The organism is Maribacter corallii, assembly GCF_047345415.1.
Lineage (GTDB): Bacteria > Bacteroidota > Bacteroidia > Flavobacteriales > Flavobacteriaceae > Maribacter_C.
Genome location: NZ_JBLFEP010000005.1, coordinates 402,634 through 571,027, shown reverse-complemented (window position 1 = coordinate 571,027; position 168,394 = coordinate 402,634). Strand labels below are relative to the sequence as shown.

Here is a 168,394-nt window from a genome sequence, read left to right as displayed (position 1 = left end):
TACCATTCCGAACAGGGAAGTTAAGACCGTCAGCGCCGATGGTACTGCTATACCAAGTGGGAGAGTAGGTCGCCGCCTTGCTCGAAAGGTCCGTGCATCAATAGATGTTCGGACCTTTTTTTTACCGGAACTACACGCGAACACCAATCATTCCTTTCCCGAATTAATTGAACTACAGATCTGAATTTTATCAGTTATATCCTATGACGGTTCAGCATTTCTTGCCATCTGTTCATTTGTTATAGAGACTTGATCTATTGTTCTTCTTTGAAAAGAATAATCCCTTATCTTTAAAACTAAGAATTATAGCAACCAATGAAGTACAACAGTTTTTATGTGGCCGCACTAGGGCTGCTTTTTTTTGTTTCTTGTTCGGAAAGTAAAAAGGATACTCCAAAACCCAAAGCCGAAAATATTATGACCGCCTTACCTTTTACCAATATCGGTTTGGTTGATATTAATGGGTTTAAGAAAACAACGGGTAATTGGAAAATCGTCGGGGGAGTCTATGCGAATACGAATGAAGACAAGATGCTCTCTTCAGAGGAAGGAGCGGGAATTTTGGTCAACCTTCCGAATGATGAGCAAAAAGATAACCTCCATACCGTTTTTGAACATGGTGATTTAGAGCTAGAACTAGATGTGATGATGCCGAAGGGATCAAATTCAGGGTTGTACTTTCAAAGTCGCTACGAGGTACAACTCTTAGATAGTTGGGGTGTCGAAAATCCCAAGCATGGCGATATGGGCGGAATTTACCAGCGGTGGGATGAAACAAACGAAAAAGGGGAAGAGGGTTTTGAAGGTTTTGCACCAAGAATGAATGCTTCAAAGGCACCAGGACTTTGGCAGCATTTGAAAATCATTTTTCATGCCCCAAGGTTTGACGCTTCCGGCAACAAAACCAAAAATGCCTGGTTTGAAGAAGTCTGGTTAAATGGTGTATTAATTCATCAAAATATTCAACTCTCAGGACCAACAAGAGGAGGGGCGGGACCAGAAGAAGTGCCAATGGCATCTCTGATGATTCAGGGTGATCACGGTCCGGTGGCGCTGAAGAATATACAATACAAAAGATATGGCGCCAAGACCATTGGTTTCAAGAATCTCCAATTGCAAACGTATGATAACACTGATAATTTGTTCCCGAACCTAGACAGTGTTGCGGTACTTGAAGAGACGTCCGTTGAAAATATAGACCTAAAGACCATTGCGAACAACAATTCGCAGAAAATATTTAAATACACGGGTTTAATGGGCATTCCTGACTCGGGTGATTATCTTTTCGATGTGAATGTTGACGGCGGTGCTGCCTTGTTGATCAATACCGATACCTTGATCAATATGAACGGCAATTATAATAGGGATTCCCTCGGATTGGGAAAAATAAACTTAAGTAAAGGTGATGTGCCTTTCACATTAATTTACAATAAACATACCCCTTGGCGGAGACATTTCGATTTTTTTGTCGAAGGTCCGGAAATTCAGAAATACTCACTTCAAAAGGCTATAACGCAGGAGACCGGTGCTACTGATGACCCTGATTTTACGATAAAAGTTGGGGCAGCCCCTATTACGCAAAGAAGTTTCTGGATGCATAAGGATGAAAAGAGAACACATTGTATCTCCGTTGGAATGCCACAACGCATCAATTATACTTATGATTTGGAGATGGGGTCACTATTGACCCTATGGGGAGGTGAATTTATGGACGCAGAAAAAATGTGGCGTGGAAGAGGGCCAAAGCAATTAGGCGAACCTCTTGGGGCGATAGTGTCTTTGCACGGTCATCCGGAATTTGCGCTATTGAAAACTAAAGACGCTAAATGGCCTGATTCGATTGCCGAAGATTCCAGTTTCAAATCTTTGGGGTATGAATTTAACACGGCGGATTTGCCCCGCTTTCTATATCGTCTAAATGGCAGTGAAATTGTCAATACGCTGGTCCCATCTAGTTCGCAACGCGCTTTGAGGCGTACGATTACCGTTGACGGTTCATCTTCATTATGGCATAAAGTTGCGCAAGGCGAATCCATTGAGAAGCTTCCCAACGGCACATTTATCGTCAATGACGAGAGTTATTTTATCAATTTTGCCGAAAACTTTGACTTAGCAACTACCATACGAAATAGTAATGGTTTCGATGAATTACTGGTGGAGATTCCACAAGGCAAACAAAAAATTGAGTATGATATCATTTGGTAAAAAGATACGTATGAAGAGTATCCATCTAACACTTCTCGTACTGCTAATTAGTAGTGGTGGTATCGGGAGTTTTGTTCAGGCACAGTCTGAAATGGCTAAAAAGGAGTCGAAGTACTATCAAATTGTGGATGTTCCAATTCCCGACGAAATCCAATTAGAGGTGGGCGGTCTGGCCTTGACCGATGATGATAAGCTAGGAGTCTCTACCCGACGGGGCGAGGTCTGGGTGATTGACAAGCCCTACAGTAAAAATCCTGTATACCAGAGATTTGCCCATGGACTTCATGAACCACTTGGTCTGAACTACAGGGATGCCAGTTTTTACCTCTCTCAGCGTGGAGAGCTAACCCGGCTTCAAGACAAGAATGGAGATGGCAAAGCCGATAGTTATAAGACCATATATTCGTGGCCTTTGTCCGGCAATTACCATGATTATTCTTATGGTCCGAAGTTTAAGAAAAACGGTAATATGCTGGTCACTTTGAACCTGTCTTGGATCGGTCACGGTGCTAGTTTATCCAAATGGAGGGGGTGGCTATTGGAAATCACGCCCGAAGGTGAAATGACGCCGATTGCAACAGGGTTGCGCTCTCCCTCAGGTTTTGAAATCAACGCGGAAGGCGATGTTTTTTATACCGAGAATCAAGGGGATTGGGTAGGTTCTGGTAGAATGACCCACTTGGAGAAGGGAGATTTTGCGGGCAACCCGGAAGGACTGGTTTGGACGGGAGAGCCAAACGCTCCCTTAGATCTTAAAATGGAAGATATTGAAAGGGAATCCGATCTGAGTCTCTACGAGTACGCAAAACAGTTGCCTGCTATGAAAGCGCCGGCCATATGGTTTCCGCATACCATTTTAGGAATTTCCACTTCGGATATCTTATATGACACTACAAATGGGGCATTTGGACCGTTTGAAGGACAATTGTTCATCGGAGATCAAGGACATAGCAAGATTATGCGGGTATATATGGAAAAAGTAAATGGGGTGTATCAAGGAGCTGCCTTTAATTTCGTGGAAGGTTTTTCCTCAGGGATCCTTCGTATGATATGGGGCAGTGAAAATAGCATGTTCGTAGGCATGACCAGCAGAGGATGGTCATCAACAGGCAAAGAACTGTTCGGCTTACAAAGGCTGCGCTGGAACGGCAAGGTGCCCTTTGAAATCAAGAGTATGAAGGCAAAGGCGGATGGCTTTGAACTGGAGTTTACAAAACCGGTGAATAAAAAAATAGCTGCCGATCCGGCATCATATCAAATCGCTAGCTTCAATTATAAATATCATTTTAAATATGGTAGTCCTGTAGTGGATCAGCAAAGTGGGAAAGTAGCCAAAGTTGATGTGTCTTCCGATGGAACTACAGCAAAATTGACCGTACATGGTATGCGTTTGGGCTATATTCATCAATTGAAAGCTCCCGCACTTCGATCCCAAACCGGAGAAGCACTTTTACATGATACCGGATATTATACATTGAACGAGGTACCGGGAGGTGAATTGAAATCACCACCGACCGAACGTATGGCGAGTGGTGTAAAGGGTGTCAAGCAAGAAAAGAGAGTCAACGAAATACCGATAAACTGGACCAATGGAGTTGACAAACAAGTGGTCATTGGCACAAAACCAGGTCTCAAGTATGATATTGAAGAGCTTGAGTTGGAAAGTGGGCAGAAAATTGAATTGACCTTCAACAATGATGACGATATGATGCATAATCTTGTGATTACCGATCGAGGAACCGAGTCTGTTGATAAGGTGGCGGATATGGCATTAAAATTAGGACTTGACGGTCAAGACTTGAATTTTGTCCCCGAATCTGACTTGATTCTGGCCCACACGGGTATTTTGGAACCCGGAACCGATGAAAAAATCTATTTTGAAACGCCTCGAAAACCCGGTGAGTATTGGATTGTCTGCACCTTTCCCGGACATGCGGCATCCATGCGAATAAAACTGACGGTTAAGGCAAGCGCTTGATGATTAGCTTTATAGGTTGATGCAGCATAACGCTCCATATCAAAAGGAAGAACGTCTGAACACAATTTCGCATGCCGTAGGAGTCGTTCTCTCTTTACTTGGCGTATTCCTTTTATTGAACCACAATTCAAACAAGACAGAATATGCGACGATGAGCATACTGATCTATAGTTTGACCTTGATCTCGATGTTCACCATTTCAACACTGTATCATTTGACCGAAAATTTCGAGCTAAAGAAGAAGCTCAGAATTTTAGACCATATCAATATCTACCTCTTAATTGCCGGAACCTACACCCCAATTGCTTTGATTAGTCTTGTTCACGGAAATGGGTGGACTATTTTTTACGCAGTTTGGATAATTGCTGGGTTAGGAACACTATTCAAAATATTTTATACAGGTAAGCTCGAATTTCTATCCTTATTACTGTATGTGGCTATGGGATGGCTCATTGTTATCGATATTGAAAATCTTATGGAGAATACGCCCGATTTGGGGTTTCGATTGTTGTTTCTGGGTGGCGCCTTTTATACCTTTGGCATTCTCTTTTACGCCTTGGAACGCATTCCTTATAATCATTTTATCTGGCATGTTTTCGTTCTTGGTGGAGCCATAAGCCATTGGTTGATGATTTACTTCAGTGTGATTTGAATTATGGGCAAGGCTGTAATAGAGCACAATTTCGATGCAAAGAAAATTTATGAAAGACATCTATAGTATTCTTCTCGTGTTCGCACTACTTCTCAATATGGGCTGCGGCACGTCGTATGAAGAACCATATATTCCGCTTGATAGCTATGTTTTGGAAGAAGGATTTTCGTTGAAGGTTGTTGCTTCGGAACCACATTTAATAGCTCCAGTTGCCATTGATTTTGATGACAAAGGACGAATCTGGGTTGTTGAAATGCCCGGGTATATGAATGATATGAGAGGTACGGGTGAAACCGAGCCGATCGGGAGTATCAAGATTTTGGAAGATTTGGATGCGGACGGAGTAATCGACCATTCCAAGGTATTTTTAGATAGTTTGGTTATGCCCCGAGCACTAGCACACGTGTATGGGGGACTCTTGTATGCTGAACCTCCTAATTTGTGGTTCGCCGAAATTCAAGATGACAAACCGGTAAATAAGGTTCTTGTTGATTCGATATATGCCGCGGAGGGTAATCCAGAACATCAACCAAACGGATTGCTACTCAATATTGATAACTGGATCTACAATGCAAAATCAAATTTTAGATACCGACGAAAAGACGGGATTTGGCAAAAAGAGCCCACCACTTTTCGAGGGCAATGGGGCATCAGCAAGGATAATTTCGGACGGCTGTACTACAATGACAATTCACGACAGCTACTGGGCGACCATATTTTACCGAATCGCTTGATTCGCAATAAGCACTTTACCCCGACCCACGGGGTCGCGCAAATGCTTACTAAAGATCAGCGGGTATATCCTTTGCACGCAACATCGGTCAACAGGGGATATGCCAAGGGTGTCTTGAACAATGATAGCATCTTGGTCAATGCCACTGCGGCCTGTAGTCCGTTAGTGTATCGGGGAGGGCAGTTTTCAGGTGAATATGACGGTAATGCATTTGTGTGCATTCCTGAAGGAAATTTGATCAAACGAAATATCTTGACCTTCAGAGGAGACTCCACCTCGGCTAAACAGGCGTATCAAGGAAAGGAGTTTTTGGCGTCAACTGACGAAGGTTTTCGTCCGGTGAACCTTAATAATGGACCTGATGGCAGCCTTTTTATTGTTGATATGCATCGGGGAATGATAGGTCATCATGCGTATCTGAGTCCATACCTGAGGGAAAAAGTAAAAGGAAACCGCCTGGATACCTTAACCAATTTTGGACGAATACTTAAGGTGAGTACCGCTGGGGTCGCCCCGCAAACAAGTGTGGATTTTCAAGCTGCCAGCAATCAAGAGTTGGTGACTATTTTAAGTCATGATAACGGTTGGATGAGAGATAGGGCGCAACAGCAATTGATTTTTCGCAAAGCCGTGGAGGTCACGGATGACTTAAAAAGGCGGGTACTTGATCACGAAAATGCAAATGCTCAAATACATGCACTGTACACCCTTGAGGGATTGAATGCACTTAATGTTGATTTTTTGATCGACCTCTTGGCGTCAAACAACTCCGATGTCGTCGCTCATGGAATTGTGTTACTTGAAAAATTCACCAAGAAGTCCAATACTGAGGATGTGAGGGAGCTCTTCCATGAATTAGCGCAAAGGAATGACCTTCAAACCGATCTGTATCTTTTGTCCACTTTAGGAGAGTGGATGGCTCTTGACGAGCTGAAGTTTTCTTCTCTGTTTACGGAAATCTTGAATCGACAACAAGGTAAATCGATTTTTAGGGAAGCAGCGTTAAGCGGACTGTCCGAAAACATGACCTTACTTGACAAACCTAGGGAAGAGATGCCTTTACAAAGTGAAATTGCAGAGATTCAAGAACGAAAGGCAAAAGGGATGGTCAATCCCATTTATTCAAGAAAATCATTGGCAGAAGACAACAGAACACGAGGTGCCAAGTTATTTTTCGGTATATGTGCCTCTTGCCATGGTCAGAATGGAATGGGAATAGAAGGACTTGCCCCTCCTTTATTGAATTCTGAGCATGTGGCCGATGCGGAACGATTGGGTTTAATCGTACTACATGGTCTTCAGGGCCCTGTTACGGTGAAAGGAAAACGATATGATTTGAATTTGGCAATGCCAGGACTTATTCGAAATGATGAAATCACCGACAAGGATATCGCTGATATTGTGGCCTATGTAACCAATGCCTTTTCAGATATACCAAGAGGATTGAAAACAGAAAAGGTAACAGAGTTAAGAGCGGCCAGACCGAAGAGTGGCGCAGAATATACAGAGGAGGAGCTTCTTGAGTTTTCCCAAAAATAAAAACACCCTTAAGCCGCTTTCATCGCGTCTACAGTTCTTCTGTTATTGCCCCGTCCGGCACTTCAAAAAGCCCTTCATCCGGAATTACACTCAAAAATCGAATATCACTAAATAAACGCAGGTGATTTTTGCTTTTACCCATCTGACCGTCTTTCCATTCGAAGTTTTCCATTTGATGCGGCATCATGAGTCCTTGAACATTTTGATAATCAGAATAGACCTTAGCGCTGTTTACGGGCGCACTTTCCTTATCAAAATACGAAATGGAGTAAGTCAAGATTTCCAATAGATGGGTATTCGGATCGATATATAGGTAGTACACATCTTCTGGTGTGAGGCCTACACCCTTTCCGAAAGTGATTTTTAACGTTTCATAGGTTTTATCGTTGACCACGGTCTGACCATCATAAAAAGCATGTACCCCTGGATCTTTAAGTAAAAATGGTACACCTATGAAATAGAAATCGAGATTATAATAAAATGCCGAGGATTTACCGGATACTTCTTGCGCATCTGGTTTGGCCCACGCCACTATGCCATCGAATCCGACTTCGTATTTTTTAGATTTTAAATAAGCCCTCCGGTCTTTTAATTGGGTTAATTGATAGACCATTTTTCCGTTATCGCTTAGGTTGTATTCAAGTCCTGCAAAAGACTTCCACGCGTCCATTCCGCCATGAGCGGTTATCGATTTGTCCAATAATGCATTTCCTTTTGTTTCCTCTTCAGAAAGTAAGACGGCGGTTTCGATGGTTTCAGGTGGGGCAACTTTTTCGGTTTCTTTTTTCTCGGTTTTACATGCCGTGAGGAAAAGTAAAAGACAACAATACTGTAGAATTCGCATGGGATGTGTATTAGTAGTCTTAAAGATAAGCTTTGTATACTACAATGCGCTCATATATAGAATCGTGCTGCTCAATTCCGTTCGATCGATACCGTTGACCTCAAAGAACACCTCGTAGTATTTGGGAAGTGTGCCAAACTTGTCCTTCATCTTTTGCTCTATTTCAGCCAGAAGATCTTGATCCGTAAAATTCTTCAAACTTTGGGTAGCACCGGTATCCCATATTCCCGAAAATAGGTAAACACTATTGTTATTGGAACCAGGTACTTTGGCCATTAGCGCATAGTCTGTATGATAATTATCAGCATCCCCACTTGGTCTATAGGTAATCACTTCGGTATTTTTGGTGAAGTGAAAGGCGTCATTTTCGGTATCGTATTCGAAGGCGGAGTTGTCATAAAAATTCTTGAAGACGCCCAAGGTTTTGTGCATGCCCACCACCAAAAGGTCTGAATCTTGCAATTGCTTCGGATTGAAACGAGACATGGTGCGTATGGAGTAATTGTCATCGATGGAGTAAAAAATCTCGCTCAATTTTTTCACCCATTGTGTACTGCCTAAAATCAAATGAGTATAATTCAAGGGAGTTATTTCAACGTCTTCATTGAAATCCCCAGCTTTGAATGCTTCAAATTCTTGCAGCGAATTTATGCTCGGACCCCGAACTGTCCGTATTAAATTTCTTAAGGTGTCTATTTCGTTATAGATGAACAAATCACCCATGACCAAGGTCTTTGGGCGCTTACTCGCTACGAGGTCTTTCCAAAGTCCATTCTGATCGATTAATGGCCTTTTGTTGTTTGAACGTGCTAAATAGAGATTGAATACAAGAGAGACCAGAAGTAACCCTCCAAAGACATAAAGCATAGTTCTGAGTGGAGCGGCCTTTTCCACAATATCATGCCTTTTTTTAACAAATTCCAGAGCATAGCCGCCTTTTGGAATTTGTATGTGATACGCCTCATTCTGGCCTTCATTTTGATAAAAGGTAATAATTTTTTTCCTCAGATTGTACACATAGACCCGTATCAACGTGCTCTGTGACGGATCGAAGTCTTTTTTCGCAAATATTTCACTCGCAATGGTAGTCTCTTTAGGCACATTATTATCTGATGTACAGCGTGCCAAATACCTCAAAAGATTGGCATAAGTAGTGGAATTGCCAAAGGACTTGCTTGAAATAATTTTTTCTATATGCAGTTTGATTTCTTCCGAACCGACCATATCTACGGAGTTTATCTAAAGATAGCTAAATTTCATTAACTGTTAATGAAACGGTTTATTTGACTTTTAACTGTTAAAAAATGATTGTAGCTTACCGTTAAAGTAAAAACGGACATGAAAGGAATGCGTTATATCACTTTTGTTTTAGTCTCATTTTGGTTGACAAGTTGTGATTGGAACCCGCCCAAGGAAATTGAAGCGGCGATGACCGAAGTGCCGGATAAGATTGACTTTAATTACCATGTAAAACCTATTCTATCCGACAAATGTTTTGCCTGTCACGGACCTGATATGGCCAATCAAAAGGCGGGACTCCGTTTGGATATTGCCGAGCATGCATATACCGCTTTGGAAGGTTCTGGAAAAAGTGCTATCGTACCAGGAAAGCCACATAAGAGCGAAATTGTCGATCGCATTTTATCAACAGATCCCGAAAGAAAAATGCCTCCTTTGGAATTTAAGGTAGAATTGACAGATCGTGAAATAGCAATACTGGCCAAATGGATTGCCCAAGGAGCCGAATACAAGCCGCACTGGTCTTTTATTCCTCCAAAAAAGGGTGTAAAACCTTCTGTTTCAGCTAAAGACTGGCCTTCGAATGAAATCGATTATTTTGTGGCCAAGACCTTGGAGTCGAATAAACTAAAACCTTCAAGTAGGGCTTCTAAAGAGGCTTTGATCCGACGGTTGAGTTTCGGTTTGATCGGTCTTCCCCCTTCGGCACAACAAATCGAGGATTTCGTGAATGACCCATCCGAGAATGCCTATGAAAAAGTAGTGGATAAACTTTTGGCATCTCCTGCTTATGGCGAGCGCATGGCGGCTGAATGGATGGACGTAGCCCGATATGCCGATAGTGATGGGTATCTAGACGACAAACATCGAGATTTTAGTCCCTATCGTGACTGGGTGATCAACGCATTTAATGAAAATATGACCTATGATCAGTTTACGACCTTTCAGTTAGCCGGGGATTTGATCGAACAACCGACCCAAGAAAGTAAACTTGCTACGGCTTTCAATAGGTTGCACAAAAGAAATTCTGAAGCGGGAATCGTTTATGAAGAATATAGGGTCGAGTATGTAGCGGACAGAACCCAAGTGGTCGGGAAGGCTTTTATGGGGCTCAGCGTTGAATGTGCGCGCTGCCATGACCATAAATATGATGCCATCAGTCAAAAAGACCATTACGAGTTGTTCGCATTCTTTAATAGCACAAACGAAATAGGCACTGCAGTCTATGGACCAGGTCAAGTACCCGGGCCGTCTTTGTTGCTGACCAACAAGGAGCAAGAGAAAGTGTTGCAGTACATTGATAGCGGTATCGAGGAGATCAAAGAAGAGTTGGTTGCGATACATAAAGAAAAACCTAAAGCCATAGCAGCCCTAACCTCCAATACCGATAAATTGCAATCGCAATTGAAAATCGGACTTCAGAAGGGTTTGAACGCCAGTGTCACCTTTGATGGTTTGCAGCGAAAGAACGAAAAAACCTTTCATGCCTTAACCTATGGGAATAGGGAAGTTACTGTTATCAAAGAACCCGAGGTCAAAGTGGGGGTTTCTGGTGATGCCATCTTCTTCAATGATTATACGACCATTGCACTACCCAAAAAAGTAGGATGGTTCGACCAATGCGATCCATTTACCATTTCGTTGGATATCTACCCCGATACAACATATGATGAAGCGGCGATTTTTACCCATTGCGAGGAAACCCGATTAGGACTTAAGGGGTATTCCCTGCATCTGGAAGACAATCACCTAAAATTCGTATTGGCACGTTCATGGCCTTCAAATGCCATTCAGGTGAAATCGAAACGGCCCATTGCTGAAAAAGAATGGAGTAATGTGACGGTCAGCTATGATGGTTTGGCCAAGGCCAGTGGGGTACGGCTTTACCTTGACGGACATGAAGTTCCAGTGAACGTTGAAATTGATAACCTCTATAAATCCATATTATTTAAGAAGAACAGCCATAACTATCCTTTCCATGGATTTACTTTGGGCGTACGGGATAAGTTTAAAACTTTCAAAGATGGCGGTATCGATAACCTAAAGATCTACAGTCGCGAATTATCCTCTTTGGAGGTGCAATTTGCCAACAAGGCAATAAAGGCTGCTGATATGGCCAAAGAAAGTGAGAAAATAAAGGAGTTCTATCACCAGACCCTTGGTCAAGACCCAGAAGTCGCGCGAAAAAAGCTTCAGAAATTGCGACAGGAACGTATCTCGGTCTTGGAACCTATTAAAGAGATTATGGTGCTTGGTGATATACCGGAGCCCCGCCCCACCTACATTTTGGACCGTGGAATGTACGATGCGCCTACGGAAGAAGTCCTTCCCGATGTACCGGAGGCGATTATGCCATTTAAAAAGGAATTTCCAAGAAATCGATTGGGGCTCTCAAAATGGCTCTTTGATAAAGAAAACCCGCTGACCGCAAGGGTTTTTGTGAATCGCTTGTGGCAAATGCATTTCGGCAGGGGATTGGTCGAGACCGCAGACGACTTTGGCAATCAAGGGAGCCTTCCCTCACACCCTGAGCTACTCGATTGGCTCGCCGTTACATTCATCGAATCAGGCTGGGATATCAAAAAAATGCACAAGTTGATCGTGATGTCAAGTACCTACCAACAGAGCTCTCAAATGAGGCCTGACCTGCTTGATATAGACGTTGACAATGTACTTCTAGCAAGGGGCCCAAGTATGCGGATGACCGCTGAAATGATACGCGATAATGCTTTGGCAATAAGTGGGTTGCTTGCGGGTAAAATTGGGGGACCAAGTGTTTATCCGTATCAACCGGATGGACTCTGGGATGAAATAAGCAATAAACCATGGCGCTATCGCTATAAGCAGAAACCGGGTCCGGGACTCTACCGCAGAAGTTTATATACGATTTGGAAAAGGACATCAGCGCCGCCTTCGATGCAAATCTTCGATGCAGGTGATCGCAGTGTATGTACGGTGCGTCGACGACAGACGAGCACCCCCTTGCAGGCCTTAGTATTGCTGAATGACCCGCAGTTTGTTGAGGCGTCTTACATACTTGCCGAAAGTATTCTTGATGAACTAGGTGGTCAGCCTCAAAAGCAACTGGAACGAGCTTTTCAATTGAGCACCGGTCGAATGCCGCAGTCCAATGAAATGAAGGTATTGCGAAAATTTTTGAGGGATGAGCAAAATCGTTTTTCGAGGAGGAAGGAAGATGCCATTGCCTATTTGAATATGGGTGAAACGAAAATAAAAAGTAGCTCTGATCCAGTAATGGTAGCGTCCTTGGCGACGGTAATCAATGGTGTCATGAACACCTCTGAAGGCTATACAATCAGATAATCCGTTATGATGAACGAATTGAAGAAAGCAAAGGAATTTGAAGAAAGCCGAAGGGGCTTTTTAAAGAAAACTTCATTGGGTTTTGGTGCCTTGGCACTGTCCAGCTTATTGGGGCCGACAACCACGTTGGCCAATGACCTGATATTGCCAAAGAAGCCTTCGCTGATTCCCGGTCCGGAGGGATTCTTAAAAGGGACTCATTTTCCGGCCAGAGCGAAGCGTGTAATCTATCTTTTTCAAAGCGGTGGACCATCGCAGTTGGAGACTTTTGATTATAAACCCGAAATGAAAAAATGGCACGGACAAGAAATTCCGGATTCGGTTCGAGGTACGCAACGCAACTCAGGAATGGTAACCTCGCAATCGACGTTTCCTTTGGTACAATCGATTTATGATTTTAAGCAGTATGGACAATCAGGTGCTTGGGTCAGTGAGCTTTTTCCGTACACCTCCAAAATTGTCGATGACCTTTGTATCATCAAGTCGATGTATACAGAAGCAATTAATCATGAACCTGCGGTTATGTTCGTTCAAACAGGTTCGCAGCTCAGTGGCCGACCTTCCATAGGATCTTGGTTGAGCTACGGTTTAGGAAGTGATAATAAAGATTTACCCAATTTTGTGGTCATGCTTTCCAAAGGGGGTGGGGCGCAACCTCTGAGTTCTGCAGCATGGGGCAATGGTTTTTTACCCTCGCACCACCAAGGAGTTCAATTTCGGTCCGGTAAAGATCCTGTGCTTTACTTGAACAATCCGCATGGAGTACATGATCATGATCGACGAAGGGCTTTGGATTACATTGCCGAGTTGAACAATGAACAATATGATGTTTGGAAGGACCCTGAAATTAAGTCCAAGATCAATCAATATGAGATGGCATACCGGATGCAAAATTCGGTTCCCGAGGCAGTAGATACATCGAATGAACCCGATTACATCTATGATTTGTATGGTGAAGATGCTAAAACCCCAGGAACCTTTGCGGCCAATTGCCTGCAGGCCCGACGTTTGGCGGAAAAGGATGTCAAGTTTATCCAACTATACCACATGGGTTGGGATCAACATGGAGGACTCCCCAGGGGAATCAAACGACAGGCGTTGGGCACCGACCAAGCTACTGCTGGTTTGATTACCGATTTGAAACAAAGGGGACTGCTAGAGGATACGTTGGTCATTTGGGGCGGGGAATTTGGAAGGACCAGTTTCTCACAAGGACGATTAACAGCTGATAATTATGGCCGTGATCACCACCCAGGCTGCTTTACGATGTGGATGGCCGGAGCGGGTGTGAAGGCGGGCATGGTGTATGGTGAGACCGACGAATTCAGTTATAATGTAATCCAAAATGGAGTGCACGTTCACGATTTTCAGGCCACCTTGATGCACTTGCTTGGCATAGATCATGAAAGATTGACGTTTAAGCACCAAGGTAGACGGTTCCGATTGACGGACGTTCATGGTCATGTGGTAAAGGATATTCTAGCCTAATCAAAAACATGAAAAGAAGAAAATTTTTAAAAAAAACGCTCAAAAACGGGAGCGCCACCTTAGTATCTACCATTGTGCCGTTCTATATCATGCCGACTAAACCTAGATTGGAAGAAACCGTGCTCGGTCATGGAGATTTCAAATATCGACTAGAAAAAAGGTGGGGAGATCTTGATTCCGAAAAATACCCAGTTAACAATTGCCATGAAATGGTCATGGATCGTCAAGAACGACTTTTTCTTTTGACAGATCATACGAGGAACAACATACTTGTTTATGATACGAGCGGCAAGCTTTTAAACAGTTGGTCGTTAGAGCTAAAAGGCGCTCATGGACTGTCGATTCATGATGAAGGAGGGGAAGAGTTTCTCTATATCACGGATACCGCGTCAGGAAGGGTCATAAAAACCACGTTGAGCGGAGCTATCGTCATGGAGTTGGATGCGCCGAATACAATTGGGGCCTATGAAACGAATATGCGGTACAGCCCTACCGAAACGGCCGTTGGTCCAAATGGGGATATTTATGTGTCAGACGGGTATGGATCGCAATTTATAGTGCAATATGATGCGCAAGGTAAGTTTATTCGAAAATTCGGGGGCGACAGTTTTTTGGCCGTAGATAAATTCAAACAGGCACATGGCGTGGCCATTGATTCCCGTGATAGTAATTACCCGACACTGATATGTTCGGCCCGTATTAAAAATTCGTTCAAGCGTTTCTCCATGGATGGGGATTATTTAGAGACTTTTTACATGCCAGGACTATTTATTAGTCGTCCGGTTATTGACGATGAAAATATCTATTCCGGGGTTTGTTTCGGAATGACGGAAGGCAATTATAATATGCAACTGAACAAAGGGTTTGTGACCGTTCTCGACAAAGAAAATAAGGTGGTGTCCAATCCGGGAGGTACGCGGCCGACCTATGATGAAAAAGGGAAACTTCAATTAATGTTACAAAAGCAACCCATCTTCAAACACTGCCATGATGTTTGTGTCGACAACGATAAAAACCTCTATGTGTGTCAGTGGAATGCGGGTAAGATTTATCCTTATAAGCTGCATCGGGTCTAAGGTTGCTCATCGGTCAATCCGATAGCATTTCTTGATATTCATAAAAAAAACGTTCGAAGGAAATCATACTTTGGTTCAGGAAAACCATTGTTTCCCTCCACGTATTTTTGTTGTGGATCGATACCTGATTCAGCACTACATAAACCCTTGATAGCTCTTTGCCGTTTTCCAATAGAAAACAGTCTTCGAAAGTGGAACTAGATAAAAACTCCTCCTTTAGGATAGATCTTAAGGAAACGATTTTTTCCCAGAGCGCAATGCGAACCTCTAAATCGGGATGTTCCACATCCATGGAGACCATGGCCTTTTTCAAATCAAAATGGAAGCGAAAAATCAAGCCTTTTACCTTGGTGTTATACAATACCCATTTTCTAGGGTACGACTTCCCAAAGGAAATCCAGAATTCCTGTCGTAGTTTTTTTGATTCCTCTTTGCTGAACATCTACAGAAAATAGGCAATTAGAATTCCCAAAACAATAACTGCTATTTTTCTCAAATTGAACTTATGTCCTTCCGAACTTTCAAAGAGTATAACCGTCGAGATATGTAAAAACACACCGATGACCAAAGCCGTAAGGGGCGCATAGTAGGTATTTACAAACTCAAAGTTGGCGGCAATTAGACTACCTAAAGGTGTCATTAGGGCGAAAAGAAGTATGAAGAATACCGCCTTTACCAGTTTTACTTTGGACTCTACTAAAAAGATGCTCAAAATTATTGCAATAGGAATTTTATGGATAAGGATGCCATAAATTATAGTCTCGTGTTTTTCAATGGGAAAACCTTCTAGAAGCGCATGGATTGAAAGGCTAAGAAATAATAACCAGGGAAAATTGCTTTTATTTTTATCTAGATGAACATGACCGTGTTCCGCCCCTTTGGAGAAAAACTCAAGAAAAATCTGAAGCAAAATACCGAGCAAGACGAAGACCCCAATAGTTTTTGCATCTGAATTTTCATAAACCGAAGGAAAAAGTTCGAAAATCGTTAAGGCTAATAAGAACGCGCCGCTGAATGCCAGTAATAACTTGAAGTTTTCCTTACTTTTTGGTCTTACGACGAGAACAAATACAAAACTCAGCAAAACTCCCAGAATGGGAAGCAGATAGGTCATTCAAACTCGGTTAGGTGATTGTTCGATTTCCGATGTACTAGTAAGGGGCAAAAATACAGTATTTTTGTGGCAATCATAATTACAAGGATGAACAATAATTTTAAAATGGTCGCCAAAACCCTTTTTGGTTTCGAGGAGATTTTAGGCAAAGAACTTCGAAATCTTGGTGCTGGTCATGTGGTCGAAGGCGTTCGAAATGTTTCTTTTGAAGGGGATACCGGTTTTATGTATAAGGCCAACCTCTGCTTACGAACAGCTATTAAAGTACTCAAGCCCATTCATTCTTTTTCAGTACGGAACGAGAACGAACTGTATCGTAAAATCTATACCATGGATTGGGGGGATTATCTCTCCGTCGATACCACCTTCGCCATAGACACAACGGTGAACTCGGATCATTTTACACATTCGCTCTATGTCTCTCAAAAAGCAAAAGATGCTATTGTTGACAAATTTCGTGATACGGAAGGAAAGCGGCCCAGTGTTGATGTAAAGCACCCTGACGTTCGCTTGAACATTCACATACACAAACAACAGTGTACCATTTCACTAGATAGTTCTGGGCGTTCGTTGCATCAAAGAGGCTATCGTATGGCAACGAACATTGCCCCGATCAATGAAGTACTTGCAGCAGGACTTCTCTTGTTGAGTGGGTGGGACGGACAATGTGATTTTTTAGATCCCATGTGCGGTAGTGGCACCCTACTGACCGAGGCGGCCATGATTGCCTGCAACATTCCGGTGAACATCAATAGAAAAGAATTCGCTTTTGAGAAATGGGAGGATTTCGATGCGACGCTCTTTGAAAAGATCGTCAATGCTAGCTTGAACAAAACCCGTGAATTTCATCATAAGATCATCGGTTACGACAAAGCGCCTTCGGCTGTAAGAAAGGCCATTGCTAATGCCGAAAGCGCCAACCTTTCGGAGTATATTACGATCGAACGAAAGAACTTTTTTGAGACCGCCAAACCTACCGATACGCATTTGCATATCGTTTTCAATCCACCTTATGGTGAACGCTTGGACCGCCGCGGTTTGGATTCCGGTTTTGATGTGGAAGCTTTTTACTCCGATATCGGAGATACCTTAAAACAAGAGTATCCAGGTACCGAGGCGTGGTTTATAACCTCTAATTTAGAGGCCTTAAAGTATGTCGGTTTAAGGCCTTCAAGAAAAATCAAGGTCTTCAATAGTCATTTGGAGTCTCGTTTGGTCAAATACGTAATGTACGAGGGCAGTAAGAAGGCCAAGAATAATTTAGTGCAGGAATAATATTACTGCTCTTCTTCGACTGGTGGCGTTATTTTTTTCTTCTTGTTCACCCTTGGTTTTTTGTACAAGGGAAGGAAATAAGAGAGTGTGAAATTATATCCGATACCGAACCTTGCACCGTCTGTCACCTTGTTGAATCCGGGTATAAAAAGGTTCCTAAAATTTTCAGGTTCATCATTTGTAACATAGGCCCCTAAACGAACACTACCTCCCAGAAAAATATTTGCCAATAGCTCCGCTTTGACACCCAAAACGAATTCGAGCCAAATCGCGTTCAAACCTGAAAACTCCCGAGCTTCTGTCGAACCCACAGGAAAATCATCCGGATTCCAATAGCGATTCGAATCATAAATTTGAAAATCATTCAAGGTCTGACTAAAACTACTATAGGCAACACGCCCTCCGATATAAATTAAATTTTGTTCATCAAGCCAATTTCCATAGGTGTTGAAATCGATACCCACCTTGATATAACTACCCGATGTCGTAAAGTTGTATAGATCTTCTTGCCGGTCTCTTTTTTCGTTACCCAGTTCGGCTGCTAAATACAGATTCTGGGTAATTCGGTAGTCACCGACAAGTTCAAAACCCGTGTACTCCGGTTCAAAAAATGTAATCGTAGGTCTACTTAGGTCTACGCCCACGCGGAGGCCATATGATTCCATATAACGGGGACTATCCTTGGTTTGTGGTCCAATTGTTTCTTGTTGTGCCACACTGTCTTTGGGTTGTGGTTCTATCGGTTCTTCCTGCGCCGAAACCAGAAACCCAATCGACAAAAGAAATAAACTAATGAAATATCTTGACATGGGCTGATAAGGTATCTTCGGTTTTTACCATAGCTTTGGCAATTTCCACATTCTGTATCCAGTTTTCGGTATCGGGTGTGATAGCCGCGTCTAAGTTCTCGTAATTGGCGATAAAACCACATGCCCTTCCAATGAATTCTTCTTGAACTTCATAGGAGAAATCAAGGCCATCGATGTTGCCCGCTTCGAAACCTTCATCGTCATCGGCCGAATCGATGATAAATAAAAATTCAGAGATATTCTCTCCGGGATTGAGCGGTATGGCAATCGAGTCAAGGCTGCCACGGTCAGTGAAGGTACTCACGGTCACCTCTTTTCCCGCTCCTACAACTCTGAGGCTCGGTACTTCCTTGAACTCGGTCGTGTTTTCTGCATCGTAAAAACGAATGACCAATTGAGGTGTATCTCCCTCAACACAAATATCATCTTTTTCGCATGCTGAGATCGCAGCGAATAAAAGTAGAATACAAAGAACGATCTTTATATAGTTCATGAGTCTATAACTTCTTTAAAAGTACGATATTTTCAACGTGATGGGTCTGTGGAAACATATCTACGGGTTGTACTTTTTCTACCGTATACATTTCTTTCATCAACGCCAGATCCCTAGCCTGAGTGGCACTGTTACAACTGACATAGACCACTTTAGAAGGGCCGACATTTAAAATCTGTTGTACCACATCTTTATGCATGCCATCCCGAGGAGGGTCAGTGATAATAAGGTCAGGTGCCCCATGGGTCGCAATGAATTCTTCGTTCAAGATATTTTTCATGTCGCCTACATGAAAATCAAGGTTCTCCAAGCCGTTATTCTTAGCGTTCTCTTTGGCATCTTGAATGGCCTCAGGTACAGATTCGATTCCAATCACTTTTTTTGCGTTTTTTGAGACGAATTGCGCAATGGTACCCGTTCCTGTATAAAGGTCATATACCAATTCGGTTCCTGTTAAACCTGCTAATTCACGGGTCAGTTTATAAAGTTCGTAGGCCTGAGCGGAATTGGTCTGATAGAATGACTTTGCATTTATCTTGAACTTCAAACCTTCCATTTCCTCAAAGATATGGTCGCGTCCGGAATGACAGATGACCTCTTGGTCATAGATGGTATCATTCTGTTTTTGATTAATGACATAAAGAAGCGCGGTAATATCAGGAAAGGTTTCGGCCAAGTGGTTTAAAAGTAACTCACGTTTATCGGGTTGATCCTCGAAAAACTGAATCAGTACCATAACCTCTCCAATAGATGAGGTACGGATCATCAAGGTACGCAGCATGCCCTTTTGATGGCGCGGATTAAAAAATGGAATTTGATGCTGCTCTGCAAAAGCTTTGGTCTCTAATCGTATGGCATTTGACGGGTCGGCCTGTAAATGACATTTTTTAATATCGAGAATTTTATCCCACATACCGGGAATATGAAATCCCAATGCATTTTTATCGGCTATTTCGGTATCCGACTGTATCTCTTCGAGTGTCAACCAGCGGCTATCCGAAAAGGAGAACTCCATTTTGTTCCGATAAAAATACTGTTCTTTAGCACCGAGTATAGGGTTGATTTCAGGTAATTCAAGATGACCGATCCTAAGAAGGTTGTTCTCGACTTCTTTTTGCTTATACCATAGTTGATGTTCATAACCCATGTGCTGCCACTTACATCCCCCACATGTGCCAAAATGGGAACAAACTGCTGCTACACGTTTATCCGACAACGCCTTAAATTCTATGGCATGACCCTCAAAGTAACTCTTTCGCTTCTTGGTCGTTTGAACATCGACAACATCTCCGGGTACGGTATTCGTCATGAAAATCACCCTACCATCAGGAGCTTTTCCGATGGTTTTTCCCTTGGCACCAGCATCAATCACTTCGATATTCTCAAATATTTGACGCCTGTTCTTTTTTCGCATGAAAACAAAAGTATCAAAACCCTAGAAGTAATAACAACTATCTTTAAAAGGATATTCCTAAAAAAAGTTAAAAATAATTGAACTTTTTCGCCGAACGGCTGTCTTTAGTTTAGAAACCAGAGATGTCAGATACCGATAAAATATTCGATGGGTTGCTCGTTCTGCAATACAGAGCGGGTAATGCGGATGCGTTCCGTCTTTTGGTCTCACGTCACCACAAAAAACTGTGTAGACATGCCTATTGGTATACCCATGATATCGAAGCAGCGAAAGATGTCGCCCAAGACTGTTGGGGTTTGATTCTAGGGAAACTGCATACACTGCGAGATCCGAATCTCTTCGGAAGTTGGGCGCTTCGCATCGTGACCCGAAAGGCGTTGGACTATTTGAAGAAAGAGAAGAGAGAACTGCAAGAGCGGAATGAATTTACCAGATCTAGTGCCAAAGGGGAAGATACCGATATGCAGGAAGCGAAAGAACAAAAATTGAGTAGCGCGATATTGGATTTGCCCCCTCACCAGCAACAGGTATTGCACTTGTTTTATAAAGAGAGTCATAGCTTGCGCGAAATCAGTAAAATTCTTGATGTCTCAGAGGGCACGGTCAAATCACGGTTGTTCCATGCAAGGGAAAAATTAAAATCAGTACTAAAATAAACTAGAAATCATGAAAACGGAAAAGGAGAAAATCGATGCGATTATCAAAGAAACATTGACAGCGGAAGAGGCCAAGTTTTATGAAGAACTGGAAGAGAAAAACCTCTTGGGAAAATTGGGGGAAGTCTATAGAAGTAAAGTGGGTTGGCTTGCCATTATCATGAACATCATGCATCTGCTCCTCTTTGGGGTATTTGTATACTGTTTGGTTCGATTTTTTGGGACGGAGAGCACCAACGAGCTTATCAAGTGGGCATCGGCCGGATTTCTATGCATGATTTTTATGGGCATGTTGAAATTGTATGTTTGGATGCAAATGGATAAGAACGATATTTTACGTGAACTAAAACGTCTTGAACTGCAGGTGGCGACCTTAGCCCAAAAAGCCAATACCTGACCACAGAACGAAAGAATCTGGGTATAACTAAAATATTTGGTAAATTAGCAGCTCTACAAGGATGATTTCTCTCCTACGCTGAATTTTCACCTCGATAACTATCGGGATTCGAAAGGAAAAAGGTACAGAAGGAATTACTGAAGTTTTATTTAAAAGTAATTTACAATCATGTCAGTTTTAGAAAGAATCACTTCTAAAGATGCTATTGCATTGGAAGAAAAGCACGGTGCGCACAATTACCATCCACTACCAGTTGTCTTGAGTAGGGGAGAAGGTGTGTATGTTTGGGATGTGGAAGGAAACAAATACTATGATTTTCTCTCCGCCTATTCCGCGGTAAATCAAGGGCACTGCCATCCGAAAATAGTCGGTGCGATGGTCAATCAGGCCGAGACCTTGACCTTGACCTCACGGGCCTTTTATAATGATAGGTTGGGTCCTTACGAAAAGTATGTGACCGAAACCTTTGGTTTTGACAAACTCTTGCCGATGAATACCGGTGCTGAAGCTGTGGAAACAGCCTTGAAACTTTGTCGAAAATGGGCCTATGAGAAAAAAGGAATCCCAGAGAACGAAGCGCAGATCATTGTCTGCGAGAATAATTTTCATGGGCGTACGACAACCATTATTTCCTTTTCAAATGACCCCGTTGCCCGAAAGAATTTCGGACCCTATACAGAAGGGTTTGTCAAAATAGCCTATGATAATATCGAGGCGCTCAAGGAGGCCTTGGAAGGCGGTACGAACATCGCTGGCTTTCTTGTGGAACCCATACAGGGCGAAGCGGGGGTCTATGTTCCTTCAGATAATTATTTGAAAGAGGCCAAAGCACTCTGTGAGGCCCATAATGTGCTTTTCATCGCCGATGAGGTGCAGACGGGGATCGCCCGCACAGGCCGCTTATTGGCAACCTGTGGAAACTGTTCTTGCATCGATAAACATTGTAGCGGCACACCCGAAGTGAAACCCGATATTTTGATTTTGGGAAAGGCGCTTTCCGGAGGGGCTTATCCTGTATCCGCGGTACTGGCAAACGATGCGATTATGGGCGTCATAAGACCGGGTAACCATGGGAGTACTTTTGGGGGCAACCCAATAGCGGCTGCCGTAGGAATGGCTGCGCTTGAAGTTGTAAAAGAAGAAGAGCTAGCACAAAACGCCTTCGAACTCGGTGTGTTGTTCCGAGATGAACTGAATAAGTTTATTCCTAACTGCTCCGTCGTGAAATCAGTTCGGGGAAAAGGACTACTGAACGCGATTTTAATAAATGATGCCGAAGAGAGTTCCACTGCTTGGGATATCTGTATGGCCTTAAAAGAGAATGGCCTCTTGGCCAAGCCTACCCACGGCAACATTATTCGATTCGCGCCTCCTTTGGTCATGAACAGAGAACAGCTGTTAGATTGTATATCCATTATCACAATGACACTCGCACAATTCGAGAAATAAAAAAATCCCCGAGCAATCGGGGATTTTCTTTTTGTTGCTTCCTTTCATCAGCCCGCATTCGCTGCAGAAGCAAAAATCGCAATGAGCACACCAAAATAAACGATGCTCAATACCAGCATGATCGCTGAAAGGCCAATACCGATATAAGACAGTATTTTGCCGGTTTTTACGTTTTCAAGACCCGAATACTCTTCAGGGTTCTCATTGTAAATCCGTTCCGCTTTTTTTGCGTTCGAGAGGCCGATAAAACTAAAGATCGCCCCAAAGGGACCACAGCAAAAAAGCGTCGCTACTATAGAAACAATTCCGAAGGTCAAGGCGTTACTTGCGCCTGGTAGTGGTTGATTCATATTATTGTAATTGTTCCATTGCTTCTTGTACTTTTTCCATATAGCCATCCCAGCCACCCATTTGAGAGATACTGAAACCTGTATATGCCAAATACAGTACACCGATCACCAAAGCGACAATTGCCAAGATCTTCGCGGTTTTAAGTTGGCTGTAATTGGAATACCCTTCCGGGTTTTCTTGGTATTTCTTCTCGTCTTTAAGGGCTAGCATTAATCCGATACCTCCGAACAAGATTCCCGGTATTCCCGCAAAACAGCAGCAAAGAAGACCGAAAATAGAGAGTACGATCACAATGGTGACATTAGGTAATTTTTGTTGTTCCATAATCTTAGGGTTGTTATTTAGTTATATGAATTTCAAAATATAATTGCTGAATATCAATACCACACTGCTGATCATCAGCGTGATGATTATTTTATTGGCATACTTGATTTTGAAAAAGGCATCCGCTAATAGAAAGGAAAACAAGGGTATGAGCGTATAGATAGCTGGATACATTTCGAAAGCCGCAACAAAATCACCCTGAAACAAATGTGCAACAGACCGTTGAAGGCCACAGCCCGGACAGTCAACACCAAGAATTTTCTTGGTAAAGCAGGGGAGCATATAGTCTTCAATATGGAATGCCAACATGTTCAGGGAAAAAACGAATATATTCTCCGAAAATTACCATTATTTTTGGGGTTATAAAACAATTTCATGGCAGATTTTCAAATCGGTGATTGGGTTGAGACCATAGATGATACCATTAAAGGAAGAATCATAGCAGTTGAAGACAGCACGGTCGTCATGCAAACCGGCGATGGTTTTGAAATGACGTTCAACACTTCCGAATTGGTGAAAATTCAAGAAGCGATTGTTGTCAATAACTATGAAGTTGCCCAAGTCAAGGCCGAGAAAGAAATTCCTAAGAAAAAGAAGAACAAGACGGTAAGGCCAAGGGAACGCAATGCTCCGCGAATGGAGGTAGACCTGCATATACACCAGTTGACCCCTTCTTCCAAAGGGATGAGCAACCATGAAATGCTCAATCTTCAAATGGATACCGCGAAACGGCAATTGGAATTTGCCATTCGCAAGCGTATTCAAAAAGTGGTCTTTATTCACGGAGTGGGTGAGGGGGTACTCAAAGAAGAACTAAAATATCTTTTTGGCAGGTACGACAATGTAAAATACTACGATGCGGACTATCAGAAGTATGGGCTAGGTGCAACCGAAGTGTACATTTATCAGAATATATAAATTACAGCTCTTCTTCAACAGGGACGGCCGTCGTAACCGTTCCGAAATTATTGATACTCAAATCGGTAATACGGTCGTTTTCCGAGGTGACCAGTGAAATACCACTTAAAATAATGCTATGCTCATAGTTGGTGGCATCGGAACTTAGGGTCGTGGTGATGAAAACCGTACCCCCTTCAGCTATGATTTCCTCGACCACGGTGGGTGTAGTCAGGGGGATATCACTACAGAAGTAATCATTGGAAACCTGGTCTGAAAATATACGGTAGGTAACCTTTGCAGGTCCTGAGGCACTAACGGTCCTCTCGATTTCAGTGGTGGAGACCTCGTTCAGAATCGCATCTGCGGGAAGTTCCAAAATCAAGGCTTCGGTATCGTTCAATTTAAACAGTACGTTCGCCACCTCCGCCATTACAGGATTGTCGTCACATACCTCGATATTGGCACTGTCAAAATCCAATGTCTCAATCTGAAGATCCCCGTCATCGCAGGCAAAAAAAACCAGCAACGAAAAAGTCAAAACCAAGTTTTTAAGCATGCACCAAATTTACTTGAAATAAACTATAAGTTTAGTCTTCATTCACTAGAAATTAACTTTATTTCAATTAATTTTGGCAAGCTTAAATTTGAGGTGATATGGAAAAGGTATACCTAGATAATGCCGCGACAACACAAGTAAGGGGTACTGTAATCGAAAAGATGCAAGACGCTCTGAGTAATTTTTATGGGAATCCTTCTTCGACCCACAGTTTTGGAAGAACGGCAAAAACAGGAGTTGAAAGTGCGCGAAAGACGATAGCCAAGTACATGAATGCCCACCCTTCTGAGATCATCTTTACCTCTGGTGGTACCGAGGCTGACAACATGATACTACGGTGTGCAGTGCGTGATTTGGGTGTTGAGACCATTATCACGACTAAAATCGAACACCATGCTGTGCTGCATACGGTGGAAGAACTTCATGAAAAACTTGGCATTGCCCTTCATTTTGTGGAACTGGATAGTGATGGTAATCCTGAAATGAGCCATTTAAAGTCCTTGTTGGAGGCAGACGAATCCAAAAAAATGGTCAGTCTCATGCATATCAACAATGAGGTGGGAAATAAAATCGACTTGGACGTTATCTGTAGCTTGTGTCAAGAACACAACGCACTATTCCATTCGGATACGGTGCAGTCCATCGGGCATTTTTCATGGGATGTGCAAAAAACGCCGGTTGACTTTCTAACGGCAGCGGCACACAAGTTTCATGGGCCAAAGGGCATCGGGTTTGCCTATATCAAAAAGAATTCTGGATTGGGCTGTATGATTTCAGGAGGTTCACAAGAACGGGGTTATCGGGCAGGGACAGAATCATATCATAATATCGTAGGACTCGAAGAAGCGTTTATTGCGGCTTACGACAACTTGGATGAAGAAGCGGCCTATGTATCCGACCTAAAACGCTATTTTATTGAAAGGATAACCGAAGAAATTCCGGATATCAAATTCAATGGACTTTCAGGTAGTCTAGAAAAAAGTACGTATACGTTGGTCAATGTTTGCCTACCTATGGACCCCCAGAAAGCATTGATGCTCTTATTTCATCTGGATTTGAAAGGAATCGCTTGTTCTAAAGGGAGTGCCTGTCAATCAGGGAGCAATAAGGGTTCTCACGTACTTACGGAGCTTTTGAGCGAAGAAGATCTTCAAAAGCCATCGGTACGGTTTTCATTTTCCAAATATAACACCAAAGAGGAGCTCGATTACACGATTGGGGTATTGAAGGAATTTATGGCTTAGTAAGTATTAACCATTGGATTTTTTCCCTCTTTTTCGATCTTTTCGTTTTTCGCGATCATACGGAAATTTCCGGGTCGCCAATTTCATCATACGGTCAATAAGGTCATCGGTATTCCTTCCTGATTTTTTATTGATTTCCTTTTCGTATTTCCAGAGGAGTTTTCCAGTGATACCATCGCTTATTTTTATACCGATGCGCCCGTAATTGGCATCCCCCAGAAAGTAATCGAGAAAACTGAAATCATCGGGAATACCCTTTGATAACAAAATGTTTAGGTCAAGATTGCCACTGATGATACCATCGACGTTCAATATGTCGCTTAGTTCCTTGATTGTATATACATCGATATTTTCATAAGTGATATTATTTTGAGCTAATATGGCGTTGGTGTTTTTGATGTTTTGGAAATCTACCGAAAATTTCTTTTTCTTTTTCCGTTTCGAAAAATAGGTTTCCAAGGCGTTTTGAACGGCGTAGCCTTCCATCTCTTCCCGTTGCTTTAATTCTTCTTTGGTGACGCCATCTTCCAAATCAAGATGGGTCAAAAACGGCATGATCGCAAGCATCTCATGGCTTTGACTAAGGTCGTCGAATTTTGAACTCTCATAGATATTCTTCTGGGAGTAAGACGAGACGTATAAAAATAAAAAGGCAATTAAGATACCGTACTTCATCAGTGTTCTAATTTGTAACTACTTGATTATTGTTCGTTCAACAGTCATGCCAGTTAAAGGCGTACTTTCATTCTGATATTCAATACACGACTGGTCATAAAGTTAGGAACGGCAAATTGTTGTTTACTATCCGCATCCCGAACCCATGTATTGGTAATCGAGTTTTGATTATTGAACAAGTTGAATACCTCGAATCCGATACTTAGATGCTTCAGCTCGTTCAGCCAATGGTCCCTAGGATGTTTTTTCCCTTCATTTGCAAAAATATAGGAAATACCTAAATCGGCGCGCTTGTAATCTCTTAATCTATTCTGAAAAATATATGGATCGGCGTAACTTGGTGATCCCCCCGGTACTCCTGTATTATACACTAGATTAAGGTACATTTTTAAATCGGGAATGTCGGGTACGTAGTCTTGAAACAAGATTCCGAATTTAAATCGCTGATCTGTCGGTCTTGAAATATAGCCGCGTCCATCGATGTTTTCCTCTGTTTTGAGGTAGCCCAGACTTACCCAAGATTCCGTTCCCGGAACGAAGGCACCATTGAGTCGCAGTTCGGCCCCATAGACATAGGCATTCGCATTATTGGTTGCTGCATAGCGAATACGAACGTCTTCAAGGGTATACGGATTGACATTGTCGAGCAATTTGTAATAGACTTCCGAGGTAAGGTTAAAAGGCCTTTCCCAAAGTGAAAAACTATATTCGCTGCCTAGTACAAAATGGGTCGCACGTTGTGCTTTCACATCTGGTTGTATCGTGCCGGCCGCATCTCTTAGTTCTCTGTAAAAAGGTGGCTGCTGGTAGACCCCTGTCGAAAAACGAAAAAGGATATCACGTTTCCAATCAGGTTTGATGGCCATTTGCGCTCTCGGACTCAAGACGGTCTGTGACACTTTTGAAACGCCTGTACCACTGACGGTCCAATGATGGGCCCGAATACCGAAATTGTAATAAAGAGCATTACCGTTCAAGTTTTTTCGTTCACTGAATTGCGCGAATGCCGAAAACCGGTTGGTTTTAACTGCGTTCTTTGCGATGAGGCTTTCAAAAGGCACCAGATCACCGTCAAAAGGCTCTTCTGGTTGGTTGTTGTTGAACTCCGATAGTGGTGGGCGCACCGCAAATCCTGCTGAATCGATAAATTCAGACTCCCTCAATTCATCCCGAATATCTTCATGGGTGTATTTTGCCCCCCATTCATATGTTTTTTCACCTTTGGTATGTTGCCCTTTATGGGCCAGATTGAAGATCAGGGCGTCCAATTTGTTTCGAGCTCTATTGAATTGGCTACCAATCCCTTTTGAAGAGGTGACTTCCCCAAGCGTCGCACTGCCAAGATTGGTGTCGATCTCGCCCAATGCATATTCGGCAATGACATCAGAGCGTTCATCCTCAATCGTGTGGTATAGTGACGAAATGACTTTTAGTGTGGTATTTTCGTCTAAGAAGTAGGTGCCTTTGAAAGCTCCGAGTGCTGTGTTGTACTTGTTCTTCTCTTCACCTTCGTATTCCACAACAAGGGCTCTGGGTGCACTTATGGTACCGAAGTTGGTCTGGCGATTCAGGGGCTCATTTTGATAATCGTTAATGGCTAGGCTACCTAAAAAGCTTAAATGGAATTTCTTCGAAAAACGATAGGTAGAATAACTTTGAACATCAAAAAAGGTCGGATTAAAATTCGTATTGGTCTGTTGGCTATTTACCAGTAGGGCGTTATTTCGATAGCGTATTCCAGAAACGCTAGTAAATTTTTTATCGTAGGATGCCGTTTCTATTGCTGCGCTTGCCCCGAGAAAACTAAGGTCCATTTGTGCCCCGAAATCCGTTGGGTTTTTATAGGTAATATCTAAAACGGAAGAAAGCTTGTCGCCATATTTCGCCTGAAACCCTCCCGCAGAAAACTTGATATTTTGAATGAGATCGCTATTGATGAAACTCAAGCCTTCTTGTTGAGCCGACCTGATTAGAAAGGGGCGGTATACCTCTATTTCATTCACGTATACTAGATTTTCGTCATAGTTTCCTCCACGAACCGAGTACTGTGTACTGAGCTCATTGTTTGAAGAGACGCCAGGTAAAAGCTTTAAGATGTTTTCGACCCCGGCATTGGCACCGGGTATCTGGCGAACCACCTCCGGAGGTATGGTGGTGATTCCTTCCACGCTTTTTTCCCCCGTTGGGGTGACCGTGACACCATCTACCTGAATGGCATCCGACTTCATCACCGGATTGAATTCATAGGTCTCGTTCGTGGTTAAAATCAGGTTTTTAAGAATAACCTCTTTGTGTCCGATATGGGAAAAAACGATTTCCGTCTCAATATCCGCGGTAATCTGTAGAACGAAATATCCATCAGCGTCAGTAAACGTGCCTTCGGATTTTGTCGTAATATTAACGTTGCTCAACGGATTGTTTTCTTCATCGAAAACGACACCGGTAATCGTAGCGGTCTGTGCCAATAATTGACATTGGCATAGCACCAAAAAGAGAAAGATGTGCGTACAACGCTTCAAGCCGCTTATTTTCTATAGAATGTACTTGTAAAGGTAGTGCTGTTACCGACATTGTCAGTGACTACAACTTCAAGTTGGCATTTCTTTTCGTTCAGAATCTTATCATCGAAATTGTAGGTGATCGTTTTTTTCTTTGGTTCGTACTCCATAAGTATCCAATCGCCGTTCAAGGTTGCACTGTAGGTGTCGATACCGCTTAAATCATCGGATATCATCAAACTGAGATAGCTGTAGTTGTTCAACCACTGCTTTTCCTTGAAATTTTTGGAACGAATTTTCGGGGCCACTGTGTCCATTGCCAAGGTATAGGTTCCCAAGTTTCGAGTTCGGGTCGTAAAGGTATTTCCTCTTTTATAGGTCGAGGCATAATTGGCCTTCATTTTTCTATCAAGACGGGCAATGAACATTTTTTTTTGTTTTTCTTTGCTGTATTTCGACACATCGAAGGTAACGGTGAAATTACGATGCGCCGCTACGCGATTATTATGGATTTTGACCGTATCATCATCCTTTTTCAAATCGATATAAAAATCCTTGTAAAAGGTATTGGAAGGGAAATACACTTTGGCCGCTCCCAGATTGTAATTATTCGGTTTCTTTGCGATGAGGTAATCTTCGGTCGTTTCCAACTCCTTCTTGATTTCCAAAGGCTCTTTTTTTCCTTCTATAGGAATAATCGCCTTGGTCACGTTCCCCTCAAGATCTTCAAGCAAAAGTTCTGCGGTGTAGCTGAGGCCCTCCTTCACTGTGATCTTACCATCGTTTTTTAGCGTGTTGTAGATACTGAGTCTATTGCCGGACTCCTTGAATAAACGCTGAATACGTTTACGGCTTTTACCGTAGTGGTCATAATCGATTAGGGTGTTGATGTATCGGGTTTCTCCATAAGAGAATGTTTCGAAATCATAATCGGTGTATACCTGTCCGTTAATGATTTGGCGAACCCTGTAAACACCGTTTTTGTTGGCTGCCATATCTTGGCGATCGAAACCGATAAAACCGAGACCAATAGTGCCCATGGCCGTCACCTTATCGGCCAAAAAGGTGCCATCCTTTTGTTTGGAGAAGTTGATCTGGGCTTTGGAGTTCGACCTATTGATTATGGCGCCATCGGATAGGGGATAAGCGAAAATCTGGCTTAATACCGGATTGGTGGCGTCTCTCACTTCATACCCGTACAACAGGGGGTTGGTCGGTTTTTCAGTGACACTGCTTCTAATTTCGAAATGTAAGTGCGGACCCGAGGAGCCCCCCGTATTTCCGGAATAGGCAATGACCTGACCCTTCTCGACCTTTACTTCCCCATAGTCAGGAAAAACCTCTACTTGATAGGATTGTTTCTTGTACTGTACTCTTTTGATATAGGCTTCTATTTCAGGTGAGAATTTTTTGAGATGGGCATATACCGAGGTATATCCGTTCGGATGGGCAACATAAATGGCCTTCCCATAGCCCCAATGTGAAATTTTTATGCGTGTAACACTGCCATCACCAATGGAATACACGGGAAGTCCCTGTCGTTGTTGCGTTTTAATGTCGATACCGCCATGAAAGTGATTCGAACGCAATTCACCAAAAGTTCCAGCCAGTATCAGAGGGATATCCAAGGGGGAACGGAAAGCGTCTTGGGGGTATTTTTCTTGTGCCGTAACGAGAGGGGTACAACTCAATAGCAGCGCGAAAATTAGTCTGTTCATAGTAAAAAGTAAGTTATCGCTAAGGTACTTAATAGCCATCAATCGATGAAAAACCCAGAGCTCTAATTGTGGTTCATCATGTACTCAACGATTTATTAAGGATTAAAGTATTACTTCAAGAATAATTGAAAAAAGTATTGCTAAGTAAGGACGTGTATGTTAACTTTGTGTAAAACGCGTTGAAATTTGCATCATGAGCGAATTGGTTGAAATAGTAGATTCCCTAGAAAACAAAATCAGCAAATTGCTGCATAAACTAGAGGTATTGCAAAAGACCAATTCATCTTTGGAAGGACAACTTCAAGTAGCGCGGGATCGTTTTGAACATACGAATCAGGCGATTTCCGAGTGGGAAGAAAAATATAAGTCGCTAAAGCTCGCAAATTCAATGCTTGGCAGTAATACGAGTAAAACAGAAGCTAAGCTTAAAATAAACACATTGATACGCGAGTTGGACCATTGTATTGCCCAACTTGCCGAATAATGTTCGAAATAATATGCCGGAGAAGCTCAAAATAAAGCTTTCAATCGCGGACAGGGTATATCCCCTGACCATAGACCCCACACAAGAAGAGGGGCTGCGGAAAGCAGCGAAAAATATTGAGCAATTGGCAAAAAAATTCGAACAGAGTTATGCCGTTCGTGACAAGCAAGATGTATTGGCCATGTGTGCCCTGCAGTTTGCCTCAAAAATCGAACAAAGAGGTATTGAACAATCCGAAGGAACCAAAGAATCCGTGAAGCGCCTGAAGGCCTTGGAAAACTTGGTGAATTCTAAATTAAGCATATAGCACGTTCTTTAAAATAAGTAAAGTTACTGCCCACATTGGTACTAATTTTTGACAAACTCAACACTAATTTGTTTAAAAAGGGTGAGTTTAGGTTGTAAAAGCATGCCTTGCTCGTACAAGGATCCTTGATCAGTCTGTTAGCCCTAAACCTGTTTAATGGAGTTTGTACAAAACTTCCCCAATGTGGGCTTTTTTTTTAAAACCAAATTGATGATATGGAATATATAACCACGATTGTTGTAGGTGTCGTTGGCCTCATAGTAGGATTCGTAATAGCAAAGTTCTTGGAAAAGGGAAAGGCGTCCAAAACAATCGCCAATGCTAAAAAAGAATCCGAAAGCATTCTTAAGAGTGCCAAAAGGGATGGCGAGAATATTAAGAAGGACAAGATTTTTCAAGCCAAGGAAAAGTTCTTGGAACTCAAGGCCGAACATGAAAAAGTCATTATATCGAAAGATAAGAAAATGGCCGAGGCGGAGAAGCGAACGCGTGATAAGGAATCTCAGGTGAGTAGCGAGCTCGCTAAAAACAAGAACATCAATAAGCAATTGGAAAGCAAGCTCAAGGATGTGCAGCATAAGGCTGAATTCTATGAGAAGAAACAAGCAGAACTCGAGAAGCTTCACAAGAGTCAGGTACAACAGTTAGAGGTCATTTCAGGTCTTTCTGCCGATGATGCAAAAAGTCAATTGATGGAATCGCTCAAGGAAACCGCCAAGTCGGATGCCATGGCCTACCTGCAGACGACCATGGAAGAAGCAAAATTGACAGCGCAACAAGAGGCGCGCAAAATCGTAATCAATACCATTCAGCGTATCGGTACCGAAGAGGCTGTTGAAAACTGCGTATCCGTTTTTAATTTGGAGTCAGATGATGTAAAGGGACGAATCATAGGTCGGGAAGGACGAAATATCCGCGCACTCGAATCGGCCACAGGCGTCGAAATAATCGTTGACGATACGCCAGATGCCATTATTCTTTCGTGCTTTGATTCCGTTCGACGTGAAGTGGCGCGTCTGTCATTACACAAACTAGTGACCGATGGCAGAATACATCCCGCCCGGATTGAGGAAATCGTGCGGAAGACAGAGAAGCAAATCAATAGCGAAATCGTGGAAATCGGTAAGCGCACCATCATAGATTTAGGTATTCATGGCTTGCACCCTGAATTAATAAAAGCCGTCGGGCGTATGAAGTACCGTTCGTCCTACGGTCAAAACCTATTGCAGCACTCTAGGGAGGTTGCCAAACTGTGCGGGGTGATGGCCGCTGAAATGGGCCTAAACGCGAAAATCGCGAAACGTGCCGGATTACTGCATGACATTGGCAAAGTTCCGAATACGGAAACGGAGGTCGAAACGCCCCATGCGATTTTAGGAATGCAATGGGCCGAAAAGTATGGAGAGAAAGCGGATGTCTGTAACGCCATTGGGGCACACCATGATGAAATTGAAATGAAGACCCTGATTTCACCGATCGTACAGGTATGTGATGCCATTAGTGGGGCCAGACCCGGTGCAAGAAGACAAGTGATGGATTCCTATATTCAGCGTCTAAAAGACCTAGAGGAAATCGCATTTGCATTCAGTGGTGTGCAAAAGGCGTATGCCATACAAGCAGGTAGAGAGCTTCGGGTAATCGTTGAAAGCGAAAAGGTCAGTGATGACAAAGCGGCGGAGCTGTCTTTTGAAATCTCTCAAAAAATTCAGACCGACATGACGTATCCGGGGCAAGTGAAGGTGACCGTGATACGGGAAACGAGGGCCGTCAACGTTGCAAAATAGCTATTAGCGTAAGCGTGTCTTGAGGGTTTATTCGCGTGCGGTATTATTGCGAAAGGGTAGCGTCCAACCAGTGACGTAGGTTCTGGGTTTCCTTTTCAGTAAGTTTTATTTTTCTCCCTTTGGGCATTTTCTTCTTCACGAACACCTGCTTCTGAATATCGGCAGCAAGGGAATCCATATTGCTTATGGTGAAAATATCCGTTCTTTTTTTCGTGGCATGGCATACATTGCACTTCGTACGCAAAACTGTGAAGGCTTGTGATTTGATTTGTTCTTGAAGAACAGCGGTATGTGATACATTCGGGTGCAACGCTGCAGATGGCACGATGAACCGAAGTAGTATAGCAAACAAAAGCAGCAGTTTCATTCTAGTGAGTGGGTCATGAAGGCAGGTGCATGTGACCGGGTCTTGGCCGCAAGGGCATTACATTTCATTTTTTCTTTATTCCTCTTCGGATGAATCGCCTTCGATTACCTCCTTATTGCGGTTGTTTTCCATAATGTTGAGCTTCTTCAGCTTTTCTTTCCAAGTAGCCAAAGCGTCTTTATGGTTCTGAACTTTTTGAATGACATCTTTTACCAAGGGGTTGTCTTCCGAGGCATTGGAAAAAAACTGAAGGTTATTTTCCAACTGTCGCATTTCATTTTTGCTTTCCTCTATCTTTCGGCGTATGAAGGTACGCTCATTTGAAATCGCCCGCTCATTATCGTCTTTGGCCAATTGCTGTATCTTATTGCCGTATTTCAAAAGCTCGGATTCCTGACGACTCACATCGAGTTTTCTAAAGATGGCATCGACTATTTTATTGAACTTTTGATTGATGCTCTTCTTGTGAAAGGGCACCCTACCATAATTCTTCCATTCGTCGATAAATTTTTTGAGTGCAGCCAGATCTTTTTCCCTGTTACCGGATAATTCAAATGTGCGTAATTGTTCTAAGCAGGCCTCTTTTTTCTTTAGGTTTTCGATTTCTCCCTGTTGTGCCTCGTTCTTTTTTGCGTGTAAACGGTTGAAATAATGATTGCAAGCTTCCTTGAATTCTTTCCAGATCTTATCGGAGTACTTTCGCGGCACATGGCCTATTTTCTTCCATTCACTTTGAATACGCTTCATTTCTTGTGTGGCGGATTCGCCCTCTTCACTATCTTTAAATGAAATCGCCAACGCTAACAAAGCTCTTTTCTTATCTAGGTTTTCTTGTTGTTCTTTTTTGAGGTTTTTGTAATAAGCGTTTTTGTTTCTGTTGAACGCTCGAACCGCATCTTTGAACGCTGCCCAGGTTTTTTCATTTACTTTTTGAGGAACTTTGCCTGCTTTAAAAAAGGCATTTCGTTGCACTTCTATTTCTTTGATCTGTTGTTGAAGTAGTTTGTGGTTGTCCGCAACATTAGCGGCTACTGCATTGATATTGGCAATAATCTCCTTCTTCTTGACGAGGTTCTCCTCATACTTGGCTTCGAGGTCCTTGTAATGGTCTTGACGCCTTTGATGCAGCACTTTCGTCGCTTTGCTAAAGCGCTCCCAAATTTCCTCACGATGCTCTTTACCTACAGGCCCGATATCTTCTTTCCATACTTTGTGAAGGGTCTGAAGCTCTCGAAAAGCTTTTCCTAAATCCGGTTCTGTGGCTAGCGCTTCGGCTTTTGTTACGATTTTTTCCTTCTCCTCCAAGTTATGCTTGAAATCAAGATCGCGAAGCTCGCGATTGAGGCTCAGGAAATCATAGAAAATCTCAATATGGTGTTGATAGGTTTTCCAAACATTATTGTAATGTGTTCGTGGTATCGGGCCTGCATTTCGCCAACGTTCTTGAACCCCTTTGAAATTTTTGTAAGTGGTGTTCATATCCTCTTCCACATTCACTAAACCTTTCAGTTCCTCAATGATTTCAAGGCGCTTACCGAGATTATCCTTTAGTGACTTTTCAAGGTTCTTGTAATACTGATTGCGTTTTTCACGGTATTCGCCATACACTTCGTTGAACTGTCGCTTTGTGACCGAATTGTATCTAAAGTCAATTTCGTTCCCTCCCTTGGCTATAAAATCTTCTTTCTTGCCATCGATGAACTCTTGAAACTTCAAGTCAAACTCGTGTTTGATACTGTCCACGTGTTTTTTGATGGCCTGAATCTTCTCGTTTCGAACTAATTTCTGAAGTTCTCCAGTAAGATTCTCAATGGTCATCGAATGGTAATCCAAGAAGGGAATATGATGGCGATGATGGTTGTCCGTATCTTCTGCATCTTCTGCATTGCTTTCATCGATTTCCTCTAGCACTTCTTCTTCTTCCGAGTCTTCCGCTTTTTTTGGCGTCGCGGATGTATCTGATTCCTGTAATTCAGCTACTTCCTCCTTTTTAGGTGCATCTTTTTCCACTATTTCTTCCGAGTCTTCCGCTTTTTTTGCCGTTACGGATGTATCGGATTCCTGCAGCCCAGCTACTTCCTCACTTTCGGGAGCATCTTTTTCCGCTATTTCTTCCGAGTTTTCCACTTCTTTTGGCGTTATGGATGTATCGGATTCCTGCGGCTCAACTAGTTCCTCATTTTCAGGAGCAGCTTTTTCCACTTCTTCTTCTGAAGCGATAGCAGTGGATTCCTTTGGGATTTCTGGCGTTTCCTTCGACTGCTGGGCCGTTTCACCTGATTCCAAAGTCCCATTTTCGGAAGTATTTTCCTGAATTTCTTTTTCTTGCTCCTCTAACATCGATGATCTATGGTTTACACAAAAGATTCTATTGTAAGATAGTCACTACGACTCGAAGTTCAAAAATTATGAACGTTTTCTTTGGAAGGATATCAGGCGGACTATTCTAGGTCGTTCCAGATTTCCCAGGCTTTTTCCGCTTGCAGTTCTAGCATATGAAGACCGTTGCAAATAGCAGCACCTTGGGCGGCCCCATGCTGTAAAAAAGAAGTTCTTTCAGGATTGTAGATCAAATCGAACAGAAGGTGCCTTTCGCCAAGGTGTTCATAACCTATGGACGGTTTGTGCGCTATGTTGGGGTGGGTGCCCAAAGGAGTGCAATTGATGATTACTAAATATTCATGCAACAATGCTGCGTTGAGGTCATCGTAGGCGTATTGATTTTTCCCTGGATTTCTCGATACGAACGAAAAATCGATACCTAAGTTGTCAAGTACATATGCAATTGCTTTTGAAGCCCCTCCGGTGCCTAAAATCAACGCTTTTTTATGGTATGTCTTCAGATGGGGTTCTAATGATTTTTGAAAACCATAGGCATCGGTATTAAAGCCGGTCAAGCCATCGGCTCCAAATTTTATGGTATTCACGGCCCCTATCTTCTCGGCCTGTGCATCGAGGGCATCCAAATAAGGGATAATGTCTTCTTTATAGGGAATGGTCACATTAAGACCTCTGATGTCGTTGGTGTTGCGCAGGAGTTCTGGAAATACACTGATTTCCTTCAAGTCAAAGTTCTCATACGAGTGGGACTCTAACCCCAAATGTTCAAATTTAGTACTGAAATAACCCCTCGAAAAGGAGTAGGAAATATCACGTCCGAGGAGACCGAATCTATGCTTGTTTTTTTCTTCTTTTTCCATACCAATCCAATCCTAGTAAAATAGCTATTCCAATGAGCACGAAAAACAAGGCCCACCATGTTTCGGGGGTTCCAAAATCAGGAAAGAACCTCTCGTAGTTTTCGATAATGGCCTTCCCGTTAGAGTCCAGTAGCACAGTGCCTGTTCCATCGGTCTTGAAAATCGTTTTTTTCCATGGCCAAACCACTCCCAGCGATCCCGTGATAAAGCCCAAGATCACGGCGGTAGTGATATGACGAAAATGTTTCAGTACATAGCTTAAAATATGTGACAGGGTCACTAGACCAACTGCGGAACCGGTGGTAAATACGGCCAGTATGGTGAGGGTTCTCAGGCGTTCGGAGTTCTGGGTGAAGCTGAAATCACCCGTGATGACCTCAGACACGGTATCATACAGCGCATTTACCGAATCGACCAAAAGTAAAACGTAATTGCCCAGTAGGATTAAAATAAAAGAACCCGAGAGCCCGGGTAAGGTCATGCCCGATACGCTGATCATGCCACACAGAAAAATAAAAAGCAAATTGTCATTTTGCGTAGCGGGACTCAGAAAACTGATTGAAATTCCGACAAGCAGTCCAACGACTCCAGAAAAAACGGTGCGCTTGTTCCAACGTTTGAAATCTTTGCCGATGTAGTAAATGGATCCCAAAATCATTCCGAAGAAGGCCGCCCATACAAAAAGCTCTTTACGTTCAAGAAAGTAATCCAAGATTTTTGATACACTGAAATAACTTACGAGCATGCCGAAGATGAGGAGTGACAAAAACGAGCCGTTAATGTAGCGGTAAAAACTTTTGAAGCGTCCTCCGAATAGGAGTTTAAATGCCTTACCATTGATTTTTTGAAGCGAATAAATGAACTCTTCATAAAACCCCCCAACAAACGCGACGATACCCCCTGAAACCCCGGGTACTTTATTGGCAGCACCCATGCACAAGCCTTTCACGACCAAAAAGATTTTGTCAGAAAGTGAGCGTTGTTCATTCATAAATGAGGTTGCTTATTATTTTGAAGCCACTTTTTCAAGTATAAAAATAAGCGAAAAACCAATGACGGCAGCAAGTAGGGCCGATGTGATTTGTGGATCTCCGTCAAAGGCAAAAGGTGAAATACTTTCATCGATGACAATTACTTTTTGTCCAATCTGTTTGGTGCTTATGATTTGTTTCCAAGGCCATATTTTGTTCAATGACCCTGCGATGAACCCTGTCAGTACCGCTAAGGTAATGCTCTTGTGATGGCTGAACATCCACTTCAACAAACGGGCAAAACTTAAGAGGCCAACAAGGCAACCAAGGGCAACGGTAACCAGTATTTTAAAATCCCGTTGGTCCACAGCCTCAATAACCGTCTTATATGAGCCTAAAAGCACCAAAATAAAAGCCCCGGAAATACCTGGTAGGATCATTGCACATATGGCAATAGCGCCCGACATAAATAGGTAAGGCAGACTATCGGCATTGGTGGAAGGAGGTAATGTAGTAATGTAATAGGCCAATACCGAGCTCAGTAGTAATAGGATGATGGCCAAGGGAGTCCATTTTTTGATTTCCTTGGCGACAAACAGAATACTGGCGAGCACGAGCCCAAAAAAGAAAGACCATATCACGATGGGATGAAATTCAAGTAACCACTTGATCAGTTTTGAAAATGATATGATACTGATTAGCATGCCTGAAAATAGGGCTAATAGAAAGTTTCCGTTGAGATGCTGCCAGAAAGCCTTGAATCCTTCTTTGCGCAACGTTTTAAAAGTTGAAAGGTTGACATTGTTGATTGACGTGATAAATTCTTCATAGATTCCGGCCACAAAAGCAATCGTACCCCCAGAGACTCCGGGGACTAATTCGGCGATGCCCATAGCCATGCCTTTTAGAGTGATGAACACGTATTGTAAAAAGCTGCGATTTTCCATTGATTTAGCCGAATAACTGGATTTCGACCTCGTTTTCAAAGAGGTCAGTAGTTGTAGACAAGGCCAAAAATAGACCTTTTATTTTGAAGTCTTTTTGATATTGGAAATTATGTTCAAGGCCCATTCAGTCTCAGCGAACTGAGGAAATTCCTCTTCAAAGATATAGCGTTTTTCTATATCTAATTTTAGCGCATCGATTAAGGTAATACGCGCATTGATAGGGTCTTCGGCCATGAGTTGATATCCTGCTAAAAGATAAGGAACCTTTGCGTTTTCAGGGTAAAATTCCTTGCCCTGCGTCAAAATCTGGATGGTCGCCCCAAGGTCATCGTTTCGGTAGGCGACTTTAGACCACTTCAACCAAGTGTCCAATTCGTAGTTCCCCAGATCAACAGCCTGTTTGTAGGCGTAGTCCGCTTTGTGAAAATCTTTTAGAGCCGTATTGATTTGAGCACATTTCTTCCAATATAAAGGATTTTCCCCATCGATGTTCAGTGCCTTATTGATATAGTATAAGGCTTTTTTCGGATCTCTTTTTTGATAATAGAAATTGGTAATGGCCAACCATCCCTTATCCAATAGGGGATCTTCATGCACCGTTTGGTAGTAGTAGTACTTGGCCATATCATCATTGTTCAACTTTTCATGGCATTTACCGATACGGAGATAGGCATGCGATGTCGGGTCTTCAATATTGATCGTGGTTTCGTAGTTCTCTATCGCTTCTTCATATTTGCCCAATTTCTCCAGTACCTTTCCTTTTTCAAAATAAGCACCGATAAAGGTATCATCGGAGATAATAGCAAAGTCATAGGCAGTCAATGCTTCCTTATAAAGTCGCTTTTCAAAGTATTGCTTGCCCAACTGATGCCAGGCAACCTCACAATACGGATTGCGATCGAGATAGTCGTTCAAATAACGGATGGCGCCATCAAAGTCTTCCAAAAACTCAAAGCAATAGATTACGTTGTATAGCGAAGAGTAGTCCTGCTCATCAAATGAGACACATTTCATGAAGTTTTCCTTGGCCAATTTGAAATCATCCATGAATAGGTACTCCATGCCCATTAAGGAATGCACATCAAAAGCATTATCGGAAAGTTCCAATGCTTTTTGCAAGAGTACAATGGCGGCTTCGTGATTGTCCTTTTTGGAATAGATATTGGCACGTTGGATATAAATTTCCTCGTTGCTTGAATCCAATAATTGCAGTTTGTCAAGTAGGGCTTCGGCCTGATCGAGGTTGTTCTCGAATACGAGCACTTCAACATCGAGCAATTTCAATTGAATGGAGTCGGTATGTTGTTGGAGCCCTATTTTAATGGCTTTCTTCGCCAGGGCTATCTTACCGTTGTTAAGGTAATGATGAATGATGTCCTCAAAATCTTCCGCATCAAAGAAGTAGACATCATCTGTCTTGAGCATCGATTCAAACTTGGCTATGGGCCGACTTGGTCTTTCGTTAGATTCTAACGCCATAGGAACTTTTTGGTTAATCTACGGAATTAAAAGTAGTGGTTTGAAACTTCTTTAAATTCTTTACTGCTTCTATATTATTAACAAATTAGTTAACAACTTATTGTTCAAGTCGGTCTAACACCTTATGGATGATAGCACAACCATTTTCAATCTCCTCCGTTGAAATCGTTAGGGGCGGCGAGATACGAACGGCCCTTGGTTCGAATAGTAACCAGAATAAGATCAAACCCTCTTTTGCACATTCGAGTACGAGTTGATTTGCCAGTTCCGCCGATTCAAATAGGAGCGCAAGCAATAGTCCCTTGCCCCTGATCGTTTTGATTTTGTGGTGCTTTAGAAGATTTCTAAAGGCTTTTTCTTTTTCCAAGGTCTGTGGGATCAGGTCGGCGCGGGTCAACTCTTTCAGGGTGGCCAAACTGGCAGCCGCAATTACCGGATTGCCTCCAAAAGTAGTGATATGACCTAGTTTCGGTCCGTGCTGTAGATTTGACATCAACTGTTGTGATGCAGTAAAGGCGCCGACGGGCAGCCCTGAGGCCATACCTTTGCCCATTACCAGGATATCGGGTACGCAATCGAAATGTTCAAATGCGAATAGTTTTCCGGTTCTTCCGAAGCCGGGTTGAATTTCGTCTAAGATGAGTAGGGCCCCAACTTCGTCACAGCGTTGCCTCACTTTTTTCAAGTATCCTTTTCTTGGGAGAATGATGCCGGCCCCGCCCTGAATGGTTTCTAAAACAACAGCCGCAGTGGTATCGGTAATGCGCTTGAGATCTAGTTCCATATTAAAATGTAGAAATGAAACATCGGGCAATAGGGGACGAAAAGCACTCTTGCGTTCTTCATAGCCCATGAGGCTTAAGCTTCCCATTGTATTGCCATGATAAGCATGATGGGCAGAAATGATCTCGGTTCTACCCGTTGCCCGACGAGCCAGTTTGATGGCGCCTTCAACGGCCTCCGTGCCCGAATTGACCAGATAGGTGGTTTCGAGAGGACCGGGCAAAAGGGATGCTAGCAATTTCGTGTATTCTACAGCGGGTCGTTGGGCATATTCACCATATACCATGACATGCATGTAACGCTGTGTCTGCTGCTGAATGGCCTCAACGACCTTAGGGTGGCAATGCCCGAGACTACAGGCCGACACCCCGGCAACAAAGTCTAGATGGGCTTTTCCACTAGTGTCATAGAGGTAACTTCCCTTGGCATGGGATACTTCCAGCGAAAGGGGATGAGGAGTTGTTTGAGCTTGATATTTTAGAAAATCGGATTTCATTGAAATTTTGCCGCCTTTACCTTCTGCACTTTGGGCCTCTTGTTGGGCTCTGACATGTCATCGTTAGGTAGCGGAATATTATTGACAGGGTCTCCTGGATTCTTGTCACGTTCCTCTTCTTCGGCATCAATATCGATCGGATTATCGATACCTCGAATGACGACCAATTCGATATTGTTATCGTCTTCGTCGAAAATATCCTCCTTGGTCAAGATCCGTTCATCTCCTCGCCAAATAAAGCCCTTTAACTTGCGGCTATCCGAAGGCAAATCCTTATCGGGAAAGATATCCCCATCCGGTTGGGTTCTGAACGTTAGGTCTTCCACGTCATTATTCGCCATGGTAATTCGAATGGAACTACAAATGGTCTTGTTGATGCCTATTAATTCTTGATCATCATTGTACATGTAGTAAATGACCTCGGTGTTTTTGACCAAATCGATGATCTTCAACTCGTTTTCCTTAAATTTTCCATAGAGATTGACCCCTTTCGCCTGGTTGTACCCTGTTTGACTTATGCTGTCCAGAGATACGATAAAGGCATTCTCCAACACTTTCAACGAATCCAACTTTTCGGTCTTGACATTTGAGATAATATGGATGCTATCTCCCGTCATCTGATTTTCCCCATTCCACAGCACCGGGTTGCGTACCAATTGAATCAATCCGGTTTTTTCGGCTGAATGTATCGAATCACATTTTCCGCTCATATCCGTTTTAAAGAACTTGGCATTTTTAAACGCCCTGACGATGCGATTGTCCGGAGGCCCTGTGACCATTAATGTATCACCGTGAACGTATAACGAATCTTGTTCGACCAAACTTATGGTCACTGCTCTTTTGGTCGCAAAAACCGAATCTTTTGCCTTGAAGACTTCGGCATAATGTGCCCGGGTCACGGCTTGATTGATGGTATCGGTAACCGTAATATTGTTGGTGGCTGAGGCAAATTCCGTGGCCTTGTCGAAGTAGACGCTATCGCCTTCAATGATTCTATTGTTGTAATCGATGCGTGTGTTTTTGATGCCGTACCCTTGTTCTATCTTGGTCTGATAAAAACCGCGCTCACAATAGATTTTATAGGTCTGCCCGGTGATAGTAGAGGGGCCGTACATATAAGCGTTGTCAGAAGTGGTGTAGTAATCCAACTGTTCTGAATCCAATATGTACTGTGGATTATCAATATGCACACTATCCAAAAACTGGAACTTTTTGATTTCCATAAAGTAGCGCCCGATCCTACTGGTCAGGGTATTTGCCGAGTCGATAATAGTACCTGAATCTTGGTAATAGGCTTCTTGCTTTTCACGGTCAAAACGCAGCGTATCCGTGGTGAGGGTCATGCTGCCGGTCTCAGAGGTCTTACTATCTAAAACGACATTTTCAAAAGCTTTGGCCAGTTTTGTGTTGCCGTCGTAATTGATTTTGCCACTGGTCATTGTGACCGAATCGCCTTGCTTCATCCGTACATTTCCAATGGCACGCAGCCTATTTTCTTTGAGGTAATGAATGGCAATGTCGCACCATAAATCCGCACCTTCATGTTCAAATTGTACTTGACGGTCGTCCTTACTGAAAATGGCCGCACCCGGAAAATTCTCTTCATCCTTAGTGAAATTTGCTCCGTGAACGATATTTATCTGCTTTGTTGAAGTCGTATCATTTTGTGTTTCTCCAACGGAAATTTGCGCTTCACAATAGGCAATGGCGCATGTGAATAGTAGAAAAGTGAATAGGCTTCGCACCGAATGAATTTTTGTCAAAAATAGGATATTTTGTGGCAGCCCTTTAGCAGTTGGCATAGATTTAAGAATGGTCATTCACAGCAAAGCCACTCGAAAGTGGCTTTGTTTATCGGTGTATGGTCTGGGTTCTGTCTGGCCCTACCGAAACGATTTTAATGGGTACTTCGAGTTCCTTTTCTAGAAAATCGATATAATTATTCAAGGCTTTTGGAAACTCTTCTACCTTGGTCATTTGAGTGAGGTCTTCGGCCCAGCCGTCCATTTCCTTATAGACCGGGGATACGTTTTCCGCTTCGATGTTGTAGGGAAGATGCATAATCTCTTTGCCTTTATATGTATAAGCGGTAGCGACTTTAAGTGTTTTGAATCCGCTGAGTACATCACCTTTCATCATCATCAATTCGGTCACGCCATTCACCCGTACGGCATATTTCAGAGCAACCAGATCTAACCATCCACATCTTCTGGGTCTACCGGTCGTGGCCCCGAATTCATTTCCAACGCGACCCATGGTTTCCCCCACTTCATCGAACAGTTCAGTTGGAAAGGGGCCGCTGCCCACTCGGGTAGCATAGGCCTTGAAAATACCCTTGACATCACCTATTTGATTGGGCGCTACGCCCAATCCTGTACAAGCGCCTGCCGCTGTGGTATTGGACGAGGTCACATAGGGGTAGGTGCCAAAATCAATATCTAAAAGGGACCCTTGGGCACCTTCGGCCAATATCTTTTTGCCTTGTTTTTGGGCTTGGTATAAATATTCCTCGCTATCAATGAAAGTCAGTTGTTTCAACTCTTCCACAGCGTTACAGAATTGTTCTTCAAGCTCTTTGAGATCGTACTGGATATCCACATTGTAGAAGTCGATCATGGCCTCGTGCTTATTGGCAAGGGCCCTATACTTTTCTTTCCAATTATCTAGTTCCAAATCCCCGATCCGCATACCGTTTCTACCGGTTTTATCCATGTAGGTGGGGCCAATTCCCTTTAAGGTAGAGCCTATTTTAGCCTTGCCTTTTGAAGCTTCTGAAGCCGCATCCAATAGCCGATGGGTAGGTAAAATAAGATGGGCCTTTCGCGATATTAGCAAAATGGATTTGATATCGAGATTAAACTTTTTTAGGGCATCAAGTTCCTTTTTGAAAATCACTGGGTCGATGACCACTCCGTTACCGACGATATTCGTGGCGTTTTTATGGAAAATTCCCGAAGGTATGGTATGCAATACGTGTTTGATACCATCGAATTCTAGTGTGTGTCCTGCATTGGGACCGCCTTGAAAACGGGCAATGATGTCATAATTTTTGGTTAGTACATCAACAATTTTCCCTTTTCCTTCGTCGCCCCATTGAAGACCTAACAATAAATCTACTGCCATTAATATGATTGGTTAGTGGTTTGTGTTCTTTGTTTATCGGTCACTCCGACCGATTCTTTTTTTGTTCCGTAAAAGTAGAGTGAGTGATTATTGATTTGGATATCGAAAACTTCTTCAATGGTCTTCTTTATCGATTGAATACGTGGATCGCAAAATTCCATAACCTCACCGGTATCGGTTAAGATGACGTGGTCATGTTGCCGATCGAAATACGACTTTTCATATTGCGCTTGGTTTTTCCCGAATTGGTGTTTGCGAACCAACTTACAATCCAATAAAAGCTCAATAGTGTTGTATAGCGTTGCCCTACTGACGCGATAGTTCTTGTTCTTCATATTAATGTACAACGACTCGATATCAAAGTGGTCATCGCTGTCATAGATCTCTTGAAGAATGGCATATCGCTCAGGGGTTTTTCGGTGCCCGTTGTCTTCCAAAAAGGAGGTAAAGACATTTTTAACGATTTCCTGATCTTTAGTGGCGGCCATAAACGCAGTTTTCAACTCACAACTTACAAAGGTACATCTAATTTTTTTTTACACGAAGGGTGTTTTATCAACAGGGAATGAACATTTCATTTACGCTGTGATCTATTGAAAATAAGTGTTCTTAAATCCGGGTCACACTATCAATACCATTGATCTGCTTTAGTCTTGTGATCAATTTTTTGAGGATGGAATTATTTTTTACCACAACTGTGATATTTCCGGTGAAGGTACCCCCATCGGTATTGAAATTGAGATTGCGCATATTCACGTGCATATTGCCCGAAATAACATCCGTGATTTCGCTGATCAAGCCCAGATTATCAATACCTGCCAATCTGATTTCGGATTGAAATTCTTCTTGTGTGGAGTCGATCCATTTTGCCGCTATAATGCGGTATCCATAGTTCGATTGCAGTTGAATCGCATTCGGGCAGTTTTTTTTGTGCACCTTTATTCCTTCTGAAACACTGATGAAGCCAAAAACCTCGTCACCAGGTATGGGCTTACAGCATTTTGAAAGAGTATATTCGAGTTTCTCTTCTTCCTTACCGAAGACAAGCATATCATACTTCGAGGTAATCTCATCCCTGTCCACATCCTCAGGCACTGGATTCCTTCGGATTTTGTTCTTGAAGAAGCTGATAAAGGCGTTGCTGTACGAAGAGGCGAAATCCTTGATCATTTGATTATCTATAGACCCGATTCCCACCCGATAGAAAAGATCCAAGCTTGTTTTCAACTTGAAGAAAATGACCATTTTGTTCACCGTGTCCTCGTTCAGGGTGATTTTCTGCGATTTTAGCTTTCTACGCAGAATTTCCTTTCCATCCAAGGCGACTTCTTTCTTTTCTTCCCGTAAAGACGATTTGATCTTTGCCCTTGCTCTAGCCGTGGTGGCATAATCGAGCCAGTTTTGATTGGGTTTGGCCTGATCTGATGTGATGATTTCAACCTGATCTCCACTGTGCAGGGTGGTGTTCAAGGGCACCAATTTGCCATTGACCTTGGCTCCTCGGGTGCGCATACCTACTTCGGTATGGATGTTGAACGCAAAGTCGAGCGGAGTGGCCCCTTTGGGCAATGATTTCAACTCACCTTTTGGGGTAAATACAAAGATTTCCTTGGAATAAAGGTTGAGCTTGAATTCCTCGACAAAGTCCACCGCATTATTCGTTGAATTTTCTAGGGCTTCCTGCAGCTTATTCAACCAGACTTCAATACCTTGCTCTTTCTGATCTCCGTGCTTGTATTTAAAATGTGCAGCATATCCCTTCTCGGCGATTTCATGCATACGTTCACTCCTGATCTGTACTTCCACCCATCGGCCCTTAGGCCCCATAACGGTAATATGCAGGGCTTCATATCCTGTGGATTTGGGAGAGGAAATCCAATCGCGGAGACGTACGGGGTTAGGGGTAAAGTGGTCGGTGACGATGGAGTATATTTTCCAAGCTAGAAATTTCTCGTTTTGCGCGTCCGATTTATAGATAATGCGAATGGCGAACTTGTCATAGATCTCATCAAAGCTAACACTCTGTGCCTTCATCTTGCGGCGCATCGAGAAAATGGACTTCATCCTCCCCTTGATCACATAGTTCAGTCCTTCTTTTTTCAATGAGGTGTCGATGACATCGGAGAAGGCATCTATATATGCCTGCTGCTGCTCCTTTGAGTCTTCTATTTTGTTCTTGATGTCTTGATAGACCTCGGGCTCCGTGTATTTTAAACTTAGATCTTCAAGCTCGGTCTTGATATTGTAAAGCCCTATTCTATGGGCTAAAGGGGCATAGATATAGAGTGTTTCCGATGCGATGCGTACCTGTTTGTGCTCGGGCATGGAATCCATTGTGAGCATATTGTGATAGCGATCGGCAATCTTGATGATGATTACCCGAACATCATCGTTCAAGGTCAATAGCATTTTTCTGAAATTCTCAGCTTGCTGAGAGATGTTCATATCTTTTTTCAGATGCGCGATCTTGGTGAGTCCGTCAACAATACGGGCAACGGTCTCGCCGAACATACGCTCGATATCGTCAAGGGTATATTCAGAATCCTCCACCACATCATGAAGAAGGGCAGATGCGATCGAAACGCCATCAAGGCCAATTTCAGACGCCACTATTTTCGCTACGGCTATAGGGTGAAATATATACGCCTCCCCTGATTTGCGTCGCTGATCTTTGTGTGCGTCAACAGCTACTTCAAAGGCCGCGCGTATCAGTTTTTTGTCATCATCCGATAAGGTCTGATAACTGATACGCAGCAATTCTTTGTATTGCTTGGCAATCTCTTTGTTTTCTTTTTCTATCGCAATCTCGGTCATTGTATATTAAAAATACCACAAACGAACTGACTACACAACAAAAACTAGGCCATGAGGTTCTTTATTCGCTGAATGAGCGGAGGATGCGAATAGTGCATGAAAACGTAAGCAGGATGGGGAGTCAAATTACTCAAGCTATTTTTAGAGAGCTTTTTAAGGGAAGTGATCAACGGGGCCGCTGCAAAAGTGTTCTTGGCATAATCATCGGCCTGATATTCAAACTTTCGAGAAAGAGCGTTCATGACCAAAGAGGTCAATTCCGAAATGGGACTGTACAAAAGTCCAAAACCAACAAGGGCCGCATGAAAGCTGGGTTGTGAAACTCCTATGGCTCTGGAAACCTCAGGATTGTTGATAAACAGCGATAGAATAAAAAGAGTGAAACCCAGTACTAGAATAGAGGCCGTTAAATTGAAAATAATATGCTTGCGTTTGTAGTGGCCTACTTCATGGGCAAGTACGGCGACGATTTCTTCCTCGCTAAGATCTTTGATCAATGTATCATAGAGGGTGACCCTCTTTTCCTTTCCGAATCCTGAAAAATAGGCATTGGCCTTCGTTGATCTTTTTGAGCCATCGATGACAAAAATGTGTTGCAGTTCAAAACCGACCTTATTCGCATAATCTTCGATCTTGCTTTTGAGACTTCCCTCTTCCAAAGGAGTCTGTTTGTTGAACAGTGGAACGATCAATCTACTATAAAATAGGTTCATAAATACGATAATGCCAGTAACCAGTGCCCATACGTACAACCAGAAATTCGGGCCCGCCCATTGATAGAACCACATGGCCAAGGTAATCACTCCTCCTCCGAGAATAGCCATCATAATCCATCCTTTGAGTTTATCCGTTATAAACAAGCTATGGGTCGATTTGTTGAAGCCGAACCGGGCTTCGATAACAAAGGTTTGATAGTAGGCAAAAGGTGTAGAAAGAATATCACTTCCGATAGTGATGATGCCAAAGAAAACCAGGGTGATTGCAATGGTATTGCTGCTGATATTTCTGGCAAGTTGATCTGCCCATTCAAATCCTCCAAATAGTATAAAGGCCAGAGTGACCGTTATGGAAAAGGACGAGCTGAGCAGTCCGAAGCGGTAATTGGTCTTTTGATATTCTTGTGATTTACGGTATTCATCTGGATCAAATACATCTTCTAACGCTTGCGGTATCGGGTCGCCGTACTTTTTGGCATTTAGGAAATCTAATAACGTTTCCACTAAAAACTGGAACACGAGAATTGCGATGATGACGTATGATAAGGTATTCAAGATGTCTATATTACTGGTTTGGTGTGACTCTTTTTTCGAGTGGTCGGAACTAACGTGCGCTATTGGTTGTTTATCATAAGTTCGCTTCAAATCAATTTCGGCGTTTCAAAACCGGTCGGTGCTGGTTACAACCCCCTTTGTCGAAGGGCTTCAAATATAATGATTGCCGCAGAGACAGACACATTCATCGAATCGATTTCTCCTCGCATGGGGATAACAATGTTCGCTTTTGAATGCCGTAGCCATTCATCTGTAAGTCCAGCGGCCTCCGTGCCCACTATGATGGCGGATGCATCCGTGAAATCCATTTTTGTGTAGGGTGTTGACGCCGACAGTGCGGCACTGTACAAATCGATGTTTTTGCCTTTCAAAAATGTAATGACTTCAGCTGTGGTTCCGGTCGCGATTTGATTGGTAAAGATGCAACCGACGCTTGACCTGATAACATTCGGATTATATAGGTCCCCTCTCGGATTTGCTATGATGACGGCATCAAGATTTGCTGCATCCGCCGTTCGCAGCAAAGCGCCTATATTTCCAGGTTTTTCAGGGGCCTCGGCCACTAAAACCAGTGGAGTGTCCGATTTAAAGCTTAGGGCATCCAGGTTTTGTTCCTTTGATTTAGCAATGGCCAAAACACCTTCGGTAGTCTCGCGATACGCTATTTTTTGATATACTTCCTTAGTTATGGAAATCACGGTCGGTGCTGTTTTTGCTCCCTCCAAAAACCGATATACTTCCTCCTCTGAAATGATGTCCTCGTGAAAAAACAGGGCTTGTAGTTCAAAGCCACCTTCAAGGGCCAGTTGCAATTCACGTCTTCCTTCCAAAACAAAAAGGCCTTCTTTTCGCCGTTCCCTCGATTTTTCCTTGAGCAACAGGGTTTTTTTGACCCACGGATTTTGAAGACTGCTTATTTGTTTAATTTCATCCATGAATGCAAAAGTAATTTAATTGCTTCAGTTCCGACCAAGTCGAAAATCTAAAACAACGCACATGAAATCAGTATGGGTAACCCTATTCATCATTTTGGGAATGTCTTGTAAAGAGGCTCCCGAATCGACAAAAACCGAAAAAACAGCAACCAAGGAGGTTGTCAAGGAAGAGATATCACCTTATCCTGAAGCCCTCAAAAAGGTTTTTGACGCCCATGGTGGAATTGATACCTGGAAAAGCAAGCAGTTGCTCAGCTTTGATATTCTCAAGGGGGATCAAACGGAAAAACATACCATAGCACTGTATTCCAGAGACGAAAAAATTGAGATGCCCGGTATTTCGATGGGATCTCAGGGTGACGATATTTGGCTCTTAGATGCCGAGGGAATGTACAAAGGCGATCCGGTCTTTTACCATAACCTAATGTTCTACTTTTATGCCATGCCTTTCGTATTCGCCGATGAGGGGATTTTTTATAAGGACGCGGAACCATTGGAATTCGAAGGCAAGAGGTACCCGGGTATTCGAATCGCTTATGAAGACGGAGTGGGCCTTTCGGCAAAGGATGAGTATTTTCTGCACTATGACCCGGATACTTTTCAAATGGTTTGGTTAGGATATACCGTCACCTTCAAGAGCGGTGAAAAATCGGATAACGTAAGGTGGATCCGCTATAATGATCGGATGACGGTCGATGGGCTGCTCGTACCAAAATCGCTGACTTGGTATGAGTATGAGGGGAGAACCATCAAGGATGCGCGCGACCCCCTTGTTTTTGACAACGTGTCTTTTGATGAAGTGTCACCATCAACCGATTTTTTCAGCAAACCTGAAGGGGCAAAAATCATGAACTAGGTGAACGACCAAACCTTTAACTTAAAAAAAGGTTAAAAAAAGTACCTCAAAATATAGAGTGCTTATTTTTCAGTAAATTAGAAGCTCTTGCGTAACGCAAGGGCTTTTTTAATTGACCCTCCCTTCCTTAAGGTCATTTGCCGATTACTGGGAATGGAATGCATAGAATTTACAAATTCAACACATAAAGAAGATGCCAACGTACACCCTAAAAATTAATGGCAGTTCTCAATCTATTGAGGCTGCGGAAGACACGCCCTTACTCTGGGCTCTTCGTGATCAATTGGACATGGTAGGAACCAAGTTCGGTTGCGGAATAGGACAATGCGGTGCTTGTACCGTTCATATTGACGGAAACGCTACCCGAAGTTGCCAACTACAAATTTCACAATTAGACGGCAAAGAGATCACTACTATTGAAGGATTGTCGGAAGACGGTTCACACCCCGTTCAAGAAGCGTGGAAAGAAATCGACGTACCACAATGTGGTTACTGTCAAGCGGGTCAGATCATGACCGCCTCGGCTTTTCTGGAAAAGAATCCGAATCCGTCGCAAGAAGAAATTCGTAATGCTATGCACGGTAATATTTGCCGTTGTGCTTCGTACAATCGAATAGAGACCGCAGTTGCAAAAGCTGCTGAGAAAAAAATGGCCTAACCTAAAAATCGAAAATCATGTCAACTGTAGTACCAACGAAATTTAGCAGAAGGTCTTTTTTAAGAACTTCTTCGCTCGCTAGTGGAGGAATGCTGATCGGTTTTAATTTTTTCACTGCCTGTAAGGATACTGTGAAAATGCCGGTCGATATTGCCAAACTCAATTACAATGACTTTAATGCGTTCATCAAGATTTCCGATGAAGGTATGGTAACCATATTCTCACCCAATCCGGAGATAGGACAAGGCGTTAAAACATCCATGCCGATGATCATCGCCGAGGAGCTTGATGTGCCTTGGGAGAATGTCAATGTGGTTCAAGGAATATTAGATACGCAAAACTATACCCGCCAGGTTGCAGGAGGTAGCCAATCCATCCGATTTGGATGGGATGCCCTACGCCAAACCGGAGCGACGGCCCGACAATTATTGGTCAACGCCGCTGCAGCAAGATGGGGTGTAGACCCCTCTGAATGTTCCGCCAAACAAGGAGTCATAACCAATGCCAAAGGTGAAACTTTGGGTTATGGAGACGTAGTCAAGGAAGCTGCACTTTTGCAGATTCCCGAATCGGAAGGTGAGGTGGAGGAAGGCAAATCCGAGAATCCCGAATTCAAGGATGAAAAATCCGAAGCCGTCACGGCAGCCATAAAACTGAAAGACCCCAGTGAGTATACGATAATCGGTACGGATGTGGGCAATGTGGATATTGACGAGATCATTACCGGAAAACCCCTGTTCGGACTTGATTATAAGACCGAAGGCATGGTCTATGCCTCCGTGCTACGACCACCCGCTTTCGGACAAGTACTGGAGTCCTATGACGATACCGCGGCCAAAGCTATTCCAGGTGTAATCGATGTCATTATGTTCGGTGAGAAAGCTAAAGCCTTATTGACCAAAGAGGAAACGGAGCTCAATTGGACGGCAAAATTGGCGTCAACGGATAAAGTGGCGGTCATTGCTGAAAATTCGTGGGCCGCCATTAAAGGAAAAAAAGCCTTGAAAGCGGTATGGTCAGACGCTACCCCCTTAGAGAATACACAAGCCCATGATAAGATTTTGACCGATTTGCTCGATGGCAATGAGTTTAAGAGCCTGCGTAAGGATGGAGATGTAAAAAAAGCGTTTCGACAGGCCGATAAAGTGGTGGAACGCACCTATGAGTCTCCCTTTCTTCCGCACAATACGATGGAACCGATGAACTTCTTCGCCGATGTGCAAGACTCCAAGATTCTATTGGTCGGCCCAGTACAAACTCCCGCTGATGCGGCAGTTACGGTGGCCGAAATGTTGAATAGGGATGAGAAAGACATCCGCTTGGAAATGACTCGAATGGGGGGTGGTTTCGGAAGAAGATTATATGGGGATTTTGTCTATGAGGCTGCGGAAATCTCGGATAAGATCGGTAAACCCGTCAAGATGTTCTCCACCAGGGAAGACGATATGATGACCGGAGTGTATCGCCCAGCGATCAAGTATCGTATTGCCGCCTCGATCAAAGACGGGGAGATTACCGGATATCGCCTAAAAGAGGCCGCGATAAATGGCAATATGTATGGATTGATTCCGAATTTCTTTCCTGCCGGTGCCATTGAAAACTATCAGGTAGATGTGGCCAACTATAACAGTAATATTACGACCGGGGCGTGGCGTGCTCCCTATACCAACTTCCTTTCCTACGCGGAACAGGCCTTTTTAGATGAGCTTGCCGAAATAACGGAAAAAGATCCGGTACAAATGCGCTTGGATTTACTTGAGAAAGTAAAAGGCACAACTGACGACCGAATCCAATATTCTGCGGAACGTCTGCAAGATGTGCTGAAGTTGGCTGTTGAAAAGTCGATGTATAGAGAGCCCAAAGAGGGGGTCTTTCAGGGAGTATGCGCCTACTATTGCCATAACACCCATGTCGCTGAGGTTGCCGATGTAGTGATGGAAGGAGATCAGCCTGTGGTCAAGAAAATTACGGTAGCTGTGGATTGTGGTATTGTCATTAACCCCTTAGGGGCCAAAAACCAAATTGAAGGCGGAGCCATAGATGGCGTAGGACATTCGATGTATGGCGACTTTGCATTTGAAAATGGTATGCCTACCAGTAACAACTATGACAAATACCGTTTGATTCGAATGAATGAAACACCAGTGGTAGAGACGCATTTCGTTAAAAACACTTTGAGTCCTACGGGTCTGGGTGAACCGACATTGCCTCCGGCCGGTGCAGCAGTAGCCATTGCCATTAAGAAGGCAACTGGCAATCGCCTATATAAACAGCCCTTTGCGAATAATATGAATTCAAAACCGATTCTGGGATAATTGCCTATGGAAATATTACTTTTCGGAATTGCCAAGGATATCGTTGGACAATCGGAAATAAGGATTTCGTCTGACGACGACGCATTCCATTCAGTGCAAGAGTTAAAAGAATTTATGGTAAGAAAGTTTCCCGAATTCGGGAAGCTTTCTTCTTTTGCGGTGGCCGTGAATAGTGAATATGCCCAAGATGATGTACCTTTAAACAGGAATGATGAAATAGCCATTATTCCTCCTGTGAGCGGTGGATAGAAAGATAATAGAAATAGTACAGACGATAGATACTTCCCAAGTGTTCACGGACTTGTCCGATGCACAAAGTGGAGGTATTTGTGTTTTTGTAGGTACGGTACGAGAGTTTACCCAAGGTGAGGCTGTCGTCTCCCTAGAGTTTGAAACGTATGAGAAAATGGCGCTTAAGGAGATGGATAAAATCGCTTCGGATGCGCTTGAAAAATGGAAATTGAACAAGGTTATCATCCGCCATGCCGTCGGACTCAAAAAAGTGGAGGAACCCGTGGTAGTGGTTGGGGCTTCATCGGCCCACCGTGATGCTTGTTTTGAAGCATGCCGTTATCTGATAGATACCTTAAAGGAAACCGTACCAATTTGGAAGAAAGAGGTATTCGAGAATAAAGCGGTTTGGGTTTCCGCACACCCTTGAAGTGACACATAACGGCCAAGTTTGATGAGCTAGCTAAGCCAGTCAATAACCCCGACAACTGCAATACATCAATATGACAAAGCAACTTTCACATATAGACGAATCCGGTAAGGCTTCGATGGTCGATGTTTCGGAAAAGAAGGTAAGTGCAAGGACGGCGATTGCCTCGGGGAAAGTGGTGTTCCCTAAAGCTGTTTTTGAAACTTTGGCTGCGCAAGACTTTTTGGGCCATAAGGGTAGTATCATTCAAACAGCGGTCATTGCAGGTATTCAAGCGGTGAAGAAGACAGCTGAGTTGATTCCCCTTTGCCATCAGCTCGGGCTTTCCAAGATACAGATCGATATCACCCCTGAAGATAATACCCTGCAGATCAGGTGCCTTGTGAAATGTAAGGAACAAACAGGAGTAGAAATGGAAGCTCTGACCGGCGTCTCCGTGAGTGCCCTGACTATTTATGATATGTGTAAAGCACTGTCACACGACATCAAAATTTCCGAAATTCAATTGGAACAAAAAACGGGAGGGCAGCATGACTTCAAACGCTAAATTATATGGACTTGTCCTATCTGGTGGAAAGAGCACCCGAATGGGCATGGATAAGGGATTGATCGAATACCATGGAGTGCCGCAGCGTGAGCATTTGTATCAACTGTTGACACAGGTATGTGAAGAGACCTTTATGAGCATTCGAACGGAACAGGAAGCGGAGATACCATCGGAATATCAGACCATTGTGGATTTAGACGAGTATCGTGGGCCGTATAACGGGCTGCTTTCCGCACATAAGAAACATCCCGAAGCCGCCTGGTTGGTCTTGGCCTGTGACCTACCCTTGATGGATGTAGAGGCTCTGCGGGAATTGATTTCCGAACGAGACCACAATAAGCAAGCTACGGCTTTTGCACTAAGGGAAAACCCGTTACCTGAACCATTGTGCGCCATATGGGAACCACACGCTTTTCAGGATTCTTTGGTTTATTTGGAAAGCGGGGTGGGTACCTGCCCTAGAAAATTCCTGATCAACCATGATACAAAATTGGTGTTCCCCAAAAACGCAAACGTTTTGTTGAACGCCAATTCGGAAGCGGAATACAAAGAAGCCCTTGACAAACTTTCCGTAGAATAATCGTTCTAGAGTAAAATGGAAGGCGCTCTGAAAAAGCGCATTCCGGCCTTTTCACTATCTTAGACTAATGAACCCAAACCGCTACACTCGACAGACCATTCTAAAAGGTTTTGGATCTGAAGGGCAACAAAAACTGGCCGATGCCAAAGTGCTTGTAATCGGAGCAGGGGGACTTGGCGTTCCTGTATTGACCTATCTGAATGCCATGGGCGTCGGTAAAATCGGAATTGTAGATAACGATACTGTTTCCATTACCAATTTACATCGGCAAGTACTCTATGGGCAAGGTGATGTCGGCCAATCTAAAGTAGTTGCCGCGTTGGAGAAGCTCAAAGGGCAAAACTCAGATACCGAGCTGGTCGTATACCATACCTTTCTGGAGGTTAAGAACGCTTTGGAAATTATTCAGGCGTACGACATCGTCGTAGATGCCTCGGATAACTTTCCGACCCGTTATTTGGTCAACGATGCATGTGTTATGCTCCAAAAACCTTTTGTCTATGGGGCTTTACATGGATACGAAGGGCAGGTTAGCGTCTTTAATCATGCTGGCGGACCCACGTATCGTTGCCTCTTCCCACGGATGCCCAAAGAAAATGAAGTTCCGAATTGCAACGAGCATGGCGTATTGGGAATTATTCCTGGGATTATTGGAAACCTACAAGCCCTGGAAACCATCAAGGTGATTACCGGAATAGGGGAGGTGCTTTCGGGAAAACTCCTGATTTTTGATGGTCTGCAACAATCCTTTCGAAAAATAAAATTCAAGCTGCAACCCGAGAGTCTTCAGATACAAAGGCTTCAAGATTATTATGAGTGGAATGACCCTTGTGAAATCATTCCGACCGTCGAAGCGGATGCTATTCAAAAGTTGTTGGCGGAGGAGGCACAGATTGTGGACGTCCGTACGGATGAAGAATATGAAAACTACCACTTGCCCAATTCGATCCATATTCCTCTTAATGACTTGGTTGCAAATGAGGGCAGCATTGATTTTTCCTACCCGGTATATCTCTTATGCCAATCCGGTAAGCGCAGCGAGATGGCTTTACGACAACTTCGTGAAAAGCATCCGGAAAGTTCCCTTTTTAGTATTTTAGGAGGACTAAACCAGTACTTGGCTGCATGCTCTTGACCGTTCCCGAACTTTTAATGTTAATGCTGGGCTTTTTGGTCATAGCAACCTTGTATTCTTCAGTAGGTTTCGGGGGTGGATCCAGTTATTTGGCACTCCTTGCTCTGGTCTTCGTCAGTTTCTTTGCTATTAGAAGCACCGCTTTGGTCTGTAATCTCATCGTGGTTTCTGGTAGTAGCTACTTGTACTTTAAAAAAGGACATCTCGATTTTAAAAAATTTCTGCCGTTCATTCTGACGAGTATTCCCATGGCTTTTTTAGGAGCCCGATTTCGACTTTCTGAAGAGGTGTTTTTTATCCTTCTAGGGAGTGCCCTGATCATCTCCGCTTTGGCGTTGATCTTTCAGACCGTCAGGCTCAAAAAGTCTGAGGAGGTGAGTGCGCATTACCCTGCTTATGTTACCTATTTGTTGGGTGCGGGAATTGGTCTGTTGTCGGGATTGGTAGGTATCGGTGGGGGCATTTTTTTGGCGCCGATTCTCAATCATATGAAATGGGACAAGTCCATAAAGATTGCGGCCCTCGCTAGTTTTTTTATCCTAGTGAACTCCGTATCGGGTATTGGGGGCTTGTTGACAAATGGCACTTTTGAATTACCTTGGATTGAAGCAGTTGGTCTTATGGTCGCTGTGGGTATCGGTGGTCAGATAGGTATTCGCTTAAGTTTAAGTAAGCTGACGGGCAAGGGTATTAAAGTCGTAACCGCCATTCTTGTTTTGACGGTGGGCATACGCGTATTGCTCGTAAACGGACTGCAACTTCAGTTTTAAACCGCTTTCAGTTCTCAGAAACCGGTGCTGTATACCACTTCTTCCCCCTTTTTAAATTCCACTTCCTTTACGGAACCGGCTCCTTCAAAATGTATGGTGATGCCTTTGATTTTTAATGCTGGGCTTGGCACCTCCATTTGATAGACCAAGTTGTCATTGATCAGAACATCAAGTTTTTGGTCTTTTGAAATACATTTTAGATTTACGTAATCGGCGAAGTCGACCCCAAAATCGGAAAGGTCGTTTTTCTTCCCATTGATAAAGTCTTCAAAGGTCATCAAGGTCAGTTCAGAAGCGCATCCTTTTTTGGATAAGGGAATACCAATGGCACCGCCGTCGTACAAAATGAATATCCGTACGTTTTGACAAGCACTACTGCCGAGGTCAAAATTGTTCTTTACGGTAGCTAGCATTTCGAAATCATTGGTGTATAAAGGCCCGAAATCTCGAACTTGATAAAAACTTACCACCACAGTTGCTGTTTTGGGCTCCAAATTATAGGAAGTGACCGTTTCATAATCGATTTGCAAGAGGCTGTCGCGATAAAATTCTTCTTCCTCTAGGTAAATGGGTACCGAATCTCGTTCTATCATTCCCAACCAATCATTTGTGGTGATAAACACATCGTTCTCCCGAACAATTGAATCATCTACCACCAATTTTGATTTAAAAAACCCGGGATGGTAGTATATACTGGTAGCGACACTGTCATTCTTGTCGACGATCAGGCGCTTGTTGCGGTCCCAGTCTTGTTGTATTTCCAATTTGGAACCATTTTGCGCGGCTTTCGCTTGATACTCGAATACTACGGAATTCGGAATCCCCTCACTGACTGGGCGACTGGCAAATTCAAAATCACTCGAATCGTAAACAGCTGGCGTATTTTGCGCGTTGAAAATGGATTTTCGAAAGAACATGAAAAGTGCCCCCACAACCAGTAGTGATACTATCAGGACACCGATTTTGTTCCGTTTTGTACTGCCAACCATTTTCGGCGGTGTGTATTCCGCTTTATGCGCAGTTACGAAAGTCCTCCAATTATCGTAGCCGGCGAATTCAGAGAGAATATCGAGTGTGGCAATACTAGGGTTGGCAACCAATTCCGCCCTCCCCCAGATACGCTTTAGGGTTGTTACGCTTAGTCTTTTGTTGGTATACTCGAAAATACGCTCGCTTAACACTTCAAAATCCTTGTTGCTCCAGGTAGTTCCTTTTCCCCAGCCGAGTTTGGTTTCGATAATCGCTACCAAAGGGTCTTTCATATATAAGGTCGATTTGTCCATAAAAATAAAGCGTGTCTTTGAGGTGGAGGCTTTTGAACAAAATTAAACAAGATTGAACAGATTCATTCAATCCGAATCGTTTTGTGCCTTATTAATTTTAACGAAAATCAATTGTAAATCAAAAAACAAACAGTAGTAAAATGAATAACACGGTAAAAACAGGAATGCTATGGTTCACCATCTTATTGATGGGGAGTATAACCTATGGACAAAAGAACAAAGGCAAGAAGAACAAGGAAATCCAATTTCCAATGACTGAAAAGCATTGGGACGCGGTTACGGACAATGTGGAATTTTTTAATTACAAATCGGTTCAGGCCGTACGCAGTACCAATGACAACGGATTTGGTATTATGCTTAAGGATTTTGAATTCACCAATGGTACGATCGAATTTGATGTGGAATTAAAGGGAATGGGGTTTCCCGGCATCGATTTTCGGGTCGATAAGGATACCTTGAATTCGGAGAAATTCTACATCCGATATTTTGGCACTCCTGATGACTTAAGACGAACAACTTTACAATATGCTGCCGTGTTGGATGGTGTGAACCTCTGGGATCTCACTGACGAATATCAGGCAGCCGCGCCCATTTACGAAGGAAGATGGAATCATGTCAAATTGGTCGTTAACGGAAAGCAGATGAAAATTTATGTGAACGATAATGAACGCGCAGCGTTACATATTCCAGCATTGGAGGGGATTACCCAATCAGGGGCTATTACACTTTCCGGTAACGTGGTCTATGCGAATTTCGTTGTCCGCCCGAACGTGACCGAAGGCTTGCCCTCTGATGAGGGGTATGATGCAACCTATAGTGATTCAAGATACCTCAGAAATTGGTCCGTGACCGACCCGTTAGACTTTCCGTTCGGTAAGGATATGATGCGCGGCATACCGAGAAGTCCTGGGGTGGCTATTGCCTCCGATTTATTCGATAGTACCGCTGTTTGGAAACCGATCAAAGCTGGGCGCAGGGGACTGGTCAATCTCACCCGTCAGTTTGGGGGTGTCGAACAGGGCGAACGCAAATTGACTTGGCTGAAGACCACCATTACTTCAGAAACCGATCAAGAAAAGAACGTGGATTTAGGATTCAGTGATGAAGTATGGGTGTTCATCAACGGACAACCGCTACTCACCGACAAAAACTACTACGGTTCACCAGGAATGAAGGAACCAAGGGGAAGATGTACTATTGATAACACCGCTTTCCGCCTTCCACTGCAAAAAGGAGAGAATGAGATTCTGATCGGTGTCTCCAACTACTTTTTTGGATGGGGAATCATTGCGCGTATGGCCGATACCAACGGGTTGAAGTTCGCTCCTTAAAACTAATGGAATCTATTTCTAAAGACAGTATAAAGATGTACGCAATCTTTCTAAGATTTCTGATTTTGGCCCTTTGTATCGCGCAATTCTCCTGTAAGGAAACTGAAAAGAGAATCGATATCGGTCATGAATTTCCCTTTACTTCGGAACATTGGACAGTTGAAAATGCAGATGGAACCGAGGCGGAGATAACTATTAAGCAGTTCAAGGGAAAATCGGGTATTGCATTGAAAGCAAGCCAAATTGCCTATTTAAAATCCGGTGATTTCAAGAATTTTGAAATGGAATTCTATTGCAACGGGGCCTATCCGGGCCTTGGTTTTAGAATTCAGGATAAGAAAAACTATGAATACCTCTACCTGAGAGTTCCTTCCAGTACTAAAAAAGATGCACTGCAATACATTCCAATCTACAAGGGCAGTTTGCCTTGGCAGCTATATAATTATCCACAATATGAGGGAAAGGCCACCTTTCCCTTTCAAACCGTTGGGGCCTTTCCAGCGCGTATAGCAGACGAATTGATAGATGGGAAGCTGAACCAAAAGCTTCTTGATCAATTCACGGAGCAGGCAATTTCCCTTTCGAGTGAGGCCGAGGTAATCCGTGGTGAGGAGTCATCTGGTTATATTTTCGACCCCCAAGACAGCACCGCATTGCTTTTTGACAAAGTGAACGAACGAATTGAGTTTTCCGATTTTCGGACTTGGATCCATATCAAACTCGAAGTAGTGGAAGACGAAATGTCGGTATATGTGGAGGATATGGAAACCCCATCCTTCATTGTCACGAATTTAAAGCGCAATACGGCTAGCGGCGGTATTAGTTTGATTAGCGATTTTGGCGAAGTCTACTTTCGAAAAGTCCAAATTGCTGAACTTGAGGAAGCGAAAGATACGGGAACCACAGTATCCAGCGTAGCATTATCGAAAAATTACTTGACCCAATGGCAACTATCGGAAATGTTCACCAAAGACACCATCAATTTTGTAGCACAACTAGATTCGGTTCTAGTAAACGGCAAATTCAAATCGATAGAAGCTGATGACGATGCGCTTGTAAATATCAGTCGCTTTTATGATGACATGACAAAAACCTTAGTTTTAAGACATACCCTTGAATCGGATGCGGACAGACAGGTGCGATTGAATTTCGACTATGCCGATCATCTCGCTATCTTCCTTAATTCCGAGGTGCTCTTTGATAAGGGTATGGATTTTCAACCGCCCAGCACAAAAGGTATGGAAGGAAGGGTTTTTGTGGATGACGAAGAGGTATCGCTCAACTTGAAAAAAGGCCAGAATACCCTGTGTTTTATGCTTTCTGCGGACAATCGTCAAAAGTTTAATTGGGGCGTTATCGCCAAATTGGAAAGCCTAAAGGGTATTACATCAAGGTAATTATGCAGCTTCGCCCTTGCGGACCATGCGAACGCGAAGAAACCGATAAAAATACTTGAAGTTGCCGTTGTACCATATTGCGAAGATAAAGGAGATATAAATCAGCCAGTCTGGAATGCTCAGGGCAGTGGCAAAATATGTTTTTAATAGTAAGCAAGTCAAGGCGACGATCGCAATGCTCAGTGCCACCCAGGTTCTTTTATCTTTTCGATTCAAGAGAATCATGAAGATGATGATGAGACCCATAATGGGTTTGGTATGTAATAAGACCGGTACTAGGGTGGCATATTCGATATCGAAAAACAGTACCATCGCACTCATATAAGCGGTCATACAGAGCGGACACTTGGGGATGAGAATTAATAACAGGGTAGAAAAAAAGGACATGGAGCCATTTGCTGCATCCAATTTCTTAGGAGCTCCAATCTTGGTAGCACAGCATCCTGTCTTTACGGTTTCCATAGCACGGTATTACCATTTTGCTCTATAAGATACAAAAGGATACACCTCATTCGCAAAAAATTGGCTTTTATTTTGCGGTAGTATCAAAAAACCATCGGTTTTGACCAGATTGGCAAAATCGCCTGAACCGTTGCCCCTGATCGCTTCGGCTACCAATGAACCATCAGTTCGACATTCAAGAGTGGCTTCTAGGAAATACACTAAATCAGGTTTGAATTCCACGTCATTTTTCAGTTTGACGTATAGGATCTCCGGGTTTAGACCTAATGATCTCTGCAACCAAAACCGCAGGTACATATAGACACAAACAAATGATGACACCGGATTGCCGGGCAGGGCAAAAATCTTTTTTCGATCTGTAGTGCTTCCAAACCAAAAGGGCTTCCCCGGGCGTTGCTGAATTTTGTGAAAGTGTTTTTTTACCCGTAGTTCCTCAAGCACATCAGGTAAATAATCGAACTTTCCTTTTGAGACTCCCCCGGTAAAGATCAAAAGGTCGTACTCGGTCAAGGTCCTTGAGATGACTGTTAGCATTTCGATCTTATCGTCGGCCAAATGATGTAGGTCTGCAGTGATACCCCATTCTTTGAGGGTCGCTTGAATACCGTAGACATTGGACCTTCGAATCTGATGTAATTCGGGTTGTTCATCCACTGCCACCAATTCATCCCCTGTAGAAAAAATGATGACCCTTGGCAGTTGTTTCACCGCTAAACTTGCTTTTCCGACAGCTGCCGCGATATTGATTTCGGCACTTGAGAGCCGTTCTCCCTTGTTCACGATTATGGAACCTTTTGAGATGTCCATGCCCTTGAAATGCACATTTTGCCTGTGCCTCAGGGCATCGAGCTGAATAGTGGCGTTCGTATCCGTAATGGACAGATCTTCATAGCGAATTACAGTGTCAACACCCTTGGGCATAATCGCTCCGGTCATCACTTCAATGCAATGGGAAGGGTCTTTTAAGGTCTGCTGCGGACTTCCGGCAGCGGCGGTCGATTCTATCCCAAACGTACGTTGCCCCTTTTCAAAGGCGCTATGTGCGATGGCTATGCCATCCATGGTCACCCGATCAAAGGGCGGAAAGTCACGGTCGGCTACCAAGTCTTCCGCTAGAAAACATCCAATACACGCACTGAGTTTTAGGTTCTCCGTAGGGAAATTCCCTTGGTGTTCATCTAGTATCGACAGCGCTTGTTCGTAGGGGATAAAGGTATTTTCTTCCATGGGTCATATTGGGCGGAGTCGAACTGCTTTTTGGTATGTCTATTTCTCGACTCCGCTGGAAACGACAGACATAATTTTATTACCCACCGATACTGCTCATGCTCTTCATGGCTGACTTTGGACTCTTCCGAGCTCTTTCGGCTTCGAATCCATCTTTGGGCTTCAAGCGGATAATTTCACTGAATTTATCGGATAGCTCCTGATCGCTAACCCCTGATCGCATAAAATCACGTATGTTGAACACACCATCATCGTACAAGCAGCTTTTGATTTCGCCCTTTGATGAAATACGGAGACGGTTGCAAGTATTGCAAAAGGTTCTTGAGAATGCCGCAATGACACCTATATTTCCTTGGTATTCCGGAACTTGATATAGGGTTGCGGTATCACCATGAGCGCTGGGCAGTTGCTCTAAATCGGCGTAATTGGTCTTTAGGTCCGAAAAAATATCCCGGGCCGAATACATTTCAAGATTTTCCTTATACCCTCCATTGAACGGCATTTCTTCAATAAAACGAACGTCAACGGGATAATCTTTCGCGAGCTCCGCTAAGGGAATGATATCTTGGGTGTTGATTCCCTTCATGATAACGGCATTGAGTTTGATCTTGAAGCTATGGTCGACCAACATATGAAAAGTTTCCATCACCTTTTCGAAATCATCTCGCCGTGTAATTTTATGAAATCGTTCTTTATCCAACGAATCGATACTGAGATTGATTTTAGTAATACCGAGTTCCTGTAATCGTGGAATATGCCTTTGTAATAAAGTGCCGTTCGAAGTGATATGAATGGATTTGAATGCCTCAAGCTTGGCGGTATTCTCTAGCAGTTGCATGAAATCTTTTCTAAGAAAGGGCTCACCTCCCGTAAAACGCACTTTCCGAAAACCCAGGCCACCCAAAATGCGCAGTAGTCTTGTGATTTCTTCATAGCTCAATAAATGCGCTTTAGGCTCATACGGAATACCGTTGGCGGGCATGCAATAGAAGCAACGCAAATTGCAACGATCGGTCACCGCAATGCGTACATAGTTTATGGTTCTATCGAACGAATCTTTCATAGCAATCAATATCCGTAGTTTATAAAATTCAATATAGCTAATTTTCGATATATTAGGGGAGCTATTTAAGAAAGAAATAAGTATTGGACTCCCTATGAAAGAAATCAAATCGATATTAAAACTCTATAACTCCTTTAAAAATTCTGGAGAGAAGTGTGCCATTGCACAGGTGGTACGCGTAGAGGAATCTTCTTATCGCCGTGAAGGGGCCCGAATGTTGGTTTTTGAATCTGGCGTGTTCGAGGGGGGCATTAGTGGGGGATGTCTAGAAGGTGATGCCTTACAACGTTCGCAGATCGCTATTCTTAAACAGCAACCCTCGATCGTCACTTATGACACGTCGAAAGAAAACGAAATAGGGGTCGGACTCGGTTGTAACGGTGTTATCGATGTTTTGATCTCTCCGATTTCCGAGAGTTCCTCGACCTTGGAAATGCTTCAAAAATGCGTTTCGGACAGAGGTTTTCATATCATCGCTACCGTAACCGCTTTAACTGGAGATCTCAATGGCATACCCCTCGGGAAGAGTTTTTACTACGATAAGGATACGGCTTCGATGGAAGATTGTAACCACGACGGACTCAAAGGTTTTCTACAGCATAGCATTCAGGAAGTTTTGGAACAACAAAAATCGCGAACATATCATTTTCAGGAAGAAGGAGTTAAAGCCAGCATTTTTATCGAACTGATTCCTCCGCAGTTTCACTTGGCGGTGTATGGTGATAATTATGATGTATACCCGATACTCGAATTGGCCAAGCTGATGGATTGGGAGGTGAGCCTCACCGGTAATATTCAAAAGTTGAAAAAAGAAAAGCTACAATCCGTAGCCAATTTGTATCCGAAGGATTTTGAGGAGCGACCCGCCATTGACGAGCGTACGGCGATCATTTTAATGGCACATGATTACAAGACCGACTATGCCAATCTGCGCACCTTAATACAAAGTCGCGCTCCGTATATCGCTTCGTTAGGACCACGAAAGCGTTTTGATAAAATGGTTAGGGAATTCAAAGCCAATGATATGACGTTTTCCAAAGAGGAATTGGCACGTATCTATGCGCCTTGCGGATTGGAAATAGGAGCCAATACTCCGGAGGAAATCGCCTTGAGTCTGTTCAGCGAAATTTTAGGTGTCTTCTCTAATAAAGAGGGAGGCATGCTTCGTAAAAAGAGTGGACCGATCCACGAACGGGATTAGCTTTTGATGGTTCCCTTATAGCTGTTTAGAAGCCCGTCGCTTCGGCTCCGCTCAGCGACCATTTCATTTCGGCATTAGTGGCTTTGGCTTCGCCCAGCCACCGCTTTGTTTAGGTCATTTTAAACGGACACTGAGCGTAGTGGAGGTGGGCGTTTTTGTTTGAAATTAGTGGCTTCGGCTTCGCTGAGCCACCGACTTACAATCTGATGGTTCAAGAAGAACTATATGGATTGCTGTTGTTTTTTGAATAAACGGAACCCCACGAATAACCCCAAAAGGCCGACTGCGGTACAGGCCAAAAACCAATGAAAAAGTTGATATTTATTGATGAGCATTCGGTAGAAAAATGTAACGGCAAAAAGCATTAAACCAATAATTTCCCATATCCGATGCTGTTCCAGTCGTACGGTTCCGTCAAAAGTCGGCATCCGGTTGAAAAGGACCTTCAAAACATTCCAGTCCCAAAGTAAGAGCAAAATGTTGGCCAGTAGCATGAAGCCGGTCACTACTGGTGTATAACCAAAATCAAAGGAAAGGGTGATGATGAAAATATTCAGGATAATGGGTAGGTTGATCAAGGCTCCGAGTTTTGAATACCGTTGCGTCATAAGAAGAAAGCCGGCGATGAGCTGCCCCAATCCAATGAATTTCCAATACAAGCCAGATTGGTATAGGGTCTCAAAAAAGTGCCAAGCACTGTTGATCGGGTTTTCCGCCCCACTTTCTGAAGTAAAACGAAGTCCTTTTATTTTGATCAAACTAGCAAATACAAAGGTGCCGCCAATCAGGTATCTGGTATATATGATAAAAATCTGTGCCCAGACCTGGTTTTTCAATTTTTCCATCTTCAGGGTTATTGAGGGTTAGTAGATGATTGGATGTGTAAGGAAGACGTATGGCCAACGGCTTTGTTACGATATGGCCCAGAAAAAAGCGTTTTTAGGTTTTCGACCGTTCTTTTAACATTCGATCATAGCCCAATTGGGCAATTACATCCTGGGATAAAGTATCAGCATCCCTTTGGCCCAAAAGTAAATTAGCAGCAATAAGACCATAGGCCATCGCCCCTTTGGCTCCCACACCTGAAAGTCCGGCTATGACTACGAAATTCTTCTCCTTATGTAGATTTTCATCATAAATTTGGGTCACATAAGGCACTTCGTTATCCGTAAGGCTATAAATGCAAGAGTATTGATCAACTAGTTTTATATGCATGGCTTCAATGGGTAGATTTAGCACTTTAAGATATTCCACTAGCTTTGCTTTGGACCAATAAATTTCCTCTTGACTTAATTTTTGGCCCCATATGTCATCAGGATCTTTCACAGAAGATCGTTGAAAATGGCCGCCGGTTTTGATTGTAGGATTGCCTTTTGCATCGTAATTTTCAATCATAGCGAAGAACTCTTCAGCTTGATCATGGGGCGAACGATCGATTAACGGGAATCCGTTTTTCAATTGCGCTTTCTGCTCCGGATTAAGATGCTGCCAATGCCCATCCCTTAGCTCAAAAAACGCCAAAAAAACCCGTTTGGGCCGAATCAATGACTGAAAATAAGGTGCCCGATGTCGAAGTAAGGTACCTGTGTAGGCGCCAGCCGCGCTAATCAACTGCCGGGCAAAAAGTGCCTGAGGGCGTTGTTTTGTTTTCCTTGCCGCAACCTTATAGTGGTCGCCCTCTCTTTCGATTCCTATCGCTTCGGTTTGATACATAATTTTACCCCCTTGTAATGTAATAGCTTGGTGTAACGCTTGAATAAGTTTTTGCGGACTGAATGTGCCCGAATTGGTTTTATATTCTCGTTGTAAGAAGGTGCCTTCCTTTAATTTCACACCGAATTTGGCTTTACCTTCCTCAGGGGTGGTGGCAATCTCAAAATGCACATCTTGCCGCTCCAAATTCCGCACTAGTCGGTTTAGTTCCTCTTGCCTTGCGATATAGGAGATGGGAGTGGTCGTATAGATGTCTTCGATAGTCATCTTGACCCCTTTTCGGTTCAAGTAGCGTATCATGTTTTGGACTTCCCTAACGGAACGGTCATTTAAGATAGACCACAATGCATTGTCCTCTATATTACTGCTTCTCGTAATCCTTGCCATTCCCTTACTGGATCCCTTGTGGTAATTTTGCCCCTGTTGCTCGATGAGCAATACATTTTCACCTAGGTTTGAAAGGTGCCAAGCGGCCGCACTCCCCATTAATCCACCTCCCAGGATAATCACATCATATAGCATTTTTTCATCCGATGTCATAAGGTTGTAGGGTTCCGTTTCTAGTTTCTTCGTTCCCAAAGGATATTGCTTTCGCGTTGTTTTGCAACTTCTTGCGTAATGATTTCAATCGCTTTTTGAATGTCTTCCGTAGTGGTCTGTTTGCCGATGCTTAGGCGTAGGGAGGCATAGGCCAAAGTACGGGTGATGCCCATAGCTAACAGTACATGCGAAGGTTCTACTGAAGCGGAATTACAGGCGGATCCATTTGATACCGCAATCTGACCACTTAATGCCGTCAATAAGGAAGCACCATCGACATACGGAAATGATAAGTGGGCCGTATTCGGCAGTCGGTGTGCCCCTGAAGTATTGGAAACCACCAGTTCGATGTTGAGTAAACCATTTTCTAATTCGTCTCTCAGATTTTCTAACCGTACCGTTTGCCCGTCTAAGTTTTCGTAGGCCAATTCGATGGCTTTCGCCATTCCTACGATCAGCGGCGTGTTGATGGTACCTCCCCGCTGTCCTTTTTGTTGTCCACCCCCCTGAATAAGACTAGGTAAGGCCTGTCCGTCTTCGTTTCCTTTGATATAGACCAATCCGATACCCTTTGGGCCATACACTTTATGTCCTGAGAAACAAGCGAAGTCTACCTGTGATAACACATCGTTGACTTGAATTTTCCCTAAGGCTTGCGTCGTATCCGAAAAAAGGAGGCTTCCATGGTCATGAACGATTTTTGCGATTTCATCTAAAGGTTGAATAATGCCAGTTTCATTATTGGCATATAGTACCGCCACTAAGATAGTATCGGATCGCAAGGCGTTGCGCAGCGCTTCGGAAGAGACCAACCCTTTGTGGTCAACATCCAAATAAGATACTTCAAACCCTTCTTCCTCCAGGAATGCACAGGTATCCAAAACCGCTTTGTGCTCCGCGGTAGTGGTGATGATATGTTTTCCCTGCGATTGTCTTTTTCGGGCCACCCCCTTGAGTATCATATTGATGCTTTCTGTTGAACCCGAGGTATAAATTAAATCCGTTGGGGAAACTCCAATCTGTTTGGCGATGGAAGCTGTTGCCTCTTCGACCGCACTTTTTGCTAACCAACCAAAGGGATGATGATTGCTCGAGGGATTGCCAAAGTTTTCATGGAAATAAGGTAGCATCGCATCCACAACCTCCTTGTCACAGGGGGTTGTCGCGTTGTAGTCAAAATAGAGACGGGTGTTCATGGTAGTACCGCTTTTTCATGGCGGACTTAAAGGTAAGGATTATCTTAAAATAGAGACCTGGACCGTTATTGTCGAAATGAATAAGGAGTCTTGTGCGCTACTTTATGAAATCGTTAAACAAAACCTATTCGATTTGCTGTATCAAAAAAAATAAGATATATTTAGTACTTATCCCTTAATAAAACCCTTAAAAAATTATGATTCCAGCTAATTTCACCTATCACAGGGCCGCCTCGGTAAGTGAGGCTATTGCCTTGTCTCAAGAACTCGGTGAGGAAGCAAAATACATGTCGGGCGGACATAGTCTGCTGCCGATGATGAAACTGCGTTTTGCGACCCCCGAACACATTATCGATATTAGTAAAATCGACGGTCTTTCCTATATAAAGGAAGAAGGCGATTTGCTTAAAATCGGTGCGTTGACCACCCAAACGGAAATGGAGCACAACAAGCTGCTGAAAGAACAGTATCCCATCTTCGGGGATGCCATTTGGTTAACCGCCGATCCCTCTGTGCGCAACTGTGGAACCATTGGTGGCAATATCGCGCATGGTGATGCGGCTAACGATCAACCTGCCTTAATGCTCGCTGTACGGGCTACGATTATTGCAGCAGGAGCCGATGGGGAGAAAACGATTCCCATTGATGAGTTTTTCCACGGTTTTTATATGACCGCCTTGGAAGCTGGTGATATTTTGACCGAAATTCAAATTCCGAAGGCCAAAAAGAACAGTGGAGGTGCCTATCACAAAGTAGAGCGCAAAGTTGGGGATTACGCCACGGCAGGAGTTGCGGTACATATAGAATTGGATGATGATGGAATATGTCAGCAAATCGGTATCGGGCTCACCAATGTTAGTGCAGTGCCCATGCGATTAGAACGAGGAGAAGAGGTGTTGCGGGGTAAAAAGATTACGGATGAATTGATTGCTGAGGTAAGTCAAATCGCTAGCGAAGACTGTGAACCGGAATCGGATTTAAGAGGTTCTGAGGCCTATAAAAGGTCCATAGTACATACGATAACAAAAAGAATGTTGAACAAAGCTTTGGAAAGAGCGCGAAATAATTAAGAAATGGCAAAACATAAAGTTACAATGACAATAAATGGGGAAAGCGTGACTGCCGAAGTTGATTCGCGCTTGCTCTTGGTCCATTTTATTCGGGAAAATCTAGACTTGACGGGTACACATATCGGTTGTGATACCTCTAACTGTGGTGCCTGTACCATCTTATTGGACGGTAAGTCGGTTAAATCATGTACTTACCTAACGGTTCGTGCCGATGGAGCGGATATTACCACCATCGAAGGGATTGCTGCAGAGGGTACAAATCATCCGTTACAGCAGGCATTTCACGACCAGCACGGGTTACACTGTGGATTCTGTACCCCTGGAATGATCATGCGTTCTATTGATTTATTGAAGAATAATCCAAATCCGACCGAGGAGGAGATTCGATGGGGGATTTCTGGCAATCTATGTCGTTGTACCGGGTACAACAACATTGTGAAGTCGGTACAACAAGCCGCCCAAGAAATGCAGAAAGAATCCGAATCCGTATAACCGCTAAAGAAATCAATTATGTTTAAATGTAAAACATCAGCAGAAGTTGGCGGAATGGGTCACTCTGTGAAAAGAAAGGAAGATGCCCGTTTTTTACACGGGAAAGGCAATTATGTAGACGATGTAAAACTACCGGGCCAGCTGACTATGGTCATGGTCCGTAGCCCGTATGCCTATGCCAAGATAAAAAGCATCAATAAGGAGAAGGCCTTGGCCATTGATGGCGTATTGGCCGTCATTACCGGTGAGGACTTGGCTCAGTACAATCTGCACTGGATGCCCACCTTGTTGTCGGATACGCAAATGGTATTGCCTACCGATACGGTCATGCATCAATCGCAAGAGGTCTGTGCAGTGATTGCTACGGATAGATATATTGCAGTTGATGGTGCGGAAGCCGTTGAAGTAGATTACGAACCGATGCAAGCGATCGTAGACCCTTTTACCGCTTTGGATGATGATGCGCCCTTATTGCGCCCTGATAAAGAAGGACAGGAAGACAATCAAATCTACCACTGGGAGCGTGGTGACCGGGCCAAGACCGATGAGGTCATCGCCAACGCCGATGTGGTCGTCAAAGAACGCATCTATCTACCGAGAATTCACGTGGCTTCCATCGAGACTTGCGGCTGTGTCGCTTCCTACGATAAGGATACCCAGAAACTATTGGTATATCTGACCACCCAAGCTCCGCATGCCATACGTACGGTAGTGGCCTTGGTTGCCGGTCATGTAGGGCTTTCGGAAGAGAAAATACGAATCATTTCCCCGGATATCGGAGGCGGATTTGGAGGGAAGGTTCCCGTATATCCCGCATATGTAGTAGCCATAGCAGCGACCTTTTTGATTGGAAAACCAGTCAAATGGATTGAGGATCGTTCGGAAAACCTCGTCAATGGTTTTGCTCGTGATTATCATATGGATTGTGAATTGGCGGCTACCAAGGAAGGAAAAATACAAGCGTTCAAGGTTTCGACTTTGGCGGATCATGGGTATACCGATTCCTCAGCGAATCCATCAAAATATCCTACGGGAATGTTTTCTATTTGTACCGGATCCTATGACTATGAGCACGCTTTCGCGGAATTGGATGCGGTATATACCAACAAAGCCCCGGGCGGAGTTGCCTATCGCTGTTCATTTCGGGTTACCGAAGCGGTACATGCCATCGAACGGATGGTCGATAAATTGGCTGCGGAAATCGAAAAAGATCCGGCGCAATTGCGTTTTGAAAATTTCATCAAAAAAGAACAGTTTCCCTATGCTTCCCCCTTGGGCTGGAGCTATGACAGCGGGGACTATGACGCAACCTTGAAAAAGGCTATGGACATGGTCGGTTATGACGACTATAAAAAAGAACAGGCCGAGAAACGCGCCCAAGGCAAGTTGATGGGTATCGGCATTTGCACCTTTACAGAGGTGGTCGGGGCAGGACCGTCCAAGGATTTTGATATCTTGGGTATTGCGATGTTCGACAGTGCAGAAATACGAGTGCATCCTACAGGGAAGGCTTTGGCTCGTTTCGGAACCAAATCGCAAGGTCAAGGTCATGAAACTACCTATGCTCAAATATTGGCGGAAGAATTGGGAATTCCCTATACCGATATCGAAATCGATGAAGGTGATACCGATACCGCGCCTTATGGTTTAGGTACCTACGCGAGTAGAAGTACTCCTACTGCAGGAGCGGCTGCGGCCATTGCGGCCCGTAAACTAAAGGATAAAGGAAAGAAGATAGCAGCACATCTGCTCGAGGTCAGTGAAGAGGATATCGAATGGGAAGTAGGGAAGTACTTTGTGAAAGGAGCTCCTGAAAAATCAAAGACCATACAAGATGTGGCTTTTGCTGCCTATACCAATATCCCTCCAGGAATGGAACCCGGATTCGAAGCGACACACTATTATGACCCACCAAATTTGACGTTCCCCAACGGCGCATACATCTGTGTTGTTGAGGTCGATGAAGAAACTGGTGCGATTGATGTAAAACGTTTCGTTGCAATCGATGATTGTGGAAATATCATTAATCCAATGATCGTTGAGGGCCAAGTGCATGGGGGATTGACCCAGGGCATTGCACCGGCGATGTATGAAGGTATTGAGTATGATGGGGAAGGAAACGTCTTGAACGGCACCTTTATGGATTATTTGGTGCCTACGGCTGTAGAATCGCCCCATTGGGAAACCGGTCATACGATAACACCATCACCACATCATCCACTAGGTGCAAAAGGTGTGGCGGAATCACCTACCGTAGGTGCTCCACCGGCCATTGCCAATGCCATTATTGATGCCCTGTATCCCTTAGGGATCAAGCATTTGGATATCCCCATTACACCTGCAAAGGTTTGGGAAGCCATACAAGAAGCGAAGGCTAAGGCCTAGGTTGTGGTTCAAAGCTATGAGTATTGAGTTGTGAAATTGAATTTGGATGCTCGAAGCTCGATGCACGATTTTGGAAGTTTGTATTTTGGAGCTAGGAGCTAGGAGCTAGGAGCTAGGAGCTAGGAGCTAGGAGCTAGGAGCTAGGAGCTAGGAGTAGTTAGTAATGAGAGATAAGTTTGGGATATAGCGTTTGTAACTGTCCTTAAAAAAACACATAAACAGCGAACAGCGAATAGCGAACAGCGCGTAGCGCAAAATGAGAAATGATATTAAATTAAAGTTGCATGAAAACACAATTAGATAAATCTTTTGAAGTACCACAAAGTACCCATTTGGTTTGGGAACATTTGATCGACCCTGAAAAAATAATGGACTGTGTTCCCGGGGTGACCGTTGACGAAAAAGTGGGTGACAACCATTATAAAGGGAAAGTAGGTATGAAATTCGGACCCATGGGGGTCAAGTACGATGCCGATATCTTCTATAAGGAAATCGATGTGGACAATCGAAAGATAGTGCTCACCGGAGATGGAGTGGATTCTAAAGGAAATGGGAATGCCGAAATGGTGATGACCATCGACCTTACCGAAAAAGAGGAAGGTGGTGTGAAATTGGATGCCATTATGGATGTCACGGTCAATGGAAAAATCGCCCAATTCGGCTCGCGATTGATTACAACCGTATCGAATCAACTGTTCAAACAGTTCGTTACCAACTTTTCCAAAAAATTAGCCGCAGCGGAGGCCACAGCATAGCTAGTCCCGTAATCTGTAATCAGAAGCTGTGTTCCACGGAGCATGGCTTCTAAAGCTTTAGCTTGTGAATAAAGAAATTGATGCGCTGATAAAAGACTTTTATGAGCACGATTATATCCTGAACGAAGCCCTTGCTACCTCTGTTTTTTTAGTAAAGAATTTGGGCAAACCGTTATTGTTAGAGGGTAATCCCGGTGTGGGGAAAACTGTTTTGGCCAAGACTTTGGCCGCCCATCTGGGAACCCAGTTGATTCGTCTACAGTGCTATGAAGGTTTGGATGTCAGCACCACCATTTATGAATGGAACTATCAAAAGCAGTTGCTGCACATCAAACTCTTCGAACAGGAAGCCGATAAGATGGCCCTCCAAAATCAGATTTTTGGAATGGATTATGTATTGCAACGCCCTTTGTTGCAATCTATTAGTTCCGATACCCCCGTGGTGCTCTTAATCGATGAAATCGATCGGGCCGATGAGGAATTCGAGGCTTACCTGTTGGAATTACTGTCCGACTTTCAAATCAGTATCCCCGAATTGGGCACGATTAAAGCCAAGTCACAACCTTATGTGATCTTGACCTCCAATCGAACGCGGGAATTGAGCGATGCCTTACGTCGGCGCTGTTTATATCATTGGGTAGATTTTCCATCAAAGACCAAGGAAATTGATATTATCGCAAAGAAGCTGCCGAATATCGACGAGCAACTGGCGACGCAAGTAGTGACTTTTATCCATAACCTGAGAAAGTCGAGTTTGCATAAACCTCCGGGTATTGCCGAATCGCTAGACTGGGCAAAAACGCTGTTGTTGATGAACGAAAAGAACATCACGGATGAAATTGTGCAGCATACCATTGGCAGTGTGCTAAAGCATAAAGATGATGTGGAGTTTGTACGGAACAAAACGGTCCAGGAGTTTTTGGTACCAATACATTAGGGCTTAGTGTGCAGTTGGCAGTTTTCAATGAACATTGAACAATTAATAGATAGCATGAGCATAGGCATTAAACTTAATTATCTGAATTAGTAGCTCTTTACTCGTAACGCGTATTCCAGTGAAACAAGTCACAAAAACTTTCAAAGAACGCTTGATCGACTTTACCATGTATTGTCGAGAGCGTCAGTTTGTGCTTGGTCCGCAAGAGACACGGGATGCTTTTGCGATTGCGGAACGCGGTTATGCCTTGGATCGACAGCTCTTTCAATACAGTCTCAAGGCGATCTATTGCAAGCGTAAAGAGCACTTTGACCGTTTTGACGAAATGTTCCAGCGGTTTTGGAGCCGCTATTACGAGGAGAAATTGGAACAGCGAAAAAAGCAGATCCAACAACTCAAAAAGGAAAAAGATACGGCAACGGTCATTTTTTTGGGAACGGAATTCAAGCTTCCAAAGAAAGAAATGGAGGAAAAAGAGGCCAAAGAAACAGTTGGTGCGAATGAAAGTATCCGCTTGCGTATGACGGACTTCTCCAAGGTGGATGTCACGGATAAGGAGAAGTTGGAAGAATTGGCAGAAGAGCTCTTTCATCAAATGAGTATGCGGTTTAAGAGAAGGTTGGAACAAGCAAATCGCGGCAGTATTGATATCAGAAATACGATTCGCCATGGGATTTCCAAGGGAGGTATTCTTTTGGATTTGTCGCATAAACGGAAAAGAAAAGAAAAGCGCAAGGTCGTTTTTATCCTCGATGTCAGTGGTTCGATGGATACCTATAGTTATTATTTATTACGTTATGTGATGGTGTTAAAAAAGTACTTTAAGAGCCTCGAGTTCTTTACCTTTAGTACCACCTTGACCCATGTGACCCCCATGCTCCGTCAAAATAATGAACAGGAGGTATTGAAGCAAATCGGTAAGAATGTGCATTCTTGGTCCAGTGGTACAAAGATCGGGGAGTCGCTAACGGAATTTCTTTCCGTCTACGGCAGTAAGTTTCTGAGTCAAAAGCATATTGTTGTGGTTTTGAGCGACGGACTTGAAACCGGTAGTGTTACCGTTCTGAAGGAGGCGGTCCGTACCATTCGAAGAAAATGCAAGACGTTGGTATGGTTGAACCCGTTGAAGGGTATGAAGGGGTACCAACCCATTCAAAAGGGAATGGTCAATGTGATGCCTCATTTAGATGCTTTTGAATCGGCGCACAACTTGGATAGTTTATTAAAATTAGAAAACCTATTGATGGATGTTTAACGAATTGGCACTACAAATAGAAAAACACTTGGCCGAGGGTGCGGATTTCGCCGTGGCCCAAGTCATCGACCGTATTGCACCCAGTTCAGGGAAGGTAGGAGACAAGGCCCTGATCCTACAAACGGGAGAATTGATCGGTTGGATCGGTGGCGGCTGCGTACGGGGTATCGTTGTAAAGGAGGCCCTCGATGTGATGAAGAGCAAACGCTTTCGTCGGGTTCGTATTTCCCCTGAAGGAGGCACACGAGAGACCGCTACCTATAAAGAGTACGTCATGTCATGTCAAAGTAAAGGAACCGTAGAAATTATGATAGAACCTGTCATTCCACAACCAGAGATCGTCGTCGTCGGCAAAAGCAATATCGCGCGGAAATTGGTAGAAATGGCTACTGCGGCTGATTTTAGGGTCTCCGTGATGGCAATCGATGCTGATAGTCAAACCTTTCCCAGTGCCCATGTGGTTTCCGGATCGGTAAATTTTGAATCGCTACGGAGCATTCCCAATACCCATATTGTGGTGACCACTCAGGGTGAAGATGATGAACTCTCGGTAAAAAAAGCCTTGCAGACCTCGGTCGCTTATGTCGGTTTTGTGGCCAGTGCCCGAAAATCGGAGGATATCAAAGCCTATTTAAAAGCAGAGGGCATTTCAGAAGAACGCATTGCACAATTACGGAGTCCTGTAGGCTTGGATATCAACGCCAAACTCGCCAGTGAGGTGGCTATTAGTATTTTGGCCGAAATTATCGATCATTTTAGAAATCAAAAGTCGGAGACCGACTCCTGCTGTGGTTCTTCCAAAACTGCGGATACGACTTCCACTTCTGCTGAGGATAAATTTGCCGAGGATTATTACATCAATCCCGTTTGTAATGTGCCGGTTTCCAAAAAGAATCCGAAGCATATTGTGGACTACCAAGGTGAGAAAGTCTATTTCTGCTGTGATGGATGTAAAGTCAGTTTTGAGAAGGAGCCCGCAAAATACATGGAGGCCTAGCTATATATTCGGCAACCACATGCCCATGGTCGCTGAAAAGCTGCCCAAGGCAATGCATGCGGTCAGAAACCATAAAAAGAGACTTACCGACCATTTCACCTTTTTAGAATTGCTTTCTTTTGCCCGGAAATAACACTCTGCGAACAATACCGGAAGGATATAGCTAAAGGTAGAGATCATATTCAAAGCGGGCCCTTGAAAGGTTTCCATATCAAAGCCCACTGGTCCTTGATGAATGGTCAGCCACAACATCAGGAATACCCGAAAAAACCAAACGCCGCTCATCGCAAGAAACAAACGAATGGCCCATTTGCGATGGGGAGCCAGTTTTTTGGCCATGGCCATGTGTACCGTAAAAAAGGTACAAACGAAAATGAAAAGACCGTTGATGGAAACGAAAATTTGACCGATAAGTCCGCCAGAGGCTCCACGCACCCAGGTCAGGTAAAAGCCGGCCATACTGATGATAAAGGCCGCAATGACATAGATGCGACCATTGACCCGGTGAAAACGGGGAAATTTGGTGCGTACCCGTTTCATCAGCTGTAGAGGTCCACCTACGGTGATGATGGCCGCAAGTGCCACGTGTAATCCGAAGAAGATATTGCCCACAAGGTCCCTTTGTACGTAGCCATGGGTCGTTTGGGCATTCCAGCGTTCGAAATCCCCAGCTAGTCCATTGACCCCGTAGAGACCAAGAATATAAAGGGCGAAAATGAATTGTCCGACCACAACGACCCCGAACCAAAGGTTGATCGAGTGTTTTAAGACTTTTGTGGCTTTTGATGAGGTGATGGTGATGGTTGATGACATGTGATTGATTTTTTTGATTGATGAACTTCAGGCTTTCAGTAGTATAGACGTCATATGGGAATGATATGCTGCCTAGGAACTACCTCTAGATGGTCTGTTGATACAAATCTAAATGCAAAATCGGCCCTGGCACTTCACATTTGTGAAGAAATCGGTACTGCTGGATTATCCCAAATCTTTTCGGATACGACTTAAACTCCCTGGATTGATTCCCAGATAAGAAGCGATGTGTTTGAGGGGAATGTGCTGTATAATGGTCGGATATTCCAGGAGCAATTTGAGGTAACGTTGTTCCGCGGAAAGGGTAGTGAGGTCTACCGCACGTTGCTTGTTTTTCTCCAATTGCTGTTGTAGGATCTGTACCGTGTAGTCTTGTTGGGTCTCTCCCAATTGGGCCGTGACGTCCACATCATCCCGTGAGATTTGAAGGAGTTCACAATCGGTGATGCATTGCAGGTTTTCCTTGGAGGGCTTGCGGTGAATAAAGGCATCGTATGAGGTAAAGAAGCGCGGACCGTCATTCAAGTCGGTCGTGATTTCCTGCCCGCTTTCATCCGTATAGTAGTTGCGCATAAAGCCCGATACGATAAAGTTGTGGTATTCGGGGATTTTCCCTGCCGGGGAAATGATGGTATCCTTGGGTACCTGTATCGGTTTAAAATACGTACGGCAAATGGCCTGATCTCCCTCAGGGATAGCAACAAGCAAACGTACATAGTCGAAGAAAACGTCGAAATAAGCGTCCATGGGTTTTTTGATTGGTGGTTTGATCTATTGGTAGCGGAAATGGTATTGATGTTACAGTTGGAATGATTTATTAAGTGTATTACCGCTCAGGGCAAGAAGGTTCCAGGTGTTAAAAATAAACGACTTAGCCTATGTTTTTGTACTTTTTAGGGGATGTAAATATAAACTCAAGTTCAAGCTCAAGCTCAGGTTCAACTGTTTTCGCTTTATCCCGTACGCCTCGAGCTTTCAAATACAAACTCAAATGCAAGCTCAAATTCAAGTACAAGTTCAAAACCAATTTTATGAAAACACTAGCTACGTTATTTTTTATACTATTAACTACCCTAAGCTATGCTCAGCATGACTATGAGCCTTCAGCCGAAAACCCCTTTGGACTTCGAAACCCCGATGCACCTGAACAATTGGATGATTTTAAGCCGTTGATCGGTGAATGTGCGTGCATTTCGGAACGCAAAAACCCAGATGGCACCTGGGCAGAACCTATTGCGATGACCTGGACCTTCAAATATATCATGAACGGCACCGCTATTCAAGATGAGACGATCAAGGCCGATGAAATTCATTCGGGCAGCATTCGACAGTTCAATGCCGATAGTCTAAAATGGTATGTACATTACTATACCTCCGCCAGTGCCACGCCGAGCTTGTCTTCATGGGAGGGTACCAAAAAAGAAGACGGTAAAATTGTCTTATACAAACCCCAAAGAGCCCCCAATGGTATGGATGGCTTTTCCCGTTTGACCTTTTACGATATTTCCAAGTCAGGGTATCAATGGATCGGCGAATGGGTAGATCCTTTGGAAACGGTGGTGTTTCCGTTTTGGAGGATTAGTTGTACCAAACCCGAGAACTAATTTGGATAAGTTTCGTGCTGCGGCATACCCGCGAAATCTATGTCAGAAGGGCACCAGTTACAAATTGGCGCTAGCGGAGACCAGCGTGATAACTAATGTCATTATTTTGCAATTTTCATTTAAAAAACTTTTGAATTAACAACTGTATTTTTTCATAAAATCCATCACTGAATACTCCTGCAAAAAAGCTTATCAAGACAATTGAAGCTATATTCAATGAACTTTGCCCTTTTATAAAAATAGTTGGAATCACATATGAAATCGCCAAAACCATGATACCCATAAAAAAACCGAGTAACGGAAAGGAAAGAAACTTTGATTCTCGAATAGGTCTTACATTTCTTGCATGGTCTATAATCATTCTGGCCACACTTCCTAGCGTTCCACCTGCGCCAGCACCTAAAAACAATAGCGCCATGTAGGGTAAAATGGTTATAAAGGTGATATAGGAGAATCCGGGAAAGCTATAGTACCAGTGCACATGATTTAAGTCTCTTATGGCTTGTTGGTCTTCGAAGGAGAGCTTCTTTTTTGAACCTTGGGCATTCAACCTTGTGATGAGGTCATCGACATCTTTTCCTTTCAACGTAATCTCATTTACAATGCTCTGTTCAATTTTTCGTTCAACGATTCTTACCTTTTCCGTGGCATCGATCAGGGTCAGACTTCCAATACATAAATATCCTGCAACCAGTCCCCAGATTAGGATAATCAAAACACTAACAACACTGGATATGGTTTTGTTTTTCATACTTAATTTTTTTGATCGGGTAGCCTAACGTTAGTCTTAGGTTTGATTTAAAAAAAGGACCCTTCTAAAACCTTATGACGCGTGAGATAGTTACTAGTGTTTTCCACCTTGACTACCAGCTTGTATCAATTTTCAATATGATTTCAGATTTGGGGGTAAGTTATACTTCAGGATAACTTGGGAACATACCCATTACTAGGTAATTTGTTCGAGTCGCAGTTGGCATTGAACAATTAGCAGTGAACAACTATCAGTTAGCGGTGGGCAATGATCAATTAACAATGAGCAATGAACAATTCTGAATTCATAGTGCAAAGTTGACTTTTTCTATCATCAGACATCAGACAGTTTCATCAAATCATTGTATACAATTGCTGAAACACCCGAAGGGTATCCGTAACGGCTTGCTCTGGAGGTAGGGCGGTGTCGGAGATGCCGGAGATGACCCGTGAAATATCATGATCGACTTGCCCGGTTTGTCCCCAGGTGCTGGGGGCGGCGACGGTCAAGTAGGCGGAGAAATTATGATGGCCCGATCCGGGACGTTCGCCTATGATATGGATAATTCCTTTTTGACGTTGCGTGTTGGCGTTTCCGAACAAGGTCTCCCCACAAGCGTAGCCAGCCCGTACGCGTCCATGTTGAATGACCAGGGTCTGGTCACTTAGGGCATATTGGTTTTCTTGTAACGCTTTTTGAAGTCCGTTTAAAAAGGGGGTGAGGTGCCCCTTGTCCATAAGGGCCCTAGGGTTCAGTCCGTCCGAGATGATGATTTGCACATCGGGAATCGTAGCACCCCAGTTGGTTCTGAGCTCGCGTAAGGTCTTTAAGGCCTGTGCTGCCAATTTTTCTCCACTTTCGGGATGGTAGACATAGTCCTTACGATCTTCCGATTGGGTACGGAGAGCTACCGAAGCAGGAATCGCAGCCGTAAAGACAGGGTCCAATTCGGTCCATAAACTGACTTTGGCGTCTTCGTATAACCTATGGACTTCCGCATCTAGCTCAGGTAGTAAATCCCATAGCTGTTGTCCATGGCCTTCTGTGATGGGTACCCCTCTTTTACGAATACGCGCGATACATTTTTGGCCTTCTGCGTAGATATCCTCTTTGCTCCGTGGATCCCGTTTTGCGAGACAGTACTGGTAATAGACCCAAATGGGATCGCCGAAGTGCTCTGTAGGACGGCCCTGGGCATCCAGTATTTCAATTTGTTTAAAAAAGTCCCACATCGCATCGTTGACCTTATAGCCGAATTGCTCCCGGATCCTGACATGGTCGCTAAATGCAGTAGTCAGATAACTGAGCATGGGGTCGTTTTTGGTGGGCAGGGCCATCAAGTACGCAGGATTGGCAGGCATCACTTGTGCAATACACCAATCGAGATCGTCAAGGGTGACATCCATATGTAGGGTAGAGCAGATGTCAAGACCAATGGTCAGTCCGTGTAATTTGCCCATGATCGTATCTTCCAAACAGCAACGCACCAATTGTTCCTTAGTTCGAAATACTTCGGGGCCAATGAATCCTGCTACGTCGTTCAAAAAGACCCAAGGGGTTTTTTCAGGCGTTTTTTCCTTGGAAAGCTGTTGCTGTAGCGCTCGCACAAAACCATATTTCCGGGCCTCATGGAGTACCATATCAAATCCGGCCCCATGGCCATTGGTGAAATCGGCTCCTTGCCCGGTTTCCGCATAGAGTCCATAACGCCCATGTCGCTGGCTCATATGAGCGAACATCTTATCTAGCGTCACATCAAAAGTCTGGTTGGCGGCCTCGGTCCCCGCTAAACTTTGAAACCAGATACCGGTGGTGCCGGGCTGTAAACCCTCCGCCTGCGCCTGTACATCAATATGCGACAATACACAGTTGGGCAAGGTGTCCTGTAGGCGAAATGTGGTAATAATATCAAATAAGGTCGCCTCGATTTTTGCTACGGATTTGGGTTCGCTTGACACCGGATTCGTACCGAGCAATAAATCCCCAACAGCATACGACCAAGCATCGAAAACCTGCCAGGCAATATCCTCAGGATGATCCGTAGGTGAATTGGGCTGTACCCGTGCGCTGAGGTACCCTTTGCTCCCAATCTGACTGTTCGGAAGCGGGTTGAATACTTTTTGCCCTACCACAATCAATTCATCATTGCTCATTAGCTTCACCAGACATCCTATAGTATCACTGGTCAGACTGGGTATGATGTTCTTAATATCTTCTTCAGGAGAGGTCAATACGTATTGTTTGAGTTCTCCCACTGTCCAGTTTTGGGTAGTTTCTTGTCTCAAGGTCTTTTGGTTAATCAGGTCGGAAATACCATCTTGAAAGACCAAGATGCGATTCAAATCGCCCAGTTTGGTGGCCGCTAGCAATGTACGTGCATTCGCGCGAGAAGTTGCATCCTTCGCCGCAACACCTAAGGTTTGGTCCCCTTCCTTGAAAGCATTGGCGGCACCGATCAATTGCCGGTAGCAAGTCAAGTCGAATTTCCCCTGTTTACGCTGGATATAGGCAAAGAGATCCTCATCTTTGAGAGGCGTATCCACAACAACGCCTTCCGCTGGAGCAGGGCGACCAGATGGGGAGAAAAGATCATAGCCCTGTCCCAATACCAATGACGTGCTGAGCATACTCGTTTGAGTTAAAAAAGTCTTTCGTGATATCGAACCCATAACTAGTTTTAGAACTCCTAAGGCACCTGTTATTCAGCTGTGTTCCAAGAGTTGCTCTCCTAAGTTATAAAATATTGATTTAAAGTTGACAGTTGGCAGTTAACACTGGTCAATTAGCAATGAGCAGTAATCAGTTTAGAATGTTGAATTCTTACTTCAGAATAGGTTTGGGTACGGCGTAAAGCGCAGGGCGTGAAGCGTTATGCGCTTAACGAAACACCTGAGACGTGGAATTTGTTATTTGGAATTTCAGAATTTTAGAGTTAGCAGTTAACAATGGTCAATTAACAATGAGCAGTAATCAGTTTAGAATGTTGAATTCTTACTTCAGAATAGGTTTGGGTACGGCGTAAAGCGTAAAGCATTATGCGCATGACGAAACACCTGAGACTTGGAATTTGTTATTTGGAATTTCAGAATTTTAGAGTTGGCAGTTGGCAGTTGGCAATGAACAATGAACAAGAGCAATGAGCAATAAGTGAATAGTAATGGGTAATGAGAAATGCGTAAAGCGAATAGCGTGCGGCGCAAAGCGCAAAGCTAGAGACTTGGAATTTGGAGTTTCTTATTTGGAATATCAGAATTAGCAGTTCATAATTCTGAATTATTTCTAACATAGCGACAGAAGTCGTTCCAGACGGGGGAATAGGTCTCTTCTAAAAACCATTTTAGTCGGACTCGGGTGATGGTTTGGTTATTGAATTTCTCTCCGAATAGTGCCATGTTTTGATTATTTTCGTTGGCTAACCAGGTAGTGAATTCCTGTTGGTCTTCAAAAGTAACGATGGGTTTTCCAGGGCTATAGCCGTCGTGGACGACTCCCATAGTATACTGCTCTTGGTCATAGAAAAACCCTAAGCCACAATAGTCCCGATGAGAGTGAAAGAGTCCCGAATCTTGATACTTGGGAAGGCGTAACTTCTCGGCTACCTGGTCCGCTAGGTCTGGTCCATAGGGTTGGTTATCTAGATTGTGGTAGAGCGCCAATTCTTTTTCTGTTAGGGTGTCGAGGGGTATTTTAGGTAGGAGTAGGGTCATGGTGCCTGTGAAAACTTAAATGCAAATCATTATCAAGGGTGGGGCCTCATTCTGAAAAAAGACTACTTCATCGGAATTTCAATGTCCTCTCCCCAGATATATTTTCCGAACCATTGCCAGTTGTGCCAGGTGGCCGCCAAGCGCTCCTTGGGTTTGTTAATACCATGCCCAAAGCCTTTGTAGATAATGAATTTGGTTTCTACCCCAATGTCCTGTAAACCTTGATATAACTCATAGGCGTTGGCAATGGGCACCCTTCTGTCATTTTCCCCATGCTGGATCAGGGTAGGGGTCACTGCCTTATTGATATTGGTCATGGGTGAGGTCTTTTCGTATAGCTTTTTATCGGACCAAGGGGTGGACTTCAAATACTGCCGGGTAAATGGATGGATATCCGTATTGACATAGTATGTCATCCAATTACTGATTCCGGCACCTACGGAAATTGCCTTGAACTTATCGGAATTCGTGGTCAAAAACGCGGAGATGTACCCGCCTTGACTCCAACCCATGGAGGCCACTTTGTTACCATCAATGAGCCCCTGTTTTTCTAAATGACCGACCCCGGAAAGTACATCCCAGGCATCACCCACACCCAAATTCTTTACATTGAGCGAACGGAACTTTTCACCGTACCCGGCCGATCCCCGATAGTTGGGCCGTAAGATCAAAGCACCTTTGTTCAACCATTGCACCATCGGATACACATACGAAGGCACGGGGCCGGGTGTAGATATTCCGGTGGGGCCTCCGTGTATGATGACCAACAAGGGGTATTTCTTATTCGGGTCGTAATCTTGGGGTTTGTGCAAGACCCCCTCAATGATTGCCCCGTCCTTGCTTTTCCATTGGATAACCTCACTTTTGGCCGTGGCCCATTCCGCGATTTGGGCCGAGGAGGAAGTCAATTTTTGGACTCCCGTGAACGGAAAGTCGGCGGTATAGACTTCGGTCAGATCGGTATCATTGCTTGCCGTAAAGGCAATTTTGGTACCCTCATCGGAAAATGAATAGTTCCAAATGCGCTCTGGGGTTTCCGAAACAATTTGGGTATTTCCGTTCTGTGGATCGATTTGAATTAGCCTCCGTAAGGTTTTTTGCCAGGATAGGGCAAAAATACCTTTGGTGTTCCATTGCAGGGCAAAGAGGTCTTCGTCAAAACCTTGGGCAATTTGTCGGTTGTTCGAGCCGTCACTATCAATAATGAAGAACTTGCCGTTTTTGTAATAATTACTGGTCGTATCATCCAGACTACTACCGTACAAAATCGATTTTCCGTCTGGAGACCAATCGATGAGTCCATCATAACTACGGTTCTTAACCAAGGTTTTTAGTGATTTGGACTCGAGGTCATAAAGAGAAATATCCGCTTTAAAGAACGTATTGATGAGCGGGTCGGGCTGATGTTCGATGGCTACTTTTTTCCCGTCAGGTGACCATTTAAAACTATTGACCGAGAAAGTGGTGCTATCCATTAGCAATGTAGCTTTGCGCTTTTCGGTATAGAGCGAATCCTTTAATTGGTCGGGTAGGGGCCATTGCTGCAATTCATCAGCATGAAAATCAACGACCCATAGCTGATCTATGTCATATTCTGCGTCTTCTACGGCGTATCCTCCGTATTTGTCCTTTCTTTTATCCTGCTCCTTTTTGCTGTCCTCAGATTGTAAAAAGGCGATTTTTGTGCCATCGGGCGACCATTCAAAATCGGAAACATTCTGTTCTGTACGGGTAATGGACAGCGCTTCGCCCCCAGCCGATCGAATGGCATGTAATTGGGTATGCTCTCCACGTTTTGCTGTGAAAGCGATCCATTTCCCATCGGGTGACCATTTCGCACTTCGACTACTACCTTTAGGAGTATTGGTCAATTGAAAAGGCGCTTGCCCTTCTTTGGAAATCCATAATTCTCGATCATACCGATTTTCCTTCCAATCCACTGATTGGGTCTCGAAAACCACGTTTTTTCCATCGGGCGATATGACGGCGCTGGAACGTGATTGTAACGAAATAATCTCCTCAAAAGAAGGATTCTTTCCGTTTTGCGCTAGGGCATTGAAACCGAAACAAAGAAAAACGAGTAACGCGAACTTTTTGAACATAGGGATGGTTTTTGGACTTATTCTCCTTCGTATTTTTCGCTATAGCGTTTCCAAAGTTCGGTTTGATGGGTTTCTAAGGAAATGGCACGGCCATCGATAAAGGCATGGCTCAATACATTGGTGCGCATATCAAGGGCATCTCCCTCGGAAACAAAGAGGGTAGCACTTTTCCCCACGGCCAAAGTGCCATGGCTATCGTCGATGCCCAAAATTTTTGCGGTATTGCCCGAAATCAATTGTATAGCTTTTTCCCGATCCAGTCCTTGTCCGACGACCTGTCCGGCATAGAACGGCAGGTTACGGGTCTGGAAGTTACTTGCGTTTCCATTTTGGATAGCGACGAGCAATCCGGCGTCCATCAACAGCTTAGGAAGTTTATAGGGCAAGTCGTAATCGTCATCATCGAATTCCGGGGTGTTATGCGTATACTGTACGAGTACGGGAATATCATGCTCCTTGAGAAAATCGGTCACTTTATAGGCATGGTACCCACCGACCAAGACAATCGATTTCGCCCCTGACTTTTTTGCAAGGGTAATACCATCGATAATTTCACGCTCACCATCGGCATAAACATACAAGCGCTGCGTTCCATTGAAGACACCTTGCATTGCGGAAAAGGCGGGATTTAATTCCTTGGTGCCTCCATCACTATAGGCGGCTGCATTTTGCATAAAGGTTTCTACCTCACCGACTTGTTTTTGATAGTCTTTGTTTGGACGTAAGCCTCGGGGTTCGCCCATCCACCATCGGCCTCTTCTAAAGCTTGAGGGCCAATTTAAATGAATGCCATCATCGACTTTGATGGCAGCATCCTCCCAGTTCCAGGCATCGAATTGTACGATGGAGGAGGTACCCGAAATTCGTCCGCCCTTTGGGGTGATCTGTCCGATCAAGATGCCATTGGGGCGCATACTTTCGACCACTTTCGATTCTGCGTCATAAGCGATCAGACTCCGTACATGGGGAATGATATCGCCGATTTCGTCAGAGTCGTTACTGGCGCGAACGGCATTGATTTCTTGCAAGCCCAATTGCTTGCTCGGCGCAATGAACCCGGGGTAAACGTGTTTTCCTGTAGCATCGATAATTTGACCTTTGGTGGTTTCCCCAGAACCGAGGGCCGTAATCTTGCCCGCTTCAAAAACGATAGTACAGTTTTCAACGACCGTACCGTCACCGATATGGGCCGTAACCCCGGTGATAGTAATGGCCTCTGTTTGGGCCCCTGCAGGGGTTTGTTGTGCCCAGACGAACATCCCTGTCATTAGGAGGAGCACGCTGAGTGTATTTTTTATAATATTCATGATCATTATTTTAGTGTCGTTTCGCGTTGAGAGCGAAGCGAATTGTATTTCAGTTTTGAATTTGAATTTGCATTTGAATCTGAGTTTGCATTTTACAAACTTTCACAGGTCATGCGTTCCTTTTTGCTCATTTTCGGCCCCTGCATTTTTCCACCGCCTGCTTTCTCTTTCAGCATCATATCGATGAGCTGACTACGCTCTTTTTTTATGGCTTCCCGCATTTGTTGGTCCTTTTTGAGATCGAAATAGGTGACCCCTTCAATAATCGTTTTTTCCGATTTGGCATAGACCGAAAGCGGATGGTCGCTCCATAAGACCAGATCGGCATCCTTTCCTTCCTTGATACTGCCTACACGGTCATCGATATGCAATAATTTCGCAGGATTGATGGTCACCATTTTCCAGGCGTCTTCTTCGCTTACGCCACCGTATTTGACCGTTTTGCCTGCCTCTTGATTCAATCGGCGCGCCATTTCGGCATCATCACTATTGATAGCGACGGTTACTCCGACCTTGTTCATAATGGCGGCATTGTAGGGTATGGCATCCTTAACCTCATACTTATAGGCCCACCAGTCACTGAAAGTTCCGGCACCGGCGCCATGTTCCTTCATTTTATCGGCGACTTTGTACCCTTCTAAAATGTGAGTGAAGGTGTTCAACCTAAAATTAAATTTTTCGGCGACCTTCATCATCATGTTGATTTCACTCTGTACATAACTATGACAGCTGATAAACCGCTCCCCGTTTAAAATCTCGGCGAGTACTTCCAATTCCTCATCATACCGATACGGCTGACCGCTTTTCTTTTTTATATCATACTCCTTCGCCCGTTGAAAGTAATTCATGAACACCTGTTCAACACCCATACGCGTTTGCGGAAATCTTGAAAAACTTTGCCAGTTGCTCTGCTTCACGTTTTCCCCCAGGGCGAATTTGATAAATTTTGGGGAGTTGCTATAGATCATATTTTCGGGCGATTCACCCCATTTCAATTTCAAGATGGCCGAGCGTCCACCAATAGGATTGGCCGAGCCATGTAGTAATTGTGCCGAGGTCACCCCACCCGCCAATTGACGGTAAATATCAATGTCTTCATTGTCGACCACATCTTCCATTTTGACTTCCGCCGTAGAATTGTGCCCGGCTTCATTAATGGCCAAGGCAGCGATATGCGTATGTTCGTCTATGACTCCTGCTGTCAAGTGTTTGCCAGTAGCATCGATGACTTGTGCGCGGCCAGCAGATAGGTTCTGCCCGATCTTGGTTATCTTTCCGTCCTTGATTACGACATCGGTATTTTGCAGAATACCGTCTGCTTCGCCGGTCCATACGGTAGCATTTTTAAAGAGCAGGTGCTCTGATTGTGGTGCTGTCGTAAAGCCAAAACCGACATTGGGGTAGGTTACGGCCATCAGTTTTGGAGCGTTCTGATCCTTTTCATCTTCTTTCTTATCTTCTGAAAAGGCAGCGGTTTTTACCGCCGTAAAAGTCGATTCATTTCCATTCGGCAAGGTGAGCTTTCCTTTCAGGTTATCCGAAGCGCCATCGACCAAGCCCGCCATCCGATAATTCTTTTTCCCTTCATCCGTCGCAAAGGAAAAGGATACCCAGCCATTCGCATAGCTGATTTTCGACTTCAATTTGTTGGTATCTTGTTTGACCTCGATTTTCGGTTTGCTACTTTCCCCGGAAATCACCACAGTGTACGTCATACCGCCAGCGGAAAGATCATATGTGCCGCGAATGTCTTTTTGGCTCATATCATTGATGACGTTCTTTTGTCCTTGAACCCAATTTTCGTGTAAGATCGTTCCTTTGTCAAAAATATCGCCCGAGGTCACCAAGAAGTTGGCTTGGCGCCCCGTCTGTAGGGAACCAACGGTATTTGACTTGCCGAGAATCGAGGCCGGTACCGTGGTCAGGGCCTCAAGGGCCTTGGTTTTGGTAAGCCCATAGGCAATCGCCTTCATCAATTTTTCCTTGAGTTTGTCCGGAGATTTCAAGTCATAAAGAGTAAAGGAAAATGGAATACCATTGTCCGCCATCACCTTTGGATTGGAGGGCGCTTGGTTCCATTTGCGCATATCCTTCAAATTCACATAGGAAGCGGCAATAGGATCGGAAACATCATAGGCATCGGGAAAGTTCAGGGGAAGGATGAACTTGGCATTAGTGCTTTTGATCTCGGCAATGCGTTCATATTCATTTCCGCCACCTAAGATGACATATTGTATACCATTGGCATCACCGATTTTATCCGCGCGTAATGCATGGCCTTTGTCCTTTGCCTCAAAAATCTGCACAAGGTTTTTGTTTTCGTTCAACGCTTCCAAAGATCGGTCTTTGGTATCCGAATTACCGGCAGCATACCATTTGGCGTCGGAGTACAGTTGTCGCAAAAGGGCCATCGAACCCATCAGCGAGGTGGGATACGATTGGTTTTTGATGATACTCCTTGAAAAAGAGAGGTATTGGGCCGAAGTATCGTCGAGGATACGTTCGGCATCGGATTCTTTTCCGTTCAGGGCGACCAAGACACCGGTACCGCGAACCACTCCATCGTGAATATGCGAATTGACCACGCCGAAACCTGCTTTGCGAAGGGCCTTGGCCTTCTCATCGTCATATTTGAATTTTTGTATGGCATCATTTTCGGGCATCACGTGATCGTTCCAGTAAAAGCCTTCTCTATTTGAATCATACTGGGCCGTTCTTCCTCCACCCGGCTTTTTTTTGGGCTGTTCGACGCCAAATTTCGAATACACATCGATAAACGAAGGGTAGATGGAGTACCCTTTGAGGTCAACCATCACCGTATTCTTAGGCAAGGTAACCGATTTGCCCACTTGCTTTACAATGCCATCTTGAATAAGCAAAGTACCCCCGTCTATAATCTGGGTGGGAGTGACAAAGATTTTGGCATTGGTGAAAGCCGTATAATTGTTGTTTTTTGATTTTACACCACTATTTTCCGGAAAGTAATCTTGTGAAAATAGGGCTGCACTACACCATAGAAAGGCGAGTGCGAAGAGTCTCCTGTTCATTTTTGTAAAGTTGATTAATTAGTCCTCTTAAATGTAAGGGAAGTGTAGGGATTTTTAGAGGCGTTGGGATTATTTTAACACTAGAATTACGAATTCGGAAGTAGCTGGCGAAGGTAAATTTGGAATCCTCGGCCCGAATTCTTTTTTTGTCCGCGAAACGAACGCCTACAATGGGAAGCGCTGGTGAAAGCCGACGAGTAGATTGACCACTTTGCCATAGCTTTTGATACCATCTTTTTGATTGTTCGCTTTGAGAAAGGTACTGAATATCGATTTGAATATCGGCTCGAATGGATTTTCATACGACTCATGAAACTCCCGTAGTTCCCGATAGTTTTTGATGACCCCCAGGTTGAGCTTTTCGTACAAGGCTTTTGAGGCAGCTTCATCGCTGCGGTGCAGGGCATTCAAACAATGACTAAGCGCATAGGCATAGGCCGAATATTGAAAATAGGGGTCCTCGTTTTTTACGGTGACATAATAGCCGATGAAATTGGTTTCGTTCTCGGCGGAATATCCCACTTGATGTCCGATTTCATGGCCACTGACCACCGGAAACCGAAATAAAGGCGTCTTTCTGTTGACCTGCGCCTCATTCGTAAACGGATTCAAATATCCGCCAATGCCCATATAACTGGAGAGGATACTGTACATCGATTTCTTGATACTCGGTCTGGGATAATCTAGCAAGGGCATTTGTTGGCTCATGCGCGAATAATTGGCCACTGTTTTGTCAAATACCTCGTTTCGGGTATAGGGCACTTGTACAATTGCCGTAGAATCGCCAGTGAGTTGAACTTGCAGTGCATTGGTTTTTTTGACCAGAGACTCCGTCAATACCCTGATCTCTTCGTAGGTGGCTTCGGTTTCAATGTCGAATTGCCGTGCTATGGGTTCCCGATAATAATTGAGTCCCCAGACCAAATGAAAGGTAAAGTAGAAAATGGATAAGACCAAGACGACATCGCGCAGGAAAGCCAGCTTGTTCGCCTTGATTTTTTTTCTATTCCTGATAAGATACCGAACACCGAGTATGATCAAAAGTGTATACACAATTTCACCAATGGAGAAGGGAATCCATCCGAAAAGTGTTCTGAAAAAGGTACTGATCCACGGGTAAAGTCCTGTGCTGTAGTAGCGTTCCACGACTTCAGGATGACCGCTTAACCAACTGATGATCGCGATCTGTGGAATGATACTCAGGGCAATACCATTGCGCAGCGTATTCTTTAAAGGTTCTTTGGTAATCAGCATGAGACCAAAAATAACCAATAAACTACCATGCTAATTTTTGAGGCCGTATTTTTAGGAAAAATTAAACATCTCTATGAGCATAGAAGTAAGGGCTCTCGAACCCACAGCGATCTGGAACTGTTTTGCGGATTTAAATGCCGTACCACGTCCTTCTAAAAAAGAGGAACGCGTAATTCAATTTATGTTGGATTTTGGAGGGTCTTTAAAATTGGAGACTTTTTCGGATGCGGTAGGCAATGTTATCATTCGCAAACCGGCCACGGCAGGTATGGAAGATCGAAAAATGGTAACGCTACAGTCGCACCTTGATATGGTACATCAGAAGAATACGGAAACGGTTTTTGATTTCGATACCCAGGGTATCGCTATGGTCGTGGATGGAGACTGGGTCAGGGCCGAGGGCACTACTTTGGGTGCCGATAATGGGATGGGCGTGGCCGCAATTATGGCCTTGTTGCAAAGTATCGATATTCCACACCCCCCTTTGGAGGCTTTGTTTACCATCGATGAGGAAACTGGGATGACCGGGGCGATGGGACTTGAAGCCGGACTGTTACAAGGTGAGGTCCTCTTAAACCTCGATACGGAGGAAGATGATGAAATCGATATCGGATGTGCGGGGGGAATTGATATTACCGCTGTGGGTGAATACCATTTGCAAGGGGTAAGACCTGAGTATCAATGTTATGAAATCCGTATAACGGGATTGAAAGGAGGGCATAGCGGAATGGATATCCATAAAGGTCTGGGCAATGCGAACAAATTAATGAACCGCTTGTTATATCATAGTGTCTTTGAATTCGATGCCGATATCTCGGAAATCGATGGGGGAGGTCTTCGCAATGCTATTCCTAGGGAAAGCGCAGCTACCTTGGCCGTAAATCAGACAAACGATGGTTTTCAGGAAGCTTTTCAAGGCTGGGTGACTATTCTGAAAAGCGAACTTTCGGCAACAGAACCAGACTTGCAAATAGCGTTGCAGCCGATTGCGCCATTTGACTTTACTATGGAGCCCACAAAAGCCCGTGATCTTTTGAGAAGTATCTACGCAGCGCACAATGGGGTGTATGCAATGAGTGCTACGATTCCCGATTTGGTCGAAACATCCAACAATATTGCGCGGGTAAAGGTTTCGGATGGGGCCATTAAGGTGAGCTGTTTGACCCGCTCTTCTAGGCAGTCTTCAAAAATGGACCTGGCTCAAGCCCTACAATCGGCTTTTGAACTGGGAGGCTATGCCGTTACTTTTAGTGGGGCCTATCCGGGTTGGAATCCGAATCCGAATTCGGAGATTTTAAAACTCCTCGAGACAACGTATAAACGTCTTTTTACCGCCGAACCTAGGGTAGTCGCCTGTCATGCGGGCCTTGAATGTGGTATTCTAGGGCAAAACTATCCCGATATTGACATGATCAGTTTTGGTCCTACGATACATGGGGCCCATTCGCCTGATGAATGTGTACAAATCTCTTCGGTTCAAAAATTCTGGACCTTCTTGAAAGCCGTATTGGCCGATAGTCCTAAAAAATAAAAAGGAGCGGTTGATCGTACCGCTCCCTTCCAATAGTTGTATTTGAGATTATACTTTTTGCAATTTCACATCCTGCGTTTGCTTGGGGTCAGTTCCATAGGTATTGTCTCCTTGGTCACCTTCCGTTACCGCCAGAATGAACGAATAGATCGGAATCAGTAGGTACCACCCGCTTTTACCGACATCGTGCATCCGTCGAACCCCAACGGCCAAACTGGGTATTAAGACAGCGAAGCTATAAATGACCGCTAAAAAGAGTAGGGCGGGAACTTCCGCGGCAAAGGCTAAAATTTGAAGGCCATAGGCGAAAATCATGTTAAAAAGAAAGAACATCCAATATTCCTTGCGTCGTGCTCGACCACTAAAATCCGCATATTGCGAGATTACTTTTAGGTACCAATTCATAAGTAGGGCTTTAGATTTTTATGAATTGCTCTAACGGAGGATATAGTTCACTAGTATTATTTTTAGACGAACGGCAGTCTAAAATCCAAAAAATCGATGAACAGCATTCTTGTAACCGATACGTTTTAAAAACTTAAAGGTCGGTAAATGGACTATCCCCCGTATTCGGGATTTTTCGATCGAATTTCTTCCCGGACCAAGAGTCCTGATGGCGTCAACATGTCAAGTGGCCAGCTGCCATTGCCACTGGCACCTGGTTTTACCGCTGCCGAGCTCTCTTCCTTGTCCGCAATAGACCAGTTACACCATGAGATTTGGTTATCGTCTAGAAAGTCCCACCAGATTTGGGCTTCGGCAACATCAACAAATCCGTCCCCGGTATATTCAGTAACCCCATATTCGGTAACGAAAAGGGGAATGCCGGCGTCCAAGGCGTTTTGTGCAATCGTACGTAGTTCTTGCTTGTGCGATGCCGCATAATAATGTAAGGTATATAGGGTATTGGAATCGGAAAGGCGGTTTCCGATGACCTCGTCGACGCGCTGTGACCACGAACGTGTTCCGGCAATGATGATGTTATCGGGATCATGCGTCCTGATTTCGGAGGTAATAGTCTCATGATACGGTTTCAAGGTATCGGTCCATGAAACGGTGTCTAAGGGCTCATTGTACGTTTCATAGATGATATTTGGTCGATCGCCATATTTTTGGGCGACCTCGGCAAAAAAGACTAGGGCTTCGTCTATGTAATCTTGTGCATGATGACTGTGCCAATCCACAATGACATAGAGCCCTTCTTCAATGGCGGCATCGATAACCGTGAAAATTTTTGCCTTTTCCCCTGCCTTATTTTCCAGGTATCCCCCAGGATCTTCAATTCCCATGGATGCCCTGACAATATTGACCTGAAAGTCATCTTTGAGCCATTTGACTACCTCAGGGGTATAGAATTGGGGCCACCATTGACTCCAAGAGAGTGACATACCACGAAGTTGTATGACCGTTCCGTTTTTATCGACTAGGTGCTTTCCTGAAACCTGTAGCTGTCCATGGGTATCCACCGCGCTGAGCGGCTCAACATCAGTGTTCTCTTGCTTTGGATCTTGGGTTACAAGAGGTTCCTCAATCGGTACGGTAGCTTCGGAATTCGAACAGCCGATAAGCAACATACACAGAGCGCAAAAAACTTGAACTATTGATTTTTTCATACGAAATCTGTCCTACACGTTTGTGGTATAAGTGGTACTCGGAATTCAAATTAATGAAAAAACCCGCTCAAGCGGGTTTTATTCTAATTTTTATATGTTGATTTCGGTTATTGGGCGATACCGGCAATTTCCAAATCAAAAACAAGGTCGGCGTTGGGTGGAATCACATTTCGGCTTCCTTGTTCGCCATATCCTAAATGTGGAGGGATGAAAACACGAATTTTATCTCCTACTTTCATCGTCATTAGGGCCTCCTTAAATCCGGCAATGAGTTGGGCTTCTGAGCTGTAGACCATTGGAATGGGACGATACCCTCCACCTTGCGCTCTGCGGTCATCGTACTTGTTGTACTTCCGGGCGATTTCCTCATAGTTGCTATCGAATAAAGAACCGTTCTCCAAAAAGCCGGCATACATCACCAAGACCTGTTGTCCAATTTTAGGTTTTTCGCCTTTTCCTTCCTTCAAGCTCAAGATCCGGAGGCCTGAAGGCAATTCTTTCGCTTTTCCCTTTTCGGTGGGAATGACAGCAGCTAAGGCAGCACGCTCTTCTTGGGCTACGGCTTCTCGCTCGGCATTCGCTTTTTCTTCTGCAGCCAAACGTTCGCCCTCTTTGGCAAAATAATCGGTCATCACCGCTACGGCGTCGAACTTACGGGCTTCTTTTCCGTTTCGGATGATCTCGACCGTGTTCATAACGACATCGACCACCGGTTTGTCACCTGTGCCTGTTTCGACATTCGCGATAGAGTCAACTACGCTTAGGCCTTCGACCACGGCTCCAAAAACCGTATGACGCCCATTGAGGAAAGGGGTTTCTTTATGGGTAATGAAAAATTGGCTACCGTTCGTCCCTGGGCCAGCGTTGGCCATGGACAGAATTCCTTTTTTGTCATGAACCAAAGAATCGTTGGTCTCGTCCATGAATTTATAACCCGGGTTTCCTCTTCCGGTTCCATCAGGATCGCCCCCTTGGATCATAAAGTCTTTGATGACCCTATGAAAGATAATACCATTATAGTAGGGTTTGTCTTTGTATTTTTCATCTACAAAAGGATTCTTTCCTTCTGCTAGTGACACAAAGTTCGCTACGGTAACAGGCGTCTGCTCATGCGCTAACTTGACAATGATATCGCCTTTAGAGGTTTTGATGTCCGCAAAAAGGCCATCACCCAAATCGGCACGTTTACTTGAGGTGCAACTTGCTAAAACAATGCCTATGAGACATAGTACTAAATACGCTTTCTTCATTTTATGATATTTAATTTTGGATACTGTCTTGTTGTTTTTCGATTTTTAAGAGGGTCAAGGTGGATTTTAATGGCACGTTGGTCCCTATTTTATTATCGTCCCCATGGTAGCCGTAGGCTAAGGATGACGGGAACAAAAAGGTCGCGGTTTCATTTTCCTTGAGTAGGGGAACACTGTTTCTAAGACCGGGGAACAGGTCTAGTTTATCGGCTCTGAACTGGCGAATACCGATATCTTTCATGCGATATATCGTATCGTCGGCAAAGGTCACAACATTGTAGGTCAAGGTGACCTTATCGGCTGGGCCTACCGTTTTGGTACTGGCTTCGTCCTTTACATTATAATAATACCAAGAACCCGTAGTGCTTTGTATATAGTTATGAACGGAATCTTTGGCCATGATATCCTGTATGAGTTGTTCCTCTTTTGCCAGTAGTGCCCGTGTACGTTCGATGGAGGCTTTAAAACTGCTGCCGGTATTCTGTTTGACTGGTCTCCGCGGTTCGGGCCCCTGACAACTCAACAAACCTAACAATAGGATGAAATAGCCAAAAGTTCTCATGCGTCCAATTTATCTTTATACTGTTCTAAAAGGGAAACGAAATAGGTGATGGTTTCTTGCATATTAAGGTTACTTCTTCCTCCAGCCGCATTCGTATGGCCCCCTCCATTGAAATGGGTTCGTGCAAATTCGTTTACCGAGAAACTTCCCTCGGAACGAAAGGAAATCTTGATAATGGCCTCGTCCGCGTTCTCGATAAAAATGACGGCAAAACGAATGTTCTCCAGGGTCAGGCCATAATTCACGAAACCTTCGGTATCCCCTTTTTGGTAATCAAAAGCATCCAATTCACTTTGCGATAGGGTGATATAAGCCGTTCTGTAGTCGGGTAGAATCACCATATTTTTTAGGGCACAGCCCAAAAGATGCAAACGACTTGGTGAATTGGTATCGTATATATGGTTATGAATTTTGGTATTTTCGGCCCCTTTTTCAATGAGTTTGGCCACTACTTGATGGGTTCTGCTCGTCGTGGACGGAAATTTGAACGATCCTGTATCGGTCATGATACCGGTATAGAGACAATTTGCCATTTGTGGAGTCAACTTACCTTGCCCCCCTAAAAGTTCAATGACATTGTATACCATTTCACAAGTTGAGCTCATTTGGGTATCCGAATAAACGATTTGTGCATAATCGGATGGCGCCTGGTGATGATCGATCATGACGAACGTTGCCTCTTTTTTTTCCAATACCCCTTGCATTTGACCAATTCTGCCCAGATGGTTGAAATCCAGTGTGAAAATCACGGTCGCCTTATCGATTGCTTCTTTCGCTTGAGAATTCTCTTTTTCAAAGTTTAGGATATGCTCATTGCCCGGCATCCATTTCAAGAATTTCGGATAGTCGTTCGGCGCTATAACAACGGCCTGTTGACCTAAATCGCTGAGGTAGTGCCAAAGCGCCAAGGTGGAGCCGATCGCGTCGCCGTCAGGATTCTTATGCGGAACGATTACAATCTGTTGCGGTACTGCAAGGAGCGCTTTAAGTGCCTCTACGCTTGTCGAATTCATGCGCGCAAAGATACGATAATATAACACCCGCGTAAATTTGAAAAGGCTATTTTTGTCGAATCGATATCCGCTTTGTCCTATGAAAATAATTGTACCTGTTGGGGCTCTTTTACTTCTCAGTGCGTGTACTTCCGTTAAAAAGCCAGCGGCGGGTGCCGCCGAAACCCCTGATTTTACGATAGCTTTTGGCTCTTGTAATAAAAGCGAGTTGAAGAACCTGCTTTGGGATGATGTCCTGGCCTTGGAACCCGACGTTTGGATTTGGGGTGGAGATAATGTTTATGCCGATACGGATGATATGGAGCAATTGCGTCGAGATTATACTATTCAAAATGCCGTGCCGGGATATAAAAAAATGAAAAAAAGCATTCCTGTTATCGGAACTTGGGATGATCATGATTATGGTGTAAATGACGGGGGAGTGGAGTTCGAAGCGAAAAAGGGAAGTCAGGCAGAATTTTTGGATTTCATGGAAGTCCCGCAAGATAGTCCCCGTAGACTACAGGAAGGTGTATATACCAGCCATGACTATCATCTGCCTTTCGGTAGCATTAAGGTGCTTGTCTTGGATACCCGCTACTTTAGAACCGCCCTTACCCCTGATACGGAAACGGACAAAAGAGTCAAGCCGAATGTTTATGGTCAAGGTTCCGTACTCGGTGAGGCTCAATGGAATTGGCTTGAGACGACTTTAAAAGACTCTAAGGCGAACTTCAATGTTATCGTGAGTAGTATTCAATTTTTGTCCAATGAGCACGGTTTTGAATGTTGGGGGAATTTTCCGCATGAGGTCGACCGGCTGAAGAATTTGATCACTGACTCTAAAGCCCGAGGCGTTCTCTTCTTATCCGGTGATCGTCATATTTCCGAATTCTCGAAAACCACCGTTGATGAATTGGAGTATCCGATTATCGATTTTACGAGTAGCGGTCTTACCCATGCTTATTCAAAATTCCATGGTGAACCCAATCCGTTTCGTGTAGGGTCCGTCATCAGTACGGAAAGTTTCGGTCTAGTGCGCTTCAATTTTTTTACCAACACCGTCAATTTTATGATGGTTGGGGATGATGGTGTGGTTTTCTCTCGGTTGGAACAATCCTATTAAACATTGCGGGTTTTCAAATAAAGGTTATTTTTGCACAAAATTTTGAAAGATGACGACAAACAGAACTTTTACGATGATTAAACCGGATGCTGTCGAAAACGGACACATTGGAGGAATTTTGGATAAGATTACTTCCGCTGGTTTTAAGATCGTAGCAATGAAATATACCCAATTAAGCCGTCGGGATGCCGAGGAGTTTTATGCGATTCATAAAGAACGTCCATTTTTTGGAGAGCTTGTTCAATTTATGACCCGCGGTCCTATCGTTTCGGCTATCCTTGAAAAAGACAATGCCGTGGAAGATTTCCGAGCGTTGATCGGAGCGACCAATCCGGCGGAAGCTGCGGAAGGTACCATTCGCAAAATGTATGCTACGGATATCGCAGAGAATGCCGTTCATGGTTCCGATAGTGATGAAAATGCCGGAATCGAAGGAGCATTTCATTTTTCAGGTAGAGAGATCTACTAGGCTGTTACTGGAATAAAATATAAAACCCAATGCGCAGTGGCATTGGGTTTTTTTATTAAAGGACTTTAAAAAACTAGCGCAACACCAGTTTTTTGATCAATTCTTTCCCTAGCTCCTCATTGAGCATAGTGACGATTTTAGAATTGCCGTGACTGAGTTCTTCCCGCAAAACGGAGGAGGAAAGGGAAACAAAGAGTGTTTCGTTACGCAGCTCTACCCCAGTAGTATAATTGTTCACCCCGTTGCCCATTAGTTTCACCCAAGCCTCCTTGACGTTGACGCGATCCATCCCTTTTTCAAGTTTGTTGGCCTTGATGAACGCTTGTAGGGCTTCCCCCATATTGAGATTGTTGTTTTTTCTTTTCGCCATTACTGCTCCAGATTCATAGGTTGATAGCGTTTATAGGTATAGGTCAACGTATCTCGATTGGTGACCGAGAAGCGATCTGCGGAAAGTTCGATGAGGTTCTCCATCCGGGTTTCCGAACTTCCTGTATACTCGAATTGAAAGCTGTTTCCATTCGATATGATCTTGAATAATTCCGCATCGTTAGAGGTTTCGAACGTACCGTCGAACTTGGGTTGCACTTTTTTTCGAAAACCAGCCCTATCCTTAACTTCGATATAGTCAATTGTCGTACTTGCCATGAAATCCTTGGTCTGCCCATTCGGAAAGGTGACTTTTTCGATTTCCCAATATCCGTTCAGCTGGTGGAGTGCTTCCCCAGAGATTTCAGGGTGACATCCAACGAGCAATATAAGCATGAACAGGACTACTCTCATGAAGCTACAATTTAAATATTTTATAGGTTTGATGGATTGTTTTGACCACATTTTCGGTGCGCTCGGCATGCGTATCGCTGATGAAGATCTGGCCGAATTCGGCATTATCCACCAACGCGATAATATGGGCGACCCGATTTTCATCGAGTTTGTCAAAAATATCATCCAACAGCAATATCGGCGTCGTTCCTGCTTGGACCTTCATGAAGTGGAATTGCGCTAATTTTAACGCGATCAAAAAGGATTTCTGTTGTCCTTGACTTCCGAATTTTTTAATCGGGTGTTCGGCTATGGCGAAAGCCAGATCGTCTTTATGGATCCCTACACTGGAATACTGCAGAGCCCTGTCACGTTCGATGTTCTTTTCCAAAAGGTCTAAAAGCGAATGGTCAAAAAGCTTACTTTGATAGGTCAATGAAACGGTTTCATTTCCGCCGGAAATGACTTCATACTGCGATTTGAAAATAGGGATAAAGGCTTCCATGAACTTCGCCCGTTTTTCAAAGATCGCGGTACCAAATTCCGTAAGTTGTTCATTGTAAACGGCCAGAGTGGTGGCATCGAACGTCTGGTTCGCAGCAAAATATTTTAATAGCGAGTTGCGCTGCGAAAGCACCTTATTGTATTTGATAAGGTCTTGCAGGTATTTTTTATCGGATTGTGAAATGACCCCATCCATGAATTTTCGTCGGGTATCACTGCCTTCAGTAATCAGGTCACGATCAGCAGGCGAGATGATGACCAGGGGCAAAAGACCAATGTGGTCGGAGATCCGTTCGTACGCCTTTCCATTTCGCTTGATGATTTTTTTGTTCCCCTTCTTAAAACTGCAGACTACTTTCTCTTCACGGTCTTTTTTTTCGAAAGTGCCGTCGATAACGAAAAAGTCTTGGTGATAGCGAATGTTCTGTGTTGCCACCGGGTTGAAATAGCTCTTCCCCAAAGAAAGGTGATATATCGCATCCAACACATTTGTCTTCCCAATGCCATTGGCACCCACAAAACAGTTGATCTTGGCATCGAACTCAAAATCTTTCGATTCAAAATTCTTGTAGTTGATAAGCGATAGGTTCCTTAAAAGCATTCCGAAAACAGTGGGATTTTATTTTTTGTAGATGGAAGACTCGCAAAATATCGAAAAATAACGAATAAATACCCCTCAGGATTTCAATAAAACCTTTATTTTTGCGCGACCAATAAAAATAGTGATGGCTACATACAAAAAAAGGGGGTTCAAACCCAAAAACAAGGTAGAAGAACAACTGTTGGATGAACAGGGAAGTACAACTGCCGAGGTCTTTAGTACCCTTGATGAGAGCGCTTCGAGGAGTGAGGAATGGGTCTCCAAAAACCAAAATTACATTTTAGGTATTATTGGTGTTATCGCTGTAGGCGTTTTGGGCTACTTGGCCTATATGCAGTTCGTACAGAATCCAAAAGAAGCAAGTGCAGCCAATGAAATGTACTATCCACAACAATATTTCGATCAGGCTTTGAGTAATGAAGCCGCAAAGGATTCCCTATACAACCTTGCCTTGAACGGGGCGGAAGGAAAGTACGGGTTCTTGGATATCATCGATGAATACAGTGGAACCAAAGCCGCAAACTTAGCCAATTATTCGGCGGGAATGGCGTATTTGAACATGCAACAATACGAAGAGGCTATCGGTCACCTTGAGGATTTCTCTTCGGATGATGCTGTTTTAGGTGCCTTGGCCAAAGGTGGATTGGGCGATGCGTTTATGCAGTTGGGGCAGCCCGAAGATGCACTAGGATACTATGAAAAGGCCATCGCGCACAGTGATAATGAATATACTACTCCGCGATTTCTTTATAAAGGGGGGGTTACGGCAATGGAATTGAACCAGAATGACAAGGCGCTACAATGGTTTGAGCGAATCAAGAATGACTTTGCTTCCTCTGACGAGGCGCGAACGATAGATGCCTTTATCGGGATGGCCAAAAGCGGAAACTAATGGCTACCGAAAATAAAAATTTATCGATTTACGATAAAGCAACGATCCCAAATGCGAAGGACCTTCGATTTGGGATCGTTGTTTCTGAATGGAATTCGGAAATCACGGAAGGACTTTACCATGGTGCCCTTGATGCACTCATCGACTGTGGTGCGGTTACCGACAATGTCATCCGCTGGAACGTGCCCGGTAGTTTCGAATTGCCGTATGGATGTAAAAAACTGTTGGTTTCGGAAAAAGTGGATGCCGTTATCGCTATTGGAAGTGTTATTCAAGGGGAGACCAAACACTTTGATTTTGTGTGCAGTGCCACCGCCCAAGGTATCATGGATCTCAACACCCAAACCGACATACCTGTTATATTTTGTGTGCTCACCGATAATACCCTACAGCAGGCGCAAGACCGGAGTGGGGGTAAGCATGGTAATAAGGGGGTTGAAGCTGCCATTGCCGCGATAAAGATGGCAACGCTCGGTCACTGATATTGATACTTTATCACTTTCCTTACCCTCCATTAATTTAAGCTGTACTAAGGGCGCTGGGGAACCGTATGATTCAATTGACTACTGTTAACAAAAATTGGCATTTGAACAACGGCATGTTTTTTGATTTTAAGTAACTTTGAGAATAGTGTAAAAAAATCACGATTTGAGGTTAAAAGGGTTTAAGCTTAAGAAAAATAATACATTCGTTTACGTACCGCGGTATTCGAAAGATGAGGATAATGATAATTCCTTTTCCGTGGACTCCAAATTCTCTAAGTATCGCGAATCCGCTAAGGCTTCAGGACTGAGAGGACAATGGGGAGAAGCGAGGTCGGCGAGTAGAAATCGCAGTAATCGTGAAATCAATACCCGACTTATAGTCATCGTGGCCGTGCTCATTTTTATAGTGCTGTGGATTTTTGATTTTGACCTTTCTATATTCTTCGGCAACTAATGGGGGATATCATTCAACTTCTTCCCGACCATGTTGCGAACCAAATTGCAGCGGGTGAAGTAGTACAACGGCCCGCTTCGGTAGTCAAAGAGCTGCTTGAAAATGCCATCGATGCCAAGGCAAATACAATTAAGCTTATTGTTAAGGACGGCGGTAAGGCCCTTATTCAAATTGTCGATGATGGTACCGGTATGACCGCAACGGATGCGCGGCTTAGTTTTGAGCGCCACGCCACATCTAAAATACGGAAGGCCGAGGACCTCTTTGATCTCGATACCAAAGGTTTTCGTGGAGAGGCCTTAGCTTCCATTGCAGCTATCGCCCATGTTGATATGCAGACCAAACCTGCCGAAACGGAGTTGGGCACCCATCTGAAAATAGAGGGTAGTAAGGTCACTTCACAAGAAGTAGCGGCAGTTCCCAAGGGTACTTCCATTGCAGTTAAAAATCTCTTTTTTAATATTCCTGCAAGGCGTAACTTCTTGAAATCAAATCAAGTAGAATTACGTCATATTACCGATGAGTTTCACCGTGTGGCTTTGGCCCACCCATCGATAGCATTTCATTTTTATAACAATGGTAGTGAACTGTTCAATTTGCCCAAGGCGAATTACCGACAGCGGATCGTTCATATCTTCGGAGCCAAGACCAATCAAAAATTGGTGCCGGTTTCGGAAGACACCCAGGTCGTTAAGGTTTCCGGATTTATCAATAAACCAGAGTTTTCCAAAAAGAGTAGGGGCGAACAGTTTTTCTTTGTGAACAACCGTTTTATTAAAAGCCCGTATTTACATCATGCGGTGGTTGCCGCCTTTGAAGGCCTCATTCGACCGGATACGTATCCTGGATATTTTTTGTATTTGGAGGTGGACCCTGGCTCGATCGATATCAATATCCACCCCACTAAAACGGAAGTGAAATTTGACGATGAACATACGTTGTACGCTATTTTAAGATCTACGATCAAACATGGTCTGGGGCAGTTCAATGTTATTCCGGCCCTTGATTTTGAGCAGGATCGCAATCTTGATACGCCTTACGCCTATAAAGACAAAGCGGCTTCGTTACCAGGGGTAACGGTTGACGCGGGCTTTAATCCTTTCCAGGAAGTGGCTCAAGGAAAAGGTACTTCGACCTCCAATCGGTACAAAAGTAGTTTTGGTTCCCAGAGTACTTCCAAAAGTTGGGACAGTCTGTATGTAGGCCTAGAATCCGATTTGGAATCGAGTGAAGGCTTCAGTAGTATGAAGTTTGAATCGGACTTAGGTACAGGTTCAATTTTTGACGGAAAACACGAAGCGGAGGAGAGCCACGCCACTACTTTTCAACTTAAAAGAAAGTATATTGTAACGACCATTAAATCGGGAATGGTGGTTATCGATCAAAGTAGGGCGCACCAACGGGTATTGTATGAGAAGTTCCTAAAAAATATTACGATAAAAGAGGCGGTAAGCCAACAATTGCTTTTTCCACTGGTATTGTCCTTCTCTAAATCGGATATGCGTATGTTGAAAGATATTAAGGACAGCCTTGCAACAACGGGTTTTGTTTTTGGGAAGCTGGAAGAAGAGCAGATAGAAATTACGGGTGTACCACTTTTGGTCGCGGAAAGTGAGGTAGGGATGGTCTTGGACCAATTGATTTCCGACTGTCAAATGGAAGTGAGTGCGGACAGTTTTTCCCAAACCGACCTTTTGGCGAAAACCTTGGCCAAGACCCTATCTGTAAAAACCGGAGAGGCCCTAGATCCATCTTCACAACTCGCTTTGGTGAACGATCTCTTCGCTTGTAAGGAAACACAGGTGAGTCCGTTTAACAAACCAGTATATATCACGATTACCGAAAATGATATTGATAAAAGATTTATTTAAATGATGAACCGACTAACTGAAGCCGTAAAGCATTTGTTGATTATCAATGTGCTTTTTTTTATTGCCACTGAGATATACGGGGATCAGATGTATGCCTGGTTCGCCCTTTGGTTTCCGGAGAACCCGAATTTTCAGATATGGCAGATTGTTTCGCATATGTTCATGCATGGTGGGTTTGCCCATATTGGTTTCAATATGTTTGCGCTATGGATGTTCGGAGGTCCAGTGGAGAACTATTTAGGCAAGAATAAGTTTCTATTTCTATACTTCTCGGCGGGCCTTGGTGCGGTGTTGTTTCAGTTGGGTGGATACTATTTCAATTATTCCCCGATTCATAACGAGTTGTTGAATATGGGGCTCACTGCGGATCAAATCTTTCAAATGATGGCCGATAATAAGACCATTGAGGGATTGACCGAATTACAGTTCCAAAAGCTGCAAGAGGCATATCCCGTTTACCGAGACACCTATTTCTCGTCCATGGTCGGGGCTTCCGGTTGTATTATGGGCATATTGGCCGCTTTTGGGGTGATGAACCCGAACGCGGAGCTTATGTTGATTTTCCTGCCGATACCGATAAAGGCTAAATACTTTATCCCGGGTATTATTCTTTTGGATGTCATCAGCGCAATCACTGGGCAATCCTTTTTCAGCCCAAGTAATACGGCCTACCTCGCGCACGTGGGAGGAGCGGTTTTCGGTTTTATCGTAATGTGGTATTGGAAAAAGAATTCGTTCAATAAAAATCGTTGGAATTAATCATGGCTGGAGGATTGAGATATCAATACGCTCGACTAAGCGTTTCAGAAAAGCTGATCGCCATTAATATTGCGGTTTTTATTGCGGTCGGATTGCTTGGTAATTTGGTGTATCCCGCTTTGGAGGGTTGGTTTGTAATACCTGCTGATTTTATCGAATTTATCGGTCAGCCCTGGTCTATTATTACCTATTCCTTTTTACATGCGGGCATTTTACACCTTCTTTGGAACATGTATGTGCTGTTTATTGCAGGGCGTATTCTGCTCAATCTTTTCGATGGCAAGCGTTTTTTGAACATCTATTTTTTAGGAGTGATGCTCGGAGGGTTGTTCTACATGCTGACCGATAGTTTGTTTTCCAGTGGAGGAGGAGTACTGTTGGGTGCCTCGGCCGGTGTAATGGCGGTTTTGATATTCGTTTGTGCCTATATTCCCAATCAAGAGGTTCGTATTATATTTTTCAATGTGAAGCTCTGGCATGTTGGGGTCTTTGTTGTGCTGATCGATTTGTTGCAAATCAGCTCCGGTGGGGATAATATCGGTGGGCGCATTGCTCATTTAGGTGGTGCCTTACTCGGTTATGTTTATGCAAGACAGCTTTCTCAAGGTCGTGATATCGGAGCAGGTTTTTCAAATTTTATGGATGGTCTGGCGAACACCTTCAAATCCAAAGAGAAGAAAGCTCCCCTAAAAACAGTCTACAAAAAGAAGCGAACGACTTCAAAGACAAAAGCCAGTAGTGGCAAAGATGCCCATCAGCGTAGAATAGATGATATACTCGACAAGATCAGTAAATCTGGATACGATAGCTTATCAAAGGCCGAAAAGGACTTTTTGTTCAAAGCAGGTAAGGAAGATTGATCGGTGAAAAAACAGCTATCGCGATTCGACAAGTTCGTTCTCTTCCTCAACCTTGTGGCTGTTGCATTACTGTTATTGGCGTGTTTTGTTCCCACTGTGCGAAGTTTGGAGTTATCTTATCTTTCCCTTGTGGGCCTTGGTGTTCCGCTATTGGTATTGGCCCACTTTCTTTTCTTGTTGTATTGGATCGTCCGTAGAAAAAGATACTTTGGGTTCTCCCTGCTTATCATACTCCTGAGCTACGCTAGCCTTGATTCTTTTTATCAAATTCCCTTTTCAAAGGATAAGGAGGACGGCAATCTAAAGGTCATGAGTTACAATGTGCGATGTTTTAATCGCTATGAAGAGCTACCCAGTAAGACGGTTTTGAAGGATATCAAGGCGTTTGTGAAAAAGGAAGACCCGGATATTTTCTGTATTCAAGAATCATTTTACGATTCGAGTGATGATTTCAAGCAGTACCCGTACCATTATTTGCAGTACATTCATATGATGGGTAAGGGACTATTGGCGGTATTTTCGAAATACCCCATCATAAATACCGGATTGCTCAATCTTCCGAGAACTGATAGCAACGCCATTTATGCCGATATTCAATACAAAAATGATACGATTCGGATCTACAATGTGCATTTGGAATCGCTGGGTATTACACCGGGTCAGGGAGTGCTGAGCAAAGAACCCACCGATAAACTATTTCGTCAAGTGAGTCACGCGTTTCGAAAGCAAGTGGAGCAGGCCCAAGTAATCGAGGATCATATCGCATCATCACCCTATAAAAGTATCCTGTGTGGCGATTTTAATAATGGGCAGTATTCAAATGTATACCGGATAATCAGGGGAGAACTCCGAGATACGTTTTTGGAGAAAGGCACGGGGTATGGTCGTACCTTCGTGTTTCACGGTGTTCCCTTACGCATCGATTTTATTTTGTCCGATGCCTCTTTCGAAGTCAAATCGCACACCAACTATGATGTGTCCTACTCAGACCACTATCCTGTGATGGCCTCCTTCAAATGGCCGGTGATGAAATAGCAATCGGTTAGATCTGCCAAAATATGGATGAGCAATGCGATGCCAAATATTCTTGTTTTACGAAAGAATAGAAGCGCTATATATAACGAAATCGCCCAATAGGAATGCAGGGGGTGAAAAGCAATGCTGCAGCGATTCGGGTCAAAAACGGGATTCGCCAAGAGATGGTCCACATCGATGAGAATGGCACCCAATAATATCAAGATAGCTCGCTTTTGACTGGTCTTAAAGAAGACCATACCCACTGCAATTGGTACTATGAAGTGTATTCCGTAGTGAACAAAGAACCTAAGCATCCAACAAATCCAAATTGATTGCCTTAAGATAGGTCAATGCACCGGTACCTTCATTGAACAGTAAATCGAGTACGCTCATATTTTTTAAAAAGCCATGTCTTTCACCGAATACTTGGTTATAGAATGGGAAGTCTGTCTGAATCTCTTTTTTGGCATTGACCAAAAAGCGTGCCTCCTGTAACTCCGTCGGGTCAACGTTATAGCTTGTGGTTCGAACGGTAGGCATTTCGATTTGTAGGCAATCACAAATCAAGGCGATGGCACTAAGGTTATATTCAAGAAGGGACTCATATTGCTGCTGGTACAAGGGTGCGATGTCATCCTCGTAGTACTCAAAAAAGGGTGAGGTACGATAAGCTGTCTGCAGTGTCCGCCAATGCTGACGTTGCCAATGATCACTGTTGTCAATTTTGACGTCTTTGTAATACTGTCTCCCCTGATTCTTGCCTACATGTTTAATCGGTATGTTGAGCATCAACTTCCCTCTGTCCGTACAGATATAGGTGCGATTGCGAAAGGTCTGTTTTTGAAAATTGTCTTGAACCTCCCATACGATTTCCTTTTGGGCGATAACACCGAAGGTGAGGATGTTCGGTAAATAGGCAGGGTGTAAAAGGGTTCTCAATTCGTTTAAGCTTGGTTTATTCTTTCAAGATGTAACAACTTTGATTTCGTGTGGTCCATGACAGTCTTAGGAACAATACGAACTGTCTAACAATTCAAGAAGACAAGAGATCACTCTTTGGTTACCTTCCGCTTCTTTCTAAAATAGTCAAAAACAAAGTATCCTGCTAAGGCGAATAAGAACCATTTGAAATATGAAACAGGTTCCCCGGTACCGTTCACCGTGGTAAAAATGCGGTCCCATCGGGGTTTCCATTTCCATGGTTTGTTGACGCGTCCGGCCGCATCGGTAAAATTGTCGAAACTCATCCAAATAAAAATTGGTGTTCCTACAATGTGGTTTTCCGGTACGTAGCCCCAGGCACGACTATCTTCCGAATGATCACGATTATCGCCCATCATCCAGTAATAATCCTGTTTGAAGGTATAAGAATCGACGACTTGCCCATTAATGATGATTTCATTACCGGAAACACTTAGGGTGTTCCCTTCATATTCGCGGATAATTTTTTTATAGAGCGGTAAGACCTTTAGATTTAGGTCTACTGTCTTCCCTTTTTCGGGAATGTAAATAGCTCCCATATTACTGTAGTTCCATGGGTACTCGGCATTTTGTGGAAACAGGTTTGAAGCCCATCTGCCCTTTGGGTTTATAGCCCTTACCAAGGAATCGATAGCCGGATTCTTTTCCAATTTTTCTTTCATCTCTTGGGTCAACGTCACGACACGTTTTCTATCGGTGACCTCTTGCAACGCCAATCGGTGCTGTCGAACGAAATCACCGGGTATTCCATTCATGCCAGCTACGATTTGAACCGCTTGGCCTTGTTGATATGCGCGAAATCCGTTTTGTGCCAAGGCAATTTGCTGATTTCTATTTAAGGATTGTGCCACGTAGATTCTGCTGAAATCCGCCACGCCAGACTCTAAAAGCATTTTCGAGGAAACCCCTTTGTTTGAATAGGCGATGTAATCGAATTGTGGCTTGGCGCGATCGGGCAGTTCCAATTGTTTTCCGTTGGCGAAGACGTACCCGTCACGCACCTCGATACTATCCCCAGGAATACCCACGCAACGTTTTACATAATTTGATTTCTTGTCTATTGGTTTTCGTACACCTTGTTCGGCAACGAAAAATTGGCGTACCGTATCGGCCGGCCAACTGAAGACAACGATTTCTTGTCGTTTGATGTCCTTGAATCCCGGTAATCTGAAATACGGAATCTGGGGTTTGTTCATGTACGACGGTGAGCCGATCAACGGCAAGGTGTCATGAACCATAGGTGCTGCGATTGCGGTCATGGGCGTACGTGCGCCATAGTGAAACTTGCTTACGAACAGCAAGTCACCCACACGTAAGGTACGTTCCAGAGAACCGGTCGGAATAACGTAGGGTTGAATGAAATACGTATGCACAAGGGTGGCGGCAACTACCGCAAATACGATGGAACTGACCCATTCTCCCAAAGCGGTCGTCGGATGCAAACTACGGTCTTCGATGTAATTGACGTCCAAGGAGTAGTTGACGTAATAGATGTAAAAACCGAGGGTCAAGACCACGGCCCAACTTTCCCATAAGGTACTTCGACCAAAGCTTCGGATGGTTTCTACCCAAATAACCGGAAACATGAGCAAATTGATAATTGGGATAAACAGAAGGATTACCCACCATTTTGGTCGATTGATGATTTGCATCAAAACGATAGCGTTGTAGATCGGCACCGCGGCCTCCCATGCTTTTCTACCTGCTTTTACATATAACTTCCAAGTGCCCAGAAAGTGGATAACCTGAACAAGTAGTATAAAAATAATCCATTGTGTTGCGCTCATGGCCTTCTATTATTCAAAATTCAAAAATAAGTCTGTGTTCAAGTTTTTCTGTTACATATTTACTAAAACAATAACAGTTTTTAACACTACTTCAACTGACGTTTTAAAGTCCTAGTACATCTTTCATCGTGAATACACCGGTTTTGCCAATGATCCATTCTGCGGCCACCACGGCTCCGAGAGCGAATCCCTCGCGGTTATGGGCCGTATGCTTCAGCTGAATACTGTCAATGGCACTGGTGTACGCTACGGTATGTGTTCCGGGTACTTCATCGATTCTTTTCGCTGTAATCGGAATCTCGTTTTCGGCCGCCTCGGAAAGCTTCCAGTCCGAATAATCCGTTTTTTCCAAGATTCCCTCTGCCAAAGTAATCGCCGTACCACTAGGTGCGTCCAATTTTTTCGTATGGTGGATTTCTTCCATGGAAACGCGATAGTCCTTAAGGTTTTTCATCATTTCGGCCAAGTAACTGTTCAGCTCGAAAAAGACATTTACCCCGAGGCTAAAATTCGATGCGTAGATAAAGGAGCCTTTATGTTCTTGACAGATTTCCACGGCTTTTTCATAGGCATCCAACCATCCTGTGGTGCCCGATATGACCGGAACCTGGTGTTTCAGACAGCCAGATATATTTTCAAAAGCGGCGTCGGGCATACTAAAGTCGATTGCAACATCCATAATTGAATAATCGATATCCACTGAATCCACATCAATTTTCGAAATGATCGTATGCCCTCTTTTCAAGGCGATTTGTTCAATCATCTTACCCATTCTGCCATAACCGAATAGTGCTATCCTCATTGCTAAAAAGTTAGGGTTAAGCTCATTCCGTAATTTGGGTTCCCATCAATGGGATTAGCCTCTAAATAGGGTTGCAAATTCATATCCCAACTCAAGTCATCGTTAATGTTGAACTGTTTTAAATGGGCATCGACATTCGCGTCGACAATATTCAAGGCATAGATAATTATGGTGACCAAAAGTGCCAAATCACGTTCATTCTGTTTGGCGTTCTGAAGTCGTTCTAGCCGGTCATCACCGGGTAGCGGAATGACATTGATAAATTCATCATCTGCGAAGCCCGCTCTTCGTCTCTTAAAGGCAGTTCGAAAGCGTTGGTATTCCCCATTGTAAAATGTATAGGCGTAAATACCAGCGCCCAGTGCTCCATAGACGATAGGCACTTTCCAGTACCTCTTATTGTAAATCTGCCCTAAACCTGGTAAAACGGCCGAATAAAAGGCGGCCTTACTTGGGGCCAAGGGATTGAGGTAACGCTCTTTTTTAACTATGGAATCTTGCAGTACAATGCCATCTTCCTGCAAGTTGGTACGTACCGAGTCGATTTCGTTTTCCGCGGGATTCTCGTCCTGTGCTGATAATAACACCGAAAACAGGCTTAGTAAAAAGGCGATGAAAAAAGATTTACTTACCAAGGATGAGTTTTTTGATTCGAAGCAATTCGTCTTCAGACGTAAAGGGGATGGTGATTTTTCCTTTTCCTTTTTCAGATGAACTTACCACGACCTTTGCGTTCAGGTAATCGACAAGTTCTTTTTTGGAAAGCACCGCAAATTCGGGATTTTTGCCTCCTCCAGTAGAACTCATGGAGCCCTTTTGTTTGTCGTGATAGGACTTGACAATGCGCTCCGTATCGCGCACCGATAGGTTTTGACCGACTATTTTTTCGTAAATATCGATTTGCTCTTCTTTGCTATCCACATTGACCAAAGCCCTGCCATGACCCATGCTAACGAAACCATCACGTATGCCCGTCTGAATGATCGGGTCTAGTTTCAGCAACCGAAGGTAGTTGGCAATAGTCGAGCGTTTTTTACCCACCCGATCACTTAGTTTTTCTTGTGTCAGTTGGATCTCATCGATCAGACGTTGATAAGACAAGGCAATCTCGATAGGATCTAGATCTTGCCTTTGAATATTCTCGACCAAGGCCATTTCAAGCGACTCCTGATCATTGGCAATACGAATATAGGCCGGAATCGTTCGTAGACCCGCTAATTTCGACGCTCTGAATCTGCGTTCACCGGAAACGAGTTGGTAGGTATTGAAGTCGAGCTTGCGAACCGTTATCGGCTGAATAATTCCCAATTCGGAAATCGATGTGGCCAGTTCACGTAGTGCCTCATCGTTAAAATTGGATCTTGGTTGAAACGGATTCACTTCAATAGCATCCAAGTCCAATTCCACGATATTGCCAACGACCTTATCAGCATTCTTATCCGATGCGGATTGAATATCGTTTTCGGGGTCTTTCAACAGTGCCGACAACCCGCGCCCTAAGGCTTGCTTTTTCGTTGCTTTTGCCATTTATGCCGTTTGCTTGTTTTTTTTGATCACTTCATTGGCCATATTCAGATAATTGGCCGCGCCTTTGCTACTCGCATCATATTTTATGATGCTTTCACCGTAACTGGGTGCTTCGCTCAATCGCACATTTCGTTGTATGACCGTGTCGAAAACCATATCCGAAAAGTGTTTTCGTACTTCCTCTACTACTTGGTTCGAAAGCCTTAAACGCGAATCGTACATCGTCAATAACATACCTTCTATATCCAAATCGGGGTTGTGTATTTTTTGAACACTTTTAATGGTATTCAACAACTTGCCGAGCCCTTCAAGCGCAAAATATTCGCATTGTATGGGAATGATGACCGAATCAGCTGCAGTTAATGCATTCAAGGTCAACAAGCCCAATGATGGGGCACAGTCGATAAGAATGAAATCATAAGCATCCTTCAGTTCTGAAATGGCCTTTTTCATCATGTACTCGCGTTCGTCCTTATCTACCAATTCGATCTCTATGGCGACGAGGTCAATATGGGAGGGAATCAAATCGACATTCGGGCTTGTAGTCTCTATAATGGTCTCCTTGGCCGTCTTTGTATGTTCCAAAAGTTGGTAGGTGCCCAATTCGACACCTTCCACATCGATACCCAATCCTGAAGTGGCGTTCGCTTGGGGGTCCGCATCGATCAATAACACCTTTTTTTCAAGCACGCCTAGGGAGGCTGCTAGATTTACCGTAGTAGTGGTTTTACCCACTCCGCCTTTTTGATTTGCAATAGCAATAATCTTGCCCATTCATCTATCAAGTTAGAGGGTAAAAATACAATTATTTACAACGCTAGGGAATGATTTTTGTTAACAGAAAGTGAATAACTGCGGCGGCCTCCGTTAAATTGAGTTAAAGTTTAATCCGTTCAGGTGGCCGATAGAAAGGTGGCCCAACCTTAGACAGACCGCCAGAGGCCCATGAAGGTGCTCAATGCCTTGAAAAGTCAATACCAGGCCATTTTGAAAGTTATATCTCTGAAGCAGTGGAAATCGAGGGAAAAGTAATGAAGGGTCGCTACTCTTTTTCCTTAAGTTTCAGACTATCTTCATATTCTATCAAATAGATTTCCTCGTTTTTCTTTTTCAAATAGTACTGTTCGCGAGCGAATTTTTCTAGCTCCTTGGGATCGGATAATTTTTCAATGATCTGTTTATCCTTGGCGATTTCTTTTTGCAGGAACTCTTTTTGATTTTCCAGTTTATCGATTTCTTTTTTCAATTCTAGATGAATGAGCAAGCTATTGGTATCGAAGAAGAGCATCCAAACTACGAAAGCCGTAAGCACCAAAACGTATATACTACTGAATATAGCCGCTACACCAAACCATTTGCTTTTTTTGAATTCGTTCCACCCCATCGCTATTGTACTAATTTTTCATTAACAATACTTCGTACGATGTCTACTGCAACGGTATTATACCGATTATTTGGAATAATGATATCTGCGTATTCCTTTGTGGGTTCAATGAACTGATCGTGCATCGGTTTGAGAATGGTCTGGTATTTTTCTAAGGTTTCATCCAAATTCCATCCCCGTTCATTAACATCCCGTTTTAACCTACGGATCAAGCGTTCATCGGAATCGGCATGAACAAAAATCTTGATATCGCACATCTCACGAATCTTCGGATTAGTAAGAATGAGAATACCCTCAACGATCAGCACTTTGGTCGGATGCGTGGGGACGGTTTCATCGGTTCTGTTGCATTCCAAAAAAGAATAAACCGGCTGTTGTATGGACTGTCCCTGTCTTAACGATTTCAAATGCGCCGCGAGCAATTGGAAGTCAATGGAATTCGGGTGATCAAAATTGGTCTCCCGACGCTCTGGAAGGGTGAGATGCGAGAGGTCATTGTAATAGGAATCTTGCGAAATCACACCAACTTCCTCGTCTGGCAATTCGGCAATAATCTGATTGACTACCGTTGTTTTGCCACAGCCCGTACCTCCCGCAATACCTATAACCAGCATTTTCGAATTTTGTTTAGCACAAAAGTAGCAAACAATTATGGTTAGAGGGCATTATCCATGATATCCTTGACCACTTCCGGATTGAGCAGGGTGCTGGTATCACCCAAATTGGACGTATCCTTACTGGCGATTTTCCTTAGAATGCGCCGCATGATCTTGCCACTTCGTGTTTTGGGCAATCCTGATACGAATTGAATTTTGTCCAGTTTGGCAATGGGTCCGATTTGCTCCGTAATCTGCTGATTGATCTCTTTGCGGAGATTGTCCCGATTCCTGTCTTCCCCGGTTTCTTTGAGAATAACATATCCGTATAGGGCATTGCCCTTGACATCATGTGGAAAGCCGACGATGGCCGATTCGGCTACCGCAGGATGTTCGTTGATAGAATCTTCGATTGGAGCGGTACCTAAATTATGTCCGGAAACGATTATGACGTCATCTACCCGCCCTGTGATTCGGTAGTACCCTACAGCATCGCGAAGGGCTCCATCCCCAGTGAAATACATGTTTTCATACGCCGCGAAATAGGTGTCGCGATAGCGATCGTGGTTACCCCAAATGGTCCGGGCCATGGAGGGCCATGGAAACTTGATGCACAGGCGACCATCTACTTGATTGCCTTTGATTTCCTTTCCATTCTCATCCATCAAAGCCGGTTGTATGCCAATAAATGGCAACGTGGCATAGGTAGGTGTTGTGGGGGTAACGTACGGAATAGGTGTTATCATGATCCCACCGGTTTCGGTTTGCCACCACGTATCGATAATCGGACTATGTTTTTTACCCACATTGTTATTGTACCAGTGCCAAGCTTCTTCATTGATCGGTTCCCCGACCGATCCGATGACCTTTAGACTTGATAGGTCATGTTTTTCAACATAGTCAAGGTTCTCTTTTGCCAAGGCCCGAATGGCGGTCGGTGCCGTATAAAATTGATTCACTTTGTGTTTTTCTACGATTTCCCAAAAACGTCCAAAATCTGGGTAAGAGGGCACTCCTTCGAACATCAGGGTGGTCGCCCCGTTCGCCAAAGGTCCATAAACGATATAGGAATGTCCTGTTATCCAACCGATATCGGCCGTACACCAGTAGACATCCTCTTCCCGGTATTGAAATGCATTTTTGAAGGTATATGCCGTATACACCATGTACCCCGCAGTGGTATGCACCATGCCTTTAGGTTGGCCGGTGGAACCCGAAGTATACAAAATGAACAAAGGGTCCTCGGCATTCATCCGTTCGGCCACCAGGTCTGCATATGATTCGTCTAAAAGGGGTTGTAACCATTTGTCGCGCCCCTCTTGCATGTTGATTTCACTGTCGATGCGTTTGGCCACCAGTACGTTTTCGACACCGGGACAGTCTTCAAGTGCTTTGTCAACAATACCCTTTAAGTCGATGGTCTTTGCCCCGCGATACGAACCATCTGAGGTAATGACCATTTTACAATCCGAGTCGTTGATACGTGTAGAGAGGGCATTGGCCGAAAAGCCTGCGAATACAACGGAATGAATCGCACCGATTCGCGCACATGCAAGAAGCGATACGGCCAATTCAGGTATCATCGGAAGGTAAATACAGACACGATCTCCTTTTCTTATGCCATGTTCGAGCAACACATTTGCCATTCTACAGACACGCTCATGCAATTGTCGATAAGTGATATGCTCCGCCTCTTCATTGGGATCATTGGGTTCAAATAGAATCGCCGTCTTATTGCCGCGGGTGGGTAAATGGCGGTCCAAACAATTTTCGGTGATATTCAATTGCGCTCCTTCGAACCATTTAACTTCGGGTTTGGTGAAGTCCCACTGTAAAACACTATTCCATTTCTTACGCCAAACGAAATGTTCTTCGGCGATTTCCTCCCAAAAAGCCTCAGGATTTCGAACCGATTTTCGGTAAACCTGAAAATATTCCTCTAAGTGTTTTATATGATAATTGCTCATAAGTACGTTATTGTTGTATACCGATAAAAATAAGGAAAAGTAAATATTCTGGGGTACAATTTTCCGTCTTTTGAATAATGAAATCCATAATACAAACATACCACCATATACCTCTAAAAATCGGAGCGTTGTTCCTCATGCTTACTTTGGGATGTACGAGCGATGCAGAACCGGAAGATATGCCCATGGAGGATGTGGTTTTCGACACCTCTGAAGCACGGGTATTTCAAATGGGATTCACCACCTGGCCCTTTGCGCCCACGCAGCTTGCGGTGGATGAAACGAATGCCTTTCTCATGGCAAACGGGGATATCTATTCCGAACATATCGACTCTGAAATCCCGTGGAGCGCATGGATCAACGATACGGACTTGCCCATTGCATTTACCGATATGGTAGCCCATCGAACCGCTAGGCGAACATCGGGAACCCGTATGACCCTATCGATCAGTTTGCTGAATTTAGATCGCAACGACCTGATGCCGGATTTTGATGGACAAAAGCCTGATTACACGGCATTGAATGATGAAACCATTGTAGAGGCCTATCACAAGCACGTACGGTATTTGGTTGCACAATTGCAGCCGGAATATCTGGTCATTGCCGTGGAGGTAGATGGACTTTTGAAAAATGCACCGGAAAAGTGGGCTGAATACAAACTGCTTATATCAAATGTGAAAAGTCGTATAAAAACAGAATATCCGACCTTGCCGATTGCCGAGTCGGTTATGTTGCACAATTTTTACAGACCGGATTATGATACCCAACAATCGGTTATCGATGAGGTAGGCAATTATGTCAACACCATGGATTTTGCGGCGATTAGCTTTTACCCTTTCCTAAAAGGATTACAGCGCACTTCAGAGGTGCAGCAGGCATTTGATTTTTTGCATGCTCATGTGGATGTGCCCATTGCGTTTGCTGAAACCGGACATTTGTCCGAGGATTTGAGCATTGAGGGTTTTGACCTTTTTATACCCGGAACGGAATCGGAGCAAGTTACTTATATGCAAACGCTATTCACCAATGCACAGGCGGAACACTACGAATACATCATCTGGTGGACCCACAGGGATTACGATCCGTTATGGGAAACATTTCCTGAAGATTTGAAGGATCTCGGAAAGATCTGGATCAGTACCGGAATTCTGAATGAGGATGGTGTGGAAAAACAGGCCTATTCGAGTTGGAAGGCCGCCTTCTCCAAATAGTCTTAATGATTAACCGCTTGTCCGGCACCACTTGGTATTCGAATATCCTCTACGATTTCTTGCACATCTTCTGGTGGGGCAGGGGTAAATTGTAATATGACAATCGACACCACGAAATTGACCAGCATGGCAATACTGCCGAAACCTTCAGGGGAAATTCCGAACCACCAGTCTTTTTGCAAGCCAGCGACGGCCGATTTTCCACCGTCGAAAATGCCGAATTTGAACTTAAGCATATAAAAGATCATCAAGGAAATACCGATGACCATACCGGCAATAGCACCCTCCTTGTTCATTTTTTTATAGAAGATACCGAGAACAATCGCGGGAAAGAAAGAGGCTGCGGCCAAACCGAAGGCCAAAGCGACCACAGCAGCAACGAATCCTGGTGGATTTATTCCAAAATATCCTGCAATAACTACCGCGACCACGGCGGACAGACGGGCTGCCAAAAGCTCCCCTTTTTCTGAAATATCGGGTTTGAAGACCTTTTTGATCAAGTCATGCGATACCGATGCGGAGATGACCAACAGCAGACCAGCTGCTGTGGAAAGTGCCGCAGCAAGGGCGCCCGCAGCGACCAAGGCAATGACCCAAGAAGGCAAGTTCGCAATTTCAGGATTTGCCAGAACCATGATGTCGTTATCCACGGTCAGCTCATTTTGTTTTGCATCAGCGACATATTGAATTTTACCATCCCCATTTTTGTCTTCAAAGGTGATCAGTTTTGTTTTTTCCCAGGTCTTAAACCATGCCGGCATACTAGCATACTCTTGATTGCTTACGGTGTTGATCATATTCGTCCGCGCAAAAACAGATACCGCAGGGGCGGTGGTGTACAATATGGCAATCAACAATAAGGCCCAGCCGGCAGACTTTCGAGCGTCTTTTACCCGTTTGACCGTAAAGAACCGCACAATGACATGTGGTAATCCGGCAGTACCTACCATCAAAGCCAGGGTAATCATAAAGACGTCGGTCACTGATTTGGAACCGTCGGTGTATTCGTTGAATCCTAATTCAGTGGAGAGACCATCCAATTTATCCAAAAGGTACATTCCCGATCCATCGTTCAATGTAGATCCCATACCCAATTGTGGAATAGGGTTTCCCGTCATTTGAATGGAAATGAAAATGGCTGGCACCATAAAAGCAAAAATGAGCACACAATACTGTGCCACCTGTGTATAGGTGATGCCTTTCATTCCTCCTAAAACGGCATAAAATAGTACTATGATCATACCGATGATGACGCCGGTATTGATATCGACTTCCAAAAACCTAGAAAATACGAGACCGACACCCCGCATTTGACCTGCAACATAAGTAAACGATACGATCAATGCACAGAACACGGCCACAATGCGGGCCGTTTTGGAATAATAGCGGTCGCCTATAAAGTCGGGCACGGTAAATTTCCCGAATTTACGGAGATAGGGGGCGAGTAAAAGGGCTAAAAGTACATACCCACCTGTCCACCCCATCAGATACACAGATCCATCATAACCGGCAAAAGCAATGATACCCGCCATGGAAATAAAGGATGCGGCCGACATCCAGTCGGCGGCTGTTGCCATGCCATTGGCAAGAGGTGATACACCACCCCCGGCAACATAAAACTCTTTGGTAGATCCAGCTCGAGACCAGATAGCGATACCAATGTAGAGAGCAAACGTGATTCCAACTAAAATATAAGTCCAGGTCTGAACGGTCATAGGTGTGGTTGTTTATCGTGAAAATGGTTTCCGTAGTTACTTCAAGAGTACGGTCTGTGTGCTACTCATTGTATCCGTATTTCTTGTCCAATTTGTTCATCAATCGTACGTATACAAAAATGAGGATGACAAATACATAAATCGCCCCTTGTTGCGCGAACCAAAAACCGAGTTTGAACCCTCCGATCTGTATGGTATCAAGAGCCTCTTTGAATAGGATTCCGGCCCCGTAGGAAACAGCGAACCAAATGCTCAAAAGTAGAAATAGGTACCTTACGTTTTCTCTCCAATAGGCCGAAGCCTTTTTCTGTTTGTCACTCATGATCAATTGGTATTGGCATTAGTTTTCTAAGATAGCGATTTCTACCTAATCCTTAGGCAGGCAAATAGATCACCCCGCTAGAGGAATCCCTTTTTGCACCGGTTACCGATTTCAAAACATTGATTTCCTTTTCGGCACGTAAGGCGCCCATAAGGGCAAAAACAAGTGCTTCCTTGAATTCGATAATTTCCCTTTCGGGTACAATGACTTCCGTGTGCCCCATGAGTTTTTTACTTAGGACCTCAATTAAAAAATGGTTCAAGGCTCCTCCTCCCGTAACGAATAAGGTATTCTGATCCTTGGTGCTATTCAGTTTAATCTGTTGTGCCACTTTTTCGCAAATATGATGCACAGAGGTATGTAATAGGTTTTCGGTAGTATCGTCACATGCTTCCACAATGGGAACCACCTCTTCAACGAACCATTCATAGCCGATTGATTTCGGATGCGGTAATAAATAATATCGCAATGCATTTAACTTCGTGAGCATCGCTTCGTTAATATGGCCGGAGCGTGCCAATGCTCCTTCATCGTCATAATCGAGATCGATTTTTCTGGTGATATAATTCAGGATCATATTCGCCAACCCGATATCATAGGCAATACGTTTGCCTTTTTGCACCAGCGATATATTACTGATCCCACCAAGGTTCAGACAGAAATCGTATTCTTCGAAAAATAGTTGATCACCGATAGGAACTAGAGGGGCACCCTGACCTCCTAGGGCCACGTCATTGGTCCTGAAATCACAGATAACTTTGTGACCGCAGGCGTTGGCCAAGTGCTGCCCCGAACCGATTTGGAATGTTAGCCCTTTTTCCGGTCGGTGGTGGGTGGTGTGTCCATGGCTTGCAATGTACTCCGGATCCAATTTTTCGGCTTCAATGAACTGCTTGACCTGTTCCCCCAGCCAGGTTCCATAAGTATTATGGAATTGCAACAGGTCTTCCGCTTTCAAGTAGATCGAATCTTTCAACTCGGTCTGCATGGCACTCGAATAGGCGATGCTTTTTGATTTAATGATTTCAAAGGACCAATTTCCTTTTGTGTTGCCAATATGACAATAACAAAGATCGAGACCATCCAAAGAGGTGCCCGACATGACGCCCAAAATTTTATGTTGCTTCATAGCTTGTATTGCAATATGAAAATCACCGAGAGTGGTGTATTTTCGTTTGTTCGCGTTTCCTTTATTTTTATGAGCTCTAGTCCTGATTCGGAAAAAACGACGCTCCAGTCTTCAAATGTTCTGGCAAACCATTTATGCCCATTGGTGAAATTGCCCGGTAACCCTTCCCAGGCGTTTGCTATCCACTGACTTTTATACCCCAGTTTCCGGTCTAGAAGGAAAAAGGGATGTATGGTCTGTATGACCAAATAGCCTTTAGGGGTAACCGACTTTCTGAGGTTCTTCAACAAGAGGTCCATACCCTCTTGTTGATAAAGGCAAAAATTGAATATTACGGCCTCAAATGGACTTTCGGGTATTTCTTCTCCCTGACTGATTTCGTCATAGGACATTTGGTAATAGGTCTCAGGTCCCTTCGTGCGTGCGTGCTCGATTAATTTTAAGGTCGCATCGACCCCGACGGATTTCTTGCCGATTAGGGTCATACTTCTTGTAAGCCAACCTTCCCCACATCCGCAATCCAGGATCGTAGTGCTGGGCAATTGAGAAAGTAATTCTATGATGGCGCTATTAGTAACGATTCGAGATGGTATTTCCTCCGAATCGATAATCTTAATCCATTCGTTAGCGTTTTCATCCCATGACTTTAATACTTTTTTTTCCATCAGGCCCTTCCTCAAAAAATAGATACCGGGAGTTTTCCCTCAGCGGCTAGTTTTCCTAAAAAATGCTCGGTCGCCGCGTCTTGGAACTCGGTAAAATCTTGATAGACCACTACGACCGCGGTTGCTTTTTCATACGATATATGTTGCAACATATAAGGATTCCCGAAAAGGTACACGACGACATTTTTCGTCTGGATCAGTTCATTGATAAAGTCAATTTCATCTTTGATGAAACCGAACCGATTCGCAGGTTTTACTTGCGGAGGTGTGAGCAATACCAAAATATCGGTTTCTTCCGCTACTTGCGATCGCATTTGTCGTATTTCTGACGGAAGGTCTTGCAACTTCGGCTGAGAGGCTGATCTTTTCAGGGTTAGTGTACAGAAATCGGTAGCCCTGAACTGTGCAATTGCACTTTCGCTTCCCCATAAAAGGGTCAGGCTCCTTTCTGCCAAAGTTTGATTCAATTGCTTGGGTTCTGTAAGTCTCGGGGTCTTCGAAACATCCCTCTCAATAGCTTTCTCCTTTAAAGCCCAAACGCGCTTGAAGCTTTCCTCAATCTGTTCGGAAGAAGCCTTTTGGAGAATGGTGGTTATACCTTCGGAGACGTTTTCCGCGAAACATAGCACATCGTTTCCGGCATCAAAAGCCAACCATTCGAGTTGTCCTTTTTCCGAATACTCCTTCGATACGGCATGCATATTCAAAGCGTCTGATATGACGACTCCTTGGTATCCCATATCGTTTCGCAAAAGGTCTTTGATAATTGCGGGTGAAATACTTGAAGAAGTGGTTTCGCCATTGGCCAAAGAAGGCACGGATAAATGTCCGACCATCACCGAGTCTACCCCTTTATCTATGATTTGCTGAAATGGATACAATTCGTTCGCCGTGAGTTCCGTTCTAGGTTTTTCAACTAAAGGAAGCCCCAAATGCGAATCCGTGGCTGTATCACCGTGTCCTGGAAAGTGCTTTATGCTGGTTAGAATGCCCTCACTCGCAGTACCCTTAATGAAGGCGAGTGCCTTTTCGGCAACTTTCAATTTGTCGGCTCCGAAAGACCGATATCCGATGACGGGATTGTTCGGATTGCTGTTCACATCGACACAGGGAGCCAAATTCCAATGTATTCCGGCGGCCTTGCAGTCTTTTGCAATATTTTTTCCTACTTGAAAAATCAGGTCATTGTTACCTTGAATGGCCCCTAGGGTTAATGCATAGGGGTATTGGGGAGTGTTTTCGATACGCATGGCCAAACCCCATTCGGCATCTATGGCAATGAGTAAAGGATATTTTGAAGCGTTTTGGTAACGTTCAATGAGTTTCTTGAGGGTCTCGAAACTAGCATCGTTGAAGACGACCTCTTTTTTTCCTTCATAATTTGTTGCCGCACTGGCCCTACTGTGAAAAAAGCAAAGCGAACCGATACCTTTTGTACGTATCAAATGCTCCAATTGTTCGATCTCCGCTTCGGAGTCATTGATAAAGGCCGCCGGCATAAACAATTGCCCTACCTTTTCGGCTCGGGAGAGTAGGCTATTGGCGGTTTGATAATCTGGGACTTTGTTCATATTCAGGTTATGTTTTTGACTTTCCAAAATCAGCTGGGTAATCTAAGTATTTCAACAAAACAAAAGCGGGCAATGCGGCCAGGACTACCCAAATAAAGAAACCATCGTAGCCAAGCCACTCTTGCATATAGCCGCTGATGAGTCCGGGCAACATCATTCCCAAGGCCATAAATCCTGTTGCTAAGGCATAATGCGAGGTTTTGGAAGCTCCTTCGGCGATGTAGATTAGGTAGACCATAAAGCCTGCGATTCCGAAACCATAGCCAAATTGTTCCACAATAACCGTTCCTGTGACGGCATAGATATTTGTCGTTTTGGTAATAGCCAGTAGGGCATAGAGGGCATTGGGCGCATTTAAGGAAATAAGCATGGGAAGCATCCATTTTTTTAGGCCTTGCCGCGATATGAGAATTCCCCCTAGGATTCCGCCAATCGTTAGAAAAATAACTCCGATGGTTCCATAGATGGTACCGACTTCCGAGGTGCTGTAACCCAAGCCTCCTTCCGAGGTGGGGTCCAATAGAAATGGAGAGGCCATTTTTACCAATTGGGACTCCCCAAGTCTAAAAAACAATATAAATGCCAAGGCCATACCCATGCCCGACTTCTTGAAGAATGTAGAAAAGACTTCCAAAAATCCTTTTGGCCTTTCTAGTGTAATCGCTTGTGAACTCTCAAATTTGGGGGCAACGAAAAAATTGGATATGGTCAAGATCAACATTAACAAAGCGGCACTAATCATGGTGTAGGACCAGGCTTTGGTATTGTCACCGTAATGCTCTTCCAATAAACCGGCCAAAACTACAAGGAGCCCTTGTCCTGTTACATTTGCCAATTTGTAAAAAACGCTCCTCAGCCCAACGAAAAAGGACTGTCGGTCCTCGGTAAGGCCGATCATGTAATAGCCATCCGTAGCAATATCATTGGTCGCGGAAGCAAAGGCTACCATCCAAAAACAGGCTAAACTAGTGACAAAAAAGATGTTCGTGGGCAGCGTCAGCCCGATAGCCAAAAGGGCTATGGAGGCTAATAATTGCATCCCTAAAAACCAATTTCGTTTGGTGCTTTTTAAGTCTACGAAGGGACTCCATAAGGGTTTGATGACCCAGGGAATATATAGAAAACTTGTGTATAGCCCGATATCCGCATTGCTGACACCTAGTCTTTTGTACATAATGACGGAGACGGTTACGACTAAGGCATAAGGTAATCCTTGGGCAAAATAAAGAGTGGGTACCCAAGCCCAGGCCCATTTATTCTTTTGGATCATTTGAATCGGTTTGTTTTAAATGTATGATTTTCGGCTCACTTTCCCGACCATTTTTATCCATAAATATAATAGCTATCCGTTTTTTGCCCTTCAGGAGATCGGAAGGTATCCGTATATGATCTTTGTCTTTGACAAATGACCGTTTCAACAACTTCTTTCGAACATAGTGGTCTTTCTTTACTTTTTGGCAGGTGTAGATGGTGGCATAATGGACCTGTTCTAAATGATCAAATTCAAGTAAGGTATGTTCTTTTTGATTTTGTATTGATTTCAACGCTGTCTTTTGCTCTTTGACCACTCTTGTTTTCTGTAGCTGAGGTGGTAAGGCTTTCTTTCTATAGAATTTCCTTTTGAGATGTTTAACTACATCTTTTGAATTGGTCATCAGACTTTTTGCACTAAAGAACACATTGCCGTTCACCTCGTCAGTATTTCGAGCGAGATGTATTTGATCGGGAAGTTCTTTCTTTTTGTTCCAAGCAGTATCGCTATTGTTCCTGATTTTATAAGGTCCGTTGCCGATGTAGAGCAGGGTATTGGTTGAATACTGTGACCACCAATTCACGATTTTTCGGTGTGAGGCTACTGGAAGTTCCATACTCCAATAGACCTGCGGAACAATATAGTCAAGCCATCCTTGTTCCATCCAAAGTAGGGGATCGGCATAAAGATTATCGAAGGTGGTCTGTCCCGCTTGCGTATCGGAACCTTTGGGGTCGGTCGATTGGTTTTTCCATACTCCGAACGGACTAACCCCAAACTGTACCCAAGGTTTCCGCGCTTTTATGGTCGCGTGGCTCTTCTTGATCAATGAATCGATATTGCTACGGCGCCAATCGCCGAGATCTTGATTCGGTAGGCTGCAATTGTAGTAGGTAATCGAATCGTTAAATACCTCGTCCTTGATAGTGTAAGGATAAAAGTAGTCGTCAAAATGAACGGCGTCGATATCATAAATTGATACGAGCTCATCGATAACCGATATCATACGTTCCTGTACTTGGGGAAGTCCTGGATCATAGTAATATTTTTTACCATATTTCAACATCCATTCCGGGTGTTGGTTGAAATCATGGGCGGTACTTAAGATATCGGTTTTGAGGTCGAAGGTGGCACGGTACGGATTGAGCCAAGCATGAAATTCCATTCCTCTATCATGCGTTTCGTCAATCATCCACTGCAGCAGGTTTTCTTGAGTATCGGGGGTCTTTCCTTCTTTTCCGGTCAAAAATCGTGACCAAGGGGCATAATCCGAAGTATAAAAGGCGTCTCCTGCCGTTCTCACTTGAACGATTGCTGCGTTAAAATTGAGGTCCTGATAAAAATTGAGAATGGTACGGTAGTCGGCTTTCTTTTTTTCGATGGCGTCCGTGCCTTTTTTTGGCCAATCGATATTGACTACCGTCGCCACCCAGAAGCCACGGAATTCCCTTTCGGGCTGTGGGACGGGTTTCCATAAGGCGCAGGAGGCGAAACTCAAAAAGGATAGCACTAACAGCCCTTTCTTTACTGTACCAATGTTGATTCTACGTCTCATTTGACATCCAAACCGGTTGAAGACTTGGTTGGTGTTCTTGCCCCAGAATGGCTTTGTACAATTCAGGTCTTCTCGCATTTTTGTATCTCCATCCGCCTGATAAGGGTATTTTGTCTTTCGTAAGTTTTGCAATAGTGATCTCATCTTCAAAACTTCTAATTTCCGATAAAATTTCGCCATATGGGTCGATGATCATCGAATTGCCATTTTTCAAATGCTCCCCATCATAGCCGATAGGGTTCATAAATGCGTAGTATACCCCATTATCATAAGCCCGTGCCGGTAACCAGCGCATCAACCATCTTCTTCCTTTAGGGCCATCGAACTCCAAACGCAATGACACGGGATCAATTTCACGGTTTTGCCATAGGTTGTCATCCACAAAACCTCTTCCGGGCATGGCGGAGGGGGTGCATCCCGTTACATGGGGAGCAAAGATGATTTCGGCTCCGAGAAGGGTGGTCGCACGCACATTTTCGACGATGTTGTTGTCATAACAGATTAAGACGCCACACTTCCAACCCAAAAGATCGAAGACCACATAATCATCACCTGCGCTCATATGGGGGTTGATAAACGGATGTAGTTTCCGGTATTTCGCAAGTAGTCCGTCTTTGGTCACACAGACATAGGTGTTAAAAATCTTGTCATTTTCCAATTCAACCAGGCCTGCTAGTATGGGAATGTCATAAGTTTTCGAAATAGCGATTAATTGTTGACAACTCGTCCCATAGGGTACTTTTTCGGCCAGATCGTGAATTTGGGAATAGGAGAAATCCTTGGTAAAGGTATAGGCGGTAACCGCCATCTCATGAAAACTGATGACATCGGCCCCTGCCAATTTTGACTTCTTTGTTAAGTTTTCAATTACCGATAAGTTATAATCGGTATCCCCATCTTTTGGGCTAAACTGCGCAACACCTAGGTTCATGTGCTCTACTATTTGATATATAAAAGGCCTACTTTTTTAGAAATAGGCCTTTGTAAGTTAAAGATTGAATTTAATCGAATTTGTGTCGCACGAACGCTTCCATAGCGGCATAGTCGGAAAGTCCCAATGCGCGATACCTGGCCGCAGTGTCTTTGTTGCGTTCTTCGGCGCGCATCCAGAATTCCCTCGAGTCGTCACCTTGGAACATCACACCATCTTTTTGTGATTGATGTGCAAAAATGGCGTTCCTTTTCTTCAGCACTTGACTTGGGCTCATCGGTACTGCCATTTCGATTTCGTTGACATCCCATTCGTGCCATGCCCCGCGATACAACCACAACCAGCAATCATCCATAAAGGGCTCTGATTTCAGGCGTTTCATTGCGGCGAAAACAGCATCGAGACATACTTTATGTGTGCCATGTGGGTCAGCTAGATCCCCTGCGGCATATACTTGATGGGGCTGTACTTCGGTAATCATGTCCATAACGATCTGGATGTCCGCTTCCGAAAGGTTATTTTTCTTAATGGTTCCCGTTTCATAGAAGGGGAGGTCCAAGAAGTGTACATTTTCATCCGGAAGTCCGAGGTATCTTGTGGCAGCAAACGATTCGCCTCTTCTGATATTTCCTTTGAGGCGTCTTACCTCAAGGGTGTCAAAGCTACTTTCTTTCTTGTTTTTTATGGCATCGATGATCGTTTCGGCTTCCTCAGAAGGACTGATATCCCTTGAAATTTCCGCATACCTTAACGCATCGGTATCCGAAACCGCGATATTTCCAGAAGTTTGGTACGCAATGTGTACCTCGTGGCCTTGTTCGACCAATCTGTCGAATGTTCCCCCCATGGAAATCACGTCGTCATCAGGATGAGGACTAAAGATAATGACCTTCTTTTTGGCGGGTTCGGCTCGTTCTGGTCTACTCGTATCATCGGCGTTGGGTTTACCACCCGGCCATCCCGTAATCGTATGTTGTAACCTATTGAACATTTTGATATTCAGGTCATAGGAGTCTTGGGCTGCCAATAAACCTGACATGCCATTATCATTATAATCCTTATCGGTAAGGCTAAGTATCGATTTGCCGGTTTCACCACACAACCACACTATGGCCTTTGCCGTCAGGCTCTCGGTCCATTCCAATGATTCGTCAACGAGCCAAGGTGTCTTGTTTCGGGTCAGCTCTGTTCCTGCACCGGTGTCCAATACAAACGTACAGTTTTTATGACCTTGTAAATAGGTGGCGGGTACTTGAGAAGAAACTACGCCCTCCACGGTTTTTTTGATGATATCCGCTTTGTTTTGTCCCCAACCTAATAGTACGATCCGTTTGGCTTTCATAACGGTAGCGATTCCCATGGTAATGGCTTTTCTGGGAACATTATCGATACCCAAAAATGCTGGGGCCGCATCCACACGTGTGATATGGTCCAAGGTGATTACACGGGTTCCGGAGTTATAGTGGGAACCTGGTTCATTAAAGCCGACATGTCCGGTACGACCGATACCGAGTAGTTGAAAATCAAGTCCACCAAACTGCTTGATGGCCCTTTCATAGGCCATACAGTAATCAATGACAAATTCACTTGCGACGGTTCCATCCGGAATATGGATATTCTCTCGCGGAATATCGATGTGATTGAACAAGTGTTCGTGCATGAAGTACCAATAGCTCTGACGATTGTCGGAATCCATCGGAAGGTATTCGTCGAGATTGAAGGTGACGACATTCGAGAAGCTGAGTCCTTCTTCTTTATGCATCCTTACCAATTCCTCATAGACCCGAATCGGTGATGAACCGGTAGCTAAGCCCAACACACAAGTTTTGTTGGCTTCTTGCTTTTTTCTGATCAAGGCAGCGATTTCTTGGGCCACTTTGATCGAAGCTTCATTGGAATCATCAAAAATTACATTGTGGATTTTTTCAAATCGAGTTTCCTCAAATTGTCCTACAGGTTTGAATGCGATATTCTTTCCTGGTTTTTCCCCTTTTGGTTTCATTGTTAAAGTTGCTATCATTAGTGTATGTGATAAAATTTAAACACTGCAAATGTAGGCAATAAAATGATATTTTGCAGTTTTTTGCCATTTATTTTGCAGCTTTATGCTTTTTTAACATTTAATTCAATTTCAAAATAGAAAAAAACGGCAAACTGAAATAATACCTATATTTGTATTTTGTAAGAGTGTATTATGCTTAAAGAAGAACGACAACAGACCATTTTGAACGAAGTGGAGTTGCATAACCGTATTTTGCTCACCGATATCGCCGAAACGCTTGATGTATCCATTGATACCGTTCGTAGGGATGTGAAAGAACTAGACGCAGAGCAAAAGTTACGCAAGGTCCACGGAGGAGCCGTCTCCCTTGGTTTCACGACGAACAGTACGCGAAACACGAATGTGTATGCCCTGAATGAAAAATTGATCATTGCTGAAAAAGCGAGCAGCCTCTTGAAGAGTGGGGGCGTAATTTTTATAGATGGGGGCACGACTTGTTTAGAGTTGGCGCGTATGATTCCAGATCATCTTGAAATCACCTGTTTCACCCTGAGTTTGCCCGTGGCCATGGAGCTTACCACAAAAGGGAATGTTACCGTGATCTTTGTGGGAGGTCAAATTTCCAAGGATTCCCAAATCTCCATCGGCGCCAACGCCATTCACAATTTGTCCGAAATCAAGGTCGATTATAGTTTTATAGGTACAGGATATGTCGATTCAACCTATGGTCTGACCGAATTCGATTGGGATATCGTACAGTTAAAAAAGGCAGTGATACAAGCTGCCAAGAAAACGGTATTGTTGTGCATTTCAGAAAAACTGAATTCGCAACATCGGTACAAGACCTGTGATATCAATGCTATCAATACCATGATTACCGAACTGCTCCCTGAAAACCAACTTTTAAACTCCTTTAGAAACCACGATATTCGAATTCTATAACCTATGAGCTATACTAAAATTACCGAAACCCCGTCAAACCATGACAATTTAGAACAGTTGGACACGGCGGTCTTACTTCAAAAAATGAACGAGGAAGATAAAAAAGTCGCCGATGCCGTGGCCCTTGCCATACCTCAAATTACGGAGTTGGTCGATGCCTTGGCCGAACGTTTTGAAAAAGGAGGGAGGCTTTTCTACATTGGCGCCGGTACCAGCGGTCGTTTGGGTATTCTTGACGCCTCTGAAATTCCACCGACCTATGGCATGCCCCATGAACGGGTAGTAGGCCTAATTGCTGGTGGTGATATCGCAATTCGAAAATCCGTTGAGCATGCAGAAGATGATAGCCAACAAGCTTGGTCGGATCTTATGGTCCATGAGATGACCGATTTGGATGTCGTTGTTGGTATTGCCGCCTCGGGTACCACGCCCTATGTCTTGGGTGGTATTGCCGATGCGAAGAAAAATGGACTTTTAACAGCCGGTATTACGAATAATCCTGGTTCTCCTCTGGCGGAGGTAGTGGATATCCCAATAGAAATGAACGTCGGGCCTGAGTTCGTTACAGGAAGTACACGTATGAAAAGCGGTACTTCGCAAAAACTGGCACTCAATATGATTTCGACGGCCTTGATGATCAGAATCGGCCGAGTAAAGGGAAATAAAATGGTGCATATGCAGTTGAGCAACAATAAATTGGTCGATCGTGGGGTACGCTATGTAGTCGAAGGTTTGGGTATTTCGTATGATGAGGCGGAACAGTTACTTCAAAAGCACGGCTCGGTTAAAGAGGCTATTGCCGCCGGAAAATCCTAATTTTGGATTCCTCCAATAGTTCCCAAAGGTTTTGGGAATGGGCAAGAGCAGGAGAAATAGGATTCCTGTTCTATCCTTTCGGGACCAATCTATATACCCCTTTTCCCTCTACGGAGACGTAAATCAATCCGTCAGGGCCTTCTTTGACGTCTCGGACGCGACCTATACCGTCCATAAGTTTTTGCCTGTCAACCACCTTGGTGCCCTCCAGTACGAGCCGTTCTAGATACTGATATTTCAAAGAACCGACCAATAAGCTGCCTTTCCAATCCCCATACTTATCGGAGGTCATAAATGCCATACCACTTGGTGCAATCGAAGGCAACCAATAATGAATAGGCTCTTCCATACCGGGCATCTCGGTTTTGTCGGTAATCGGGGTGCCACTGTAGTTGATACCATAGGTAACGACCGGCCAACCATAATTTTTGCCAGGTTTCACAATATTGATTTCATCACCGCCCCTTGGGCCATGCTCATGATCCCAAATCTCCCCTGTATCCGGATGCTTCAAGAGTCCTTGGGGATTTCTATGGCCATAGCTATAAATCGCTTCTTTGGCATCCTTGGTCCCAACAAAAGGGTTGTCTTTTGGTATTCTTCCATCATCAAAAAATCGATAGATTTTGCCCCCATCGCGGGTAATATCCTGTGGATTTTCATCTCTGGCCCCACGTTCTCCAATAGACAGGTATAGGTATCCGTCATTGTCGAATGTTATTCGTGACCCGAAGTGTTGTCCTTTTGTCGTGTTAGGTGAGGCTTTGTAGAGTAACTCTTTGTTTATTAGTGAATTATCTTTGATTTGGGCACGCATTAGTGCGGTGTGACCGCCTTTACCCTCTCCTTCAGCGGAGGCATAGGAAATGTACAACCAACCATTGCTTGCATAATCGGGATGTAATTTAATATCCAGAAGTCCGCCCTGACCTCTTTTATAGACTTCCGGCACATTTGCGATTTGTGTTTTTTTTCCATCCTTGAAATGAATGATTTCACCGGATTTTTCCGTTACGAGAATACTACCGTCAGGAAGCACTTCCAACCCCCATGGAACTTGCAGTTCATCGATCAGTAGCTCAGCTGAAAAAGGCATATTTTTTGCTTTAGACACTTGATTTTCAGGGTCTTGAGCGCAAGACAATTGGAGGCTGACGATGAATAATCCCACTAAGAACACACTTTTTTCCATATTCAGTCGTTTGATATTAATACTAAGGTAACCCCTAGACGTTGAATATTAAAGAGAATTTATAAGTTTAAACAATTACACTAGAGAATATTTTGATCCCCAAATCACGAGTATTCTTGCCCAAACTCGACTTAACCTATGCTCCCTATAAAAAAAAGGCATCTACTGTATGCGCTATCCCTAGCCATACTTTCAGTAGTTTTTACAACAGCCCTTGCCAATGAGAAGCTACATAGTTTTATTGTGGACGTGGCACTGGCAATCGAGGAAACGCTTCCTGTTTTAGACGATACGGATAAAACGGAAATTCCAGAACGATCTTCCCGCCCGGCGGAGAAACCTTTTTCAAGCACCAGGGCTTTATCTTTTATGCCCCCGACGACCGTACTAGGTGCGGATACAGAATCAAATTGTGGTGTAGACGGAAGTTTAGTGGCTGAAGTCTTTGTCTGTGGTGACTACGATTTCAAAGACTTGTCCATCGCTGGAAATCCATCCGGAGCCATCTGGGAACAGTACGTTCCTACTGGGGCTTGTGCACTTGACTTTGGAGAAGTATGTCCTTCATTTTTGGTGGCCGGTTCCAATTGTACCAATAGCCCTTCAAACTGGACTCAAATCGCTACAGGTGCTAACTATACTATCGACCCGGCTAGTATTTCGGTTTCCTCTGGAACGGAATACCGCGTGCGTGTTGGAGGAAACACCTACTATATCAAGGCGACGAAAAGTTCATTTGATTATAGCTACGAAGTTAATGATGTGGTTTGTGGTACTTTAGGCAGTATACGGATCACCTCACTTTCTCCTGCCTACGAACTGAGAATCGCTGCGGGAACCGGTGGTTTTGGACCATGGCAAGATTCAAAAGAGTTCACTGATTTGGCCGTAGGTGATTATACGGTTGAAGTGCGACTTAAAAATACGCCTAATGCCTGTGAATACCCTTATCCTCCGTTCACTATTGCCGATAGGACCCTCGATATTGAGGTCACTGTGACCGATGCCAATTGCCCTGGTCAAAATGGCGATATCTTTGTGCAGCTTAACGGTTCAGAAGTTCCGGGACCTTATAGTTATACCTTAATTGACGCTGGTACGAACCAACCGATTGTTTTTACACCGGGTATCGCTCCTGATTCGTATTTATTTTCTTCGGTAAGTCCGGGAACCTATATTGTTAAGGTGGAAACCCCTGAATGTCAAGATGATTTTGCCAATGGCATCTTGGCTCCCACACAGGATGAGGACACCAATGGTGATCCTATTGTAATAGGTCAGGGACTGCAGCCCATTGTCGCCGATGCCAACCTAAACGGACAGAGTTTTGGTTGTGCGAACATTACCAGTATCGATATTGATATTACCACAACGGGAGGAACACCGCCTTATACCTATACCGTCGTTTGGGGAACAGGTAGTGGTGTTTCACCAGCACCTTATACAGATACGCAAACCTCACAATTTGCAGTAACTACTTCAGATACATATACCTTTACGATTACCGATGCTAACGGATGTAGTCCTGATCAGCCCTTATCGGTTTATATTGATGACTTACCACCACCTGTAATCGATCCGGAACCTATTTTGGGAACCTGTACCAATGGAGGAGGTAAAATTGATTTCCAAGTCGTAAGCAATCCTGGTTATGATTTGGAATTCCGTGTTTCCTCGGGAGACCCTTGGGTGAACTTCACTATTGTAAACGTACCCGATGGTACCTATAATGATATGTGGGTCCGCTATACGCAGGGTGCCTTTTCTTGTGAGGTCCAAATTTCGGACACTGTGGTGGTTACGTCAGACTCTAGTATTACCGGTTCAGCTTCGGTTACGGCCGACTTTACCTGTACGGCTGGCGGAGGTACCATTACCTTTGATCCGGGCATGACCGCTGGTGGTACCGGAACGGGATATGAATACAGTATAGATAATGTGAATTATCAGGTGGGAACCGTCTTTTCAGGTTTAGCTCCGGGAACGTATACCCCCTTTATTAGGGATGACTCTGATTGCCGCCAACCCATTGGTGCACCTTTGGTCATTAATGACCCGGCGACCCCTACCGATATTACCTTCGCACAAGGGAGTATCAATTGCGCAACAGGTACCAGCGAAGTCACCGTTACCGTCGTAGGTGGCGCAGCAGTTTCTACCTATGAAATCGTTGCACCCGCAGGGGCGGTTACCGCTCCTCAGGCGAGTAATGTTTTTCCAAATTTGGTACTCGATACAAGACATGATTTCATAGTCACCGATGTGAATGGATGTACGCATCCGGCCAGTTTTGTAACTGGAGGAATCAGTACCATTCGTGCCCGTATTAAGGCTGGTGGGGATACCAATGTGTGTACAGGTGCCACCGATGGTTTCGGGGCCTTCATCATTGATGGGTTCAACCCGGATACCCCCGGCGCCGATTATACTTATTCTATTTCAGGTACGGCCTTGAGCGGTTCTAGTAGTGATCTTGAAATTCCAGTAACAAATTTGGGTGCAGGTACTTACACGATTACCGTAACCGATGCGGATACCAATTGTACCGATACGGCCGATTTAGTGATTTCCGGACCTCCTTCACCTTTATCCGTAACACCAACCGTGACTCCAATGTCTTGTACCAATGGCAACGTAGGTACGGTTAGGGCAAATAAAATAGGCGGTTTTTCAGGACAACCACAATATCAATTGACTTACCCTGGAGGAACGGTCATTCCGTGGAAAAACGGTCGCTTTTTCGGAGGCTTGAATGAAACAGGAACATATACCTTGGAAGTACGTGATGCTGAAGGCTGTATTGCTAGTACCACTTTTGTTTTAGTTTCCTTAGGTGCTCCCACTATTACGGAGGGAACCATAAACAGATGCTTTACCTCTGCCAGTTTTGCATCAATTGAGGTGTTTTCCGCAGTAGGTACCGGTAATCTGAGCGATCACCGTTTTCGAATCGTCGGACAAGGATTACAACCTTTGGGAACCCCTGGTACGCATACTTTTACCAATCTTGTACCGGGTACCTATACGATAGAAGTAGAGAATATTGTAACCAATTGTACGGCAACATTGCCTCCAATTGTTATTGAGCCCGAATTACAGGTGCAATTGAATCTCAACAGTGAGATAGCCTGTGGGGGAGATGGAGCCCTTGATATTGTAGTTACTGGGGGAGATATCTCTGACCTCTCCACAACTTCCTATATCTTGAGAAAGGATGGTGTTGTTGTCCCAGGTCATAATGGGGTACCCTTACCCTCGAATCCATTTACCTATACCGTTCCATTCGGCGAACATGGTGATTACACGATTGAACTTACGGATAATAATAGCTGTACCGATATTTCGGATCCGCTCACTATGATCGAACCTACCAATATTACGGCAACGGCCAACCCGACCGGACCCAGTTGTGGGGATCCCAATAGTGGTTTTGTTGAGCTTGTTCCAATAGTTAATCCTGGTGTAGCACCCTTTCAGTATGTTTTCGGACCTGTAGGGTCACTAACGGATGTGGTAACCGACCCTGCTTATCCTGATGGCAATGCGGGCGATGGTGTCCTATACACTTTTTCTTCGCAGAACATTTATAGCGGATTGGCGGCTGGAACTTACGAATACATCGTTATCGATGATCGTGGGTGTCCAACTTCCCTACAAACTGTTGTGGTCACAGCAAATCTGGACCCAGCTCCGGTAGCGAATGTCACTCCGATTGATGCCACCTGTAGTCCTAGTGCTCCTGCATCTGGAGGAGTTACGATCAATAGCATTACGCCGGGTAGTCCTAATTATAGCATTGTGGTCGAGGATATTTTCGGTAATCCGTTCTTTAGTCAAAACAACGTGGCTCCGGGTGATTTGCCCTTGGTCATTACCGATCCTGGTCTGATTCCTGGAAACTACCAAGTTATTGTCGTAGATGCACGAGGGTGTAATGATATCCAACCCTTTACCATTGATACTGGAAGTTTGGATATTATACCTGACCCTATCGTACCACCTCTTACCTGTACACCTGGAGGAGAAACCCTTTGTGTTGAGGTTACCGGAGGTACCTTACCTGAAAATTATGAAATACGGATGGTCACCGACCCTGTATCCCCTTGGTTACCCTTGAACAGTCCACCAGACCGGCATTGTTTTGCTAACCTGTTGCTAGGGGTATCCTATACTATTGAGGTAAGGGATGTCAATACAGGTTGTACCTACCAAGAGGTCATCCGATTACCGGACGGACCGAATTTGACCGTTTCCCTTGATGTCGATGGAGCTACCTGTCGCAACGGCAATGTTGGTGTGAATTATACTATAGATGGCGCCAACGCAGGAACGCCTCCTTATGATGTGACCATCACCAATTTGGATACAGGAGCCGTCGTGTTTACGGTAATAGGTACCTTCGACCTTACGTTGGCCACGGATCTAACGGTCCCAGCTGGACGTTACGGGGTCGCCGTAGAAGACTCGGGAGATTGTTCTGCAGGAGCGGAAGATGAAGCGATCTTGAATGCACCTCGAGTTGATATTGTCAGTAATCAAAATGCGAATTGTAATGCTCCCGGACTCCTAACGGTGCGCGGTAGTGGTGGTGTTCCGTATCCCTCTTCAGGGCCAGGATCCCTTCCGGATGGTTCTCCGTACGAGTTTGCCTATGTTCCTGCTGGAACACCGGTGGATGAGGATGGTACCGCAACTCCGGCAGATCCTTCCGACGATTTTACCACGGGTACAACGGTTTCGTTACCAGGTTCCTTGGCTCCCGGTATCTCCTATGATATTTGGGTACGGGATTTGAACCTTTGTTCGTATCGGATTTCTGCCGCAGTGATTCAAGAAGACCCGCCGCTTCCGGCTCCAACCATTACCGTAAATAATCAATGTGATGTAAGTACGCCTGTTGGTGGTTTTGAGATTACCGTAGAAATGCCGGGAACCATTGACACGCCCACTTTTATCTTGGATGGAGTGAGCCTAACCCCTGTCTACACGCCCGGGGTACCTACCCAAGCTGTCTTCTATGTGAATAGTATTGGCAATTACCCTATTAACGTAACGGATGTCAACGGCTGTTTTGTTGATGATTCCGCAGATGTATATCAAGTACTATCCGCCTCTGCCGATTTTACGACTACCCCACCAAATTGTACGAATGCAGATGGTGAAATCGTTATTACGGCCAATGGAGGAAGTGGTGACTTCACTTTCGAATTAAGCGGTACGGATTATACTGGTGCTGCAATCGCAAATGTGATTCAAGTCAATAATGGAACGTTCACTGGTATCGCTCCTGGTACTTATCAAGTGGTGGTGACCGATAATCAGGTCACCGATGGGGTCAATCCTTGTCAATTTACCGTTGTGGATATTATTAGTGAAGAACCCATCGTACCTCAGATTATTGATACGGGTGCCACGGATATTACCTGTAACAATGCCAATGATGGTAGCATCACCACGATATTGCAACCGAACCCGAATGCCGATGCGGTTTTGGCCTTCCGTTTGTTCGATAGCTCGAATGCCGTTGTGGATACCAATACTACGGGTGCCTTTACCAACCTAGGTCCGGATACCTACCGTGTAGAGGTAGAAACGGTACGGCACTGTTTCGATGACGAAACGGTCATCATTGCCAATCCTGATCCATTTGCCATACTGGATCCCTCTCCCGTTGTATTTCAGTGTTCTCCTGGTTCAAATCAGGTAAGTTCCGCGGTGTTCACCGTTCAGGTCGATCCCGCCGCCCAAGGTACTACAGGTGACTATCGCTTCCGGATCAACTCGGCGGACAGTTATGTGAGCAATCCCACTTTTGAAGTGTATGATAATGGTAGTATTCAAAATATCGTCATTGAAGCGATTGATGCAAGAGGTTGTCAAGCCTCGGTGCCCATCACGCTAAATCCACCTTCGGATGTGAGCGGTACGATCAACCAAGTGGCTGCAATGAGTTGTATTCAGGGTGAAATGATCAGTGTCGAGGTCACCATGACCACACCGGCAGACTATATTGTACGGGCCAATCCGAACTCTGTAGCTACTTTCCCTGATAGTCCTATTATTCCAGCAGGTACATTGAGCCATCCGATTACCTTGCCACAGGTTGAGGGAGATTATTATTTGGAAATCGTTTCGGGCGGTTGTATATACCCAATCCCTGTTTATACTGTTGTTCCCCCGGTAAATCCTACGGTTACGATTGCTGAGCTTAGCCCGGAGACCTGTTTTAATGCCCGTAACGGGGTTATTTCGATTGAAATTGCGGACTATGCGGGTAATGATTATACCTATTGGGTGTATGATGCCAATGATCCCGGTTTCTTAAGTGATGACTTTACATCATCTACGCCGCTTGTCGGCGCTTCTGGTTCGGTCACTGGAACGATAGCTATCGGAACAGATGGCAATCCTGCATCGATCTCCGATGTACCTAGCGGTACGATACGAGTTGTGGTACGCGAAGATGATGCACCCAACTGTTTGGGATATAGTAATGTGATCACTGTACGTTCGCCCAATCCGGCAGGACCCTTGGAAGTCTTTAATTTGACTCAGGACCAGACCGTGGGATGTTCCGACGATTTAGGTATCATTAGCTATGATGCACAATATGGATGGGACACCGATCCCTTCGTGTTTACAATTGAGCGGGAAGATCAGCCTTCGGGAAGCCCAAGAACAGGAAATTGGATTCCTTTAGTGACCAATAGCCCTCAACAGAGTTTGAACGGCTTGTCCGCGGGATGGTACCGTGTGACCGTTACCGATATCTTTAATTGTACCGGAATCCAGGAAATTGAATTGCTACCGGAACCTACGGTTGAAGTTGCGCTCAGCATTGAAAGAGAATTGGAATGCCCTAATGGTACCGATGCGATTTTGGTCGCTGTGGATCCGAATGATATGGTGACCGAAGGAGCCATTGGAGGTGTACCAGGGGAGCAATTTTTGTATCAACTGATAAAGTTGGATTCCAATCATCCTGATCCCTTGAATCAAGATCCATCCGACCCAGCGAACCACGAGTTTGAATTTGGCCAACAGACCTCTCCTAGATTTGAAGGAAATGGAGGAGTGGGAGTAATTCCCGAAGGGTTCTACTCGGTCTTGACCGAAGGTCCGTACGGATGTTTTGCCTATTCGCCGGTTATCGAGGTTGTGCCTCCACAGCCGATAAATCCGCAATTGCGTTTGGTATCAGCGCCCGCATGTGGTGATTTGGGCGTGTTAGAGCTTAAAGTATTTAATTTTGAAGCCGGAGCGACCTATGAATATCGCGTCTTGGGCTCAGCAGATCCTTGGGTGGTCATGGTCGATCAGGCAGGTACTGCTGTTGAGAATATCATGGGGGTCGTTAATCAGTCTTACGAATTTGAAGTCAGAAAGGTCGGAGCGAACGGACCGTGTCTAGAGCGCGGAACGAACAGGGTTACCGTAGAGACTCCGTTGAACTTGTCCATTGACCCAGCTTCGCCTCAATCACCACCATCTTGTAGTTCTATAGACGATGGTCGAATTGAATTGTTGGCCTCTGGAGGTACAGGAATCTATGAATACTCGCTGTATTTGGCAGATCCCGGAGCACCAACCGTGCCCACTACGATTTACAGACCTGCACAATCAAGTGCCAATTTTGAGAACCTTCCACCAAATTACTATGTGGCGGTAGTGACTAGTGGTGATCCTTCCTTATGTAGGGTTGAATCCCCATTTCACTTAGAACCTGCCATTGCGGTGTCCATCACGCCAAGTGCAGAAAATGTGCTTTGTTTTGGGGATGCTACGGGTAGTATTACAATGACGGTCGATGCCTCCTATCCCGGTCTGGTAGAATTTGCCATCGAACCTAATTTTGCTGATCTGGTTTCCGATCCGGCAAATCCTTTGGTATACACGTTTACCGATTTACCCGTGAAACCTGATGGTTCTCCTTATCGAGTGCTGGCCTCTGATGAAGACGGTTGTCCGTATTTCTTCGATATTCCGCTGACCCAGCCAGATCGCTTGGAGATAACTGATTTAGTGACTACCCCAGAATTGTGTATCAATGCCAATGATGGAACAGTAGTTTTCGATATCCAAGGAGGTACGCCATTTAATGACCCTCTTGTCAGTACGACGCCATATTACGAATACAAAATTGAAATGGTCAGTCCTATTGACGAGACAGGTACCGGAACGTTTGCACCCTATGACGGTTTACCCATTCAAAATTTAATCGGAGGGGCCACCTATGAGCTATCTGTTCAAGACTCGAATCTTTGTCCTTCAAATGATGTGTTCATCATTGATATCGGTGTGGATCTATCCGCATCGCCGTTGGTGCAATATGGCTGTGAGGGAATATTTCCCAGTAGTACGACCTCCGTTGTCCTGGACAATCCTGCGCTATTGCCGGATGTGATGTTTTACCTAGAAGATCTAAACTCTACCGATCCGCCGCTCACCGAGCAGGAAATGATCGACTTGGCCGATACTCAAAGCACATGGGGAGATTTACCGGCAAGCGAGTATCGCGCACATATTTTCCATCAGAACGGTTGCTCGATTACTGTAGAGATCGGGGAAGTGCTGGCCTACGAGCCTTTGACGCTTTCTATGCCCGAAAAAACGGCACCTAATGAAATCACGATTACGGCTTCAGGCGGGTATGGTGATTACGAGTACTTCTTTCAAGGAGAATCGCAGGGTGCCGATAATGTATATATATCCAATCAAGATATTAATGTTGACATTGAAGTCCGCGATAGTATGGGCTGTGTTGTTACGGCAAGTGTGCCTTTTGACTTTACGGGAATGCTTGAAATACCCAATTTCTTTACTCCTGACGGTGACAACAATAATGATGTCTGGTTCCCGAGAAACCGGGAGTTTTTCCCTGATATTGAGGTGAAGATCTATGATCGCTATGGTAGGGTCGTGGCTATTTTGAATCAAATCGAAAGTTGGGATGGTACTTATGAGGGTAATGAACTACCCACAGGAGATTACTGGTATGTCGTCAATCAAAATGACGATCGAAAGACCCGCTATGTGGGTCATTTCACACTATATCGTTAAAGACTCGATTTTATGAATTTCAAAGGTGTCCATTGGGCACCTTTTTTTGTATCTTCAAAATCAAGTTGTAGGATTACCTTCGCTCCATATGAAGACATCATATTTTTTCTTTTTATCGATTTTTTTATTTCATAGCTGTGCCGCCCAACCAAAGACACATCTCATTGAGGCCACGGCGGAGACCGTTACCAAGGAAACATTGGATTATTACCTGTATTATCCCCAGAACTACGCGGAAGAGGATACAATGAACTTTCCTCTTTTACTCTTTTTGCACGGAGGTGGCGAATCGGGTGGCACCTTGGGGGCTTTGAAGAAGAATGGCCCCCCTAAATTGATTGTTCAAGGAAAACAGTTTCCCTTCCTGATTTTAGCACCGCAAAATCCCCATCAAAAAAAATGGTGGAATACAAGAGCCTTAAATCAATTGCTCGATAGTGTGGTAGCTACCAATAGAGTAGACCCAAAACGCATTTATTTGACCGGACTCAGTCGTGGGGGAGGGGCGGCCTGGGAAATGGCGGTACAGTATCCCGAGAAATTCGCGGCCTTAGCTGTAGTATGTGGAATGGCCCCATTGCCGTATGCTTCATGGATCGATAAAAACATGCCGATTTGGGTCTTTCACGGAGAGGAAGATAAATCGATACCGATTTCCGAATCGGAGAATATGGTCAACAGCTTGCAACAAATGGGCTACGATGTTCAATTTACGCGCTACCCTAACGTGGGTCATGACTCTTGGGTTCAAGCCTATGCCACGGAAGAGTTGTATGAGTGGTTGGTAGCGCAAGAACGAAAAGATTGACACCCATCTAGTAGCGACCATTATGCCTAAATACAATACCGAAATTAATACGAGAAACAATGAGAATTATGAAAGCCCTATTATTCACCGCATGTTGCTGTGTTTTTGTTTTACCGCTGACGGCTAGCACTGCTCCTGAACCCAAAAAAAAGAAACCTAGAAATGTAATTTTTATTTTGACCGATGATCATCGGTACGACTATATGGGTTTTACGGGAAAAGTTCCTTGGTTAGAGACCCCTAATATGGACAAATTGGCAAAGGAAGGTGCCTACCTGCCCAATGCTTTTGTCACTACGTCGTTATGCTCGCCCAGTAGGGCCTCGATACTAACAGGTCAGTTTTCACATTCCCATACCATTGTGGACAATCAAGCTCCCGACCCTGGCAATCTGACGTATTTTCCACAATACTTGGAGAAGGCCGGATACCAAACCGGATTTTTCGGCAAATGGCATATGGGAGACCATGGGGATGAACCACAACCTGGCTTTACCCATTGGGAGAGCTTTCCAGGGCAGGGGGTGTACTATAATCCTACCTTGAATATCAATGGAAAACGTGTCTCCTATAAAGATTCTACGTATATCACCGATCTACTGACCGATCATGCGGTAGATTGGATGAAGAACAGGGACAAGAAAAAACCTTTTTTCCTCTATCTATCCCATAAAGCGGTTCATGCTGGATTCAAACCCGCCCGCAGACATAAGGGAAGGTATAAAGGCAAAAGAATTGAACTGCCCGCGACATACGATCAGACCAAAACCGGTAAGTACCGCGATCTAAAATGGCCGCAATGGGTTGCTGATCAGCGGATAAGTTGGCATGGCGTTGATTATATGTATCACGATAATCGTGGAATTTACGATATGGTCGTCGACTATTGTGAGACGCTCTTAGGTGTTGATGAAAGTATAGGCACCGTAATGGACTACTTGAAAACGGAAGGTTTAGATGAGTCGACTTTAGTGATTTATATGGGGGATAACGGATTTAGCTGGGGAGAGCATGGTCTTATAGACAAACGGCATTTTTATGAAGAATCAGTAAAGGTACCGCTATTGGTACGTTGTCCTGAATTATTCGAAGGGGGCAAGACGGTTACGCAAATGGTACAAAATATAGATATTGGTCCCACGGTATTGGCCGAGGCTGGAGTCAAACAACCAGAGCAGATGCCCGGGGTATCGTTTGTACCCATATTGACCGGGGCTACGGATGCCAAAATCAGAAAGGAAATATTTTATGAGTACTATTGGGAATACGACTTTCCTATGACCCCTACGGTTTTCGGTATGCGGACAGAGCAATACAAATACATAAAATACCAAGGTATTTGGGATCGAAATGAGTTATACGATATCAAGAACGACCCTGATGAAATGTACAATTTGATTGCGGATGAAGATAAACAAGATATCGCCAAGGAAATGTCCTCTGCCGTTTACGATTGGCTCGAACGAACCAAGGGCATGAATATTCCATTGAAAAGAACGGTCAAGTATCGCTTTGGTGATTTTAAGCATCCGAAAGAACACTAATTCAAAATCGAAATGAAGAATAAGATATATCTGCTTCTGGCCCTTTGTGGTTTTTTAACGGAAACGGTATTTGCGACCATTACCGTATCGACCATTTTCAATGATCATATGGTCTTGCAACGCAATGACAAAGTGATGATTTGGGGTTGGGGTGACCTGAACGAAGCGGTGAGCATTACGACAAGCTGGAACAATCGGACCTATACCACCAAAGTGCCCCTTTCTACAAAATGGCAGGTACTTATCGATACTCCGGATGCAGGAGGACCCTATACTATTTCGATAAAAGGAGCAAGCAATGAAATCGAATTGGATGACCTACTCATTGGTGAGGTATGGCTATGCTCAGGACAGTCGAATATGGAATGGAGTGCCGCCAATGGAATCGATGATGCGGATGCCGAGATTCAGGCTGCAAATCACCCGGACATTCGATTTTTTACGGTGCACAAACGTACTTCTGAAAACGAACAAGACCATGTATACGGAAAATGGGAAGCCTGCACACCGGAAGCGATGCGTACCTTTAGCGCAACGGCCTATTTTTTCGCGCGTAGGTTGCAAGCGGAGCTGAAGGTCCCCATCGGTCTAGTCGATACGGCTTGGGGCGCCACCAGTGCTGAGGTTTGGACGCCTACATCTGTTTTTGATGCCAATGGATATTTGAAAAAACAAGCCGAAAAGCTAAACGAAAATATCTGGGCTCCCATTACTCCTTCCATTCTATATAATGCAATGATACATCCGATCCACCATTTTAAGATCGCTGGTGCTCTATGGTATCAAGGAGAATCTAACGTAGCCAACGCAACGAGCTATCAAGAACTGTTTTCCTCCATGATCACCGAATGGAGGCAGCGTTGGGGATATGATTTTCCATTTTATTATGTACAAATTGCTCCGTTCAACTATGATACTCCGGAAAATGGGGCGGTTGTACGTGATGAACAGCGAAGAACCTTAAGTTTGCCAAATACGGGCATGGTAGTGGTGAGCGATATCTGTACCGTAGATGATATTCATCCTACGAATAAGCAGGATGTTGGGTTGCGTTTGGCAAATTTGGCCTTGAAGAAAAATTATGGGGTTTTTGACGGAACAGTGAGTGGACCACTTTTTAAGGAGTTCAAAATTTCAGGTCAGCAGGTGGAAGTGTTCTTTGAGCATTCAGAAGGATTATATGCCTCGGAGAAAACCTTAGACCACTTTGAATTGGCTGGAGCGGACGACATCTTCCACCCGGCAAAAGCGCACATTAAGAACGATAAGGTGCTATTATCATCCAAGATGGTGAAATCACCCAAAAGGATTCGTTATGCGTGGAGCAATACCGCCCTGGCTAATCTTTTTAATCGCTCAGGACTTCCGGCCTCCTGTTTTATTAGTGACTGATTTTTCTAGTTTCCTTACCTGAAGCATCGAAAAACCGAACTTGTCGGGCGGCATTAGGTACGGGAAGTGCCCGACTTGATTGTGATTGAAAGGTATCGCCCCAGTAAAACTCGGTTAACGACTTTGTGCCATCGGCAAATTCAATTTCCGCCTTTACTTCTTTTGGAAGTACTTTGGTCCACATCTTGATTGCCCTTCTTTTCGGTTCAAACACCTTTAGCGAGTCATTATTTTGTGACGCAACGACCAGTGATTTTTCATTGCTATGATGGATGGAAACCAAGCTTTTTCCATCTCCCGGCACGAAAAAATTACTTTTTTCCAAAGGAATCGTCTCAAAACTCCCGTCACCCAAATTCTTCAATGACAAGCCCACTAGAGCGTCGGATGGCCCTTGTTGAACTTCCATCCCGTAGTCATTACCCACCAACAATAGATCGATGTGTTCATCCCCGTCCAGATGTTTCGGCAGGATTCCATAAACGGGTCCGATTTGAGTCTCAAAGGGGAGCGCATGTATTTTGAATTGATCATCACCTAAATTCTCTATCCAGGCCGTTTTCATGTAATTGAATGATAGCACGGTCGCATCGTCTAACATGCCGTCCGAAAACATTTCGGGCAAGGTCGATTCACCAAATGTACCGAAGGAGTTGAACTTCTTTCGAATTCCAACGTATTGTTTGGTAACATCTTGCCACGGGTGGTATAGGTATTCTTTCCGGGTTCCGATACTATCCCGGAGATAATAGGAAATCAAAGGATCTATAGTGCCATTTTGATCGAGATCTTTGGCATAAATTCGTACCGGCTCCTCTTGGCTTCCTTTGAAATAACTATTGCGCCCAAGGTTTCCGGCAATGTAGTCCATATCACCATCATTGTCGATATCTGCGGCAGCTAGGCTGTTCCACCATCCCAACTGTTTTTCAAGTCCCGTGTTTGCGGTCACTTCGATGAGCTTTCCATTTACGTTCTTGAAAAATCGAATGGGACTCCACTCGCTAGCCAAGATAAGATCCGGCCAAAAATCATTATTGAAATCCGTCCAGAGGGCATCACCTATTAACCCTGGAGTCATCAATTTTTCCGAGACCTCTTTGGTGACATCAACAAAAAGAGGTGCGTCGGCAGTGCTATCATTTCTTAAGATGTAAGAGCGTTCTGGCATAGGGTAGGCGAAAGGGGTAACGCGACTCCCTACAAAGAGGTCGAGATCCCCGTCTCGATCGAAGTCGGCCGCTTTCACGGCTGATGAATTTATGCGAATATCGGGTAGGCTGGCATTGGTCTCGGAAAATGTTCCTTTGCCATCATTGATGTACAGGGCGTCGCGATAAAATTCATGGCCTACGGGGTATTGGGCACAGCCCCTGGCAATATACAAATCAAGGTCACCATCGTTATCAGCATCAAAAAGCAACGTGCCCGCATCTTCCTCTTCGAGCTCGACCGCATTTTTATAGGCTACTTCACGTTGCACAAAAGAGCCGTCTTTCTGTTGTAAAAACCATTTCTGTCCTAATTTTCTACTGGCGGCCACAAACATATCATCTAGGCCGTCATTATTGACATCACCGACCGCTAAAGCGGGTCCATATTGAGAGAACTTGTGCGGTAGAGTTCGTTGAAAATTGAAGTCAATGAAATCATAATCTTCCCCAAAGTGTTGGAGATTATACAGCTTTGCCACTTCTTTGAATAGTGGCCTATAGTCACGATCTATGTTCTCAACTGCTGATACATTGGGCTTATAGGATATTTGTAATGTTGTATCCACTGAAATTTCGGTGACTAGTTGTTGCACTCCTCCGGGCCAGGTAATCTTAACGCTATCGACCGTATTGTGCTGTCCAAGGCCAAAATGGACCGTTTGTTCGGGTTGCGACAGATATCCTCTTCCGGATAGGATGGATTTTCGTTTGACATTTCCATTGGCATACAATTCAACTGTTGCGGTAATCGCTTGCGCATTCTTTGCCGGCCCTTTCAATTTCATCCGCACATAATGGTTCTCGGACCGTAACTTTTCTGAATTGTTTTCAAGTAAGACAACGGGATCGTCCATATTATTGATCACGAGATCTAGGTCACCGTCTTGGTCAAGATCCCCGTATGCGGCCCCGCTCGAGAATGTACCGAAGTTCAACCCCCAGGCCTTGGTAACGTCTTCGAAGGTGGCATCCCCATTATTTTTGAAAACGAAATTGGGAATTTTGATTTCTGGTATGGCGGCGATCAACTGTTCCTTGCTCAACAGTTTGCTGGCCGTAATGCGAAAGTCACCAAAATCCCTATCCGTGACATCTTTCGGAAAGCCGTTGGTTATAAATAGATCTTGTAAGCCATCATTATCAAGATCGGCGAACAGGGGAGCCCAGCTCCAGTCTGTCTCCTGTACCCCGGCGTGCATACCAATATCCCCAAAAATGGGCAATTGGGTCTCGGGGTTGGTCCCTTGGTCGATTTGTAAGGTGTTACGCGCGTATTGTTTTTCGTAGTTGTATTTCCGGGTAAATATTTCCTTGGAATAGCTGCTAGGCCCTTGAAACAATTTTTTCCGTTTGTTGTAGTAGGGTTGCATCTCGGTGGTGTAGATATCCATGGTTCCATCATTATTGATGTCCGCAATATCGCTACCCATGGAGGACAGACTAAAGTGCTTAAAGATATCGCCCGCACGATTTGAAAATGTGCCATCCTGATTATTGATGTAGACCAAATCATTGCTGAGGAAATCATTGGCTACATAAATATCCATCCAGCCATCATCATTGAAATCGTGAATCAAGGTACTGTGGCTATATCCGTGGTAACGAATACCGGCCTCTTCGGATACATTGATAAAACGAGAATGGCCTAAACTGTCATTTTGTATATTTTCATATAGAATATCCTTGCTTTTTGAAGTGCCGTCATCATCATTTGGCCTAAATTCACTAGGGTCGATTCCCTCGATGCGATTCACGCCGATAAAGAGGTCTAAATCACCGTCGTTGTCATAGTCAAAGAACTGTGCATGCGATGAGTAGCTGGTATCTGCTATGCCATATACTTCGGCCATTTCCTTAAAAACAGGTTTTCCCTCTTGATTGTTTCCTTGGTTGATGTAGAGTAGATTTGCTCTTTGCTTGGGCGTAGTTCGAAAGGTGTTGCACACATAAATATCAAGTTTGCCATCGTTGTTGACATCGATTAGTGTGACCCCTGAAGACCAGATCATAGTATTTTTCTTACCGATCTTTGAATTTTCGGAGACCTCCTCAAATTTTAATTCTCCTTTATTGAGGTAAAGCGCATTGTCTACTTGATTACCTGCTAGGAAAATATCCTCAAGACCATCTCCATTCAAATCTCCGAGTGCTACTCCGGCGCCATTATAGACAAATTCGTTGTCGAGAATATTTACCGAATCATTTAGGGTGAGTTTGTTGTTGAAGTAAAGGCCCGAATCTTTTTGGTCTACTTTGGTAAATAGGGTTTCGGATTCTTTTTCGGCACACGAGGAAATGAAAACCGCGACAATTGTCAAGATGTAAAAATATGTTGAAAGGGTACGATGGGTACTACTCATTGGTAAGAATTGTTCTGGTTTATGACGACGTACAAAGATGCGGGAACAAATGGAAAGAAACAAAAAAAGCTGCCCATATTGGGCAGCTTTTCAAGTCATATACGAATACGATTAGTATCCAGGATTCTGAGATAAAACATCTGTACCTTGAATATCAATTTGAGTCTGTGGTATTGGATAATACTCATTCTTGCCTGCTGTAAAACTAGCGCCGCCGAATTTTGTTACCAAATACTGCGATTCATACGTCAAATAGTTGTTCAGCTCTTCCGCTGCAACACCCCAACGTACCAAATCAAAGAATCGGTGCCCTTCGCCTGATAGCTCCAACTTACGTTCTAATCGAACAGCTGCAGTAGCATACGCCGCATCCGGGAAGGAAGGGTATTCCGAAACTACATAGTTAGCAGCATCACTACCATCTGATCTTTTAACCCAATGTTCTGAATTCGCTGCTCTTGCCCGAACCATATTGACATACAGTCTTGCTTGTTCTAAAGTACCTGCCTCAATTTCAGCTTCAGCGGCCATTAAGAGTACATCAGCGAATCGAATAATGTTATAGTTCATTGTGGCGTAACCTCTGGTCCAAGAACTACCATCTGTGAAAGTGTTTTCCTGAGACTGATAGTAAATGAATTTCTTAGGCGAATAAGGACCTGCATAAGGGAAACTACGGATCCAAGCAGAACCTGGGTGGTTTCCTTCACCATCACCATTCCAATCTAAATAGGGGATACCTCTACGACCAAGGGAGTGGTCGATTCTTGGATCTAACGGGTCTGGATCTAAAACAAAATCAGCCTCATCTAACTCGTCTACGAATACATGTCTGTAGATATTATCGACTTCATTTTCGGGGTTATCAAATGATCCGTCCAATAAGGGAAGACCATCAGCACCTGTTCTGAACGTATTCGCAAGTTGTATACTAGGCTGAAAGAAACCACAGCAGTTACCTGGGCCATCAGGACCTGTATTGTAAGGGTAGTTCAAATCGTCAAAAGCGTTGGCATTTTGTACATTACCGGTTTCGTTAGCGGACTCTACATCCATAACTGACTCGGCATGATTATCATTTTCCGCATTAAAGATTTGCGCATAATCAGCTAAAAGCATATACTTCAGGCCATTTGAGGTGACGCCATTGGCAATCACATCATCAAACCACGTTTTCGCCTCGGCATATTTGGCTTGGTACAATTTTGCTTTGCCCATGTAAGCCCCAGCAGCCCACTTATTTACACGACCAGCGCCGTTTTCAGCGGGTAGGTTGTCAAAGGCATATTGGAAATCCGCTTCGATCTTATCCCATACATCTGGGGTATTGGGCACTAATGGCACCTCAGTATCCTCCACGGTCTCATCAATGTAAGGTATGCTATTAAAATGCTTTTTCAAATCAAAATAAAAATGACCTCTTAACATTCTAGCTTCTGCCGAAAGCCGCGTTGCGGTTGCTGCAGTAAGCTTGTCACCAGCGGTGGCAATGGTTTTCAATACATTGTTACATCGAGCAACACCTTCGAAACGGCCATTCCATAAGTTATTGATATCGCCGCTTGTCGCATCGATCGCATAGCGCTGAATCGGGTTAATGGCTGCATAATCACCTGCGTCGGTACCTTTGTTAGCTTCGCCACCCATAATGGAACCTGTGATCCAGTGGTTTGGACCTTCAAAGCGATTGCCGAACACACCGTTCAAGGCGGAGTAAGCACCAATGAGCAAACCATCAACACCCGCTTCATTTTCCAATAATGGTCCGGCCAGTTGCCCTGTCGGCGCCACTTCTAAAAATTCGTCACTACAAGATACTCCGAGCATAAGGATTGCCCCGAAGAATATCGGCAGTCTTTTGAGTTTAAACATAGTTTTCATAGTTAAAATTTTCTTTAAAGATATTAATTAATTCTTTTCTAAATATCACAATAGTATCACGTTTAGATTAAAGTCCGATATTCAAAGTCAACACGTATGAAGGTGTCGCAGGATAGTTACCTACATCAACACCAAATCGTGTATCGGCATCACCACCAACTGCAGGATCTAGACCACTGTAATCGGTAATTGTCCAGATATTGTTGGCCGAGATACCAAGGTCGAATTTGGTCAATCCGATGGCATCTTTGATTTTGTCATCAAAAGAATAAATGAATGCAAGACGTTGTAGTCTAGCATACGCTCCATTTTCTACATACCAAGAGTTGGATGCACCACTGGTAAATACGTTGGTCTCACTTTCCCAGATTGGAGCAGCAGCATTGTTGCCCAACTCTGGAGTCCAAGAATTGAACGCAGCCACACCTTTGGCAGAACCTTCGAATGTTCCGAAGAAATCCCTAAACCATTTAGACTGGTTGAAGATTTCATTGCCGGTTACCCAGTTCCAGAACATTTCCATACGCAATTGCTTATAGGTCAATTCAAAAACGGCACCACCAGAATACGAGGGAATAGGATCACCCAAATACGTTCTATCATCAGGGTTTATGATACCATCACCATTTATATCTACATATTTAAATCGACCAACACCGGCAAAATCGCCGAAAGGCCCATCTACGTTAGCTGCTTGAAACGCATCAACTTCAGCTTGGCTATTAAAGTAACCATCTACTTGATACCCAAAGAAGGAGGAAAGCGGTCTGCCCAATTGGTTTCTAGTAGGATTGATTCCTCTAAAACCGCCACCAAAAACACCACCTTCAACAAATGTTCTTTCACCATCGAATTTGGTAATCTCGTTTTTGAGGAAACTATGGTTTGTCGTTATTTTAAAAGAAAGGTCTTCTGTGATATTTCCACGACCTATAATTTGAAAATCCAAACCGTTGTTCGACATTGATCCTACGTTAACGGCGGGAGCTGCTGCAAAGTTACCGGTTACACCAGCAAGTGGAATTTCGAATAACAAATCCTCCGTATCCTTTGTCCACCAATCCAATTGCACTTCTACATGATTATTCCAAAGTCCAAGGTCAAAACCTATGTTAAGGGTTGTACTGGTTTCCCATCGCGCATCCGGGTTACCAATACGGCTTGTGGCAAACCCTTCATTTGCGCCACTGGCTTGGCCATCGATAGGATAGAAAGTTCGCGCTAGATTAGAGGCCGCCAACGAATATTGGTTGTCAGGATTCACGTTATTGGAATTCCCCATTTCACCCCAACCGGCACGCACCTTCAAATCAGAGATAAATTCTTGGTTTTGCATAAAATTTTCTTCAATAATACGCCAAGAACCAGAAACAGCAGGGAAAACCCCGTATCTGTTGTTGACACCAAAAACCGAAGATCCATCACGTCGTAACACCCCAGTTAAATAGTACCTGTCATCAAAGCTGTAATCTAATTTCCCGAAAATAGAGCTAAAGTTTACCCCTGTGTTGATAAAACTTTGAACTACTGGACTTTGAACGGTTTGTAAGGTGATAAAGTCTAAATCAGTAGAAAAAGGATTGATACCGGAACCAAATGCGGTTCTTCCTCTTGGAGCCGTTCTAGGTGAAGTTGCTCCTTCAATAGCCTCAATACCTGCAAGTGCTTTAATTCTATGCTTTCCATAGGTTTTGTCAAAACTCGCAGTGTTTGTGAACACCCATTGGAAGCCATAACCCCAATCTTCTCTGTAGCTATTACTTGCTTCGGGTTCAGAGTCACCCAAATAACGGAAGCCGTAATTCAAACTTTGAAAGTTTGTGTATTGTCCACCAATACTTGTTCTTAACGTAAGACCGTCTACTGGTTTTATCTCGGCAAATAAATTACCGAACAATTGTAAGGCCCATGACTGGTCATCCCCATTGTTCAAGTCTAATTGACGTACTGGGTTTCGCGGATTGTTAAAACCAGCGGCTCTAGTACTGGCGTAGCTGCCAAAATCGTCTCGTACCGGAAGAATAGTTGGCATTCTATAGGCAGAAAGCACCGTTGATTCATCATCCGAAATACCTTGACCACCTGCGCCCCCTTGCTGTCCGACAACTGAGCGGTACGTCAATTGAAGGTTTTCTCCAACGGTTAACCACGGGGTCACATCCCATTCGGAGTTGGCCCTAACGGTATACCGGCTAAAATCATTGTTTAAAAGGATACCTGCAGTTTCCTGTAAACCGAGACCCAAATAGTAGCGGCTGTTTTCGTTACCTCCATCGAACCCGAGACTTACCCTGGTTTGAGGGGCTATTCTTGTAATCTCTTTGTACCAATTGGTTCCGGCCAAATTCGGACGAATCAAAAACACGTTCTCTGGATCAGCTTCATAATTCGCTCTGATCTGTGCCAAATCAACATCCGCTTCGAATACCCCGTTCTGCCCATCTGCATGAAGGAAGTCAGGAAATCTAGGCGTAGCACTGGAGCCGTATTGTGGATGTGAATACACTGGATCCGTACCATTGGCCCTTGCATTGTTCTCATATGCGATATGCGTCCAAGTGGCCATATCTTGTGGATTCAACATTTCTGGTGACCCGCCAACATTTGGGTCTGTCACACCACTTTGAACATTCAAGGTGATATTCGATTTTCTTTTACCGCGTTTACCCTGTTTGGTCGTATAAACGATTACGCCGTTGGCTGCTCTTGCACCATAAATGGATGCTGCTGCCGCATCTTTAAGAACGGTCGTGGTTTCGATATCATCAGGATTTAGGAATTCGATATTTAGAATCGGAGTCCCGTCTACAATATACAATGGCTCGTTACCTCCAAAGGCATTGAAACCCCTAATACGTATCTGTGATGCCGTACCTGGTTGACCATTCGTTACAACTGTAAGACCGGCAACCCTACCAGCCAATTGTTGTTCGACGTTACCGGAAGGTATCGCTGCCAACTCCTCAGCTTTAACGATAGATACTGCAGCGGTAGTTTCTCGTTTGGTCTCCGTTTGGTATCCCGTTACAATCACCTCGTCAAGTGCAGCGGCATCTTCTACCATTGTTGCATTGACAGTCGAATTACCATTAACGGCAACCTCTTGGGTAACGAATCCCAAATAACTGAAGACCAAAGTGGCACCGGAATCGACCTCTAAGGTATAATTACCATCAAAGTCGGTTTGAGTTCCATTTGTAGTACCTTTTACTACAACGTTCGCTCCAGGTAAGGGTGTACCCTGATTGTCTGTCACCGTACCGGTAACTGTTGATTGAACCAGATCCTTCAGTTCAACCGGAGAAATGTCAGCTTTTGGATTTGCCAGTGCTAGTTGCGCACTAAAACAAATCATCATCGACAGAAGTCCAATACCAAAGGAAATGTGTTTGCCTTTAGACCTCGCCGAATTGTAATCATGTTTTTGATTCATAATCCTTGTTGTTTGTTAGTTTAAAAAAGTTTTGAAGTAGCTAGTTTAAGTCAACACCGTAGGTTGGTTTAAGTGTTAAATAAAACCCAACTAAGCCGTAATAATAGCGAAATTATGTGAAAAAAAACCAAATAAAATTCAATTATTTAAAGATGAAAGCAACAATATTTTAGGGAATAAAATAGGAATATGGTTTATGAAAGCCCGTATTAATTGAGAAGAAAGAAAATTAGACCCTCGAATTTTGCCATTTTGAAAATTTAAAAGATTAACAAAGCTCAATACGTTTGTTATGTATTTTACTACATTTTTTTTGAATATAAGACCCTTTCTACAACGTTGGAGTACACGTAAAATGAATGAATTTGAAGGTAAGCCGACCTGCTCGGAAGTGAAATGTGAAGAGGTGTTGAATTTGTTTTTTTTAGAGATTAAAACGATACGAGCCGGTCTAATTTTTCGCAGTGAAGAACGACGAGTTTATTGTCCATATTCTTGGTAAAAAAAAGATATATTTTTCCACCATCCGTGATTTTATATTTTTTTTTAATAGCTGTAACTGATTTGGGGAAGTTTCTAGTGGATATATTCGCCTTCTTACCGGTCAAAATGGATTTGGCTTTACTGTTATAGGGCAGGCATTCCCTAATTACAAATATTCGACCAGGAAAATCCAAAAGATCGTCGGAAGTATACAAATGGGTATGCTGATGAAGTTTTTTTAACGCATACCGACTACTTATGGTTTTAAACGCTCCTGATTTCATTATCGCCGCATTAGGCTCATAGAGGTACTTCATTGGCGCTCCCAAATCGGAATTCGATTCCTGTTCTTCGTCAAAATAGAAGTCAAAGGTCTGACTTCTGCCCTTATGATAGTTTCTGGTTTTGACCAGAACCTGTCCATTGTAGTTCTTTTGCATGACCCATAGCAATTCCTTAACTTCATTGTCTATCGCAACAATATGCAAAGTCCGTGCATACTTCATATCCTTTAAGGCAGAGGAAATATCTAAAAATGGAGCGGTTTTTATAAGAAGGTTTTTTGTTGAACGAAACAAAAGGTCATAATGTTGGGTGACATCCGGTGAGCAATCCGACAGGTGAAAGACTTTTCCCTTTTTGTCACTCCTACGAGAAGGGTCTAGATACAACCAGTCGAATTTGCATTTCTCTTCCTTTAAGAAAGAGACCCCATCTCGTAGAAACGTCTGTATGTTTTCAACACCCAATATGTTGAAATTATGGGCCCCGATTTCGGCTAATTCGGCATTGATTTCACAGTAGATCACGGACTTCATTTTTTGGGCGAAGTAATAGCAGTCGACACCAAGACCTCCAGTTAAATCCACAAGTGTTTTTCCAGATACGATTTCCGATTTATAACGAGCAGCTATCTCTGAGGAGGATTGCTCGATATTCAACTTTTTAGGGTAATAAATTTGAGCCGTTTTGAACCAGGTAGGAAGCTTGTTTCTACAGCGTTTTTTCGATTCGATTTGCTCGGCTAGTTCTTTTGGCGAAACGGTGTTGAAAATAGGCTTTTTGAGCAATAATGACACAATGTCAGTATCTATATTTTTGTCTATAAACAATTGTATATCAGTATTTAATATATCTTTATTCAACGTTAAACTATAGATTTTTAGTCAGCGATTTCACAATCTTATTTTCGGCTAAAAATTCTTTTAAAATGACCTTTATGGCGGTGTATCCGGGTACGGCGATAATCATTCCGGTAACACCAAAAAGAAGGCCGCCGATTATGATTACCAAGAAAATTTCCAGAGGATGTGATTTCACACTATTTGAAAAAATATAGGGTTGAGAGAAGAAGTTATCGACCAATTGACCAATGATAAAACCGATCATTACATAACCAGTTTTAGGCAGGATTACCGTGCTGAAATCAGCCCCTAAATTACTGGTCATCGAGAGTATGAACATCAATGCTCCACCAATGATGGGCCCCACGTAAGGAATCAGGTTTAAAAGAGCGCAAAGAAAGGCGATGACAATGGCATTTTCGATGCCGAAAATGAACAGGACAATAGAGTAAATAACGAAAAGAATAAGAATCTGAAAAACAAGCCCAACAAAGTAACGGGAGAGCAAATCCTTGATTTTCGTAATGGATCTTTTAAGTCTACCTTCCTTGTTGTTCGGGATAAAGACCATCAGTCCATCTTCAAATAATTTACTGTCCTTTAGGAAGAAAAATGCGATAAAGAGCACAGAGAACAGTCCTACACTCAAACTCCCCAAGATACCAACGAAGGAATTCAAGAAGTTCGGGATGAACCCAAAATCAAGATTTGCGAAGAGTTGGGATTGCTTAAGGCTCTCTTCGATATCAGAGGAACTTACTCCAAAATAATCTGTAATCTGCCGATATAGGTTTTCCACATTTCCTTGCAGGTCATCAATGTTCAAAAGGGAGAGATTTTGCCCTTGTTGCACCAATAATGGAATAAAGAGGGCGATGATTCCCGCGATAATACCGATCAGTAAAAGCATGGTTACAATAACGGCTATCGTATTGTTGAATTTGAGTCGTCTTCTTAGGAAGAGTACGATAGGTCTTCCTATCAGAGAAATGACTCCGGCAATTGCAATATAAACGAGTACTGATTTTATCTGATAAAGAAAATATCCCAAAATAAAGATGCCCAAGATAATACCTAGAGCACGTAAGATTCCGTCAGCAATAGTCTTTGAAGTCATGTGTTAGTTTTTGAAAACGTAGGATATGATGTTTGCTCCCATTTTAAGGGCTTTTTCACGCACTTCTTGTGGGTCATTGTGTACCGTGGCATCTTCCCATCCATCTCCTAAATCCGATTCGAACGTAAACAATAAGACTAAACGGTTCTCATGGGAAATACCCAATGCCTGAGGTCTTTTCCCATCGTGTTCATGAATTTTGGGTAAACCTTCCGGAAAATTGAATTCCTGAGAGAAAACAGGATGATCGGCTCCGAGCTCTTCCAGTTCCTTTTCAGGAAACACCTTAATCAGTTCTTTTCTTAGATATGGTTCCATTCCATAGTTATCATCGATATGCAAAAATCCCCCGGCTATTAAATAGGTTCGAAGATTTTCGACCTCTTCTTCGGAAAAAATGACATTCCCATGTCCTGTCATATATAAAAAAGGGTATTGGAAAATGGAACTGTCACCTAACTCCGCTGTATTGGGTTTCTCCTTGATTTTTGTATTGATGGTTTCGTTGCAGAACCGAATGAGATTCGGCAATGCGGTCGGATTTGCATACCAATCTCCACCACCATTATATTTCAATATCGCAATTTCTTGGGCGTTAAGTGAAAAACATGTTAAAACCACAAAAAAACCGATTATTCGAGTAAGGTGCATCATGAATGGACTACTTAACTATGGAAAGTATCAAATTTAGGAATTATCATGTTGAAAAAAGTAAGTGTGGCACTAATTGTTTTATCCGGTATTTGTGCCTTGGCATTTAACACTGCCCTAGAAAATGAAAATACCGCTGAAAATATCAAAGAAGGAAATGATGAAGCTACTGAACTAGGGATGTACGAGCCTATCGTGGTCTTAGAACTCTTTACGTCTCAGGGATGCTCAAGTTGTCCGTCTGCGGATTTGCTCTTGGAAAAGACCAAAAAACAGTTTGATAAAGAAGTTTATGCACTTTCGTATCATGTGGATTATTGGAATTACATCGGTTGGAAGGATCCATTTAGCAAATCGGCCTACGCCGAGAAACAACGCAAGTATAATATCAAGTTTAGAAACCGCAGTAATTATACCCCTCAGGTAGTGGTCAATGGTAAAGAGCATTTTGTGGGGTCGAGTGCGGGCAAGATGTCCAGCGCTATCAATACGTACAAAAAGGAGAAGTCGGAAAACCAGCTGGTTACCAAAGAAGTGCATATTGTTGACGGCAACTTGAATTATCAATATGCCGTCAAAGGGCCGATCAAGGGGAAAAATATTAGGGCACTCATTGTATTGGATCAAAGAACTACTTCGGTGAAACGGGGCGAAAACAGGAATAGAACCTTAAAGAACAGTAATGTGGTAGTGGCAGAAAAAACCGTTACCCTAGATGTGGAAGACGGTTCCATGACCATTGCCATACCTGAAATCGTGAATCCGACAGAAAAAATCAGCCTCATTGTACTTGTTGAGAATGATGATTATGATATTACCGCTGCCCATAAGCAGCAGGTCGAGAGAACGTGAACGTAAGTGTTGTTTGTTTAAATGTCCTGTATTCTCCTTCTACTTGGAATGCGGGGCATTTTTTAACCATTATTGATCGTCGCTACGATCGTGCAGGCAACTATAGCGGCTGTTTCCGTCCGTAATCTATGGCGTCCTAACGAAACAGGAAGGAATCCATTTTGCAAGGCCAAATCAATTTCGGACTTTGAAAAATCACCTTCCGGCCCTATGAGAATTGTCAAATCCTTGTCTGGGGCTACCCGCCTTTTTAGGTCTAATTTTTCTCCATCCTCACAGTGGGCGATAAAGTTGAGCTTTCCGGTGGTGCTTGTGATAAAGTCCTCATAGCGCGTTAGGTCGTTCAATTTAGGCAGGTAGGTCTGCAAGGATTGTTTCATGCCCGATTCGACCACTTTTTTCAACCTGTCGATCTTGATGGTTTTACGTTCCGATCTTTCACAAATGATCGGGGTGATCTCGTGTACGCCGATTTCGGTCGCTTTTTCCAAAAACCATTCGAAACGATCATTGTTCTTGGTAGGTGCAACAACCATGTGGAGCGTATGTTTCCTTGGATGCTTTTTGGTTTGTTTCACAAGTTCGGCGCGACATTTTTTGACGTCCGGTGAAATAATGCGCGCTTCGAACAAATAACCTTTCCCATTCGTGATGTTGAGTACATCTCCTTCCTTTTTTCGAAGAACTTTGATAATATGTTTGCTTTCTTCTGCTGAAAAAGTGAATTGAGATACACTACCGTCCAATAAGGGGTTGTAAAATAATTGCATAATCGGGGTGTTAATATGTTTTCGAATTTTAGGTTCCTATGATATAACGCGCCTGGGCCGAGACGTTCTTTGCCGCAAACTTTTTTTCTTGATATTTGAGAAAACCAACAATTCCGATCATGGCTGCATTGTCAGTGCAATATTCAAATTTCGGGATATAGGTTTTCCAACCCATGTCCTGTTCTGCGTTTAACAAAGCAGCTCTGATGCCAGAGTTCGCCGAAACTCCCCCGCCAATAGCGATTTGGTCGATTCCCGTCTGTTTTACGGCCTTTTTGATTTTGTCCATCAAAATTTCGATGATGGTATATTGAATCGAGGCGCAGATGTCCTCAAGGTTTTCGGAAATGAAGTCTGGGTTTTTAGCGGTCTCTCGTTGAATGAAATACAGAATACTTGTCTTCAGACCACTGAAACTGAAGTTTAGATCTCCGACCTTGGGTTTTGGAAACTGAAACGCCTTGGGGTTTCCTGACTTTGCATGACGATCGACCAGTGGCCCACCAGGGTAGGGTAGCCCCAAAATCTTAGCACTCTTGTCAAACGCTTCACCTACTGCATCATCTAAGGTTTCCCCCAAGATTTCCATATCGAAATAATCTTTGACCAGCACAATTTGGGTATGTCCTCCGCTTATCGTCAAAGCCAGAAAAGGAAAGGTCGGTGCCTTCATCTCATCAGCATCTATAAAGTGGGCCAAAATATGGGCTTGCATATGATTTACTTCAATCAACGGAATATCCAACCCCATAGCCAAAGACTTTGCAAAAGAAGTGCCTACAAGGAGTGAACCCATAAGTCCCGGTCCGCGTGTGAAAGCTATGGCGGATACTAGTTTTTTGTCGATATTTGCCCTATCTAAAGCTTGATGCACCACCGGAACGATATTCTGTTGGTGTGCCCTAGAGGCGAGCTCGGGAACGACGCCCCCATACTGTTCATGAACGCTTTGTGTTGCTACTACGTTGCTTAACACTTTGTTGTTCCGTAAAACTGCAGCGGAAGTATCGTCGCAGGAAGATTCGATGGCTAGAATATAAATAGTTTCGTTTTCCACGGTTTTGGAATAAAAATTGAAGTATCTAAAAGTGCAAAGTTAAAACATAAACGACTATCAAAAAACTTAGGAAAATACTACTCCGAATAGTATTGGTATTCATGCTGATAGCGGTTTTAGGCACTATTATACTTTCTTTGCCGGCTGTACAGACAAGATTGGCCAAGGTGGCGACCAACTCCATTAACAAAGAGTTCGGAACCAACATCAATATTGATAAGCTAAGGGTATCCCTTATTTCTTGGGACACCTCTATGAAAGATATCTTTATTGAGGATTACGAAAAAGATACGTTATTTTACATCAATAGTTTGACCACCTCCATATTGAGCATGCGTAATCTCGCTCAGGGCAAGTTGGAGTTTGGTACCATTGAAATCGATAAGTTAGATTTCAAATTGAAGACGTATAAGGATAGTATCAGCACGAATCTAGAAGTTTTTATAGACAAACTTGATGACGGAAAACCCCGGAAACCCGGTACACCCCCTTTCTTTTTCTCCTCCTCGAATATTGAGATCGCCAACAGTACCTTCAAGCTTCTTGACGAGAATAGGGAGACAGAAAAACTATTGGATTTCAAGAACCTGAACATCAACGCCCAAGAATTTCAGATTTTAGGACCGGAGGTTACCGCGAATATCGAGGCCATGTCGTTTGCCAGCCATAGAGGAGCTAAAGTAAACAAACTGGCAACGGACTTTAAATACACCAAGCAGCAAATGCGCTTTGATTCCTTACGGATTACGACGCCTGAATCCGAATTAAAAGGAGGATTGGTGTTCAATTATGACCGCAAAGATTTTGCCGACTTTTTAAACAAGGTAAAAGTGGAGGCCGACTTTTCAGATTCAAAAGTGGCTCTGGATGAACTGAACATTTATTACGATCAATTCGGTACCGGAAAAACAGTACGGTTTTCCTCAAAAATCAATGGGGTCCTAAATGATCTTAATGCAGAAGACCTATTTGTGCAATCTGACAATACAGGTATACGGGGTGATTTCAACTTCAAAAATCTCTTCAGCCGATCAGACCCTTTTGTGATGAACGCTCAAATGAAGAATGTAACGACCAGCTATTATGAATTACGCTCGCTATTACCCAATATTCTCGGCACCTTACCGACCTCTTTCAGAAAGTTCGGCCAGTTTACCGTTCGCGGAAATGCAGTAATTTCCGAAACCGCAATAGATGCAAGAGTAAACCTCAATACGGCCGTGGGAAGTAGCTATGCCGATTTGAAATTGACCAATATCGACAATATCGACAATGCAACTTATGAAGGGTTTGTTTCCTTAATCGACTTTGACCTGGGGGACTTTGTCGAACGGCAAAGCTTGGGAAAGATTACCTTGGATTTCAATGTAGAAGGGGAGGGGCTTGCGGCAAAAAACCTGAATACGGAGGTTATCGGTCAGGTGTATTCAGTAAATTTCAACGGGTATGATTATCAAAACTTGAAGGTCTCTGGTATCATCAAAGACCAACTTTTTGACGGTTCACTGGTCAGTGATGATGATAACCTGAAGTTCAACTTCAAAGGACTCGCGGATTTTGGCTCGGCGAAGAACAACTTTAATTTCATTGCTTCTGTGGATCATGCGGATTTAAAGCGACTGAACTTTATCAATGACAGCATATCCATTTTCAAGGGTAATGTGAATATGGATATCACGGGCAACTCTTTGGACGATATTGTGGGCGACATCAAATTTACTAAGACCAATTTCCAAAATAAGAACGATACCTACTACTTCGAGGATTTCAAGATCTCATCGACCTTCAGAAGTGATTCTGTACGTACGATTGAAATCAATTCTACCGATATTATCACAGGATATATGAAAGGGAATTTCAAGGTCAGGGAACTCGGTAGATTGGTTCAGAACTCCTTGGGTACGGTGTATACAAACTATCGGCCTTTTCAAATTTCGGACGGTCAAACGTTGGCCTTCAATTTCAAGATCTATAATAAAATAGTGGATGTTTTCTTTCCAGAAATAACTTTTGATCCCAACACCTTTATAAAAGGTGATATCATAGCGGATGAGGGAGATTTCAAACTCAATTTCAAATCGCCAAGTATTGAGGCCTATGGTACGAAAGCGGATGAGATTGAATTGAAGATCGACAACAAGAATCCCTTGTTCAATACTTACGTTTCGGTTGGCGACCTTTCAACGCCCTATTATGATGTCAAAGATTTCAACTTGATCAATACTACGCTCAAGGATACACTGTTCTTTAGAACGGAATTTAAGGGTGGTAGCGAATATGACGATAGTTACAACTTGAACTTTTACCATACCTTCAATACCCAGAATAAATCGGTCATTGGCTTGAAGAAATCAGATGTGAGCTTCAAGGGCAATACCTGGGTTTTGAACAAGGACGGTAATACCCAAAATAAAGTCATCATCAATCGAACCCTTGATAGCATTTCCATTCAAGAGATTGTGATGAATAATGAGGAACAAGAGCAAATTCGTTTGCGCGGACAGTTGGCCGATTCTACCTTCAAAGACCTGCAACTTCAGTTCAAAATTGTATCCTTGGACAAAATAGCCCCGGTTATCGACAGCCTTAAACTCAAGGGGGAAATCAATGGTAACCTGAATATCTTGCAGAAAGATGGAATCTATTTACCAAGCTCTAATCTCTCCGTCGAAGATTTCTCGGTCAATAATATCAGGTTGGGTGATTTGACTATGAGTATTGTAGGCAACAGAGATCTATCTGATTTCAGGGTGAATTCCCAAATTACGGACAACGGAATCGAAAAATTAGGAGTGGTCGGTAGTATCGATAATTCAGGCGACATACCACAGACCAATCTATTGGCCAATTTTAGGGATTTTGAACTTGAACCCTTTAGCCCATTGGGTGAGGGCGTGATAGATCAGATACGGGGTGATGTGAATGGAAGTGCCCGAATAGTGGGTGATATCAATAGTCCGAGTATCAACGGACTTTTGACCTTGAACAATGCCGGTATTGCCGTGCCCTACCTCAATGTGAATTATGGCTTTGCCCCAAATTCAAGGGTGCGATTGTCGAATCAGAGCTTTAAATTCGAACAAATCGCACTTACCGATGTTGCTGAGAATACAAAAGCAACGATTGACGGAACGATAAGTCACACGGCCTTTGACGACTGGATTTTGGATCTTGCCGTTGACACGAATAATGACCGTCTGTTGATATTGAATACGGAATATGACGAAGAGGAACTGTATTATGGTGCCGGTTATTTGAATGGTACGGGCAGAATTTTCGGCCCTACGACGGCATTGACCATTACGGTAGATGGAGAAACTGCGCGCGGTACCTCCTTAAAGATTCCTTTAAGCGATGTCGCTTCCGTTGGCGATTATTCGTTTATTAACTTTATTGACAAGAAAAGTGTCACCACCTTTGATGCGGAACGCGTGCTCGATGATGTAGAAGGCTTAGAATTGGAGTTTGACTTGGATATCACGCCGGAAGCCGAGGTGGAAATACGGGATCCGGAAACCGGAAGTACTTTAAAGGGAACCGGAGAAGGAATTGTTTTGATGCGAATCAATACCAGGGGTAAATTTGAAATGTACGGAACCTTCGCTGTCGTCACCGGAACCTATAATTATAAATTCGGCAATATTATCAATAAGACTTTTGATGTGAAACCGGGAGGAACCATCAACTGGGAGCGCGATCCTTTAGCCGCTCAAATCAATATGGAAGCCGTATATTCCTTAAGTGCCAGTCCGGCTCCGCTACTGCAGAATACAGGATATACCAGAAGTGTAAGCACAGATGTGGTCATCGGCCTAACGGGGGAGTTGGAGAGTCCTGATATTGCCTTTAACATCGAGTTTCCCGGTGTAAGTTCCGTGGTGCAGTCCGAACTGGAATACACCCTTCAAGATCCTACGGTTGAAGAGCGAAACGCCCTATTTCTATTGGCCCAAGGCTCTTTTGTTAGCAATCAGACCGGTATAACTTCGCAAGCAGTAACAGGAAATTTGATACAATCGGCCTCTAGTATCTTAAATCAGGTGCTCAGTAGCGGAAATGATAAATTCAAATGGGGAATCGACTACCAACAAGGGTATCAAAATATCAATGAAGGTATTGAGACCGATGATAGATTGGGTGTTTCCGTATCGACGCAGATCAGCGATAGGGTACTGTTCAATGGTAAAGTAGGTGTTCCAGTAGGAGGTGCCCAAGAGACTATCGTAGCCGGAGATTTTGAAATTCAATTGTTATTGAACGAAGAAGGTACGTTGAGTGCGAAGTTTTTCAGCAGGGAAAGTGAGATACAGGAATATTTGCAGCGGGCGGGAACTACGGAGCAAGGAATCGGACTCTCTTACGAAGTCGACTTTGATACCTTCAAGGAAATGTGGCGTCAAATATTCGGAAAAAAAGAGGACGAACAAAAACCGACACCTCAATCAATACCCGATGAAACTAAAAGTTCTCCTATTATGGTTATGGGAAAAGATAGTCTGATTCGTGTCTTGCCCAAAAATAAGAAGTAGTTCCTTCAGAATTATGTAATCGTTGTATTCTGCACAAGAAGTTTACATTTCGTTTACGAAAACGTTTGAAGTGTTAGCAATTCATTAATAAAGCCTCCTGACTATTCCAAAATTCAGATAAGTTTCCTAATTTCGCTAGCTTAATTTTTTTTATGACTTCAGAGATAAAAAAAATAGGAGTTTTCACTTCTGGTGGCGATTCTCCGGGAATGAATGCGGCAATCAGATCCGTTGTACGGACCTGCGCATATATGAAAGTCGATTGTGTTGGCATCTATAGAGGGTACCAAGGCATGATCGAGGGCGATTTCAAGCCGATGGATGCCCGTAGCGTCAATAATATTATCAATAAAGGAGGAACCATTTTGAAATCGGCGAGATGTGACGATTTTAGAACGGCTGAAGGCCGGCGAATGGCCCACGAGCAATTGCTTGCCGAAGGTATAGATGCTTTTGTGGTGATAGGGGGAGATGGTAGTTTCACCGGGGCTATGAAGTTCAACGAGGAATACAACTTTCCGGTAATCGGAATACCAGGCACCATAGACAATGACATTTTTGGCACATCCAATACCTTAGGTTTTGATACGGCTTTGAACACGGTGGTCGAGGTTATCGATAAGATACGTGATACGGCAAGCTCACACAACCGTTTGTTTTTTGTTGAGGTCATGGGTCGCGACGTAGGACATATTGCACTTAACGTAGGTGTAGGTGCCGGTGCGGAAGAAATTTTGATACCCGAAGAGAATTTAGGCCTGGAGCGCTTGATAGAATCTTTAAAGCGAAGCAAGAAATCGGGTAAATCATCAAGTATAGTTGTAGTTGCCGAAGGGGATAAAATAGGAAAGAGCGTATTTGAATTAAAGGAATACGTTGAAGAGCATTTACCGATTTACGATGTACGTGTTTCGGTTCTGGGTCATATGCAACGGGGCGGCTCACCCTCGTGCTATGATAGGGTATTGGCCAGTAGAATGGGCGTAAAAGCGGTCGAGGCCTTGATAGAGGGCAAAACCAGCCTGATGGTAGGGGTGCAGAACAATGAGATTACTTTTACCCCGATCAGTAAGGCAATCAAAGGGCATACAAAAATCGATAAGGAACTCATCAGGGTTTCGGATATAATGACAACATAATAAATATAAAAATAGAGAACAATGTCAAACTTGAAAATAGGAATCAACGGATTTGGAAGAATAGGTAGATTGGTATTCAGAACCACCGTTAAAAGAGGAGATGTGGATGTGGTGGCCATAAATGATCTGCTGGATGTAGAACATCTGGCTTACTTATTGAAATATGATTCGGTTCATGGCAAATTCGACGGGACTGTCGATGTACAGGATGGAAACCTTATCGTCAATGGCAAAACCGTTCGGATTACTGCCGAAAGAGATCCCAAGAATATCGCATGGGATGCCGTTGGTGCTGAAATTGTTGCCGAGTGTACTGGTATTTTCACGACTTTGGAGACTGCACAGTATCATATTGATGGAGGTGCCAAAAAAGTTGTTATCTCTGCGCCTTCGAAAGACGCTCCGATGTTCGTAATGGGGGTAAACCATTCAGAGGTCAAAGCTTCTGATACCATTGTTTCCAATGCGTCTTGTACAACCAACTGTTTGGCCCCTATGGCCAAGGTGTTGAATGACAATTTCGGAATTGAAGAGGCATTGATGACCACAGTACATGCAACCACAGCTACCCAAATGACCGTAGACGGACCTTCTAAGAAAGACTGGAGAGGTGGTAGAAGTGCTATGTTGAATATCATTCCAGCTTCTACAGGAGCTGCAAAGGCGGTAACGAAGGTAATCCCTGCATTGGAAGGAAAATTGACAGGAATGGCTTTCCGTGTTCCTACAGCCGATGTTTCCGTAGTCGATTTGACGGTAAAACTTCAAAAAGACACTTCTTATGAGGAAATCAAGCAAGCTTTCAAAACAGCTTCCGAGGGGGATTTAAAAGGAGTTTTAGGCTATACCGAAGAAGCCGTGGTATCACAAGATTTCGTTAGCGATGCCCGTACCAGCATTTTCGACGCCGGAGCCGGAATCGAATTGAATTCAAAATTCTTCAAATTAATTTGTTGGTATGACAACGAAGCTGGATTCTCCAATAAAATGGTAGATCTTACTCAGCACGTAGCAAGTTTATAAAAGTTTTTATGATGACATCCTGAAGAATTAGTGTAAATGCACTAATTTTCAGGATGTCTTTTTTAAATAGAGCGGTATGATATTAATTGTTGATAGTGGAGCTACCAAAGCAGATTGGATAGCCTTAGATGAAAAAGGTGAGCGCCTGTTTCTTACCCAGACTTTGGGGTTGAGTCCTGAGGTGTTGACCAAAGCAGTTATTGAAGATCGTTTGGCAAATAATTTTGAGCTTTCGAAAAATAAGGAAGAAGTTACCCGTCTTCATTTTTACGGCGCGGGTTGTGGAACGGATCGAATGAAGCGTTTTCTAAAGGATATATTTTCAGATTTCTTTCCGAATGCCAAGGCCCATGTAAAAGAAGATACCTATGCCGCTATCTTCGCAACAACAAAAATCGGTAATCAAAGCATTGTCTGTATTTTAGGAACCGGATCAAATTGTAGTTACTACGATGGACATCAACTTTTTCAAAAAGTAACTTCCTTAGGTTATATTCCGATGGATGACGGTAGTGGAAACTTCTTTGGTCGCAAATTGATACGCGACTACTACTTTCACAAAATGCCGCAAGACCTGGCGATGAAGTTCGCAAAAGAATATGACCTCGATGCTGATGTTATCAAGGAAAATCTATACAAACAACCGAACCCGAATACCTATCTGGCAACTTTTGCCCGATTTTTGGTAGAGAACAAAGACCACCCCTACTGCAAAGGGGTCATCGACAAGGGTTTTCAGCAGTTCGTAAACAATTATATCATGCAGTTTGAGTTGGCCACCAAAGTGCCAATTTGTTTTGTGGGTAGTATTGCGCATTATCTTCGTGATGAATTGACCACAGTGCTTAAGCGCAATGACTTGATTGTTGGTGTAATACGCCAACGACCTATTGACGGTCTGGTGGAATTTCACAAAGAAAACCTGTTGGTCTAGCCCACGGATTTCATCAATCTCGACCTACTATTTCACGGCAATCATCGAAATCTCTACATTGACGAATTTAGGAAGATTTGCAACCTCCACAGTCTCACGGGCAGGTGCGGTTTCAGCGTCGAAGTAACCGCCGTAGACCTCGTTCACCAAAGAAAATTGATGCATATCCTTCAGAAAGATGGATGATTTGACGACATTGTGAAAAGACATGTCGGCCGCATCAAGAATCGCCTTCAGATTAAGCATACATTGATTGGTTTCCTTTTGAATATCGCCGGATATTAACTCGCCTGTTGCAGCATTCATTGGTATCTGACCCGAGATGTACAGGGTATTGTCGCTGAGAATAGCTTGGTTGTAGGGGCCAATTGGCGCTGGCGCCTTTTCGGTATTGATTATTCTTTTTGTAGCCATAGAATGTATGTTTTATTTCTGTGATAAATAGGGTATGGATGAGCAGTCCAAACCTATCTGACAATGGGTGGTTGGCTGCGATTCTCCCATTTGAGATCTTTGAGTATTGAAGCACTTATTCCAATAAAGAAATTCCATTGACGAAAACGCCCAAAAGGGGTCCAATTAAAACTCATATCAAAACTTTTTAAGTTGCGTTGAAAGCCCAAAGAGGTGAGGCCAAAGCCCTTATTGACAAAATCATAGCTGGAATTTCCCCTTAATTTCCACCGCGGCGAAAGTTCTATATTGCCTGAAAACATTATAGAGTGGTTGGTCAGTTCACCCTGCCTGTTGTTATTGTTATACGATGCCGAATAGGCCAATCTGAAGTCCCAAGGTATTTTTGCGGCATAGGCGGGATTATCGATATCCGACTCGTCTTTTCTATCGGGATCTCGATTATCAAGATTGTTGAAATCGTCTGCTCTACCGAAAAGGTCATCGTCTCGCCCGCCGCTCTGGGCCACATAGTCATATTCACCATCTTCCTCTTCCTCTTCTTCGTCATCATCCTTTCTTCCGAACATCTCACTATTAATGCTATAACTGATATTCACATTCGCTCGGGTCAAACGAAAAAGACTTCCGCCATTATCAATATTCCAAGTATCGATTCTTCTGCCGGTATTATCTATTGCATAGGGGTCTAAGGAAGCTGAAAAGTTGATTGACATTTTACTGTCTAAAATAGAAGTACCGCCATTAATGCTCAAAGGGCTCAATTTTAAAGAGTCCGCTTCCAGATTGTATCCCGTACTGATATTGAAATTACTTAAAATCGGGATTTTCTTGGGTTCCGTGGCCGTGGAATCCTTATCACGCACTTTCGCTTCCAGGGTATTCGCCAATGAAAAGCTGAGACTATTTGATTTACCTAACCTAGGAGCTCCGTTCAGCGTACCTTCAAAACGACTGTATTGAACAAACTCTTGCTTATCAAGATCGAAGTACTCATCGTAAAATTGGTCAAAAGATGGCGCATATCCATAACTGATAGAGGGGCGCATGACATGACGTATGGCCTGAATCTTTTTATCTTCCCCAAAATTGAAAGTTCCATAAACGGTCGTACCCACACTAGCACTAAGGTTGTATTGATTGTATCGATCAAAACCGCTGACCGTATCGCGCACGACTGAACCTCTTTCG

The 168,394-nt window shown here is 43.8% G+C and carries 140 protein-coding genes, 1 rRNA gene and 1 other RNA gene (1 of these 142 cut by a window edge); 61 read left to right on the top strand and 81 right to left on the bottom strand.

Annotated elements, in window-relative coordinates; all coding sequences use genetic code 11:
- The 5 genes from rrf to ACKWCA_RS19900 form a co-directional block, all read left to right on the top strand.
- Nucleotides 1–81, top strand: a 5S ribosomal RNA gene (gene rrf / locus ACKWCA_RS23990); the annotation flags it as partial.
- A gap of 234 nt (nucleotides 82–315) precedes the next feature.
- Nucleotides 316–2,205 carry a 3-keto-disaccharide hydrolase gene (locus ACKWCA_RS19915; protein WP_413979990.1) on the top strand — a complete coding sequence of 630 codons (1,890 nt, stop codon included), beginning with the start codon at nucleotides 316–318 and terminating at the stop codon, nucleotides 2,203–2,205.
- Nucleotides 2,206–2,215: 10 nt separating this feature from the next.
- Nucleotides 2,216–4,183: a plastocyanin/azurin family copper-binding protein gene (locus tag ACKWCA_RS19910; protein WP_413979989.1), complete on the top strand. Its 1,968-nt coding sequence runs from the start codon at nucleotides 2,216–2,218 to the stop codon at nucleotides 4,181–4,183.
- 19 nt (nucleotides 4,184–4,202) lie between these two features.
- On the top strand, nucleotides 4,203–4,835 hold the full coding sequence (gene trhA / locus ACKWCA_RS19905) for a PAQR family membrane homeostasis protein TrhA (protein WP_413979988.1): 633 nt from the start codon (nucleotides 4,203–4,205) through the stop codon (nucleotides 4,833–4,835).
- 49 nt (nucleotides 4,836–4,884) lie between these two features.
- A complete protein-coding gene (locus tag ACKWCA_RS19900) occupies nucleotides 4,885–7,107 on the top strand; it encodes a DUF7133 domain-containing protein (RefSeq protein ID WP_413979987.1) in 2,223 nt (740 codons plus the stop codon).
- Nucleotides 7,108–7,135: 28 nt separating this feature from the next.
- Here the strand turns inward: ACKWCA_RS19900 and ACKWCA_RS19895 are convergent, their stop codons facing one another.
- Together ACKWCA_RS19895 and ACKWCA_RS19890 are read right to left on the bottom strand one after the other, a co-directional pair.
- Entirely contained in the window at nucleotides 7,136–7,951 is an 816-nt protein-coding gene (locus tag ACKWCA_RS19895) for a DUF6503 family protein (RefSeq protein WP_413979986.1), read from the bottom strand.
- A 39-nt stretch (nucleotides 7,952–7,990) separates the two neighbouring features.
- A complete protein-coding gene (locus ACKWCA_RS19890) occupies nucleotides 7,991–9,175 on the bottom strand; it encodes a helix-turn-helix domain-containing protein (protein ID WP_413979985.1) in 1,185 nt (394 codons plus the stop codon).
- 123 nt (nucleotides 9,176–9,298) lie between these two features.
- On the opposite strand from ACKWCA_RS19890, the gene ACKWCA_RS19885 reads away from it, so the two are divergent.
- The 3 genes from ACKWCA_RS19885 to ACKWCA_RS19875 are packed head-to-tail and all read left to right on the top strand — an operon-like array spanning nucleotide 9,299 to nucleotide 15,078.
- Nucleotides 9,299–12,514 (top strand): DUF1553 domain-containing protein, encoded by a 3,216-nt coding sequence (locus ACKWCA_RS19885; protein WP_413979984.1) that lies wholly within the window; start codon nucleotides 9,299–9,301, stop codon nucleotides 12,512–12,514.
- A gap of 9 nt (nucleotides 12,515–12,523) precedes the next feature.
- Nucleotides 12,524–14,002: a DUF1501 domain-containing protein gene (locus tag ACKWCA_RS19880; RefSeq protein WP_413979999.1), complete on the top strand. Its 1,479-nt coding sequence runs from the start codon at nucleotides 12,524–12,526 to the stop codon at nucleotides 14,000–14,002.
- An 8-nt stretch (nucleotides 14,003–14,010) separates the two neighbouring features.
- Nucleotides 14,011–15,078, top strand: coding sequence for an NHL repeat-containing protein (locus ACKWCA_RS19875; protein WP_413979983.1), 1,068 nt, complete (start codon nucleotides 14,011–14,013; stop codon nucleotides 15,076–15,078).
- 13 nt (nucleotides 15,079–15,091) lie between these two features.
- On the opposite strand, the gene ACKWCA_RS19870 is transcribed toward ACKWCA_RS19875, so the two are convergent.
- Both ACKWCA_RS19870 and ACKWCA_RS19865 read right to left on the bottom strand, forming a co-directional pair.
- The gene (locus ACKWCA_RS19870) at nucleotides 15,092–15,520 is read right to left on the bottom strand and encodes a DUF4268 domain-containing protein (RefSeq protein ID WP_413979982.1); all 429 of its coding nucleotides are present in this window, start codon (nucleotides 15,518–15,520) and stop codon (nucleotides 15,092–15,094) included.
- Nucleotides 15,521–16,192: a ZIP family metal transporter gene (locus tag ACKWCA_RS19865; RefSeq protein WP_413979981.1), complete on the bottom strand. Its 672-nt coding sequence runs from the start codon at nucleotides 16,190–16,192 to the stop codon at nucleotides 15,521–15,523.
- 87 nt (nucleotides 16,193–16,279) lie between these two features.
- On the opposite strand from ACKWCA_RS19865, the gene ACKWCA_RS19860 reads away from it, so the two are divergent.
- Nucleotides 16,280–17,467, top strand: coding sequence for a THUMP domain-containing class I SAM-dependent RNA methyltransferase (locus ACKWCA_RS19860; protein WP_413979980.1), 1,188 nt, complete (start codon nucleotides 16,280–16,282; stop codon nucleotides 17,465–17,467).
- 2 nt (nucleotides 17,468–17,469) lie between these two features.
- Here ACKWCA_RS19860 and ACKWCA_RS19855 read toward each other — a convergent pair whose 3' ends face one another.
- From ACKWCA_RS19855 to rlmD, 3 genes are read right to left on the bottom strand one after another with little or no spacing between them, the layout of a single operon-like run.
- Complete coding sequence (locus ACKWCA_RS19855) at nucleotides 17,470–18,276, bottom strand: DUF6048 family protein (RefSeq protein ID WP_413979979.1); 807 nt, start codon at nucleotides 18,274–18,276, stop codon at nucleotides 17,470–17,472.
- Nucleotides 18,257–18,769: a DUF6452 family protein gene (locus ACKWCA_RS19850; protein ID WP_413979978.1), complete on the bottom strand. Its 513-nt coding sequence runs from the start codon at nucleotides 18,767–18,769 to the stop codon at nucleotides 18,257–18,259. Before ACKWCA_RS19850 ends, ACKWCA_RS19855 begins: the two co-directional genes overlap by 20 nt.
- A 4-nt stretch (nucleotides 18,770–18,773) precedes the next feature.
- Nucleotides 18,774–20,183: a 23S rRNA (uracil(1939)-C(5))-methyltransferase RlmD gene (gene rlmD, locus ACKWCA_RS19845; protein ID WP_413979977.1), complete on the bottom strand. Its 1,410-nt coding sequence runs from the start codon at nucleotides 20,181–20,183 to the stop codon at nucleotides 18,774–18,776.
- Between the two features lie 122 nt (nucleotides 20,184–20,305).
- Between rlmD and ACKWCA_RS19840 the strand changes: the two genes are divergently transcribed.
- From ACKWCA_RS19840 to rocD, 3 genes are all read left to right on the top strand, one after another.
- Nucleotides 20,306–20,839 carry an RNA polymerase sigma factor gene (locus ACKWCA_RS19840; protein WP_413979976.1) on the top strand — a complete coding sequence of 178 codons (534 nt, stop codon included), beginning with the start codon at nucleotides 20,306–20,308 and terminating at the stop codon, nucleotides 20,837–20,839.
- A gap of 10 nt (nucleotides 20,840–20,849) precedes the next feature.
- Complete coding sequence (locus tag ACKWCA_RS19835; protein WP_413979975.1) at nucleotides 20,850–21,236, top strand: DUF6768 family protein; 387 nt, start codon at nucleotides 20,850–20,852, stop codon at nucleotides 21,234–21,236.
- Nucleotides 21,237–21,404: 168 nt separating this feature from the next.
- Nucleotides 21,405–22,685 (top strand): ornithine--oxo-acid transaminase, encoded by a 1,281-nt coding sequence (rocD, locus tag ACKWCA_RS19830; RefSeq protein WP_413979974.1) that lies wholly within the window; start codon nucleotides 21,405–21,407, stop codon nucleotides 22,683–22,685.
- Between the two features lie 47 nt (nucleotides 22,686–22,732).
- Here rocD and ACKWCA_RS19825 read toward each other — a convergent pair whose 3' ends face one another.
- From ACKWCA_RS19825 to ACKWCA_RS19815, 3 genes are read right to left on the bottom strand one after another with little or no spacing between them, the layout of a single operon-like run.
- Nucleotides 22,733–23,035: a CCC motif membrane protein gene (locus ACKWCA_RS19825; RefSeq protein ID WP_413979973.1), complete on the bottom strand. Its 303-nt coding sequence runs from the start codon at nucleotides 23,033–23,035 to the stop codon at nucleotides 22,733–22,735.
- A gap of 1 nt (nucleotide 23,036) precedes the next feature.
- Nucleotides 23,037–23,360: a CCC motif membrane protein gene (locus ACKWCA_RS19820; RefSeq protein WP_413979972.1), complete on the bottom strand. Its 324-nt coding sequence runs from the start codon at nucleotides 23,358–23,360 to the stop codon at nucleotides 23,037–23,039.
- A 21-nt stretch (nucleotides 23,361–23,381) separates the two neighbouring features.
- Complete coding sequence (locus ACKWCA_RS19815; protein WP_413979971.1) at nucleotides 23,382–23,669, bottom strand: DUF2752 domain-containing protein; 288 nt, start codon at nucleotides 23,667–23,669, stop codon at nucleotides 23,382–23,384.
- A gap of 66 nt (nucleotides 23,670–23,735) precedes the next feature.
- On the opposite strand from ACKWCA_RS19815, the gene ACKWCA_RS19810 reads away from it, so the two are divergent.
- On the top strand, nucleotides 23,736–24,278 hold the full coding sequence (locus ACKWCA_RS19810; RefSeq protein ID WP_413979970.1) for a Smr/MutS family protein: 543 nt from the start codon (nucleotides 23,736–23,738) through the stop codon (nucleotides 24,276–24,278).
- Nucleotide 24,279: 1 nt separating this feature from the next.
- Here the strand turns inward: ACKWCA_RS19810 and ACKWCA_RS19805 are convergent, their stop codons facing one another.
- Nucleotides 24,280–24,816, bottom strand: a complete 537-nt coding sequence (locus tag ACKWCA_RS19805; protein ID WP_413979969.1) for a hypothetical protein — start codon at nucleotides 24,814–24,816, stop codon at nucleotides 24,280–24,282.
- A gap of 98 nt (nucleotides 24,817–24,914) precedes the next feature.
- Between ACKWCA_RS19805 and ACKWCA_RS19800 the strand changes: the two genes are divergently transcribed.
- Entirely contained in the window at nucleotides 24,915–26,060 is a 1,146-nt protein-coding gene (locus ACKWCA_RS19800) for a cysteine desulfurase family protein (RefSeq protein WP_413979968.1), read from the top strand.
- A gap of 6 nt (nucleotides 26,061–26,066) precedes the next feature.
- Here ACKWCA_RS19800 and ACKWCA_RS19795 read toward each other — a convergent pair whose 3' ends face one another.
- The 3 genes from ACKWCA_RS19795 to ACKWCA_RS19785 are packed head-to-tail and all read right to left on the bottom strand — an operon-like array spanning nucleotide 26,067 to nucleotide 30,951.
- Nucleotides 26,067–26,735 (bottom strand): hypothetical protein, encoded by a 669-nt coding sequence (locus ACKWCA_RS19795; protein ID WP_413979967.1) that lies wholly within the window; start codon nucleotides 26,733–26,735, stop codon nucleotides 26,067–26,069.
- 53 nt (nucleotides 26,736–26,788) lie between these two features.
- Nucleotides 26,789–29,254: a carboxypeptidase-like regulatory domain-containing protein gene (locus tag ACKWCA_RS19790; RefSeq protein ID WP_413979966.1), complete on the bottom strand. Its 2,466-nt coding sequence runs from the start codon at nucleotides 29,252–29,254 to the stop codon at nucleotides 26,789–26,791.
- Between the two features lie 5 nt (nucleotides 29,255–29,259).
- Nucleotides 29,260–30,951 carry a M23 family metallopeptidase gene (locus ACKWCA_RS19785; protein ID WP_413979965.1) on the bottom strand — a complete coding sequence of 564 codons (1,692 nt, stop codon included), beginning with the start codon at nucleotides 30,949–30,951 and terminating at the stop codon, nucleotides 29,260–29,262.
- Between the two features lie 193 nt (nucleotides 30,952–31,144).
- On the opposite strand from ACKWCA_RS19785, the gene ACKWCA_RS19780 reads away from it, so the two are divergent.
- The 4 genes from ACKWCA_RS19780 to rny all read left to right on the top strand — a co-directional run bounded on the left by ACKWCA_RS19780 (nucleotide 31,145) and on the right by rny (nucleotide 33,526).
- Nucleotides 31,145–31,435, top strand: coding sequence for a hypothetical protein (locus ACKWCA_RS19780; protein ID WP_413979964.1), 291 nt, complete (start codon nucleotides 31,145–31,147; stop codon nucleotides 31,433–31,435).
- 13 nt (nucleotides 31,436–31,448) lie between these two features.
- On the top strand, nucleotides 31,449–31,742 hold the full coding sequence (locus tag ACKWCA_RS19775; RefSeq protein ID WP_413979963.1) for a cell division protein ZapA: 294 nt from the start codon (nucleotides 31,449–31,451) through the stop codon (nucleotides 31,740–31,742).
- Nucleotides 31,743–31,797: 55 nt separating this feature from the next.
- Nucleotides 31,798–31,907: non-coding RNA, 6S RNA (ssrS, locus tag ACKWCA_RS19770), on the top strand.
- Between the two features lie 50 nt (nucleotides 31,908–31,957).
- Nucleotides 31,958–33,526, top strand: coding sequence for a ribonuclease Y (gene rny, locus ACKWCA_RS19765; RefSeq protein ID WP_413979962.1), 1,569 nt, complete (start codon nucleotides 31,958–31,960; stop codon nucleotides 33,524–33,526).
- Between the two features lie 43 nt (nucleotides 33,527–33,569).
- On the opposite strand, the gene ACKWCA_RS19760 is transcribed toward rny, so the two are convergent.
- The 13 genes from ACKWCA_RS19760 to ACKWCA_RS19700 form a co-directional block, all read right to left on the bottom strand.
- Entirely contained in the window at nucleotides 33,570–33,878 is a 309-nt protein-coding gene (locus tag ACKWCA_RS19760) for a hypothetical protein (protein WP_413979961.1), read from the bottom strand.
- A gap of 90 nt (nucleotides 33,879–33,968) precedes the next feature.
- Nucleotides 33,969–36,233 (bottom strand): DUF349 domain-containing protein, encoded by a 2,265-nt coding sequence (locus ACKWCA_RS19755; protein WP_413979960.1) that lies wholly within the window; start codon nucleotides 36,231–36,233, stop codon nucleotides 33,969–33,971.
- A gap of 101 nt (nucleotides 36,234–36,334) precedes the next feature.
- Complete coding sequence (locus ACKWCA_RS19750) at nucleotides 36,335–37,093, bottom strand: shikimate dehydrogenase family protein (RefSeq protein WP_413979959.1); 759 nt, start codon at nucleotides 37,091–37,093, stop codon at nucleotides 36,335–36,337.
- A complete protein-coding gene (locus ACKWCA_RS19745) occupies nucleotides 37,065–38,084 on the bottom strand; it encodes a DUF368 domain-containing protein (protein ID WP_413979958.1) in 1,020 nt (339 codons plus the stop codon). Before ACKWCA_RS19745 ends, ACKWCA_RS19750 begins: the two co-directional genes overlap by 29 nt.
- Nucleotides 38,085–38,099: 15 nt before the next feature.
- Nucleotides 38,100–39,011, bottom strand: coding sequence for a DUF368 domain-containing protein (locus ACKWCA_RS19740; protein WP_413979957.1), 912 nt, complete (start codon nucleotides 39,009–39,011; stop codon nucleotides 38,100–38,102).
- 78 nt (nucleotides 39,012–39,089) lie between these two features.
- A complete protein-coding gene (locus ACKWCA_RS19735; RefSeq protein ID WP_413979956.1) occupies nucleotides 39,090–40,490 on the bottom strand; it encodes a tetratricopeptide repeat protein in 1,401 nt (466 codons plus the stop codon).
- 97 nt (nucleotides 40,491–40,587) lie between these two features.
- Complete coding sequence (locus ACKWCA_RS19730) at nucleotides 40,588–41,769, bottom strand: aspartate aminotransferase family protein (RefSeq protein WP_413979955.1); 1,182 nt, start codon at nucleotides 41,767–41,769, stop codon at nucleotides 40,588–40,590.
- Complete coding sequence (locus ACKWCA_RS19725; RefSeq protein WP_413979998.1) at nucleotides 41,766–43,475, bottom strand: OstA-like protein; 1,710 nt, start codon at nucleotides 43,473–43,475, stop codon at nucleotides 41,766–41,768. The genes ACKWCA_RS19730 and ACKWCA_RS19725 overlap by 4 nt, the downstream gene beginning before the upstream one ends.
- Nucleotides 43,476–43,620: 145 nt before the next feature.
- Nucleotides 43,621–44,892 (bottom strand): adenylosuccinate synthase, encoded by a 1,272-nt coding sequence (locus tag ACKWCA_RS19720; protein ID WP_413979954.1) that lies wholly within the window; start codon nucleotides 44,890–44,892, stop codon nucleotides 43,621–43,623.
- On the bottom strand, nucleotides 44,892–45,380 hold the full coding sequence (locus ACKWCA_RS19715) for a Fur family transcriptional regulator (protein ID WP_413979953.1): 489 nt from the start codon (nucleotides 45,378–45,380) through the stop codon (nucleotides 44,892–44,894). The genes ACKWCA_RS19720 and ACKWCA_RS19715 overlap by 1 nt, the downstream gene beginning before the upstream one ends.
- A 121-nt stretch (nucleotides 45,381–45,501) precedes the next feature.
- The gene (locus tag ACKWCA_RS19710) at nucleotides 45,502–47,706 is read right to left on the bottom strand and encodes a RelA/SpoT family protein (protein ID WP_413979952.1); all 2,205 of its coding nucleotides are present in this window, start codon (nucleotides 47,704–47,706) and stop codon (nucleotides 45,502–45,504) included.
- Nucleotides 47,707–47,750: 44 nt separating this feature from the next.
- Nucleotides 47,751–48,977, bottom strand: coding sequence for a M48 family metallopeptidase (locus ACKWCA_RS19705; RefSeq protein WP_413979997.1), 1,227 nt, complete (start codon nucleotides 48,975–48,977; stop codon nucleotides 47,751–47,753).
- A 125-nt stretch (nucleotides 48,978–49,102) separates the two neighbouring features.
- Nucleotides 49,103–49,912, bottom strand: coding sequence for a TrmH family RNA methyltransferase (locus tag ACKWCA_RS19700; RefSeq protein WP_413979951.1), 810 nt, complete (start codon nucleotides 49,910–49,912; stop codon nucleotides 49,103–49,105).
- A 61-nt stretch (nucleotides 49,913–49,973) separates the two neighbouring features.
- Between ACKWCA_RS19700 and ACKWCA_RS19695 the strand changes: the two genes are divergently transcribed.
- From ACKWCA_RS19695 to ACKWCA_RS19655, 9 genes are all read left to right on the top strand, one after another.
- The gene (locus tag ACKWCA_RS19695; RefSeq protein WP_413979950.1) at nucleotides 49,974–50,768 is read left to right on the top strand and encodes a hypothetical protein; all 795 of its coding nucleotides are present in this window, start codon (nucleotides 49,974–49,976) and stop codon (nucleotides 50,766–50,768) included.
- Nucleotides 50,769–50,961: 193 nt separating this feature from the next.
- On the top strand, nucleotides 50,962–51,426 hold the full coding sequence (locus tag ACKWCA_RS19690) for a (2Fe-2S)-binding protein (protein ID WP_413979949.1): 465 nt from the start codon (nucleotides 50,962–50,964) through the stop codon (nucleotides 51,424–51,426).
- 17 nt (nucleotides 51,427–51,443) lie between these two features.
- On the top strand, nucleotides 51,444–53,741 hold the full coding sequence (locus tag ACKWCA_RS19685; protein ID WP_413979948.1) for a xanthine dehydrogenase family protein molybdopterin-binding subunit: 2,298 nt from the start codon (nucleotides 51,444–51,446) through the stop codon (nucleotides 53,739–53,741).
- Between the two features lie 6 nt (nucleotides 53,742–53,747).
- Nucleotides 53,748–53,990, top strand: a complete 243-nt coding sequence (locus ACKWCA_RS19680; RefSeq protein WP_413979947.1) for a MoaD/ThiS family protein — start codon at nucleotides 53,748–53,750, stop codon at nucleotides 53,988–53,990.
- Entirely contained in the window at nucleotides 53,983–54,402 is a 420-nt protein-coding gene (locus ACKWCA_RS19675; protein ID WP_413979946.1) for a molybdenum cofactor biosynthesis protein MoaE, read from the top strand. Before ACKWCA_RS19680 ends, ACKWCA_RS19675 begins: the two co-directional genes overlap by 8 nt.
- Nucleotides 54,403–54,475: 73 nt before the next feature.
- Complete coding sequence (gene moaC, locus ACKWCA_RS19670; RefSeq protein WP_413979945.1) at nucleotides 54,476–54,949, top strand: cyclic pyranopterin monophosphate synthase MoaC; 474 nt, start codon at nucleotides 54,476–54,478, stop codon at nucleotides 54,947–54,949.
- Nucleotides 54,933–55,529 (top strand): molybdenum cofactor guanylyltransferase, encoded by a 597-nt coding sequence (gene mobA / locus ACKWCA_RS19665; protein ID WP_413979944.1) that lies wholly within the window; start codon nucleotides 54,933–54,935, stop codon nucleotides 55,527–55,529. Before moaC ends, mobA begins: the two co-directional genes overlap by 17 nt.
- Nucleotides 55,530–55,596: 67 nt before the next feature.
- Nucleotides 55,597–56,664, top strand: a complete 1,068-nt coding sequence (locus tag ACKWCA_RS19660) for a ThiF family adenylyltransferase (protein ID WP_413979943.1) — start codon at nucleotides 55,597–55,599, stop codon at nucleotides 56,662–56,664.
- Nucleotides 56,655–57,434, top strand: coding sequence for a sulfite exporter TauE/SafE family protein (locus ACKWCA_RS19655; RefSeq protein ID WP_413979942.1), 780 nt, complete (start codon nucleotides 56,655–56,657; stop codon nucleotides 57,432–57,434). The genes ACKWCA_RS19660 and ACKWCA_RS19655 overlap by 10 nt, the downstream gene beginning before the upstream one ends.
- Before the next feature lie 14 nt (nucleotides 57,435–57,448).
- Here ACKWCA_RS19655 and ACKWCA_RS19650 read toward each other — a convergent pair whose 3' ends face one another.
- Nucleotides 57,449–58,696: a hypothetical protein gene (locus ACKWCA_RS19650; protein ID WP_413979941.1), complete on the bottom strand. Its 1,248-nt coding sequence runs from the start codon at nucleotides 58,694–58,696 to the stop codon at nucleotides 57,449–57,451.
- 161 nt (nucleotides 58,697–58,857) lie between these two features.
- Here ACKWCA_RS19650 and ACKWCA_RS19645 point away from each other — a divergent pair, with 161 nt between their 5' ends.
- Nucleotides 58,858–60,048: a family 16 glycoside hydrolase gene (locus tag ACKWCA_RS19645; RefSeq protein ID WP_413979940.1), complete on the top strand. Its 1,191-nt coding sequence runs from the start codon at nucleotides 58,858–58,860 to the stop codon at nucleotides 60,046–60,048.
- 35 nt (nucleotides 60,049–60,083) lie between these two features.
- Nucleotides 60,084–61,445: a hypothetical protein gene (locus ACKWCA_RS19640; RefSeq protein WP_413979939.1), complete on the top strand. Its 1,362-nt coding sequence runs from the start codon at nucleotides 60,084–60,086 to the stop codon at nucleotides 61,443–61,445.
- Here the strand turns inward: ACKWCA_RS19640 and ACKWCA_RS19635 are convergent, their stop codons facing one another.
- The 3 genes from ACKWCA_RS19635 to moaA all read right to left on the bottom strand — a co-directional run bounded on the left by ACKWCA_RS19635 (nucleotide 61,446) and on the right by moaA (nucleotide 64,197).
- Entirely contained in the window at nucleotides 61,446–61,907 is a 462-nt protein-coding gene (locus ACKWCA_RS19635; RefSeq protein WP_413979938.1) for a hypothetical protein, read from the bottom strand.
- 9 nt (nucleotides 61,908–61,916) lie between these two features.
- Nucleotides 61,917–63,134, bottom strand: a complete 1,218-nt coding sequence (locus ACKWCA_RS19630) for a molybdopterin molybdotransferase MoeA (protein WP_413979937.1) — start codon at nucleotides 63,132–63,134, stop codon at nucleotides 61,917–61,919.
- A gap of 79 nt (nucleotides 63,135–63,213) precedes the next feature.
- Complete coding sequence (gene moaA, locus ACKWCA_RS19625) at nucleotides 63,214–64,197, bottom strand: GTP 3',8-cyclase MoaA (RefSeq protein ID WP_413979936.1); 984 nt, start codon at nucleotides 64,195–64,197, stop codon at nucleotides 63,214–63,216.
- Between the two features lie 94 nt (nucleotides 64,198–64,291).
- Here moaA and ACKWCA_RS19620 point away from each other — a divergent pair, with 94 nt between their 5' ends.
- On the top strand, nucleotides 64,292–65,398 hold the full coding sequence (locus tag ACKWCA_RS19620) for an XdhC family protein (RefSeq protein ID WP_413979935.1): 1,107 nt from the start codon (nucleotides 64,292–64,294) through the stop codon (nucleotides 65,396–65,398).
- A gap of 221 nt (nucleotides 65,399–65,619) precedes the next feature.
- Here the strand turns inward: ACKWCA_RS19620 and ACKWCA_RS19615 are convergent, their stop codons facing one another.
- The 3 genes from ACKWCA_RS19615 to ACKWCA_RS19605 form a co-directional block, all read right to left on the bottom strand.
- Complete coding sequence (locus ACKWCA_RS19615; RefSeq protein WP_413979934.1) at nucleotides 65,620–66,243, bottom strand: hypothetical protein; 624 nt, start codon at nucleotides 66,241–66,243, stop codon at nucleotides 65,620–65,622.
- 94 nt (nucleotides 66,244–66,337) lie between these two features.
- Complete coding sequence (locus ACKWCA_RS19610) at nucleotides 66,338–67,690, bottom strand: NAD(P)/FAD-dependent oxidoreductase (protein WP_413979933.1); 1,353 nt, start codon at nucleotides 67,688–67,690, stop codon at nucleotides 66,338–66,340.
- Nucleotides 67,672–68,847 (bottom strand): cysteine desulfurase family protein, encoded by a 1,176-nt coding sequence (locus ACKWCA_RS19605; protein WP_413979932.1) that lies wholly within the window; start codon nucleotides 68,845–68,847, stop codon nucleotides 67,672–67,674. Before ACKWCA_RS19605 ends, ACKWCA_RS19610 begins: the two co-directional genes overlap by 19 nt.
- On the opposite strand from ACKWCA_RS19605, the gene ACKWCA_RS19600 reads away from it, so the two are divergent.
- The 8 genes from ACKWCA_RS19600 (at nucleotide 68,846) to ACKWCA_RS19565 (ending at nucleotide 76,738) form a co-directional block, all read left to right on the top strand.
- Nucleotides 68,846–69,001, top strand: a complete 156-nt coding sequence (locus ACKWCA_RS19600) for a hypothetical protein (RefSeq protein WP_413979931.1) — start codon at nucleotides 68,846–68,848, stop codon at nucleotides 68,999–69,001. The two genes, ACKWCA_RS19605 and ACKWCA_RS19600, sit on opposite strands and share 2 nt — an antisense overlap.
- Before the next feature lie 43 nt (nucleotides 69,002–69,044).
- A complete protein-coding gene (locus ACKWCA_RS19595) occupies nucleotides 69,045–69,917 on the top strand; it encodes an FAD binding domain-containing protein (RefSeq protein ID WP_413979930.1) in 873 nt (290 codons plus the stop codon).
- A 3-nt stretch (nucleotides 69,918–69,920) separates the two neighbouring features.
- A complete protein-coding gene (locus ACKWCA_RS19590) occupies nucleotides 69,921–70,409 on the top strand; it encodes a (2Fe-2S)-binding protein (protein ID WP_413979929.1) in 489 nt (162 codons plus the stop codon).
- An 18-nt stretch (nucleotides 70,410–70,427) separates the two neighbouring features.
- A complete protein-coding gene (locus ACKWCA_RS19585) occupies nucleotides 70,428–72,794 on the top strand; it encodes an aerobic carbon-monoxide dehydrogenase large subunit (protein WP_413979928.1) in 2,367 nt (788 codons plus the stop codon).
- Nucleotides 72,795–73,078: 284 nt separating this feature from the next.
- Nucleotides 73,079–73,549: a CoxG family protein gene (locus tag ACKWCA_RS19580; RefSeq protein ID WP_413979927.1), complete on the top strand. Its 471-nt coding sequence runs from the start codon at nucleotides 73,079–73,081 to the stop codon at nucleotides 73,547–73,549.
- A gap of 64 nt (nucleotides 73,550–73,613) precedes the next feature.
- Complete coding sequence (locus ACKWCA_RS19575) at nucleotides 73,614–74,486, top strand: AAA family ATPase (protein WP_413979926.1); 873 nt, start codon at nucleotides 73,614–73,616, stop codon at nucleotides 74,484–74,486.
- A gap of 118 nt (nucleotides 74,487–74,604) precedes the next feature.
- Nucleotides 74,605–75,741 (top strand): vWA domain-containing protein, encoded by a 1,137-nt coding sequence (locus ACKWCA_RS19570; protein WP_413979925.1) that lies wholly within the window; start codon nucleotides 74,605–74,607, stop codon nucleotides 75,739–75,741.
- Nucleotides 75,734–76,738 carry an XdhC family protein gene (locus ACKWCA_RS19565; RefSeq protein WP_413979924.1) on the top strand — a complete coding sequence of 335 codons (1,005 nt, stop codon included), beginning with the start codon at nucleotides 75,734–75,736 and terminating at the stop codon, nucleotides 76,736–76,738. The genes ACKWCA_RS19570 and ACKWCA_RS19565 overlap by 8 nt, the downstream gene beginning before the upstream one ends.
- Here ACKWCA_RS19565 and ACKWCA_RS19560 read toward each other — a convergent pair whose 3' ends face one another.
- Both ACKWCA_RS19560 and ACKWCA_RS19555 read right to left on the bottom strand, forming a co-directional pair.
- A complete protein-coding gene (locus tag ACKWCA_RS19560) occupies nucleotides 76,739–77,551 on the bottom strand; it encodes a DUF2306 domain-containing protein (RefSeq protein ID WP_413979923.1) in 813 nt (270 codons plus the stop codon).
- Nucleotides 77,552–77,716: 165 nt separating this feature from the next.
- A complete protein-coding gene (locus tag ACKWCA_RS19555; RefSeq protein WP_413979922.1) occupies nucleotides 77,717–78,298 on the bottom strand; it encodes a Crp/Fnr family transcriptional regulator in 582 nt (193 codons plus the stop codon).
- Between the two features lie 284 nt (nucleotides 78,299–78,582).
- Here ACKWCA_RS19555 and ACKWCA_RS19550 point away from each other — a divergent pair, with 284 nt between their 5' ends.
- Nucleotides 78,583–79,155 carry a hypothetical protein gene (locus ACKWCA_RS19550; RefSeq protein ID WP_413979921.1) on the top strand — a complete coding sequence of 191 codons (573 nt, stop codon included), beginning with the start codon at nucleotides 78,583–78,585 and terminating at the stop codon, nucleotides 79,153–79,155.
- 115 nt (nucleotides 79,156–79,270) lie between these two features.
- Here ACKWCA_RS19550 and ACKWCA_RS19545 read toward each other — a convergent pair whose 3' ends face one another.
- The 7 genes from ACKWCA_RS19545 to ACKWCA_RS19515 all read right to left on the bottom strand — a co-directional run bounded on the left by ACKWCA_RS19545 (nucleotide 79,271) and on the right by ACKWCA_RS19515 (nucleotide 91,323).
- Nucleotides 79,271–79,906 (bottom strand): hypothetical protein, encoded by a 636-nt coding sequence (locus tag ACKWCA_RS19545; RefSeq protein ID WP_413979920.1) that lies wholly within the window; start codon nucleotides 79,904–79,906, stop codon nucleotides 79,271–79,273.
- Between the two features lie 353 nt (nucleotides 79,907–80,259).
- On the bottom strand, nucleotides 80,260–82,533 hold the full coding sequence (gene eutB / locus ACKWCA_RS19540) for an ethanolamine ammonia-lyase subunit EutB (protein WP_413979919.1): 2,274 nt from the start codon (nucleotides 82,531–82,533) through the stop codon (nucleotides 80,260–80,262).
- A 633-nt stretch (nucleotides 82,534–83,166) separates the two neighbouring features.
- The gene (locus ACKWCA_RS19535) at nucleotides 83,167–83,613 is read right to left on the bottom strand and encodes a hypothetical protein (protein ID WP_413979918.1); all 447 of its coding nucleotides are present in this window, start codon (nucleotides 83,611–83,613) and stop codon (nucleotides 83,167–83,169) included.
- 62 nt (nucleotides 83,614–83,675) lie between these two features.
- Nucleotides 83,676–85,715, bottom strand: a complete 2,040-nt coding sequence (locus tag ACKWCA_RS19530; RefSeq protein ID WP_413979917.1) for a S9 family peptidase — start codon at nucleotides 85,713–85,715, stop codon at nucleotides 83,676–83,678.
- Between the two features lie 17 nt (nucleotides 85,716–85,732).
- Complete coding sequence (locus ACKWCA_RS19525) at nucleotides 85,733–87,022, bottom strand: amidohydrolase family protein (protein WP_413979916.1); 1,290 nt, start codon at nucleotides 87,020–87,022, stop codon at nucleotides 85,733–85,735.
- Between the two features lie 92 nt (nucleotides 87,023–87,114).
- A complete protein-coding gene (locus ACKWCA_RS19520) occupies nucleotides 87,115–90,069 on the bottom strand; it encodes an amidohydrolase family protein (protein WP_413979915.1) in 2,955 nt (984 codons plus the stop codon).
- 165 nt (nucleotides 90,070–90,234) lie between these two features.
- Nucleotides 90,235–91,323, bottom strand: coding sequence for a DUF3810 domain-containing protein (locus tag ACKWCA_RS19515; RefSeq protein WP_413979914.1), 1,089 nt, complete (start codon nucleotides 91,321–91,323; stop codon nucleotides 90,235–90,237).
- A 73-nt stretch (nucleotides 91,324–91,396) separates the two neighbouring features.
- Here ACKWCA_RS19515 and ACKWCA_RS19510 point away from each other — a divergent pair, with 73 nt between their 5' ends.
- Nucleotides 91,397–92,854 carry an aminoacyl-histidine dipeptidase gene (locus ACKWCA_RS19510; RefSeq protein ID WP_413979913.1) on the top strand — a complete coding sequence of 486 codons (1,458 nt, stop codon included), beginning with the start codon at nucleotides 91,397–91,399 and terminating at the stop codon, nucleotides 92,852–92,854.
- Between the two features lie 48 nt (nucleotides 92,855–92,902).
- On the opposite strand, the gene ACKWCA_RS19505 is transcribed toward ACKWCA_RS19510, so the two are convergent.
- From ACKWCA_RS19505 to ACKWCA_RS19485, 5 genes are all read right to left on the bottom strand, one after another.
- On the bottom strand, nucleotides 92,903–93,259 hold the full coding sequence (locus ACKWCA_RS19505) for a DUF805 domain-containing protein (protein WP_413979912.1): 357 nt from the start codon (nucleotides 93,257–93,259) through the stop codon (nucleotides 92,903–92,905).
- Nucleotides 93,260–93,411: 152 nt separating this feature from the next.
- A complete protein-coding gene (locus ACKWCA_RS19500; RefSeq protein ID WP_413979911.1) occupies nucleotides 93,412–94,467 on the bottom strand; it encodes a glycoside hydrolase family 5 protein in 1,056 nt (351 codons plus the stop codon).
- A 107-nt stretch (nucleotides 94,468–94,574) separates the two neighbouring features.
- Nucleotides 94,575–95,717 carry a peptidylprolyl isomerase gene (locus ACKWCA_RS19495; RefSeq protein WP_413979910.1) on the bottom strand — a complete coding sequence of 381 codons (1,143 nt, stop codon included), beginning with the start codon at nucleotides 95,715–95,717 and terminating at the stop codon, nucleotides 94,575–94,577.
- Between the two features lie 10 nt (nucleotides 95,718–95,727).
- Nucleotides 95,728–96,279, bottom strand: a complete 552-nt coding sequence (gene gldI, locus ACKWCA_RS19490) for a gliding motility-associated peptidyl-prolyl isomerase GldI (protein ID WP_413979909.1) — start codon at nucleotides 96,277–96,279, stop codon at nucleotides 95,728–95,730.
- Entirely contained in the window at nucleotides 96,276–97,292 is a 1,017-nt protein-coding gene (locus ACKWCA_RS19485; protein WP_413979908.1) for a DHH family phosphoesterase, read from the bottom strand. The genes gldI and ACKWCA_RS19485 overlap by 4 nt, the downstream gene beginning before the upstream one ends.
- Before the next feature lie 79 nt (nucleotides 97,293–97,371).
- On the opposite strand from ACKWCA_RS19485, the gene ACKWCA_RS19480 reads away from it, so the two are divergent.
- The gene (locus tag ACKWCA_RS19480; protein ID WP_413979907.1) at nucleotides 97,372–98,397 is read left to right on the top strand and encodes an alkaline phosphatase D family protein; all 1,026 of its coding nucleotides are present in this window, start codon (nucleotides 97,372–97,374) and stop codon (nucleotides 98,395–98,397) included.
- Between the two features lie 49 nt (nucleotides 98,398–98,446).
- Nucleotides 98,447–98,866: a nucleoside-diphosphate kinase gene (locus tag ACKWCA_RS19475; protein WP_413979906.1), complete on the top strand. Its 420-nt coding sequence runs from the start codon at nucleotides 98,447–98,449 to the stop codon at nucleotides 98,864–98,866.
- A 73-nt stretch (nucleotides 98,867–98,939) separates the two neighbouring features.
- Here ACKWCA_RS19475 and ACKWCA_RS19470 read toward each other — a convergent pair whose 3' ends face one another.
- Genes ACKWCA_RS19470 through recF form a run of 3 tightly spaced genes read right to left on the bottom strand, consistent with a single transcriptional unit; the run spans nucleotide 98,940 to nucleotide 100,733 of the window.
- Entirely contained in the window at nucleotides 98,940–99,236 is a 297-nt protein-coding gene (locus ACKWCA_RS19470) for a DciA family protein (protein ID WP_413979905.1), read from the bottom strand.
- Nucleotides 99,236–99,649 carry a lipocalin-like domain-containing protein gene (locus ACKWCA_RS19465; protein ID WP_413979904.1) on the bottom strand — a complete coding sequence of 138 codons (414 nt, stop codon included), beginning with the start codon at nucleotides 99,647–99,649 and terminating at the stop codon, nucleotides 99,236–99,238. The genes ACKWCA_RS19470 and ACKWCA_RS19465 overlap by 1 nt, the downstream gene beginning before the upstream one ends.
- Nucleotides 99,650–99,653: 4 nt before the next feature.
- Nucleotides 99,654–100,733 carry a DNA replication/repair protein RecF gene (gene recF / locus ACKWCA_RS19460; RefSeq protein ID WP_413979903.1) on the bottom strand — a complete coding sequence of 360 codons (1,080 nt, stop codon included), beginning with the start codon at nucleotides 100,731–100,733 and terminating at the stop codon, nucleotides 99,654–99,656.
- Nucleotides 100,734–100,857: 124 nt separating this feature from the next.
- On the opposite strand from recF, the gene ACKWCA_RS19455 reads away from it, so the two are divergent.
- From ACKWCA_RS19455 to ACKWCA_RS19425, 7 genes are all read left to right on the top strand, one after another.
- Complete coding sequence (locus ACKWCA_RS19455; RefSeq protein ID WP_413979902.1) at nucleotides 100,858–101,625, top strand: tetratricopeptide repeat protein; 768 nt, start codon at nucleotides 100,858–100,860, stop codon at nucleotides 101,623–101,625.
- Nucleotides 101,625–102,107: a 6,7-dimethyl-8-ribityllumazine synthase gene (ribH, locus tag ACKWCA_RS19450; RefSeq protein WP_413979901.1), complete on the top strand. Its 483-nt coding sequence runs from the start codon at nucleotides 101,625–101,627 to the stop codon at nucleotides 102,105–102,107. The genes ACKWCA_RS19455 and ribH overlap by 1 nt, the downstream gene beginning before the upstream one ends.
- A gap of 166 nt (nucleotides 102,108–102,273) precedes the next feature.
- Complete coding sequence (locus tag ACKWCA_RS19445) at nucleotides 102,274–102,564, top strand: hypothetical protein (protein ID WP_413979900.1); 291 nt, start codon at nucleotides 102,274–102,276, stop codon at nucleotides 102,562–102,564.
- Nucleotides 102,564–104,435: a DNA mismatch repair endonuclease MutL gene (mutL, locus tag ACKWCA_RS19440; protein ID WP_413979899.1), complete on the top strand. Its 1,872-nt coding sequence runs from the start codon at nucleotides 102,564–102,566 to the stop codon at nucleotides 104,433–104,435. Before ACKWCA_RS19445 ends, mutL begins: the two co-directional genes overlap by 1 nt.
- A 3-nt stretch (nucleotides 104,436–104,438) precedes the next feature.
- Nucleotides 104,439–105,194, top strand: coding sequence for a rhomboid family intramembrane serine protease (locus ACKWCA_RS19435; RefSeq protein WP_413979996.1), 756 nt, complete (start codon nucleotides 104,439–104,441; stop codon nucleotides 105,192–105,194).
- A complete protein-coding gene (locus ACKWCA_RS19430) occupies nucleotides 105,185–106,054 on the top strand; it encodes a rhomboid family intramembrane serine protease (protein WP_413979898.1) in 870 nt (289 codons plus the stop codon). The genes ACKWCA_RS19435 and ACKWCA_RS19430 overlap by 10 nt, the downstream gene beginning before the upstream one ends.
- A gap of 3 nt (nucleotides 106,055–106,057) precedes the next feature.
- Entirely contained in the window at nucleotides 106,058–107,089 is a 1,032-nt protein-coding gene (locus ACKWCA_RS19425; RefSeq protein WP_413979897.1) for an endonuclease/exonuclease/phosphatase family protein, read from the top strand.
- On the opposite strand, the gene ACKWCA_RS19420 is transcribed toward ACKWCA_RS19425, so the two are convergent.
- The 10 genes from ACKWCA_RS19420 to acs form a co-directional block, all read right to left on the bottom strand.
- Nucleotides 107,047–107,385, bottom strand: coding sequence for a DUF6122 family protein (locus ACKWCA_RS19420; RefSeq protein WP_413979896.1), 339 nt, complete (start codon nucleotides 107,383–107,385; stop codon nucleotides 107,047–107,049). The genes ACKWCA_RS19425 and ACKWCA_RS19420 overlap by 43 nt on opposite strands.
- The gene (locus ACKWCA_RS19415; protein WP_413979895.1) at nucleotides 107,378–108,010 is read right to left on the bottom strand and encodes a WbqC family protein; all 633 of its coding nucleotides are present in this window, start codon (nucleotides 108,008–108,010) and stop codon (nucleotides 107,378–107,380) included. The genes ACKWCA_RS19420 and ACKWCA_RS19415 overlap by 8 nt, the downstream gene beginning before the upstream one ends.
- A gap of 110 nt (nucleotides 108,011–108,120) precedes the next feature.
- Nucleotides 108,121–109,839, bottom strand: coding sequence for a signal peptidase I (gene lepB / locus ACKWCA_RS19410; RefSeq protein ID WP_413979894.1), 1,719 nt, complete (start codon nucleotides 109,837–109,839; stop codon nucleotides 108,121–108,123).
- Nucleotides 109,840–109,942: 103 nt separating this feature from the next.
- Nucleotides 109,943–110,641, bottom strand: a complete 699-nt coding sequence (gene dapB, locus ACKWCA_RS19405) for a 4-hydroxy-tetrahydrodipicolinate reductase (protein ID WP_413979893.1) — start codon at nucleotides 110,639–110,641, stop codon at nucleotides 109,943–109,945.
- Between the two features lie 2 nt (nucleotides 110,642–110,643).
- Complete coding sequence (locus ACKWCA_RS19400) at nucleotides 110,644–111,228, bottom strand: DUF5683 domain-containing protein (protein ID WP_413979892.1); 585 nt, start codon at nucleotides 111,226–111,228, stop codon at nucleotides 110,644–110,646.
- A 37-nt stretch (nucleotides 111,229–111,265) separates the two neighbouring features.
- Complete coding sequence (locus ACKWCA_RS19395) at nucleotides 111,266–112,168, bottom strand: ParB/RepB/Spo0J family partition protein (protein ID WP_413979891.1); 903 nt, start codon at nucleotides 112,166–112,168, stop codon at nucleotides 111,266–111,268.
- Entirely contained in the window at nucleotides 112,169–112,942 is a 774-nt protein-coding gene (locus tag ACKWCA_RS19390) for a ParA family protein (RefSeq protein WP_413979890.1), read from the bottom strand.
- 268 nt (nucleotides 112,943–113,210) lie between these two features.
- Nucleotides 113,211–113,552, bottom strand: coding sequence for an FtsB family cell division protein (locus ACKWCA_RS19385; RefSeq protein ID WP_413979889.1), 342 nt, complete (start codon nucleotides 113,550–113,552; stop codon nucleotides 113,211–113,213).
- Between the two features lie 2 nt (nucleotides 113,553–113,554).
- The gene (udk, locus tag ACKWCA_RS19380; protein WP_413979888.1) at nucleotides 113,555–114,166 is read right to left on the bottom strand and encodes a uridine kinase; all 612 of its coding nucleotides are present in this window, start codon (nucleotides 114,164–114,166) and stop codon (nucleotides 113,555–113,557) included.
- A 41-nt stretch (nucleotides 114,167–114,207) separates the two neighbouring features.
- Entirely contained in the window at nucleotides 114,208–116,115 is a 1,908-nt protein-coding gene (acs, locus tag ACKWCA_RS19375) for an acetate--CoA ligase (protein ID WP_413979887.1), read from the bottom strand.
- Nucleotides 116,116–116,192: 77 nt separating this feature from the next.
- Here acs and ACKWCA_RS19370 point away from each other — a divergent pair, with 77 nt between their 5' ends.
- Nucleotides 116,193–117,326: a hypothetical protein gene (locus ACKWCA_RS19370; RefSeq protein WP_413979886.1), complete on the top strand. Its 1,134-nt coding sequence runs from the start codon at nucleotides 116,193–116,195 to the stop codon at nucleotides 117,324–117,326.
- Between the two features lie 2 nt (nucleotides 117,327–117,328).
- Here ACKWCA_RS19370 and ACKWCA_RS19365 read toward each other — a convergent pair whose 3' ends face one another.
- The 9 genes from ACKWCA_RS19365 to nagB all read right to left on the bottom strand — a co-directional run bounded on the left by ACKWCA_RS19365 (nucleotide 117,329) and on the right by nagB (nucleotide 128,486).
- Nucleotides 117,329–119,041 carry a sodium:solute symporter family protein gene (locus ACKWCA_RS19365; RefSeq protein ID WP_413979885.1) on the bottom strand — a complete coding sequence of 571 codons (1,713 nt, stop codon included), beginning with the start codon at nucleotides 119,039–119,041 and terminating at the stop codon, nucleotides 117,329–117,331.
- A gap of 61 nt (nucleotides 119,042–119,102) precedes the next feature.
- Nucleotides 119,103–119,363 carry a DUF4212 domain-containing protein gene (locus tag ACKWCA_RS19360; protein ID WP_413979884.1) on the bottom strand — a complete coding sequence of 87 codons (261 nt, stop codon included), beginning with the start codon at nucleotides 119,361–119,363 and terminating at the stop codon, nucleotides 119,103–119,105.
- A 52-nt stretch (nucleotides 119,364–119,415) separates the two neighbouring features.
- Complete coding sequence (locus tag ACKWCA_RS19355; RefSeq protein WP_413979883.1) at nucleotides 119,416–120,492, bottom strand: anhydro-N-acetylmuramic acid kinase; 1,077 nt, start codon at nucleotides 120,490–120,492, stop codon at nucleotides 119,416–119,418.
- Complete coding sequence (locus ACKWCA_RS19350) at nucleotides 120,489–121,157, bottom strand: class I SAM-dependent methyltransferase (protein ID WP_413979882.1); 669 nt, start codon at nucleotides 121,155–121,157, stop codon at nucleotides 120,489–120,491. The genes ACKWCA_RS19355 and ACKWCA_RS19350 overlap by 4 nt, the downstream gene beginning before the upstream one ends.
- A gap of 11 nt (nucleotides 121,158–121,168) precedes the next feature.
- Nucleotides 121,169–122,728: a glycoside hydrolase family 3 protein gene (locus tag ACKWCA_RS19345; protein ID WP_413979881.1), complete on the bottom strand. Its 1,560-nt coding sequence runs from the start codon at nucleotides 122,726–122,728 to the stop codon at nucleotides 121,169–121,171.
- Between the two features lie 7 nt (nucleotides 122,729–122,735).
- Nucleotides 122,736–123,998: an MFS transporter gene (locus tag ACKWCA_RS19340; protein ID WP_413979880.1), complete on the bottom strand. Its 1,263-nt coding sequence runs from the start codon at nucleotides 123,996–123,998 to the stop codon at nucleotides 122,736–122,738.
- Complete coding sequence (locus ACKWCA_RS19335) at nucleotides 123,982–125,535, bottom strand: glycoside hydrolase family 10 protein (RefSeq protein ID WP_413979879.1); 1,554 nt, start codon at nucleotides 125,533–125,535, stop codon at nucleotides 123,982–123,984. The genes ACKWCA_RS19340 and ACKWCA_RS19335 overlap by 17 nt, the downstream gene beginning before the upstream one ends.
- Nucleotides 125,525–126,466, bottom strand: a complete 942-nt coding sequence (locus ACKWCA_RS19330; protein ID WP_413979878.1) for a nitrilase family protein — start codon at nucleotides 126,464–126,466, stop codon at nucleotides 125,525–125,527. Before ACKWCA_RS19330 ends, ACKWCA_RS19335 begins: the two co-directional genes overlap by 11 nt.
- A 70-nt stretch (nucleotides 126,467–126,536) precedes the next feature.
- Nucleotides 126,537–128,486 (bottom strand): glucosamine-6-phosphate deaminase, encoded by a 1,950-nt coding sequence (gene nagB, locus ACKWCA_RS19325; RefSeq protein ID WP_413979877.1) that lies wholly within the window; start codon nucleotides 128,484–128,486, stop codon nucleotides 126,537–126,539.
- Between the two features lie 174 nt (nucleotides 128,487–128,660).
- Between nagB and ACKWCA_RS19320 the strand changes: the two genes are divergently transcribed.
- Both ACKWCA_RS19320 and murQ read left to right on the top strand, forming a co-directional pair.
- Nucleotides 128,661–129,410 carry a DeoR/GlpR family DNA-binding transcription regulator gene (locus ACKWCA_RS19320; RefSeq protein ID WP_413979876.1) on the top strand — a complete coding sequence of 250 codons (750 nt, stop codon included), beginning with the start codon at nucleotides 128,661–128,663 and terminating at the stop codon, nucleotides 129,408–129,410.
- A gap of 3 nt (nucleotides 129,411–129,413) precedes the next feature.
- On the top strand, nucleotides 129,414–130,226 hold the full coding sequence (murQ, locus tag ACKWCA_RS19315) for an N-acetylmuramic acid 6-phosphate etherase (RefSeq protein ID WP_413979875.1): 813 nt from the start codon (nucleotides 129,414–129,416) through the stop codon (nucleotides 130,224–130,226).
- A gap of 70 nt (nucleotides 130,227–130,296) precedes the next feature.
- On the opposite strand, the gene ACKWCA_RS19310 is transcribed toward murQ, so the two are convergent.
- On the bottom strand, nucleotides 130,297–131,418 hold the full coding sequence (locus ACKWCA_RS19310; protein ID WP_413979874.1) for a PQQ-dependent sugar dehydrogenase: 1,122 nt from the start codon (nucleotides 131,416–131,418) through the stop codon (nucleotides 130,297–130,299).
- 138 nt (nucleotides 131,419–131,556) lie between these two features.
- Between ACKWCA_RS19310 and ACKWCA_RS19305 the strand changes: the two genes are divergently transcribed.
- From ACKWCA_RS19305 to ACKWCA_RS19290, 4 genes are all read left to right on the top strand, one after another.
- Nucleotides 131,557–140,478: a T9SS type B sorting domain-containing protein gene (locus tag ACKWCA_RS19305; protein WP_413979873.1), complete on the top strand. Its 8,922-nt coding sequence runs from the start codon at nucleotides 131,557–131,559 to the stop codon at nucleotides 140,476–140,478.
- An 88-nt stretch (nucleotides 140,479–140,566) separates the two neighbouring features.
- Nucleotides 140,567–141,286, top strand: coding sequence for a carboxylesterase family protein (locus ACKWCA_RS19300; protein WP_413979872.1), 720 nt, complete (start codon nucleotides 140,567–140,569; stop codon nucleotides 141,284–141,286).
- 68 nt (nucleotides 141,287–141,354) lie between these two features.
- Nucleotides 141,355–142,830, top strand: a complete 1,476-nt coding sequence (locus ACKWCA_RS19295; protein WP_413979871.1) for a sulfatase family protein — start codon at nucleotides 141,355–141,357, stop codon at nucleotides 142,828–142,830.
- Nucleotides 142,831–142,842: 12 nt separating this feature from the next.
- Nucleotides 142,843–144,222: a sialate O-acetylesterase gene (locus tag ACKWCA_RS19290; protein ID WP_413979870.1), complete on the top strand. Its 1,380-nt coding sequence runs from the start codon at nucleotides 142,843–142,845 to the stop codon at nucleotides 144,220–144,222.
- On the opposite strand, the gene ACKWCA_RS19285 is transcribed toward ACKWCA_RS19290, so the two are convergent.
- From ACKWCA_RS19285 to ACKWCA_RS19260, 6 genes are all read right to left on the bottom strand, one after another.
- Nucleotides 144,212–147,796 (bottom strand): VCBS repeat-containing protein, encoded by a 3,585-nt coding sequence (locus ACKWCA_RS19285; RefSeq protein WP_413979869.1) that lies wholly within the window; start codon nucleotides 147,794–147,796, stop codon nucleotides 144,212–144,214. The two genes, ACKWCA_RS19290 and ACKWCA_RS19285, sit on opposite strands and share 11 nt — an antisense overlap.
- 111 nt (nucleotides 147,797–147,907) lie before the next feature.
- Complete coding sequence (locus ACKWCA_RS19280; RefSeq protein WP_413979868.1) at nucleotides 147,908–149,677, bottom strand: RagB/SusD family nutrient uptake outer membrane protein; 1,770 nt, start codon at nucleotides 149,675–149,677, stop codon at nucleotides 147,908–147,910.
- A 67-nt stretch (nucleotides 149,678–149,744) separates the two neighbouring features.
- A complete protein-coding gene (locus tag ACKWCA_RS19275; RefSeq protein ID WP_413979867.1) occupies nucleotides 149,745–153,110 on the bottom strand; it encodes a SusC/RagA family TonB-linked outer membrane protein in 3,366 nt (1,121 codons plus the stop codon).
- Nucleotides 153,111–153,541: 431 nt separating this feature from the next.
- Nucleotides 153,542–154,672: a class I SAM-dependent methyltransferase gene (locus tag ACKWCA_RS19270; protein ID WP_413979866.1), complete on the bottom strand. Its 1,131-nt coding sequence runs from the start codon at nucleotides 154,670–154,672 to the stop codon at nucleotides 153,542–153,544.
- 73 nt (nucleotides 154,673–154,745) lie between these two features.
- The gene (locus tag ACKWCA_RS19265) at nucleotides 154,746–155,834 is read right to left on the bottom strand and encodes an AI-2E family transporter (protein WP_413979865.1); all 1,089 of its coding nucleotides are present in this window, start codon (nucleotides 155,832–155,834) and stop codon (nucleotides 154,746–154,748) included.
- A gap of 3 nt (nucleotides 155,835–155,837) precedes the next feature.
- Nucleotides 155,838–156,488, bottom strand: a complete 651-nt coding sequence (locus tag ACKWCA_RS19260; RefSeq protein WP_413979864.1) for a DUF4159 domain-containing protein — start codon at nucleotides 156,486–156,488, stop codon at nucleotides 155,838–155,840.
- Between the two features lie 45 nt (nucleotides 156,489–156,533).
- Between ACKWCA_RS19260 and ACKWCA_RS19255 the strand changes: the two genes are divergently transcribed.
- A complete protein-coding gene (locus tag ACKWCA_RS19255; RefSeq protein WP_413979863.1) occupies nucleotides 156,534–157,337 on the top strand; it encodes a DUF1223 domain-containing protein in 804 nt (267 codons plus the stop codon).
- A gap of 62 nt (nucleotides 157,338–157,399) precedes the next feature.
- Here ACKWCA_RS19255 and ACKWCA_RS19250 read toward each other — a convergent pair whose 3' ends face one another.
- Both ACKWCA_RS19250 and tsaD read right to left on the bottom strand, forming a co-directional pair.
- Nucleotides 157,400–158,107 (bottom strand): 16S rRNA (uracil(1498)-N(3))-methyltransferase, encoded by a 708-nt coding sequence (locus ACKWCA_RS19250; protein WP_413979862.1) that lies wholly within the window; start codon nucleotides 158,105–158,107, stop codon nucleotides 157,400–157,402.
- Nucleotides 158,108–158,135: 28 nt separating this feature from the next.
- Nucleotides 158,136–159,164, bottom strand: a complete 1,029-nt coding sequence (tsaD, locus tag ACKWCA_RS19245; RefSeq protein WP_413979861.1) for a tRNA (adenosine(37)-N6)-threonylcarbamoyltransferase complex transferase subunit TsaD — start codon at nucleotides 159,162–159,164, stop codon at nucleotides 158,136–158,138.
- A 101-nt stretch (nucleotides 159,165–159,265) separates the two neighbouring features.
- Between tsaD and ACKWCA_RS19240 the strand changes: the two genes are divergently transcribed.
- The 4 genes from ACKWCA_RS19240 (at nucleotide 159,266) to ACKWCA_RS19225 (ending at nucleotide 166,789) form a co-directional block, all read left to right on the top strand.
- Nucleotides 159,266–163,693, top strand: coding sequence for a translocation/assembly module TamB domain-containing protein (locus ACKWCA_RS19240; protein ID WP_413979860.1), 4,428 nt, complete (start codon nucleotides 159,266–159,268; stop codon nucleotides 163,691–163,693).
- 152 nt (nucleotides 163,694–163,845) lie between these two features.
- Nucleotides 163,846–164,832, top strand: coding sequence for a 6-phosphofructokinase (pfkA, locus tag ACKWCA_RS19235; protein ID WP_413979859.1), 987 nt, complete (start codon nucleotides 163,846–163,848; stop codon nucleotides 164,830–164,832).
- Between the two features lie 21 nt (nucleotides 164,833–164,853).
- Nucleotides 164,854–165,855, top strand: coding sequence for a type I glyceraldehyde-3-phosphate dehydrogenase (gene gap / locus ACKWCA_RS19230; RefSeq protein WP_413979858.1), 1,002 nt, complete (start codon nucleotides 164,854–164,856; stop codon nucleotides 165,853–165,855).
- 76 nt (nucleotides 165,856–165,931) lie between these two features.
- Nucleotides 165,932–166,789, top strand: a complete 858-nt coding sequence (locus tag ACKWCA_RS19225) for an N-acetylglucosamine kinase (RefSeq protein ID WP_413979857.1) — start codon at nucleotides 165,932–165,934, stop codon at nucleotides 166,787–166,789.
- 27 nt (nucleotides 166,790–166,816) lie between these two features.
- On the opposite strand, the gene ACKWCA_RS19220 is transcribed toward ACKWCA_RS19225, so the two are convergent.
- Nucleotides 166,817–167,203: a RidA family protein gene (locus ACKWCA_RS19220; RefSeq protein WP_413979856.1), complete on the bottom strand. Its 387-nt coding sequence runs from the start codon at nucleotides 167,201–167,203 to the stop codon at nucleotides 166,817–166,819.
- Nucleotides 167,204–167,256: 53 nt separating this feature from the next.
- Nucleotides 167,257–168,394, bottom strand: partial view of a putative LPS assembly protein LptD gene (locus tag ACKWCA_RS19215; protein ID WP_413979855.1) — the 3' end only. 1,613 nt of this gene lie beyond the right edge of the window; the window shows 1,138 of its 2,751 coding nt (coding positions 1,614–2,751); the start codon falls outside the window, past its right edge; its stop codon occupies nucleotides 167,257–167,259.

Excerpts from the sequence above, each read along its gene's own strand:
- ACKWCA_RS19915 (WP_413979990.1), top strand. The coding sequence starts at position 316 with ATGAAGTACAACAGTTTTTATGTGGCCGCACTAGGGCTGCTTTTTTTT.
- ACKWCA_RS19910 (WP_413979989.1), top strand. The coding sequence starts at position 2,216 with ATGAAGAGTATCCATCTAACACTTCTCGTACTGCTAATTAGTAGTGGT.
- trhA (WP_413979988.1), top strand. The coding sequence starts at position 4,203 with ATGCAGCATAACGCTCCATATCAAAAGGAAGAACGTCTGAACACAATT.
- ACKWCA_RS19900 (WP_413979987.1), top strand. The coding sequence starts at position 4,885 with ATGAAAGACATCTATAGTATTCTTCTCGTGTTCGCACTACTTCTCAAT.
- ACKWCA_RS19895 (WP_413979986.1), bottom strand. The coding sequence starts at position 7,951 with ATGCGAATTCTACAGTATTGTTGTCTTTTACTTTTCCTCACGGCATGT.
- ACKWCA_RS19890 (WP_413979985.1), bottom strand. The coding sequence starts at position 9,175 with ATGGTCGGTTCGGAAGAAATCAAACTGCATATAGAAAAAATTATTTCA.
- ACKWCA_RS19885 (WP_413979984.1), top strand. The coding sequence starts at position 9,299 with ATGCGTTATATCACTTTTGTTTTAGTCTCATTTTGGTTGACAAGTTGT.
- ACKWCA_RS19880 (WP_413979999.1), top strand. The coding sequence starts at position 12,524 with ATGAACGAATTGAAGAAAGCAAAGGAATTTGAAGAAAGCCGAAGGGGC.
- ACKWCA_RS19875 (WP_413979983.1), top strand. The coding sequence starts at position 14,011 with ATGAAAAGAAGAAAATTTTTAAAAAAAACGCTCAAAAACGGGAGCGCC.
- ACKWCA_RS19870 (WP_413979982.1), bottom strand. The coding sequence starts at position 15,520 with ATGTTCAGCAAAGAGGAATCAAAAAAACTACGACAGGAATTCTGGATT.
- ACKWCA_RS19865 (WP_413979981.1), bottom strand. The coding sequence starts at position 16,192 with ATGACCTATCTGCTTCCCATTCTGGGAGTTTTGCTGAGTTTTGTATTT.
- ACKWCA_RS19860 (WP_413979980.1), top strand. The coding sequence starts at position 16,280 with ATGAACAATAATTTTAAAATGGTCGCCAAAACCCTTTTTGGTTTCGAG.
- ACKWCA_RS19855 (WP_413979979.1), bottom strand. The coding sequence starts at position 18,276 with ATGTCAAGATATTTCATTAGTTTATTTCTTTTGTCGATTGGGTTTCTG.
- ACKWCA_RS19850 (WP_413979978.1), bottom strand. The coding sequence starts at position 18,769 with ATGAACTATATAAAGATCGTTCTTTGTATTCTACTTTTATTCGCTGCG.
- rlmD (WP_413979977.1), bottom strand. The coding sequence starts at position 20,183 with ATGCGAAAAAAGAACAGGCGTCAAATATTTGAGAATATCGAAGTGATT.
- ACKWCA_RS19840 (WP_413979976.1), top strand. The coding sequence starts at position 20,306 with ATGTCAGATACCGATAAAATATTCGATGGGTTGCTCGTTCTGCAATAC.
- ACKWCA_RS19835 (WP_413979975.1), top strand. The coding sequence starts at position 20,850 with ATGAAAACGGAAAAGGAGAAAATCGATGCGATTATCAAAGAAACATTG.
- rocD (WP_413979974.1), top strand. The coding sequence starts at position 21,405 with ATGTCAGTTTTAGAAAGAATCACTTCTAAAGATGCTATTGCATTGGAA.
- ACKWCA_RS19825 (WP_413979973.1), bottom strand. The coding sequence starts at position 23,035 with ATGAATCAACCACTACCAGGCGCAAGTAACGCCTTGACCTTCGGAATT.
- ACKWCA_RS19820 (WP_413979972.1), bottom strand. The coding sequence starts at position 23,360 with ATGGAACAACAAAAATTACCTAATGTCACCATTGTGATCGTACTCTCT.
- ACKWCA_RS19815 (WP_413979971.1), bottom strand. The coding sequence starts at position 23,669 with ATGTTGGCATTCCATATTGAAGACTATATGCTCCCCTGCTTTACCAAG.
- ACKWCA_RS19810 (WP_413979970.1), top strand. The coding sequence starts at position 23,736 with ATGGCAGATTTTCAAATCGGTGATTGGGTTGAGACCATAGATGATACC.
- ACKWCA_RS19805 (WP_413979969.1), bottom strand. The coding sequence starts at position 24,816 with ATGCTTAAAAACTTGGTTTTGACTTTTTCGTTGCTGGTTTTTTTTGCC.
- ACKWCA_RS19800 (WP_413979968.1), top strand. The coding sequence starts at position 24,915 with ATGGAAAAGGTATACCTAGATAATGCCGCGACAACACAAGTAAGGGGT.
- ACKWCA_RS19795 (WP_413979967.1), bottom strand. The coding sequence starts at position 26,735 with ATGAAGTACGGTATCTTAATTGCCTTTTTATTTTTATACGTCTCGTCT.
- ACKWCA_RS19785 (WP_413979965.1), bottom strand. The coding sequence starts at position 30,951 with ATGAACAGACTAATTTTCGCGCTGCTATTGAGTTGTACCCCTCTCGTT.
- ACKWCA_RS19780 (WP_413979964.1), top strand. The coding sequence starts at position 31,145 with ATGAGCGAATTGGTTGAAATAGTAGATTCCCTAGAAAACAAAATCAGC.
- ACKWCA_RS19775 (WP_413979963.1), top strand. The coding sequence starts at position 31,449 with ATGCCGGAGAAGCTCAAAATAAAGCTTTCAATCGCGGACAGGGTATAT.
- rny (WP_413979962.1), top strand. The coding sequence starts at position 31,958 with ATGGAATATATAACCACGATTGTTGTAGGTGTCGTTGGCCTCATAGTA.
- ACKWCA_RS19755 (WP_413979960.1), bottom strand. The coding sequence starts at position 36,233 with ATGTTAGAGGAGCAAGAAAAAGAAATTCAGGAAAATACTTCCGAAAAT.
- ACKWCA_RS19750 (WP_413979959.1), bottom strand. The coding sequence starts at position 37,093 with ATGGAAAAAGAAGAAAAAAACAAGCATAGATTCGGTCTCCTCGGACGT.
- ACKWCA_RS19745 (WP_413979958.1), bottom strand. The coding sequence starts at position 38,084 with ATGAATGAACAACGCTCACTTTCTGACAAAATCTTTTTGGTCGTGAAA.
- ACKWCA_RS19740 (WP_413979957.1), bottom strand. The coding sequence starts at position 39,011 with ATGGAAAATCGCAGCTTTTTACAATACGTGTTCATCACTCTAAAAGGC.
- ACKWCA_RS19735 (WP_413979956.1), bottom strand. The coding sequence starts at position 40,490 with ATGGCGTTAGAATCTAACGAAAGACCAAGTCGGCCCATAGCCAAGTTT.
- ACKWCA_RS19730 (WP_413979955.1), bottom strand. The coding sequence starts at position 41,769 with ATGAAATCCGATTTTCTAAAATATCAAGCTCAAACAACTCCTCATCCC.
- ACKWCA_RS19720 (WP_413979954.1), bottom strand. The coding sequence starts at position 44,892 with ATGGCAGTAGATTTATTGTTAGGTCTTCAATGGGGCGACGAAGGAAAA.
- ACKWCA_RS19715 (WP_413979953.1), bottom strand. The coding sequence starts at position 45,380 with ATGGCCGCCACTAAAGATCAGGAAATCGTTAAAAATGTCTTTACCTCC.
- ACKWCA_RS19710 (WP_413979952.1), bottom strand. The coding sequence starts at position 47,706 with ATGACCGAGATTGCGATAGAAAAAGAAAACAAAGAGATTGCCAAGCAA.
- ACKWCA_RS19700 (WP_413979951.1), bottom strand. The coding sequence starts at position 49,912 with ATGGATGAAATTAAACAAATAAGCAGTCTTCAAAATCCGTGGGTCAAA.
- ACKWCA_RS19695 (WP_413979950.1), top strand. The coding sequence starts at position 49,974 with ATGAAATCAGTATGGGTAACCCTATTCATCATTTTGGGAATGTCTTGT.
- ACKWCA_RS19690 (WP_413979949.1), top strand. The coding sequence starts at position 50,962 with ATGCCAACGTACACCCTAAAAATTAATGGCAGTTCTCAATCTATTGAG.
- ACKWCA_RS19685 (WP_413979948.1), top strand. The coding sequence starts at position 51,444 with ATGTCAACTGTAGTACCAACGAAATTTAGCAGAAGGTCTTTTTTAAGA.
- ACKWCA_RS19680 (WP_413979947.1), top strand. The coding sequence starts at position 53,748 with ATGGAAATATTACTTTTCGGAATTGCCAAGGATATCGTTGGACAATCG.
- moaC (WP_413979945.1), top strand. The coding sequence starts at position 54,476 with ATGACAAAGCAACTTTCACATATAGACGAATCCGGTAAGGCTTCGATG.
- mobA (WP_413979944.1), top strand. The coding sequence starts at position 54,933 with ATGACTTCAAACGCTAAATTATATGGACTTGTCCTATCTGGTGGAAAG.
- ACKWCA_RS19660 (WP_413979943.1), top strand. The coding sequence starts at position 55,597 with ATGAACCCAAACCGCTACACTCGACAGACCATTCTAAAAGGTTTTGGA.
- ACKWCA_RS19655 (WP_413979942.1), top strand. The coding sequence starts at position 56,655 with ATGCTCTTGACCGTTCCCGAACTTTTAATGTTAATGCTGGGCTTTTTG.
- ACKWCA_RS19650 (WP_413979941.1), bottom strand. The coding sequence starts at position 58,696 with ATGAAAGACCCTTTGGTAGCGATTATCGAAACCAAACTCGGCTGGGGA.
- ACKWCA_RS19645 (WP_413979940.1), top strand. The coding sequence starts at position 58,858 with ATGAATAACACGGTAAAAACAGGAATGCTATGGTTCACCATCTTATTG.
- ACKWCA_RS19640 (WP_413979939.1), top strand. The coding sequence starts at position 60,084 with ATGTACGCAATCTTTCTAAGATTTCTGATTTTGGCCCTTTGTATCGCG.
- ACKWCA_RS19635 (WP_413979938.1), bottom strand. The coding sequence starts at position 61,907 with ATGGAAACCGTAAAGACAGGATGCTGTGCTACCAAGATTGGAGCTCCT.
- ACKWCA_RS19630 (WP_413979937.1), bottom strand. The coding sequence starts at position 63,134 with ATGGAAGAAAATACCTTTATCCCCTACGAACAAGCGCTGTCGATACTA.
- moaA (WP_413979936.1), bottom strand. The coding sequence starts at position 64,197 with ATGAAAGATTCGTTCGATAGAACCATAAACTATGTACGCATTGCGGTG.
- ACKWCA_RS19620 (WP_413979935.1), top strand. The coding sequence starts at position 64,292 with ATGAAAGAAATCAAATCGATATTAAAACTCTATAACTCCTTTAAAAAT.
- ACKWCA_RS19615 (WP_413979934.1), bottom strand. The coding sequence starts at position 66,243 with ATGGAAAAATTGAAAAACCAGGTCTGGGCACAGATTTTTATCATATAT.
- ACKWCA_RS19600 (WP_413979931.1), top strand. The coding sequence starts at position 68,846 with ATGGTAGTACCGCTTTTTCATGGCGGACTTAAAGGTAAGGATTATCTT.
- ACKWCA_RS19605 (WP_413979932.1), bottom strand. The coding sequence starts at position 68,847 with ATGAACACCCGTCTCTATTTTGACTACAACGCGACAACCCCCTGTGAC.
- ACKWCA_RS19595 (WP_413979930.1), top strand. The coding sequence starts at position 69,045 with ATGATTCCAGCTAATTTCACCTATCACAGGGCCGCCTCGGTAAGTGAG.
- ACKWCA_RS19590 (WP_413979929.1), top strand. The coding sequence starts at position 69,921 with ATGGCAAAACATAAAGTTACAATGACAATAAATGGGGAAAGCGTGACT.
- ACKWCA_RS19585 (WP_413979928.1), top strand. The coding sequence starts at position 70,428 with ATGTTTAAATGTAAAACATCAGCAGAAGTTGGCGGAATGGGTCACTCT.
- ACKWCA_RS19580 (WP_413979927.1), top strand. The coding sequence starts at position 73,079 with ATGAAAACACAATTAGATAAATCTTTTGAAGTACCACAAAGTACCCAT.
- ACKWCA_RS19565 (WP_413979924.1), top strand. The coding sequence starts at position 75,734 with ATGTTTAACGAATTGGCACTACAAATAGAAAAACACTTGGCCGAGGGT.
- ACKWCA_RS19560 (WP_413979923.1), bottom strand. The coding sequence starts at position 77,551 with ATGTCATCAACCATCACCATCACCTCATCAAAAGCCACAAAAGTCTTA.
- ACKWCA_RS19555 (WP_413979922.1), bottom strand. The coding sequence starts at position 78,298 with ATGGACGCTTATTTCGACGTTTTCTTCGACTATGTACGTTTGCTTGTT.
- ACKWCA_RS19550 (WP_413979921.1), top strand. The coding sequence starts at position 78,583 with ATGAAAACACTAGCTACGTTATTTTTTATACTATTAACTACCCTAAGC.
- ACKWCA_RS19545 (WP_413979920.1), bottom strand. The coding sequence starts at position 79,906 with ATGAAAAACAAAACCATATCCAGTGTTGTTAGTGTTTTGATTATCCTA.
- eutB (WP_413979919.1), bottom strand. The coding sequence starts at position 82,533 with ATGCTCAGCACGTCATTGGTATTGGGACAGGGCTATGATCTTTTCTCC.
- ACKWCA_RS19535 (WP_413979918.1), bottom strand. The coding sequence starts at position 83,613 with ATGACCCTACTCCTACCTAAAATACCCCTCGACACCCTAACAGAAAAA.
- ACKWCA_RS19530 (WP_413979917.1), bottom strand. The coding sequence starts at position 85,715 with ATGTTCAAAAAGTTCGCGTTACTCGTTTTTCTTTGTTTCGGTTTCAAT.
- ACKWCA_RS19525 (WP_413979916.1), bottom strand. The coding sequence starts at position 87,022 with ATGAATATTATAAAAAATACACTCAGCGTGCTCCTCCTAATGACAGGG.
- ACKWCA_RS19520 (WP_413979915.1), bottom strand. The coding sequence starts at position 90,069 with ATGAACAGGAGACTCTTCGCACTCGCCTTTCTATGGTGTAGTGCAGCC.
- ACKWCA_RS19515 (WP_413979914.1), bottom strand. The coding sequence starts at position 91,323 with ATGCTGATTACCAAAGAACCTTTAAAGAATACGCTGCGCAATGGTATT.
- ACKWCA_RS19510 (WP_413979913.1), top strand. The coding sequence starts at position 91,397 with ATGAGCATAGAAGTAAGGGCTCTCGAACCCACAGCGATCTGGAACTGT.
- ACKWCA_RS19505 (WP_413979912.1), bottom strand. The coding sequence starts at position 93,259 with ATGAATTGGTACCTAAAAGTAATCTCGCAATATGCGGATTTTAGTGGT.
- ACKWCA_RS19500 (WP_413979911.1), bottom strand. The coding sequence starts at position 94,467 with ATGAAAAAATCAATAGTTCAAGTTTTTTGCGCTCTGTGTATGTTGCTT.
- ACKWCA_RS19495 (WP_413979910.1), bottom strand. The coding sequence starts at position 95,717 with ATGAAGAAAGCGTATTTAGTACTATGTCTCATAGGCATTGTTTTAGCA.
- gldI (WP_413979909.1), bottom strand. The coding sequence starts at position 96,279 with ATGAGAACTTTTGGCTATTTCATCCTATTGTTAGGTTTGTTGAGTTGT.
- ACKWCA_RS19485 (WP_413979908.1), bottom strand. The coding sequence starts at position 97,292 with ATGAATTCGACAAGCGTAGAGGCACTTAAAGCGCTCCTTGCAGTACCG.
- ACKWCA_RS19480 (WP_413979907.1), top strand. The coding sequence starts at position 97,372 with ATGAAAATAATTGTACCTGTTGGGGCTCTTTTACTTCTCAGTGCGTGT.
- ACKWCA_RS19475 (WP_413979906.1), top strand. The coding sequence starts at position 98,447 with ATGACGACAAACAGAACTTTTACGATGATTAAACCGGATGCTGTCGAA.
- ACKWCA_RS19470 (WP_413979905.1), bottom strand. The coding sequence starts at position 99,236 with ATGGCGAAAAGAAAAAACAACAATCTCAATATGGGGGAAGCCCTACAA.
- ACKWCA_RS19465 (WP_413979904.1), bottom strand. The coding sequence starts at position 99,649 with ATGAGAGTAGTCCTGTTCATGCTTATATTGCTCGTTGGATGTCACCCT.
- recF (WP_413979903.1), bottom strand. The coding sequence starts at position 100,733 with ATGCTTTTAAGGAACCTATCGCTTATCAACTACAAGAATTTTGAATCG.
- ACKWCA_RS19455 (WP_413979902.1), top strand. The coding sequence starts at position 100,858 with ATGGCTACATACAAAAAAAGGGGGTTCAAACCCAAAAACAAGGTAGAA.
- ribH (WP_413979901.1), top strand. The coding sequence starts at position 101,625 with ATGGCTACCGAAAATAAAAATTTATCGATTTACGATAAAGCAACGATC.
- mutL (WP_413979899.1), top strand. The coding sequence starts at position 102,564 with ATGGGGGATATCATTCAACTTCTTCCCGACCATGTTGCGAACCAAATT.
- ACKWCA_RS19435 (WP_413979996.1), top strand. The coding sequence starts at position 104,439 with ATGAACCGACTAACTGAAGCCGTAAAGCATTTGTTGATTATCAATGTG.
- ACKWCA_RS19420 (WP_413979896.1), bottom strand. The coding sequence starts at position 107,385 with ATGCTTAGGTTCTTTGTTCACTACGGAATACACTTCATAGTACCAATT.
- lepB (WP_413979894.1), bottom strand. The coding sequence starts at position 109,839 with ATGAGCGCAACACAATGGATTATTTTTATACTACTTGTTCAGGTTATC.
- dapB (WP_413979893.1), bottom strand. The coding sequence starts at position 110,641 with ATGAGGATAGCACTATTCGGTTATGGCAGAATGGGTAAGATGATTGAA.
- ACKWCA_RS19395 (WP_413979891.1), bottom strand. The coding sequence starts at position 112,168 with ATGGCAAAAGCAACGAAAAAGCAAGCCTTAGGGCGCGGGTTGTCGGCA.
- ACKWCA_RS19390 (WP_413979890.1), bottom strand. The coding sequence starts at position 112,942 with ATGGGCAAGATTATTGCTATTGCAAATCAAAAAGGCGGAGTGGGTAAA.
- ACKWCA_RS19385 (WP_413979889.1), bottom strand. The coding sequence starts at position 113,552 with ATGGGGTGGAACGAATTCAAAAAAAGCAAATGGTTTGGTGTAGCGGCT.
- udk (WP_413979888.1), bottom strand. The coding sequence starts at position 114,166 with ATGCTGGTTATAGGTATTGCGGGAGGTACGGGCTGTGGCAAAACAACG.
- acs (WP_413979887.1), bottom strand. The coding sequence starts at position 116,115 with ATGAGCAATTATCATATAAAACACTTAGAGGAATATTTTCAGGTTTAC.
- ACKWCA_RS19370 (WP_413979886.1), top strand. The coding sequence starts at position 116,193 with ATGAAATCCATAATACAAACATACCACCATATACCTCTAAAAATCGGA.
- ACKWCA_RS19365 (WP_413979885.1), bottom strand. The coding sequence starts at position 119,041 with ATGACCGTTCAGACCTGGACTTATATTTTAGTTGGAATCACGTTTGCT.
- ACKWCA_RS19360 (WP_413979884.1), bottom strand. The coding sequence starts at position 119,363 with ATGAGTGACAAACAGAAAAAGGCTTCGGCCTATTGGAGAGAAAACGTA.
- ACKWCA_RS19355 (WP_413979883.1), bottom strand. The coding sequence starts at position 120,492 with ATGAAGCAACATAAAATTTTGGGCGTCATGTCGGGCACCTCTTTGGAT.
- ACKWCA_RS19350 (WP_413979882.1), bottom strand. The coding sequence starts at position 121,157 with ATGGAAAAAAAAGTATTAAAGTCATGGGATGAAAACGCTAACGAATGG.
- ACKWCA_RS19345 (WP_413979881.1), bottom strand. The coding sequence starts at position 122,728 with ATGAACAAAGTCCCAGATTATCAAACCGCCAATAGCCTACTCTCCCGA.
- ACKWCA_RS19340 (WP_413979880.1), bottom strand. The coding sequence starts at position 123,998 with ATGATCCAAAAGAATAAATGGGCCTGGGCTTGGGTACCCACTCTTTAT.
- ACKWCA_RS19335 (WP_413979879.1), bottom strand. The coding sequence starts at position 125,535 with ATGAGACGTAGAATCAACATTGGTACAGTAAAGAAAGGGCTGTTAGTG.
- ACKWCA_RS19330 (WP_413979878.1), bottom strand. The coding sequence starts at position 126,466 with ATGAACCTAGGTGTTGCGCAGTTTAGCCCAAAAGATGGGGATACCGAT.
- nagB (WP_413979877.1), bottom strand. The coding sequence starts at position 128,486 with ATGATAGCAACTTTAACAATGAAACCAAAAGGGGAAAAACCAGGAAAG.
- ACKWCA_RS19320 (WP_413979876.1), top strand. The coding sequence starts at position 128,661 with ATGCTTAAAGAAGAACGACAACAGACCATTTTGAACGAAGTGGAGTTG.
- murQ (WP_413979875.1), top strand. The coding sequence starts at position 129,414 with ATGAGCTATACTAAAATTACCGAAACCCCGTCAAACCATGACAATTTA.
- ACKWCA_RS19310 (WP_413979874.1), bottom strand. The coding sequence starts at position 131,418 with ATGGAAAAAAGTGTGTTCTTAGTGGGATTATTCATCGTCAGCCTCCAA.
- ACKWCA_RS19305 (WP_413979873.1), top strand. The coding sequence starts at position 131,557 with ATGCTCCCTATAAAAAAAAGGCATCTACTGTATGCGCTATCCCTAGCC.
- ACKWCA_RS19300 (WP_413979872.1), top strand. The coding sequence starts at position 140,567 with ATGAAGACATCATATTTTTTCTTTTTATCGATTTTTTTATTTCATAGC.
- ACKWCA_RS19295 (WP_413979871.1), top strand. The coding sequence starts at position 141,355 with ATGAAAGCCCTATTATTCACCGCATGTTGCTGTGTTTTTGTTTTACCG.
- ACKWCA_RS19290 (WP_413979870.1), top strand. The coding sequence starts at position 142,843 with ATGAAGAATAAGATATATCTGCTTCTGGCCCTTTGTGGTTTTTTAACG.
- ACKWCA_RS19285 (WP_413979869.1), bottom strand. The coding sequence starts at position 147,796 with ATGAGTAGTACCCATCGTACCCTTTCAACATATTTTTACATCTTGACA.
- ACKWCA_RS19280 (WP_413979868.1), bottom strand. The coding sequence starts at position 149,677 with ATGAAAACTATGTTTAAACTCAAAAGACTGCCGATATTCTTCGGGGCA.
- ACKWCA_RS19275 (WP_413979867.1), bottom strand. The coding sequence starts at position 153,110 with ATGAATCAAAAACATGATTACAATTCGGCGAGGTCTAAAGGCAAACAC.
- ACKWCA_RS19265 (WP_413979865.1), bottom strand. The coding sequence starts at position 155,834 with ATGACTTCAAAGACTATTGCTGACGGAATCTTACGTGCTCTAGGTATT.
- ACKWCA_RS19260 (WP_413979864.1), bottom strand. The coding sequence starts at position 156,488 with ATGATGCACCTTACTCGAATAATCGGTTTTTTTGTGGTTTTAACATGT.
- ACKWCA_RS19255 (WP_413979863.1), top strand. The coding sequence starts at position 156,534 with ATGTTGAAAAAAGTAAGTGTGGCACTAATTGTTTTATCCGGTATTTGT.
- ACKWCA_RS19250 (WP_413979862.1), bottom strand. The coding sequence starts at position 158,107 with ATGCAATTATTTTACAACCCCTTATTGGACGGTAGTGTATCTCAATTC.
- ACKWCA_RS19240 (WP_413979860.1), top strand. The coding sequence starts at position 159,266 with ATGCTGATAGCGGTTTTAGGCACTATTATACTTTCTTTGCCGGCTGTA.
- pfkA (WP_413979859.1), top strand. The coding sequence starts at position 163,846 with ATGACTTCAGAGATAAAAAAAATAGGAGTTTTCACTTCTGGTGGCGAT.
- gap (WP_413979858.1), top strand. The coding sequence starts at position 164,854 with ATGTCAAACTTGAAAATAGGAATCAACGGATTTGGAAGAATAGGTAGA.
- ACKWCA_RS19225 (WP_413979857.1), top strand. The coding sequence starts at position 165,932 with ATGATATTAATTGTTGATAGTGGAGCTACCAAAGCAGATTGGATAGCC.
- ACKWCA_RS19220 (WP_413979856.1), bottom strand. The coding sequence starts at position 167,203 with ATGGCTACAAAAAGAATAATCAATACCGAAAAGGCGCCAGCGCCAATT.